Below are 230,686 nucleotides of genomic sequence, written 5' to 3'. Positions count from 1 at the left end.
AGCTTGATTTTTCTCACAATCGCAAAATAATAGGCTATCGCAGTAGCACTGATCCAAACACTTACCCATTCCTGTAGTGAGAAGGCATAGGCCCAATTTATCTTGTAGGCTGTAGTGGCGGCCAGTATTACCGCGCAGCTGCTGCTTAGCAAAACGGCCAACAGGTAAAGCACTCCAATTATCCGGTGCAGTTTCCAGCTGTAATTCCGCAAATTGGGCCAGAATTGCAAGGCACCCAAAATCAGCGAGCCTCCCCCGGCAGTAATATGGGCGATCAATACCCACCTGAACTTAAAATACTTGCCCAATGCCTCTGGCGTGAACTCCAAAAAATGGTCTGCCCCTTGCATAAACAGCCAGGTGAGAAATACCACAAGTGCCCATAGCAGCAAAGGGATAATATCTTTAACACCGAGCCTGAAACCGGTTTCTTTTTTTATGCTGGTTTTCATTTTTGTCGTTTCCATGTGCTTGTTTTTTTCCTTACAAAATTGGGGCAGGCCAAGCACGCAAACAATAACCGATAAAAGAATCGGTATCCAACAGCCTTAACCTAGTTGCCGAATTGATTAACTTTATGCATCAAAAGCGGCAAACATGTACAGTAAAAAAATAGAGGAAGATTTAGATTGTGGCCTGCGCGTGGGCTTTAAAGTATTTGGTGGCAAATGGAAAATGTGCATTCTCGATGCCATTAACAGGGGCATTACCCGTCCAGCAGCCATCTATAGGAATACGCCGGGCGCTACCTTAAGAGTAATCGAAACGCAACTGGCAGAACTGCTGCTTTTTGGCGTGGTTGACAAATGTGCAACAGCTGTATACCCAAAGAAAACCGAATACCAGCTTACCGCGCTTGGCAAAAGCATCCTCCCTATTTTAACACAGATTGATAAATGGGGAACTGAACACTCGGCATTGGTTAAAGAAAAACTACAGGAACTGGAAGAGGCTGTATAGCAAAGGCAATTAGTCGACCACTGCGTCTTTCACTTCCCTTAGCCTGATAAAGCCACCATTGAGGTGGTCTATCTTCATTTCGAACATAGCGTTCTCGTTCGAAGCGATCAATCCCCCGATGATGCCAAAAAATACGCTGGCTGTAATTACAGATCCCGCACTGGCGGTTACCTGCGCTTTGCCCGTAAACAAGAAATCGTTGTTTTTCTTTTCTACCGGATAATAGCCGTGTTTGGTCACTACATAGGCCCGTCCTTTGTGCACGATCGAATAAATAGAATCGGTCTCGAGCTTTCGCAATTTGCCATCTTCTCCAAGTTCCTTTACCCTGCCCTTGAAAACGACATTACCTTCAACCTGTACTTTTCCGGTTGGCTTTTGATCCATAAAGGCTCCATAGTTGCTATACAAGCCATCGGTCAGCACTTCGGCATTATAGGCCTTTATTTTGCTCTTTTCTATGCTGTCTATACGAAGAATGTCTTGGTAAGTATAAAGGTCTGGGCCTGCTGGTTTGCTCAACAAATGTTGGCCAAGAAAACCGCTCATAATACTGCTTCCGTTTTTTAGCAGTCCACGGGTTACGTCAATAGACGATTTCATCAGAACCACGGTATCCAGCATGCCTATTTTCTGGTACTGCTCTCCCGCTTTTGCATAGAGCATGGCCCGAAAATAAAAGTATCCTTTTTCGCTCATGGCACCTGTTGTTTCAGCAAAGCTGCACTGTCTTAATTGCAAAAGAAGCTCTCCTTGTTGTGCGGTTTGGTCGGTTAACGAATTCATCAGGCCGGTAAACTGCTTAGACAACGGAACCGTAGGAATCACCTTGGCTTTTCGGTTAAAAGCCCCGGTCTGTATAATCCCTAAATTTGAGGTATCCAATCGGGCATCAAGAAATTTAATGTTGTTGTACAGGCTATTGTCTATTTTATTTGTTGCTGGAGCTATTTCAAATTGCTCGGTGTGCTGGGCATATAATCCCACACTGGCAAACAAGAGCAAAAAACAGGCACTGCTGAATTTATATACCGAAAACATAATCGCTAATTTAGATGCATTAAATATATGGATTAGCCGTAGAGTTTGCAAGGCTATTACGAACTCAAGGCTTTGCACATCAAGTTGTTTGCTTTAACCGCGACAAGCCTTCGTTATTCGGTTACAGGCGCAATGCTGTTCCATAGCTCATGGTATTTGCCTTTTTTGCCAATGAGCTCTAAGTGGCTACCATTTTCGGCCAATTTTCCGTTATCAAGTACCAATATTTGGTCTGCGTCCATAATAGTAGTGAGCCGATGAGCAATAATGATGATTGTTTTGCCAGCCTTTTGCATATACTGAATGGTTTGTTGCACATAGCTTTCCGCTTTATTGTCAAGGGAAGAAGTAGCTTCATCCAGTATCAGTACTTCTGGATCGCGGTAAAGCGCTCTGGCAATGGCGATTCTTTGTTTTTGCCCACCACTCAGTACGGCTCCGTTTTCACCCAGCGAAGTATGGAAACCAGCTGGCAGGCTTTCGATAAAAGGAAGAATTCCCAACTGACGGCAACAGTCTATGATCTTTTTGAGATCTGGTTCGGGATCGCCAACGGCAATATTATCAATCAAATTACCGGCAAAGAGGTCTATTTTCTGTGGAACTACCCCCACAAGCTGGCGCAGTGAATAATGTTCGAGGTAGCGGATATCATAGTCGCCGATATAGATGGTTCCCTCTTGGATGGGGTAAAGGCATTGCAATAGCCCTGCCAATGTCGATTTTCCAGAACCGCTTTCCCCTACTATTGCCGTTACCTTTCCTTTTGCAATATGTAAATGAAGCCCCTCAAACAACAAGGACTGTGCCCCATACCTGAAGCTTACATTTTCGAAGCGGATATCGCCTGTCATCTGGCGCTCGAGCAACATTTTCTGGCCGTCTTGTTCAGGCTCAAGGTCCATGATTTCGAAAAGTCTGTCTGAGGCGATCCGTGCTTCCTGCCAGGCTTTGTTACTGCCAATCAGCGAAGCAACTGGCCCCATAAAATAGGCTGCCAAGGCATAGAACGACAACAGTTCGCCTGGACTGAGCTGATTGCCCATTACATAAGCTGTACCCGCCCATAGCAGAAAAATGGAAAATAACCTGGAGATGAAATCTACGGAAGTGGACGAGAAAATACCGTTCAAGCTAGATTTATATACGGTTCCCAACAGATCGACAAAATGTTGCTCTGTTTTAATATTGGCATGATATTCCAATCCAAACCGCTTGATGGTGCCCGCCGCATTCAGCGATTCTACCAAGTGCGATTCTAACGTTGCCGATTCTTCCATCAGTTTTCGTTGTTGTCTTGCATTGATTTTGTTGGTAACCAAATAAATCAGTCCGTATAAGGGTATTACAGTGAGCATGATCAAGGCGAGCTTCCAATAGTAGGAGAACATGAGTGCAAAGGAAAATACAACGATCATGGTATTGACAAGCAGGCTGACGACTACATCATTGATAAAATCACGGATTTTAACTGCGTCATTTATCCTGGAGATCACCTCGCCGGTCCGCATGCTGTCAAAAAACTGTTGGGGAAGGCGCAACAGGTGCTTGTAGTACCCGAGTATGAGCTTCATGTCTATCTGCTGGCCAGTGCGCAGGGTAAATATATTTCTTAAAACCCCCAATACGATCTGAAGCAATAGGATAACGATCATTCCGATGCTGAGGAGATTCATCAGGTTCATGTTGCCATCTGCCAGCACATTATCTGTAATCTTTTGCATATAGATGGCGCTCGAGAGCCCCATGAGCGTATAAATTACTGCTCCTATAAAAACCTGTAAAATGATCCACCTATTGGGTCGCAGCAGCTCCCAGAATCTGGCGCTACGGGAGGTGATCCTGTTTCCTTTTTCAAAGCTTGCCGAGGGCAACAATAGCACCAATACGCCAGACCAGCTTTTTTCAAACTCGGCATGGCTGTATTTATGCATTTTGCCATCTCCGGGATCCATTACCTTCACAAATCGAGTTGTTACTTTATAAATGACAACAAAATGTTGCAAAGCCTCTTTTAAGGTTACATGGGCTACTGCCGGAAATGGTGCGTTGGAAAGGTGTTCCATGGTGCCTTTTACCGCTCTTGCGTCAAATCCCAATAGGGTAGCTGCCTCTAGCATACCGGTTATATTGGTACCTTTTGAGTTGGTACTTGCCTGTTGCCTGATACGGGCCAGGGGTAGGTGCAGTTTATAGTGCGCCGCAACGGAGGCTAGACAGGCTACTCCACAATCTGTAATATCGTGTTGTTTTATTTTGATTGGCATGTTCCTATAAATTTCCTCCAGGGTTCAGCCAATTGTCTGTACGGTCGTATAGAAGCTGGTAAAGGCTTCTTTTGGTAATGATCATGCTGGCCATCAAGGTCATGCCATTGCCCAATTTGCCGCGGTATCCGTTTTTGAGGCGGAGTTCTTTTTGCCCTAGTGCACATTTAACCTTGAAATGATTGTTTTTTCCAGACTCTGTGAGCGTTATATCGGGTGCTATACTGATGACTTTACCAGTAAGCGTACCCCAATCATTGTAATTAAAGGCATCGACTTTCATTTTTACAGACTGTCCAATTTTTACCAGACCTATATCTTTTGGAGCTACATTGATACAAGCAACAAGGGCTGTTTCCGGCACCAAATCCGCCAGTTTCTGGTTACCGAATACCAAACTTCCAGGCTGCAAAGGCACTACGTTTACCAATGCGCCTTTTACAGGGGCTGTGAGCGTATAGTTTTTATTTTCTTCTTGCGTTTGCTTGTGTTTGTTAGTCAGCTCCTGCAGTTCGTTACGAAAAGCCGCGGCTTCAGCCTGCCATTTGGCAGCCTGCTCTTTTCGAATAAGATCTAGCTTAGAAAGGGCCGTGTTATAGGCTAATTCAAATTGCTCGTACTCGCTGGCCGCAATTACTTTTCCCTTAAAAAGGGTAGTATAACGGTTTTTGTCTGAGGTGGCTTTCTGCAATTGGCTACTGGCTTCTGCTAGGCGTACCTTGTAATGGCTATTTGCCGCAGCATATTGGGCACTTCTTGCTTCTTTGCCGGCTAACAGCTCATTCAAGTCGTTAATCCAGATCCGGAGGTCTGCCTGCCTATTGACCTCAAAAGTTTCTCTTGCTCTGATTCCATCATTTTCAATAGTGACGATTATTTCTCCATTAGCAACAGTTTTATTTTCCACCAGATTGTAGGAAACGATCCGTCCGCTAATGGGACTTTGTACGGGAAGCCTATCAATGTTTCCCTGTAAAATGCCATAACTTTTAACACTGACGTCTATTTCAATAAAGGGCGTAGCTACTATAGCTGCAACAACCATGGCAATAATGAGGACATATATCGCCTGGCTTCGAAAGGAAATGGTCAGATGATGAGCTCGGGCCAGGCATTCCATGCTACCGACAGGATATATTTTATGCATAACATTCATTTAAGCCTAGTTCTATAGGACTCAACTACTTTGGGTGAACGCGCCGATTTGCTCTAAGAGCAGCAACAGGCGCTATGGGGATAAAAAACCGGTACCTACGCGCAGGTACCGGAACTATTGTTTCCTGATTAACCTAGTAGGCAAAAGGATTCACATAAACAGACATGCTCGTTAAGTGGCCTGCACTGTTGTAGGTTTTGATAACCAAATAGTTTCGGCCATCGCTGCCTACTATACTCGATCTAACTTCTCTTCCACCCATGATTTGCTGGCTTTCTGCGTTTGTAAGCTCATGAAAGCCTTCGACTTGTAACTTTTTCATAATTGTTTTTTTATTGTTCATAAAATCTGTTAGTAAAAGCCTGCGCATTGATAAGCCCAAGACCATTTACATATCCGGATCGATCATCGAATACCATACAAAATTAGGAGAACATAGACCTGTCGATATCACTGAAACCAAGTATTTTGTTGAAAGGTTGGAGCTGGGCGGCTACTGCAATTTCCTCCTATTTAACCTTAAAAACTGACCGCCAAAAGCATAGGCTTTCGCAACAAGGATCAGTTGGACTGCTCAACAAACAAGTTTGGCCTTTTCAACAAAACTATCCTTATATCCATTATCGAAATTTGCTTTATCAAAATTTCAATCATGGAAACAAAAGAAACAGTATTGGTAACAGGTGGTTCCGGGTTTATTGCCTCCTATTGCATTATTGCCTTACTCAACAATGGATATAAAGTAAAAGCCACTCTTCGTTCGCTCAATAAGGCAGATTTGGTAAAGCAGCTGCTCAAAGCAGGTGGCATTTGGTCATTCGACGACTTGTCTTTTGTCCTTGCCGATCTGCAAAACGAAGCCAGTTGGCAAGAAGCGGTTCAGGGATGCTCGTATGTGATCCACGTAGCCTCGCCTACGCCCCATACCGATGCCGTTACCGAAGACGATTTTGTAGTTCCCGCTAAAAACGGCGTGCTCTTTGTAATGCGTGCGGCCAAAAAAGCAGGCGTAAAAAGAGTGGTGCTCACCTCGGCATTTGGCGCAGTGGGCTTTGGCACCGTAAAAACAACTCCTTATACCGAAGAAGATTGGACGGTATTAAATGACACTGTTTTTCCTTATCAGCGATCAAAAACCATTTCTGAAAAAGCAGCCTGGGATTTTATAGCAACCGAAGGTGACGGCATGGAACTGGCTGTGGTAAATCCTACCGGAGTTTTGGGGCCGGTACTGGGCGATGATTTTTCGCATTCTATTCAAAACATCAGGCAAATGCTGAATGGAGAGATGAAAGCCTGCCCTAAAATTGTTTCGGGCTATGTAGATGTTCGCGATGTTGCCGACCTGCATTTGAAGGCCATGACCATGCCGGAGGCAAACGGACAGCGTTTTATTGCCGTTGCTGGAGAAGGCTTTTCACTTTTAGATACGGCAAACGTGCTCAAAAAGAATATGGGAGAAAAGGCCGCAAAAGTTCCAAGTAGAGAATTGCCTAGCTGGTTTATTAAATTGTTGGCTATATTTAATCCTAAACTAAAAGGGGCAACGCCTTATTTGGGCATGATCAAAAGGGCCAGCAGCGAAAAGGCCATCAAAATGTTGGGCTGGAAACCGAGATCTACCGAAGAAGCCATTTTGGCCACTGCCAATAGTTTAATAGATTTAAACATCATCAAATGAAGATCATCATAACAGGTGCAACCGGGTTGGTTGGAGAAGGCGTGATGCTGGTTTGTTTAGCAAACCCTGCAGTAACAGAAGTTTTGAGCATTAGCCGAAAACCGCTCGCCCACAAACACGAAAAACTGAAAGAGCTGCTCTTAAAAGACTTTTCGGAAATCAAAAACCATGGCGAATTGCTCAAGGCCTACGATGCCTGCTTTTTTTGTGCCGGTGCAAGTTCTGTTGGCGAAGACGAGGCATCGTTTACCAAAAAAACTTACGACTTTGTTGTTCCCTTTGCCCAAACACTCTCCGAGATCAATCCGCAAATGATTTTCACCTATGTTTCTGGAAATCGTACCGATAGCACCGAACAGGGAAAAACAATGTGGGCAAGGGTAAAAGGCAGAACCGAAAATGCGCTGGCCAAGTTGCCTTTCAAAGCGGTTTATAATTTCAGGCCGGGATTGATGAGGCCGGTAAAAGGACAGCAACAGGTGCGCTTTATTTACCGCGTATTCGACGCACTGTCGCCTTTGTGGTATTTAATCCTTCCCAACTGGATCTGCAAAATGGAAGAAGTGGGCTTGGCAATGATCCACTGTGTGCAACGGGGCTACAGTACAACTATTTTAGAGGTGGCCGACATTAAAAAGCAGGCCAAATGAAAAAGCGATTGTTGAAAATATTTGTCCGTACGCTTATCGTGCTGTTCTGTATAGTGGCGATACTGGCTATAGTGACTTATTTCTATATGAAAAAGCCGCAGTTTGGTGCATTGCCCGAGGGCAAGAGATTAGAGCTGGTGCAGCGATCCAAACATTTCAAAGACGGCAAATTCCACAACCTTATAGAAAAGCCAACCATTAGCGAGGGATACAGTTTTTGGGGCGAAATATGGAATTCGCTCAGCAAAACCTACCCCAATACCGAACCAAAGGGCACTTTGCCTTCTATAAAAATCGATCTCAAATCGCTTCCTGCTGACAGCAATGTACTGGTTTGGTTTGGTCATTCTTCCTTCTTTTTGCAGGTTGATGGCGTAAAGATCTTGGTCGACCCGATTTTCAGCGGCACGGCATCGCCCCTGCCCTGGGGCGTAAAGGCCTATAAAGGCAGCGATATTTATAGCGTGGCCGATCTGCCCGAAATCGATTACATGCTACTCTCGCACGACCATTACGACCACCTGGATTATGAAACGGCAAAAGCCCTGCAGCCCAAAACAAAACAGGTGGTTTGCGGATTGGGTGCCGGTGCACATTATGAAAGATGGGGCTACACGCCTAAGCAAATCATAGAAAAAGACTGGGGCGAAAGCGTAGCCGTTAAGCCGGGCTTTAACATCATTGCCGAAAATACGCACCATGCCGGCGGACGTGGCTTTGCTGCCGATAGGGCATTGTGGCTATCGTTTTACATCCAAACTCCTGCCATGAACATCTACTACAGCGGCGATGGTGGCTATAGCGACCGCTTTAAGGCCATAGCGGCAAAATATCCGCCTATAGATTGGGCCATCATGGAATGCGGACAGTACAACAAGGCATGGCAATCGGTACACGAGCTGCCCGAAGAAGTGGCTTTGGCAACTACCGAACTCAAGGCAAGGCACCTGTTGCCGGTGCACCACTCCAAGTTTACCTTGGCCAGGCACCCATGGTATGAGCCTTTGGAAAAGATTTCGGCCCTGTCGCAATTGAAACCTTACAGGCTGGCTACCCCAATGATTGGGGAGAAAGTGATGCTGGAGAACAGCGCTCAGGTATTTAAACAATGGTGGAAAGATGTAAAATAGTTAAGAATGAAATTCTCTGAAATCAAATCCTGTGTGGTTGGCCCGGCGCTTTCGCCCGAACAATTTATTGCCGAGCATTTCTTTGTGTTTGTGGCCAAGGGGACCATGAATGGCTACGATGGCAACAAGCACCAGGTGCTCAAGCCTGGCGAAAGCTGCATTGTGCGCAAAAACAGGCTGGCCCGCTATAACAAGGTAAGGGAAAATGGAGAATTCGAAAAAGTGATTATCTTTTTTGACGAAGTTTTTCTAAAGAGCTTTCAAAAAAAGCATCCCATCACCTTCCAGAACCATAGCTCAAAAGACGCCTTTATCAGACTTAAAAAAGACAAGCTCATCAGCAGCTTTCTGCTTTCGCTTGAACCTTATTACAAGGCTTCGGGAGAGATAAGCCAAACATTTGCCGATCTGAAAAGAGAAGAGCTCCTGCTCATTCTCTTGGAGCTGCACCCCGAACTGTCGGATATCCTTTTCGATTTTGGCGTGCCCGGCCGACTGGATCTCGAAGCATTTATGCAAAAAAACTACAAGTTCAATGTAAGCATGGAGCGTTTTGCATTTCTTAATGGGCGCAGCCTCTCGGCTTTTAAGCGCGATTTTAAGCAACTGTTCAAGGAAACGCCCAACCGCTGGCTGGTGAAGAGGCGGCTACAGGAAGCACGTTTCCTGATCGAGGAAAAGAAGCAAAAACCATCAGACATTTATTTGGACCTGGGCTTCGAAGACCTATCACATTTTTCTTTCGCCTTTAAAAAGGAATTTGGCGTATCGCCAGGTGCGCTGCTGCATCCCAACGGCTAGCCTATTTTACCTTGACGTAAACTTCTATAATTTCCTGATTGACGTTTAAACTGTCTATTCGTTCAATTCCCTTTTGGATCAACGTATTGTTGTTTAAGCTCAGGGTAAATTTAAACCTGGTATTTTCCCAATCTCTGTGGCTGCAGTAGATCAGGTGCTCGCTGTAGTTATTTCCCGAAAGCACATAGGTGCCGGCACCTGCGCTAAAGGCCGGGGTTTTAACTTTCCCTTTGTGCAGGTCGTGCGTAAAAAACGAAAAATGGGTTCCGTTAAACAGCTTCAGCGTTTCTTGGTTTTCGCCTTTTACGGGATAAGTGACGGTGGTATCATTCTTTACGATCTTTTTGCTGGAAACCAGCTTCCATGTTCCTATAATGGATGTATTTGTTAAGGCAACTGCTTTTTTTTGGGCAAAAGAAAGCTGGCTGTATAGGATGCAGCCTAAAATCAATAGGGTTCTTTTCATCTCCTTAAATTAGTATTTTTTTAAATAGCCCCTAAGAACACCCGAGTTTATTTCATCAAATCCCCATTAACAATGAAAAATTCTTAAACGCAGCTTGCCGAGCTTATGGTTTTTCTTTTACTTCGTACATGGAAAACGGCGAAAGAAAAGACGTGTACAAGGTGTACAATAAAATTGCACATTGGTTTTCAGACAACAGGCCGGCATTGATGGAGCAAAACTATCTAAACGAGCTGATAGCCCTGTTGCCTGCAAACGGCACTGTTTTAGACCTGGGTTGCGGTACCGGAAAGCCGATGTTCGAATACCTCATCGGCAAGGGTGTGCAGGCCATAGGGGTTGATGCAAGCAGCAGCATACTCGATTTGGCCAAGGCAAACTTTCCACAGGAAGAATTTATCCTGCAAGACATGAGGCAGCTCAATCTCAGCAGCACATTCGATGCCATTATTGCCTGGCACAGCTTTTTTCACCTGCCTGCTGCCGATCAGCCTGCCATGTTCGGTCTTTTCGAAAAGCACCTCAACCCCAAGGGCATCCTGCTTTTTACCACAGGCACCGAACGCGGAGAAGCATGGGGCATGAACGGTGGCGAAAATCTTTTCCATGCCTCTCTTGATACTAGCGAATACGAAACGCTATTGGCCAAGCACCATTTTAAGATCCTGAAGCATATAGTTAAAGATCCAAGCTGTGGCTATGCCACCATTTGGATGGCACAATATGCCTAGTTTATTTTTTGCTAGTCAAAATCTGTTCAATACCTTTTCGCTGTGCTCAAATGCCCTGTTGATGAAGCGACCAAAAACTTAACTTGCAAAAGCCACTATATATCAGTAAGTTAGATTAACTAATTTAGCAGATATGGAATTTAACGCTCTCCAAGACCAGGGTTATGGCTTTGCCGTTTTCCCTGAAGCCAGAATCTATGCAAAACCTGGTGGCAAAAACATTCAACACCTCATTTTCGGCGATTACATTACCCCTCCAAGAACTGCACCCGACAGAAAATGGACTGCTACACACGTGCAGCAATACAAAGGCGAAACATGGGTAATGGTACGCTCAAGACAGGATGATGGTTGGATGAGGCTGGCCGACATACAGCTGAACAGGGTACTGGAAGTTAATTTTATAGACATTGGCCAAGGCGATGGCTGCCACCTGGTTAGCCCAAGTGACGAGCACTTTATTATAGATGCCGGCGAAAAGGACAACATGTACCATTTTTTGGGCTGGAGGTTTAACCTAAAAGGAAGCACCAAACCCCTGCCCGCATTTAATGCCATGATTAGCCATAGCGATGAAGACCACTACAAGGGCTTTGCAAAAGTCCTGGCCAATCCTGCCGGTGCTTTTAAAAGGAAAATCCCTTTTAAACAGATTTATCATAACACCATTGTGCAGCGGCCAGGCTCTTCTATTGGCGCCACTACTACTTATCAGGGTATCGATTATGTTAGCGATTTTATAGATACAAAGGAAAAGCTGAAACCGGTTTTGGGTGAGGGCGTAACGCAGAGCAATTATCAAAAACTGCTTTCGGCCGCGATTAAAACATACGATGGAATTAAAGTTGATGGCCTTTACAAGGTGCTAGGGGAAGAAAACATCATTTATGATGATGGACAGCTCAAATTGGAGGTAATTGCCCCAATTGCAGAAAAGGTGAAAATTGGCGGCAAGGAAGGCTATGCGCTGAGGTGGTTCGCAGATGGCGATGTGGGAAAAACGAAAAATGGCCATTCGGTAGTGATTATGGCGCACATCGGAAAGCTAAAAATATTGCTTGGGGGCGACCTCAATACCCATTCGGCCGATTTCATTATGTCGCAATATGGCAATGAAGATCTTAGGCAGCTTAAGATCCAATTGGCAGCAGCAAAAACCGACAAGGAAAGAAACACCATCCAGCAAAAGATTGACAAGCTGATTGAAACTTGCAACAAAACAATGGGATGCGATGTAGCCAAATCATGCCACCATGGCAGCCACGACATTACAAATGAACTATTAAAGGCATTTAATCCCATAGCCACGGTAATTTCTAGTGGCGACGAAGAATCGTTTTGCCATCCAAGGCCCGAAACATTGGGCGCCATCGGCAAGTACAGCAGAGGAGACCGTCCGCTGATCTATAGTACCGAACTCTCGCGCTCTTCGCCAGAATACCTGACCCTGAAAATGATCAAAGTTAAAACACCTGAAGAAAAACAGCGCCTAGTCTCTACCTATGGAATGATTGCACTGAGGTCTGACGGACGGAATACCATTATTGCCCAAAAGCTCGAACAAGAAACAACCCGCTTTGGAAAACTGGTAAAATGGCAATTAGACAAGCTCATCTGGAACGACAAACGTGGAGAGATCATTTCAAAATCCTAACAAAAACAACACTCAAGCTCCACAAGACTTTAATGAAGCAAAAAACGGCCCCGATTGGTAGATCGAGGCCGTTGGCAATAGGGTATTTTAGACTGATTAATTTTCTTCGTAGCCGTAAACCGTGAATTCGGCCAAGTTGGCGTAGGCATTCGGCCCTGCCGTGGCATAAATTCTAAAATAGCGCATGGCGGCTACGCTGGTTAAGTTGAAGCTTTGGGTTGGATCTTGTTGTACCAAGGTAAAAGAGCCATAGTTTGTCCAATTGCTGCCATCCATGCTGCCTTGTAGCGTAAAAGCGGTAAAGGTATTGGTTACGCCCGGTCTACAGGTTAATTCGGCACGGGTAACTTTATAGGTTTTTTTAAGGTCGACAGCTAACCAATGCGGGAAACCCGGAACCGGTGCCGGCGTATGGTGCGTATGCCAAAAGGTTTTCACATCATCGTCAAAAGCAAACTGTGGCGGACCGCCACCATTGGCCAATTGAGACGTGGCTGCAAAAGAATCGGTGGTTACTACCAAGCCTGCTTTAGGAATTTTGGCCGTTACATATTCTTTAATAAACGGCGTAACAAAGTTATCAATGCTTCGGGTGCCCGGAATGTAAACGGTTTGATATTGGTAACTGGTTCCCGGTTTATAATCGGTAATCTCCGACACTGTTTCACCTACCAAAACCCGTTTCACTTTTACAGTATTGTTCAGGTCTGTATACTTTACATCTGTGGCATAGGCGCCTCCAGATACATTGGCATTGCCCCATTTAATGGTCAATTTTCCAGTGGCATCGATCTCGCTTCCCAATACGGCGCGTTCTACCAAATAAGTTTGATATTTTTCGCCAAAGCTTTCGCCAAGCAGCTCTACTGGAATCGAAGAATTGCCTTTGCTGTCATAGGTTTTTACGATAAAGGAGTAGCGTCTTTCTTCCAAGTTATCAATAATTACGCTGATGGTATCGCCTGTGGTGGGAATATTTACGCTCAGCGAATCGGCATAATTGTCCCAAAACACTTTCGCCTTGGTTACGTTTGGATCTGCGCCTCTTAACCAAGCAATCTTGATCCTGTTTTTGCCCGAATACACTAAGGGCGATGTGATTTTGCCAGCGTATACAATCCCGCCCGGCACAATAAAATCTTTATAGGTACTGTCCATTTTTTTGCAGGCAAAGCAAACTGCTGCCACCAAAAACAGCCCCAAAATATAAGTGAGTATCTTTTTCATTTTTCGATCAATTAAGGTTGGATTTCACCAAACATGGTGAGCTCGCTAATTACAACTTGGCCGGTACTGCTATAGGTTTCCAATGTTTTCCAACGCAGGTACCTTACTGGTGGCAGCTGGTTTTCAAACTCAAAATCCTCGCCCAAAAAGTTTGCATAGTTTTTATCCTCATCGGTAATTTGTCCCAACGGCAAGCCCGATGGTTTATAAGATTCGAAAGTGCCCAGCAGCTGCCAGTTTTTCCAGCCACCATCCGGATCAGGATTGTTCGAACCCCAAAGCTCAAAGCGCTTCACCGCCGAAGCCTGGTACAAGTGCGAACTTGGTGCCTGATGTTCTTTAAAACGGCTCAGCAATACTTTACGGCCCATATCAATGCTAAACCATGCCGGCAGCGGCGAACCATTTGGCGTGGCCAAGCCATCTTGCAGGGTAGCTACTTTGCCATCCCATAGCTTTTCTACGCTGTAGCCGCTATTTACCGGTTGCCAGCTATCTGTAGGCAAACGCATAGAAATCCAGCCTGTTTTTGGAATTTGCACCTCAAACTTTGGGGTTAGCGTTTTAAACAGCGTGTCTGACTTGTTGTTCCACCTGTCGCGAACAAAAACCGCAAATTTCTTCTGTTCCGATTTTAGGCCTCTTGATGAAAACTTACCCGTTGCGGCCGCCGTATAATACACATTTAAAGGTGCCCAGGTATTTTTTCCGGTACTATCAACCATTAACTCGATAGAAACGTTTGCTTTTGTGCTGTTGTTAAAAGTTACATTGATGCCCCCAAAGGTAGCCGTCATGTCAACCGTTTCGAAAATTGACTTTACAGGCGGCGTTTTCGGGTTAACATAAACCACCACCGGTTCTGAGGCCTTTTCGTTTTTGCCTACACTGTAGATTTTAATTTCGTGTTTCAAGGTATCGCCAAAACCGATCAAGGCCAAGGTATCCGAATACATAGACGATTTGGCTTCACGGTTTACGCCCGGCTGGATTTCGTAAACGGCTTTTACATAGGCCAGGTTCTGATCGGCAGGCAATTTGTATTTTACAATACCGCCGCCAGCTGTTGGGCTCACTACCACATTGCTTACTTTTGCAGGCGCTGGCGCATTCGGATCGATATGGTCTAACCTGTCTTGTTTGGCACAGCCAAAAGCAAGCAGCGATACCATTATGAGCATTAAATAAAGATTTTTCATTGCTGTATGTTTAAATTCTACCATCCTAAGTTTTGTACTAGATTTCTATTGGCCTCTATGTTCGAATCTTTTATCGGCCAGAAATAATCCTTTAGACCAAATACCTGATTGAATATGGTTACCGGCCTGTAATAGTCTGCCGTTGTAGCCTGCATCATATCCCAGCTGGTAATTGGATTGTTCAGCTCGGCCGAAGCTCTTTTCCAGCGTTTCAGATCCCAGAACCTTTGCGATTCAAAAGCCAGCTCGATGAGCCTTTCGCGTTGGATAATGTCCCTTAATCCATCCTGGTTATTGTATTTGGTAGGGTTTGTAGAGAAATTACTCCAAGAATCTTCTACCGAGTTCAATCCGGCGCGTTTGCGCACCAGGTTGATGTAGTTGAAAACCTCGGCACCTGGTCCGGCAGATTCGTTTTGCGCCTCTGCATACAAAAGATAAAGATCGGCCAGCCTGATGATCGGCCACGGATAATTGGTAATCGAATAGGCACTGCCGGCACCGATCACATTTTGATAGTGCACGTATTTTTTAACGTAGTAGCCGGTTACCGTTCCGAAGTTGATCTTGCCAAAACCATTACGCTCCTTGTATTTGGCCTGTAAAAAAAACAGGTCCTGCGAATCGTCATACTTGCCCTGGCCGTAGTAAATACCGCCATCAAAGCCTAAGTCGGCATAAAACCTGGGTTCCCTATCATAGTTCAACACCGCGGTTTCATAATCCTTTTTCACCAAAAGCTTATCGTCGTCGGTTGATTTTCTGGTGCCGTATCTTCCATTATAGTTAAAGGTTTTGTCCTCGTTAATCGGAACCCCGTTTTTTGAATAGAACATCTCTGCGATTTTTAAGGGTGGAGAAAACTCGCCCCTTACTACTACGCCATCCTGTAATGCCGGGTCCCACCAAGTGGCAGCCCTTTTTTGGACGTCGGTGGTAGCTGCAATGCTTTGGGTATTGGCCCAGATAATTTCACTGTTCCATTTCTCTGCAAAGCTGTTCCTGATGCTCAGTTGTGTTTTAATGGTTTGGGTAAGCTGAAATTGGGAAAAGCTCGGATTGTACTCGTACAGTTTGATGCCCGCCTGCTGGCAAACCTCTATGGCTCTTTTGCAGGCCACCGCAGCCGAATCCCATTTTACTTTAGAAAAGACCTGGTTAAACAACTGTACACCGTTCGGGCTTTTTAAAGCGGCCTGTTCCTTATTGCCATTAAACAAAGGGCTTGCCGCCGTAACCAGTACCTTGGCTTTTAAGGATAGTGCCACCGGCTGGGTAATGCGCCCCGCTTCGCTTGCCGGATCGGTTACAATCAAAGGCAGGTCTGGCGTGGCTTCGTTAAGGAGCTGTTTGATGTAACTGAAACAGCTATCAACCGGATCTCTGTATACCTTAACCGCATTGGCATCTGCATCAATCGGCAAGTTTTTCTTGATTAGCGGAATGGGGCCGTACATCCTTACCAAATAAAAATGATAATAGGCTTTTAGGAATTTCACTTCCGCAATCCAGCGGTTTCTTTCGGCTTGGTCTAAATCGGGCACTTTGCCAACGTTTTCTAAAAAGATGTTGCAATCGCGCAGGCCTTGGTACATTGGGGCCCACCTATCGCCAAACGGCCCTATTTTGTTTTGCAGGCCAAGGGCCAAGTTAAAATAGCCTCCTCTGGCTGTGGGCGCCCACATTTCATCGCCGCCGTATAAAGCCGGATCATCGGCCAAATCGCCATCGGTAGGCATGTAAGAGTAACAGGTAAACAGGTACTTCTGTGCTTGCGAGCGCATGGTGAATGCGTTCTCGATGGTAGCTACGTTATCGGGCACTACATCCAGATACTTTTTGCAAGAACCCAATGCGGCAATCAATAGCAGTGCTACGCTTATGTTTTTAATAAATGTCTTCATTTTCGAGAATTAATTGATCGTTACGTTAATGCCTATATTGAATACTTTCTGTAAAGGATAGGCCAGGCCATTGCCGCCCATTTCTACGTCCCAAAGCTTAAAGCTGCTAAAGTTTAACAGGTTGGTGGCATTGGCATAAACCCTAAAAGTTGAGGTGCCGATGCGTTTTTGGAAGTTTTTGGGAAGAGTATAACCAATCTCGACCGATTTTAGCCTTAAGAAAGAACCGTTGCGCATAAACCAGGTGCTTACCTGGCTGTTGTTGGCATTTACCTGCGGACTTAGCCTTGGCCAAAGCGCATAAATGTCTCTCGAATCTTCAGACCAATGGCTATCGGCATAGGCCTGCAGCAACTGGTTGTTCAATATTTTGCCGGCAAGGGCGCCATTGTCGATTTCTGCCTGGCTTCTGTAGGAAGCAAAAGGAGCAGTCGCAGCGGCATCAATCCAGAAAGATTCATTGGCCAAACCTTGAAAGAAAGCACTAAAGTCGAGGTTTTTCACGCCCATGGTAAAACCAAAGCCATACACGATTTCTGGGGTTTGCGGATTGCCGATCGGCACCATATCTGCCTGGGTAATCTGCCCGTCGCGGTTTACATCGGTATATTTGATGTCTCCCCCGCCAACGGCATAGCTGCCTCCAAAGTTCTGGGTGGGCGAGTTGGCCGCATCGGCATCGTCAATAAACAAACGTTCGGCAATGTAGCCATACCTTTGCGAGAGCGATTGGCCAATCCTGCTCCTGTATGCCTCTTTGTACTGGGGCTCTTCATAAGCCAGATACTTGTTGGTGGCATAGGTAAAGTTTCCTCTGGCCGATAGCCTCACCTCCCTGCCGAGCATCTGCTGGTAATCGACCGAAATATCGGTACCCTTGCTCGATGCCTTGCCGATGTTGGCGCTCACAGTTGATGAAAGACCCATGGTTACCGGAATAGAGGCACGGTTCATAAAAATGCCATCGCGGATTTCGGAGAAATACTCCGCCTGGATGTTTACTTTGTTGAACAAACCAAGCTCTAAGGCCAGGTTTTTCTTTTTGGCGCGTTCCCAGGTAATGGCCGGGTTGGCGTAACGGTTAATGGTTACCCCATTAATGGTTTGCATGGCACCCAAACCGTTGCCAAATGAAGCTGCCTTTGCCGCATCGTTCATGTTTACATCAGAAAGGTACAGGAAACGGTCTGTAGGATCTGCAATGGCCTCGTTTCCGATTTCGCCATAGGTGGCACGCAGCCTTAAATTGCTGATGACAGGTTTAATGTTTTTGAAGAAATCTTCATTCGAAACCGACCAGGCCAAACCAAATGCCGGAAAAAAACCGAAACGTTTGTCTTCGGCAAAACGTTCCGAACCATTATAGCCAAAGTTGAATTCGGCATAGTACTTACTGTCATAAGAATAGGTTGTCCTACCCGATACGCCTAAATTCCGTACCGGCAATGATAACTGCAAGCTACCCGCATTGGCCTGCACGTTGTTGCGCATCATGTAAACCAATAAGCCGCTAAAGCCGTGCTTCTTAAATTCGCGGCTGTAGTTGAGCATCGATTCGAGGTAAAAGGTAGAACTTACCAGTTTATCGCCTTCGCTATAGCCCAAGTATTCGGTACCCGTATCTTCGTTAAGGTTAGAAATGGCGTAGGTATTGCTTAACTGGTCATAGCCAGACAGCGTATAAAGAAATGGATTATAATACCTGCTCACGTCAAAATAAGAGCTGCGGTTGGTATTGAGCATCGTTCTAAACGACAGGCCTTTTACCAGTTTAGACAGGTCTTGCTTTACCTCTAGCTGCGCTAGCATCAGCGACCTCGAATAATCTTTATAGCCTCTGGTTAAATCGGCGTATGGATTTAAATAAGAACCATCGCCGTAATTGCCGTACATGATATGCCTTACAAACTGGTGCTGGCTATCTGTTGGGTAAAATGCCGGAAACAGGGTTGGATTGGCCCGCATAACCTTGCTGTACATGCCCGAACCGCCATCTATCGGGCCCGTATAATCATCGAAGTTGCCGCTTAGGCGCACAATCATCTCTGTGGTTTTTGTCACGTCGATGGTTACGTTAGAACGGAGCGTATAGCTCTTTAAATCGATGTTGTTGTTAAAGTTGTTGCGCTGATCTACTTTCAGCATCCCGTTGTCCCTGTTTAAGGAGCCCGAAACAAAATACTTGGCCACGCCCCCGCCGCCGCTGATGTTCAGGTTGGCACGCTGGTTCATGGTGTAATCCTTAAAGATCATGTCGCGCCAATCGTTGGCCGGATAAACGATATTGTTTTTGCCTTTTAGCGTATTGGCTATCTTCTCTTCCGAGTACAAGGTACCCAATAGCGGATCTCTGGTAAGGTTGGCTTCGTTAGCCAGTTTCATATAGGTAACCGGGTCGGCAAATTCAATGTCTTTTGTTGCCGTTGAAAGCGAATTTTCAAGCCTTACTGCAAGTTTGGCCTTGCCAACAGTACCTTGTTTGGTGGTAACCAAAATTACGCCGTTAGCCCCCCTGGCGCCATATACAGCGGTTGATGTGGCATCTTTTAGAATAGAGAAGCTCGCGATGTCATCGGGCAGCAAGCGCGCCAAATCGGTGGTGGTCAGCTCCATTCCATCAATTAAAATCAATGGCGAAGTTTTATAGCCGAAAGTGGTAACGCCCCTTACAAAGAAATCGGCATTATCTGCACCGGGTTCTCCACTTCGCTGGTAGGCAATTACGCCTGCCACTTTTCCGGCCAGGGCCGTGGTCAGGTTACTCGATGGCACCCTCAGGTCGCTCAGCTTTACAGAAGTAACCGATCCTACCATATCCGATCGTTTTTGCGTACCGCTAAAGGCCGTTACTACAACCTCGTCTAAGCTGTTGCCCGATGCCTTGAGCACAACGTTGATTACGTTGCCGCTGCCCTTAACCGGCACTTCTACTGCGGTGTAGCCCACCATAGAAAAAACCAGGATGGCGTTCTCGTCGGGCACATCCAAAATAAACTTTCCGTTTAAATCGGTAGTGGTACCAATGCTGCTGTTCTTTACTTTTACCGAAGCGCCGGGCAAGATGTCTACCGAATCTTTTACCGTTCCGCGTACTTCGATCTTAAAATTCTTGCGTACCGATTTCGCAGCCAGTACCCGTGCGTTTGCCGGCACTTTATCGGTAAAGCTTTTCGCCTGTAATCCCTGCAGCAAACAAGTGCAAAGCAATACGGCAAGCGCTATTGTTTTTTGTAGTTGTTTCCTCATGTTATTGGCTTAAATAGTGATGCAGACCGGCTGCAAAAAAGCAGCGATCAAGGGTTTGACAATGACTCATTTGTGGTTTGTTTTGCTTTGATTTAACGGGTGCAAAGCAAGCCATAAAGTGTTAGGCCATTATTAACTGTTAGATATGATATGATTAACAGAAGCGCCTAAAAAACCCTAAAAGTTAAGCTGGTGTTAACAGGGCCATTTGCATCAATTAAATGGCTATTTAACTGATAGAGAAGACAAATGAAACGAAAACTATTTGTGTAATTTGTTTGTGGGAAAAGCTTTGTAAAAAAAGAGAACACAAAAAATCCCCCGAAACATTGTTCCGGAGGACTGCTTTTTTGGGGAATAGTTAAGGCCTATAAAAGGTTCGGATAATCTGAAATGATCCCATCAACGCCCAAGGACTTGAGCTTTTCGATAGTGGCCTTTTCATTCACCGTCCATGGAATGATCTTCATGTTTTTGGCATGGCATTGATCTACCATTTCCTGGGTTACATTGCCAAAATACGGACTGTAGATATCGGGCGTAAACGTTAGGAGGCTCAGTGTTTCTTCGAAATTTTTATTGGCTTCTACCAGATAGGAAATCCTGATTTTTCCCTTAAAGTCTCTGTGCATCGCCTCCAGCATCCCAACATCAAAAGCCTGAAACATGGAGCGTTTGTTTATTTTCTTGGCCAGGATCACTTGCATCATCTTTTTCACAAAATCCTTCCTGAATTCGTCGCTAATGGTGTAGGCCGGCCCGGCCTGGATATTGTAACGCGGCGCCGGCAGGTGTTTGGCCTTGGCATAGGCTTCGGCCGAATCGATGTCATCGGCAAATCGAGGAATATGCGCCTCTATTTTTTGCTGCTGCGGATACCTTGGATGGTTCCTGAGGCCAATTTCAATGGCTTTGATTGTTGCATAATCCATCTCCTTGATGAGCAGCTTTTGCTCGTCTTCCTTTAAAACAGGCTTGCCGTTGGCATAAGAAGCATAAAGCGAAACGATATTCGGATCGTGGGTAACCACCAGCTGGCCGTCTTTGCTCATGTACAGGTCCATTTCAATGGTGGCTCCATAGTCAATGGCCAATTTGGCCGATAAAACCGTGTTTTCGGGCATTAAGCCTGCCCCGCCCCTATGCGCCTGCTTATCGAATTTTTGCGCCCATGCCGAATGGCTTAAACAAGCCAAAAGCAATAAGCTGCCTAAAATATTTTTCATCCGCTTATTTTAAGATTTCTTTCGCCAAAATGCCTTTGCCATCGTTAGCTTCTGGCTTTAGTCCTAATATTTTCATCACCATGCCATAAACCTCTACATTCTCGAAAGGCTTGATGCTCAAATGTTCTTTAAAGGCAGGTCCCCAGGCAAAAAACGTAGCATGCATGTCTTTAACCTGGTAAGGATCAAAACCGTGGATACCCATTGTTGGGCCCGCAATAAAGGATTTTGGCCAGGTGGTAATTAAAACCACATCGCCAATGCGGCTATAGGCATCGTTTTTGGCATCGTATTTTAAGATGGCCGGCACTTCTTTTTTAAGGTATACCTCATAGCCCTTGGCTTCTTTCTTAAACCTATTGTACAAAGGCATAATATCGGCCTCGTTTTTGGCGTGCAGGTTAATGTGCTGAAACTGGTTTACCATTACGTATTTGCTGCTGTCGACCGTTGGCACTTTCAAATAGTTCTCTTTGGCAATCGGGGTCATGCCATGGTCTGAAACAAAAACAACGTTAACCGGCAAGTCGATGGTCTTCAGCATGTCGTTCAGCTTGCCCATTACGCCATCTATAAAGCTTACCGCTTCATTTACTTCTGCAGATTCGGGGCCATGTTCATGCCCGGCATGATCGGCTTCGGGTATGTAAAAAGCAATAAAGTGCGGGCGCTCGTCTTCCGGCAGGCTCAGCCATTGCTTAATCAAAGCTACCCTTTCATCGGCCGCCTTCAGTTTGTCTGTATAGCCGCTAAAGTAGGTGGGCTTGTAGCCGTTAATGGCGGCCTTCGAATCGATAAAGCTCAAGCTTGCCGTTACCATGCCCTGTTTGGCTGCCGTAACCCAAAGCGGGTCTTTTTTGAACCAGGTGCCATCGCTGGCCTTAAAAAACTGTTTTCTTGCGGGGTCGTAAAAGCTGTTGCCCACAATGCCCGAATGCGAAGGGTACAAGCCGCTGACCAAGGCATAATGGTTGGCATGGGTCGAAACCGGAAAAGAAGGGATCATCGATTCGGCTTTCACCCCCTTATTGGCCAAGGCCAAGAGGTTTTTGGCCTGGTATTTCTGGGCATAGTCATGCCTAAAGCCATCGGCAGAAATCAGAATCACATAAGGCTTCTGTTTTTGCTCGGCCGTATTTGTTTTGGCAGTTATTGGCGCCTGGGCCTGGGTGGCCTGGGCAAAACCCAACAGCAGCAGGAGGTAGAGGAAGGTATTTTTCATCATTTTTAAGGAGGGGTGTCGACTCAATAGTTATTTAAAAAGGTTTTTAAGGGTTGGAGCAACGTTGACCAATGCGCTGGCCTTTCCTTGGCTGGCATCAATGGTTTTGTTGTTTTGCAAGATGATTTTGCCATCTCTATAAACGGCCGGATAGGTTTTTCCATCTTTAAAGTAATTGCCCGGTACCGGGATATCGCCTTTTTGGCCAAGTTTAACAATGGTTTGGGCGCGGTCGATGATCCATTCGCCGGTTGAGGGACGGAAGACAGCCATTTCGGCCCTGCCATCGCCATCATAATCGGCCGGCACCGGAATATCGCCCGGTACATGCTGCAATTGCAATGGAATATTGCCCAAACTGGTTTGCCAAAACGAATTGTCCGTTCTAAAAACGCCAATGTCTTTAATGCCATCGCCATCATAGTCGGCCGGTACCGGTATGGCGCCCTTTACTCCAAACTTAATGCTGTCCAATCCATTAAAATACCAGGTAAGGTTAGATGGACGGTAAACCGCAAATTCGGCAAAGCCATCGCCATCATAGTCGCCACAAACCGGAATATCGCCAGCCTTGCCCAAGGCTACCTCTTTGCCTCCCTGCAGCAGGAACTTGCCTTCGGCAGGCCTAAATACGGCCAAATCGGCTTGTCCGTCGCCATTGTAATCGGCAGGTACGGCAATATCGCCCTCCTGGCCAAAATCTACAGGTGCCTGGCCTTCAATCTGCCATTTGCCATTTGCAAAAAAAGCAACCTGGCTTACTTGGTCGTTGTTAAAATCCAGGTGCCTAGCTACATTGGTATGGTGCATCCAAGGCATGGTAAACTCGCTGTCGCCGTCTTTTTCCTCTTCGCCGGTATAAGGCGAAAAGGTACGCACGCTGATCAGGTCTTTGCTTTTCGAAAATTTCATCAAGCGCATTAAGCCATGGCCACCTTCTGGCCTGCTTTGGTAGTCGGACAAGTACGATTTAATGATGTTGCCCGCATAGCCATCCTGGCGAAAGCCCTCGCCATTGGCACCCACATGGCCCGATAGGGTCATGAAAACATTTGGATATCTTTTTAGCCTGTCGAAAATGCGCTGCGCCTGTTTGCCAAACCTGGCAAAGGCCTTTTCATTGGTTCCGGCTTTTGTACTGTTCGAAAGGATGTAATGGCTAATGAGAATCGCTTTTCTGTCTTTGTATTTTTCTAGCACCTGGCTGGCCCAGTTGTTGAGGTTTTCAATATCCTCATCATACGAATCGTATTCGAAAAAGAGGGCGATAAACTTGGTGCCCCCAGCGGTAAACAGGTCGAAATGGCTGTCGTTATCGTTCCTGTAGTGGCCGCCGTACCAGCTTTTTCCCTTAAAGTGCTCCACTCCAAAATATTTGTTAAACTGCTCGGTTTTTCCGCTTAGGGGATACTGGCTTTTGGTTTGATCGTGGTTGCCCACTGTCATGCCATAGGGGATGCCTTGCGGATAGCCGGGCAATGGCTTTTCTAAGCGGTACATGGCATCGGCCGCATTTACCCATTCTTGTGGTATTTTTTCGCCATCGTCAGAAATATCGCCCAGGTGCACCACGTAGGCAATTTTTTCTTTGGCCGCATTTTTTACGATCCAATCGGTTTGTGCAAAAAACATCTCTTTTTTGCCTTTGTTCTTTTCGCTGGTGTAGTACTGCGTATCTGGCAATACCACGATAGAAAATTCGGTATCGTCTGCTTCCTCTTCCTTTTGGGGGCCGAGGGGGCTAGCGCTGGTGCTTAGCAATAGCTGCGCACTTAAGAAAAGGCAAAAGCCCTTCTTAAAAATCTCTTGGTTCAGTTTCATTTTTTTAAGCTTGGCCTTAGAAATTTGGCCATTTGGTGTTTGCGTGCAAAAGTGGCCTGCAAATGTTAAGGCAATGTTCACCAAAGATTAACTTCTTCAGAAGCGACTTCTTCTTCCTTAGTAACCACTTAGGACATTATTCACTGTTGCTGTACAAGCTGGTGCCTAAAATGTTATTCTCCTGAGATTTTAAGCCAATAAAAAAGGCTGTAAATATTTGGTTACAGCCTTTTGATTTAATTTGTTTGTGGTCGCCTATAAGAGCGAGATAGCTATTGGAACCTTTGTTTCCAGAACTTATGACATAAAAAACCATCAATCGCATTGATTGATGGTTTTTCGTGGCCCAAAGGTGAGCTTCTTTGAACACTTGCTAGCATCCCTACAAGCGTGAACGCCGGTTTAATAGCTTGCGGTTAATCGGGGAGCCGACACTTCAGCAACGGTTGTTTTTGCTAAAGTCACGTTTAAAAAGCACCTTGTTATTATGCTCAATATAGTCGCCCGATACCATCAAATAGGGATGATTAGGCGAATACCCTGCGCTGTGGCTCCTTACCATTATTTTGTCGTTAACTTTGAGGCTGCTTAGCTGCTGAAAATCCTTGGGGGTAAACTGCATCATGTATGCTTCGCCATTAATCCTCACTATAAGCCATTTTGGTCCTGATGATTTCGCGTTTTCGCGCTGAAAAGTAACAGAGGTAACCACGGCCTCCATATTGCCGAAAGTTTTGATGTACTTCTTTATTTTATCATAACTGGCATGTACTTTTTTGCCTTCGGGAGATAATTCCCATTCTTTGTATTTGATTCCGTCAGGAGAAGCCTCCCATTTTTTTCGGTCCTCTTCCATACGGGCTTTCCTTTCAGCAACAGACAAAGGCTTTGAGGATGGCTTAGTTTCATTTTTAGTTTCACGATTGGCAAATACCAGTCCGCTTACCACAACCAGCAGCAAGACCAGCGCATAGACAACTTTTTTCATATCTTTTATCCTTTCAAAATTGATTTACCGAATTTACCTTGGTATTGCTCAACTTACGCGATTTGGATTGTAAATAAAAATGTAAATTTTGTAAATAGTGCGTTCTCGAGGGACTATGAGCCCGAAGAGCTAATCCCCTACTACGAGACTATATCCCGCGGGATGAATAAGAGGATCAAAAAAATTGGCATAAAAAAACCATCAATCGCATTGATTGATGGTTTTTCGTAGCCCGTAGGGGAATCGAACCCCTGTTTCCAGAATGAAAATCTGGCGTCCTCACCCCTAGACGAACGGGCCATTAAAGGAAGTGTCTTTCAACTTCTTTTTTTGGTAGCGGGGACCAGACTCGAACTGATGACCTTCGGGTTATGAGCCCGACGAGCTACCAACTGCTCCACCCCGCACACTATACAATTCTAAGAATTTTTGCGTTTTTTATTCGCTCTTGTTCCGAATTGGAATGCAAAGATATAATTCGTTTCTTTGTAGTGCAAATTTATTTTAAAAAAAATTCAAATATGTCGCACAAAGCTGGTTTCGTAAGCATTATAGGCAAACCCAATGTAGGTAAATCGACCCTCATGAATGCTCTGGTGGGCGAAAAGCTCTCTATTATTACCCCAAAGGCGCAAACTACCCGCCACCGTATTTTGGGCATCGTAAACGAAGAAGACTACCAAATTGTGTTTTCAGATACGCCAGGAATCATCAAGCCCTTATATGGCCTGCAGGATTCGATGATGAGTGCCGTAAACGGCGCACTGGTTGATGCCGACCTCATCTTTTTTGTAACCGATATTAACGAGAAGCACGACGAGAACGACGTGCTGGAAAAGATAAACAATACCAGCATCCCCTTGGTGGTACTCTTAAACAAGATAGACAAAGCCACCCAAGAGCAGGTGGAAGAAAAGATAGCCTTTTGGCAAAAAGAACTGAACCCTAAACACATCTTCGCCATTTCGGCCTTGGAAGGCTATAACATAGGCGATCTTTTGCCATTGATCTTAGATAACTTGCCGGAGCACCCGCCCTATTATGACAAAGACGAACTGACCGACCGCAGCCAGCGCTTTTTTGTATCGGAGATTATCCGCGAAAAGATCTTTAACAACTACCAGAAAGAAATTCCCTACAGCACCGAGGTGATTGTTACTTCTTTTAAGGAGGAGGAAGCCATTATCCGCATCAATGCCGAAATCATCGTAGAACGCGATTCGCAAAAAAACATTTTGATTGGCAAAGGTGGCAGCATGCTTAAAAAGGTAGGCATGGAAGCCCGCAAAGACATTGAGAAGTTTGTAGAGAAGAAAGTATTTTTGCAAACCTTTGTGAAGGTACTGGCCGATTGGCGCAGCAAAAAGAACTACCTTAAAAACTTTGGTTACGAAAGCTAATTTATTGAAATCATGAAAAAACTGCTCTTCCTTTTGCTTGCACTTTGCAGCACCGCCCTTTTTGCCCAAGAAAGCAACAACGGCAAAAAACTATGGGCCAAATCGGTACTGAACGAAAAGGCCCCCGAACTGGTGGTAGAAAAATGGCTTTCTAAGCAACCCGATACCAAGGGCAAGTTTGTGTTGATCGACTTTTGGGCCACCTGGTGCGGTCCTTGCCGCAAGTACATCCCTATGCTGAATACCTTTAACCAAAAATACGGCGACAAATTGGCCATCATCGGCCTATCAGACGAAACGGAAGACAAGGTGAAGGCTTTTAAAGATCCGAAGATCGAATATGCCGAAGCCATCGACACCAAAAAGAACCTATCGAGCCAGCTGGAAGTAAAAGGCATTCCGCATGTAATCATCATTGATCCGAAAGGCATAGTAAGATGGGAAGGCTTCCCTTTGCTGGGCAATTTTGAGCTGACCGAAAAGGTGCTTACCGACCTGATGGAGAAGTATAAAAACTAATTTAGGCTTCATCTTCAAAAAATTAAGCGTACTTTTGCAGGCTCGACTATCGAAGAAGCATGGATAACCCTGCCTTGAAACAATCAAACGGCAAACCGCGCTTCGCAAAAATCGTCAATCGTAAATCTTACAATCGTAAATCAAATGAGCAATATCATCGCCATAGTAGGAAGACCCAATGTAGGCAAATCGACCCTATTTAACCGCTTAACAGAAAGCCGCAAGGCCATTGTTGACGATTTTAGCGGCGTAACCCGCGATAGGCACTATGGCGTAGCCGAGTGGACCGACAAACAGTTTACCGTAATTGATACGGGCGGCTATGTGGCCAACTCTGAAGATGTGTTCGAAGCGGCCATCCGCGAGCAGGTGGTAATTGCCATTGAAGAAGCCACCGTGTTGTTGTTTATGGTGGATGTAACCACCGGCATTACCGATTTGGACGATGAGATTGCACAATTGCTGCGCCGCAGCAAGAAACCGGTTTTTACCGTGATCAACAAGGTTGACAATACCGCTTTAGAGCATGAAGCTGCTGTTTTTTACAGCTTTGGCCTGGGCGAAATCTATACCATTTCTTCAATGACGGGTTCTGGAACCGGCGAATTGCTGGACGATGTGATCAAGCATTTTGAGGATGTGCCCGAAGAAGAGAACACCTTGCCAAAAATTACCGTGGTTGGCCGTCCGAACGTGGGCAAGTCATCATTGGTCAATGCTTTGATGGGCATCGAAAGAAATATCGTTACCCCTATTGCCGGCACCACCCGCGATTCGATCCATATCCACTACAACCAGTTTGGCCACGAGTTTATGTTTATTGATACCGCCGGACTGCGCAAAAAGACCAAGGTAAAAGAGAACATCGAATTTTACTCGGTAATGCGTACCATTAAGGCGCTGGAAGAGGCCGATGTAGTGATTTTGATGATCGATGCACAGGAAGGCCTGGAGTCGCAGGACGTGAATATTTTTCACCTGGCCGAAAAGAACAAGAAAGGCATCGTAGTATTGGTTAACAAATGGGATTTGATTGAGAAGAACAACAAAACCATGAAGGCCTTCGAAGACCAGATCCGCCAGAAACTGCAGCCTTTTACCGATGTGCCGATTGTTTTTACCTCGGTATTGAACAAGCAGCGTATCTTCAAATCGATCGAAACTGCATTGGAAGTTTACCAAAACCGCAGCAAGAAAATACCTACTTCAAAACTGAACGATGTAATGCTGCCGATCATCGAAAGCTATCCGCCACCGGCATTGAAAGGAAAGTACATCAAGGTTAAATACATTACACAGATCAATGCCACATCGCCGATGTTCGCTTTCTTCTGCAACCTGCCCCAATACATCAAAGAGCCTTACAAACGCTTTATCGAAAACAAGCTCCGCGAAAACTTCGATTTCTCTGGCGTACCGATCCAGATTTATTTTAGACAGAAGTAGGCTGGTATTGCGAATAGCGTATTGAGTAAAGCGATATGCGTATTGCGTTCTCTGTATGGAGTATAGCGATGTGTGGATTGTGATTCTGCAGGGAATTTAGAGTCTTGAATCGATGAAACTCAAAACTCCTCACCCTCAACTCCGAACTAAATAGCTACCAAGCTCAGCGCCAGCTCTTTAACGAGTTCATCTATATGTTCACGTTGTACGTTCGGCATGCAGATAATGTGCGACCAGCCGTTTTCTGAGGCCAGCTGCCACTTTTGCCGAATGGCCAAATCAGGCTCTGGAAAGTTGACCGTGATGGCATTTGGGTTTCGCCAGGCAGGAATGCCGATTTCTTTTAATCTTTCCAGTGTATAGGCGGCTATATCCAAACTATGTTGCGCACGTTTTTGCAAACCTTCAATTCCGTATTTTTTTAGGGTGTACCATAAAAACAGCGGGCTGTGGCCATTGCGTGATCCGGTAATGGTGGTATCGATGCTCCCGATATAATCTATAGCCCTGGCAATGCGGTTACGGTTGGATTTTTTAACCACCACTACCCCACAAGGCATAGGCGATCCGAAAAACTTATGGCCACTAATGGCAATGCTATCGGCGCCATCGGCAAAATCGAAAGCCGGACGGGGCTCGATAAAGGCACTATAGCTCCCCGATAAGGCGCCATCTGCATGAATGTAATAATGCTTAATGGCCAGTTTCTTTAAAATAGCCTTGATTTTGGCAATATCATCTCGTGCTTCGGTCATGGTGGTACCAATGTTGGCCATGATAATGACCGGCGTTTGGCGATTCATGCCGATGGTACTTTCCAAATCGTTATAATCTATCTCTCCATTCTCTTGCGCACTGATCACTATATTGGGCATATTCAACAAATGCAAATTCTTCTGTACGCTGTAATGGGTAGATTCAGAGTAATAGACCATCGCCTTAGGATGAAGCTCTCGGGCGAGGTACAAACCGTACAAATTGCCTTCGGAGCCGCCATTGGTTACATAGCCCCACCAATCGTCTTCGTTTGCCCTAAACAAGGTTGCAAAAAACTGGATCACTTCCCTTTCCATCTCCCTCGAATCGACCGCATAGGTAGACGCTACAAAAGGATCGCCCAAATTGTTCATCGGATAGCTCAGGAAAGGCATCAGTTCTTCAAAATTGAAATCCTTTGATACCGGATAACCCATAAAATTCTGGGTATTCGATTTCACCTTCGCCAATAAATCGCTTAGGGTTTGGCTGTCGGATGGAGATAGGGATTTGTTGTTCATATTCGGTGCAGATTTGAACAGCAAAACTAGTCTTAATGAAATTAAATTTCAATTAAAATATTAAAATCAGAATATTATTTCAATAAATACAACAATACAAATCAATATTCCAAAAATAACAAACAAATTGAAGCCAGACTATAGAATGATTTGGCTTGAAACAGGTGAACCGCAAAGGACATAGAATTTTCGCAAAAAGAGGAAGAAGTATTTTTTATGGAAGAGGGAAGATGGAAAATGGAATTGATTTGTGATCCAGAACGCAGTGAAAGACCTATACTTAGGCTAGATCTCGTTGCGCTCGGAATGACCAAACTAAGCTAGAGGCGGATTGCAAATCCCCAGTTAGGAAAGTCGGGAATGCATTTCCCGACCAGCTTTCATTTGTCATCCAGAACGCAGTGAAGGATCTATCTTTAGACAGTTATCAGATCGATTGTCTGGCACGGCAAAGAAAAGAATAGCTTTCGTCATTCGTCTTACCCATTCCAAAACGGAACATGCAAGTTGCTTATCACGCTTCGTAAATAGTGCAATCAGACCCATGCTCTCATGTTTTATGTGTTGAGCTAAAATGCTCTTAGGTTTCTAAGGTGGTGAAAACCCAATAAACTATTGCAAACTAACCAAGGCTTGTTTCACCACATTATCGGTAAGGTTATGTGCCTTATAGTAGCCGATATCGCCCAGGTGGTACTTACAAAGCATTACCTTTAAATCGTTATAGATAATAGGCTTAGCCATCAGCAACTGTTTGGGATCTATGGTTATATTTTTAGATTGGATATACTTGAGCAGGTCTTTATAATCGGCATCGTTAATGGTAAACACATTCAGGTTCTGCGACAAATAACTTGGCGTATAACGATCGGCCAGTACATCGAACACAAAATCGATCAGTACTTTTTTCTGTACCAAGGTGCCATAAAATTTGTTGTAGCCGGTGGTATCTAGCTTTACATAAACATCTGGCTGTATGCCGCCACCACCAAATACCTTTTTGCCACTTGGGGTTACATAGGCATTTACTTTTTGCACACTGTCTTTCAGCTTAGTGCTTTTGGCAGTCAGCTCGCCATCGTTATATCGATCTTCAAGCTCATGCTGATAAGCGGCATAACCTTTTTTGTATGATTTTTGGATACTGCGCCCCAATGGCGTATAATATCGGGCAATGGTCAGGTTAAGTGCCGAACCGTCTTCAAAAGCGAATTGCTCTTGTACCAATCCTTTGCCAAACGAACGGCGCCCAATAATTACGCCACGATCAAGGTCTTGCATGGCTCCTGCGAAAATTTCGCTGGCCGAAGCCGAATTTTCATTGATCAATACAGCCAACTTACCCTGCTCAAACTCTCCGCCACCTGTGGCAAAATAATCAGTACGGGGCTCATGCTTGCCTTCTGTATATACGATCAGCTTGTTTTCCTGTAAAAACTGATTGGCCAGTCCTGTTGCTGCATTTAAATAACCTCCGCCATTATCTCTTAAATCGAGTACCAGTTTTTTCATGCCTTTGGCTTTCAGCGCACGGATGGCATTCACAAAATCTTCGTCGGTATTGGCTCCAAACTTACTGATGCGGATATAGGCGGCATCGTTGTTCAGCATGTAGGCGGCATCGATGCTGCTTACTTCTACCTTGCCCCTTTTAATGGTGAGCATGGCCGGAACCGGATTGCCCTGGTGCAGCAAGGTGATTTGAACAGGCGTACCTTTTTTGCCCCTAATCCTGCCCATCATTTCTGAACGTGGCAAAGCATGGCCGCTCACATTGGTACTGTCTACTTTCAGGATTTTATCGCCTTGCCTAATGCCGGCCATAAAAGCAGGTCCGTTATTGAGCACGCTGGTAACCAAAAGCGTATCGTTGAGGATGTAATATTCTACGCCAATGCCCTCGAAATTTCCTTCTAGGGTTTCGGCCAGTTCATAGGCTTTGGTGGGTGGCAAATAGCTGCTGTGCGGATCGAGCTGATGCAGCAAGCTGTCTATCGGCAGGTGCTGCAGGCTATCGGCATTTACCTCATCAACATAGTTTTTGTTGATGATATGGATGATATCTTCTACTTTTTGGGCGTTATTGTCGGCATAACGCTGGTCTTTTTGCACCTGAAACCCTTGGTCTTTTAAAAATTTAAAGCCCAAATACATTCCGCCTATTAAGGTAACTGAATAGGTAAGGGCAATAAGTACATTAAAACGGGTGTTCTTTTTCATCCTATAGCGTAGCACAAAGTTATGAAAATTAGCGCTTTATTGAAATAACAAAGGCTAATTCATTTAGTTTTTTGAATATTTTCGGGCAAATATTTGCAGGGGCGTAATCTTCTCTCTAAAATTGCATGGATTTACGCAAATATTTCCTGTTAATTTGAAAATTAACGACCTTTACATCAAATGACCCCAATGAAGAGAGTAACCGAACAAGAATCTAAATACCACGACATTGACCAAATGTCGGTTTTAGAGATTTTGAAAGGCATTAATAACGAAGATAAGCTAGTTCCCCTTGCCGTTGAGAAAGCCCTGCCCCAAATTGAAAAACTAGCTACAGCCGTAGCCGAAAGAATGCAAAACGGCGGAAGACTATTTTACATAGGCGCCGGCACCAGTGGCCGCTTGGGCGTAGTTGACGCTTCTGAATGCCCGCCAACCTTCGGCGTACCTTTTGATCAGGTGGTGGGCATTATTGCAGGTGGCGATTCGGCCATCCGCAAGGCTGTAGAATTTGCAGAAGACGATGATAAACAGGCCTGGATTGATTTGCAGGAATACAACATCAACGAAAAGGATTCATTGGTAGGCCTCGCTGCTTCGGGTACTACTCCTTACGTAGTGGGCGGTTTAAATACGGCTCGCCAGCAAGGCATCTTAACAGGCTGCATTGTTTGCAACGAAGGTGGCCCCATTGTTGCCGAATCCGACTTCCCGGTTGAGGTAGTGGTAGGTCCGGAGTTTTTAACCGGCTCAACCCGCATGAAATCGGGCACAGCCCAAAAACTGGTATTGAACATGCTCAGCACTACGGTAATGATCCGTTTAGGACGTGTAAAGGGCAATAAAATGGTAGATATGCAGTTAACTAACCATAAACTGGTTGACAGGGGCACGCAAATGGTGATGGACGAACTGCACATTGGCCACGAGCAGGCTGCCGATCTGTTGAGCAAGTACGGAAGCGTACGCAAGGCAGTTGAAGCCAGCAAGCGCTAGTTTTCAGTTGGCAGTTACGCAATACGCATATCCCAATACGCACTACTAAAATCTTTTTATGCACGAGATAGAACCCTTTTATTTATGGCGCGATGATTACATCGCTGCAGAAGATGAGCGTTCGCCGTTTTTTAATACCGAATACTCCGAATTCTATTTCGACAAGCAGCTTTACAATTACCTCATCCACCCCCAGTGGGATACTTTTGGCTCGCCTACCTTGTACCTCAAGGTGCTGTATGCCGATTATGAAAGGGGCTATGCCATTATTGAAATGATGGGCGAATGGAACGATACTATCCACAACGACATCATGATGCTGAAAAGGGAAATCATAGAACTCATGATCCAGGAAGGCATTGACAAGTTTATCCTGGTGGGCGAAAACGTGCTGAACTTCCACGCCTCAGACGATAGCTATTACGAAGAGTGGTTTCAGGATGTAGAAGACGGATGGATTGCGGGCATCAACTTCAGCCAGCACGTGATCCGCGAGTTTCGCGACCACAGCATCGACTACTACATCAACTTTGGGGGCGAACTGGACGAAATGCACTGGAGAAAGCTCAAACCGCTACAGTTTTACAAAAAAGTGGAAGAACTCTTGACAAAAAGATTAAATTAAAACCGTATTTTTAACCTACATTATTTTCAACTAAAAAAATGGAACAAGAAAATTATCAATACCAAGATAAATCGGTCTTTGTACAAGAGCGATCGATCTCTAAAAAATTCTTTGCCAATGTATTCCTTTGGATGTTTGTGGCACTGGCTATTTCTACTTTTGCCGCTTTATTTATTTCTAATTCTGCAGAAGCGCTTTCTTACCTGATCAATTTTGAAACAGGCCAAAGAACTATTTTTGGCTATATTGCTATGTTTGCGCCACTTGGTCTCGTAATTTTAATGGGGGCCGGCTTTAACAAGCTTTCTTATGGCGCGTTATTAACCGTATTTGTATTATTCTCTGTATTGCTAGGTGTTAGCTTGAGCTTTATTTTGCTGATCTACACCAGTGCTTCGGTAATCAGTTGCTTCGCGGCAGCAGCCGGTATTTTCGGTATAATGGCCTTTTTAGGTTATACCACTGACGTAGACCTTAGCAAGTTCGGCCCGATCTTAATGATTGGCGTAGTTGGTTTGTTTATTGCAGGGATATTAAACATGTTCATCAAAAGCGAACAGTTTAGCTTGGTAATGGCTTTTATCGGCATTGCGATATTTACAGCCTTAACAGCTTATGATGTACAAAAGATCAAAAGAATTGGTATGGGCATTGAAGAAAACGGCGATCAGATGGTAGCAACAGACACAAAGAAATTAGCCATTATGGCTGCTTTGTCGCTTTACCTCGATTTCATCAACATTTTCCTTTACCTGTTGCGCATTTTCGGCGGCAGAAGATAAGCGCCACAATCAAAACATTATATCGAAGGCCATGCACATTTGCATGGCCTTTGTAATTTTATTTGGTTTCGACACGATATTTTTGGAATTGATGTTGCATTGTTGCATTTTTGTACTGCTTATTAAGAAAGATGGAGGGATTAGACCCTGCGAAGTCTTAGCAACCTGTGCTGACAAGGTGCTAAATTCTATTCTGTTAATCAGAAAAAGATAAGTTAAAGTCAAAATATAGCCCGACTTTTCGAGATAAGCCAACATTAGATTAGAGTATAGCGTATTGCGTAAAGCGATATTTCTCTAGGTAAGCGCTATACCCATATCTCAATACGCCATACTTAATGAACATTAGAGAAGAGTTAGAGAAAAGGATCTTAATTATAGATGGTGCCATGGGCACGATGATACAACGTTATATCCTAAGCGAAGAAGATTTTAGGGGCGAACGTTTTGCAAATCATCCTTGTGATGTAAAAGGCAATAACGATTTGCTCAATATCACGCGCCCGGATATCATCAAAGCCATTCACCTTGAGTATTTGCAGGCTGGTGCCGATATCATCGAAACCAATACCTTCAGTACCCAACGTATTTCTATGGCCGACTACCAGATGGAAGACCTTTCTTACGAATTGAGTTTTGAAGGTGCCCGGGTAGCCAAAGAAGCCGTGCTGGAATTTATGGCCAAAAACCCAGGCAGACAATGTTTTGTAGCCGGTGCCATTGGTCCAACCAACCGTACGCTTTCCCTTTCTCCAGATGTAAACGATCCGGGTTATAGGGCCATTACCTTCGACCAGTTGTATGATGCCTACTACGAGCAGATCAGAGGATTGGTTGACGGTGGTTCAGACCTATTGCTCATCGAAACCATATTCGACACCTTAAATGCCAAAGTAGCTATTGCAGCTATTAAGCAATATGAAGAAGTAGTGGGCCGCAAGCTCGAAATCATGATTTCGGGAACCATTACCGATGCTTCTGGAAGAACGCTTTCTGGCCAAACGGCAGAGGCTTTTCTAAATTCCATCAGCCATGCCCAGCCTTTAAGTGTTGGCTTTAACTGTGCCTTGGGCGCCAAAGAAATGCGTCCGCACATTGAAGAACTGGCTGCCAAGGCAACTTGTTATGTTTCGGCCTACCCTAATGCCGGTTTGCCAAACGAATTTGGAGCCTATGATGAAATGCCACATGAAACGGCGCACCTGGTTGATGATTTTATCACCTCGGGTTTCGTAAACATTGTGGGTGGCTGTTGTGGCACTACGCCAGAACACATTGGCTGCATTGCCGAAAAGGCAAGAAAATCTCAGCCGAGACAAATTCCTACGGTTGAGCCTTACCTGCGTTTGAGCGGTTTGGAACCCGTAACCATCACCCCCGAAAGCATTTTCGTAAACGTAGGAGAGCGAACCAACATTACGGGTTCTCCCAAATTTTCTAAACTCATTTTGGGTGGCGATTACGAAGCTGCCTTAACCGTGGCACGCCAACAGGTAGATGGAGGCGCACAGGTGATCGACATCAATATGGACGAGGGCATGCTCGATTCGGAAGCAGCCATGACCAAATTCCTCAACCTGATTGCCTCTGAACCCGATATTTCCAAACTGCCCATCATGGTCGATTCATCTAAGTGGTCGGTAATTGAAAATGGCTTGAAATGTTTGCAGGGCAAAGGCATCGTTAACTCTATTTCGCTAAAAGAAGGCGAAGAGAAGTTTAAGGAAAGTGCCCGCAAAATTATGCGCTATGGTGCGGCTATCGTGGTAATGGCTTTTGATGAACAGGGCCAGGCCGACAACTATGAGCGGAGAATTGAAATCTGTAAAAGAAGTTATGATATCCTAGTCAACGAATTAGGTTTTCCACCACAGGATATCATTTTCGACCCTAATATTTTAACGGTTGCCACCGGTTTGGAAGAGCATAACAATTATGCCGTCGATTTTATCAACGCCACCCGCTGGATCAAAGAAAACCTGCCTTATGCCAAGGTAAGCGGCGGGGTTTCTAACATTTCCTTCTCTTTTAGAGGCAACAACGTGGTTCGCGAAGCCATGCACTCTGCCTTTCTGTTCCATGCCATCAAAGCTGGACTTGACATGGGCATTGTAAACGCCGGAATGCTGGAAGTTTACCAAGAAATTGAGCCTGAATTGCTGGAGCGCGTGGAAGATGTATTGCTTAACCGCAGACCAGATGCCACAGAACGTTTGGTAGATTTTGCCGAAACCGTAAAAAACAAAGGCAAGGCCATAGTTAAAGATGAAACCTGGCGCAAAGCTCCGGTTGAAGAAAGATTATCGCATGCCTTGGTAAAAGGCATTATCGAATACCTTGACGAAGATGTGGAGGAGGCAAGGCTGAAATACCCTCGTCCCCTACACGTAATCGAAGGCCCCCTAATGGATGGCATGAACATCGTAGGCGATCTTTTTGGTGCAGGCAAAATGTTCCTGCCTCAGGTGGTTAAATCGGCCAGGGTAATGAAAAAAGCCGTAGCCATTTTATTGCCTTATATCGAGGCCGAGAAATTGGCCAATCCTGATGGCAACCAAAGCTCATCGGCCGGCAGAGTACTGATGGCTACCGTAAAAGGCGATGTACACGATATCGGCAAAAATATTGTAGGCGTAGTATTGGCTTGTAATAACTTTGAGATTGTAGATATGGGTGTAATGGTTCCTGCACAGGAAATCATTAAAAAAGCCAGAGAAATCAATGCGGATATCATTGGCTTAAGTGGCTTGATCACCCCTTCGTTGGATGAGATGGTTCACTTTGCCAAAGAAATGGAGCGCGAAGGTTTTACCATTCCGTTAATTGTGGGTGGCGCTACCACTTCACGTATCCATGCTGCCGTAAAAATTGCACCTAATTATTCTGGTCCCGCCATCCACGTACTCGATGCTTCGCGTAGCGTAACCGTATGCAGTACCCTGATGAACCAGGAAACACGTGGCGACTATATTGCCGGCATCAAGGCCGAATACGACAAAGCGCGTGAGGCACATTTGAACAAACGTTCTGATAAACGCTATAAAAACATTGAAGAGGCACGTACCGATCAATTCAAAATTGATTTGGATACCGTTGCTCCTGCCCCAACTTTTACGGGCACCCGCGTTTTTGAAGATTATCCTTTAGACGACCTGGTGCCTTATATCGATTGGACTCCGTTTTTCCATACCTGGGAATTAAGGGGAAGCTACCCGAAAATATTCAATGATAAAACAATTGGCGTTGAGGCACAAAAATTATTCGATGATGCCCAAGTATTGCTCAAACGCATTTTAGATGAAAAATTGCTCACTGCCAAAGGCGTAATTGGTTTCTGGCCTGCCAATTCGGTAGGAGACGATATCCAGTTGACAGTTGACAGCTCAGAGTTGGCAGCTGACCCACACCTGAAAACTGATAACTCAAAACTGATAACTATTCACACGTTGCGCCAGCAAACAGAGAAAGTTGCAGGCGAGCCGTATTATGCCCTGTCTGATTTTATTGCGCCAAAAGACAGCGGCGTGCAGGATTATTTTGGTGGCTTTGCAGTAACAGCAGGCATCGGCTGTGATGAACTGGTGGCAGAGTTTGAGAAAAACCATGATGACTACAACAGCATTATGGCCAAGGCCTTGGCCGATCGTTTGGCCGAAGCTTTTGCAGAGCGCATGCACGAACTGGTAAGAAAAGATTATTGGGGCTATGCCAAAGAGGAAAATCTCGATAACCAAGAACTGATTAAAGAGGCTTATGCGGGTATCCGTCCGGCACCAGGCTACCCTGCTTGTCCAGACCATACCGAAAAAGAAACCTTATTTAACCTTTTAGATGCCGAAAACAAAATCGGATTAAGGCTAACCGAGAGCTTCGCCATGTATCCAGCTGCAGCGGTAAGTGGTTTTTATTTCTCGCATCCGCAATCGCGCTATTTCGGATTGGGCAAAATTACCAAAGACCAAGTGGAAGAATACGCCCTAAGAAAAAACATGCCGATAGAAGAGGTGGAAAGGTGGCTGGCGCCTAATTTGGCCTATTAGTTACGGGTTGTTAGTTGGATAGTTGTTAGTTGGATAGTTGTTAGTTGGTTAGTTGTTAGTTGTTAGTTGTTCATACATGAGTTATCAGAAGTATACAGAGTTGGACGTTTGGAAAAAGGCAAGAGGATTTGCTTCGCAGGTCTATTTGCTCACTTCTAAATTTCCTAAAGAAGAGTTGTATGGATTAACGAGCCAACTAAGGAGATGTGCAGTTTCAATCCCCTCTAATATTGCAGAAGGATGTGGCAGACAACATAAAAAAGAAACGATACAATTTTTATCGATTGCCAGAGGTTCATTATTTGAAATAGAAACTCAAATTTATATTTCTAAAGATTTATCTCTTATCACTGATGAACAGCTAAATAGCTGTCTTGAAGAAATTGAAGACTTAGGAAAATTAATCAACGGTTTTATTAGATACTACAACACCATCAACTAAAAACTAATGACGAACCAACGAAAACTGATTATCAACAAGAATGAAGATCACCGAACATATTAAAAACGCAAAAGGCAAAGCCCTTTTTTCTTTCGAATTGCTGCCTCCAACCAAAGGACAGAGCATCCAGTGGGTTTATGATGCCATTGATCCCTTATTGGAGTTTAATCCGCCATTTATTGATGTTACTTCATTAAGGGAGGATTACATTTACAAGGAGCTCGACAACGGATTGTTGCAAAAGGTTTCGTACCGCAAGCGCCCAGGCACCATTGCCATTTGTGCGGCCATCATCAACAAATACAAGATTGATGCGGTGCCTCATTTAATTTGTGGCGGTTTTACCAAGGAAGAAACCGAAAATGCATTGATCGACCTTCAGTTTTTGGGAATAGATAACGTATTGGCCCTTCGCGGTGATGCCAGACAGGCCGATTCTACCTTTACGCCTACTCCTGGAGGCCATTGCTATGCAACAGACCTTATCCAGCATATTAAAAACCACAACGAAGGCAAGTTCCTGCACGAAGATGTGGAATCTTTTAAAAGCGACTTCTGCATTGGTGTAGCGGGCTATCCCGAAAAGCATTTTGAAGCACCGAACTTGAACGCCGATTTCAAATACCTGAAGAAAAAGGTAGATATGGGAGCCGAATTTATCGTAACCCAGATGTTTTTCGATAACCAAAAATACTTCGACTTTGTAAACAAGTGCAGAGAGAATGGCATCAACGTACCGATTATCCCAGGACTGAAACCCATCAGCAGTGCCAAACAATTGGTGGCCTTGCCCAAGATCTTCCACATTGATTTGCCTGAAGATTTGAGCGATGCGGTATCACATGCCAAATCAACCGCCGAGGTAAAAGAGATTGGAACAGAATTTATGATCAAGCAATGCAAAGAGCTGATTGAATTTGGCGCTCCCGTGCTCCATTTCTACACCATGGGCAGACCAGAACAGACTCAAAAAATAGCAAGGGCAGTATTTTAAAAGCTTTTGGCAGCACTGCCTTGCGTTGCTACATGCGGCGTGGCTGTTGCCGTTAGCGTTATGGTGGCTACGTTTGACACATTGTTTTCTTTATCCTTAACGGTGTAGCTAATTGCTGTTGGATTGCCGGCATATCCGCTATTGGGTGTAAAAGATATCGTTCCTGTGGTATTGTCTACTTGCCAAGTTCCCTGATTGGCCACTACGAGTGTTTTGCCTGCATTTGTTGTACCCGCAGTAGTAATCACTACTGTTGAAGCAATTGGGCTATCGCCTGTATTGTCGTTTGCTAAAATATTTACGGTTTGAGCTTTGCTTGGCGTATAGCATAACACATCATTTGTGGCCAAGGGCTTAATATCCAGCAGCGCTGAGGAGCTATAATTGCCACAAATGTTGTTCGTTTTTGTTACCAGCACGCGGTATCGATTATTGTTAATGGCCAAGCTTACACCCGTAATGGTTAACTGAGCGCCTGTTGCTCCACTGTATGTTCCGTTATTAGTTAAATTTGTCCAGGTAGTTCCATTATCGCTACTTTGCTGCCATTGATAAACATCAGTTGCGGCCGTATTATTGAGGCTTACCGAAAAACTGGTGTTGCTCCCTACATCAACTAACTGGTTAGCTGGCAGGCTTAAAAAGGAAAACGCTCCCGATGAGCCTACATTGGCATAGTTGCCACTATAGCTAGCTCCCACAACCATTCCATCGCTGTCAACCGTTCTTGGCATAGGGCCATACCTGCCATCGCTGCCTGCTGCTGTTGCACTTCCATAATATTCGTTTGCATCAGCACAGCCATCATTGTCGCTATCCGTATCTAAATAATCAGGAATACCGTCGCCATCTGTATCAGGACTAATTAAGGGCCTAACCGAAACATCATCAATAGCAAAGTCGTTCCCATCGGCAGCCAATGACAGGTTGCTCACTTCCAATCGGTAAGTACCCGCAGTGCTAATGGTTACCAAACCTGTTGCTTGTTGCCAATCCGATCTTGTAATTTCGGCTCCTGTAGATTTCATTGTAGGGTATAGCTTACCCGTTTGAAAGCTAGCGATAACGGTATTGCCACTGTAAAGCCTAATCTCGATATTGCCGGCTTCGCTGGTACTTGCACCAGTAAATGCGCTGATTGCCCACACCGCCAATTTGTAGGTATTAGGCGTTAGGGCTAAGTCTTCTTTATAAAACACCCCCGATGATGTAGAACCGTTTACCGCCAAGTAGGCATCAGTCTCGTCGCCAGTAGTATGCCCAGATAAGTTTTTCCAAATGCCTGTATGAATAGAATTACACCATGCACGGCTCGTTACTACATACACTGCTTCTGGCATTAATGAGTTTACCGCCGAACCACCATAACTATAGGGATTGCCCGGAGGGGTGGGCAAATCGCGGGTCTTTTCTGTGCTGTTTATTGTACCAAAGGAACCACTAGATGCATTGCTGTTTATCTGCGGCCACTCTACTTCATCATAAATGCCATCATTATCGTCATCTAAATCTATATCATCGCTTACCCCATCATTATCCGAATCGACGAAAGCAGAAGCCACCACGTTAATGCTGTAGGTTGCAGCGGCAGAAGTGCCATTATTGTCAACTGCGGCAAACTTGAATGTTGCCTTACCCACAAAGGGCAAATTGGGCGAGTTAAAATTAGGCCTAAATTTTAAGCCGGCGGCTTGGGTGGTAGTCAGCATATCGTTTAAAGCAACTAACGTCATGCCATCATTGTAATACAATTCCCCCTCGGTTGAGGCGGGCAAACTGGTAATCTTAAACCTCAAGGTGCCGTTAACCGAAGTTGCAGTTAAAGGATCTATCCGCTGCATGCCTTCGGTGTTGATCAATGTTTTGGCATTAGTGATATTACCTACTGTTGCAACACGAGAAAAATGCTTCCCAGCCGAACTGTATTGCGTTCCAAACAGCATCAACAAAAAAACAAAAACGACTGTCTTCATCTACAGAATTTATGACTATTTATAACTATGGCCCCGGCAAATATACTTTGAGATGTTTGTGTTGCTAGTTTCTTGTTAAGCATTTTCAAATATTGCAAAATATCGCCAATTGCTGTACATTTTTTTCAGCCCCAGAAGAAATAAATACTATATTAGTTGACAAAAAAACCCCCTTCCCTATTATGAAAACCTATTTACCTCTGAAAACGATCTTAGCTTTCGTTGTTCTATTCTTTGCTATTGGTGTCAAGGCCCAGGTCACTTCTGCAACCGCAAATGCCATATTGGTTTGCGATGGTGGAGACCTCAAATTTGATAACACCAACATTCCCAGCACTCACGACATTAAATTGTATTACAGTGCCACCAAAGTAAATGTCCCAACAGACGATCCGGCAGCTGCACCAGGCATTACCGACATTACCGCATCGATAACCCTTGGCTCTCCAAACACACTGGCCGAAGCCGCAACAAAAACAGGATATTATTACCTCAAAGGTGTACCCAATGCCACCAATCCTACACTGTGCGAAACTCCTTACCAAGAAATTGCGGTTTATAAATTCAAGCCACTATCTGTTGATTTTGTGGCAAAGGATTTCTGTACCGTATCGCCTGTACAACAAGCCGGAACAGCCACTACCACTGATGCCACAACGCTGGCCTACCAATGGTACACTGTAAACGGAGGCACCGAACAGGCCATTAGCGGCGCAACAAGCCAAAACTACACACCAGCTGCCAATTTATCGGCGGGCACCTATACCTATAGATTAAAGACTGCCTACAAAGTAAATATTGCCGGTACAGACAAATACTTCTGTATGGCCTTGGCAGATAAAACAATTACCATCAATCCTAAGCCAACGGCACCAAATGTTACCGTAACCGGAGCTACCCCAGTAGGTTTATAAGCTGCCACTATAGCATTACATGAACTTGAGATTTTATGTCTTAATGTTTTTTGCTTTAGTGTTTTTGTCTCCGGAAGCGTACGGTCAAAATGTAACCCCACGGCAAAAATACCTCCTTAAAAAAGGGGGCATGGCCGTATTGCGTGCCAACGCGACCGATGCCACATCTTATGTTTGGTATAAAGACAATGTGCTGATCAAAGGAGAAACCATCGCTACACTAAGCGTAGGCGAAGGCGGCATCTATAAGGTTTTAGCCCAGAACGCAACAAATTGCCAATCGGATGCAACAGAAATCGAAATCATTATAGAAGAACCTCCAAGCGCAGATGTGGCCATTACCAAAAGATCAGAGGCGAGGGATGTATTAAGCAACCAAAGCTTCAGCTATTACCTTACTGCCCGCAATAACGGTCCAAAAGATGCGACCAACGTAAATGTTGCCGATGTCCTGCCTGAAAACCTGATCTTCGAAAGTTTGTGGACAATAACTGGCGATGCCAACTACAAGTCCGATACGCGAACGGTAAACTGGTTAATTCCAGCGCTGGCAGTTAATAATACTGTGCAGCTGGAGCTAAAGGTAAAAGCTACAGCGCCCGGCAAGGTAAGCAATACAGCCCAAGTTAGCGCTACAGAACAAGATCCTAAATTAAGCAACAATACTGCCACAGACCACAAGCAAATTGGCGCCCTACACGTACACAATGTCTTTACTCCAAACGGCGACGGGAAAAACGACACTTTTACAATTGACAATCTCAACTCTTTTGAAGAAAATCAGCTTACCATCATCAACCGTTGGCAAAGCACTGTTTATCAAACCAAAAATTACAAAAACGACTGGAACGGCAGCGAGCTCAGCGACGGCACCTACTTTTATATCATTAAAGTACGTAATGGCCAGCAGCCGTGGATTGAGCAAAAAGGTTATGTTACCCTATTGAGATAAGCCCAAAATGCAGAGGATATGAGATGGAACCTATTACTTTACGTATTGCTATTGTTTAGCCAAATAAGCGTCTTTGCACAACAGGATGCCCAATTTGGACAATATATTTTCAATCAGATGCATGTCAATCCGGCCTACACTGGCTATAAGGAAGAATTGTATTTGCAAGCTTTTAGCCGGATGCAGTGGACCGGTATCAAGGGTGCGCCACAAACTTATTCGATTTCGGCAGATGAAGCCGTTTATTTTCAGCAAATAGGCCTTGGCCTCATCATCAATAAAGACAATATCGGCGCCCAAAATTCATTAAGTGCTGTCGGTAATTTTTCTTATCGCATTACGCTCGACCATAGGGAGACTAAGGTGCTGGCCTTTGGTTTGGGTGCTGGTATGAGCCAGATGGGAATAAATGGAAACCTGCTAGATCCTGCAGAGCAAGGCGACACGCACATACCCGTAGGCAACGAAAGCAAGTTCGTTCCAGAGTTTAGGGCAGGCATATTCTATTCCAGTCCCAGCTTTTTTATAGGGGCTTCTGCCACCAATCTGTTGGGCGGAAGGCTTTCATTATCTCTTAATAACCAAATTGTAAGCCTGAAACCGCAGCCACATTTCTATTTAACTTCAGGCATGGCTGTGCCGATCAATGAAAATGTGATATTTAGACCAACTTTTTTGCTAAAAAACGATTTTAAGGCGCCCGCTTCCTTAGATCTGAATGCTTTTTTCTTGTTCAACGAACGTCTTTGGCTAGGTGGCGTTTACCGTACTTCGATACAAACGAACAATAAAGACCCGAGGCAATCAGATTTGCCCAATCCGGCAGCGGTTGGCCTAATTGCAGAATTCTTTGTAAGTAAAAACTTCAGGCTGGGTTATGGCTATGATTTCAGCTTAACCAAGCTGCAAAGGTATGATTACGGCTCGCATGAAATATCTGTTGGATATTATTTTATCACCAGCAAGTCTTCTAGGCCTAAATGTTATTTCTAGCAACATTTAAAACTTCCTCTTTTTTATTTAGAAATCAAACACAAAACCACCTGTTTTAGCGTTTATGTCTTTACGTGTTTAAGCTATTCATTTCATGAAAACATCCCTCTTTTCTCTATTTGCGCTTTTTCTTTTCAATTTTGCACAGGCTCAAATTTCGGTTAGCTCAATTTCGGTTGAGAGCCTAAAGGACGCCCCTTTTAAATTTAAAGGCAGCAGGGCGATGATGGCTGACCGTGTTGACGATCCGAGCAGCAAAAACATCTTTCTTTTTTCTAAGGTAAAGTCGGGCAGCAATCCCGATACGCTTTTCTTTCAGAAATTCAGCAAAGCAAACGAGCAATGGAAACTGGTGCACGAAAAGACCATCGCCGCCCCCGGAGCCATTAGCATTTGGCAAAACAGAAAAGCCTTTTTTGATGCCGACCAGGATAAACAGGTAGACGCACTGTTTATTTATAGCCTCCATGATGCTGCGATGCAAAAACAGCTAGCGGTAAACCTGTTGCTGTTTTACAAGAACGAAAGCTATACCATTTCAGAAACCAAGGATAAAATAACCATCTATAGCACCAATTTTCAGCAGCTTCCAGAAAGCATGAAGAATTACCTGACCGAATATTGGGATGGGTTGGATAAGTGGAAATGATAGCGTTGGGATTCAGTTAGCGAGTTGGTCGGGATGTGTCATCTCGACCCCAATAACGCTGGATTTGTAATCCAGTAACATGAATTACGTCAAATAAACCACATCAATCAGTCCCAACTCTCCAGCATAACTGCTTGCCGAACTATATAAGTAATGTTCAGGCAGCGACACCAATCCACTTGCTACCGGATTTTGATGGATATAAGCTAGTTTTTGATCTACAAAATCGGGACTAAAGAGTTCGATCGGATGAAATCCATCTTGCCAAAATTTAAACTCTTCGTTTTTAGGATGAGTCTTGGCTGCAAACTGGAACTTATTCAACATCCAATCTCTGCTTTCGTTAATTTCTTTAATAGTACTTACTATTCGTTTTGAAGTAAATTTCTTAAAGTCCCTTACTACATCTGATAGATTTTTGCCCTCTTCGACACTTCCAATAAAATGAAGATGGCTAGGCATAAGGCACCAGGCATAAATAATAAGACCTTTATGTTTTTGGCAATAGATGAGACTATCGATAACGACTTCGGCCAATTCCTTTCTGGTAAACGCATCAATCCAACCTACAACAGTTGTAGTCATGAAGTAAATTCCATTCTGATCTGCTACCTGGTACTTAAAGGCCATTACTAAATATAATCAATTATTTGAAAGCGGATTGCAAATCCGCAGTTAGTAAGATCGGGAAAGCATTTCCCCACCAGCATCTTGCGTTGGTCGGGATGTGTCATCTCGACCCCAATAGCTCTGGATTTGTAATCCAGCTACTTTAATTATAAATCCTTAGCTAGTATAGTCAGGTTTTAAGAAGAACCCTTACTCATCAAATACCCTTTAAACCCTTCAAAATCCTTGCCTAGCGCTTCGTATTGCTTCTCTTTATCTTTAATTGAGCGGATCTGTTCTGGTAAGACTAATTTCTGTTGCATCTCGGCAGAAAAAACTTCAGGGAACTTACATACATGTGCGGTAGAAAGAAAGACTTTAGCAGCGTCATCATCTGGGTTTTCTTGTGCATAAGCCTGCACAGCCAGCCAGGCAATAGCAGTATGCGGACAGGCGATATAAGCGTATTTTTCAAAAATAGCTTGCATTCCTTCCAGTGTTTCTTCATCTGTAAAACGATAGCCTTTAAGCAAAGCCTTGAGTTTTGCTACATCGCCATCAAACAAATCCATAATGCGAACCCAATTACTCGGCGCACCAACATCCATGGCATTGGCATAGGTTTGTACCGAAGGCTTGGTTTCGTAAATCCCCAATTCTAAAAAACGGGGTACGGTATCGTTAGCGTTGGTGGCCGCAATAAACTGTTTTACCGGCAAGCCCATTTTGTAGGCCAGCATCCCGGCACCAATATTTCCAAAATTTCCGCTCGGCACGGCAAATACGACCTCATTAAAGCCTTGTCTTTTTAATTGGGCGTAGGCATTGAAATAATAGAAAGCCTGTGGAACCAATCGAGCGATGTTGATAGAATTTGCTGAGGTTAGCCTAAACTTGCTGTTCAGTTCTTCATCTGCAAAGGCTTGTTTAACCAAAGCCTGACAATCGTCAAAAGTACCATCCACGCTAATTGCCCTGATGTTTTGTCCATTGGTAGTCAGTTGCAATTCCTGCACGTCGCTTACCTTCCCTTTTGGATAAAGAATGGTTACGCGGGTATTGGGTACGCCCAAGAAACCCAAAGCAACAGCTCCACCAGTATCGCCAGAGGTAGCTACCAGCACATCGAGTAGCTGTTCGCCGTCTTTTAGAAAATAAGCCATGATCCGGCTCATGAACCTTGCTCCAAAATCCTTAAAAGCCAACGAAGGCCCATGGAACAATTCGAGCACAAAGGTCTGCTCATCGAGCTTCACCACTGGCGCATCAAAATTGATGGCTTCATTGATCAAGGTGCGCAAATCGGCATAGGGAATTTCATCGCCCAACAAGGCCGAAGCTACCCTGTAGGCAATTTCCTGAAAAGTATAATCCTCAATATGATCGATAAATTCTTGCTCTAGTTTGGGAATCTCTACTGGCATGTATAGTCCTTTATCTTGGGGCATGCTGTTAAACACCGCTTCCTGAAAAGAAACACGTAAATCTCTATTGTTGGTTGAATATAGTCTCATTTTGAAAAAGGTTGAAGGTATGAAGGTTGAAGGTTGAAGGGTAAAGAACATACCTACTTCTATCTTTAACCATCTGCCTTGTTTAAAAAGGTTGAAGGCAGGAAGGTTGAGGGTTTAAGAGTACATCACCTTCTGCCTCTAAACCTTTAACCATCCACTTAGTATTATAATACGCGCGGTCCTTCGGCATTTACCGCCGATACAAATGCCTTGCTGTTAATGTTCAGTTTATTGAGGTGCTGTTGCTGGGCCTTGGTAATCGCTTTTGCTGATTGCTCGTCTTTGGTTAAGGCAAAAACCGAAGGGCCTGAACCAGAAATCCCGAAGCCTAAAGCGCCATTTTCCATGGCCAGCTCACGCAGGTGCTCAAAACCCGGGATCAGGATTGACCGAACCGGCTCTACCAATACGTCTTTCATGCTCCGACCTACCAATTCGGTATCGTTTAGGCAAAGACCGGCCACTAAACCGGCTACATTACCCCATTGGGTTACGGCATCTTTAAGCAACACTTTGCTGCGGATCATTTGACGTGCATCTTTGGTGGGCACATCTACTTCAGGGTAAACAATGGCAGCGAATAAATTGCTGGGTGTTGGCAAAGCCACCAAATCCAACGGATCATAGCTCCGCACAAGTACAAAACCACCCATTAAAGCAGGCGCCACGTTATCGGCATGGCCATAGCCACATGCCAATTCTTCGCCCTTCATGGCAAAGGGAACCAATTCTTTTGCTGTTAACAAATTACCCATCAACTGGTTAATGGCAAACAAACCCGCTACCGTACTGGCCGAGCTCGAGCCCAAGCCGCTGCCAATCGGCATTTTTTTATGCAATTCGATTTCTACACCTATGTCCAACCGGTTGAGGTGTTTGAGGTAATGTTGCACGCTGGCGCTCACCGTATTCTTGTTCGAATCGAGGGGCAAGCGACCTTCATCGCCAGTAATTTTAAGCAGACGAACGCCAGGCTCATCAACCAAACGCATGATGACCTCGTCGCCAGGCTCATTAACGGCAAAGCCGAGCACATCAAAACCACAAACCACATTGGCAACGGTAGCAGGGGCAAATACTTTTATTTCTTTCATGTTTTAAGGTTGAGAACTGTTAGCGGAAAAGTTGCTTTAAATGGTAATCGAGGTGCACTAAGTAATCCTCTATGAAATAAGCCAGCGTATGCAGTTCTACCTTTCCTTTTCCGGTATCGCATACATTTTGCAGCTTGTTTGTCGGTATGTTTTCGATAACCCTGCAATATTGATGGTTGAGCAGCTTCCAAAGTGCTTTAACTTCATCAAGGCTAGCCGATTGGTAATCCTGATAAGCTACCCACTCATCTTGATGGTAAACAATTTTGGTTTCCTGCTCATATTGGCCCACTACCAAACGACGCAGGTTATTCATGGCGCTATCTGCCAAATGGCCCAACAGTTCTTTTTTCGACCATTTCTCAGGGTTCGGCTTTGCATTCCATGCCTCGTCGCTTATGTCATCAAAATTGTCAAAGGCACGGTCAACGGCAGTCCGTATTTTTTGTGCGGTTTCTAAATGTGTCATTTTAATTTGAGGTTCCTACGTTAATGATATCAGCAAATACGCCCGCAGCAGTTACTTCAGCCCCGGCACCTGGTCCTTTTACTACCAATGGCCTTTCCTTGTAACGGTCTGTAGTAAAGGAGATGATGTTGTCGCTCCCCGAAAGCATGTAGAACGGATGGTTTTCATCAACCATTTGAAGGGTGATTTCGGCCTTGCCGTTTTCGAGCTTGCCAATGTAGCGCAACACTTTTTTCTGTTGCTCGGCTTCGGTTTTCAATTGGTTAAAGTAAGTGGCATTGGCTGCTAGCTGTTCATAAAAATCGGCCACGGTTGGCGCTTGCAGACAGGCATCAGGCAACATACTTTCAATGCTTACATCTTGCTCTTCGAAGGCATAGCCGGCATCGCGGGCCAAGATCAGCATTTTGCGCATAAAATCACGGCCATTCAAATCGTCGCGCGGATCGGGTTCGGTATAGCCTTTATCTTGCGCTTCCTTTACCACTTCATGGAAAGCCACATCGCCTTTAAAGTGGTTGAAGATATAAGAAATAGTGCCCGATAAAATTGCCTCGATTCGTGCTACTTTATCTCCACTGGTCATTAGGTCTCTAAGTGTTCTGATGATGGGTAAGCCGGCACCGACATTGGTTTCATAATAAAAATCGACTCCATATTTACGGGCCGTATTTTTAAAGGTTTCGTATTGGGCCAAGCTTGCCGAGTTGCCAATTTTATTACAGGTAACTACCGAAATACTTGATTCGAAGATTCCTTGGTAATGTGGAACCGGCAAAGGACTGGCGGTGTTATCTACAAATACGCAATTGGGCAGGTTTAGGGCTTTCATTTGGGCTACAAAATCTTCCAAATTGGCCTGTTCGCCCTGTTCGTTTAAGCTTTGCTCCCAATTTTCGAGTGCAATGCCCTGAATGCTCAGCAACATTTTTCGGGTATTGCTGATGCCCATTACCTTCACCTGCAGGTCGTTGTTTTCGGCCAGAAAAGGCATCTGTACCTGCAATTGCTTAAACAAGGTTTTTCCAATGTTCCCGGTTCCCAAACAGAAAATATGCAGGGTTTTATTGAGCGAAGTATAAAAGGCATCGTGCACGGCATTGACCGCTTTTGATAGATCGGCTTTGGCAATAATTACCGAAATATTGTATTCTGACGAGCCTTGGGCAATGGCATGTACGTTCACCCCATTACGGCCCAGGGCATGAAACAGCTTGCCAGAGATGCCTGGGGTACGTTTCATGTTTTCGCCTACGATGGCTAATACCGCCAAGCCGTTTTCTACTTCTGGCGCATCCAGTTTTTTGGCCTGAAGTTCTAAGTCGAACTCTTTATTGATCAATTGTACGGCTTTTACCGCATCGGCAGGCTTAACCGCGAAGGTAATGCTATGCTCTGAAGATGATTGTGTAATCAATACCACATTGATCTGCTCTCGCGACAGCAAAGAAAACAGACGCCCACTAAAACCCGCTTTGCCTACCATGCCACTACCCGCCAAATTGATGATACTAATTTCGTCTATCGATGAAATGCCCTTGATGGGCAATGCCGATGGCTTTGCGCCATGACGGATGTAAGTACCTGCAAACTCGGGCTCAAAAGTATTGCGGATGGCAATCGGGATTTTTTTGAGGAAGGCCGGTGTCATGGTTGGTGGATAGATGACTTTGGCACCGAAATAAGAAAGCTCCATGGCTTCGATATAGCTGAGCTCGTTTAAAGAGAAAGCCTTTTTCACCATGCGCGGATCGGCAGTCATCATTCCGTTTACGTCGGTCCAGATCTGGATTTCGCTGGCATCTAGTGCGGACGCCAAAATAGCGGCTGTATAATCGCTGCCTCCCCTGCCCAAAGTGGTTACCCGATTGGCTTCGTTGCTGGCAATAAATCCGGTTACGAAAAGCAGTTTATCGGCATTGGTTTGGCAAAAATCCCTTACCAAAAAGTCGGTCAGCTGGTTGTTTACCCTTGCCTGTCCAAAATTGCTGTCTGTTTTAATAAATTGCGATGCATCTGCAAAAAGCGCTTCAGGAAATTTTTGTTTGGCAATGTGGCTCACCATCAGCGTACTGCAACGTTCGCCATAGCTCAGCACCAGGTCTTTGGCCTGCAGGCTCAGCTCTTGCAGGTTGTAAACGGCTTGCAACAGCTCTTCCAGTTCGTTGAAATAGATTTTAAGCTTGGTCAGCACCGGATTTTGCGCCGCAGCAGGCAACAATGCCCTTACCACATCAAAGTGGCGCTGTTCTATGGCTTTGAGCTCTTCGCCATAATCTTGAGATAACGCTGCCTTTTCGGCCATTGCCGTTAGCAGGTTGGTTACGCCACTCATTGCCGATAGCACCACAATGGGCTTTTCAGGGCTTTGACACTCTTGCTCAACAATGCCTAGCAAAGCTTTAATGCTTGCTACCGAACCTACGGAAGTACCTCCAAATTTTAAAATCTTCATCATAAACGGGTTAAAAAAAAAGCGCCCCGGGTTTTCCGGGGCGCTTCTAGTATATTTTGCTTCAGTTATACCACTAGCATCTCCCCATCCGGTGTTTGCCGGTTGTTGAGGTAATAATGGTAATAATCGAAGAGTTAAAAATCATTGTAATTAGTTGGTGTATTTTGTACACCGTAAAGTAGAAGATTATTTTTTGCAATGTCAAGGCTTTTGTGAAATTTATTTTCAAAAAATTGATTTGTAAGCTTTTACCCTTTTTTATCCGTGGCCTGGCGAATAGGATACCGAGCCAAGATTACTATTGAAATGGAAATGGTCTGTGCGTCACAGACCATGGAGAATAAATTTATTTTTTCCGTGGCCTCTGCGCCACAGGACACCTACAAAAGAACCATTGTTTAAAACGGTCTTAGCCACAGACCCTAGAGTTTGGAGTTTAAACTTAGCCTAAAACCTTTCCAAATAATGAGTAATAAACCCAAAATGATCTGTCTCAGTTTCATAAAAACCAGCCGACGACCATTGGTAGTTTTCAGGTGTATCGACCAAGCTCCATTTTTCCTGTAAAGGATTTAGATGGATGTATTCTATTTTTTGCTCAACTTTTACTCTACTATCCATCAAAATAGCAAGTGCATCTCTCTGCCATATCCGATATTGTCTTTCTCCTTCTTCTACCTTAAAAAGTGGCAATAATTGCTGATGGTTTAATTTTAGGTCTTTGATTAATTCATGACCTGTTTTTTTGTTAAAAGATGCGTGGGGCATTTCTTTACCGTTTTTCTTGATCATTTCCCAAACTAGATGGATATGGTTTGGCATAATTACAAACGCATAAACTACAATTAGCTTTTTTTCAACAAGTTCTCGAAGGCAGGCTATGATCAGTTCTTTATATTCGTCTCTTTTCAACAAATGCTTCCAATCTTTAATGGTTGATGTCCAAAAATAAACCTCGGTCAGGTCCATTCTCGAATTTCTTATCGGGTTTGTGTATGGCGTTAACATTCTTAGGTTAGATGGTTTACCTTTAAGATACGACAATTACACTAATTATTTCGTGGCCTTTATAGTTGAAAACGGCCTGTGAGCCACATATCGTGGAGTTGAAGTTGGAATTTGGAATTGGGATTCACCACCTCTCCATGGCCTGTGGCGCACAGAACACTACTTCATACATCATGACAAAACGGTCTGTGAGCCACAGACCATGGAGTTGGATTAGATTAAACCGTCGTTTTCAAAGCCAAGTGCAAAATTGGATAAGGCTTGCCCAAGCCATCGGTATCGCTTCTCTTGATCACTTCAAAGCCAAAATGCAGGTAAAACTGTAGGGCCTTTTCATTGGCTTCGTTTACATCGACATGGGTGATGTTAAATTGATGCAAAGCTTCATTCATCAAGAATCTACCCAAGCCTTTTCCGTGCGCATCGGGGTGCACAAAGAGCATTTCGAGGTGATGCTCCACTATACCCATAAAGCCCAACAGCTGGCCTTGATTGTTTTTAGCAACATATAAATCAACCGCATCAAAGTACTGGTCAAAAATCAGCTGCTTAAACAATTGCAGGTCTTCTTCCCTTAAAAAATGATGGGTTGCCCTTACAGCTGCTTCCCAAATAGAGATCAATTCGGGATAATCGTGCTTAATAGCGGGCTGGATAACATATGTTGGTTTCATTGGTTTCGATATAATCAATTCTGCAAAAATAGGGCTTTTAGTTATTGGCCTGCAAAATTTCTAGCATCCGTGTCCTGTGGCGCACAGGACACTACTTCATACATCATGACAAAACGGTCTGTGAGCCACAGACCATGAGTTGAACAATTTTCTTACCTTTACGCTTCAATATGCAGGGATTAGTTATTAAATCAACCGGAAGCTGGTACCAGGTTTATGCCGAAGATGACCGAACGTACGATTGCCGCATCAAAGGCAAGTTCAGGATCAAGGGCATCCAAACCACCAATCCTATTGCCGTGGGCGACAAGGTTGAATTTGAGCTGGAACCCAATGCCGATACCGGCGTGATAGACAAGCTGCAGGACCGCAAAAACTATATCATTCGCAAATCCATTAACCTTTCTAAGCAGGCACAGATCATTGCAGCCAATTTAGATCAGGCTTTTTTGATCGTGACCTTAGCATCGCCACGCACCTCGCTAGGCTTTATCGATCGTTTTTTGGTAACCTCCGAGGCTTATGATATTCCAACTTCGCTCATCTTTAACAAACTAGATCTGTTTAGTCCGAGAGGATTGGAAATTTTAGACGAGTACAAAGCCATTTACGAAAACATCGGCTATCCTTGCTATGCAGTTTCGGCCCTTAAAGGCACAAATATTGAACAGATCAAAGATTTGTTAAAAGATAAAACCACTTTATTTTCGGGCCATTCGGGCGTAGGCAAATCTAGCCTGATCAATGCGCTGTTGCCGGGTTTTGAAATTAAAACCGGCGAGGTTTCTGAGTGGAGCGACAAAGGACAGCATACCACTACCTTTGCCGAAATGCATGCCCTGCCTTTTGGTGGCTACCTGATCGATACGCCAGGCATACGCGAATTAGGCGTTTTCGACATCGAACCTGCAGAACTGAGCCATTATTTTGTAGAGATGCGCGATCGTTTAAATCAATGTCGCTTTAACAACTGCAGGCACATTAACGAACCGGGCTGTGCCGTAATCAAGGCTGTAGAAGAAGGCGAAATAGAAGTAAGCCGCTACGAAAGCTATCTAAGTATTTACCATGGCAATGATACGAGGGCTTGAGGTTAGTCTGTAGTCGGAGTAAAAGCATTTGTTGAGTAAGAGACCAATAAGGACAGCACAAAAATTCGAGAACAGAACCACTACCTTCGTTCCATAAACCTTATTGGAGCGAGCACGGAATGCAATGGAGTAAAGCGGAAAGAAGGACTACAATTGCCGATGTGCAGCAACATTATTTTCAAAAAAGATTCGCAAACCACCCTATCTTTCAGGATCCTCCTAAGAAAAAATGAAGAGCTCTCCAGTTATTTTCGAACTGTCGAACTACTCAAAAACTCTCTTAAATAACTACAGTCGCTCACCGCAATTTTATAGAAAGGCGTTTTGGCATAACTGGCTTTAAGCTCCTTAAAGTATGGATTGTTAAAGTTTTTGGCCATAAAGCTTTTTTGCTTAGCCTTATAATCGCCACTATACCAATTCATATCATCGTAGTTGCTTGCAATGATGATCCGCTTCTGTTCGCACTTTGCCAGCATAAAGGTGCACCTGGCCTTAAAATTGGCATCAGTACTTAAGCTCCTTGCCTTGGCATACCAGGTTTTAGCGGTTTTGGCCAATTTAAAATCGGCATCATAATTATATACCGGTTTGCTGTAATTGGAGTAAGTGCTCCAATCATAGCTGATCAGAAACCATGCATTACCATAGTAGCCCGTTTGGTAAACGGCGTTGGCCATTTTATAGTAGTACGCCGCTGCGTTCTTCTTATCGCTTATCAGCAGTTGCTGCAGACGGGCCATTTCTTTGGCGAAATCTTTTTTGTTGATCTGCTTTCCTAACGAAACGTATTGTTTTGGATAATCGTTAATGGTCACAGCAAAAGGATTCGAATACATTTTCTCATCGGCATACCAGTTAGAAGCTTCGAAAAAAGCCGAAGCATTTTTAACCTTGTTAAACCAGGTTAAGGCTTTGGCATATTGGTGCGCACGAAGGTAAACGGTGCCACAGAGCTCGTAAAATCCGTCGTTGTTTAGCTTTGCAAAGCCATTGGCCAGCAAGCCATTCAGGTTATCGGTTTGGGGCGCTGTTTTCGTTTTAGCCAAAGCCTGCACGGCTTTTGGACCCAAATAATTTTGCCAAAAAGAAAGCGTCTGATAGCTCATGTCTGGAAATCCCAGGCTTTCTTCAGTCTTTCTATATTTTAAATCGCCTTTGAGCATGGCCAAGGCAGCTTTAGCAGTATCGCCCATTTTAAGATAGGCGGGTGCCAATATTTGCTGGTAAAAATTTCTGGTGGTTGTAGTAAAGCGATCATTTTGTTCCGACCAATTGTAACGATCGTCTTTTGCTTGTTCCGGGTTTTCTGCGTAGCGCTTGCCATCTAACCATTTAAGTGCGGGCAACAACTCGTTCTCGTTAAAAGCCACACCTTTTTTAATTTTGGTAGCTTCGCACAAAAGCTGTATAATGCGTATCTGGTCCTTCAGTTTTTCGGACAGCTTGGCCGTCGATTTAATTTCCTGTAGGTACAACAGTGCCTGAAACGGCTTGTCTTCCATCCACGAAAGATAAGCGGCGGTAACGGTACCCAGCTCGGGTTGCGGATACTTTTTGTCGCGGGCCAATTGCAAGGCAAAATCTCTTACTTTCGCCAGTCGTTGCTTATTGGAAGCTACCGTGCTATCGGCATCTGCCCTATTGTAGCGGGCAAAATAAGTTTCATTAAAACTGTATGCACTAGCATTATCCTTAATCAGGTCTTGTTCCAACTTGTTCACTTCCCGTACCAGTAAAGCGCCGTTAAGCAGACTCGATGGCACATATTGATAAACCTGTTGCAGGGTTTCTAGCTGGGGCTCTGGATTGCCAAAGCCTTTAATGGCCAATACGCTTGCCTTTTCTTGATTGGTTTTGGCATATTTTAAAACCTCGTTAACTGGAGCGCTGGTATAAAAGAAATTCTTATAGGCCTGCACGCGCCTTTCGGGGTTGCTTGCAAAAACTTTCGAATAGAGGAACGCGCCTTCGGCAGGATTGCCCGTATAGCGTACTGAGCCCGCATAAATCGCCATTGCCCAACCCTTGGCCGCGCTATTGGTTTTAATGGGTGCAATAAACTGCTCATAGGTATTTTTGCTTTCTTGGCAATTGCCGGCAAAGTGGAACAAGCGCTCGGCCTGGTAGGCATACCTCAGTTTCAGGAAATCGTCTTTGCCTGCCTTGCGCAACAACGCTAAGCCTTCTTGTGCCTTTTTAACCATCATCGAGCTATCGCGAACTACGGGGTTCCAAGGGTCAAAGTTAACCGTAGCAAAGGGCTCGCAACTTTTGGCGTAGGCATAGTAGCCCATGGCCTTTGTATTTTTGGTCAGCGCTGCCAAAAAGGAATTGTTTTGCAGGCTGTCTGGCAATTCATCTATGGTATTACCGACAAAGGAGGCCAGTTTCACGCTCGTTGCACTATCTGTTTGGTACATGGCCTTGAGCACATCTTCCTTTTTAACCTTTAAATAACCGGCCCACTCGTCACTGTTGATTTCGGCTTCGCTCACCACCTCCTCTTCGCTGTATAGCGCCACCATACTGTTGAACGAAAACGGCACATAGTCATCGCCCTGCACGTTGTTGTGAAAATAAGACACATAATAATCGTAAGGGTCTTGTTCAGGTCCGCAGGCAATATTTATGGCAATTTCGCCAAAAAAAATGGCAAGAAAACTAACGCAGCAAATCGCTGATCTTTTCCAGTTCATGAGGGGAGTAGTTTTTGAGGAGTTCGGTGTCTAAATGATAGAACACTAAATTAACAGGTTTATCTGATAAATAACGCGACAAATATTGCGCCACTTCCTGTACTTTTTCAAGCTTGCTTTCTTCAAACCTTACCTCGTCGCGTTTCTTTAAGCCAAATTGTGGCAAATCGGTTTTTGCTTCGTACAAACCTTCAGTATTTTGGACAAACATTGTCTGGTTTTTAAGGTCGGCTAAATTCAGTCTTTTGGTAATGCCGATGTAGCGGTTGTTTCTAAAGGCAACTGCCCAGCTGAACAAAGGCAGAGCCACATCCATTTCTAGAGGGTAAAGGCCCAGGTTTTTGCCGGCATATTTTTTAAGTTCTTCTATTTCGAGGATAGAATTCTGCTTGCCCGGCTTCCTCAGATTACCCATATTGTAGCACATGAGCAATACCTTGTTAACTGGCGGAATACCGGTACTGGTTTGGTTCTTTAATTGATGCAACCTCAAGGTAGCCGATAGCTGTCTGCCATTATTGAGTTTGGCCACTTCGGTTAGAAACAGAAAATACTGCTTTTTAGTGCTTGCCGTCCAATCGCAATCCATTTGCAGTTCGAGCCAGCCCTTTTTGCCTGCCTGCGCTACCTTGCCCTTTACAAAGCGCATTACATTGGCGGCCAATTGCCTTACCTGGGCATCGGTTTTAGCTGTAAATACTTCATTCACGATAAACACAACAGGTACTATGCCTAGACTATCTGGCAAGGGGTCGGCAAAGCTGATGGGCGCAATTGGCGCAGGTTCATTCCATTGCTCCGTATCTACATCCATAATGCGTACGAACAATCTTTTGCTGTGCAGTTGCTGCAGGTAGGTATTCTCGTTGGCATTTTGCTTATATACCGTTTTCCAATAATAAAATGTACTGTGCACCTCCCTTTTTTGTTGGCAGGCAGCAAGCAGCAGTATAAAAAACAGGATATACTTGTACCTCATCTGTCTATTTTTATTTATTTTCAGCGGTTGGATGGAACTTAGGCTCCGTCAGCTAAAATTAGCATTTTAATCTAATATGAGAGCAGTTATTCAGCGCGTAACGCAAGCAAGTTGCACAGTAGCTAATGAAGTTACCGGCGCAATAGGCAATGGTTTTCTGGTATTGTTGGGCGTTGAGGAAACCGATACTCAGGAAGACCTAGATTGGCTGGCACAAAAAATAGCCAATATGCGGGTTTTTGGTGACGAAAACGGATTGATGAACAAAGCACTGGCCGATATTGATGGCAATATTTTGCTCATTAGCCAATTTACCTTATTCGCAGCAACCAAAAAAGGCAACAGGCCGGGCTTTACACGCGCTGCACGTCCAGAAAAAGCCATTCTGCTTTACGAAGAAATGATCAGCCAGTTAGGCAAGCTGATCGGCAAAACGATACAATGCGGCATTTTTGGAGCCGATATGAAGATTAGTTTGTTAAACGATGGGCCCGTTACCATTTTAATGGATACCAAAAACAAAGAGTAAGAACTGGTCAAATTATATTTTTTGACTATCTTATCGAACATTTCAAGATATGGCTACCGATTTTAGAAAAATACTCCCCCCTTTGAAAAGGAATCAGTTCATGTACCTGATTTTATTGTTCCTTGCTTTGCAAAGCTGCAAAAGAATAGTGCAAGAAGACAAAAACAGCATCCCGTACATCGAAAAAGAAGCGGTTTCTAATGCCGAATTTCAAAAGGTGATGCATGCAAAATTGCCTCTAAAAACCATTTCGATTAAACAATACCAACTGAACATCCCAGAAAATACCACATATGATACCATGCAGGTATCTACCAAGGACTTAACTGCGGGCGATGACAAACTTGGCAAAATAGACCTTACCAAGCTTGGCGACGGCTACCTGTATATTGTGCTGAACAATATATTTACCAAGGGAAGCCAACTGTACACCCAGGGAATATCCATCATTCCAGAAAACGATGCGTCTTTGCTAACGATAAAAGACATTAAGGCTAATATGGCAGAAGGCTTTGAATATTATAGCGACGAAAACAGCCTTATATTTGAACACGACGATAGTTTTGCGGGCGTTCATTTCGATTACGATACAGCGCACAAAAGCTATATAGTTTACCAGGCAGAAATGAGCTGGAGCCAAAAATTTGAGAAAAAAGATAAGATAGACCTGTTTTTGCACTTGATTAAGAATGCCAAAAGCATGATGAAGCAAAAACCTGCACCTGCAACTTTTAACAGCTGGGAAGAATACGTGCAAAACAGCCCGGTGATTGAAAGCAATATCCTTCAAAACGTCTTTAAGAAAGCGTCAAAAGAGCTGAAATTCTTTATGGAGGAAAACGAAGAAACAGCCATTGGCACTGATAATTCAAATGGGCTTATTAAGCTCTACAGGCCATCTGGCCCAACGCAGTTAGACTTCTATAGATTTGTTGATGCCGTTAAGGCAAACCAGCTGGGCAGCTTGCAATTGACTAGCAACACCCAGATTTTCGACTTCAGCAGCAGCAACCACTATAAAATAAGGCAAGACAACAGCGCTTATATCATAGAAGCCTCGGCAGAAGATTATGGTGGACAGATACGTACCGCATATACTGTAGTTTGTCCGATCAACTACAAAGGCAAGGATTTTTTCATCACTACCGAGTCTTCTTGGTCGGCAGACGATGTCAATTTATTTGTTAAAATGTTTAACTACTTCAGCAAGAAGTACACTTTAGCGATCAACTAATATGCACAGTTCAAAACCGAAACCAATGTTCAAAAATAATGCAATCGCTATGCTGCTCCTGCTAGGCTTTGCTTCTTGCAATCCAGTGGGAGAAGATATTGGAGAGATAGGATTAAAGGCCAACCAAATTACCTCGGCCGAAGACGTTGACCTTAAAAAAGGCGATGTGGTTACCATTTGGTCTAAGGTATCAACCAATAACGATATGATGAGCCCTAGCGTTAGCCTGAGGTACAACATCGAAAATAGAGGCGAATCGCTAAGAAACGACAGTATTAGGGTGATCGATGGCAAGCACATCATCAACTCTCATAAAAGCGAAGAGTCTTATCAAACCAACAGCAGCACCGAAAAAGATTCGACGGTTTATTACACCAAATGGGAGTACGAAGCAGAAAACGCCAGCTTTACCGCACCACGTGATGGCAAATACAACTTCGACTTTAAACTTAAATATGCTGGCGAAGGATTTTTAAGGGATGAGGTTTCAGTTATCCTGAGAAAGAAGGGTTAGCTTTTACAACGTTTAGCTAAGATGTGGTTTATTTAGTTTCTTCTCGAATCGTCATGTTGTATGCTGATCGGGCATCCCACTCGTAACAGAGCTTTCAATTCCATCTTCCATTTTACCTCTCATCTCTTCCATCAAAACACTAATCCTGCTGAAACTTTTCGATGTAAGCTTCAAATTCTTCTTCGTTTCTGCGCTCAAAGTAAGAAGTGTAAAAAGATTTGTGAAGCACATAATACAGCACGTAGTACAACAAGAACACCGCTACGCTGCCCAGCCATAAGAAGGTGACGATTTTCTCTTTCAAAAAGAACAGCAGGCCCTTTGCAAAATCGAAAAACTCCTTAAGGTCGCTGAAATTTAAGATCAACAACATCAGAAAAGGAACAATCTTGGTTGCTATTTTAAACCTGCTCACCAAAATAATGGCCACTACATAAACAATCAGTTTGTAAAAAACCGATACATCCCTGATCTCTGCATCTCTTTTGAAATACACATACAACGTAAAAAACAGCAAAAGAACACAGTAAATCAGCAAATGGATATTTCTTTTCTTTTTTAATCCGCCAATATAGGTACCAATTGCATTGCCGCTTTTAGCCGATAGCAACAGGACTAAGAAAGGAATTAAATTGAATATCGGCAGTAAGGAAAGCGAGTTGATGACGCCAAAATATTTTTTGAGGCTATAATTGCGGTATTGGATCAGGCTGCCAAAAAACCGCCCGCCCAGCAATAGCACAATCAGGCTAAATAACAGGTAAACCACTGTTGCTATTTCTAATTTCGAAAAGGAGAAAGAAATAGAGAATACCGAGGCCCCCAAATCAATAACGGTAAACATTAAGATGGGATAGCAAACAATAAAGCCCCATTTAAAGAAGCTGCTGGGTATAGCCTGTTCATCAATAGGATTGATTACTTTTTTGAACGAATAGATCCTGTTCGAGAAGTACAAAAAGCCAACCAATGCACAAACCGTTTTGTAGGAAATGAGCAGAAAAATAAATGAAACAATGGCATCTTTGGTATAAAGCGAATCGCTGCTTACGTATTTATACAGCGAATCGGGATCCGAATCTATGGCATACATCAGCACCAGTACCAGAAAAAACTGCGCCAAAAACCTCTTCACCTTAGACTTGATTTCCAAGGCCTGCTCGTTTTTAAAATAAGAAACCGTAAAAAACAGCAAAGGCAACAAAAAGGAGATCAGTCGTATGCTTTGATAAATCAGCTCGCTGTTATCAAAATCAAGATGATAGTCAAGATAAGCCGCCCAATCTGTTTTAAAAATATAGTAAGGGACAAACAGCAGCTGCAGTACAATGCCTTTGCCAACCTGCTTGTTCCTATAAAAGTACCAGGCAAAAATCAAGCTGTGCAGAAACCAGTTGATTGCTTCCCACAAATAGTTGTAGAAGGTATTGTCTGGGCCGTAGTTATCAACAAAATAATTGCTACAATAAAGGAATGCAATAATGATTCCTACTATCCAGATTGAATTGATGGCTTTCTGCTGCGTTTCGCTAAAAAACAATTTCATCAGCTAATTTCTTTTAGTTAAGGGTAGATATTAAATCGACTAAGCCAAATTTTAACAAGCAACAGAAGATTTCTTTCTAAGATATGATTAACAAACCTAATGACAAACCTTTTTTGCATTACGACAGCATAAATTCGATTTTTTGAGTTAAAACCGTATTATTGATTAAACATATGCCAGTTCAATTGAATTGGCTGACTGTAACCTTGAGGTATTAAAATTGTCAAAGCATATCACCAAACCAATTGTTATGACCGAACAACAATCAAAGCGAACCGCAGGTTTGCTGCTGGGCTTTTTCATTGTGCTAAAATTGGTTTTGTCGTTCGTTTTGGTCAATGGCGCTTACGAACTTCATCGCGATGAATTTCTGCATCTGGACCAAGGCAAGCACCTTGCGGCAGGCTTCACTTCCATTCCACCCTTAACTTCGCTTTTTTCTTGGCTGATCCAAGCTTTGGGCAATGGATTTTTTATCGTTCGCTTGGTTCCAGCACTGCTTGGAGTATTCACCATTATTTATTGCTGGAAAATTGTAGAACTTTTAAAGGGCAGCTTGTTTGCCAAATGTTTGGTGGCCATTGCCTGTATCTGTTCGATATTTTTAAGGCTCAACACACTTTACCAACCCAACTCTTTCGACGTGCTCAGCTGGACGGCTGTTTTTTATTACCTGCTCTGCTATTTCGGCCAGGGCAAACCAAAATACCTCTACTTTTTTGCCATTGCAGTTGCCCTTGGTTTTTTAAACAAATACAATATTCTGTTCCTGATCATTGGTTTATTGCCAGCTATCCTCCTCACGCCAACGAGGAAAATCCTTACCGATAAACATTTTTACTTCGCCATTCTTCTGGGGCTGTTGCTCATCTCCCCCAACCTCATTTGGCAGATCAGCCATCATTTTCCTGTGCTCAAACACATGAAGGAACTGCAGGAAACCCAATTGGTAAATGTAAATCGCCTCGATTTTCTAATCAGTCAGCCCCTATTTTTTGCCAGTTCTATTTTTATCCTGCTTGCCGGAATAGGAAGTCTTTTGTTTTATCGGCCTTTTAGGCCATACGTTTGGGTGCTGCTCACTTATATTTTTACAATGGCTGTTTTCACCTATTTCAAGGCCAAAGATTATTATGCCTTGGGCCTTTATCCAATATTGCTCGCCTTTGGCGCGGTTTACCTAGCCAAGCTATTGGAAAAGCGTTATGCGCTTAGCGGAGCCTTGCTGGTTTTTACTGTGGGCTCTTTTATTTATATTCTGCCCTTAGTTATGCCATTCTATTCGCCACAGCAGATCATTGCCCATCAGCGTCGTTTTGAAAAAGTGGGTGCTTTGCGTTGGGAAGACGGCAAAAACCATAAACTGCCGCAAGATTATGCCGACATGCAGGGCTGGAAAGAATTGGCCCAACTGGCCGATATCGCCTATGAAAAAGTAAAAGACAAGGATGCACTTTTGGTACGTGCCGATAATTACGGTCAGGCAGGTGCCATTAACTACTACTCGAAATATAAAAACATCAACGCCGTTGCCTACAATGCCGATTACCTGTATTGGTTTAAGCTCGATAAACCAATTAAGCACATGATCATGATTACCGAGTATAACGACGAAGATCCGCTAAGAACGAGAGAAAAACCTTATTTTGCAAAGATCATCAAAATTGGCGAAATCACTAATCCTTATGCCCGCGAACGCGGCGCAGGCGTTTTTCTGTTAGAAGGCGCAACCAAGGAAGTTACTCCGATCATCAAAAAAGAAATAGAAGAAGAAAAGCAATGACAATTAACGAAGCACAGGAAACGGTAGACCAATGGATCAAAACTATGGGCATCCGCTATTTTAACGAACTCACCAATACGGCTATTTTAATGGAAGAAGTGGGCGAAGTGGCCCGCATCATGGCCCGGAAATATGGAGAACAATCGTTTAAAAAGAGCGATGAAGAAGTAAACCTGGCCGATGAAATGGCCGACGTGCTGTTTGTGCTCATCTGTTTAGCCAACCAAACCGGCATAGACCTTAATCAAGCGCTGGTTAAAAACCTCGAAAAGAAAACCATCCGCGATGCCGACAGGCACAAAAACAATGAAAAGCTGAAGTAGGTCACACTTGTCTTTCGTAATAACGAGCAATTCCTATGGTTATCTTTCATTGGAAAAACCAGTGGCAATGCACATCGGCAATTGCAGTCCTTCTTTCCGCTTTACGCCATTGCATTTCGTGTCCGCTCCAATAAGGTTTAGCAGTCAAAAGCAGTGGTTCTTTGTCCAATCCCTTGTTAGTGCCTTCACCAATAAGCTTACATGTCATTTCCCCTCTTCCATCTTACCTCTCACATCTTCCATCTTCCCTTTTACCTCTCACTTTACTTTTTCCATCCAAGAACTGTCAGCCGAAAGCTGCGAACCGAAAACTAATCGCCAGTTGGCAACCTTTGTCTTGCCTTCTCCGTAATCGATAGTAAATAACACAACTTAAAACACTTAAAACGATTACAATCATGTTAATTTATCTGAGAAAAAATTCAATGGCGTTGCTGTGCTTGGCCTTGGTCTTTACCCTAGCCTGCAAAAAGAAAGACGGTCCAATAGAACCTCCAAAAGTAAAAAAAGGCATTCAATTGGCAACCGATGTCAAGTTTGGCGCCGTATTAACCGATAGTGTGGGCAGAACCCTCTATTTTTTTGCCAGTGATGCAGCCGGGACACCAACTTGTACGGGTGCATGCGAAACCGTTTGGCCTGTTTATTATTCGGCCAATGCCAGTACAGACCTCAATGTAAAAGCCAGCGATGTAGGCGTAACCACCCGTGCCGATGGCCGCAAACAAAGTACCTATAAAGGTTATCCTTTGTATTATTACGCACAAGATTTAGCCAATGGCGAAATCAAAGGCGATGGCGTAGGCGGCATCTGGTTTGTAGCCAAGCCCGATTACTCTCTAATGCTGGCGAATGCCCAATTGGCTGATGCAAACGGCAAACAATATACTAAAGCCTATATAGAAGGTGCAGGGAAAACCATTTACCTCACCGATGCACAAGGCCGTACGCTTTATGCCTTTGCACCAGACAAAAACAACAAAAATACCTTTACTACCGATTTGGCTAAAAACGGAATTTGGCCTGTATACGAATCTGAGGTATTGAATGTGCCTTCGGCAGTAGTGAAAGCCGATGTGGGTGTAATTACGGTGGCCACCATTAATAAAAAACAGTTAACCTATAAAGGCTGGCCACTGTACTATTGGGCACAAGACACTAAACGTGGGGATAATAAGGGCTTTGCCATAGGCGGCATCGGTACTTTATGGCCGGTATTGCAACTTGATAGAACGGTAGCCCCCCAATAATCCATTTGTGCAAGCCTTAATTACAGCCTTCTTGGCATAAGTAAATAAGGCTGTAAAAATTATCATTTGTGAAGCCTGATATGAAAAAGCCCCCAATAAGCACTTAGCTTTGGGGGCTTTTCGTTTGGATATGATTTCTTTAGAGCACCGCTTTGATTTTAGCGGCCGCCTCTGCCAGGTCTTCCTGAGAGGGCTTCAGTTTTTCTTTGCTAAAGTTCATGTCGCTCACATTGTTCATAGGGATGAGGTGAATGTGCGCATGAGGTACTTCCAAGCCAATTACAGCTACGCCCACTTTCTTACATGGAAATGCTTTCTTTACGCCTACTGCTACTTTTTTGGCAAATAGGGTAAACTTGGCATAAGTTTCGTCTTCTATATCGAAAATATAATCGATCTCTGCTTTGGGGATCACCAATACATGGCCCATTACCAAGGGACTTACATCCAAAAAGGCTAAAAAATCAGCATCTTCCGCTACAATATGTGCAGGGATGTCGCCACTTACAATTTTAGAAAATACACTCATCGTATCAAGTATTTAGTATAAGATTGTGATCGTCTTGTCGATACATTTTCTGTTTTACATTGATTTTACCTCGATATCTCTAGGATTTCGAATTCAATTTTACCCGCAGGAACCTGTATTTCGGTGGTATCGCCCACAGATTTGCCCAATAGGCCTTGAGCAATTGGCGATTTAACAGAAATCTTTCCTGTTTTCAGATCAGCTTCGCTTTCGGCAACCAATTGGTAAGTCATGGTTGCACCATTCTTAACGTTTTTAATTTTCACAATAGACAGCGCCAATACCTTCGAGGTATCTAATTTCGACTCGTCTAGCAGCCTCGAGTTGGCTAAAGTATTCTCCAATTTGGCTATTTTGGCCTCATGTAGGCCTTGCGCCTCTTTGGCCGCATCGTATTCGGCGTTTTCAGACAAATCGCCCTTATCGCGGGCTTCGGCAATCGCTTTTGCGATAGACGATCTTCCTTCAGTTTTTAATTGGTGAAGTTCTTCTTTTAACTTTTCTAATCCTTCTTTGGTATAATAAGTAATCTCTGCCATAACACTATTTCTTTTTCTTTAGTCTCTATAAAAAACAAACAAGACTATATTGGCCTCGGCCTCCATAGTCTTGCTGTGATTAAAACGAAGATATAAGGCAATTTTTATAAAAGCAAATATTTTAGCTGAAAAAACAATCGGTCAACAATTGATGCTCCTATTTTTCGCTACCTTAGTGTAAAATATAAAACTATAGGCCTTTTATGTGCTTTAATAAGCTTTTTTAGCCCCAGAGGCACGATCTAAAATTCAAAACCAAAAACAGCAAATGAGAAAATTTATTCTAAGCGCTTTATTATTGACCAGTTCATCGGCCGTCTTTGCCCAAGAATTATACATGCCACGCAACATTAAGCTGGCTTACGAAAAAGGCACCCGCGCCATGGACGGCAAACCCGGAAAAAACTACTGGCAAAACCATGGCAAGTACAACATGGAAATCAGTGTTAACCCCGATACCAAGGTAGTAAGTGGCACCGAAAGCATCGAATATGCCAACAACAGCAGAGATACCTTAAAAACCATTACCATCCGCTTTGTCAACAACCTGCACAAGCCTACTTCATCTAGGGGAGGTAATGTATCCCCAGATTTTTTGAGCGCGGGATTAAGCATTACCGCTTTTAAAATTAATGGAGAGGTGTATGATGTAAATGCCAAAAACTGGGGCACCACCGGCGATGTAAGGTTAAAAGCGCCATTGCTCCCTGGCCAAAAGGCAACACTGAACATTGATTGGAACTATCCGCTCTCTAAAGAAAGTGGCCGCGAGGGACAGATTGACCCGACTACGATGTTTGTGGCTTATAGCTACCCCCGTGTTTCGGTATACGATGACTACAACGGCTGGGACAGGGTACCACATACCGATCGTCAAGAGTTTTACAACGATTTTAACGATTATACTTTTTCTATCAAGGCACCTAAAAACTATATTGTTTATGCCACAGGCGATTTGTTGAACCCCGACGAAGTATTGCAACCTGAATTTGCGGCCCGCTTAAAAAAATCGTACACTTCTGATGAGGTGATCCACATTGCCAACGAACAGGAAGTAAAAGATGGCAAGGTTACCTTGCAAAATGAGCTGAATACCTGGAAGTTTGTAGCCAACAATATAGTTGATGTTTGTTTTGGATTGAGCAGCAGCTACCTATGGGATGCCGGCAGCGTTGTGGTTGACAATAAAACCAACCGCAGGGTAAGCACTCAGGCGGCTTACAGCACAAAAGGTACCGATTTTGTAAACTCGGTTAAGTTTAACAATTATGCCTTGGCCTGGTTCTCTAACAACTGGCCTGGTGTTCCCTATCCATTTTCCAAAATGACCGCTTTCCAGGGTTTTGCAGATATGGAATATCCAATGATGGTTAATGATTCGCAAACGGGCGATATCAAATTTGCCCAGTTGGTGCAAGACCATGAAATTGCCCATACCTATTTTCCGTTCTATATGGGCATTAACGAAACACGCTATGCCTTTATGGACGAAGGCTGGGCGACAACTTTGGAATATCTGATTGGCATTGCCGAACATGGAAAGGAATCCGCAGATAATTTTTACAAGAGCTTTAGGGTAAACGGCTATATCAAAGACAGATCTACTGAAGAAGATCAGCCGATCATTACCATGTCTACCCAAGTATCTGGTGCAGGCTATGGCAACAACTCTTATGGCAAGGCTTCTTTGTCTTATTTGGCATTGAAAGACCTATTGGGCGATGACCTGTTTAAAAAAGCGCTACACCACTATATGGACAACTGGAACGGCAAGCACCCTATTCCGTGGGATTATTTCAATTCGATGAACAGTGGTTCGGGCCAAAACCTCAATTGGTTTTTCCAAAACTGGTTCTTTACCAACAATTACCTCGATTTAAGAGTGGTCGAAATTAAAAAAGGCCCAGGCCCATTGCAGGTACGCATAGAAAATGTGGGTGGTTTTGCCATTCCATTTGATGCCGTACTTACTTTTGAGGATGGTTCTACCCAAAAAGAGCATTTTACTCCGGCAATCTGGAAAAACGGCAAAATGCCTACGCTTAAGATCAAAAATCCTACAGGAAAAGCCGTAAAATCGATTAAATTGGATAACGGCATTTTTGTAGATGCTACACCAGCCGATAACGTATGGGCATCGAAATAATATAAATTGCGTTTGTCATTCTTAAAAATTTGTCATTCTGAACGAAGTGATGAATCTATTAACCAGCAGATTCCTCGCCATGCTCAGAATGACATTTTTTTTTAAACTTCATTTGTTTGGAAAAGCAAAGGCAGCATTCCAGTTGATCGTTTATCCTGCTTTCACTTCAAGTCCTCGCCTCGTGCCTCAGCTCCGGGCTTTCTGTTCAATCAGGTTTAGGCCACAACGGTTTTTGCAACTATGCTACTTGTATTGCCTAAAGTAATAGCCCAAATTGAAGCGACATCCTTTTTTGCCTCTAAAGGCAAAAAAGATATAGCGGAAAGCTGGACTGCCCTTAAACCGTGGCAGGCACATTGCGCTTCAAAACAAAAACTTAAGCGAAGATGAAATTGGATTGAAAATCCAGAGCTATGAGGGTTGAGATGGCATATCCCGACCAACCTGAAAATTACTCGCTAATAGCCGAACAGCTGGCCTGATGCTTTACCGGAAAATTCAAGGAATTGGCAATAAAGCACATCTTGTTGGCTTCCTCATGCAAGGAATTGGCCAGGTCTTTTTGGGCGCCATCAGAAATGATCACCTCGGGTTGTAACAATACTTCTTTAAACTGTCCGCTGCCATCGGCATTCTCGATCATCAAACCCGTAGCATTGTCTTTATACTCCAGCACCACGATTTCGTTTTTAGAACACAAATGCAAATACCATAACATGTGGCAGGAAGAAATAGATGACAACAGCAGGTCTTCTGGATTGTATTTTGTTTTATCTCCCAAAAACGCAGAATCAGAAGAACCTGAAATCGGTGTTTTGCCTGCAATCGACACTACAAAATCGCGGTCGTAAGAACGGTAATCCATTGTTCCAGAACCTTTGTTTCCTGTCCAAACCAAATTGGTTTTATATTGATGTTCCTTTGCCATATTTTGAGATTTGAGTATTGAGACCTAGTTTGCAAATTAAAAATTGTGAACCGAAAACTGCGAACTGATAACTATCTACGGCAATTTAAGGAATTATAATTTGATTTCCTTGAGTTTTTCGACGAGAACTTCAGAAATTTTTCGGTACGAATCGAAAGTCCATCCAGCCACATGAGGCGTTAAAATCACCTGGTCAGAACCGCTTAACTCGGCGTACCAAGACTGTGCAGCAAGCGCAGGAAACTTCTCTGTTTCAAGCACATCTAAGCCTGCACCGATAATTTTGCCAGACTTGATATTATTCAAAACCGACTGCGTATTTACAATTTCGCCACGGGCGGTATTGATAAAAAATATAGACTTTTTAAAATGGAAAAAATATTCATCATTAACCATTTGTCGGGTTTCTTGGGTTAAAGGCACATGCAGGCTGAGCACATCACTGTGTTTTACAATTTCCTCCATGCTCACTTCGCGTACATAGTTATCGCCAAAACCTGTTTTGTATTTATCGTAGGCAATTACATTTACCTCAAAGCCTGCCAATTTCCGGGCCATTTTCTGGCCCATAAAGCCATAGCCGATCAGGCCAACGGTTTTGCCTTTCAGTTCATAGCCCCGGTTGCCTTCCCTGTCCCAAACTTGCTTGCGCACTTCTTGATCGGCCTTGCGAAAATTGTTCATCAACGCCAACAGCAAACCAATGGCATGTTCGCCAACGGCATCGCTATTGCCTTCTGGTGCATTCATCAGCTGGATATTTCTTTCTTTAGCTACCGCTTCGTCAATATTGTCCAATCCGGCACCTGCACGAGCCACAAACCTGAGTTGGGGCGCCGCATCAAGCAATTCCTGATCAATCCTAAACTTGGTACGAACGGCAATCCCCACATAGTCTTTAATGATGGCCATGGTTTCTGCCCTGCTAATTAAAGGCTGGTCGTCAACTTCGAAGCCCAAGGCACGGGCCTGTTCGGCAAATATGGGGTGGAGATCGTCTACAATTAAAATTTTCTGGCTCATGGTTATGATGCGAGCATTAATTTGCTCAAATGCTGGGTAAGTTCAATAAAATCGGCTACGCTCAATTGTTCGGCGCGCTTATCGAAAAACGGATGCTGGTCCATTTGGTCTTTAGGGATGGTACCCGATAAGGCATTGCGCAAAGTTTTTCGTCTCTGGTTAAATCCGGCCTTAACCGTACGCCAAAATAATTTCTCGTCGCAAGGCAAGGCTTCTACCTTATTTCTGCTTAAGCGGATTACCCCTGAATTTACCTTTGGTGGCGGATTAAAGGTGCCTGGCTTAACGGTAAACAAGTAATCGATATCGTAATAGGCTTGGATCAATACACTTAAAATACCATATTCTTTGGTGCCCGATTTGGAGGCGCAACGTTCAGCTACCTCCTTTTGGAACATGCCCACCATTTCTACCACATTATCGCGATGCTCCAATATCTTGAATAAGATCTGCGAGGAAATATTGTAAGGGAAATTACCGATGACCGCAAATTTGCCAGGAAAAACAGAACCGAGGTCGAGTTTTAAAAAATCGCCATTAATAAGCCTGTCTCCCAACTGCGGGTATTTTTGTTGCAAAAAGTGATAGGATTCTACATCAATATCAATCAAAAAAGTTTCTAGGTTTTCTCTTTCCAACAAGATATCGGAAAGAATCCCCATGCCTGGCCCTACCTCCAACACCTGACGGTACTGATCGGTATGGATCAATCCATTTACAATCTTTTCGGCTATCTTTTTATCGGTTAAAAAATGCTGACCTAAATGTTTTTTCGCTTTTACTAAACTCATACCCCAACCCCTAAAGGCTTTTAATTATATTAATGTACAAAGGTAAGGTTATTTAGCTTTTGCTTTCCATTGTACAGGCAATTAAACTTGCTACAATTGATGTGTTTCTAGCTAAATACCTATACATTTTACCGCAAAACGGGGAAAGTTAAACGCAAGTATACTATTCTTCCCCCTTCAACACCTACTTGATGCGCTCTGTGGCAAACCCATTACAGCGTACCGTCACAAAACTTGGCAATCTTTGTGGTTAATTATTATTATCGCTAATTTGCGCTAAATTCTTTTGATAGCGCATGAGTGATAAAGTTAAAATAGGCATCAGTATAGGAGACGTAAACGGCATAGGTTTAGAAGTAATCTTAAAAACCCTGTCTGAAAGCAAGATATTAGATTATTGTACACCCATTGTTTATGGACATACCAAAGTAGCTTCTTTTCATCGGAAGTCTTTGCACATGAACGATTTTGCCTTTAATGTGATCAACAGTGCCGATACGGCCAATCCCCGCAAAGCCAATATGATCAACTGTTGGGAAGAAGACGTAAAGATAGACCTTGGCCAGGCCAATGAAACTGGTGGCAAATATGCATTGCTATCCCTACAAAAGGCTACCGACGATTTAGTAAGTGGCGCCATTGACGCATTGGTAACCGCCCCTATCAATAAAAACAACATCCAATCAGAAAACTTCAGCTTTCCGGGCCATACCGAATACTTACAAGAACGCAGCGGCAGCAGTGATGTGCTGATGTTCTTGGTAAGCGATAGCCTGCGCGTAGGCGTAGTGACGGCTCATATTCCTGTAAAGGATGTTCCGGGGGCGATTAGCCAAGAAAAAATAGTTAAAAAGCTTCAGCTCATTAACGAGAGTTTGAAAAAAGATTTCTGGATCGAAAAACCGAAAATAGCGGTATTGGGATTAAATCCACACGCCAGCGACAACGGTTTATTGGGCAAGGAAGAACAAGAAATTATTAGTCCGGCCATTCAACAGGCTTTTGACAAAGGCATTATCTGTTTTGGTCCCTATCCTGCCGATGGCTTTTTTGGCAATGGCACCTACAAACAGTTTGATGCGGTGTTGGCCATGTACCACGACCAGGGCTTAATTCCTTTTAAAACCATTGCTTTTAGCACAGGCGTAAATTATACTGCCGGACTAAAATTTGTGCGTACCTCGCCAGACCATGGCACCGGATACGATATTGCAGGTAAAAACCTGGCCGATCCGACCTCGTTTATGGAAGCCCTTTTTGCAGCCATTCATATTGTAAAACACCGCAGAGAGCAGGAAGCCATGCTGAGCAACCAATTAAAAACGGGTGGCAAGATTATTGAAACGGCTGCAGACGTGAAAGATGATGCGAATTAATAAAAAGGCTTAAAAAAGAAGACATGTCGAACGAAATTTCTCCAATTATACAGCCTGCCGAACTAGTTGCATTGGCTAATGACCCAAACTTGGTATTGATTGATGCCAGTGCGGGCTCTAAATCAAGGTATGACGAAAACCATCTCGATGGTGCATTATATATTGACTTGAATACCGACTTAGCCGATATCAAAGCCGATTTTGCCGATGGCGGCCGACATCCTTTACCCACTACCGATCAGTTTGCAGCGGTTTTGGGCAGGTTTGGTATTTCGCCATTGAGCCATGTGGTGATTTATGACGACAAAAACGGTTCAAATGCCGCTGCTCGTTTCTGGTGGATGCTGAAGGCCATTGGCCATCCGAAAGTACAAGTGCTAAACGGAGGATTTAATGCGGCCATTGAAGCAGGTTTTGCAACCAACAATCAAGTAGAAACGCCGAAAGAGGCCACAAAATATCCAATTGGCAATTGGAACCTAACACAGGCCGACCTGCAAGAAGTTGAAGAGGCCAGTAAAAACGGCAAACAACTGATTATTGATGTAAGAGATGCCAACCGCTTTGCAGGCTTGACAGAACCAATTGATTTAATAGCAGGCCACATTCCAGGCGCGACTAATATTCCATTTACAGAAAACCTAGATAGTTCTGGCTTATTTTTAGATCCGGCAGCCTTAAAAGCAAAATACGAAAAAGCAATAGCCGATTTTGGCCCCACACAAACTATAGTACATTGTGGCTCTGGCGTAACGGCCTGCCATACGTTATTGGCCATAGCCTATGCCGGACTGCCTATTCCCAAATTGTATGTAGGTTCATGGAGCGAATGGTCGAGGAATGATAAGGATATGATACTTGCAAACCAGTCTTGAGTCTGAAGTCTATAGTTGGATTATGTATATAGGCGTTGTGCAATGGAAGATGGATATTGAAAGTTATGGCCAAGGTGAAGAATCATCTTTAGAATGAAGCAACCGGCCAATGACTAACAAAAGAACCACTACTTTTGCCTATTAAACCTTATTGGAGCGAGCACGGAATGCAATGGAGTAAAGCGGAAAGAAGGATAAGCATTGCCGATGCGCACTGCCCATGTTTTCCAAACAGGGATAACTAATTTTCGATGGGTCTTGACAACATCGAATCGGCAAATGCCTAATCCTCAAATTAGCTAACCAGCCAATGCCCTAGTGCCAAATGAACTATTGAACAAATGAACTCCGTTCTATTTTGCAAAAATATTTCTCTTTAAATAAAATTCTTCCTACCTTTGCAGGCTAAAATTTAGTTACAATTGAAAGCGTTAAAACAATTTTCAATCCCGTTTACAGGCTTGAAACTGGGTAAGCACCAGTTCGAGTTTGAGATTGACAAAAGCTTTTTTGATGCATTTGAGTATTCTCTGGTTAAAGATGGAGCACTTAAAGCTACGGTTGAGCTAGATAAACAAGAAACGATGCTGCTATTGGATTTCCATGTTTGGGGAACGATACAGCTGAATTGCGACAAGTGTTTATCTGAGTTTGGCCAGCCAATTGAACTAAAGGAAAGGCAAATTGTAAAATTTACCGAAGAAGAGGGAGAAAGTGATGATTTAGACATCATTATCCTTCACAAAAAGGAAAGCGCGATCGATATTTCGGAATCATTGTACGAATTTATCACCGTAGCGGTTCCATACATTAACAGTTGTGCGCAGGCCGGCCAAGAATGTGATCAGCAGATGCTGGCCACCTTAGAAAAATTGTCGGGCGAAAACACAGCAACAGAAGAAGAACAGAGCGACGACCCACGTTGGGCCGCCTTAAAAAAATTGAAATAAATAATTAAACAAATCAGCAATGGCACATCCAAAACGCAAGATTTCTAAACAAAGAAGAGACAAAAGAAGAACTCACTACAAAGCTGTAGCTCCTTCTTTGACAACATGCCAAACCACTGGTGCTGTACACCTTCCTCACCATGCATACAATGTTGATGGCAACTTGTACTACAACGGCAAATTAGTTATAGAAAACACTTCGATAGGTTAATTTTCTGAAAAATTTTTGTGTTTTCCATTGGTTTAAGTTTTAACTTAGACTAATAGAATTTAAAGCATTAGCTTAACCGCACAAAAGATTTTTTACTATGAAAATAGGTCTCGATATTATGGGCGGAGACTATGCTCCTAAAGCAATCGTTTTAGGAGCAATAGCTGCCCATCAATCCCTTACTCCCGATCAGCAATTGGTGCTTATCGGAGATACCCAGCAGATTAAACCTCTACTCGCCGATCAAGGATTCAATCCTGATCTCTTCGAATACGTACATACCGACGAAGTGATTGGAATGGGCGAGCATCCGACGAAGGCTATCCTTCAAAAACCAAATTCAAGCATTGCTGTAGGCTTTCAACTCTTAAAAGAAGGCAAAATCGACTCATTTGCAAGCGCAGGCAACTCTGGCGCCATGTTGGTTGGTGCCGTTTTTAGCGTTAAAACCATACCAGGCATTATCCGACCTTGTTTATGTACCATTGTACCTAAGCTAAAAGGCGGTACTGGCCTCTTATTGGATGTTGGTGCCAATGCCGATTGCAAACCCGATACGCTTTTGCAGTTTGGGATTCTTGGCAGCTTATATGCCGAAAATGTAATGCACATTAGCAATCCAAAAGTGGCGCTGATGAATATTGGCGAGGAAGACGAAAAAGGCAATATGCTTTCGTTGGCTACCTTTCCTTTGATGAAAGAAACCGAACTTTTCAATTTTGTTGGCAATGTTGAAGGCAGGGATTTGTTCAACGACAAGGCTGATGTAATTGTTTGCGATGGTTTTACAGGCAACGTGATGCTGAAATTGGCAGAATCATTTTATGTGCTCACCATCAAAAAGGGATTAAAGGACGAATTTTTTGACCGTTTCAATTATGAAAACTATGGCGGAAGCCCAGTTTTAGGCGTAAACGCGCCTGTATTGATTGGTCATGGAATTTCAAGTCCAGAGGCGGTAAAAAACATGATTTTTCAATCTAGAGATATGATTACTACCGGGCTGGTAGGCAAAATACAAGCTGCATTCCAATAATTTAAACTAACAAACCACCACGATTTTACACAGAGCATATAAAATCATGGTAGCTTCATTACTGAAGAGATACTTAAACAGATGAAAATGAATAAAATTCACGCTGCTATTACTGCGGTTCACGGTTATGTTCCAGATTACATCCTTACCAATCAGGAGCTGGAAACCATGGTTGACACAAACGACGAATGGATTACCACGCGAACGGGTATTAAGGAGCGAAGAATATTAAAAGGCGAAGGTTTGGGCACTTCCGATATGGCTGTTGAAGCTGTAAACGGCTTGCTTAAAAAGAGAGGGATCACTGCCGAAGAAATAGACCTGATCATTTTCTGTACCACCACTCCAGATTTTACATTTCCGGCAACAGCCAATGTGCTGGCCGATAAAATAGGCGCCAAAAATGCTTGGGGCTACGACCTACAGGCCGCCTGCTCTGGCTTTATTTTTGGCCTAACCACTGGTTCTCAATTTATCGAGGCCGGCAAACACAAAAAAGTACTGGTTATTGGTGGCGATAAAATGTCGTCGATCATCAATTACGAAGACCGCGCAACCTGCATCATTTTTGGAGATGGCTGTGGCTGTGTGCTTTTAGAACCAAATGAAGAAGGCTTAGGCATCCAAGATTCGATTTTAAGATCGGATGGTGCCGGTGGCAAATACCTGGGCATGAAGGCTGGCGGTTCTGTAAAACCTGCTTCTCATGAAACAGTAGATGCCAAAGAACACTTTGCACACCAAGAAGGACAAACGGTATTTAAATTTGCCGTTACCAATATGGCCGATGTAGCTGCAGAGATCATGGAGCGCAATACCCTAACTTCTGATGATGTAGCCTGGTTGGTGCCACACCAAGCCAACAAACGCATTATCGATGCAACTGCTTCGAGAATGGGCGTTGGTTCGGAAAAGGTAATGATCAACATTGAGCGCTACGGGAATACCACCAACGGAACCATCCCGCTTTGTTTATGGGAATGGGAAAGCAAGCTTAAAAAAGGCGATAACATTATCTTGGCCGCTTTTGGCGGAGGCTTTACCTGGGGCTCGGTTTTCTTGAAGTGGGCCTACGGCGAATAATTTGAATAGTTACAGAGAATAGGAAATAAGCAGATCAGGCAAAATCCACTTATCTATTGCCTATTTTCCATTATCTATACTCTTATTAAAAATAAAACAAAAAAACTATAACTTAGTTAATTCATAAGACACCAATTTTTTTAACATAACAACGAAAGAATGGATATTAAACAAATTCAGGAACTCATCAAATTTGTTTCTCGGTCGGGGGTAAATGAAGTTGCGATTGAGCAAGAAAACTTCAAGATTACCATAAAAACTAACCAGACACCTGTTTATGTAAATGCAGCGGTACCTGCACCAGTAGCAGCCGCACCGGCGCCTGTAGCAGCACCTGCACAACCAGCAGCAGAAACAAAAGCACCTGGCGCACCAGCAGCTGAGGACACCTCGAAATACATTACGGTAAAATCACCGATGATCGGTACCTTCTACCGCTCGTCTAGTCCTGACAAACCTGTTTTTGTAAATGTTGGCGATGAAATTAGTGCTGGCAAGGTGGTTTGTATCATCGAAGCCATGAAATTGTTCAACGAAATCGAAAGCGAAGTTTCAGGCCGTATCGTTAAAGTATTGGTTGATAATGCTTCGCCAGTTGAGTACGACCAACCTTTATTCTTAGTAGAACCTATCTAATTAGCTGATTAACTAATTAGCCAATTAGCTAATTTAAAACTTATGTTTAAAAAAATATTGATTGCCAACAGGGGCGAAATCGCTTTGCGTATTATTCGTACCTGTAAAGAAATGGGCATAAAAACCGTTGCGGTTTACTCTACAGCTGATAGGGAAAGCCTACACGTACGTTTTGCCGATGAGGCTGTTTGTATAGGTCCACCCCCTAGTAAAGACTCTTACCTAAGTATTCCCAATATTATTTCTGCTGCCGAACTGACCAATGCAGATGCCATCCATCCTGGTTATGGCTTCTTGTCTGAGAATGCAAAATTTTCGTCGGTTTGCCGTGATTACGGAATTAAGTTTATTGGGGCTACACCAGAGCAGATCAATGGCATGGGCGATAAATCATCGGCCAAAGAAACCATGAAGATTGCCGGTGTTCCTACTATTCCAGGCTCTGAAGGCTTATTGGAAAACATTAAAGACGGAATCAAAATTGCCAATGAAATGGGCTATCCGGTCATTCTAAAAGCTACTGCCGGTGGTGGTGGCCGAGGAATGCGCATTGTTTGGAAAGATGAAGAGTTTGAAGGTGCGTGGGATAGTGCCCGTCAGGAATCGGGTGCAGCCTTTGGCAACGATGGCCTTTATTTAGAGAAATATATCGAAGATCCACGTCACATTGAGATCCAAGTTATCGGTGATCAATACGGCAAAGCCTGCCACTTGTCTGAAAGAGATTGTTCTATTCAGCGCCGTCACCAAAAATTAGTAGAAGAAGCGCCTTCTCCATTCATGACACCAGAACTGCGCCAGAAAATGGGTGAAGCGGCTATCAAAGGCGCGCTAGCGGTTAACTACGAAGGTGCGGGCACGGTAGAGTTTTTGGTCGACAAGCACCGCAACTTCTATTTTATGGAGATGAATACCCGTATCCAGGTAGAGCATCCGGTAACGGAAGAAGTAATCAACTTCGACCTGATCAAAGAACAGATTAAAGTAGCTGCTGGTATTCCAATTTCTGGCAAAAACTATACCCCAGATATGCATGCCATCGAGTGTCGTATCAACGCCGAAGATCCTTTCAATAACTTTAGGCCATCACCAGGCAGGATTACCAATTTCCACTCGCCAGGTGGCCATGGTGTCCGCGTAGATACCCACGTATATGCAGGCTATCAAATTCCTTCTAATTACGATTCGATGATTGCCAAACTGATTTGCGTGGCGCAAACACGCGAAGAAGCGATCTGCACCATGGAACGTGCCTTGAGCGAATTCGTAATCGAAGGTGTTAAAACAACTATTCCTTTCCACCTGAAACTGATGAAAGACCCTAACTTTAGAGCGGGCAACTTTACCACCAAGTTCATGGAGACATTTGAATTTTCAGAATAATTCAATCTTTTGATAGATTTAAATCGTAAATACCATTCTATATCAAACAGAATGGTATTTTTGTTTACAACATTTTTCAATGAGCGACAATAAAGCAAAGGACCTGATCGATTCGATCAAAAACAAAGGAAAAACCCTAGAGGCAGAAATGTCTTTTTTCGATCACCTCGACGTACTTAGAAAGCATCTGCTAAGGGCATTATTGGCGGTAACTATATTTACCATTTTTGCATTCTACTTTACTGATTTTATTTGGCATAGCATCATTATGGCGCCAAAAGACCCTAGCTTTTGGACCTATCGTATGATGTGCAAGTTATATGAGATGTTCCCTTCTGTTATAGGCAAGGAATTTTGTATCCAAAAGATCGATGCAAAAATCATAAACACCGAAATGTCGGGCCAGTTTACTTTGCAAATGAATTCCTGCATTACCGCAGGCATTATCATGGGCATTCCATACCTACTGTTCGAAATCTGGCTGTTCATCAAACCAGCCTTATTAGAAGCCGAAAGGAAATCGGCCAGTGGCTTTGTTTTTTTTGCTTCTGTTTTGTTCTTTTTGGGTGTGTTTTTTGGATATTACATCATCTGCCCACTCTCAATCAACTTCTTGATCAATTTTACGGTTGACCCAAGCATACAAAATACCTTTACGATTGATTCATACCTCTCAACGGTACTTACTTTAACCTTAGGTACAGGGATTATCTTCCAGTTACCTGTGATCATCTATATTCTTTCAAAACTAGGTGTGATGACTCCTAAGTTTATGAGAAAGAGCAGAAGATATGCTGCCGTGTTGATTTTGGTAGTTGCCGCTGTGGTAACCCCTACTGCCGATCCGTATACGATGATGATTGTAGCCCTGCCATTATTCCTGCTTTATGAATTGAGCATTATGATTTCGGCCAACATCGAAAAGAAAAAACTAAAAGCACAGAAAGAATTTTATAAAAACTAATCCGCTACGCAAATACGTTGGCTACAGATTAACAGCTATCATGCTTATTTCGTTAACGATTGAACAAAATTGCCTGTGCAATCTGTAGCAGGCTTCATCGTAATTTTTAAACAAGGCAATAATCTGTTAAATTAGTACCTGCTTCCTCATTAAAAGAAGCATTTATGTCGCAACAAAAAATTTACGCATGAGCTGCGTAATTCTATATAAATTTGAGAATGGCTACAGACCAAAAAATAAAGATTGCAATTGGCGCAGATCACGCCGGGTTCGAGTATAAAGAAATGCTAAAGAACTACCTGTCAGACTATGAAGTGAAAGACTTTGGCACTTATGCTACCGATTCGGTTGACTATCCGGATTTTGCGCATCCAGTGGCTGCTGCAGTAGAAAGCAAAGATTTTGATTTCGGAATTCTGGTTTGCGGCAGTGCAAATGGAGTAGCCATTACGGCCAACAAACACCAACAGATCAGGGCCGCCATTTGTTGGGAAAAAGAAATCGCTGCCTTGGCCCGTCAGCACAACAATGCCAATATCATCTGCATTCCGGCAAGGTTTGTATCTATTGATTTGGCTAAAGAAATGACGACTACTTTTTTGGAGACCCCTTTTGAAGGTGGCAGACATGAAAAAAGGGTAGGTAAAATAGCTTGCTAACAATTAATTTATAAAAAACTGTGGGTCGACTGACTATCGGCCGATTAGACTTAACCAAAATTTGATGAAAAAACAATTTCTATACACCGGCTTTGCAGTAATGCTTAGTTTGAGTGCGGTAGCGCAGCAAAACCCAGACGCTATCAAGTTCGGGCAAACCATTTCGCCTGAACGTGGAAGAAGCCACTTGTCTATCTTGGCTTCAGATGAGTATGAAGGAAGAGAAACTGGTAAAAAAGGCGCTTGGATGGCTGCCGAGTACATTAAAAAACAATTCCAAAGCTTTGGTCTAAAAGGGCCTGTTAAAGATGGCAGCGATCCTTATTTCCAAAAACTAGGCTATGCCTCTATCAGCTTGTCTAAATCTGTGCTAACAGTAAACGGACAAACCAAAGAAAGCCTTAAAGATTACTACATCACACCAAACTCAGTAAGCGCTACAGGTTACGATATCAAAGGAACCTCTGTAATTTTTGCTGGTTATGGTATCAGCAAAGAAAGCTTTAACGAATACGAAGGTCAAGATGTGGCTGGCAAAATCGTAATGATCTTTGCAACTGGCGATCCAACATCAACAGGCACTCCTGCTCCACAAGGCAGAAGAGCACCTGCAGGTGCCGGAAGCTTGCAGGTAAAACTTAAATATTTATTAGAGCATAAAGCGGCGGGCGTAATGGTCATCAACCAAAACGTAGATAATCTTTCGCCTCAAATGAGAAATGTATTGCAAAACGGCAATCCATATTTAAAAACTGAAGATAGGATTAAAGGTATGGCTACTGCCGCTGCCTTGCCAACTGTAACCATCGGCACCGCCGTTGCCAACCAGATTTTGGCTGCAGCAAGCACTAACCTTGACGATATCAGAAAAAAAATCACAGAAACAGTTAAACCAGCAACTACTGTAATCAATATTCCAGTTCAATTTGCTGCGCAAAGCAAAGAAACCGATGTAAGAGCTGAAAACGTATTGGGTTATTTAGAAGGTTCTGATCCTAAATTGAAACATGAAGTTTTGGTGATCACTGGCCACTACGATCACATTGGCTTAGTAGCAGATCCAAATGCAAAAGACAAAGTAAACAATGGTGCCGACGACGATGGTTCGGGTACTACAGGTGTATTGTTAATGGCTGAGGCTTTCACTAAAGCTAAAAAGGCAGGTAAAGGTCCGAAAAGAAGTATTTTGTTCATGACTGTTGTAGGTGAAGAAAAAGGCCTTTTGGGTTCTGAGTGGTATTCTGAGCATCCGGTTTTCCCTGTAGAAAATACCATTGCCGATTTAAATACAGATATGATTGGCCGCGTAGGCGAACCTTATTTGGGCAAACCAGACAGCGCAAACTATGTATATTCTGTTGGTTCGTTTAAATTGAGTACCGAATTGGGCAAAATCGCCGAACAAATGAACGATACCTATACCAAAATGAAGATAGATTATAAATTTGATGACCCTAAAGACCCTCAACAAATCTACTATCGTTCAGATCACTACAACTTCGCCAAATTAGGCATTCCTGTAATTTTCTATTATGATGGTATGCTAGAGCAAGATTACCACAAACCAGGTGATGAAGTAAGCAAAATCAACTTCGACTTATTGGCCAAACGTGCGCACCTTACTTTTTACACCGCTTGGGAGTTAGCTAACAGAGCCAACAGACCAGTAGTAGATAAAAATGCAGACGGTACGCCTAAAACCAAATAAGGCATTATAAAATTTAAAAATCCCGGTAGTGAAAGCTATCGGGATTTTTTTTGCTTTGTAAGATCAAGGCAATACTGTCTTTGTTTTGCCATTAAACAGCTTTCGTACTTCTGCTCTTTACAATATCTTGAAAACTTCGTATCGCGATCGGGATATTTTCCGTTATCCCTTTTACATTAGTATATTTGAGCATGAGTAAAACGGCAGAAGATTTTTTGGTAAAAGCTGATGAAAAGGCATTTGATGTAGCGCACCGTAAAACGATTAATTTTAACATTGGGAGATATAATACAGCCGTAGAACGTGGCCTCTCCAAGTTCGAAAATTTAGAAAATTCGAAGAAAAAAGCACATGTCATCAAGTGGCGCGTGATGGAAAACCTGGACAAGCTTTTGCCAGAGTTCGAATCCAATTTCCAAAAGCGTGGCGGCAAGGTAATTTGGGCCAATGATGCTGCCGAAGCACAAAATGAAATCCTCAACATCATTCAGAAAGCAGGTGGAAAAACAGTCATCAAATCAAAATCGATGACGACAGAAGAAATCCATCTCAACGAATTTCTCGAAGAACACCAGATCGAATCCTTAGAAAGCGACTTAGGTGAATATATTGTACAGCTGTTGGGCCAAGCGCCTTATCACATTGTAACACCGGCCATGCACCTGAGCAAGGAGCAGATTGCCGAGCTGTTTCATGAAAAATTTGGCACACCAATAGACGCCACGCCGCAGCAACTCACTCAAAAAGCAAGGGAACTGTTACGTGAAAAATACCTGACTGCCGATATCGGAATTTCTGGGGGCAATTTCTTGATTGCCGATACAGGAAGCATCGCACTAACCGAAAATGAAGGAAATGCACGCTTATCCACCACTTTTCCAAAAATCCATATTGCCATTGTAGGCATCGAGAAATTAATTCCTTCTATTGCCGATTTAGACTTATTTTGGCCTCTATTGGCCAGCCATGGCACTGGGCAGAACCTAACGGTTTATAACACTATTTTAAGTGGTCCGCGCCAGCCTAACGAAACCGATGGTCCAGAAGAAATGTATGTAGTGTTGCTAGATAATGGCCGTACCAATTTATTGGCCCAAAAAGAACAGCGACAGGCGCTTTATTGCATTCGTTGCGGGGCTTGTTTAAATGCCTGTCCGGTTTATAAAAATATTGGTGGCCACACTTACGATACCACTTACAGCGGTCCGATTGGTTCTATCATCACCCCGCACTTTAAAGGCATGGGCGAATTTAAACACCTTAGTTATGCTTCCAGTCTTTGTGGCAAATGTTCTGAGGTTTGTCCGGTTAAGATAGATATCCATAAAATGCTTTTGTTAAACAGACGAGATGCAGCCAGCACTCACGAGAATAGCAAAACAGAAGAAATTGGCTGGAAGATTTGGAAGAAGGGCATGCAGAAGCGCTCGCTGATGGATATGGTGAGCGGAAAAACCAAAAACTTCTTTTTGAAAAGGTTCTTCAAAAAAAGCTGGGGAAAATATCGTTCGATGCCAGAAATCGCAAGTAAATCTTTTGCTAAGCAGTGGGAAGAAAAACAGAAAAATCCAGAGTCTTAAGTACCTGAACCATAGATTTGTTTTCACAAATCTTGATACTTGATACGCTATACTTGATACTTAATACTAGATATGCAGTTCGACAGAAAAGATAAAGACAATGAACAGTTATTGGCTTTTTACAAGGCCATACTTTATCCCCGAATGGTTGAAGAAAAAATGCTGATCCTGCTCAGACAGGGCCGGATAGGCAAGTGGTTTTCGGGTATTGGCCAAGAAGCCATTGCGGTAGGCAGTACTTTGGCTATGCAAAGCGACGAATACATTTTGCCGATGCATCGTAATTTGGGCGTTTTTACCAGTCGGAATATTCCATTAAAAAAACTGATGGCGCAATGGCAAGGCAAGATTTCGGGCTTTACCAAAGGCCGGGATCGCTCTTTTCACTTCGGCACACAAGATTATAAGATCATTGGCATGATTTCGCACCTGGGGCCTCAAATGGCCTTAGCCGATGGAATAGCATTGGCTGATGTAATTGCCAAGCAACAAAAGGCAACCTTGGTATTTACCGGTGAGGGTGCAACCAGCGAAGGCGATTTCCATGAAGCCATTAACGTTGCTTCGGTATGGAATTTACCAGTTATCTTTTTGATCGAGAATAATGGCTACGGCCTCTCCACCCCTATCAACGAACAATTTAACTGTAAGCATTTGGTTGATCGGGCGATTGGCTATGGCATAGAAGGCATCCAGCTAGACGGCAACAACCTGCTAGAAGTTTATGATACAATAGATCGCGTAGCGAAAGACATCAGGTCGAATCCGAGGCCGGTGCTGATCGAATGTCTTACGTTTAGGATGCGTGGGCATGAAGAGGCATCGGGCACTAAATACGTACCTCAACAATTGTTTGACGAGTGGGCTGTAAAAGATCCTGTTAAAAATTTCGAAAACTACCTTGTTGCGCAAGAGGTTTTGAACGAAGAACTTATAGCCTCTATCAAAAGCGGATTTAAGGCAAGCATTGAGGCCGAGGTTGAAGCTGCATTTAATGAAGAAGAACCTACAGCCAATGAAGTGGCTGAAACTGTTGATATGTATGTGCCTTATACAGCAGAAACGACAGTACCAAATAGCGCACAAAGCGAAAAGCGCTATTTGGATGCCATTAGCGATGGCTTAAGGGAAGGCATGCAAAAGCACCCTAACCTAGTCATAATGGGACAGGATATTGCCGAATATGGCGGTGCCTTTAAGATTACCGATGGTTTTGTGGCAGCTTTTGGCAAAGAAAGGGTACGAAATACTCCAATTTGCGAATCGGCCATTGTAGGGGCTGGTTTGGGTCTTTCTATTAATGGCTATAAGGCAGTGGTAGAAATGCAGTTCGCCGATTTTGTGAGCTGTGGCTTTAACCAGATTGTAAACAACTTGGCCAAAACCCATTACCGTTGGGGCGAAAAAGCCGATGTAGTAGTGCGCATGCCTACGGGTGCGGGTACAGGCGCCGGACCATTCCACTCGCAGAGCAATGAGGCCTGGTTTACCAAAACTCCAGGTTTGAAAGTGGTGTATCCGGCTTTTCCGGCAGCTGCAAAAGGCTTATTGATCAGCGCTATTGCCGATCCTAATCCAGTAATTTATTTCGAACATAAATATTTGTACCGCAGCTTAAGCGGATTGGTTCCCGAAGGGTATTACACCACGGAAATCGGCAAGGCAAATACCTTAAAACATGGCAACCAGGTCAGCATTATTACTTATGGTTTGGGCGTACATTGGGCACTGGACTATTTAGAAAAACATCCCGAAATTTCAGCCACCTTAGTTGATTTAGTGAGCTTGCAACCTTGGGACCAAGAAGCCGTGGCCAATGCTGTAAAAGCTACCGGCAGGGTTATTATTCTTCATGAAGACACCTTAACCAATGGCTTCGGTGCCGAACTGGCTGCTTGGATCGGAGAACATTGCTTTGAGCACTTGGATGCGCCGGTTATGCGCTGTGCAAGTTTGGATACGGCTATTCCGATGAGCAAGGTATTGGAAGAAGATTTCTTGGCTAAGAAACGGCTTGGAGAAATAGTTGAGAAGCTTTTAAGTTATTAAACGTTCTTGTCGTCAAATAAAAATCAGGCGTTTGATGTGTTGAACACCTGATTTGTAAGATATGTATATTCCAATCGAGATTGGAAAAATGCTAAGTCATTTTGTTGGATAGCCATTCGGCTCTAGTTACAGCCCACCACGCCGGTATTTACCGAGCATGACCAACCGGCCCAGCAAAACTGGATACAGGTGCCGATTCTGTCGTAACAAACCGAAGAACCCGAAATCGGATCTGTACAAGTTGCACTCCAGGCGGGGTTACCACCTTTAATTTTTTTTAGTTCAGCTTTGCTTCGTAAATTCGATTTTTTCATGTTTTGGAATTGATTAAACGATTAAAACCTTATAGCCTTTCCACGTAGGGCTACTTACCATGGCATTTATTTGATAACTACATGCTGGTTAATTAATTATAAGTTAATAAATTTAATTGAGGTAGACAAAAATCTCCTGTTGGCGTCCTCGCTAACGGTTAAAATGAGTATTGAAGTTTTTTGTGGCGAGGGTGCAAACAAAAGAATGATTTAGCCTTGGCTATTAAACATCTTAGTCATGTTTCTTAGGAAACGCTGTAAAAGGGAGCTTTCTCGGGTAATGATCTCGGCATCTGCCATCATTCCCTGTTTAAGTACGATGGGATGCTCGGGGTCTTTCTGCTCGAATTTTTGAAAATCTATTTTGGCAATAAATACGCTGTCTTTTAAGGCTACGTCTGTAATGTAACTCACTTTGCCGTTGATCGCGCCGTATTCCTCAAAGGGATAACTCTTCAGTTTAACCAATGCCCGCTGTCCAACGCTTACCTTGCCCATGTTATACTGCGGGATTTGTACCTCGCCAAAAAAATTGGTATTACCCGGGTTAATGATAAACAGCTCCTGACTGGCGGCTACGTTTTGGTTTTCCTGTAAAATGCCTACGTAACCAATCCTGCCCGACATGGTAGCAGAAACCACATATTTTAACAGCCAACTATCCGTTTCATTGATCATGCTGTTGAGCGCCTGCACAAACTTGGCCTGTTGCTCTTTAATGGTATTTTCTAGAGTAGCCAACTCTTTTTGCTTGGCCAAATAGCTGCTGTTGTTGTTGATCAGCGCCGTTGCCGTTTGTTCTAGGGGATATTTGCTAGACAGGTATTTGTTTTCCTGCTGCTTAAATTCACTATTAGAAATTACGTTTTTGCTTTTCAGTTTCTTGTAGTTTTCGTATTCTTCTTCGGCATTGGCATATTCTTTCTCCTGAATTTGCTTTTGCTTTAGGATCTGTTGCTGCAGCTTGCGTATTTCTTCTAAATCCTTTTGTAGATAAACCCGTTGCGTTAAATAAAAACCTCCATTTTGGGTACTGATAAATTGTAGGTATTCTTGGTAAAAAGATTGGTAATTGCCCTGAAGTTCACCCAAATTAAGGCCCTTGGTGGTTAAATCATCTGGAATAATCACCTTGCCTTCATTCAGTTTTTTACTGAGCGCTTTTAGTTTATCGGCAAGTGTAATTACATCATAATGGCTGGCTGTACTTTCTATAAAGGCTAAAGGATCCTTATCGTTCACCAATTCGTTATCTTTTACCAAAATCTTAACCAATTTGCCTGGCTGATGCGCGATTACCTCTTTAGGCGCATTCAACGAATTTACCTTTAGGGAAGTTTTGACGATATCTGGATAACGAATAAATGCCGAGAGCAGAATAATACCCAATAAAATCAATAGCACCAGTGTAATTCCTCGTCTCAATATCCATGAGGGAACTGCAGTAATGATTTCATTAACTTCTTCGCTATGCTGATAAATGCTTTCTTCCTGTAATGGCATACCCTTTTAATTTCCTAGTTCTAGTTGGTTTTTAACCAAGTTATAATATTCGCCTTTTTTCTTGGTCAGTTCGGCATGCGTACCCTGTTCAATGATTACACCTTTATCGAGCACTACAATGTTGTCTGCATTTTTAACGGTGCTTAAACGATGAGCAACCACCACCACTGTTCGACCTTTAAAAAAGTCTTCCAGGTTTTGCATAATTACGCTCTCGTTATTGGCATCGAGCGCATTGGTCGCCTCATCAAAAAAGATATAGGCCGGATCTTTATACACTGCCCTTGCAATTAAGATTCTTTGCTTCTGGCCTTGGCTAATGCCATTGCCTTCTGCACCTATCTTCGTATTCAAGCCTAATGGCAGGCTTTCGATCAGGTCGCCAATGTTGGCAATTTTGATGGCATGCTTTAGTTTGTCCATATCTGGATATTCATCGGCGACGGCAATATTTTTGGCAATGCTATCAGAAAAGATGAATCCATCCTGCATTACTGTACCGCACTGTCTCCTCCAATAGCCATATCCGATCTGGTCTAAATGGGTTGCCCCTACTTTGATATCTCCTTTTTGAGGCACATAAAAGCGCAGCAACAATTTAAGGATAGTTGTCTTTCCGCTCCCGCTCATCCCCACTATTGCAGTCGTTTTGCCATGGGGGATGGCCAAATCTATTCCTTTGAGGACTGGATCGTTTCCGGCTCCTGGGTAAGTAAAAGTCAAGTTGTTAATGCCGATGCTCTGATCTAACGGCAACTCTTTGAGGAAACTTTTGTCTACAGGTTCTTCATCCTCCATTTGGTGGATTTCATTTAGACGCTCCAAACTGATTTTGGCATCCTGCAATTGCTGGATAAAGCCAAGCAATTGTTCTATCGGACTGTTCACCTGTCCAACAATATATTGAATAGCCATCATCCCCCCCAAGGTAAGCTGTCCGTCTATTACAGATTTAGCCACCAAAAAAGTAATCAGGATGTTTTTGCCTTCATTGATAAAAAATGCGCCTGCCTGCTGGATTTGACCCAACGAAAGGCTTTTGATGCTGAACTTGAACAGGCCTGCCTGCAAACGCTCCCACTCCCAACGCTTCTGCTGTTCGCAATTGTTGAGCTTGATTTCCTGCATGCCTCCAATAAGCTGGACGATGCTGCTCTGGTTTTTGGAAGAAATATCGAAACGCTTAAAATCAAGCTCTCTTCTCCGCTTTAAAAAAGCAATTACCCATGCCGAGTAGAGAATACTGCTGACTAAGAAAATAATGAAGATATTAATGTTGTAATAGGCCAGAACCCCGGTAAACACGACCAGGTTAAACATAGAAAAGATCGTATTTAGCGTAGAACCTGTCAGGAAGCTCTCAATCCTTTTCTGGTCGTTCATCCTTTGCATGATATCTCCCGTCATTTTGGTATCGAAAAAGCTCATCGGCAGCTTCATCAATTTGATGAGGAAATCAGTCAGGATGGAGATATTGATCCTTGTACTGATGTGCAGCAAGATCCACGAACGAATAAAATCTACACTCATCCGCCCCAAAAATAACATGGTTTGCGCGATAAGGATAATGTAGATGAAGTTAAGGTTTCGTGTATTGATCCCAATATCCACTACCGATTGGGTAAGGAACGGCACGATGAGTTGCAGCAAACTTCCTACACCGAGGCCTACAAAAAGCTGGGCGACCAATTGCTTGTAGCGATAAAGGTAGCGCAACAGGAAAGAGAAGTTCAGTCCTTCGTTTTTATCGCCCTCCTGTTCGTAAAAAGTCGGGCTTGGCGATAGCATCAAGGCGATACCCTGGCTATGGCCATTATTCTGTGTGCTTAGCCAGCGTTGTAAAAATTCGACTTGGGTATATTCGATGAGGCCTTTGCCCGGATCTGCGATGTAATATTTGCCCCTTTTGATTTTATAAAGTACAACAAAGTGGTTTTGGTTCCAATGGAGAATTACAGGAAGTTCTGCTTCTGCCAACTGTTCTACGGCAAGCCTGCTTCCCATAGTTCTGAACCCAATTTTTTCGGCGGCTTCGCTAATTCCCAATAATGAAACGCCTTCTCTGTTGATTCCACTGATATCCCTTAACCGTTGCAGACTAAAATTTTTGCCATAATGTTTGGCCACCATGCGCAGGCAGGTAGGGCCACAGTCCATTTGGTCAGGTTGCTTGTAGAAAGGGAATTTTTTCAAGTGATAAATGCTTATTAAGCCACAATTTAATATTTTCTAATCTATAAATGTCAAATAAAAATAAATAAGACAGAATGCCAAATCCATGTATCCATCAGTTAAACTGGCGGATTATGTCGTTGCAACCGACTGACCTTTTTGTACAAAGCTTTATATCCTTTTTAAGGTTCTTGGGAAATATCCTTCAAACAGGATGATATTCTCTTAGGTCAATAAATACTTTATATCTTCTAAACGATAAGGTTCCGGCAACTTGTAACCGTTGATCAAAATAGTTGGCGTAAAAGCAATTTCGGCCATATCGCACCAGGCTTTTTGCTTTTCGGTAACTTTATCCATTTCGCCGTTAAAGCTGATTGGAAATTTCTCGGCCCAGGTTTCATATTTTTTAGGGTTTTGCGCGTACCAATCGTTCAAAGCTCTTTCTACCAATTTAGGATCATTTAATGTAGTTAAAGCGCTTACGTGTCTTGAAACTTTGGTTCTTGCATCATCATCGTGATTTGCCGTAGTAAAAATAATCTTAAGCTGCAGGTCATCGCGATAGCTCAACCATTCATCAATAGTTTGATGGGCTTTGGCACATGGACCGCAAAATGGGTTGCTTACCATGGTGATTACGATTTCGGCTTCTGGATTTCCCAGTATCACCGGCATCAATTCGTTAGGAACGGCATAGCGAGGCTGGTTCTTCAATACCTGCTCAAACAACTCGCTATTATATTTGAATTTTTTTAATTGTTGTTTTAGTGGATTGAATTGGGCCGACTGAGCCAGAAATGGCTTTACGAATGCCCAAGCTAGTACCGGCAACAAAAAGCAAACCGCTACCACCAAAATGGTTTGAGGCGTAAGGTATAGGGTGTATGGGGAAGAGTTAAGGAAAAAAATAGTTAAAAACTCGAGCCACAACAATGCCTGTATGCTGCAGCACAATACGCACCAGTTTTTGTTTTTGTATTGATAGGCAATAGAATAAATGGTATAAGGCAACGAAAGTACGTTGAGCCATGCTATGATAGAAAAGCTTGCCGGACTAGCCAATAAAGCAAGAAAAGAACCTGCAAAATAGAAGAACCCTACTTCGCTCCAGCTCAGCCAAGGAGTGAGCTTAGCTGCATCGGATCTTAATATGGCGTTACAATTATTTTTATCACCTAAACTGCATAGGTTTTGGATCAATGGGTTATTGGCATCAATGCTATGCATCAAGAGCAATACACCAACAGCAAGGCCTGCCAATTTAAAAAACAGGAGCAAGCCAAAACCTAAGGTTATCGATTGAAAATTAAGGGTAAGCAAAACTGCGCCAAGTGCCACAAGTAACAATGCAGGAATTTTAATGTCGTTAAAATTTTCCTTCAAGCTGTTTTCCTTATAATTAGGTTCTCTGCTCTTCTCGCTAGCTTCTGCATGCAACACAACACCACTCCATTGCTTAAGAAAATCAGCCTCTGGCATAACCGCGTTTTTATGCTTTTCACTACTGTAATTTACCTCACCATTTTTGATGGAATGGATCAACATAAAATATCCATTGTTCGCTGCCGAATGTGCAATAAACGGAAATTCCAGTTCCTCTACCGCATAATCTTCTTTGGCAATCTTATAGGCTTGGTTAGGTACCTGCCATTCGGTTAAACAATCGCTGATGGCCAAAAGGCTTGGATATTCAGGATGATCTTCCAAGATCTGCTGCAGACCTATATTGCTGAATTTTACATTTAATTTTTTAAGTAGCAGGGCCGTAACGGCCACCGCATTGACTTTGCGGCCAGAAGAAAATAGCATAGGTTATAGTTTTTTATTTGGTTAGTCCTTTATCTAAATATCTTAATTTAAAAATGAAAATCAGATATGATTTTCTCACTTAAGCCATTTATTAATATTTGAAAGCCTCAGAAGACTGAGACTTTCAAGATTAAGATGAAACAACTCAATGCGCTATAAGGCATATATACTGCCATAAAGACCAGCCTTAAGGAGCAAATTCATTTTTTTCATCTTCAGCTCATCAGTTAAGATTCATTATAAGGCAATTGGCAACCATATGCCGAACCTGATGGGCAAAAATGTCCTGCGTCTTCCATAGACGAACAACATGCGTAAAAATAAGAGCTTCCTGAACCCGAGCCTCCTTCAGAAATGCAAATTACATAACCTTTTCCTCTGGCGGCACAATAACTCGGATCACCTCCCGGAGTTTCAGGAGGCAAGCCGCCACCCATTACTTTTTTCAGTTCAGCTTTGCTGAGTAAATTTGTTTTTTTCATGTTTAGTTTTTAGTTGAATGAATTTAATTTAGGATTAGTTAATATTCGGTAATTCAAGTCTAGTCTTCAATAATAGGGATGATACAGGCATAAGTACCTTGATAGCCACGGCTTCTGCAGATATGCTCAGCATCTGCCAACGTAGTGCAGCATACATCATCAACTACAACTAAATCTGTGTGATCCGTAATTCCGCATCTAGCCTGAAAAGCAGCGCAGTCAGTACCACCGCCACCTTTAATTTTTTTTAGTTCAGCCTTGCTGAGCAGGTTTGTTTTTTTCATGATTTATTTTTTGGTTGTTTATAGTTATGTATCCCTGTTTCGCTCGGGCTACTTTAGCGGTGCCGGTTAAGCCAACACTCTTTGCCTATAAATGCTTTTATTAACTTGATTAAATCAATTTCTGGCCACACTTAAAAATACCTGTTATAACTTACATTTTATGTTCATCTTTTTTACATTCAGCCATTTAGCTTATTATTTTAATTCTCAAAAGTTCTGCATTGTTTTATTGTACATAAGTGTTTCGGCATTGGCACGATAATAGCCATACTAAAAACCAAACTCGTTAGCGATGGAAGCCTTATGAAAACTGTACCTTATTTTGTCCTACTTTGCGTTTTTAGTACAATGCTAAGCTGTACTAAGTTTAAATCTGACCATCCGCAGGCAGAGATGGCTGATGAGCACGCGACTAACCTGAACGCGCAATCCATTTTGCACTATGCCGATTCCATTGATAAAACTGTTTCTGGTTTAACTAAAAGCACCAGTTTGGTTTACATGCTTGGCGATTTATCTTTTTTTGTAGAGCGATACAGTGCCAATGCCCAAAACATACTTTTGGTTGAACATGGCTACAACGGATTGAGCAACAACACCAAGAAATACTACTTTAGGAACGATAGCCTGATCTTGGAAACCGTCAGGAATCAGCTAACGAATGAGACGGGAGTTATATTTAAAGACAGCCGTACTTATTTGCGAAGCAATACCATTTTTAAAGTAGAGGAGCGTACGGCATCGGCCGAAGCATCTATTGCCGATTTGCCTTATATTGATCTTCCCTTAAGCAAGGCTGAAGTTTCTGACCACAGCTATCTAGAAAAAGTAAATACGCTCAATCATATTTTAAACGGCACAGATAAATTCGAAATGGTGTTCGAAAATATTACCACTTTTCCCGATTCGAGGTATATCATGCTCAAAAGCAAACTGCAGAACAGCTATAGCGCCAGTATCCTGGTAAAGGAAAAAGATGCATTGATTGATAGTTTACTAAACAATCCCATCGATTTTAAAGATCAAAAGCTCAACCTTAAATGGAACGTGAAAGATCAGGAAGCGGTTTATGTACCTGTAGCTAGCCAAACTTCTGCCAACGGATTAAAAAGATAGGTATTGCCATTATCTAAACAAACACACCTGTAGCGCTTACGGATGCGCTCTCCCTTTTTAAATTTACGGCCATCCTTAAGCACAAAGACCGTATGTATAGGCAATTCTTCGACCCTGGTGGTAGAAAGATGGGTATCGTATTTTTTTAATGCCCTAGCCAGGCTGAGATCGGTACAGCTCGAGGCTGCCGGATTATCGAGGTAATTGATAATGGTATGATGGATATCTGAAGGAAATACCTGCAGCTCGAAGAAGGGCTTCATCATCCTTTTAAAATTGTACTTCCACTCGGCACCATGTGGCTTTACCTTACCCTTATGATCGTTCCACGTTAAAAGATGTGCAAATTCATGCACCGTGGTTACCAAAAAAGCATAAGGATTAAGGCTATTGTTAACCGAAATTTTATGTCCTTTTCCCTTGAAAGGATGTCTATAATCGCCAAGTTTCGTACTTCTGTCTTTCGAAATCTTAAACTCGCACTGAAAATAATCAATCCACTTTGATATAATTGGTGCTGCCGAAATAGGCATATATTGTGCTAGAACCTCTGTTTTGTCCATTCTCTACCGTTCTTCTCTTCAAGGAGATTTTTAATGCAATTTATTAAATTCCATCAAAAATATTGTCATGCTTAATTAAGCTTAGCCAATAAACGCAAAGCTATTGTTTGAGCAGCTGAAAGGCAATGAGACTGGCCACATAAGCCATAGCCGTCATATAAACCAGCTGGATAACCGGCCATTTCCACGATTTGGTTTCGCGATATACAATGGCAACCGTACTCATACATTGCATAGCGAAGGCATAAAACAACATGAGCGACAACCCTGTGGCAAAAGTAAAAATGGGTTCTCCCGTATCTGGATTAACGGCGCCACGCATCTTATTACGGATGGTTGTGGTTTCCTCCTCGGCACTATCAACACTATAAATGGTAGACATAGTGCCCACAAAGGCTTCACGCGCAGCAAAAGAAGTAATGAGGGCAATGCCTATTTTCCAATCGAAACCCAGAGGTTTGATTACGGGTTCTATAGCTTGTCCTAAAATGCCGGCATAAGAATTTTCCAGCTTTTCGGCTGCTTTATCTCTCTCGAATGCCGCCAGTTTTACGCTATCTGTTGCGGGTACTTCTATCGCGGCGTATTTCTTTTCGATGGCCTCAAAACGCTTTGATGGTCCATAGGTGGCCATTACCCATAATACAATAGAAATGGCAATAATCACCTTACCAGCTTCAAATACAAAGGTTTTGGATTTTTCGTACATGGTATACAGCACGTTTTTCCAACGTGGCATTCGATATACCGGCAACTCCATGATGAAATAAGACTTTTCTTTGGCCTTGATAATGAATTTCATGACCAAAGCCACCAAAACAGCCGCTACGATACTGATCACATACATTAACATGAGGGCAAGCCCCTGTTTGTTGAAGACGCCCAATATCTTTTCATTTGGAACTACCAACGAGATCAACAGGGTATAAACCGGTAACCTGGCCGAACAGCTTACCAATGGCGTAACCATGATGGTAATGATCCTGTCTTTCCAGTTTTCAATGTTACGGGCACTCATGATAGACGGAACCGCACAGGCGATACCTCCAATCATAGGCACGACCGATTTGCCACTGAGCCCAAACTTACGCATGATTTTATCCATCATAAAGGTTACCCTAGCCATATAGCCGGTATCTTCTAAAATGGAAATTAGCGCAAACAAAATGGCGATCTGCGGAATGAAAATTACAATCCCTCCCAAGCCGGCTACAATACCATCTAAAAACAGATTGGTTAAAACCCCATCAGGCAAATGTTCATGTCCAAAGGCGGTTAGCCAGGCAAAGCTGCCTTCGATAAGATCCATTGGATAGGTAGACCAAGAAAAAATGGCATTGAAAATAAAGAACAGAATCAGCAAAAAGATAATAAAGCCCCAAAACTTGTGCGTTAATATCGAATCGAGCTTATCGGTTACCTTGAACTTTTTGGCTGCGCCAGTATCCGAAACTACGTCGGTTAATATCGTACTCAGGTAGCGATACCTGGCCACTGTTTCTGCACCTTGTATTTTTGAAGATTCGAAGCCATGCGATTGCTCAATCTTTTCTATCTCTTCTTGCTCTAGCTCATTAAAAAACTCCAAATGCTCGTGCTGATGGAGCACCTGCAAAGCATAGTAATCGTTAGCTGTATTGATTTTGGCTTTGATGGCATTGATGGCTTCTGGCGCAAACTGATGCGAATCGATACTGGCCAATTGCGTACTAATGGCAGTGGTATTGGCAATGGCTGTTTTAAGTTTATCTAGGCCTTCGTTCTTTCTAGCCGACATGGCGATAACCTGAATGCCTAAACGTTCGGCCAGTTTATCTACATCGATATGGATGCCTTCTTTTTTGGCCATATCTGTCATATTCAGCACCAATAGCATAGGCAGTCCCAAATCTGCTACCTGAGAACAAAGCAACAGGTTTCTGCGCAGGTTGGTTGCATCTGCCACCAGTACCACCATATCTGGATGACTGGGATTATTCTTATCGGCCAACACCTGAAAAACGATGCTTTCGTCTTTGCTTTTTGGGTACAGGCTGTAAGTACCCGGCAAATCGATAATGGCTGCAGTTTTTTCCGAATTAAGTTTGCTCAGTCCAGTCTTCTTGTCTACGGTGATACCTGGAAAATTTCCAATTTTCTGATTTAATCCCGTAAGGAGATTAAAAAGGGTAGACTTTCCCGTATTGGGATTCCCAACTAGTGCAACTTTTAGATCGGCCAAGATATTATTGTATTAGGATAACTGATGCTTCGCTTTTGCGCAAACAAAGTTGATATCCCGCAACACGAATGGCCATCGGGTCGCCAAGCGGCGCAAAGCGCTCTACTTCTACTACCTCTCCTGGCAAACACCCCATCTCCATTAACTTCACAGACATTTCTAGGTCTGTAAATGCAACGATGGTTCCTCGTTCTCCTGGGTTTAACTGCGAAAGCTTCATATTTGAAATTATAGGCGCAATTTAGCCTTTATTTGTAATAATTCCAAATAAGCTCCCGTCAAAATCTGATGACACTTGGTGGAGGCGGACCTCCTGCTGAGCCAAACTTCCTCAAACGATAGGTTAAGCCCAATAAAAAGTACCTTCTCATCCCCAGGTTTACACTTTCTGTGATGTAAATGTCGCTGGCATACCTCGAAGTATTGCGACTGTTATTGAACACATCAGACACGGTTGCCTTTAAGCTTAATGATTTTTTCAGGAACATTTTTTCGAAACTCACATTGGCCATATGTATGGTATTATTATCTGTTCCCAAAGCTACGTTGGCATTATAGGTAAGGTTGCTCTGCAGGATAAAGCGAAAATCGTAAGGCAGGGCCGCATTCAGGCTCAAACTATTATAAATATTGGTAAATGTATTGCTTTTTAGGTTATTGTAATCATAGCTAACCACCCTGGTACTTCCGCCAATTCTATTAAACAATTGCAGGTCTGAGCCAATTGCATAATTGATACCTGTACCAAAAGAATAATTTACCGAATGGGAGCCTACAATTTTATTATCTAAGAAAGACAGGTTCTTGTTATAGCCTAAACTTACATTGGGGTTAAAGGTAAGGTTCAGGCTTTTTACCTTGAAACTTCCGCCCAAACGGCCGCTAAAGCTATAGTTTCCGCTAATGTTATCGTAAACAGTAGTTTGCACACCAGTATTTGCATCAAACACCGTGTTGTTCATAACTTGATCTTGATTATGGTTAAAGCTGGCGTTAAAGTTAATGCTGCTGCCGGCAGTTGGGTTAAACCTGTTATAAGAAAGGCTTATGCTATTTTGTTTAGAGGGCTTTAGGTTAGGGTTACCTGTGATTTTCTGTAATGGATTTGAGTTGTCTGTAATGGGTTGCAACTGAGAAATGCTCGGCGTACTTACGTACCGATTGGCATAAACCGAAAGGCTAGACGTTTTATTGAGCTTATACGAAAGGTATAGATTTGGCTGCAGCCAGGTGTAATCGTTGGCAATGCTCGTATTGCTCATGAGGTTGCTGCCTTTCAAGGCCGTAAATTTCTGATCTACATTTAAGCCCATCGTCAGCTTCTCGCCAGAATTATAATTTAGCCTGAGTCCGATACTATGTGTTTCGTTAAAGTTTTCCAGATTGCGAGAAAGGTCATCGTTCCTCAGGTCGTAACGGGTACTAGCCGTATTGTAATCATATACCATGCGCTCAATTACATCTTCTCTTTTGCTATAGCTGTAGCCGGCACTCAAACTTAGCTTTTTGCTTAGGGGTTCGGAATAATCGGCACCCAAGCCATAACCATTTACATCTCCAGCCTGGTCTATCAACTGATTGAGTACTGTAGTGGTTGGTGTACCATTATTGTTAATGGTAATGTTGGAAAGGTTGAGCCCATCTAATGAAGAATTGCTTTTGTTGCCATTGGCCGATAAGGTGAAGGTCCTTCCTTTTTTGCTCAGCTTTTTATTAAAGGAAAGCCTCCCTCCAAAACCCGGAGTTTTGTTGTTATTGGTGTTTAAAGAATTACCCTTATTGATATTTGCCTGTGTAGCTTGGGTGTAGGAACTAAAAATAGAGCTGTTTTCGGAATCCGAGCCACTAAAGCCAAAGTTTGGGGTAAACTGAATTTTAGCGGTCGAATCCAGAGCCAAGTCTAAACGCATCGTAAAACGATGGCGGTTACTCGTTGTGGTAGCATCATTGCTTTTATCGTTGAAATAGCTATCCTCACCCAATAGGTTTAACCTGCTCGACAAGCTCTGGCGGATGCCATAATTTTTGTTGAACATATAGCTAAAGGAGATCTTGTTGGGGAACTTTTGGTCTTTGCCCCATTCATCGTTATAATTGATGCCAACGCCTTTGTTGTCGTTAATGCCGCCGCCGCCGCCGCCAAATCCATCATCGCCATTTAAGCCCACCGAAATATTTCCACTTCCATCAACCATAACTGAGCTTACCATGCCCGAACCAAACACATCGCCTCCTAAAAAGTCGCTCAGGTCTGAATAAGAGAAACCCGTTTTATTGATGTTGTTGGCCAAACCGATAATGGAGAGCTGCTGCTTGCCATTAAAGCGATTGATACTCGTGGAGGCATCATATAAGCTGCTGTTTCCCTTGCCGGCAGCAATATTCCCGAAATAGCCTTTCTTTTTGTCTTCTTTCAGGGTAATATTTAGCACATTTTCGCGCTTGCCATCGTCGATGCCTTTAAATATGGCATCATCGGTTTTCTTTTCGATGACCTGAATTTTATTAACGATTTCTTTGGGCAGGTTCTGCGTGGCGGTTTTGGGATCTTTACCAAAGAATTCCTTTCCATCAACCAATACCCGGTCGATCTTCTTGCCATTAAAAGTAATATTACCATCCTTGTCTACTTCCATACCTGGCATTACTTTCAGCACATCTTCTACGTTAGCATCAGCCTGGGTTTTAAAAGCATCGGCAGTAAACTCTATAGTATCTTTTTTAATGATCATAGGCAATAGCTCGCCCTTAATGAGTACATCGTTCAAGGTAATAGCGCTTTCTTCCATTTCCAGGGCACCAAAGTCAACAAGAGGCTTTGTTGGAGTGAGCTCGAAAGCCTTGATAATCGGCTTGTAGCCAATTAAAGCAGCATAAAACTTATACTGGCCAAAAGGGAGGCTTTTCGAGGTGAAACTTCCATCGGAAGCAGTGGCTCCCATACTGGCCACTGTGGAGTCCTTTACGTTTTTAACCGCAAAAGAAACAAAGTCGATAGGTTTTTTGGTCTTGGCATCGAGCGTTTTGCCCTTTACGGTACCTGAGTTTTTTTGTTGTGCAAATGATCGCGTTGCACTCAAGAAAAGGAGCAGAAAAAGAGCAGGATAAAGCAGTTTCATCGGAGTTTTTAGTTTGGTTTTTCTAAACTAACTAAAAACATAGTACAAAACAACTATTTTTATAGTTAAATTTTGTTAAAAAAAACGCCATCAGAAATTAATCTGATGGCGATCTTATAATTTGCTGGTGTAAGGCTTACATACCGCCCATGCCACCCATTCTCATTCTTTGGCCACCGCCCGGACCACCTGGTCCTTGCATGTTCATTGTTCTGCCACCTACTCTGTTTAACGAATAAGTGAACGAGAACATATAGTAGCGTTTCAATACGTTGAAATTCGAATCTACGATGCTATTGTTGGTAGCTGTACGAGAGATACCTGTGTTCTGGTTCAACAAATCGTTTACAGCCAATTTAAATGTACCCCTGTTGTTAAAGAACTGGCGACTGATATAACCATTGATGATGGTATAGTCGGTATTGTAGGCATCGCCCCTACCAGTGGTTTTGTTATAGGTTACATCGGTTTGCAAACGAATATTGCCTGGGAACAAATAACTCACATCGATGTTTGGTGCCAAGGTATAGAAGTTGGTTGGATTGCCAATAGTGAAATTACTATGGCTCCAGTTTCCAGAAATACCAGCAATCAAATCGAGTTTATCTAAGTTAGATACCAATTTATAGCCATTGGTAAGTGAGCTGCTTTTGGTTACGTTGGTTAACGAGTTGGTAATGTTAGTCGATTTACCGTAGTTACCACTTAGGCTGATCTGCAAGGTTAATTTATTGCCTGTGATGAGCGGCTGACCCAAGTTTCCAAAAACACTGGCGTTAAAATTACCATCAACGTTTATATAGCTGTTCGCAATTTTACCGTAGTCTTCACTTGTTTTATCGGTAATCAAGGTTTGATTGTTGGCAAAATCGTTAAAAGTTTGGGTAATGAATGCGCCAATAAACAAAGTACGATAGCTGGCGAAATCGAAGTTATTGAAAAAGATGTTCAACGAGTTCGAGAACGAAGGCTTTAAGTTAGGATTACCCAAAACAATGGTCTGTGTATTGGTATTATCCGGAATCGGCTGGATCTGATCGATGCTTGGCTGATTGGTACGGCCGTTATACCTGATGTTTAAACGTTTGGTATTGCTAAAGTTATACCTGAACTGAGCCGAAGGCGTAATATTGGTAAAGTTCTGCGTAAATACGTTTCCAGTAGTCTGGTTGTCGTTTTCACGGTTAGTACGTTGCACCGCTACACCTACGTTCCAGTTGTATTTTTTCTCGTTTCCATTGAAACTGAAACCCAAGGCATTGGTTAAGGTTGTATTCTCGAACTGGTTGCTATACTTATTGTTTTTAATATCATAAGCTTGTGTTGCCAAGTTAAAATCATACACCAATCTTTCTTTGTTATCGTGGTTATAACCATTTTGATAGTTGAATTCCAAGCTTAAGGTTTTAGACAAAGGCTCAGTATATACCAACCTTGCCGTATTGCTTAACGAGCTTGAATTTTGGTCGTTGAGCTGGTCAAGCAGGTTTTTCGATACTGAAGCGCCATCCCTTTTATCTTCATTAATGTAATTGAAGTTGTCGGCATCATTATCGTTGATGTTGGTATTTACATTCAATGACAAGGTACGACCTCTGCGCTGGAATTTTCTACGGATCAACAAGTTATTACTGATTACAGGCGATTCTGATCCGGTATTAAGTCTTTGCATACCTATCGTATTTACATCATCTACATTCCTATCGTAGTTGCTGGTACTTAGCGCACTGTTTTTGGTATAAGAGATTTGTGGCTGTACCCTGATCGAAGTCATCGAGTCTAATTTCGTGTCGATCGTAAAGTTAAACCTATGGTTGATACGTTCTGTGGTACTGTTTAAATCGCTTAGGTTGGTTGTTGTGTTATTACCCAATAAGTTTTGCGTAAAGGTATTGTTGGTATTGAACAATGAAGTCTTGTTAAAGAAATAGCTACCGTTGATCTGGGTTTGGTCATCGTAAGTATCAGAAAAGTTGATACCTGCTGCATTGGTTGTTGTAATACCCGCTTGTGTTGCGCCACCGCCCCCGCCAAACTGGATACCACGGCCACCCCCGCCACCGCCAGTAATACCGCCACCAAAGTTTTGTTTGTTTACGTTGTTAAACTGGCCGATTAAAGAGAACTGTTGGTTGTTATTGAATTTATTTACGTTTACGTTTACGTCATACCGATCGTCAGAACCATAACCTAAAGTCGTGTTTCCAAAATAACCGTGTTTTTTATCTTGTTTGGTTGTAATGTTGATGATTTTTTCACGGTTGCCATCGTCAACACCAGAAAATTTAGATTGATCAGACAAATCGTCGATGATTTGGATTTTGTCAACCATGTCAGCTGGCAAGTTTCTGGTCGCCAACAATGGGTCGTTGCCCATAAAGTCTTTACCATCAACCCTTACTTTAGTAATTTTCTCGCCCTGTGCAGTTACGCTACCATCTTTGGCTACGTCAACACCAGGTACCTTTTTCAATAGGTCTTCCACCACTGCATTTTCTTTCACCTTAATGGTTGATGCACTGATTTCCAAAGTATCTTTTTTAACTACTACCGGAGGAATTTCGCCTTTAATTTCTACACCTTTTAAGGTTACGCCGGTATCTTCCATGCTCAGCGTACCAAAACTCATTGTTGGTTTGGCTGCGGTAAGTTCGAAGTCTTGGGTAATGGTTTTAAAACCTAGATAGGCTACATATAATTTATATTTACCTGGGGCTAGGCCACCAATGGTAAAAGTACCAGTTGCCGAAGTATTGGTTCCGCCAACCGTAGATGAATCACTTACTTTTTTGATGGCCACAGAAGCATAGTCAACCGGCGATTTATCCTTGCCGTTTACTACCTTTCCAGTAACCGATCCGCCCGATTGTGCCTGGGCAAAATAGCTTACAAATAAGAAGGCAATTAGTATTGTACTTTTAATCAAATTCTTCATTTCAATTTTTATATAATTTTGTAAAGTTACCCTATCAGACTAGTGCAAGCCTCAAAAGTTTGTTAAGATGTGTTAAAATATGGGTAACAATTTAAATACAACTAACTTTACCGTTACAGAGCTCTTGGCTACAATAGCGCAAAGCGATAAGGGAATTGAGGTCTAAAGACCTATTAATGTGCCTGGTAATGTGAACGAGGCAACTTGGGGCAATAGCACGATGGCTTAAACAAACCGCAGCCACAAAGCAGAAAGCTTAACAATAAAATAATAATCAGATTAAACCTTTGTCTCATTGTAATTTGACAGGTGCAATAAAATATAACTAAATACGCCCATAAAAGTACCGATCATGTCGCAGGCGAAATCCCACCATTCGGCAGATCGATAAGTAAAAACTTTCCATTGCAACAGTTCTATCCCTCCGCCTATAACGGCCGAGATCAGCACAATTTTAAATATGGTTAGCGAGCGAAAACTGTAATTATGCTGGTACCTGATTTTTCCGTAGAACAGCAATACGCTGAGTATATAGAAAAAGCCAAGGTGTGCCATTTTATCAAATCCTTCAAAGAAAAAGCCAGTCCCACTATCTGAGTCTGGCATCTTGATGTTACAGAGCACTAAGATCACAATGGTCCAAATAACGGCCCACACCTGCGACCTTAGCACTCCAAATTTTTTCATGCTTATGCGCCTACCAGTTCTTTGTACTCATCGGCACTCAACAAACCTTCTGCATCAGCAGCATTGGCCAAAGCTACTTTTACCATCCAGCCTTTTCCGTATGGATCTGAGTTTACCAATTCTGGATTGTCGTTCAAGTCGTTGTTCACCTCTAGTACAGTAGCAGTTAATGGCATAAACAAATCAGATACAGTTTTAACAGCTTCTACTGTACCAAAAACATCTTCTTTGCTTACTTCAGTACCTACAGTGTTGATGTCGATATAAACGATATCGCCCAATTCGCGTTGTGCAAAATCGGTAATACCAATAACGGCTTCGTTGCCCGACACTCTTACCCATTCATGGTCTTTAGTGTATTTCAATTCTGATGGAAAGTTCATTGTTTTGTATGAGTTATTTTAAATTTTCGTTTATCGATTAGTTCTTCAAAGGTAATTATTAAACCGCTTTCTAACAACGATTAATTCAGTGTAATCCGCAAGCTAAATCCAAAATTGCTGAAAGAGGTATTAAACGACTGCGAAGTATAGGGCTTGGTGATATTCGAATCGTAGAAAACCTTCAAATTGAAACGCTGGTTCAATATATAGTCAACGCTCGGCCTCAAGGTAATATTCTTGGCTCCCGATGAAACTTCAGCTTCTGTAATATCTGCCCTGTAAATTACCGTTTTATTATCCCTTATGGCCACATCCAGTTTAAAATCCATGTTGTTATCCATTTTCAATTGGCTAAACCAGCCGAATGGGAACCTGAACTTATTGGTGCGATAGCCCAAACCAAAGGCCAAATTGTTTTCTGATAATTGCGCCAATTGGCTATTTGACAAACTTAGAGCAAGGATACGGGTCTTATTAATCTCAAAGGTTGCGGTCAAGTTATTTTTGAGCTTCGTATCGATACCGATTAATGGTGCAAACTGTTCAGAAATACTTACCTGCGCAAATTGGTACAAAGGCAAGAAGTTCTGGTTAACATCCCTGCTGCTTACATAGCCATCGGTTTCCTGGTATTTTAACAAGCTGTTAAAACCGTTGATGCTATAAAGCGACCGGTAGCCGTGTCTGAGGCCAAATTCGGCAAAACGATCGCCAATAAACGGAATTTTGGTTAATCCTAAATACGTAATTCTCCAGTTGGGAAGTGGAATTTTAGGCAAGTTGTTAAGGCTTACTGAACTTGCATTTTTGCCGGTATAGGCCGCAATGAATGCAGATACCACCACGTCTTGAGCGTTCTTGTCATAACCATCGGCAAAGCCACTCGCATTTTGCCCAGAAGAGTTTGGATTTTGTGCCCCCAACCTGTTAGATATCACCACTCTGTTGGCCATAAATTGGTTAAAGAGCTTAGAAATCGTGCTTCCGTTTTTATCTGTGAATGCCGTACCCAAGCTAATTACCGAAATGCTGTAATCGCCAGTGGTAGTTGGACTAAAATTCCTAAAGTTTTTAATGCTGTTGTCATACCTGAAATTGGTCGAATAATTCAGCGTTCTGTTCTTGGTCGCACTTAAGGTGATTTTAAAATCGCGTAATGGTTCTATGGTACTGGTCAACTGAAAATCTTCTCTCAGCGTATTGATGTATAGCTGCGTTTGGTTCTCATCAGTAGTTAACCAGCCATCGTTCAAAGCCATCAGCCTAATGTCTCGCTGGCTACCAAATACAAAGCCTAAGCCTGGTGCACCCGATGACGGATCTATACCAAAGAACTTGGTTTTAGGCAAATAACCCGGCAAGAATGTACCCTTGGTTTGCGTAAAGGCCACATTAATACTCTTGATACTGGTCACCAAACCGATCAATATATCCGAGAAGCTGGTTACCGTATCAGTTTTGTTTAAATTACGTTTGATGAAACCAAACTTGCGATACAAGCCAGTCATGGTCAACGTTGGATTGAGCTGTATGGTCCTAGAGTTCTGAATGGTATTACCTAAATTGATGTTCGGATCTCTTAAGGTAGACAAAGGTTCGGTTTGCCAGTTAAAGCTGGTGCCATATACGGTAGCCACATTCACCCAATCCAACCCCGGAATTTTACTGATCGGCAAATTATACCTTATGTTCAGGTTATGGCTGTAATCTGTAGTACGACCCAGGTTCTTCAGGTTTTGCCAAAGCGTATCGCGTTTTAAGCCTGTAATCCTGCCTTCGGGCTCATCAACAATCGAATAATTGGTTGCATCGAAATCAAGACTTAAGGACTTGGTCAAATCCCAGGCAATGCCATATACCCTCGAAATCAAGAAGTTCTTGTTGAAAGTAGTATTGATCGGAATGTAATTGTTCGGATCGTTGTTGCGGAGCGTATTTTCAGAATAGAACCTGTCTACATCAATCCTGAAATTGATCGAACTCGGCAATAAGGTGAAGTTGAAATCCTTCAGCAACTTAAGCGTGTTCGATTTAATGAGTTTATCAAATGGCTGATAGCTTTTTGAAGTTCCGGTATAATTATAGCCCAAAGAAGCCCTATACGTATGTTGTATGCTGCTCTCGTTCACAAAATCGCGATGGGCAAACTTGGTTTGTGCATAAGAAACGTTAAAATTTTCGATATCCCATAAACGCACCGGTTTTTCAGTATTGGTTCGCTCTTTGCGTACGTTGGTAAAGTTGATGCTGCTCCTGGTGGTATAGTCTTGCGCGAAATTCAAGATCGAATCTTTCTGTGCTTTCGAAGCCCCTTTCAACGAATTTTTCAACTCGATATCCGGTGTACGCGGATCGAACTGTGGCGTCATTACCTGTTTAGAGTAACTCACATACATCGGTATTTTGATGCCTGTTTTTTGTGGCAACAATTTGCCCAATTCAATACTCGAAGAAATATCAAAGAAAGTATTATCCGAGCGGTTACGCTCGCTCACTTTTTTCTCTAAAGAACCAAAACCGATGGTCGATTTGCTTCCAGAAACATTCAGATCTGCAAAATCGGCGAGCTTGGCATTCATTCGTGCTGTAGCTGCCCAGCCTCCACGTTCATCAAATTCGGTTAGGCGCAATTCGTTAAACCATACTTGAGCATATTTATCTGCACCATCATCGCCAGCTGGCGAAGCCGCATTGCGCAATGGATTTTTAATACCCAACATGTAAACCCTAACCTTACTCATATCGGGCTGTCCCTTTACGATAATGGTATTGGCTCCATCGATGTACACAAACGGCACATTGATAGGCCATGCTGCACCTCCTGCAATCCTCGCATTATTCCTTGCAATTTTTGCCTTTTGGAAAAGCTCCAATTGGATGTCCATTTTATTGGCATCTGGCCAAATGGCGTAAGGATCGCTCGTTCCTGGCTGCGTAATTTTTAAGGGCTGGTTATATTCGTAGTAGTTATCTTGGTTATCGGTACCAATCCGCAAGAATGCGCTGATATCGTTATCATTCAAAGGATTATTAGTGCCAATGGCCTCGGCATGGATATACATTTCCAATCGCTTGTACGACCTAAAATCGTTGATGGCTGTTTTAAAAGCCGCTCGGCCATAACCGTCTCTGAGTTTGTTGATAATTACCGAAAGTGATTGCTCATTTTGGCGGGTATCTCCACGGTAATTGCTGAAGTCGCGTTCGCGGATAATGCCTGGAGGAACCACATAAGGAATAGGCGTACGCTTACCATTTTCTTCAATATTTACCGTAGCAACTTCGATTGTCGATTGATCTGGATTTGCAGGCTGGAGTGCAGGATCTGCAATTACCTGAAGGGCCTCATTTTTGGCATTGTATTGTCGCCATTCGCCCCTTACCAATTGTATTTTTCCAAACCTTAACACCGTAGTATCGGCAAAATTGGTCATGAACATCCGGATGAAACGAATCGATTTAAAATCTTGAATGCCCCCTACTTTTTCGTCGAACTGTGCTAGAGGAATGCGAATTTGATACCAAGTGGCACTTTGGGTCTGCCCGTTGGCCAACTTCACTTGAGATACCACTTTATCGGTTACATATTTCTTTCCTACTTCCAAATCGCCCGGACGCATCGAAATCTTATATTGGAAATATTCGTCGCTCTGGGTCATGTTGTTGTCCCTGTTAATATCTTCCCCATCTGGAAGCGAAGTAGAAGCAGAGTTTTCAATTCCTAACTCGTCTAAAGATTGCTGCGAAGTTTTAGAGTTGCCCTCAGGACCATTATAGTTTTGATAGCGTTTTAAGATACCGGCATTCTGCAAATCAAGGTCATTGCCCCTGAAATAAGAATAATCATCTGATGACGGGTCATTCTCAAATGCCAAAGCCACATCTGGATTCAACTGTGCCCTGATTTGGTTAATCTGGTTGGCAAACTTTGTTTTTTCGTTGGCGTTAGACAATCCATCTAAACCTACATCTTGTGCCTTTCTGGCTGCAGGATCGTTATCGAATGCCTGAATTACCGGCTGCAGCTTGGCTACCCTGCCCCAATTGGTTTCCTCATACTTAGAAGGATCACCATTTGCAGGCAAACTATTCTCCAGCGATTTTCTGCCGTCTTTTAAGATATCTTCAGAGATGTTTCCGATGTTAAAATACAAATCACCTCCTAGCGAAGTAGTTTTGTACATGTAAGGATCCATTACCCAAAGCTCAATGTATTCGATGTTATTGGCTTCAAAATCGTTGATATCGATCCTTCTCATGATCCCGCCCCAACGCGACCGTGGGTTGTTCAGCTGTCCATTTGGACTAAAGCCCGTAGTTGCATAGTTATAAGGGCCACGCAACATCGGATAATAAGCCAAATCTAAGGTGGGCAGGTTTAAAGGCTGACCAGTACTGATTTCTTTGAAAGGAAATACCTCCTGCTCTAGCACTTCCCTTACATAATGGTTAGAAAGTTCGTTTCTGTTATTTCTTAAACTGGCTGGGATGATGTTCGAATTGTTGTTATAAAATGCCGGGTCGATGTTATAGAAGGCCAATTTGGCACGGTTATATCCATAGGCCAAATTATCAACCAATTGCGATTCCGAGAACATTTGTGGGGTACCCGAAATCTGCCATGGCACTGAACTCTTAAGGTCGATGATAGAACGCGAAGCTTCAAAATCATCCAGGTAACTTGAACCGCCCTTATCGCCACCCGAATTAATGGCACTCGGATGCCCTGGAATAAGCTGGGCGTATTCGCCTCCAAAGGTGATGCTAGATGGCGCCTTGGTAGAAATGAGTGGCAGCTTATCAACCATTTTGGTCAGCCATCTCGATGGCGAACTATAGTTAAAATCCAAACCGAAAATACTGTTAGAAATCGGCTCTTCCATGTAATTTACCTTTTGTGTCAAGGGCTTTTCGGTAAGATTCATGAAAGTACCGCCAATGTTCAGCTTGTTGTTAACGTGGTAGTCTAAGCGGGCACCAAAAAGCGACCGCTGCTGCAGGCCAAAAAGCTCGTTGTTTTCTGTGGTAATCCTTATAGGCTGACCAGAAGTGAGCAAGGCTGTATTCACGATTTTCACCCTGCCCATGTCATAATCAACCGTAAAATCGGTTCCCTCCTGCAAAGGAATGGTTCCGGCAAAAACCCTTACCGAGCCTTTGGTAACGTTGATGGCATTGAGTGAAAACTCTGAGGCAATTTCAGATTGATAGGCCCCTTTTATGATGTAAAGATTCTTATTGCTGAACAATTGTTGCGCTACTACCTTGGTCGAATCATATAACTGCGGATAGGTATATTTATCAGCCAATGGTTGCTCTCCAGGCAGGCTGAACTTGGCAGCCAAATCGTTGCCAAAAGGTTCGATTACCGGAAAAATAACCCTTCCGTTTAAAGGATCGATGGTTACATAACCGTTATTGGTATTATTAATCAAATTGGTTAATCCGGTACCGGTTGGCGAATAGCTGCTCGAGTAGTTGTTCTGGTTTTGGGCAGCACTAGAAAAAGGCTTGTCCTCTGCTTCAAAATCGAATACACCATCAGGCTTACGCTCCTTCTGCTGGTTCAACTGATCTAAATTGGTTAAAGAAATGTACTGCTTTAGTGCAGTTCTCGAACCTTCTCTAATCAAAGGCATTTCGATACCCGTTTTATCGTCGATCCTGAAGATGTCTAATTTAAAGTTCTGCGGACTGATCTGGTAGCCACCGATGGAATAGATGTTTTTCATCATCAAGTCCCAAGTTGGCAAATTGGTTTTGATGGTTTCGTTCTTTAACAATTTAGAGTAAAGCACCTTCGGTGTACCCTGATCAAACGAAACATCGGTTGAGAACTCACCCACTTGGTATTCAACTCCATTGTAGGTATAGCGATAAGAAACGGCCAATACCTCATCGGCATTTAAGGCATTGTTTAAAGAGATATAACCCAACTGTGGCTGGTAACTATATTCGCGCTCGGTTAGTTTTCTGGCGTAGGTTAACTTAGCGAAGTTATCTGTAGAGCCGTTTGCCTGAAAATAATTGATAACCGAATTAGAATTGGTCAGCCTTGCATCTGGAGGCAAATTGGCCAACAAAGTATTAGATGCATTTGGGAAAGTTGGATTGGTAAATCCCGATGGCAACACCGAGCCACCCCCAGTGATTTGTGCCGTATTGCGTGGCTGGTTTTCACCTAGATCCAAGAAAGCCAATACATCCCTCGAATCTTGTGTATTGCCTGTTTTATTGGTAATCCAAACCTCTATTTTGGTGATTAAAACACCCGAAAGTATGGTTGGCGGATTAGCAAGCGCCCTGTTGTAATTGTCCCTAAAGTATTTGGCCAAAAAATAGTGTTTATTGGCTTCGTACTCGCTGCCACTGATCCTAAATTCGTTCTGTTGTGCCCCGTTATTGATCTGCAATTCTTTCGATTGCGATTTTTGTTGGGTAAAAACCGCGGCAACATCCAACTTGCCAAACTGCAATTGGGTTTTTACCCCAAACAAGGCTTGGGTACCGTTAATCAAGGTACTGTTAAGCGGCAGGCTTACGTTACCTGCTTCAATTTTTTTGATGATATCGTCTTTGCCACCGGTATAGTCTAACTTGATCTGATTTTCAAAATCGAACTGCGCTTCTGTATTGTAGTTCATTTTGATCTTCATCTTGGTTCCGATATCGCCCACTACGTCCATTTGGATGCGTTGGTTGAAATCAAAATTGCTTTGTACGCGCTGGCGTTCGTTGAATAAAGGATTTTCGTTTTTATTGATACGACCCAAAAAGGTAAGCTCGGCCTCTCCCCTTGGCTGGATATCGATGGTAGTACCACCGAAAATTTTCTCGAAAACACGGCTGTTCACCTTTACCTGAGGAATTATTCCGGTTTTTCTTACATCGGCAATTTCTGCATTGGATAGGATTCTCCAGTTTTCGCGTTTGATTTCGCTATTAACCAATCGCAAATATTGCTCAATAGTTAAATATTGTGGTGGCGAATACAATTTATCCCCTATCTTCTCCGTTATAACATAACGTTTGTTTACTGCATCGAATTCAACTTCGCGCTTAACGTTTTCTGGTAATGGCAAAAAAGGATTATTGTAGGTCCGCAAACCTAATATTTGTTTTTCGCGCAAATTGAAGGAATTTTTGAGCGAATCAGTTCCTGATCTTGTCGGCGTAACTTGAGAATGGGCGTTAATTCCGGCAAAAAGAAAGAAAAGAAGAATTAAGAGTGTAAATTTATTTGTCAATCGGCGTTTGGTTATAAATTCTTCAAAGCTATTTTTATCATTTGCTCTACCGTTAAATCCTGCGTTGCATTCTTAACAGCATTGTCTAGTGCCTTCTCTGCTACCTGCTTGCCAAATCCAAGCATGATTAAAGCAAATAACGCTTCATCTTTAATTGTATTATGCTGAGGCATAGAAATTAATGAATCCGGGCCTTCTTTTTTCAGTTTATCTTGTAGTTCTAGCACTATTCGTTGGGCAGATTTTGCTCCAATTCCCTTAATGCGTTGTATCAAAGTCAGATCGGCCTGGATAATGGCATTTTGTATTTCAACCGGCGTGATAGACGACAGCATCATTCTGCAGGTGGTAGGGCCAATGCCCGAAACCGAAATCAAGTGCAGAAAAAGACGCCTTTCGCCTTCATCGGCAAAACCGTACAAGGTATGGGCATCTTCTTTAACATGTAGCCAGGTATAAATCTTGCAACGCTCCGTTTGTGGCAGGGCCGAATAGGTATTGAGCGAAATATTGATATGATAGCCTACGCCTCCGGCTTCAACTACTACATAAGTTGGACATTTAAAGGCCAGTTTGCCATCAATATAATCGTACATGAGCGTTTACTTTTTAACTATTCTATTTAATATTCCCCTTCTCTTTACCGGATTAGCATCCTCTTCTTTTGCCTGTACGTCTAATACTGCAATGGTAATCATATTTACAATTTCTCTTACCGAACTGCCCAGCTGCACAATGTGTACAGGTTTTTTAAGGCCTAATAAAATCGGGCCGACAGCCTCGGCGCCGCCCAATTCCTGCAAAAGTTTGTAGGCAATGTTACCCGACTCCAAGTTAGGAAAAACTAATGTATTTGCAGGTGCATCTGCCAATCTACTAAAAGGAAAATTATCTTTTAGCATTCCATTATTAATGGCAAAGTTACCTTGCATATCGCCATCTACAATAATCTGGGGATGTTTTTCGTGTAATATTTTTACTGCTTTCCTTACCTTCTCTGGAACAGGACCTTCATTTGACCCAAAATTGGAGTACGAAAGTAGGGCTATGCGTGGCTGAATATTGAATTTGCTTACTGATTTTTCGAGCAGTAAAGTCAGGTCAACCAGCTCTTCAACCGTTGGATCGACGTTAACCGTGGTATCGCCAAAAAACACTGGGCCCTTTTCGGTCATCATCATGTACATACCCGCCACTCGGTTTACACCTGCTTCGGTACCGATCACCTGTAAAGCTGGCTTAATAGTGGATACGTAGTTTTTGGTCAGGCCTGAAATCATGGCATCGGCTTCTCCAAACTCGACCATAGATGCGCCAAAATAGTTTCTATCGCGCAACAGCTTATTGGCCTCGAATAAAGTAACGCCCCTACGCTGTCTTTTTGCATACAACGAATCGGCATATTTTTTCATTCTTTCAGGCTCCAAAGCTGGCTCTATGATTTCAACACCCTCCAAATCCAGGGCATTTTCTTCTATAATTTGTTGGATGATTTCTTTATTGCCTAACAAAATCGGAATGGCAATATTATCGTCCCTCACAATTTGAGCCGCTTTTAAAATCTTATAGTTATCGGCTTCTGCAAATACCACACGTTTTGGCGCTTGCTTGGCCTTATTGGTAATGGCACGCATAATCGAATCGTCCATGCCCAAGCGGCGTTTCAGTTCTTCTGCATAAGCATCCCAATCGGTAATGGTTTTACGGGCTACGCCACTTTCTATCGCAGCTTTTGCCACGGCCATTGATACGTTGGTCATCAAGCGGAAATCCATAGGCTTAGGAATGATATAATCCTTGCCGAACTTGATATTTTTCGCATTGTAAGCCATGTTTACTGCTTCTGGAACAGATTTTTTGGCCAGATCGGCAATGGCGCGAACGGCAGCAATTTTCATTTCTTCGTTAATGCTGGTCGATCTTACATCTAATGCGCCCCTAAAAATGTAAGGGAAGCCCAGCACGTTGTTCACCTGGTTAGGATAATCTGAACGACCGGTTGCCATGATCAGGTCTTTACGCGAGCTGATGGCCAAATCGTAGGCAATCTCCGGATTAGGGTTAGCCATGGCAAAAACAATTGGGTTTTTGGCCATCGATTTGAGCATATCTATGGTTACGCAATCTGCAGAAGAAAGACCGATAAACACATCAGAATCTTTCATCGATTCGGCTAGCGTATTCAGGTTTCTGCTGGTGGCAAATTCTTTTTTAATGGGGTCAAGGTTAGCGCGATCGCTACGGATTACGCCACTTCTATCGCACATCACGATATTTTCTTTTTTGGCACCTAGCGCTACATATAGGCGTGAACAAGAAATGGCAGCGGCACCCGCACCGTTAACCACGATCTTGATCTTGTCCATTTTTTTCTTTTGGAGTTCGCAGGCATTGAGCAAGGCTGCTGCAGAAATGATGGCGGTACCATGCTGATCATCGTGCATCACCGGGATATTCATTTCTTCTTTGAGGCGACGCTCGATTTCAAAACATTCTGGTGCTTTGATGTCTTCGAGGTTTACTCCACCAAATGTAGGCTCCAACGATTTTACGATCTTTACAAAATCGTCTACGTTTTTAGTATCCAATTCTAAGTCGAACACATCGATATCGGCAAAGATCTTAAACAAAAGCCCTTTACCTTCCATTACCGGCTTGCCTGCTTCCGGACCAATGTCGCCAAGGCCCAAAACAGCGGTACCATTACTAATTACGGCAACCAGGTTACCCTTGGCCGTATATTTATAAACGTCGTCTTTATTTTCGGCGATTTTCAAACAAGGCTCTGCCACCCCTGGCGAGTAGGCCAAGGTTAAATCTCTTTGGGAAGAATAGGGTTTGGTTGGCACTACCTGGATCTTACCCGGTCGGCCCTGGGAATGGTAGTCTAAAGCGTCTTGTTTTCTATTCGTTTTGCTCATACAGTACAGTTTGGTAACGGGCAAAGTTACAATTATTTTATCCTAATGTAACTGTTTTTTAATTGTTATCAAGCGTACTTACAGCGAATTATGTCTGTTCAAAAAGTATGAATACAAGTAATTTTGCGGGAATATTTAGGTAGAAGTACTCATTGTCTGAGTTCGAGAATCTGCTTTAGCCATCCTTTATTCTTTGTCCGTGGTCTGTGTCTCACAGACCATTTCGATGTAATGCAAATTGGTGTCCTGTGCGCCACAGGACATGGAGAGGAAAGAAATAAATTTTATCCTTTTATCTTCAGTACCATTCCGGGTTGCAAAGCGGCTTTTTTCAGGCCATTTGTTTTTTAATGCTAGTATCGCTTGGCTTTCCAAAACGATTTTATAATTGGACTTTGCAAGCCATGAAATTATACGGCTTACAAAGTCCAATTGTTAAGCTCCAAGGAGCGCCGTTGCTACAGCAAAAGCCTCACCCGAGCAGTTCAGACTGGACATTAAGCATCAAACTAGTAACCGAAATAAAACGGCTACTAACACTCCAATAATGCCAGATGTTCCCAATTTTTATCGGTTAACACAAATTGTACCTGTATCTGTGGCATTCATCTCACATTTTAAACCAGGACAGCATTGGTCTTCAGGGTTTCCAGCTCCCGAAAGCGAACAAGCATAATCAAATTCTTCTAAACAGCCGGTTCCGGTGACAGATCTATTTCCACCTAGTACATTTTTTAATTGTGCTCTTGTTAGCACTTCACTATTTGTAAAGGCTACGAGACTTAATTTTAGTTTTTTCATCTTTTAAAATTTAGTGCTTTGTATTTTTGGATAGCGCTTTATATTTAACCGTCAATTGCGATTGTTCAATCAGAGCGAATAAAATAAATAGACTTTGTAAGCTGATTACAAAGTCTATTGTGAGGCTAATTTAGCTTAATCCCAAGCTGGGCAATGGTCACAGCACCAATTTGTAGCCCACCCATTAGCTACGTATTCTTGAGCCCTTCCAGCTCCTTCTCCTTCAGACAGGTTTAATCTTCTCCACTGTCCATCTATTTTCACACCACAATTGGTTTGCTCGGCGACTCTGCCGCCCGTAATAGCTTTCAACTCTTGTTTAGTTAAAACTTTTTTTGATAAAATCTTTTTCATGGTTTTAATTAGTTTAGGTTAACTGAATAAATTAGATGACTTGTTTACTTTAAATTTAAAGAATTCAGCACCACAATTTTGACCTCATTTTTTACATTGTGCCATTTATTCTGACATTGTTTAAAGGCCATCTTTTTTTTGTAAATTTAGGTCTGCCTCAATAAAACGTATCTCCAAATGGATATTGGTTCAATATTAAAACAGCTCCGCTTATTGAAGGGTTGCTCGCAGCTAGAAATCGCCGCAAACTTGAACATTAGCCGAACAGCCTATTCTGCCTGGGAGAACGAGAAGGTTGACCTTACCCTATCTCAAGTCAGGAAAATTGCCTCCGTCTACAATATTAATCCTGTTGCCTTGGTGAAAATGTTTTTTGAAGGTATTGACAGCAGCATCAACGTATTAGACAATCAACTCCACAAAAAAAGTGATGAAACCCCAGTTGCTGGGATACAAAGACTAAATCGCACTTGAACCAATTGCAGTGCTAAAGAAATATACAGCAGTTTATCCTTTTATTTTAAGTACCATTCCGGGTTGTAAAGCGGCTTTCTTCAGGCCGTTTGTTTTTTTGATACTGGCTACCGTTGCTCCATCAAATTTTTCGGCAATACCAGATAAGGTATCTCCGGGCTTTACTTTGTAACTGATGAAACTTGCTTTGGTTGCAGGCTTTGCTTGTTCTAGAGCCGCGCCAAAAATCTTTAGCCTTTGTCCGGGGATAATACTGTTACTTGGCAGTTTATTCCATACTTTGAGGTCTTGCACCTCCACTTTATACAAGTTGGCAATCATGCCAAGATTTTCTCCTGGTTTAACTTTATGGAAATTGCTTTTAGCTGCAATCTTTTTAGCTGGCGCTCTCTTACGAAGCTCTCTTACATCGTCTGTTGAGGCCAAAAACACTTCGCGTTCTACTTCGGCATCGGTATTCAATACTTCATAGATCTTGGCAAAATTCTCTTGCTCTACTTTGGGCAGGATAATGCGTTTGGGCAACAACTCGGTTCCGTTTACGATCTTTTTCTTATAAGAAGGATTCAGTCCGAACAAGGTTTCTTCCTCGTAATTCATCGCCTTTGCCAAATCGGCCAAGGTTACAAAATGGCTTACCTGAACCGTATCGGTTTTGAGTGTCATTGGTGGGGCCTGCATGGCGATGTTATGCGTATTCGCATAGTTCATTACATATACCGCAGCGATAAAAGCAGGCACATAGTCTCTGGTTTCTTTGGGCAGGAAACGCCTGATTTCCCAAAAATCCCTTGAACCCGCCTTGTCCATGGCACGGGTTACATTGCCTTTGCCACAATTGTAGGCCGCAATGGCCAACAGCCAATCGCCCAGCTCTTCGTAGGCATCCCTAAAATAAGCTGCTGCCGCATAACTGGCCTGAATAGGGTCTTTACGTTCATCAACAAAATTGTCCATGTTAAGGCCATAAGCTTTGGCCGTACCGAACATAAATTGCCAAAGCCCTGTTGCGCCAACCCTAGAAATGGCGTGAGGGTTCATAGACGATTCGATAATTGGCAGGTATTTGATTTCGGCCGGAATATTATAGGCTTTTAGCGCTTTTTCAAAAATTGGAAAATAGTAGTTAGACAGGCCTAACATTTTGCCCATCATATCCTTGCGCTTGCTGTAGATATCAATAAAGTTCTGTACGTATTCATTATAGCTCAACGGCACAGTTTTTTGGATGGAATCCAAACGCATTTTGTAAACCAGGCTCTGATTATAAAATAAGGGCTTGTCAATAAACGGTACAGCAACGGTATCGCGAGGCAGTGTAGCGGTAATATTTTTGAATAGGGTATCGGTTTGGATGTTCCTGATCGGGGTTTGGGCTGTTACATTTAAAAATGCCAACAAACTCAATACGGATAGTACTATTTTCTTCATACAGTTTGGTTTAAATGCTAATGAAGCGCCGTAGGCAAGTTCATCATCAACTATATTCGGTTCTTCTTTGAGCGCTAGACAGCATGCCTGTTCTAGTACCAACCCAAGATTGGTATTATATTTTATTTAAAAAACTATGTGACAGGGAAAGTAGCTCCTGCTCGTTAAAATGTTTGGTCATTAACTGAACACTTAACGGCAAACCAGCTTTGTTATTGCCCAAAGGCAACGCAACTGCCGGAATACCAGCCAATGAGGCCAATACGGTATAGATATCGGCCATGTACATGACCAAAGGATCTTGCATGTGTTCGCCCATTTTAAAGGCTGGTGTTGGCGTAACAGGACTTAACAGAAAATCATGTTCCTTTAGCAGTTCTTCCACCTTTTCTCTAATTAGGCGACGAACCTGCTGCGCTTTTTGGTAATAGGCATCATAATAGCCGGCACTTAATACAAAGGTGCCTAACATGATCCTTCTTTTTACTTCTTCGCCAAAACCTTCTGCCCTCGATAATTTGTAGAGACTGTTTAAGCTTTCCGCATCCGTATTGCGATGTCCGTAATGAACCCCGTCAAAGCGAGAAAGGTTTGAAGAAGCTTCGGCCGTGGTTAAAATATAATACGTAGGCACAAGGTAATCGAGCAGGTTAAAGGAAACATACTCAATTTGATGACCCAGGCTTTTTAGTTTTTCGAGGCTTTCGAGTATCGCTTGCTTAATTTCTGGATCTAGTGCTTCATTGTCTATCGTTTCCTTAAGAACAGCAATCTTTTTGGGTCCAGTTGCCGTTAAATGTTGCGTATAGTTCGGCACGGGTACTTGAGCTACGGTACTATCTTCTTCATCGGCACCTGCCAAAACTTCGAGCAATAGCGCAGCATCGCTAACAGAGCTGGTTAAGGTACCTACCTGATCGAAAGAAGAAGCATAAGCAATCACCCCGTAGCGTGAAATCCGTCCGTAGGTTGGTTTAAAGCCAATGTTGCTACAAAACGCTGCAGGTTGTCTAACAGAACCACCGGTATCGGTACCTAAAGCGGCTAGGCACATGTCTGCCTGTACGGCAACTGCCGACCCGCCCGAGGAGCCACCCGCTACTCTTTCTTCGTCGGCCGCATTTTTAACGGGACCAAAATAAGAGGTTTCGTTTGAACCACCCATGGCAAATTCGTCGCAGTTCAATCGGCCAATTATAATGGCGTCTTCCTGCAACAAACGTTTAACTACTGTTGAAGAATAAGGAGAAATAAAGCCTTCGAGCATTTTAGAAGAGGCCGTAACCTCATGGTCGATATAGCAGATATTGTCTTTTATGCCAATAACCATACCTGCCAGCTTGCCTGCCGTTCCGGCATCGAGCTTTTGCTGCACAATTTCGGCTTGCTTTGCCGAAGAATCAAAAAACACCTCATTAAATGCATTGAGGTGCTTGTTCTTTGTTATCTGTTCAAAATAGTACGCCAATAATCCTTGTAAATCAAGCTCTTTTTGGTCGAGCTTAGTACGTATCTCGGCTAGTGAAGTAAATTTCTTCAAGACTTAGATTTAAAAGAATGTTGGAACAGATGAATTAAAGTGGTTTTTTCTCGTCGTTGTTAGTTGGATTGCCTCCTGAATCTAACCCGTCTTTACCGTCTTTAAATTCTTTTACTCCCCTGCCCAAACCGCGCATCAATTCAGGGATTTTTCTACCTCCGAAAAGCAACAAAAGAGCGGCTATGATTAAAAGGATCTCTGGTGTGCCTAAACCGGCTAGAATTGTTGGTTGTACCATGATTTTTATATTAAAATTTCTTTATTCTGATCTAATTAGCCTAAGAGTAGGTTTCTTTATCCTTGTGGATTTCACCTTCTGCCGTTGGCTTGTTTTCTGGAGTGGCTTCAGATTCGATGGGCGTTTCTTCTGTTGGATGGTGACGCGCCGCATTCTTCTCTATTTCTGCCTCTTCATTTAATTCCTTGTCTATATCTACGGCATTTATGTTGCGATGGATTTCACGCTTGACACCTTCTGATGCATCTTTAAATTCCCTGATCCCTTTTCCCAGCCCTCTTGCCAATTCGGGCAATTTTTTACCTCCAAATAACAAAAGTATGGCTACCATGATGAGGGCTATCTCGCCGCCACCCATGTTTAAGAACTCTAATAACGCCCCTGAATACATCTTCAATCAATTTTTATACAAATATAGACAAATATAAGTTTATAAAGGTTTAACGTGCGATCCAACCTTCTGGATTTTGTGCTGTAGCGCCTTTATTAATTTGAAAACCTAGCTCTCCTACACCCCCTGTTTCTCCCACTACACCAATTGTTTGCTTGGTACTTACACTTTCTCCCTGAGATACGCTTACGCTTTTTAAGTTAGAGTAAACCGTAAAATACTCACCATGCTTAATCAGTATAAAGTAACGGCCCTGAAAAGGTCTAATTGAAGTAACCTTGCCATTAAATACAGCACGAACGGCTGTGCCTTCAGCTGTGTTATAAGTTACTCCTTCATTATTTGCAGTGGCTTGATCCACCTTATAAGAGCCAAAATGTTGCACAATATAACCTGTAGCCACGGGTGCAGGCAAACTGCCCCTGTTGTTTTCAAAAGCTGCAGATAATTTAGCGGATTCTGGCGTTGCCCTTAGCATTTCACTGGTTGTTGATGTTTTAGGTTTAGTTGCTGCTGGTGCCGGTCTGTTTTCTGCTTTGGCTTTTGCTGCAGCTATTCTTTCACGTTCACGCTCTTCTTCTTCGGCTTTCTTCTTGGCGGCAGCGATCTCTCGTGCTATCGTAGCCCTGATCTCTCTCGCTATTGCATCTTGCTGCTGCCTTTTCTTTTTAATATCTTGTTTGTATTGGGTTTCCTGCTTGCTCAACTGGTTCAATACCACCGTTTGCTCGCTTTTCTTTTTGTCGAGCTTCGATTTTTCGCTTACCTGTTCCTTGAGCAGGTTGTTTTTGTTTTTGAGATCCTTATCTAATACTACAATCTGGTTGTTCAGGTCTTTTTCTGTCCCCTGGATATAGGCGGCCTGTTTTTTACGGTACTGCCCAAACTGTTGCAAGTACTTGATGCGTTTATAGGCTTGGTTAAAGTCTTTTGCGGCGAAGATAAACATCATCTTATCATACGAATTCCGATTGCGTTGCGCAAAGCGGATCATGCCGGCATACTCTTTTTTCAGGTCGCTCAATCGGCTCTGCAAGTTGTGCACTTTGCCTGTATTCTCGGTGATCTGATTGTCGAGGTTCTTCATTTCCGAGTTAATGGTCGAAATTTTATCCTGCATCAAACGCACCTGTGCCTTGATCGTGTTGATCTGGGTAAGGGTTAATTTCTTGCCACTAGTGGTTTTGTTCAGGTTCTTTTCGGCCAATTCTATCTGCCGTTGCAGGGCTTCTTTTTTTTTGATCAGCTCTTTGCTCGATTGTGCAAAAGCGGTTGAGCAAAGGCCCATCAACAGCAGGGAAAGGAGTAACTTGTTTAGCTTCATTGCACCAAAAATATAAAAATTTAGTTGATTACCTGAAAACTTTTAGGCACAGTAAAGGGGAACTCTACAGGCACATTGCTCTCTATCTTAGTGAATTCTATTTCTAAATTGATCTTTTTGTCGCCAGACATGGTATTGATCTTAACGCTAGATGGGAACAATGCATTGTTGATCGGCGTATATTTTCCGTAGCTTACTTTTAAGGCCTGCGCAGCTTTTGCATCGTTGAGCGTGTTTTCTGCAGGCTTCAACAAGGTATTAAAAAGTACGCGGTAAGCCAAGTCGCCATTGTTGCCGTTCAACGCCCAAGCTCCGTTTTCTTGCACAAGGGCCGAATTCATTGTCATAAATTCAGGGATGGTATTTCCCGAAAGGATAGCCTGTAACAAGCCAAAGCTAATCTGTTTGTTGGTAAAATTATAGATATAGCTGAACGGCTTCTTAGTATAGGTTTTCTGTAATTTATTTAATAGCAACAAGCTATCAGGCGTAATTACTGCCCTTGCCACTTCTACTATGCCACCGGCTGCCGTAATGATCGCCCATATTTTTTTGTCCTTTTGGATCCTGATGTTCATGGTTACGTTGTTTTCGTCGCCGTTCACATCCAGTTTGGTTTTTCCTTTTAGCGCCAAGGTGTTAAAAGAAAGGTCTTTTGCTTTGAGCAGGTTGAGGTTATCCTGCTTTTTATCGGGTTGGGCTTCTACTTTCTCCTGACTAGCCGGAGGGGTAGCAACAATCACTTTTTTAGGCTTGCATCCTACGCCTAAAACCACTAGTGCCAATAAAAGGCTACTTAATATATTTCTTTTCATTGATTTTCTTGTTTAGTTTTTCGGAATCATTTCCAGCTTGCTTGGCTTTTTGCCATTGCGTTACCGCCTGCTCTCCATTTCCCTTAAGAAACAAGATATCGCCGTAATGCTCAAGGTAAACAGGGTTTGATGCCTCATTGTTTTGCAACGCTTTTTCGATCCAGTTCAGGGCTTGTTCGTATTTGCCCTGTTTAAACAATACCATCGCATAAGTATCTGCAATGGATGCATTTTGGGGAAGAGCGTTTGCTGCCTTGGCCGCCAATTGCTCGGCTTTGGCCAAATTCTGATTTCTTAACGCTAAATAATACGCATAATTGCTCAGCGTCAAATAATTATCGGGCGCCAACGAAATGGCCTTGTCAAATGCGGCATCAGCTTCTTTTAGTTTAGACTGATCGATAAATACTTCGGCCTGTAGCGCAAAGATCATCGCTTTTAGGTTATTGTCGTCTGCATCTAGCTGCAATGCGGATTTGATTTCCAGTCCCGCTTCGGCATTTTGGCCATTTCTGTGCAGGGCAAAAGCCTTGTAGTAGTACAAGATGGCCTGATTTGGATAAATAGTCAACGCCTCATCGCCAGTTTTAATGGCAGCTGCATATTGGCCCAGCAAGGTTTGGATAGCCAATACCTTTTCCCAAGCCGCATAATATTGATCGGAAACTTTTAAAACCGCCAAATACTGTTCTTTGGCACCATTCAGGTTTCCTTGCTGATAAAGTACATCGCCATATAAAATCATCAGGGTTGGCTCATTGGGATGCGCCTTTAAAGCCGCCTGAGCCAATTCTGTAGCATCTTTAACCACTACGGGATTATTGAACCTCGACAACATGCCACTAATGATCTTGGCCTTGTTTCCTGCTGGCATTGCCGAATGCGAAAATGCATTTTTTAACGGCCCCAAGGCCATTTCATTGTTCTTTTGCGATTTATAGACATCGGCCATGGCCAAATCTACTTCGTAATTGTCGGGCTCCAATGTTTTGGCTTTTTGTAACAATACCAAAGCCTCGGCCTGTTTGTTCTTTTCTAAAAGTACGCCACTTAAATAGAGGTAGTTTTTTACGTCTGCAGGCCCATCGGCAATCAGCTTATTAATCGCCTCTTCATTTGGTGCGCTTTTGCCCTGAACGGCAATGCGCTGCTTGGCCAGCTTCAGTTCCTTTGAAAGCCCAAATTTCTTTTCTACTACATCATAGGCCTTTTGTGCCTCTTCTGCCTTTCCGGCAATGGCCAATGCACTGGCTTTGTCAAAATAGTATTCTTCGGTTTCTGGCGAAAGCTGTATAAGTTGCTCAAATACTGGCACCAAAGCTTCCATGTTGCCGTTACGCTTGTAAATTTCTGATTGGAGCTTGAGGTACCAAACATTCCCTGGATTAAGTGAGATGGCCTTTTTGATGGCAGTTTCTGCCTCTAAAAGCTTATTCTGACGAAGATTGAGCGAAGCCAATTCAAAATAGGCAGCGTGGTTCTTGGCATCCAATGCCAACACTTTGCTAAAGCTTACATTGGCATTGGCATAGTTCTCGGCCATTTTTTCTTTAAGGCCGGCAAAGAACAGCTCTTTAATGGTATTGTTTTCTCTCGAAGGAACCGATACCGTTTCCTGCGCCTGTGCAACAAACACCAGCCCATATATTAATACGAAAACAATTTTCAGTTTCTTCATCTTATTTAGTTTTGAATGTGTGAATTTTGAGGGATTGAATGAACTAACAAAGAATAGGTTTACTGTCCGGCATTCTTTGATTCTAATTTCTCATTCAAAATTCTCGCATGCAAAATTCACTCATTAATTATTTTCCGGTATGGCCATAGCCACCGGCACCACGTGCCGTATCGCCCAGCTCAGTGGCCTGCTCCCAATTTACGGTTTCATGCCTGGCTACTACCATTTGCGCAATCCGTTCGCCGTCGTTTACCACAAAATCGGTATCCGAAAGGTTCACCAGCAACACTTTGATCTCTCCGCGGTAATCGGCATCGATAGTTCCCGGCGAATTTACAATTCCAATGCCATGCTTATAGGCCAGTCCGCTTCTGGGCCTGATCTGTGCCTCATAGCCAACCGGCAATTCAATATGCAAACCTGTTGGAATCAAAATCCGCTGCAAAGGTTTAATGGTGATCGCTTCACTTATAAATGCTCTTAAATCCATTCCTGCTGCATGTGCTGTTTCATAAGCCGGCAAAGGATGGTGAGAATGATTGATAATCTTGATGTTCAACATGTGTTAGCCTCTTTTTAAAATCTTCATCAAACCGTCTTTCTCTACATAGAAAATACCTGCAATAAAAGCAATGAACATTGCATTGCCGATATAGATATTTCTGTTAAATATAAAAAACGAGGAGAATACAATTGCGGTTGAAATGACCAGATAAACAATGATCTTTTTCAAATTATAGGGTATCGGGTAATATTTTTGGCCCAAAATATAAGACAGAACCATCATGACGAAATAAGCCAACATACTGGTCCATGCCGAACCCATATAGCTAAACCTCGGGATAAGTATAATGTTGAGCACGATGGTTATCACGGCACCGGCCAGCGAAATATACAAACCAAAGCGGGTCTGGTCTGACAGCCTGTACCAAACCGAAAGGTTCATGTAAATACCTAGGCAAACATACCCCAATAGCAGGTAAGGCACTGCCGGCAAGCCAACCCAATATTCGGCCGTGTGTTCTGCAGACCTGCTGATGAAATGCTTTAATATCTCGATATTGGCAATAAGGCCTACAAAAATAATGGCCAAAGCAATTACAAAATAATGCAAGATAGTGGCGTAGGTATTTTTGGCATCTTTGTGCTTGGCATGGCTGAAAAAGAAAGGTTCTGCCCCCAGCCTAAAAGCGGTGATAAAAATGCTCAGGAAAATAGCGATTTTACACACTGCCCCATAAATACCTACCTCGCCGTCGGCTATGTTTGCAGGCAATAATTTGCTGAGTACAATTTTATCCAGGTTTTCATTAACGATAAAAGAAAGATTGGCCACCAAAATCGGCCAACTGTACGAAAACATGGTCGCAAAAAGAGGCTTGTCAAATTTGAGTTGCAGCTGCAAAAACTGAGGCAGCAAATAAATAAAGGTAACTATGCTGGCAATAAGGTTTGAAATAAATACATAACCTACCCATTGATGCCTATACCATGATGCCAGCCAATCTGCACCAAGCCAATGATGCTTAATGATACCAGGAATTACAAAAATGAAAAACAGGTTAAAGCCCACAAAACAACCAATATTCAAGAATTTGGCCACACTGTAGCGCATGGCTTTTTCATCAGCCCGTAATTTGGCAAAGGGAATAACGCTGATGGCATCTATAAACAAGATCCATAAAAAGAAATTCACATATTGCTTGTAATCCTGTATCTCGCCGGGTTTATTGGTCAGGTAACCAGCAATCTGTTCGTTAAAAACGATGCCTGTAAAGAGGAACAAGGTTGAAATAAAGGCGATGCAGAGAAAGGAATTGTTATACACCTCCTGCTTTTTGTCTTCAAATTTATTGAGGTAACGGAAATAGGTACTTTCCATTCCGAAGGCCAAAATAGCATTGATGATAGAGGCATTGGCATACATATTTGTAAAAATGCCATAAACACTCTTCGGGTATACCTTGGTATAAATTGGGGTAAGGATAAAGTTGAACAGCCTCGAAAGCACTGTGCTTACCCCATAAACAGCGGTTTGACCAATAAATTTTTTATATACAGACAATGTATTTCAGATTTTAGGTTTACGATTTTAAATTTTTAGATTGGTGCTGCGAGATTAATCATCCTTCACAATCGTCAACCGTCAATCTAAACTCGTAAATTCAATTTACCACAATAGGTTCTTTTTGACTACTTCAAAGTTGCGATAATTTTTAGTTTCTCCATCGGCTACTTCTACATTTTCTACTTTTGCCTTTTCTGGCCCTTCCTTGCACCAATCTAAAAAGAGGTCTAAAATGATGGCACTAGCTTCGGCTTCTATGTAAACCGAACCATCCTTTTCATTCTTAACCAGACCTTTTACGCCCATCTGATCGGCCACTGCCTTTGTGCTCGCCCTAAAAAATACGCCCTGCACCTTACCCGTTACTTTTATATTGATGTGTTTCATTTTATTTGATTGTTCGTTGGCTGGTTCATAGTTGATAGTCGATAGCTGAACTGCTAATTGTAAACTGCCAGCTGCAAACCTTTCGAAAGAGATTGCTTCCCTCGATGAAAATCGAGCTCGCAATGATGATACCTTTTACATCTTACCTCTTCCATTTTCCATTAAAATTCTTTCTCTAGCAGTATCTTCTTCTCCTGCAAAAACTCTTCCCAAATTTCTTTAAGTATGCTTGCGGCTGGTTTAATTTCGCTGAGCATGGCCGAAACCTGTCCGATTTCAAGTTCTCCTTGCTCCATATCTCCCTCAAACATGCCCAATTTCGCCCTTGCGCGCCCTAAAAGTGCTAGTAATTGCTCGGTATTCGCACCTTCAGCTTCTGCTTGTCCAACCGCTGTTGCAAATTCGTTCTGTAACAAACGAACAGGCACCAGTTTTTTCAGCCTCAGCTTGGTATCGCCTTCGGCCGAACTCACGATCTTTTCTTTAAAGTTCGGATGGCACGATGATTCTTCGGCTACGGCAAAGGCCGATCCTATTTGTACCGCAGTAGCACCCAATGCCATTGCAGCCAGCATTGCCCTGCCACTCCCAATGCCTCCAGCTGCGATTACTGGAATTTTAACCGCATCGGCAATCATCGGAATGAGGCACATGGTGGTCGTTTCTTCGCGTCCGTTATGCCCGCCAGCTTCAAAACCTTCGGCAACCAGGGCATCGGCCCCTGCCGCTTCGGCTTTCAGTGCAAACTTGGTGTTGGCAATTACATGCACTACTGTTATTTGATGGGATTTTAAAAACGAAGTCCAGGTAGCGGGATTGCCAGCAGAGGTAAATACGATTTTTACACCCTCAGCCACCAGAATATCCATGATTTCCTGAATATTTGGATAGAGCAACGGTACATTTACCGCAAAAGGGCGATCCGTAGCCGCCTTGCATTTTTGGATATGGGTCCGCAGTACATCCGGATACATGGAGCCTGCACCAATAATCCCCAATCCGCCAGCATTTGATACCGCCGAAGCCAGTTTCCAGCCACTGCACCAGATCATCCCTGCCTGAATAATCGGGTATTTGATATTGAATAATTTGCAGATCGGATTCATAATCGGTATGGTTACAGTACTTCTGAATTTACAATATGTGTGGGTTTGCCCTTGCTATAATTAACTATGTTTTCGAAAGCCTTGCTAAAATACAACTCGTAGCCATTTTTTTCTACATAGCCCAAGTGTGGCGTGCAAATTACATTGGACATGGTTAACAGCTCAAAATTAGGATTTTTAATGGGTTCGTCTTCATAAACATCCAAACCTGCAAAACCTGGCCTGCCTGCTTTTAGGCATTTGAGGAGCGCTCCCTTTTCAATCAGTTCGGCCCTTGCGGTATTGATCAATATTGCCGTGGTTTTCATCAGGCCAAGGTCGGCTTCTTTAATGAGGCCAAATGTACTTTCGTTTAAACGCAGGTGTAGGGTTATTACATCTGAATCCTTAAAAAAGTCGGCTTTGCTTAGCGCCGCCTCAAATCCATCGTTTACTGCATTTGTCCTGGAGTTTTCGCTTCCCCACACCAGAACCTGAGCACCAAAAGCTTTTGCATAATTGGCGATCAGCTTTCCTATTTTGCCGTAGCCCCAAATACCTATGGTTTTGCCATAAACGCTCGTGCCTATATTCGTTTGCCAGTTTCCTGCCTTCATATCGACAATGGCATTGGGCAATTGTCTCAGCGCATTCATAATAAGTAGCCAGGCGAGTTCGGCTGGTGCTATTGGCGAACCTACGCCCTCGGCAACCGCTATTTTATATTGATTGCAAGCGTCGATATCTAAGTGGTTTGATATTTTGCCCGTTTGGCTGATCAGTTTCAATTTGGGCAACTGTTTTAAAAGCGCCTCAGTAATTGATGTTCTTTCTCTGATCAAAACCAACGCCTCTGCATCCTTAATCTGGTCAGCTAGCAAGGCAGGGTCTTTCTCTGTTTCGTTCAAAACCACTACTTCATGGTCATTAAGCAACTCGAAACAGGCTAATGTTTTTACTACATCTTGATAATCGTCTAGTATGGCTACCTTCATGGCCTATCAATTAAAATAAACGTTGAACCTGATCGCTTTCTATTTTAAAATCGGGCGAGAGCTGCACCAGGTTTAGGCCCGGTCTCTTGCCAACCTTCAGGCTTCCGAACTTTGAATCGATATTCAGAAACTTCGCGCCATTCAAAGTTGCCCATTGCAGCAAATCGTTAAAAGAAACCTGTAAACGATCTTGCAAAGTTTTCATTTCTGCCAGGATATTAAGCTGATGATTGCTGGCCAAACTATCTGTACCCAATGTTAGGGTCACTTCCTGGGCCTTAAACATCGTGGCATCAGGCAAACTGTTTTCAATGTAAAGGTTAGCATTCGGACAGAGGCACCAATACAAATTGGGATGTTCTTGCTGGGCAAACGCTACATCAGCAGCTTCGCTCATGGTGTTGTGCACCAAAAGGGTGTTGAGTGTTTTATTCAGTTGTGGTAAATGATAATGGATCGCATTTTCTCCAGATGCCTGGGCCTCGTGTGGAGGAATGCCTACACTGGCAAAGAAATCTGCAAATTTGCCCGTTCCCTTGGTAAAGAGTTCATTCTCTCCTGCGGTTTCCTGGTTATGGATACTCAATATGTCCGTTTCGATATTGGCTTTTTCAATTTCCCTAAGCAAGGTTGACGAAACCGAATAAGGTGCATGCGGAACAATAGAGGCTTTTAGAGGTAAGAAATCAGCTCTTAGCTGAAGTCCTGCTTCAATTATTGGTTCCGAGGGCCTACTAAAGCCAAAGACCTCTACAAAGGTATGGTAGTAGATTTTACTATGTAACTTAACTGTTTTTGAGCTTAACTGATTGGAGATATCGCCAACTGCAACAATGCCATTGGCATACATTTCTTCGTCTGCACGTTGCATGGCCGCTAGGATTTGTTCTTCGGGCTGTTGCCTCATGGCCAAAATCTGTCTGATAAATTCAGCGAGGCCAGTATGCTCATCGATCTTTCCCAACAAATGTGAAAGCTCCAGGTGGCAATGCGTATTGACCAAACCAGGAATGATGGCCCCCTTGTAATGCTTAATTGAGCCCAGTTGCCGCTCTTGGGCTTGTTGCGATGTTAGCACTGCAGTAATGGTTCCATCGGCTTTCATGCCAATTACACCATTTTTGAGGGGAGCTTCTTCAACTGGAAAAATCCAATCGGCCGAAATGTATTGTTGCATGCCACAAATTAAATGCATTAAGTTCGAAACCTAAGAAGATTATCAGCTTTTTTGACGACAAATTCAACAAGCTGTGGAGTTTCTCTACAATCGGTATTTTGCCTAAAAAATCTATATAACTGATTATCAATAATTTATAAATTAATTTTCTTTTGGCACCATTATGTAACCTAGCTCAGTAATTATTTATTTCAAAACCCTAATTAAAAAAATACAAGTTATGAAAAAATTATTTTTAGCCGCTACGTTAGCATTCGCAGGATTCTCAGCAGCACAAGCAAGTGAAGTGAAATCAAATAAAATTGAAGTTGTTACCACAGTACAAGATAGCGTAACCAAAACACCGGTAAAATTAGAAGATTTGCCACAAGGTGTGAAAACCACATTGGCTTCTGAGCCTTATAAAGTTTGGACAGCTACTGCAGCTTTCTTGGTAAAAGATGCAAAAGCAAACAAAGAGTGGTACCAAATCGATGTTAAGAAAGAACAAGAAACCGGTTCTATCAAACTTGACAAAGACGGTAAACCTGTTGAATAATTAAAATCAACAGCATAATTGAATAGCAGAAAACACAATTATACTTTAACAAAGGCCAGATTTATCTGGCTTTTGTTATTTTTGTAATATGTCAAAATTCCTAATTGTTGAAGACGACTCTACCTTTGCCCAAATTATTGAAGGCTTTTTAACTAAAAGTGGTTTCGAGGTCTTATTGACATCAAACACCAAACAAGCATACAAATTTATAGACCAGCAAGATTTCGATCTGTTTCTGGTCGACTATCGCCTGCCCGACGGTACGGGACTCGATGTGCTTAAATATGCTCGAGAAAAGGGCATTGCTACGCCTACCATCGTCATGACCAGCTTTAATGATGTGCGTACTGCCGTGAAGTCAATTCAGTTGGGCGCTTTCGATTACATCACAAAGCCAGTAAACCCCGATGAGCTCTTGATGATCATCAAAAACTCTTTGACCAAAGAAGAGACGGCACCTGCAGCCATAGACGATAATTTTATCAAAGGCAAAAGCACCGTAGCCGAAAAATTGCATGAACACATTGCCTTGGTGGCCCCAACCGACATGTCGGTGATTATACAAGGCGAAAGTGGTACAGGTAAGGAACACATTGCCAAAACCCTACATCTGCAGAGCAAACGCAGCAACAAGCCTTTTATAGCCATCGATTGTGGTACTTTATCAAAAGACTTGGCCGGAAGCGAGCTTTTTGGGCATGTTAAGGGTGCTTTTACTGGTGCCTTAAACGATAAAAAAGGTCAATTTGAAGCCGCCAATGGAGGCACTTTGTTTTTAGATGAAGTAGGGAACCTTACTTACGAAGTACAGGTAAAACTATTAAGGGCTTTGCAGGAACGCATTATTCAACCTATTGGCAGCACCAAAACCATAGCTGTTGATGTGCGGATCATCGCCGCCACCAACGACGACTTGGCCAACAGCATTCAGCAAGGCGAATTTAGGGAAGACCTTTACCACAGACTCAATGAATTCAAAATCCAATTGCCGGCTTTAAGAGACCGTGGCAAGGACCTGGAGCTTTTCATCAACCATTTTATTTCCTTAAGCAATAAAGAGCTGGGCAGAAATGTACAGCATATTGCACCAGATGCCAAAGAATTGTTAATGGATTACGATTGGCCGGGCAATTTGCGCGAGCTTAAAAATGTGATCAAGAGAATGGTTTTGCTCAGTCCGGGTGATACAGCAAGTTTAGCGAGTTTGCCAGATGAGATGAGAATGGCAGTAAGCCAATTGCCTAAAAATGGCAGCACCGACCTCAAAGCAACGAACGAGCTGAACGAAAAGCAACTGATTACCGAAACCTTGATTAAGGTAAGGCACAATAAATCTAAAGCGGCCAAACTGCTCAATATCGACAGGAAAACGCTCTACAGCAAAATGGAGCGTTACGGCATCGAATAATCCAGTTCGTCGACCATTAACAACAACTGGTCAAGCTCTTCGATTAAGTGACCGATCTCGTTTTTTAGCATTTGATCAATCGCTTCGCGTTTTTCTATTTCAAGTTCCAATGTTCTAAATTGTGCAGCTAGGGCTGAAGCGCCAACTTGCGCAATCCGACCGGCTAGGCGATGCACAATCAACCGGCAATTTGCTTTGTCTTCCTGCTCCATGCTTTCTTTTAGCGTTTCGCTGTCATGGATACAATCATTCTTAAATTGATTTAAGATTCTTTGCAGCAGTTGTTGATCGCCTAAAGTCATTTTTTCAATGGCGCTGATGTCAAAATCAATTTTTGCTTTAACTGGAATGGCCCTTTCAAATATAGAAAGCAGATCTTCTGTACGGAATGGCTTAGTAATTAACCCGTTAAAACCTTCTTTTAAAATGGCTTCCTGTTCATCTGGCAGTACCTGAGCGGTAATGGCATAGAATTTTACATGGGCTGGCATTTTATGCTTCAATATCCGATGCAGTTCCAATCCCGACATTTCAGGCAAACGCATGTCAATCAATACATAATTTACTCCAGCCAAATCTGCATTGAGAATGGCTTGTGCCGTATTGAAAGTTTGATAAGGAATATCATGCTTCTCGAAAATCAGCGCACACAATTCTAAAATCAGCTGGTCATCGTCTATCATCCACACTTTGCCCGTATTTACAATGGCACTTTGGCCAATGGTTTCGATTTCGTTTTCAGGTTTTTCGGCATAAGGATATTTCAAATGGAAAGTAAACGTGGTTCCGTGTTCCTTTTTGCTTTTTACATTGATCCGGCCTTCCTGGCTTTCAACCAACGATTTTACAATTGCCAATCCCAATCCCGTTCCGGTTTGATTATGGATGTATTTTTCGCTGCTTTCAATTTGTTCAAACTCGTTAAAGATCCGTTGGATATGTTCTTCGTCAAAGCCAATGCCGGTATCTTTGATCACAAAATTAAAATGGACAAAATCACCATGCCTTTTTAGCGAAAGATTCAAGTCGATCTGCCCTTCTATGGTAAATTTGATGGCATTGCCCAACAGGTTAAACAGGATCTGTTTTAGCCTAAAGGCATCGCCAACAGCATATTGTACGCCATCGGGCTCAAATGTAGTCACCAGATCGATCTGCTTTTGTGTGGCCAAAGGCCCCATTACCTCTACCACTTCATCGAGTACCTTGCTTACGTTAAACACTTGTTGGTTAAAGGTAAATTCGCCAGAAATGATACGGTTATAATCGAGCACTTCATTTACGATCTGCAACAAATGTACCGCCGACTGATAAATGGCATCAACGTTTTTCTTGCTTGGCTGGTCTTGTCGCGCAATCAGCTCTGCATAACCCAAAATAGATTGCAAAGGAGTCCTGATTTCGTGGCTCATGTTAGATAGGAAGCGCTGTTTGGCCTTGCTATGGTATTCGGCCTCGTCTTTGGTTATTTCGAGATCCTTTCGGTAGCGGTTAATGCTGGTGATATCGGTTAGAATGAGATAAACCAAAATAATGGTCAGAAAGAAGAAACCGATCAACAGTGCCGTAATCTGCCCTGCACCCTTATTCACTACCTCTTTGGCCTGGTTGTTTTTTAAATCTACCTGGGCCACGGCATCAGACTCTACCTCTTTCAGGATATTGAGCATTTGTGTGGTAATGAGCGTACTTGCGGTAGCCAAATCTGCCTCCCGCTTTAAAAATCGCGCACTCTTTTCTTTTTGCTCGGTTTCTATCGTCCTTAAAATGGTATCGATGTTATTCGCGATGCTGTCTTCCACCTGTGTATTCAAGGTATCGCGTTTGATTTTAAATTCTTCGTTTATAATTTTGTAGACCTCTGATTTTTTCTTGCCAAAGAGCTTGCTCAAAAATCCCCTCGATTTTTTTTCTTCATCAGGTGCCACGATTGTTGTAGAGGTAGAAGTTTCGGTAGTGAGCAAGGCACTGTCCATTTGCTTACCCCTTTGCGCAATCAAATCGTTCAGTTTGCTTACCTCGGCAGAAAAAGAAGTGGTATTGACCAAGGTTTCGCGTACCTGCATGTACATGATAAACTGCTTGTCTTTATCGTCGAGCAGCCTTTTGATAGATCGGATACGGCGCAGCTGGGCTTTGTCTTTGGCATAAAGCTTGGCCAAGGTATCCAAGTTGCTCCTAGAGTTTCTCGACTCTTTTATAAATTCCCTGCTTTTTCCCTTATTGTTGATGGCCTGGTCACGTTGCAGCTGATCCAGTTTGGAGATGCTGTGCGATAACTGGTTCACCATTTTTAGGCGCTCGTTTGGCGCAGAAATTTCCTCAACCGTATGCAGCATCTTTTTAAATGCAAACCGGCTGATGCCCCAAGCTGTTAACAGGGCGAAACAGGCCAGCAGAAAGCCGATAACGACCTTACTCTTTGCAACAGTAAAAAAGCGCTTCTTGATATTGGGCTGCATTAAAATTGTTTAACTTGTAATAACCTTTTATATAACGTAATAGTTTTCAAAATATCTTAATGGTTAAATTGGGTTTCTTTTCTAGCCCATTAATCTGTAGTTTTATGACAGCTATTTTCAGGCCAAAATGAACAGAATAGATAGACTTTTCGGAATATTAATCCTTTTACAATCGAGAAAATACGTAACTGCAGAAAAAATTGCCGACCAATTTGACATTAGTGTCCGTACGGTTTACCGCGATATGAGGGCGCTTTCTGAACAGGGCGTTCCGATAAGCTTTGAACAGCATAAAGGCTATTTTATTGTACAGGGCTATTTCCTGCCCCCTATTTCGTTCAACTCTGACGAAGCTAATGCCTTATTGCTGATGGAACGATTCTTAAGTGGATTTGGCGATAAATCTATTGCCCACCACTATACCACCGCCTTGAACAAGGTGAAGGGCGTATTGCGCAGCAGCCAAAAAGAAAAGCTTGAAACCCTGAACGAAAACATCAGGTTGCAGCTGCCCGAAAGGCTAAAAAATGATACCGAGTATCTTTCTGTCTTGCAAAATGCTATTAGTGCCAAATGCATAGTAGAAATAGATTATAAAAACAATAAAGGTGAAAGCAGCAAACGTGAGGTCGAGCCTATCGGGTTGATTTTTTATGCATTCAGCTGGCACCTCATTGCTTGGTGCCATTTACGCAACGAGTACCGCGATTTTAAGGTTGTCAACATCGTTTCGGTCAAATGCACCGAAATTCCTTTCCGCAAAAGCGAACACATGCTGCTGAATGATTACATGAAAATCCTACCAGTTAGTTACTAGAAATGTATGTCATGCTGAGCCTGTCGAAGCACTTTCAAACAATCTTCGATAAGCCAACTGACAGTAATTACTAGAAAAATCGTCAAGCCGGATATCAGTCCTGCATTTCATTAAGATCTTTTCCTACTGATCGATTGTTTGAAGCGCAGTTTCAATAGCTTAGATTAAAGCAAGTCCAACTTTCCGCTATATCTTTTTTGCATGTCTTGCAAAAAAGGATGCCACTTCAATTTGGGCTATTTTACTCGGTGTATCCCGAATCATTCAAAAAAATTTTTATCTCCATTTTCACACTGACATAGGGTTGTCAGTGGGCCGTTGTTACTTTGTTTAAACAAACAGAAAAACGATGAACATTATTGAACTCTTATTGACCGAATTGGCGCGCGAAGCGCAAGTAACCCGTAAAATGCTGGCTTTGGTGCCTGCCGATAAGCTAGATTGGACGCCTCACGAAAAAAGCATGAAAATGGGAGGCCTGGCAATCCATATCGCCGAACTGCCTACCTGGGTAACCTTGGCACTGAAAACAGATGGGTTGGATTTTGCAACAGCACCCTATAACCCACCAACGGTAAACAATGCAACAGAATTAGTTGAGCTTTTTGAAAAAAGCTATGAAGACGGCCGAGCCAGCCTAAACGATGCCAAGGAAGAAGATTTAACCGGAAGCTGGGTATTGCGCAATGGCGATGAGATTTATAGCACCATGACCAAATACGAAACCATTAGACATGCCTACAGCCAAACTACGCATCACAGGGCACAGCTAGGTGTTTATTTGCGCTTGTTGAACATTCCAATTCCTGGCAGCTATGGCCCCAGTGCTGATGACCCGAGCTTTTAAGTACTTTGCCTTGACAACCTTTTTGGCTACTGTGTACATTAGGGTTGTCAGGCTTTGGCTCAACATTATTTTAAACGTTGCCCGAAACCTGATCTGTTCTTTGTTGGCGTCCTCGGCATGATGATTGAAACATTCTAGGCCTGACTTAATTATAACGCAACGCCAGTTTTCTATTGGGCGGGGACGCTAACAAAAGAATGACCCAGATAAGCATTAAAGGCAAAACTCAGTATTGTTGCGATTTATCGGATTAGAATTGGTTACTTTGTAAGATATTTCATAATCTTTATCCAATGTCCAATTCTATAACACGATTAAACAAATACATTAGCGAAAGTGGTTTATGCTCAAGAAGAGCAGCCGACAGGTATATTGAGCTTGGTCAGGTATTCATTAACGGACGCAAAGCTAAGGTAGGCGACAAAGTGTTATTTGGCGATGTGGTAAGCGTAAACGGTCAGACTATTGAGCCGCAACAGGCAGAAAACACCATCCTTTTGGCTTACAACAAACCAGTAGGCATTACCAGTACTACCGAATCGAAGGTAAAAGATAACATTGTAGATCACGTCAACCACAGCGAACGTGTGTTTCCTATTGGCCGATTAGATAAAGATTCGCAAGGACTTATCTTTTTGACCAACAATGGCGATTTGGTAAACAAAATTCTTCGTGCCGGCAACAACCACGAGAAAGAATACGTAGTTACCGTAAATAAACCTGTTACCGATCAGTTTATCGAGAATATGGGCAAAGGTGTACCTGTTTTGGGCGTTATGACCAAAAAATGTAAGGTAACCAAAGAGGCCAATAATGTTTTCAGGATTACTTTGATCCAAGGCTTAAATAGACAAATCCGCAGGATGTGTGAGCATTTTGGCTATGAAGTAACCAAATTAGAGCGTGTGCGGATCATGAACATCACGCTAAAGGGCATACCTGTTGGCGATTGGCGCGAGCTTACTCCAGAGGAACTGACCCAAATTACCAAGCAGCTATCTAAATCGAGTTCTGAAAAAACAGTTGCCCCAAAAAAGGAAAACAAAAAAACCGTTGCTCCAAAAGCTGAAAAACCAGCACAGCGATTTAGCAAAGAAAAAAATACTTCTACCAAAGGCAAAGCACCAAAAACTGGTGGTAGTGCCCCAAGCAAACAAAGCACAGCTGGCAGCGATTGGTTTAAGTCTGGCCCGAGCAGAAGGCCTACCCGTCCAAGTAAAGGCAAAGCTGGTGCACCGGCTGCTAAAACCCGCAGTCCAAAGAGATAATTAATGCGGATGTCAAAATTTAGGGTCATGAAGTCTCATTACCAATGAACTGATGACCAATTAACTAATTTGAGTATCTTTGCAATAAAATGCTAAGCACTAAGAAAATAGATATCCGTTCGTTGGATTTGCCCCAATTGCAACAGCACTTCACCGAAATGAAGGAGCCTGCCTACAGGGCAAAACAAGTTTATCAATGGCTTTGGGAAAAATCTGCCCGCAGCTTTGATGAAATGAGCAATCTATCTAAAGAGCTGCGCAAGAAACTGACCGACAACTATGCCATCAACGTTGTTGAAATCAACAATGCACAGTTTAGCAACGACCATACCATTAAAAACGCCTTCCGTTTATACGATGGCAACATTGTTGAAGGCGTATTGATTCCTACAGACGAAAGGATGACTGCCTGTGTAAGCTCGCAAGTAGGTTGCAGCTTAACCTGCAAATTTTGTGCAACGGGTTATATGGACCGGAAACGAAATCTTAATGCCGACGAGATTTACGATCAGGTGGTATTGATCGATCAGCAGGCCAAAAAGAACTACAACATCCCCCTAACCAATATCGTTTACATGGGCATGGGCGAACCTTTGCTCAACTATGCCAACGTATTGAAGTCGATCGAACGGATTACCGCCCCCGACGGCTTGAACATGTCGTACAAACGAATTACAGTTTCTACAGCCGGCATAGCCAAAATGATCAAAAAACTTGGTGATGATGGCGTGAAGTTTAACTTGGCCCTCTCCTTACATGCCGCTAACGATATCAAGCGCCATGAAATCATGCCGATTACCGAACACAATTCGTTAAAAGCATTGGCCGAAGCATTAAAATATTATTTCTCTAAGACCAAAAACCCGGTTACCTACGAATACATCGTCTTTAATAACTTTAATGATGAGATTCAGGATGCCATGGAACTGGCCAAATTCTGCAAGCATGTACCTTGCAAGGTAAATTTGATCGAATATAACCCTATCCAATTTGCCGATTTCATCAATGCCGAAGGCGATAAAATTGATGCTTTTGCCCATTATTTACGTGGACAGGGCATTAATACCAACATCAGAAGGAGTCGCGGAAAAGACATCGATGCGGCTTGTGGCCAATTGGCGGTTAAGGAAACTGCAGAAGGATAGTCCACAGTCGTTAGTCACGTCATTGCGAGCCTGCGAAGCAATCTCATTCCATAGTTTTCAGTTAACAGTCTCCCAGTTTTCAGCTATGGGTAAAGCCCTATCAATCATCCAACCACTTAAAAAACTTCGCAAGTTTGACAACAATTCCTTAAATTGTAGTTATGATAGCCGTAAAGCGCATAGCCGAAGATATGATCAATTTGCTTTTCCCATTGCTTTGCAATGCTTGCGGCAGGCATTTGCATTATGGCGAAAAAGAAATCTGCAGCCATTGCCTGTATGATCTTCCCTTTACCGACTTTCACTTACATGCCGATAATCCAGTGGCCCAACAATTTTGGGGTCGAGTACCTTGTCATGCAGCCATGGCCATGCTTTATTTTAAGAAAGGCAACAAGGTTCAAAACCTGATGCACGGTTTAAAGTACAAAGGTAAAACAGAAGTTGGCCACCTATTGGGGCATTTAATGGGCCGAAAATTGCGACTGAGCAGTGCTTACAACGATGTTGATGCTATTATTCCTGTACCCTTGCATGCCAACAAAGAAAAGCAAAGGGGCTATAACCAAAGCTTATTTATTGCCAACGGCATAGCCGAAGTTTTTGATGTTCAGGTAAAAAACACTAACTTATTGCGCCAAAAGGCTACAAGCAGCCAAACCAAGAAATCAAGATATACCCGATACGAAAATATGGAGTCCGTTTTTGAGGTTTGGCAACCAGAAGAACTAAAAGACAAGCATATTTTATTAGTTGACGACGTAATTACCACCGGTGCAACACTAGAAGCCTGCAGTAATGCGTTATTAAACGTTGGTATTAAAAAGATAAGTATAGCCACCCTAGCTTTTGCAGAATAGATGAGATTTAAACTGTTACTCTTAAGTATTTTATCCAGTCTGATTTTTGTTGCCTGCAACAAGGACGAGGATCTTACTTTAGATTTAGATGCAAAGCTCAATTTCTCGTCAGACAGCGTACTTTTCGATACCGTTTTTACTGCTGTGGGTTCGAGCAGCCGGCGATTAAAGATCTACAATCCTAATTCGAGGGCCATTAGCCTTAATCAAGTTCAGCTAAGCGGAGGCAACAATTCAGCTTTTAGCTTGAATATCAATGGACAGGCGGTTTCAGAAACCCGCGACTTAAAAATAAATGGCAACGATTCGATCAATGTATTTGTAAAGGTGAATATCAATCCTACCCAGGAAGACTTGCCTTTTATTGTACAAGATTCCATCCTGTTTTATTTCAATGGCAAAAAACAGCGCGTTGCATTAGTGGCTTATGGTCAAAATGCTGTTTTTATGAACAGTCTTACCATTAAAAACAATACCGTTTGGAACAGTAAATTGCCATACATTATCTATAAATCGCTCACTGTAGCCGAAAATGCCAATCTAACCTTAGAACCGGGAACCAAAGTGCTTTTCCATGGCAATTCTACCATGAGCATCAAAGGAACCTTAACTGCTTTGGGTACCAAAAGCGACAGCGTTGTATTTGCCAGCGATAGGTTGGAAAAGCTCTATAGCAATGAAACAGGGCAATGGAATGGCCTTCATTTTTATCCAGAGAGCAAGGATTCGAAAATCAACTATGCCGTTATCAAAAATGGTATTACAGGCATTACCCTCGATTCGCTATCAAAAACCGATGAGCCCAAACTCTTATTGACCAATAGTGTGATCAAAAATATGGAAGTAGTAGGCTTTTTAGGCTATCAAACCGAATTAACCGCTTTTAACAACCTGTTCTATAATTGCGGGCAATATTTGCTCTACGGTGTTGGTGGCGGGAAGTATAACCTGAAACAGAACACTTTTGCAGGCTTTAATCCCTTTTTTGCACGTAAAACCGCAGCGGTTTATTTTTCAGACTACATCAGCAACACACAATTGGCTAACCTTACTGTCGATTTTTACAACAACATTGTTTGGGGCAATTTGGACAATGAATTTCTGATCGATAAAAAATCTCCTGCTACAACCGTAAATGCGACTATAAAAAACAACCTGCTCAAAGTAAACACGAATACGCTAAGCATCAACAACAATATCTTAAACAGCGATCCGCTCTTTATAAATGTTGATGTAGGAAATTTTAGGTTGTCCAAGAACAGTCCTGCCAATAATAAGGGTTTCAATTTAAGTAGCGATCCTTACTTTAGTCCCTATTTAAACAAAGACCTTAACTATAAAGCAAGAATATTTCCCTCAGAATTAGGATGTTACGAAAATAATTAAAAAAATTATCCTCTTTTTTAAAACATTTGATACCCACTCGCGTTTATATTATCGAGAGCGTTAATTTAGATGGTAAGGGTCGATATTTTTTAGGAAATATCGGCCCTTTACTTTTTAAGGTAAGTTGAAAGTACCTGTTTGATTTCTTCAGGATTGAATGGTTTTAATACATGGCCATTCATGCCACAGTCTCTAAACTTCATATTCTCGTTATGCAAAGTAGATGCTGTTAAGGCTATAATAGGAAGTTCTTGATAATAATCGCCTTCGATCTCTCGAATGATCCGGGTGGTGTCGAAGCCATCTATCCCTGGCATCCGAATATCCATAAATACCAGGTCATAAACATTGTCCATTACCTTGCGGATGGCTTCTTCTCCATTAGAAGCAAAATCAATATCCAGCCCCCATTTGGTTAGAAATCTTTTGGCAATAAGAATGTTTACTTCATTGTCGTCTACTACCAAAATCCGCTTATCGGTAAATAGGTTAGGCAGTACATCAGGTTTTTGGGCCTTTGTTTGCTGCCCCAATTCCTTAAAATTGATTTCGAAACAAAAAGAGGTACCCTTCCCTTCGGTGCTTTGCACATCGATCTCCGAATCATAAAGTTTGAGCAATCTTTTGGTAATGGCCAAACCCAAGCCGGTGCCTCCATACCTTCGGGATATATCTGTTCTGGCCTGTGTAAAAGTTTCGAAAATATAAGATTGTTTGTCTTTTGGAATACCGATGCCGTTATCCGTAATTTCAAAATAGATCAGTGCGCCAGCTGCTGTTTGGGCCTTAAGCTTAAGCGTAAGCTCTACTTTTCCTTGATCGGTAAATTTAATGGCGTTGCCTAAAAGATTGATGATCACCTGATAAAGCCTGGTTTTATCGCCTAAAAGCTGCTCAGGGATTTTATCGTCATAGGTCAGCACAAGCTGATTGCCTTTCTTACCGGCACTCATCTGTAATGAGCTCACAATATCTACGCAAAGCGTATGCAAATCAAATGGCAGGCTTTCCAATTGCAGGTTACCTGTTTCTATTTTGGTAAAATCGAGGATATCGTTAATGATATTCAACAAATTCTCTCCAGAAAATTTCAGAATATTCAAATCGTCGATCTGCGATGCCTTAGGCTCGTTTTCTAGCAACAGATGCGTCATTCCGATTACCGCATTAAGTGGCGTACGGATTTCATGGCTCATCACAGAAAGGAACATTTCCTTGGCTTCGCTCAGCTGCAAGGCCTGCTCCCTGGCTTCCACCATTTCTTTTTCTACCTGCTTCCGCTGGGTAATATCGTTAATCAGCTCTACCTGACGCTCCAACTGCCCTTCTGCATTAATAATTGGCGTATTGGCTACTGATAGCCAAATTGGTGTTCCATCTTTTTTGTGGGCCAAAACCTCAATGGTATAGGCCTGTTTATTATTCGCTTTTTTGCGCGATTTGAGAATCAGTTCTTTGTCTGTTTCTGGAGTAGAAAGCACATCGCCCAACATTTTGCCCTGAAGCTCTGCTAAGGAATAGCCTATTAAACCTTCAAGCGCTTCATTTATCCAGGTAATTTCGCCCTTTTCATTCGATATGGTTACGCCCGTATTGGTTTTGCTTGCTACGAGCGACAGTACCTGAAGTTCTTCTTCAGCTTTCTTTTTATCGGTAATATCAATGATAATCTCTACCTCTGTTTCTACCTTTCCAGTATCATCTAACACTACGGTATTGTGGATAGAAAGCCAAATGGGCCGTTTATCTTTCCGATAAGCTAGAATATCAACTGTGAACGACTGTTTTTGCAGCGTAAGCTGACGTGCTTTTTCAATGAGCCCCCAATCGGTTTGTGGCCCACGGATCAAATCGCCCAATGGTTTGCCTTTTATTTCTTCAAGCGTAAAGCCCGTAATTTTTTCGAAGGCATCATTTACCCAGATGGCATTGTTGTTGCCATCGTTAATCACAACACCATTGTTTACCTTGCTGGCTACAAAGGAAAGTTTGGTCAGTTCATCTTCTACTTTTTTGCTTTCGGTAATATCCCTGCCGTAGCAATACCAACGGTTATCCTTGGCTACCATATTCCAGCCCATCCATTTCACTAGGTTATGCTTGCTAACCAATCTAAAATCGATACTGAACTGCTTTTCTCCAGTTCTTAAACCATCTTCAATGGCATATACCGTTTTGTCTACATCTTCACGCAGGCAATAATCCCACATGCTTTTTCCAATAGTTTCTTCTACGGTATACTGCAATAGCGAAGTAACGGCATCATTGATGAAAAGAATGGCGCCACTTCGATCTAAAATACAGTGGATTTCTGGCGAAACGGTGAAGATGTCTATAAATTCGTCAAAACGCTTGGTTTGCGCCTCGAGCTGGGCATGTTGCCTTTTAAGGGCCAATTGGGCTACCACCTGTACAGCCAAGGTACCCAGGGCCTCGATTTGGTGTTCGCTTAAATTGCGCGGTTCAACATCCATGAGGCATAGGCAGCCCAGAGGAAAACCATCTGCATCTTTTAACGGTGCACTGGCATAAAATCGAATATGGTCATCGCTATTGAGCAATGGGTGGCTCAACAATTCGGGAACCTGGCTTACATCTGGCATCAAGAAGATGTGATCGGCCATCATGGTGTACTGACAGATGGTTACCGTTCTGGGCAACCTTCTACGTTCAGCATCAACCCCTACTGCCGATTTTAGGATCACATGGTCTCTATCTACAAACGAGACGTAGGCGATAGGCACATTGGCAATCTGCGCAGCCAGTTTAACCAAATTGTCGAGCTCATACTCCAACCCTTCTCCCAAAATATCATAAGAATATAAGGCCGCGAGGCGCTGTTCTTCTTTTTCGGGAGAATAAGTAGGCTGGTTGAACATTGCTTAATGCTTATTTATAAAGCGGGAAGTTGCTTACCAAAGCCTGTACTTCTTGTTTTACCTGGTTAAGGTTGTTTTCGTCTTCAGGATTGCTCAATACACGGTCGATCAAATCAACGATCTGTGCCATTTCTGTTTCTTTAAAGCCTCTTGTAGTAATTGCGGCAGTACCTACACGCATACCAGAAGTTACAAATGGCGACTTGTCATCAAAAGGAACCATGTTTTTGTTAACGGTGATATCTGCTTTCTCCAATGCATTTTCGGCCAATTTACCGGTAATGCCTTTATTGCGAAGATCGATCAGCATCAAATGGTTATCTGTTCCGCCAGAGATGATGCCATATCCCTTGGCTACAAATGCTTTGGCCATTGCCTGTGCGTTTGCACCAACTTGCTTAATGTAAGTTAAATAATCGTCGCTCAATGCTTCGCCAAAAGCAATCGCTTTAGCGGCAATGATATGCTCCAATGGTCCGCCTTGCGTACCTGGAAAAACCGCCATGTCTAAAATGGCCGACATCATCTTGATTTCTCCTTTTGGTGTTTTATGTCCCCAAGGATTTTCAAAATCCTGTCCCATCATGATCATGCCGCCACGTGGGCCGCGCAAGGTTTTATGGGTTGTAGTAGTTACGATATGGCAATGTGGCAATGGATTGCTCAGCAAGCCTTTGGCAATAAAGCCGGCCGGATGTGAAATATCTGCAAGCACCAAAGCACCAACCTGATCGGCTACTTTACGGATGAAGGCATAATCCCACTCTCTTGAATAAGCTGAAGCACCGCAGATGATCAGTTTTGGTTTCTCGGCCAATGCAACTTCTTCTAGTTTCACATAATCGATTAAACCATCTTCTCTTTTCACGCCGTAAAAGTGTGGCTGATATAATTTGCCAGAAAAATTAACTGGCGAACCATGTGTCAAGTGGCCTCCATGCGAAAGGTCGAAACCTAAAATCTTATCGCCAGGCTGGATAACGGCTAACATTACTGCCGCGTTGGCCTGTGCGCCCGAGTGAGGCTGTACGTTTACCCATGCTGCACCAAAAAGCTTTTTAGCTCTTTCGATAGCTAAATTTTCGATCTCATCAACCACTTGGCAGCCACCATAATAGCGTTTGCCCGGCAAGCCTTCGGCATATTTATTGGTTAATACCGAACCTGCAGCTTCCATTACCTGTTTGCTCACAAAGTTCTCAGATGCGATTAGTTCAAGACCATGCTCCTGTCTATCTAATTCTTGGTTAATTAGATCAAAAATTATAGTATCTCGTTTCATTATGGGAAAAGTATTTTTGGTAAAAATACTAAATTATTGCTGAATTTAAGGCAAGCCTTCTAGGCTTTATCAAGCTATGGCGAATTGCTTTTTTTGTTAAATGTTCATATTTTTTACTAAATTTAATTCTCTATTTAACTATTTAATAATGAAAAGATTAGCGCTCCTCACCATTGTATTTTTGTCTGTAGTATTCGTAACCAGTTGCAACAAAAAAGATTCTACGGCACAAGCGAACCTCAGTTACAGCTTTGGTGTTAGCAACCTATCTGCCTCTTTGGGCACAACCGCAGCAACAAGTGGCATTCCGGTTGCAACAGGCACAAATGGAAGTATTAATTGGACTGGACTATCGCTCAACATTACCAAAATTGTGTTCAATGGCAGTCATGCAGGCTCAAATGTTGCCTTCGAATCAAAGAACCTGAACTCCATTAATCCGCTACAGGCTGGCATCCTTTCGGGAACTATTGCCATTCCTGCCGGAGTATATGAAAACATCAGGTTCAGTGTAAGCCTCAATGAAAATGCAACTGTCCCTACATTTACGCTAAACGGCACCTACATTGAAGCCAGCGGCACACAAATTCCGGTATCGGTACAATTTACACAATCGCAGCTGCTTAATTTTGAAGCGAAGAGAATTGAGGTCATCCAAGGCGATTATGTGGCCAATGTATCGATTAAGATCAATCAATTGGTCACAGGGCTTACCAGAAGCGATTTCGGACAAACCACCCGAATGGGTAACAACAATGCGATTGTGGTCACCAGTTCGATCAACAAGCCTTTATACGACAAGCTAATGGCCAACCTCGCATCGACCATTAGTTTCGATATCTCTAAAAAATGAGAAATCAAGGACTTGTGCTAATGAAACTATCATGGAGCATGCCCATGATAGCTTTGTCACCGTTAAAAAACAATATGATATGCCGATGAAATTTGAAACGATTCTTGATAAAAGTATGAAGCAAAATGCCGTAATTTGTACTTTTTATATACGGCATGGAAATTAAGACTGGAGCTTTACTATCTACTATCAATTATCCCGCTGATTTAAAGCGATATAGCGAACAAGATTTAGAGCAAATTTGCCAAGAGTTGCGCCAATACATTATCGATGTGGTAAGTATAAACGGCGGGCATTTTGGAGCAAGTTTAGGTGTGGTAGAGCTCACGGTTGCCTTACATTATGCCTTAAATACCCCTTACGATAAATTGGTATGGGATGTGGGCCATCAGGCCTATGGGCACAAGATTTTAACCGGACGAAGAGAACAGTTTCATACCAACCGTATTTTAAACGGCATTAGTGGCTTTCCGAAAATAAGCGAAAGCGAATATGACACTTTTGGGGTAGGCCACTCTTCTACTTCAATTTCGGCGGCTTTGGGCATGGCCGTTGCCTCACATTACAAAGGCGAAAAAGACAGGCAGCACGTAGCCGTAATTGGCGATGGTGCCATGACAGCGGGTTTGGCTTTTGAAGGCTTGAACCACGCGGGCATCGAAAATTCGAACCTTTTGGTGATCCTGAATGATAATTGCATGTCTATCGATCCAAATGTAGGTGCCTTAAAAGAATATTTAACCAGCATTACCACTTCCAAATCATACAACCGTTTCAGAGACGATGTTTCGCACGTGCTGACCAAGCTTTCAGAACTTGGCCCGAATGCGCATAAATATGTTAAGAAGATAGAAAAAAGCATCAAAGGAACTTTGCTGAGACAAAGCAATCTTTTTGAATCGCTTAATTTCAGGTATTTTGGCCCTGTTGATGGTCATGATGTCAAAAGATTGGCTCAGGTGATCAAGGATCTTTCAGCCATTCCTGGTCCTAAATTGCTGCACTGTGTAACCGTAAAAGGCAAAGGCTTTGCATTGGCGGAGAAAGACCAAACGAAGTGGCATGCGCCAGGTTTGTTTGATAAAATTACCGGAGAAATTAAAAAACCCGTAGTAGACAAGCCTCAGCCACCTAAATACCAAGATGTTTTTGGACACTCGATTGTAGAACTAGCCGAAAGCAATTCAAAAATTGTAGGGATCACGCCTGCCATGCCTTCGGGTTCATCAATGAATATCATGATGAAAGCCATGCCAGATCGTGCTTTCGATGTGGGTATTGCCGAACAACATGCCGTAACTTTTTCAGCCGGTTTGGCTACGCAGGGATTGGTTCCTTTTTGCAACATCTATTCGAGTTTTATGCAAAGAGCCTATGACCAGGTGATTCACGATGTGGCTATCCAGAACTTGAACGTTGTATTTTGTTTAGACAGGGCTGGTGTAGCCGGTGCCGATGGCGCTACGCACCATGGCGCTTATGACATCGCTTTTATGCGCTGTGTTCCGAATATGATTGTAGCCTCCCCTATGAACGAGGAAGAGCTGCGTAACCTGATGTATACCGCGCAACAGGAAAATATAGGTCCATTTACCATCAGGTATCCTCGTGGCAATGGCGTTATGCCAGACTGGAAGCGCCCATTTAAAGCTTTGGAAATTGGCAAGGGCCGTAAAATTTGCGATGGCGAGGACGTAGCGATACTTTCTATCGGCCACGTAGGAAATTTTGCTGTAGAAGCCTGCAAAGAACTCAATAGCGAAGGAATCCATCCGGCTCATTATGACTTGCGTTTTGTAAAACCCCTCGATGCCAACTTGCTCCATGAGGTATTTACACGTTACAAAAATGTGATTACCATAGAGGATGGTTGCTTACAAGGTGGTATGGGCAGTGCGATTTTAGAGTTTATGGCTGATCATAATTATAAAGCAAACGTAACCAGGCTAGGCATTCCAGATGAATTTGTGGAGCATGGCGAACAGCCAGAATTATGGGCACTTTGTGGTTATGATACCCAGGCTATTATCGAAACGGTGAAAAAGATCGCAGTAAGCCGTACCACTAAAACCATTGCTTCTTAACTAAGTCTTGTAAGTCTAAGCTTAGTTTATTGAGCTTGTCGAAATATCGAAGACCTATCTACATTGATCAAATAAATTGGAAAAACACTCAAAAATATACATAGCCGGACACAGGGGGATGGTAGGTTCTGCCATTTACCGCAAGTTGCAAAAAGAAGGCTATACTCATCTTATCACCAGGACTTCAGAAGAGCTAGACTTGAGGAATCAGCAGGCTGTGGCCGATTTCTTTGCCCAAGAAAAACCTGAATATGTGTTTTTAGCAGCCGCTAAAGTAGGTGGCATTGTGGCCAATAATACCTATCGCGCTGATTTCCTGTATGAAAATCTGGCTATCCAAAACAATGTCATCCACGAATCTTATGTGAATGGGGTTACCAAATTGATGTTTTTAGGCTCTAGTTGCATTTATCCAAAATTGGCGCCACAGCCATTAAAAGAAGATTACTTGCTTACTGGTTTGCTTGAAGAAACCAACGAGCCTTATGCCATTGCCAAAATTGCTGGCATTAAAATGTGTGATGCTTATCGGGCACAATACGGTTGCGATTTTATTTCGGTAATGCCAACCAATTTGTATGGCTATAATGACAACTATCATCCACAAAACTCGCATGTGTTGCCCGCTTTGATCAGAAAGTTTGATGAAGCCAAGAAAAATGGTTCGAAAGAGGTGATAGTCTGGGGTTCAGGCACACCCATGCGCGAATTTCTATTTGCAGACGATTTGGCGGACGCTTGTTACTTTTTAATGCAAACCTACAGCGAGCCCAATTTAATCAATATAGGCACTGGAGAGGACCTTACTATTAAAGATTTAGCCCTGTTAATAAAGAAGGTGGTTGGCTTTGAGGGTAGATTAACATTTGACACTACTAAACCAGATGGTACACCTCGCAAATTAATGGATGTTTCGAAATTGCATGCTCTAGGCTGGAAACATCAAATTGAACTAGAAGAGGGATTGAAATTGGCTTATGAGGATTATTTAGCCAAGCAATAGGTATTAAGTAGAATATCTTAATTACTGGTAGTTATTTCCCAGACTATTTGCAATTGAAGCAGATATATTTTTCACTTCTTGTTCTAAATTTTTGGGATAAATCATAAGCACTTCTTCGTCATCAACAACAATATAATTAGAAAGCCCTTTAATTACTGCTATTTTTTCTTTAGGTATCTGGATAAGGCAATTCTCCGTGTCTTGTAAAAAGGCAGATTTACCATCAAAAGAATTATTCATTTCGTCTTTGTCCATTACCTCGTGAAGCGATGCCCATGTTCCTAAATCTGACCAGCCGAAATCGCCTGGCAAAGTATATACATTCGTTGCTTTCTCCATCAATGCAAAATCGATAGAAATATTCTCACATTTTGGATAATTCTCTTTTATAAAAAAGCTTTCATCATCAGTGTTATAAACAGGATTACCTTTTTCAAAAATTAAATATATTTCTGGCACCAAGCCTTTAAAGGCCCGCAAAAATGCATTCACGTTCCAAATAAATATTCCTGCATTCCACACGTATTCGTTAGTCGCTAAAAAAGATTTGGCCTTTTCTAACGTTGGTTTTTCTAAGAATTGCTCAACTTTAAAAATTTCGGTTGTTGATGATTTAGAATATTTAATGTAACCATAGCCTGTATCCGGCCTAGTTGGTTCAATGCCCAAAGTTAATAATGCATTATTTTTTTCGGTAAATGTTAATGCTTGCCTTATTTTGGCAATAAAAACATCTTCTTTTAAGATCAGATGGTCAGAAGGTGCTACCATTAAATTAGCTTCAGGATTCAAGCTATTTATTTTAAAAGCTGCATATGCGATACAAGGTGCAGTATTACGTCTACAAGGCTCTGAGATTATATTTTTAGTAGACACATTAGCTATTTGCTCCTTGATCAGCTCTGTATAAATCTCATTTGTAAGAAAATAAATATGCTCAGCAGGACAAACCTTTAAAAATCTTTCATAAGTTAACTGCAATAAAGACTTGCCAACACCCAATATGTCAATAAATTGTTTTGGAAAATTATTTCTGCTTTTTGGCCAAAACCGACTACCAACACCACCTGCCATAATCAGCACAAACGTGTTATTCTTTTGATTACTACCCATTAAAAATCTTGATAAATATTTCTGAATGTACTTCTTAGACCGAAAGTAACCATCGTAGTTTTATCATTGATCAGGCTATTCTTTTCTTGCCTATAGATACCGCCTACTTCTAAACGCAAATTATATTTTGGATTAAGCACATAAGATACGCGTCCGTCTAAATAGGCGAAGTTTGTTTTAAGACCTCCAGCTGTTTTATAGCCATATTGGTTAGTTCTAGTCTCATAAGATTCGTTGATATCCTTACCTACGTTTTGGCCATTACTTAATCCGTATTGTGCATAATTCATCTGAGCCGAGAAAGCCCATTTATTATACTGATAGTTCCAAATGGTTAAGAATTCTCTAAAATTAGCGCCCATTGGATGTGCTAAAGCCTCTGCATAGTTGCCATAGTTCAGCAATGAATTTCTTTGTGTATAAGTAAAAGGTCGAGCAGTGTTAAACTCGGCCAAGTAATTAAGTCCAGCCACTTTAAAGGCATCAAAACCTTTCACACCTAATTGATAGGCAAATTTATTGGCCCAATAGCCATCGCCTTTAAAAACCTCTTTTGCTGTAAATTCATCAGCAGCTGCCTGGCCATAAACGGTCAAGTTATCTAGCAACTTATATTTTGCAGTAAAACCGATCAATGCATTATCAGGAGAACCATTCATGCCTTCAACAGTTCGTAAAAAGATAACTGGATTTAGATAAGAAACGTCAAATCCCCTTTTTCCTGTCGCATCAGCATCTTGCCAGATAATCGAATCGAAAAAGCCTAAAGACAAGCGGTTGTTTACATTCCAGTCTAAGTAATGGAAAGCACCCCATTTTTTCCTAAAACCATTGTCATAAGAGAACTTAGGTGATAAAGGATCTTGAAACTGTGCCCACATCATCATGTATTTTACGCTACCCAATGTGCTTACAATCTTAAAAAACGGATACGAAGCGGAAACATCAGACAATAACATCGAGCGATAACCATCGCCTACAAAATTCTTATCATGGCCCAAAGTGAATGAGAAATACTTATTTGGCGTAAAATTCACAACGGCTGTTGCGTAAGCCCAGTCTTTTGTATTCTTTGCAACACCAAACTTATCGTTCATCATGCCAGGAATAACACCTTTGCTATTGATATAATTGGTGAGGTAATTATTGAAACGCGACTGGTTTTCGAAACCGCTACTATAAAAGCTAAATTTCTTACCAATATTACCCCCTATTTGGTAGCCTCTGGTATTTAACCAAGTGGTAATTTTATGCTCAGTATCTCTTCCGATCTGAAAATCAGGCAAGAAATCGAGGTAAACACTAAAATCTTCTTTATTTACCTCTACCAAGTGTTCGTTAAACAGTTTTCTGGTTACCCATGAGTTTCTTATCCTGTCAGTACCTATAAGCAATAAAGAATCCAATTGACGCACAATTGTGGTGTCATCGCCAATGGTTGGCCTTAAAGAAGTATGAAAGCGGGTTTCTTTGCTATACAAAGACTTGTTCAGTTTTTGATATTGAGAGTAGCTATACGGGATGATCTGCTGAGCAGGCGCAGCAAAACCTGCTGAAACGAGCAACAAGCTAAGTAAGAATTTCTTCATAAATCTATTTTGGGATTAATTTATAGCCGATGTACCATCAAGCTCTTCAAAGATAGAGTTTTTGCTCTTATATTCTTTAACCAAGGCTTTCATGGCCATTACTACCTGACGATCGTCATTTTGTTTAGCGTGGTGTAGAAGACTATAGATATGAGATTCGATCTCTGAAAACACATATTCCCTTACCCTTCCGATCATGATCTTTTCATGGTGGGTAGGCATGGTATTTTCATTATCGTTCAACAATTCTTCGAATAATTTCTCTCCTGGCCTTAAACCGGAGTATTGGATTTTAATATCTTGATTAGGCACCAATCCAGCTAAGCGGATCATTTTTTTAGCCAGTTCAACGATCTTAACCGATTTGCCCATATCAAAGATAAAGATCTCGCCGCCTTTACCCATACACCCAGCTTCCAATACCAATCGGCAAGCCTCAGGAATGGTCATAAAGTAGCGCGTAATCTCTGGGTGGGTAACGGTAACTGGTCCGCCTTTTTCAATCTGCTGCTTAAAGCGAGGGATTACCGAACCATTAGAGCCTAAAACGTTGCCAAAACGGGTCGTAATGAACTTGGTGATGGGCTTGATCTCTAAATCGTTGATATAACTCAAACCATTGCTAAAAACAAAATTATGATTGTGCAATGAGTTATTTAACGACTGCACATAGATTTCGGCAATACGCTTGGAAGCGCCCATCACGTTGGTTGGGTTTACTGCCTTATCGGTAGAGATCATTACAAACTTATGTACACCATGTTTCACTGCCATATCGGCTATGGTTTTTGTGCCCAATACGTTGGTTTTAATGGCTTCTGCCGGATTATCTTCCATTAAAGGCACGTGTTTATAGGCGGCGGCGTGATAAACATAGTGGGGCTTATAAGTCTCGAAAAGATGATCCATTCTTTTTTCATCCTTCACATCACCTACAAAAGCATGAAAATTAGTATTGGTATGCGTTTCCTCAAGCTCTAGGTAAATATGATGTAAAGCGGTTTCTGATTGATCACATAGAATAATCAGACCAGTATCGAATTTCATTAATTGTCGAACCACTTCACTACCAATAGAGCCAGCAGCACCTGTAATTAATATTCTTTTATCTTTTAATTGGTTTTGTATACCTTCAATATCGATTTGGATAGGTTTTCTATTGAGCAGGTCCTCAATATTAATGTTTTGGATCTGCGTGGTATGGAACTTACCTCCAGTCCAAGCATCAGCAGGTGGGATATTTAATACCGTTACTTCATTTTCTAGACAAACATCAACAATTTGGTTTTTACGTTCTGTAGGGATGGTATAAGAAGCAAAGATAATTTCATCAACCTCATGTTCCTTGATCAGTTCTTCTAGCTTAACAGCCGATAATATTTTAATCCCGTCTATTGTTTTACCAACCTTGCGTTCATCATCATCTACAAAAGCCATAATGGTTTTGTTTACTTTTCCATCATGATCGAAAGTACGTTTGGTAGCCAAGCCCGCCTCTCCCGCACCATAAATAATCACTTTCCTTTTGTCTAGGTTAAGATTTTTAATGTACAAGAAAAAATACTTGATCATTACCCTGTAGGTAATCAGCAACAAAAAGCTACAGAGACCGGTTACAATGATGATTGTGTTTGAAATATAAGGTGGCCTATTGAAGGCTATTACCGCCAAATTCAGAAAGAAAAAGATACCACTGCTAATTAATACGGCGAATAATATTCTAAATGTATCTTGGGCACTTGTATATCGAATAATTCCGGAATAAGTCTTTACATTAAGAAAAACAATGATATTGATAACAGTAAAAACGAGCACATTTCGGCTGAATTCTACCAGATCTAATCCAGAAAGGTCTAAGTTATATTTTACGAAATAGGCAATGGTTAAAGACAATAGGCATACGCCCAAATCCAGCAGGAAGATAATCCACCTAGGTACTATATTTATTTTACCAAACAAAATAGAATAGCCTTAATTTAAAAGTAAAGGTAACATAAAATTTATATGGTCACAAAATTTTATTCTGTTAAAGTTTTTTGAAACATTTATCAGAAAAACCAAAGTTAAGCTCCTACAGACTATTTTTAGCAATTAATCTGCTCTTCCCTTCAACCAAGAACCGTACCATAAGAAACAAAACACATGAAATTAATGTTAAAATCAACATTAATGGAAAGGATTCCTTTACATAGAAAATTATTAAGCCATTAACCAATAACTGGATAATGAAATATAACATAGAAACAAATAAATGGCTCCATTTTAATTGATTGGCCAAGTATTGATAGAAATGGCTACGATGTGCTTCAAAAATATTTTCTTTCCTCATTACCCTAAAAAAGATCGTAAATACAGCATCCAAACCATAAACCAAAAGTAATAAGACATAACTAATATTGCCCGTTTTCATAATTAATTGGCCTATTAAGAATACAATAATGAAGGCAATACTTACACTACCTACATCTCCTGCAAAGCATTTGGCTTTTATTCTAAAATTGAAAAAATTAAAAACCAATAAGGCCAACCCTGTAATAATTAACAACTCAGAAGAAGTAAATACTATCACTTTTTCATTAATGTAGTATAATGTGAAAATGGAAAGGAGGCTATACGATCCCGTAATGCCGTTTATTCCATCCATAAAATTGTATGCATTGATTGTTCCTATAACAAAAACACCTGCAATAATCAGCCAATACCAAGGATAATTGAACAAATCCCATTGATAGAACATCAACAATACAGAAAATAAGTGTACAGCTAATCTGACTTTGTTATTTAAGGTATGAATATCGTCCAAAAAGCTAATTAAAGAAATCAAGAACAACCCAATTATAAAATATGGAAACTGAAATCCATAAAAACAGAAAAAAATCAGACTAGCTAATCCAAAAATTACTCCACCTCCTCTTATCGTAACCTTAGTATGGGAACTTCTAGCATTTGGTTTGTCGATAATATTGTACTTATCAGCTATTTTAAAATATAAAAGTTCTAAGCACAGAAATAATATTAATAGACAGATCAACAATAGAAAAGACATATATTTATTTTTGAGTTATGAGTTTTGCCTACTATTTTGATTAAACAAGGCTTCGAGTTGGAGGAATAGTTTTTCTTTAGAAAAGTTTTCTTCATAAAACCTCTTACTATTTGCTTCAAGATTCAATTTTTTATCTTTTGGTTTCTGTTTCAATTCCATGGCTGCATTTGCTAATGAGTTATAATCACCGGCATCAACAGCAATTCCTGCACCACTTTCATTAATAAGAACCTTTCCTTCTCCGTTTAGCATTCCGAGTATAATCTTGCCCGATGCCAAATAAGCCTGAACTTTGGCGGGAACGGTCAGTGAAAAAATTGGAATATCTTTTAAAGATACCAACATAGCATCTGCCTGTTCAAAAAACCCTGGCATTTTCTCTATTGGATATGAGCCCATCAAAAATATATTGTCTATTTCTTTATTTGCTATTTCTTCTTTTATCCACGCAAGTTTTCTTCCGGCCCCAACAATAACCCAATTAATTCCATCCTGCTTTGTTAATATGGCAGCTTGCAGCACTGATTCAAAATCCTGGGAATCTCCCACATTTCCAGCAAAAAGTATGTTAAATCCAACTGGTAGTTGAGGAACATCCTCCTTCGGAAAAGAGCCTCGGATAAAAACGTCTTCGGCCCAATTAGGGAAATAAACTATTTTTTTTGATTTGTCATCACATTTATCAAGAATTGCTTCTCTAAAAAATTTTGAACTTATCAAAATCACATCAGCGCTTCTATAGATTTTTTTAACTATTTTATCTATAAAGTTAATTATTGGACCACTTTTGATTTTGCTACTGGCAATCAAACTTTCTGGCCAAAGATCAAGAACCCATAAAAACATAGGTATTTTTTGTCGCTTTTTGATCCATAAGCCAGGCAGCGCCATTGTTACAGGCGACAATTGCTGCACAAATATTAAGTCATACCTCTCTCTTAGCCTGAATAAGCAGGTAAAGTAAGAAAAAAACACAAAAGAAATATAATTAAGTATAAGAGTAATCCCCCTTCCTTTACCTCTCGGAAATATAGGGGTGCGTATCACATTTACGTCATTGATAATCTCCTTACTTTTGTTGAAGAAATTATAACCTTTAAAAAACTTTCCGTTTGGGTAATTAGGCTTACCTGTTAATACGGTAACGTCATAGCCCCTCTTAACAAAGTCAAATGCTATATCATTCCCCCTAAATACTTCGGGATAAAAATATTGAGAAACAAAAAGAATTTTAGTTTTCACTCCAAATTACTCTTTTAATGTAATCAACGTAACTTATAATAATACGAACTACCTTTTCAGATACATTTGGCATTGAATAATCTGTTACCCTTCTAAGAGTTCTTTCTTCCCCTCTCTTTTGAGACTGAAGTTGAGATAATCCTTGTATGATTCTTTCACTGTTCATACCAACCATCATTACGGTTGCTTCTTCCATGGCCTCTGGACGTTCGTGCGCATCTCTAATATTTAACGCCGGGAAATTTAAAATTGACGACTCCTCAGAAATTGTTCCACTATCAGATAGGACGGCAAAAGAATGCATCTGTAGCGCATTATAATCGCTAAAGCCCATCGGTTTTAGAAATTGGACTTCTGGACGCATTTCGATCTTTTTTGTCTCAATCATATTTCTGGTACGTGGATGCGTACTAACAATGATTGGGTAATTATATTTTTTGGCGATTAAATTCAGGCTGTTCATCAAACCTAAGAAGTTCTTTTCATTATTTATATTTTCTTCGCGATGTGAGGAAACTACAAAAAATTTATTTTTTTCTAAGTTTAATCGCGTTAGAACATCAGAAGCATTTATAGCTGGAAGATAATGATTTAGCACTTCGAACATTGGAGATCCTGTTTTGATAATACGATCTGCGGGCAGGCCTTCTCGCAACAGGTATTCTCTAGCTATATCACTGTAGGTTAAATTAACATCCGAAATATGGTCTACTATCTTTCTATTTGTCTCTTCTGGCACTCGCTGATCAAAGCAACGGTTTCCCGCTTCCATGTGAAATATAGGAATATGGCGTTTTTTTGCCGGAATTGCACACAAACAACTATTTGTATCGCCCAATACGAGAAAAGCATCAGGTTTCTCTGATTCTAACAAAGGATCTATCTTAATTAAAATCTGTCCTACCGTTTCGGTTGCTGTTTTACCGGCCGCGTTTAAAAAGAAATCAGGCTTGCGAATGGCTAAATCATCAAAAAAAATCTGATTCAATTCGTAATCATAATTTTGCCCTGTGTGAACTATAATATGTTCTATCGCTTGAGATTCATCCAATGCTGCCATTACCATTGCCAATCGTATAATTTCTGGCCGAGTACCAACTACAGTCATGACTTTTAGCTTCTCTTTCATATATATTTCTTAAACTGCTTCAAAATAAGTGTCTGGATCATTTGGGTCATAAAACTCATTTATCCAGAAATTGGTATATAAATCTTCTTCGCCAATATTTTTTATATTGTGGGTATACCAGATAGGCATATCTACGTATGAAGGCTCATTCCCATCTAAATGGAAGTCAAGTATTTCATCGGTTCCTATTTTTCTTAGCTGGATCAATGCCTTACCTTTAATTACAGCAAATCGTTCAATCTTGCGGGTATGATAATGATTACCCCTTGTTATTCCTGGAACCGTGGTTGAAAACGACACCTGTCCTCCAACATTTAGTCTTATTATTTCTACGAAAGCTCCTCTCGGATCTGTATGTTGTACAAATTTTACTGGATTGTGTTGCTTAATATCGATATAACATCTAAACGTGTTAAATAAGTTTAATTCAAACACATTATTTATTTCCGGTATAACTCCACTTACAAAATAAGTCGCCTTGTATTTTTCTAGCAAATTTAAAATCTCTGATACCTTATTTTCGCTCGTATGCTCAATGATAAGCATTTCTTTACCTCGTCCACTTCGAATTTCAGTTATTATGGCTTTAACCAAATCATCAACGTAGATAAGCTTAACCACCCCGTCAACATCTACCTTTGGCTGTTCACCATGTGTGAGCTGATGGGAGAACGTGGCTATAAACGAATTATAATAGGGATTACCAAAGGGACCAAATACATTTGGTATGACTAATCCAGTAAATACGGCCCCTGTTTTCGATGCCCAGTGAGCTAATAATTCTCTACCTTCCCTTTTGCTTTTTCCATATAAATTATCTCTTTCCTCTTGCGAAGAAGACGAAAACAGGACGTGAGCTTTACTATTTGTTTTTTCCAACGCATCAATGAGCTGGTTGACTAGGCCAATATTTGTTTGATAAATAACTTCCGGATCATTATGTCTGTTCATTGCAGCCAGATGTACAATTATATCACATTTCTCTACAAACAATAGTAGCTCATCCTCATTTTGAAAGTAGTCTTTATTATAAGGAATCCTTTCAAATTCATCGGGAAATAAACCCAATGTATTATATAGATGTTGGCCCACAAAACCCTCTTGACCAGTAATGCCTATCTTAATTCTCATTTTCTTGATTTGGGGCTATAAAATAATCTGAAGGGTACAAATGATCATCTTTACCTGCATGGTCTATACCATAATCTGCGAAAACAAGAAGCTCTGAATCCCCTTCTAGTGCCTGCAGGCTACTCGCATAACCAGCGGGCACATGTAATACCGAATAATCAGTTGCCTTTAAAACAAATTCTTCTTGCAAAGAGTCTTTATCTGGCATATCCCAATTAATAATTTTAACTAATTTTATTAAAAAAGCACCTTGAGCAACACTAAACCAGCGTTGTTCTATTTGATGGCCTCTCCAAGCTCTTATAATCGAAATATTTGGATGTTTGATCTGATAGAAGCGTTTGACAGGCGTCATATCAAAATCATTGATAAAACTTATAGTTCCACGTTCGTCTGTATGGCTTCCTCCAACTATTATTTTGATAGAATTAACCATTAGCTAGCGTATTGAACAGCATCTAAATCGCCAAATACTTCTCTTTTAACAAGGGGTAAATTAATCAGCAGCTTCTTCATGCCCTCTACCCCTAGTTGTTCGGTATTATGTGAGTGGTAGTCTTCAATTTTTGAAAGGTCAACTTCTCCTTCTGAAAAATATTGAGCATAATTTAAGTCACGATTATCGGCAGGAATCCGATAAAACTCACCCATATCTTCTGCTTTTACCATTTCCTCTCTTGTACAAAGTGTTTCATACAGCTTTTCGCCATGCCTTGTACCAATTATTTTGATCTCATTGCTTGCATTACATAACTGCTTTAATGCTTCGGCAAGATCCCCAATAGTTCCTGCGGGAGCTTTGTTAACAAACAGGTCTCCCGGATTGCCATGTTCAAAGGCAAATAAGACCAAGTCTACAGCATCCTCTAACGACATTAGAAAGCGAGTCATATTTGGATCTGTAATCGTTAAGGCTTGCTTTGATTTGATTTGTTTAAGGAAAAGAGGTATAACGGACCCTCTAGATGCCATTACATTTCCATAACGAGTTAAACAAACCGTAGTATCAGTTGAGTTTCTTGACGCTGCAATTGCAACTTTTTCCATTAGTGCTTTAGAAATCCCCATTGCATTTATTGGATAAGCAGCTTTATCTGTACTCAAACAAATTACTTTATTTACTTTATTTGTTATCGCGGCGTCTATTACATTTTGTGTTCCAAATACATTTGTTTTAGTCGCTTCTATTGGAAAAAACTCGCACGAAGGAACTTGTTTTAAAGCTGCGGCATGAAAAACATAATCTACGCCTCTCATACTTCTTTCTATACTATTGTAATCTCTAACATCGCCTATATAGAATTTTAGCTTATCGTTTTTCAACGAATTCCGCATATCATCCTGTTTTTTCTCATCCCGAGAAAATATACGTATTTCGCTAAAATGATCTGTGTGTAGAAATCGATTTAAAACCGCTGATCCAAATGATCCTGTACCTCCAGTAATTAATAAAGTCTTGTCGTTTAGCATTTGGACGTATTTTTAATGTTATTGAAACTTAAAGTTATTTTTTATCAGTTGATCCTTTTCCTCGGTATTGGGATAATTGATGAGTACGGCTTTGTAAACGCCCTTAAACACAAACAAGCTTCCAGCTGAGGCCCCAACAATGCCAAATTTATTAATGAGTTGCCCGATATCTTCTAGCGATCCAGCCCCTCCTAAAATAGTTAGGGGAAGAGTTGTACTTTCTCTCATCCTTTCGGCAAGTGGCATATCATATCCCTTCATCATACCATCATTATCGATGAAGTTGAGCACAATTTCTCCAGCACCATGGCTTTCTACTTGCTTTGCTAGTTCAAAAGGATTTTTACCTGTTCCTTTCTTGCCATTGTTTATATAGACCTCATAACCACCCAATAGCTTCTTTTTAACATCTATTACAACAACTACGCTTTGATTGCCCACACGTTCGGCAATTTTACCTACCAAGCCAACATCTTCTACAGCGGCAGAGCTAATTGCGATTTTTTCGACCCCTAATCCAAAAATACGTTGAGCTTGATCGGCAGTTTTTACGCCACCTCCATAACAAAGAGGCATGCGACATTCTGCGGCGAGATTTTCAATCATTTTATAGTCTGGTTCTCTCTTTTGTACAGATGCATCAATATCAAGTACCGTTAATTCGTCGACACGCTTTTCATTAAAAATTCTAACCGCATTAATTGGATCTCCAACATATTTTGGATCTTTGAATTTAACTGTTTTAACCAACCCTTTGTCGTGAACAAGGAGGCAGGGTATTATTCTAGGTCTTAGCATTATAACTCTGAAAAATTTTTTAGTAGTTGGATCCCAAACTCATGGCTCTTTTCTGGATGAAACTGTACACCATAGATATTCTCTTTGTTAACTGCACAGCTAAATTCGATTCCGTATTCAGATGCAGCTATTGCATCATGGCCAACATTGCAATGGAAATAATAAGAATGCAAGAAGTAAAATTTAGCATCTTTTTCTAAGCCTGCCAACAATCTATTCTCTTTAACAAGTGTAATATCATTCCAGCCCATATGAGGCAGGTGCGTTTTAAACTTTATTTTGCTCTCATCAAACTTTTTTACGCTTGCATCTATCCAACCTAAGCCTGGCAATTTACCTTCATCGCTTGAGTTTGCAAGCATTTGCATACCAACACATATGCCTATAACCGGCAATCCCTTTTCAAGCACTAAATGATCTAGGCTTTGGCGCATTCCTGATGCCTCTAACTGGCTCATTGCATGGTCAAATGCTCCCACACCCGGGAGAATTAATTTTTCTACATTTTCTAAATCCTCAGCTCGTTTTGCAATCTTAAGCGGAACATCTAATTTCTTATATATGTTCGCAAATGCCCTAATATTTCCTACGCCGTAATCTATTATAGCTATCATCTAAAAAGTCTCTTTTCTAAGCCCAATATCCTCATTACCCTAGTTCCAAGAGCAATGATACTTTTCTTATTCTTATAATTTCTATAAGTTTTGTTTTCTCCATCAAAAATAGCTTGTAACTCATCAACTGTAAGATCCAACTTATTTGCAACATACTCAAATTCCTGTTTCAGAAATTGCTCATCTAGTTCCGGCCTAGAAACCCGATCCAATGCTTCTTCTCTTGTCATTTGATTAGTAAGAATTAGGCTAGAGAAATGGGCTCTGCGCTTTTCAAACCCGAATTTCCTTGGCAACCAATAATCTTCATAAAATCTTGTAAAACGAGATTCGTGATGTTTATGCTGAAATTTCTGCCAACCAAATTTATCTTCAAGTAATTTCTCAACATCCTTTTTGATGTAAGGAACTAGATCCAAAGGCTTAAAAACCTGCATTCCCAAAAAGTACTTATAAAATATTTTATACTTTAAAATATCAACTATTGGAAAACTCTTTAGTGGTCTTTTACCAAATTTGCTATGGATATCTTCAACCAATGTTTGATCTATACCTGCATAACCGCCCCATTCTTCGGGTTCGCGACAACATTCGGTAGAAATATTTGATCCAGTCAGCACATATTTGATTTTATTTTTTCTGGCAAACTTATAAAGGGCAGAAAAAAATGCATAATCCTGTACCAAATCTTGGTCAGGTATCTGAGATTTCAAAAATGCAACCTGCAAATCTTTTACTTCTTCCCAATTGATTACTTCTGTATATAAATCTAATCCTAATCCATCTATTAATTTTTCGATATTTCCCACTGCCTGCTGAGTGTTCCAACCAGCATCAACATGAAATATCAGTGGCCTAAGACCCATCTTTTCCTTTGCAATATATGTCAAATAAGAGCTATCCAAACCGCCGCTCATTCCAATTATGCAGTCGAAATCCTTCCCCACGCCCTGTTTCTTTATCTTTTCGGCAATTTTCATTAATTCAGCTTCTCCGCGCTCATCAGTATGCCAATTTGGGAGCATTACATTATGAAAATTATAATAGTAATCACTTATGCCTTCCCCATCAAAAATAATATTCGGGTCTGAGGTGTCCATTATGGTCTTTGTACAAATTTGATATTCCCTATTGCTCATATATTATTTTTTTTTGCAAAAACAATCAACTATCTAATTGTTTGCTAAACTGCTTTTTTTAATTCTTCGTTTAAGCTCAAAATAACTTTTGGCAAAAACCAGTCTCGAAACTATCTTTTTAATCAATGATCTATCTACAATGCTTGCATTATTTCCATGTATTCTTCTTAACAAAGTTATTTCATCAAGATGTATGTTTGACTTTAGAAGATTTCCGGCCATCGCGATCCAAAGATCGTGAGATTCAACGTAACTTGGTATGGGCAGGATAACTTCATTCAATTTCTTATGAAAAACCATTGCACAACCATAATAATTTGTTTTTCCCGTAAAAATAGCCAAAATATTTTTATTATACCTGGAGGAGTCTCCTGAAGAGACACCATCAAGATAAAACTCTATTTTCTCTCCTTTATCATTCATAAAATCAGAATTGGTTGTAAGCAACAGTTTGCTTTGTTCCAATAATTGATTTTTCATCAAACTCAATCTATTCTCTACCCATAAGTCATCTTGATCAGCCATGAATATTACTTCATGGTTAGCCAATGAAACCGCTCTTCCAAAAGAATAAACATGGCTTTTATTGGTTTCATTTTTGAAGATTTTAATTCGATCATCTTTAAATCCCTCTAAAATCTCTACTGTCCGGTCTTTAGAACAGTCGTCAACCACAATAACTTCATCATTTGGAGAAAGTTGCTGCAAAATTGATTCAATTTGTTCTACTAGGTATTTCTCTCCATTATAGGCCGCAATGCAAACACTTACCTTTATCCTATCGTTATTCATTTTATTAAATACCATTTGCTTCGATTTTATTGCCATTAATATCTAACATCTTCGCCCAATACCATAACACAATCAATAAACCAAAAGAATTGAACATAATAGGATTAGTTAACGAAAAGATAAGGTACATTACAAAGACTGCGAAATAGCAACCTTTTTCTTGAATATAAGTTTTAATGTTTTTAGAAGGAAATAATATGAAAACATATAATACTATGCCTAGAAAAAAGCCAAAATATCTAAACATGTCAAGCGGCGTTATCTCAGTATGAGACCTAAATGCATTGCTACCTTTTGAATAATAGTAAGATGCCAAACCATCTCCGGTAATAAAATTTCCAAAATTCATATGATCAATGAATGATTCTACGTGCAGAATTTTTGTTCTATTTGAGACTTCTTCACCACTAAATAAGATGGTATTGGACAGTATATAACCTATTACCAAAGTAAGTATGGGTATGCTAATTGCCAAAAAGACGAACTTATTAACTAATTTTAATCTCAGGTACAAGATTGAAAACAAACCAAGAAGCGTTGTTACGATAAGCCCTCTTGAGGCGCTAAAAATTATTGATGCAGAAAGAATAATTAGTGCAAGTAGATCCAAAAATCTCTTTTTCTTCAGAAAAGACAATAAAAACAAGCAAAATGGAAGATACAAAAATGGTGTCGATCCAATTAAGTATACCTTAGTTATATCATCAGAGAAATTCCTATCGCTTGCTGATCCCGAGCTATACAGTTCAAAATAAGAAACAAATGGGTTTCCAGGAAAGTTAATAAGGATATAGAATGAAATACTGCTATATATAGTTAATATTATGCCGGAAAACTTCACAATCCAATCCATATTTAACTTATATTTTATAATTGGATAAATAAGAAAGAGTACAAGCACTGCCAGCATAAACTGATTAGTTAATTCTCGCTCTACATTATTAAAGAAAGCAAGAAGGAAACCATATGCAAAAATTCCAACTATTACAATTGGAGCGATTGTATATATTTTACTTTTCTTATTAGTATTAACAATCATACAAGCAATGATGATTGCGAAAAACAACTTATTTAGAATGGAAACGGGTATTAGCAAGGTTGTTAAAAAAAACAACACAAATATTACCTGTATAAATTTTCTAAACATATCTGTTGCTTAGCTGTTAATTGATCTTTTTGTTATAAGATTTTAAAAAAATCTTTAAAAACACACTATCCTTGAATTTCACAGCCAATTTAGCGGAATAGGCTAAACACCAAAAACCAATAAGTAAGGCCTCTTTTGTATTCTGTGATGAAGCTTTAGCTCCATCACAGAAAAAAACATGCCTTCTGGCAACTTTATTTTTATCTGCCTCAAATGAGGAAAGATCATGATCACAATAACAATCCAGCAGATAGAAGTTTGTATATTCTTTTTTATACTTATCAAAAAAATAAGGGTCCATATAATCCAGCTTGATTTCAGGTTTGAACATCCCAATTTTCTCAAAAGAATCAGCAGTGATAAACATCCCGCTATATAATAGTGTTTTTTTTGTGTAATTATTCCATCCAGGCTGTACGCTACTAGATACTGATGCTCGCATCAATATATATTTAGAAGGAGAAACTATTTGACCATTAGACAACAAAACTGGAACAATTAAGTTTAAGTCTTGATGCTCTTGAAGAGCTGCAAACAATTTTTGAAAATAATCAACGGGGTAAGAGGTATCAGGATTTGAAAATAATATCCATTTTTTCCCATTTGCCTTTGCGATGAAAAAAGCTTCATTTGATGCTTTACTTAATCCTGGATTACTTGGATCATGTCTATAAGTTACATTCCAACCTGATAAGTTAAGATTTTCATCATACAATGGCGATGGGCTATTATCATAGACTATTAAATCTATTGGTACTGTTATTCCTGCAGATTTGGCTGAAGCTGATAATGATAGAAAAGCCTTTGAATCTTCTATGGTTGAATTATAGATGACAATTGCACAGCACATTTTAGGCACTATTTCTTTATTTATTACTTCGGCTATCATTATTTGATCTTATATGCCCAATATTGATTTATAATTATATTAATCTATTTAAATAGACCTTTTTCCTTTAGTTCTGCGATTGACTGATTATACCTATCTGTGGCTACCTTTTGATCATTAACCCAGTTAGTAAACAATTTAATTCCTTCATCGAAGTAAACTATTGGCTTAAAACCTAGCTTTTTGGTAATTTTTGTCAAGTCGGCATAATTGTGTCTAATATCACCAAGCCTATAATTTCCCGATATTTTAACAGGAACTTTAGCCCCATAAGCTTGAATTAAGGTATTAGCAACCGTTATAACATTGGTAGCAACTCCAGTGCCAACATTAAAAATCTCATTATTTGCCTGATCGTTTTCAATCCCTAAAATCGTGGCATTTACCACATCGTCTATAAACACAAAATCCCTACTTTCTAAGCCATCTTCAAAAATATTAATGGCGTTACCATTTTTAATCTGTGTTGAGAATATAGATAGAATGCCGGTATATGGATTCGAAAGTGATTGTCCTGGGCCATATACATTTTGATATCTAAACGCCACAGGTGCAATACCTAAACTTGGACAAACCGTCATTACCATCTGTTCCTGATTTTGTTTGGTTATACCATATACAGAAGATGGATGTATTTTTGAATCCTCATCAGTAGCTACCAGTGCCAATTTTGTATCACTTCCAAGATATTTTACCTCAAAATCAGCCCTATCCATATCTTCAGCGACGCGATGTTTTGGATATACAAACCCTAATTCATCAGAGTGGTATTTGCCCTCGCCATATATTGATCTTGAAGATGCTACGACTACTTTTTTTACCTTATGCGTAGTATTTGTGAGCAAGTCAAGCATTAATGCAGTCCCGCCAATATTTACATTGGTATAGTTTTCGATTTCATACATGGATTGCCCGGTACCCGTTTCTGCCGCGTAATGCACAATAATGTCCTGGTCAGCAATTGCCCGGATCCAATCTTCTCTCTTAGTAACGCTTCCTTTAATAAAATTAACCTTTTCTTTAATGCTATTGTACAGAGGTGAATCAATATTGGGGTTATCACCATGTATTTGTGGCGACAAATTATCTAAGACTGTAACCTTATAGCTTTTTGATATTAATTTAAGTGCCAAGTTTGAACCAATGAAACCTGCGCCACCTGTAATAAGTATATTTTTCATTTAAATAGTTAAAGTACATTTTTTATATTTCCGCACCACCTTTAATAACCTATATGCTTATTGTTTAGCAATTAGCTCATCTATAATTGATTTGAAATTAGATGCAAAATCACGGGTTCTCTGATTTAAATATAAATCCAGTTCATATGTTGATGCCATTTCTTCTTTAACCTCTCCGTTCCAAATCTTTTCCAAAATATTCATCAGCTGTATTTCGTTATTTGGATCGAAATAATACGCATTTTTAGGATCTTGTTCTTGATGGACAGCAATATTGGACAAGATTATTATTTTACCTATACTCTTGGCTTCCTCTACTGTAGAGCTCCATCCCTCAAAAAAAGAAGGATTAATGACACCTAGTGATTGTTTGATTAATTCCAATACATCATAATAAGGGATTAACCCTAGAAATTTAATTTGCTCAGTTAAGCCATTATCTAAAACGTAGTCTCTGAGCATCTCTACATGATGATTTTTACACCTAAAATCATTCATCAATCCGCTAGTAAGAATTTTAACGTAAAGCCCTTGATCTTTCAAAAGCTTAATTGCCTTAAAAACAGTGATATGATTTTTATGCTCCCAAAATTGGTTTGGCAAATAAAAATAGGGGCCCTCTACGTATTTGCTAATATCTTTCGTTTGGTCTATAGAGTTTTTTAATATGTCGGGTTGCGATACAAAATGTAATACTTTGGTTTTTGCTTCAGCAGTTGAATATACGCTTAATAGATCTTTTAGAGCATCGAAGCTACTCACCACCATTCTATCGCTGTTTTTTATCATTTTCTTATGCAGCGATGTTTCTTCCTCTAATTGTTTTTCAGTCCATAATTGTGGATATCGTAAGTATTGAAAATCAGGGATCCAGTTGATAGATTTTATGTATTTAGTTAGCGGGATGTAATTGGAGTGTGAAATCACAGCGATTTTATATTTTTTAAGCATCTGATGGGTAAATAAATCGAAGCTGAACAACCGATCTGTTACTTTTGATACAAACCACGGAAATGATTTTCGTTGAAGGATTTTTGTTGGGACAATCGTCGCATACTCTTCAAAAAGAGTGATATATTCCTGATCTAAGTCTGTTGGTACAAAGAGAAATATCTTGATTTCATTTGAATAATATTTATGAAGTGCATAAAATAAATTCTTAAGGTAATTAATGCCTCCCTTATATTCAACTGAGAAATTGAGTAAAAACCCTATTCTTATCATTAATTTAATCCTTTAAAATATTTGACATAAGCTTCAATCCCTTCTTCAAAAGATACCATAGGTTTCCAATTCAAAGCTCTCGCTTTTTTTATATCTGCCCAAAAATAAACCGGATCTCCTTCCTTAACTTCACCACTAAACTCAACGCCAACATTTCTACCAAAACGCTTAACAATAAGTTCAATTACTTTATTTATTTCTGTTGTTATACCAGACCCCCCATTGATTACTTCAAAACCATTAATTTTCTCAGAAAAAATTCTTAAAAGGCTAGCTGCATCAGCCACATGAATCCAATCTCTTGTTTCTTTACCAGTACCAAAAAACACTACGTTATCCGCTTGCGATATCTTCCTACATGCATCCCATAATAACTGTTTCTTTAGACCTTCTCCATATATGGAAAAATATCTAATAATACCTATATCAATCTTAAAGCTTTTATGGTATGATAAACACAGATCTTCAGCAATTTTTTTGTGAAACCCATAAGGAGATACAGGAACAGCACTCATATGCTCTTCTATTGGCCTATCTCCTAGATTTCCCTGCACAGCTGGGCTAGACGGATAAATAAGTTTACAATTAGGGTTTTGCAACCTAATAAACTCTAATAGTGATAACGTGCTTTGAACGCTTTTCTGGAAATCTTCATAAGGGTTATCATGAGAAAAACCAACCGAGCCACTTCCTCCACAGTGCACTATAACGTCAAATTTTTTATTGATGTTTAATAATGCTTCAAATGTAATAGTTGTCTCAAACCATTCATCAATCCCGAATTTTGAAAACTCGTCAGCATACCACTTGCCATGGCCAACACCAACTATATAATCCCCGTATGCTTTAAACTCTTTTGCGACATTTCTACCTAAGAAACCATAAGCGCCTGTAATTAGTATATTTCTCATCATATTTAGGCCTGTGGCAAAATAAAATCCTTCATTCCAAGCTCCTTATGTCAGATACAAAGTTAAAAATTTCATCAACAAAATTGAATTTAAATTAATAACACAGAGATATCGACAAAAGGCCAATTCTTTAGCCATTATTAGACAATCACTTTTTTTATAAATACTGCTGGATTACCTCCTACCACTGTCCAAGGTTCCACATCCTTAACAACTACGCTACCTGCTGCCACAATGGCCCCCTCCCCAACCGTAACACCTTTCAGAATTATACTGTTCATTCCAATCCATGCATCAGAACATATTCTGATGGGTTTAGTCTCTACAACGTTCCAATTTTTATGACGAATAAACAATTCTCCACTTCTCAGATCTGTCAGCTGTTGAACAATATCTTTTCTTCGTTCCCTAAAATCAATAGAGTGGGAATTATGATCATAAAAATAACAACCCCAGGCTACAAAAACATTATCTTCAAATACCACTTCTGATCGGCAAATAATCGTACTATTACCTATATATGTTTTATTGCCAACCTTTACTACCCCCTCACCAGACTCAAAAATGATTTTACAATCCAAAATGCTATCGTCGCCAACATATAAATATTTTTTATCCGGTAAAGGAACGTAGGTATCTATACCAAAACCTTCGAAGAAATGCGAATTACCCTTGAATATATATTTTGTTGTTTTGAGCATTCTATATTTAAACAACAGAGATTTGAAAAAACCTATCATAGTATTAAGATTGTTTTATTTACTAGACCAAAGTACAGACTTTTGATCCCAATTATCCATGTTTGTAGTTATTTCACTAAAAAGATCAATGCTTTTTACAACATTGTAAACTCGATTCTTTACAAAATACTTATCTATTTTATCTCTATTAAGAGGCTGTGCTAACTGTATATCATATAAGTATTGAATATTAATAGAACTCGTGGAGTACAATGGAAAAATTTTTGTCTTCAGCAAGATTTTTTTCCAAAGTTCAATAGGATACAAACCAAGCATTTTGTCATCTATAATTTTTGTCTGATAAGTACTTTTCAATTTTTGATAAAGTGCCTCTACAATTTCCTGTGAACCTCTGGGGTGGTTTTTAATAATAATTGTTGTACCCTCTTTCGCCGTTTCCCGTATGATATGCTCATACAAAGCAATTTCATTGCCTATTGTAGTTAAGCCTGAATTTGCCAAGTTGCTTAAAAGATAAAGACTTGGCTCCTTTTCATCTTTAACCATTCTCTCACAATACATAGTCAGATCGGGAAGTAGCTCAACCAGTTGGAGCACATGATCTTTTACAAATGTCCTTGAAGGTATAATCAATCGATCTCGAGTTAAATATTTCCCTTGAAAATCTATAGGAAGAATCAAAATAGCGAGATCAAAAAAATGTCTTCTAGGAAACTGTCTAAAGTATAATTTCTTCAATAAAACTTTAAGAAGGCTGATAGGATGATGTATAAAAAAAGACCAATTCAATTCATTTACAATGCCATTGCCTACTACTCCAAATGCGTCCCCAAATTCTATGCTTTTAGCGGAGTTATATGTTTCTGGAATAAGTTGCGCCCCAAAACTTGCATAGTTATTGGCCATGAAAACGGCATCAAAAGTTTCAGCCTTAAGTTTTTCTTTTAACTTTTTTTTTGCCCTTGAGTAATTCATCAAAGCTAATTCACGCATTTCAGATCCGTTTAGAAAAACAATATCTTTCCAACCTCGAACCTGAGCAAGTTTTTTAATTGTTCCGAAAACGGCATCTTCCATTTCGCTAGGCGATGCTGTATCATATACTAAAAGCGTTGTACTAAATTCTTTACGAACGATTTTCTGTTCATACCAAGCCATCGCAATAAATCCTGCAATAAACCCGCTAGCACCCTGAATGGCCAAAAGCACATTCTGACTTTCCTTTGATTTCATTACCTCTTTAAGATTAGTTTATGTTTTTATATCTTAAAATTCTGGCAGGTACACCACCTACAATAGCATTATCAGGTATACTTTTTGTAACTACAGTATTAGCACCTATAACAACATTTGAGCCTATTGTTATGCCAGTTGATAAATAAACGTCAGCTCCGATCCATACCGCATCTCCAATAATTACATCACCCAGCTTCATTTTTTTATCTGCTATGTTATTAAAATCAGAATCGACTTCGGCCGTTTTAGTCCAAATTTTAAAGAAAGGCCCAATACTGCAATTCTTTCCAATCACTACTTTTTGCCCAAAGGCAACTTGGATAACAGAAAAACGACCTATATAAGAATTTTCACCAATCTTTATATTTCCGTCACCATACATCAATATTCCTTCGCCATTGAACTGAAAAGAAGGATGAAGATCATATTTATTCTTATAGCTATCATAAATATTCTTTTGGTACGAATTTTTTAGGATAGAAAATACTTTGGCTAATACTTTGGTCATTAACTTCATATAACTTCTTCTTTAATTTTGAAAAAGGGAGCCAACCATGGCAATGGAAATACCCGGTGGCAGTAAATTGCAACCATAACAAAAAATATAAAAAAGCTTAAGCATGTTGCGTATGCTCCTCCAATAGGCCCAAAATATTGAATCAAGAAATAGTTTAATCCAAGATTTAACGTGATATTAATGAATGATGCATAAAATAATACTTTGGTTTTTTTCAAATAGAAAATAACATTAGCAAATAATAAATACATACCTTGAAAAAAATAACCTATTGCAATCCAAGCTACATATTTGCTACCTGCTGCAAATTTATAGTCAATAAACCACTTAAAGATAAAAGGCGCAAGTAGCCACATACAAAAAACAATAACAACCAATAACCCAATAAAAAGCCAATAGACCTTAATAACCTTGGTTTTGGATTTGAGGGTATTTTCAGCAAACAGCTCATAGCTGAATGGCACAATAACCTGAGCAAAGCCATTACATAAGATTGAAATGGCAGATCCTAGAACGTATCCAATATTGTATATCCCCAATGCATCCTTACCAAAAAAATGGTCAATGAAAAGTCTATCAGACATATTCATTATCATCATACCTACTGCATGGGGTATTAAGGGAAACCCAAACAAAAAGGCATCTTTCACATTAACCATTTTTATTTTATTACCTATAAGTCTCCTTTTCTTGTAGAGAATATAGGCTGCAATTACCGAAAACAACAAAATAGAAAAATATTGACCCAATACTCTTCCTTGATAGCCCAGATGAAATAAAATAACCAATGCGAGTGACCCTATTACGTTCGTAGTAGAGTTGCTCAAGCTAAACAATACATATTTGACGGGCTCTTTTTTAATCTGGTAATCAATCAAAAGTAGCTGATTGAAAAAGGTAAGGAAACAGAAAAAAGGAATAAACACAATCCAATAAATAGGTATTTTAAGATAATCCACGATAAAGCCATGAAGCACAATTATCAATGATGACAACAATAGCATTGATAAAAAAGGAGCCACTATAGCTGATGAAAAATAACTTGGGTAATCATCTTTATTTTCTCTAAAGTAAGCTACAGATACAGCGCCCTGCGATCCCAAAGCAATTAAAGGTGTTGTAAAACTAAAAATGGAAGTTAACAAGGCGAGAGTGCCAAAGTCTGTTGTTGTCAGGTAATGAGTAAAGATGGGTAACAGAAAAAAGGCTATTCCTGCTTCTGTAAAAGAAGCAATTGTATAAAGAGAGAATGATTTAAACAGCTTCATTGGATTTTGTTAAATGCAGCTAAATAGTATTCTGTCAAGATCCAATCCGCCATAATATCTATATCTACACTGCGTTCCTCCGGCATTATTACTTTTTTCACTTTGGTAAAACCACCTATATTCCCATTTTTTAAAGAATTTATATTAATCAGGTACATCGATCCATTGAAGGTATAAACTGGCGGAGCGTCTTGTCTCCTTTCAAATTTGCCATCTTTGCTTTTATTTAGATACCCGTGTTCATTTTCTTCAAAAATATTAAAGTATGGGCTTTCTTTTGCTTGCTTGACACTCACCACCATATCAAGATCTTTGTGATAAGCTCGGATTATATTTTCAAAATCGGAAGAAGTCCTAAATGGCGATGTTGGCTGCAATAACAAAACAACATCAAAAAATCTGTTTTGTCGTTCATAAAAATTAACAGCGTGCATGATCACATCATAAGAGCTTGCCAGATCTGAAGCTAATTCTGCAGGCCTTACAAAAGGCGCTTTGACACCTTTGCCTAAAGCAATAGCTAATACCTGTTCATCATCCGTAGAAATACAAATCTCATCTCCGGTTTTGGCTTTATGCAAGGCAAAATCTATAGAATATGAAACTAATGGTTTGCCACCAAGCTCTTTCACATTCTTGCCAGGCAGGCCTTTACTGCCAGCACGAGCGGGAATTAGAAATAATATATTCATTAAAATTTAATCTGCTTGATATCTTCTTGTGCCTTTTCAAAATCTTCATGCTTTCCGACATCAAGCCAATAGCCCGATAGGGGGAAAGAAATCACTTTTAGCTTTTCGGCGATAATGGCATCCATTAAGTGGGTAGCATCAAATGGGCTGTTTTCTGGAATATACTTTAGAATAGATTTCTTCATGAGATAAATTCCGCCATTTGAATAAAAAGTATAAGTCGGTTTTTCCTTAAAGCTTTTCACCTCATTATGAATGGTTTCTAAAACGGCATAGGGTACGTTAACTTGATAAGGGATTGTTACAACCGCAAGATCTGCATCATGGTTGATGAAGTCTAAGAAAAACATCTCATAATCTAGGTTAGTCAATAAATCGGAGTTAGATACCAGAATATAATCGTGCGAAAAATTGTTAATCTTTGAAATTGCACCAATTGTGCCTAAAGGTATTTCTTCTCGCACATACTGGATTTTTATATTCTTTTCTTCTCCTGTTCCAAAATAGGATTCGATTTGATCACCCAAATAATTTATTGAAAACCAAAAATCATCAATGCCATAAAGAACCAATCTATCTAAATTATGCTCCATTATTGGCTTGTCTCCCACCTTAAGCAAGGGCTTGGGGGTAGTTATTGTCAAAGGCTTCAATCTTTCTCCCCTTCCTCCTGCCATGAGCACCGCATCAATGGGGAGATACGACTTTTTTTCTCTGAAGTTGATGATATTTACAATTTTATGCTGATCATTTACTACGGGTAGTATCCTAAAATTGCCTTCCCTATAGTTGATGATTTTATTTAGGTCTATTTCTTTTTTTGTAATAAATTTCGGATTAGCCTGAATAATCTCATTAACCTTACTATCTATTGATATATCGTTTAGTAAGCCTCTTCTTACATCGCCATCTGTTAAAGAACCAATTAATATGTCATTTTCATCAACAACAAATAAAATGGCATCTTGAGCTAAAACATTTAGCTTAGCCAATGCCGATTTAATACTACTTCCCGACAGTATCAAATGTTCTCTATAACTTCTAACAGCCCTTTTCATTCTCATTGATTAATATTTAATTCAGGTACTTTGAAAAGCAATTTCCTGTAACTTACTAAAAATTCTCTGACTTGCCTTTCCATCACCATAAATATTATCAACGGAAATTAATGGAGGAAGGGATTCCAAGTTTTTGATCGCATCAAGTATCTCATCTTTATTGATCTCGCAATGAATTACATTTTTACCGTGTTCCCTGCCTAGCTGTCTGTTGCCTAAATTAATAACATATTTAGCAAAAGACGCGGCCTCTATAATTCCACTTGAGGAATTTCCAAGTACAAACATGCAATTTTCAAGTGCACTGTAATACCCATTAGATCCTAGAGATTCGACGAGACAAACTCGTTTATTTTTTTCGGCAATGCAATAAAGCTCTCTACGAATTACTCCACCCATAGTATCAGCATTAGGCATTGTTACCAACACCTTAGTTTCCAACTCCATCAATACCTCACCAAGAATCTTGGCATAGGCTTCGTTCATCTTATGACCAATAGTTTCGGGGTGAAAAGTGAATAAGATAAAAGGCTCAGAAATATCAAAATCAAAAATTGCCTTGAATTCTTCAACTTGATAACGTTTAGTTTCATTAATGTTATCTATTGCTAATGAGCCAGTATGATATACATTAATAGAGGAACCTATTATTTCATTGACTCTTTCAGCATTTTTCTTAGTATTTGTAAAATGATATTTCGACATTAAAGACATCGAATGTCGATAAACATTATCAATTGCACCTAATGTTTCCTCGCCACCACTTATATGAGCAACTGGAATATTAAACGGCAAAGTGGCCGAAACGGCAGCAAACATTTCATACCTATCTCCAATACAAATCACCAGCCCAAAAGTGTTGCTATCCCAAAAATCAGCAAACTTATTATGGGTATCTCCGATTGATTTCGCGATATCAATCGCTCTATCTCCCTCTGGAATTGCCTTTACTTCAAGAACTCGTTCATATCCTGATTTTTTGATATCATTCAGAGTATACCCATGTGTTGGAGAAAGGTGTGTTCCAAACACAACTAAGTTATAAGTGATTTCGTTTTGAGTTTCTAGTAGATTTAGCAATGGCCTATAAAAACCAAAATCTGCTCGTGAACTTGTCAAAATAGCTATTTCCATTCTATGTCTTTAAAGCCCAACATATGATCTTCGAACAAATCTTCCTTTGCTTTACAACCTACAATTTCATTAATAAATAATGGGCTAACACCATTTCCTGGACGTTTTATCGTAAGATCATTTAATGTGATAAGCCCACCTTTTCTAACATCTCTTGCCAAATGGATACTTTTTCGAGCAATTATTATGTTCTTACTTTCTGAAGGAGATGGTATTTTTATACCTGACCCCAATGCTTTTTCTATATTTCGTATTCCTTTTACCATAGCAATCAACTCATCGGGTTCTAAAGAAGCCAAATGATCTGGTCCAGGCAATGATTTGTCAAGTGTAAAATGTTTTTCTATTACTGTTGCTCCCAATGCAACTGCAGCAAAAGAAACTTCATTCCCCAAAGTATGATCAGAATAACCAATTTTTACACCAAACGCCTTTCCAATAGTCAGCATTGCTTTTAAATTAACATCGCCCATTGGCGTTGGGTATTCTGTATTACAATGCAATATCGTAATATTATCTTTCGAAGTTCCAGCACTAGTTAAAATTGTTAAAGCAGTCTCTATATCTCCCAAAGTTGCCATACCGGTTGAAAAAATCACCTCTTCATTAAACGAGCCAATTCTAGTCAAGTAAGGCAAGTTTGTAATCTCACCTGAAGGTACTTTCCATAAACCCATTTCTAAGCCTTTAAGAAACTCAATGCTTTCCATATCAAAAGGAGTCGACAGAAACATGATTTTTTTAGATTGACAATAGTTTTTGAGTTCAACAAAGTCTGCAAAAGCTAGTTCTAATTTTTTTACCATGTCAAGTTGACTCTCTTGAACACCAGTTGTATTTTTTTGATAATCAGCTTTTTCCGCAAACTTTGAGATTACATTTTCCGAAATGAAGGTTTGAAACTTAACGGCATCAACCTTTGCCAATACTGCGGCATCAATCAATTTTTTTGCTAGATCAATACTTCCATTATGATTGACACCAGCTTCGGCGATAATAAATACTTTTCCTTTTTCTAAAATCATTGCTTTATTTAACGAATTGTTTTAGGGTGCAACTATTTGTTTTAGTAAACTAAAGAGATTCAAATTTTGAGGAATCGATAATAACTTTGGATTTTACCCCACTATCTTCTAGTTTAATTACAGACGATTCGTTCCCAAACTCTTTAATAATTAGTTCGGCTAAATTATAATAACTCAAATTTCTCTCTCCAAGATTAAAAGTACCTGAAATGTGAGCATTTTGTATAACTTGATCAATTCTAGAAATGAGATAATCAATCGTTACAAAATTACTAACCCGTTCTCCATTTCCAAAAACAGTTATTTGGTTCGTAAGTTGGAGCTCGTCTTTCATAATTCTAAAAATCCTATCTTCGCGCATGCCTGTGCCATATACTTGGCCCAGCCTAAGGTTAACTACAGATGTTATATTTCTTAAATAAAATTTGAATAATTCTTCACTACAAACTTTTGAAAGCGCATACAAACATTCATGATTAGCAGATGGCTCTATTGCTGATTTTTCATTATATTTTCCACTAACATTGGGATAAACGCCTATAGTAGATAGATTAATAAGTTTCGATGCCTCAGTTATCTTCGCGATATGGATGATACTTTCGGTTATCGCATTATTTTTATGAAATATATCGATGTCTTTATGATCGGCTCCAGAAAGTACAGCTGCACAATGAACTACAACATCTATTTTTTGCTTAAAAACATTCCATGCGAAATTAGCCTTAACATATTCAACAGCTGATAGGTCTGCTAAATATTCATTTGCAATAGGAAAAATCCCATCACTAGTTCTTGCAATGACATAAACTTCATGCCTGCCCCGAAAATAATTTTTCAGATGACTACCGATGAAACCATTTGCTCCGGTAATTAAGATTTTCATTTTATTTTCTCTCTGAAAAGAACTCATCAAAATATCTCACTACGGTTCCTTCTTGCAATTCAAAATCTATTTCTTTATCAAATAAAACCAGGTTAATGATATATTCTATTTCCTTATATCCAAATAAAGAGCGAATGTAAGTGGTTCCAGAATGACGAGAGTTAATTTCAAATATCTTAGGGATACCATCTGAATCTAATCTCAACTGGAAGTTGCAAGCGCCATATGGTTTTAAAGCATTACATACCTGAGTTAAATAAGTAGTAATAATTTCCGGAAAATCTTTTTTATATCTTGAAATAAACGTATTCCCTTCTTTTAAACTTCTATTGAGCACAATTATTTTCTTTAATTCACCATCTAAAAAAATGGTGCCACAAGTATATTCATCAGCATCGTTACCTACACATTCTTGAATAATTGGCTCTTTAATAGTTCCGATTACATTATCGAGTTGCGATTTAGTATTAATTTTATATACACCAACGCTCCTTGCCCCTTTTCTAGGCTTGATAATTACTGGATAATTTAGTGCCACAAAGTCAATCTCAGCTGGAAGATATGACTCTGGGCAATTAAGGTTATTGTCTTTTAAAAATCTGTAAGTCAAATATTTATCATCAGCTATTTCTATTACATTCAACGAGCTTACCATAACTTTAGCAGTTGTTTGCATTTCGATCAGCTCTTTATGCTTTGAAAAAAGAGGAAGTTCAAAATCGACACCAACGAAAAGCAATTTAATATTGTTTTCGTTCAATTTTTCGATAATAACCTTTAGCCAGTGCTCTTCAGTGACTTCTTTTTTTAAGATATCTGGAAGCAAATAGTTTTTTTCGGCCCAAAAAGCACCAACTGTTTCTTCGAAATAATCGAATCCGATAATCCCCAACTGATCTTTTAAATTTGATCGCTGAATAGATTTTATAATCGCTTGACCTATCAAACTCCCAGTTCCCGTAACCGCTATGTTAGTTTTATTTACCACCGTTGTTTCTTTTTGAAAAAATATAATCAATACATATTTTAGGATATTTCCTTGCTTTCATCTCGTTCATCAATAAATCCGCAGAGAAATAGTCGCGAATAAGCTCTATTTCATTTATATCTGAATTCCATAATACATAATTCACTTCATCGATATTTAGACGATTTTGTCCAACACTACCAACATTTACCAATCTAAAATCATTTATGTTTTTGCAAAAGAGTCGGTGAGAATGGCCAATAAAAGTATCTTTATTTATTTCAACTATAGTATCTGGAAAAACATATTGTTCATTTAGTGTATGTATAAAATCGCAACCATTTTGTTTATACTCCAAAGTATATTGTGCAATTTCGGCTTTTCTTAGGAAAGATGGATAGCAAAACTTAAAAAACTCTTGAGCAACCGGATGGCTTCCATGATATTCGCCAGCCAAAAAGACTTCTTCATGATTTCCTTTTAGGGTTACTTTTTTAGGCAAATTCTGCAGTAAATCTACACATTCATTGCTCCATGGCCCATAGTTCACGACATCCCCCAATGAAATAACCAGATCAACATCTTTATTCTTGTTTATCACATACTCTAACGCTGGTAAGTTTCCATGAACATCACTAATAATGAGTACTTTCATGCTTCTATTTAGCTTTTTGAAACCAATTTTCCGTCGAACTATCCTGTTTCTTAGGCAAATCGTTTGTATCTAGTCTAGGTATTTTAAACCGTGAATCTCCTTTGGGGTTGATAGTTGCCAAATCTACAGATGTTGTAAATCCTAGGCTACATTTATACTCCTGCAACAGCGATAGCGTATCATCATTAAAATTTCCATATGGATAACAGATTGTCCACCTAGAAAGGTCTCCTCCTATTTCTTGTATAAAGTCCATTGACTTTACAATTTCCCTGCGTTGAGCTTCCTTTGTGAGCGAGCCTAACCAATAATGGTCATAACCATGGCTCCCTACATGCATTCCATTATTTACCATACATGAAAACTGCTCTTTATTCATGTAGAGTTCCCTACTAAAAAGTTCTTGATCTATGCCTACAGTTTTTGCAAAAATCGCGTCGGTAATCTTAGCTCTCAAGTCTTCTTTGAGCTCTACCTGAAGGAGTCTTTTGAAAAAAATAACTTCTTTAGTATCAAAACGGTTCTCAAACGCCAGTTTATTAACGTAGAAGTCAAATGATTCCAACTCGTATTCTTCACGATAATATGCCAGCTGTGCTTTTACTTCTTTAATGAGAAACGCCATATCATTAGTTGAAGCTAGAATAAAATGGATCTTATTTACATCCAACATACGATGTTCAAGAATTGCCCTTACTGGTGCATAGAAAGCTCCCTGTATTTTTTGATTGTGTAAAAAGGGGAAAACCATTTCGAAGTGGTCTATATAGCCATCGTCAAAAGTTAATAAAACTGCTTTGTTTGGCAACTTTTCTTCTTCTTTGTAGGCGGCTATAATTTGATCTATGGTTACGAAATTATAGTGTTTTTTTAAGTATAGAACCTGCTCTTTAAAAAGTTCATAATCCAGTCCTTTGATTTGAGGATAGCGTGAAAACTTCAATTGCCTCACGTAATGGTACATTACAATAGTTAAGTCAGATTTCATACTTTAATTAGGCCTGTCTTGATCTCCATCCGCTTTAAATAACTTAAGATTATGAAGATCTTTGGTATTGGTAAAAAAACTAATTTTTATATTTTCTCTAACAAAAGGCTGAAAATAATTAGGAACAATAAGTTCTTCTTTTCCTGGATCAACCATCTGAAAGCCTGCTTCCGTAAGTACATTGTGATTTAATCCAAAACAATAAAAGTCAACGTATTCAAATTTTTCTTTTACTAATAACTTATAAAAAAACTCAGAGATGTATTTAATTTCATTTTCGTTCCCTATGAAATCCACTATCCTTAAAACCCGAGCGTTTTTCACTTCTTGTATTCGTGTAACTAGTACCGATGTGATGGTTTTGTCTTTTTCTATTCCGTATACTTCATACTTATATATAGGATGATCGAAGTATCTTTTTTGGAAATAGGCTTTATCTTTATACATAATATTTGAGCTAAATGCATCAAAGTCAAATACAAAATCTCTATTTAGAGGCAACAAATTATATCCTTGATTTTTTACAAAAATCGGCTTAGTTATCTTAAGATTAACTACTGCAATTTGAAATGACGACAATTGATCGTTAATCAAAACATAGTGCTCTAATCTATCCGTATAAAAGCCTAGAAATTTATATATGCCAATTGTTTTTTCATTAATTCCTACACTCATTACCGTCCTATAACTGTTGAGACCTATTAAAAAGTTTAATAGTTCCACGCCTAACATTGGGTTACCTGCTCGTTTGGCAACCTTCCATATAACGGTGCAAATATCGAAAGGGGGTATTGTAGAAGAAGGAAGAAAGCCAATGAGGCCGTTTAAATTTCCTTGCTCATCTTCTGAAATCGCAAAATTTATTTGTTCTGCATTTTGATGTTCATATAAAAAAAAAGATTTATCTCTACCCAGAATATGATCAGCTTTCCATTCATTATTGATAAAGTCCATAATGATGTCTACATCATTTGAATTGGCCAATCTTATCATTAAAAAATACTCCCCCCAGTAACTGGTATATTTATACCGTTTATATAGTTTGATTGATCTGAAAGTAACAATAACAGTGCAGGTATTACATCATCTACGGATGCGTTTCTTTTCAAGGGGTGCGATTTAGCAGCAATTTCGACAAATTTTTCATTGATTTCAGAAAGAAACCTAGTTTCGATCATTGATGGCGAAATCGCATTGATTGTAATTCCTTTTTCCGCATATTCACTCGCTAAGCTTTTCATTAATCCTAGCAAAGCATACTTAACTGTAGTATATTGAACCAGCGCTTTAGGTGGAACATTAAGTGTTACACTAGATAGCATAATAACAACTTTGCCATGTTTTTTACTAGCTAAGCTTGGCAGAAACCTATTCAAAATAAGGATAATTGATTTAAGGCTGATTTCTAACTCCGATTGAAAGCTATCCCATTCAATACTTTTAAATCTTATATTCTGAAACTTAGGGGCTGCCAAATGAATAATTTTATTAGGGATGCCATAATTTTCTTCAATAAAATTCAATAGATCCACAAGGGCTTTTTCATTACCTAAATCTGCTTGAACACAAATCAGTTCATTTTTGATTTCTGATGACAGCTCGATTAATGCTTTATTGGAAGTATTATAATGCGCAATTATCAGGCAATTCTCAGAAATACTCTTTATTAGTTCTAATCCAATATCGGACGAAGCCCCAGTTATAAATATAATATTATCCATCAATCAAACCAATTTTAATAAGCGCCTTAGATACCTTCTTTCTATCTTGATTTTCAATGAAGGCCTTTACTTCTATTTGTTTGTATGCCTGATTTATATAAAACACAGTACCAGTCACTTTTAGATAATCATCAACAAATACAGGCTTAATAAACTGAATATCAATACTATGAAGAATTGAGTATTTACCTGGCAAATAAACTCCAACTAAAGTTGAGTAAAATGCCGAGCTCAACATACCGTAAACTACTCTGCCGTCAAATCCTTTTGTTTTAGCGTATAAGCTATCTGTATGAAGCGGGTTCGTATCTCCTGAAATCTCAAGAAAACTTTTTAGTTTTATTTCAGTAAGTTCTACTTCAAATGAGTGGGAAAGACCTTCTGAGATTTCAGAGAACAAATATGTGTTCATTACTTTATTTTTTCGATTATGAGATCAACCATTGCCCCTACATCCTTAAGTCCAGCAAGTTCATTAAAGTCAAACTTAATCTTAAATTCTTTTTCTATAGCTACAACTAAATTTATATGGTTCAAAGAATCCCAATCATCAATCTTATCCGAATTTGTTGAATCAACAATTATTAAATTTTGATCATCAAAAATATCTCTAAATATTTCCTGAACATTTTCAAACACCTGCGCTCTATTCATCATTTATCTTAATAATATTATTTTTATTTTGGTAATTGTCTATTTCTAATTTCCAAATTGAATTCTCTCCTTCAACTTTCAATAGCTCGAAGCCCATCGTTTGATAAAAATCGGCAACCATATTATTTTTAGGTGTCCTAAAATAATACCCTATAATCTCTGTAATGTTTCTTTCGCTACATGCATTCACCAAATAGTCTAACATAGCGAATTCCATGTTCCTTTTTAAGACTCTACAACTCATTAACCAAAGATCTAAATGGCAAATACTATCATTTACATGTCCAATGATTATTGAAATTAAGCCATTATCACCAAATCTGTCTGCTAATTTACCGTAAATTTTAATATAATTCTTATCTGCGGAAATCGCTTCAATTTCTCCAACGGTATAACGATTAGTAGTCAAATTGAATTGATTAGTTTTGTTGATAAGTTGAGTGATCCGATCTAAATAAAGTGGCGAAAAGGGTTGTATTTCAGCCGTCATCATTAATGATTGCAAAAAGTCTTCATAGCTTTCAAATAAAGACTGTTCCTGATTCCTTGCAATATTATCCTGATAAAACACATTACGTTTAATATCATCTCCAGAAAGTGTTGTGATTTCAAAATAGCCATTATTTTCAATGTGGTCTATAAAGTATAATACATCACTCCCTACTTCAGGGACACTTACCATTGATAACTGAGAAGATACTATTTCACGTTCTACAGAATTATCATCAATAAACACCAAACTATCTAAACCAATATTAATTTGTTCAGCAATTTTTTTTATATTTTCAGATTTTGGTTCCCAATTCGCCTTAAAAGAAGTGAAATCATCAAAGGCTAATACACTATCTGGATGTGAAAAACCCTCTTTTGCAAGGTTATGTTCATTTTTCGAGGAGACAGCTAAAATTACTCCACGATCTTTAAGTTCCTTTACATATTTCTGAAAATACATGAAAGACTCTCCTTGCGCAGTCTCATTTCCTAAGCTAATCCCATCCAGCCCATCATCTCCAATAATTCCACCCCAGCAAGTATTATCTAGATCAAGAACAAGGCATTTCTTAGATGCACCAAAAATTGCATTAATAAGGCTAGATACCTGCTTAGCATATAATGGAATTGCATCAAAACTAAGTGCGTATTTCGCAGAATGCCAAAGATTCCTATCAAACCATTTTTTAAGGCCAATACTAGCTGACAAATAATTTATATCATTTAAATATAAGTTATTTGTTATGGCTGCGTGCGTAGCAAATTCCATGTTTAATCTGTTAACAAAAAGTGTTTTACCGTGAGCATCGTAGCAATCCAAATTACCCAAAGGACGATTGAGTGGCAAATCAAAGTTGTTTTGGATAATAGCACAATTATACTTCTCCAAAGAAGACCATATAGTCTTGAATTTATGGAGTTCACTCTCTAACAATCCCTCTATTTCTATTTGCTGATCAGATACATGAGGAAATCGGGTAATATTTATAACAGAGGTATGAATTAATATTATATCTGGTTTAAATTCCTGCAGCGCCAAATTTTCAAATACTGCATCTTCATAAAATTTATTATACTCAGATTGATAGAAGTTTGGAAGTATTCCATCGGCCATTAAAAAAATCTCTAGAATATTTTTAACCTCATCAATGGTACTCCCGCCCAGAATAGCAATATTAATTACTTTAGAAGGGCTTGTTAATAATAGTTCTCGCTTAATTGCTTTTTTTTTGCGAAGAATAGTGTCTATATCAAAAGGATATGTTAAACTTTTAAGCATTTTAGTATGAATGATACCTATCTATAATTTATATTACTTTTCCAATATTAAGGCATTGTATTTAAAATTTCGCTGTGTTTTAGAGCTTTTAATCGAAATGCACTAAGCTCTATAACCGCTTGGTATATTAACTAATCTATCGGCAATCCAAACACTATTTTCTAAGCCATCTGTTTGTGAAGAAGTGAACATTGGCAATCGGTTCATCAATTCCCAAACAGGCCTACTCATTACACCGTTTTCATTAGTAAATTTTAAGAACACATCACGCTCTTCTCTATCTTTTAGAAGGATTGCATTAAGCCAATAATTTGATCTCGAATCTTGAGGTTCAGCTACAAAAGCTATTGACAATTTTGCAAATAAATGTTGGTAAAGCGACGCAAGCTCTCTTTTATTCTCAACAAAATGAGCCAATTGCTCAAGCTGGGCACAGGCAAGAGCAGCATTTAAATTAGGCATACGATAATTGTAGCCAATTTCATCATGTACAAAATCCCATTTATGTGGCACTTTTGCTTGAGTAGATAGATGCTTAGCCTTTTTTGCAAGTACTTCGTCATTCGTAATCAATGCCCCTCCGCCTCCACAGGTTACGGTTTTATTTCCATTGAAACTAAAGACACCCACTTTACCATAAAGACCAGTGTGCTTACCCTTATAATAACTTCCCATTGATTCGGCAGAATCTTCAACCAAACAGATATTCCATTCTTCACAAATCGTTACAATCTCATCAATCTTACAAGGAAATCCAAATGTGTGCATTGGTACTATCGCGGCGATACGCTTCCCTGTATTTTTGTTGTATGAGCCATCCTGCTTTTTCATGGCATTCTTTTCCAGAAAATTTCGAAGTGCTCCTGGTGACATACCTAACGTTTCCCTATCAACATCAACGAACACCGAGCTGGCACCAATATAACTGATTGCATTTGCTGTGGCGATGAAAGTAAGAGCCTGAGAAATTACCTCATCTCCGTATTTTACCCCGGCCAACAACAATGCCAGGTGAAGCGCATTTGTACCATTAACAATTGCAATAGCGTATTTTGCTCCAGTTATCCTAGCCATCATCTCTTCAAAAAGGTTAACGTATTGCCCCACCGACGATACAAATGTCGAATCGATTGCGTCAATTAAATATTTTCGCTCGTTTCCTTCAAATACAGGTTCATGCAAGCCAACAAAGCCCTTTCCGGGATATTGTGCCTTTACAAAATCGACCACCTCTTGAAATTTCGTTAACTGGGTCATGATTACATCTTTGCGTCTAGGTATTTGCCCGTTTCTTTGTGTCCAAAGTCTGGGATCATTTTATAGAATAGTTCAACAATATTTTCTTTTGTCCAATTTCTTTCGGATTTGTATATTGATATTGTATCTGTGAACTGCGTTAGTTTATTGCTATCGAATGAAAGCTTGTTTTTGATAATTCCCAAATTTTCAAATCTATTCATGTCTAAGATTTCGGTAGCTGTAAAAAACTCTTCAAAATCTTTTTCGCCGGTGGTATCGCTTTTGGCAAATAAACATGGCCACTCTTGCTGACTAGGCAAAGTATTCATTAACGTTCTGGCTTCATCCTCATCCTTGCACAGATAAGGTTTATAACCTAATTCATCAAGATATTTTGTGGCAATATTGGCAAAAGTTATCAGATGCAACTCTTCACTTAATTTCGGGAAAAATATATCTCTATTTTCGCCAAAAACACAAGACATCAAACATAATTCTCCAGATTCTTTAGGCGTAACAAAATATCTTTTGATATCATTTGGGGCAACGATAGGCTGTTTTTTCAGCATACGCTGATTAAAGCCATAAAGCAAAGAACCATCTGAAAAGGCTACATTTGCAAATCTAGCTGTTGAAATGGCAATTTCTTGGCTTTTACGCATAAGGAACATTTCCATGATCCGCTTTGAAGCGCCCATCATGTTTACTGGATTGGCGGCTTTGTCCGTTGAAACACAGAAATATTTCTTTACTCCTTTTGCAATTGATTGATTAATGGTTTTTTCTGTATTGAAAATATTAACATCAATCATTCGCATTAAGGTAAATGGATCTTTTTCGCTTCTCACATGTTTCAATGCGGAAAGATTGAGCACATAGTCATATTCCCCATCTGATTGAATAAAAGCATCATATTCTATAGAGCCAATATCCAAAGCAAAGGTTTGAAAATCACCATCGATATAGCCGAATGAACTCCTTATGTCGCGCACAAGTTCAACCATGTTGTTTTCACTGATGTCCACAACATGCAATTTTCTTGGATTTCTTTTAAAGATTTCCTTAGTCACAGCTTGTCCTATCGAACCAGCTCCTCCAAGCACCAAGAACTTTGACTCCTTAACTTTGGCAGTTAGTTCATTTTCATGTTTTGCAATATCATTATAAAACAGCTCTTTTTTTCGCCCTATTAATCTTAAAATATCCATTTTTTATGCCATAATCATTTTTAACGCTCGGCGAATTATCAATACAAAGCAGATTAAAAATCCCGCTAAAAACCCTCCAATCAAAATTCCATTCAACCGACCAAATTTCTCTTTAGTTAATGGAAAAACAGGTTCATCAACAACTTGTATCAATGGGGTTTCTTTGAGAAGTGACATCCTAGTCATTTCTAAATTTTTAACTAATTCGCTTAAAATAGCCTTGTTGGCATCGGCCGTATATTGGGAACGAGTTGCTGGAACTATACGTTGAACCTGCCTAGTTGGATTAAGGTTAGGCGTAGCATCTGCAGCAGCTACTGCAGTATATATAGCGCCATTCATTACTGCACGAACTGAATCGCTTTTGCTTTTTAGAATATTAACATTTTCGATTGACTTTTTGATCTTTGTATTCTTGTAAAACTCATTTACGGTTTTTACAATAGCATTGTTAAATTGCTTAGCAAAAAGCTCATCGATAGATTTCACATCAACTTTAATAATGCTGAGTTTCTTATCTGGCTTGGCTACAAAAAGCATGTTTTTGTTAATGTTATTAACGATCGCGGTCATTATACTATCTCTAGCTCTAATATATTGCGCATTACCACTGCGGATTGTATAGTCACTAAAGCGTATGTTTTTTAACAATGGTTCCTTAGCCCACTGGTTACGTAATTTATTAAAACTAATGTACCTATCAATCAACAACTGTTTGTGCCCGTCATTATCAACAGATGATAACAACGCATTCTGTATCATTGTGTGTGACTTATACAGCTGAATAATATTATCTCCTTGAAAAATTCCACCACCACTGCCTACATCAAGTCCCACCATTGAAGCAAGCCCCCCTAAATTTGCAAGTGGACTGCCCCCCCCATTGCTTTCTTCAAGAACAAAGGTTGTAGTAGCTGTATAAATTGGCTTTTTAAGCCAACCGTAAGCTAATCCAATACATGCACCGATAAAAGAAACGAAGAGGATAATGAGCCATTTACTCAATAAATACCGCCACCAATCTTTTGCGAAAAGAATAAGATCCTTTAATGACATATCATTTTGCTCTTGGTGTTTTTGATCTTGAGAATTTTCAACAATCATTTTGATCTTTTTTCCGTTTAACTGCAAACTATAAAGTAAATTAATATTGGATTACCTCAGTAAGCTTACCACAATTGCCGCTAAAGAAGCTATACCTGTCCCAATTCCGATCCATGCTTGCGCACTGATTCTTTCGCGCTCAGCTCTTTTCGGCACCATAATCTCTGCACCGGGCTTAACTTTGGGGTAATTGTTAAAAAACAAGAATTTACCTACTGCAGCTGCAGATCCGTTTGCATACTTAATATACACTCCACCTTTTCTGGCAGTAGCTGTAAAGCCACCTGCGCCATTAATGTATTGCTTTAAACTCTTTCCGGGCAGATAAACAATGCTATTTGGATTTAAAACCTCTCCTGTAACTCTTACGGTCTGCAACGTTCGAGGGACACGAATAACATCCCCATCTTCAACAATTAGGTCATATTTTGATAAAGGATTATTTAATATTTTCTCTAAATCTATACCCACAAGATCACTTTGGATTAGTTTCTGTTCTATTTCTGCCTTTACTGTATCTTTTACACCGGCTTCTTGTGCTCTTTTAAGACTCAAAAACTTTTTATCTTCTTCTTCCTTGTTATTGATTGCATTTTTGTCTGCTGGATTCACTTTTTCGGCTCCAGGCCTTTTTAAAGAAGCACCATCTGCATAGGCCGACGAAGTTAGACCGCCTGCTCTTTTTATTATATCAGAAATTCGTTCATTTTTATTAGTGATCGTGTAGGGTCCAGGATAAACTACCTCTCCCTCCAGTCTAACTTGTTTTTGGATAGTGTACCCCTCCGAATTCCTTACCGAGATAATGTCAAAAGGCTTTACAATAAATGGTTCACCCTGTATCTTCAAGTTCTGATCTATATTTACAGTAAACAACTCCGCTGTTCTTGCAGTTGCCGAAGTTGCATCGCTATTTCTTACTCGTCGAGAAACCTCTATTCTGTTTGGTGTTGCTCCTTCTTTAAAACCTCCTGCTAGTTGGATAGCCGTCTCTAATGTCATATTATCTGCGTAGTCAAAAGCCCCGGGTGCACGAACTTCACCTTGAATACTAACTTTATATTCGTCTCTTAGTTCAAACAATGAAGAAATAGTGATCTTATCTTCGCGTCGCAATATAATATCCTGTGTTTCTCCAGACATAATTTTGGCCACATCAAAAGGCACTAGCAATAAGGTGTTATCTGGATTTAAGCGGTTGATATAACCTCTGTTTAAAAATGCATCTTCTGTTAAACCATCAGCTTTATTAATTAAGCCTTTTAGCGTAAGACCTTTATCAAGTTCGTACATTCCAGGGCGGAATACAGCCCCTAAAATCTCTACTTTATTTGCAAAACGATCCAAAATTGCTTCAACTATATAATTATCTCCGTTTTTTGGCACATATTCAGCATAATTTACCGCTGGAACATCTACAATGCGTCTTTCTTTATCAGTATTTTGAAAAGACTTAATTTTTGCTGTATAGGCTTGTGTAGTAAAACCACCTGCAAAATTGATAACGTCTTGAAGCGTCTCTCCTTTAACTACTTCAAATAAGGCCGCTTGTTTAACTTCTCCCGATATTTCAACCCTTTTCTCATAAACGGGCACATGAATAATGTCCTGATCCTCTAAACGTATATTCCCTTGCTGGATCCCATTTAAAATAAAGCTGTAAACATCTATTGTCTTTATTACCCTATTGTTTCTAATAACTTGAACATTGCGATAGGATCCGTTCTGCGATGGACCTCCACAAGCATATAAAGCAGTATAAACTGTAGATAGCGATGATAGCGTATAAGTACCAGGTTTGGTTACGTTACCTGTCATAATTACTTTAATGCTTCTTATATTTCCTAAATTTACCGCTAATGATGTACGTCCTGTTATTAAAGCTTTGTAAGTTCTAGAAAGTGCCGACCTTATTTTAGAGGCGGCCTGTTCAATGGTTAAACCAGCGACGGCAATGCGCCCCACATATTGAACATTAATGACACCATCTGGACTTACCTGTAGGTTATAAGTGGTTTCATTATCACCTGTCAAATCGATAATAAGCTTATCATCTGGGCCGATAACATATCCCTTAGGCGTAGCGATCCGAAGATTAGGCTCAAATGTGATATTACCATTGCGAAATAACTCAGATCCAAAAACCTTTGGCGCAACATTATCGTCTTGTTCATTCTTTTCGTTTGCAATATCTCCACCAGCAGTTGTTTCGCTATATTCTCGTCCGGTATTAACAGATTTATTTTCAACCTGCGCGGTGGTTCCTTGGCTACGCAACTTATTTACACGTAATCTCAATTTCTGCAACTCTTCGGCCTTCATTCCTCTTGCTGCAGCCATCTGCTCTAATTGCGCCTCAGTATAGCCTATTGATTCTGCCTGCTTGATCATTTGCAAAATTTGAGCATCAGAGAGTTGATCAACCTTTACATCTATATAGCTGGTTTGAGCAATAGAAGAAAAATGAAGTATGAAGGAAAATAAAATAAAGGTAGTTAGTAAACTTACTTTTTGCCTCATTGGTATTTTTGTGTATAAGTGTCCGTAAATGTACTATACGCTATTCATCAAATAAAGTAGAGAGCTTAACTTCTAAACTTATTCAAAGTAGTTAAGAGTATTAAACCCGCCTTCTTTTAAGAACTCGTCTTTTTTCATTAAATTCAAATCAGATGTAATCATATCACTTACTAAAGCTGGCAAATCATATTTTGGCCTCCACCCAAGTTTAGATTTAGATTTAGTTGGATCACCCAATAATAGATCGACCTCTGTTGGCCTAAAATATTTTGGATCCACTCGTACAACCGTCGTGCCAAGTTTCAGATTATTTGAATTTATGCCTAAACTTTGAACTTTTTCTTGGTCTATATCTATAATTACGCCTTTTTCCCGCTCGTCTTTTCCAGAGAATTCAATCTCAATTCCCAATTCCGAAAAACTCATTTTTACAAAATCGCGGACAGTTGTAGTAATACCTGTAGCAATTACAAAATCCTCAGGTTGCTCTTGTTGAAGAATAAGCCACATGGCTTCTATATAATCTTTAGCATGCCCCCAATCGCGCTGGGCAGAAAGATTACCTAAATATAAGCAGGTTTGCAATCCAAGTGCTATTTTACATGCCGCACGGGTAATTTTACGTGTCACAAAAGTTTCACCCCTCAATGGGCTTTCGTGGTTAAATAAAATGCCATTACAAGCAAACATACCATAAGCTTCACGATAATTTACGGTAATCCAATAACCATAGATTTTCGCTACTGCGTAAGGGGAGCGTGGGTAAAAAGGCGTGGTTTCGCTTTGCGGAACAGCTTGAACCAAACCGTATAGCTCTGAAGTTGAGGCTTGATATATTTTTGTCTTCTTGGTTAGTCCCAATATCCTTACAGCCTCTAACAGTCTTAATGTACCAATACCATCTGCATTTGCAGTATATTCTGGCATTTCGAAACTTACTTGAACATGGCTCATGGCAGCCAAGTTATATATCTCATCAGGTTGTACTTCTTGTATGATTCGAATAAGATTGGTAGAATCTGTTAAATCTCCATAATGTAGTTTGAACTTTACATCATTTTCGTGTTGATCTTGATATAAATGATCTATCCTGTCTGTATTAAATAACGACGACCTTCTCTTTATGCCATGAACAAAATAACCTTTTTTAAGCAAGAACTCTGCTAAATAAGCTCCATCCTGTCCAGTAACTCCCGTAATTAAGGCAATTTTCATAATGATATAACTAACGTTTTAAGCTTGCAAACATAACAAATATTTTCTGCCTTTTACTACAGGCAATTTACATTAGGCGAATAGAAAAGCTCTAAAATTTATATAAAGACATTAGTTATATGGTTTAAAGTCGAGCATTTACGAAACTACGATCAATGAAAGATTTTGTATCAAATATTATTGCTCCTGTTCTTTGTAGTTGGGCGTAGTCTATTTCAAGAAATTTCCGATGAGCGACGGCAAGAATAATCGCATCATAATTGAGGCTAATTTCGGAAATAAGTTTAATGTTATACTCCCTTTCAACTTGTTCAGCACTAGCCCAAGGATCAAATACATCAGTAGCAATGCCAAATGATGTCAGTTCTTTATAAATATCGATTACGCGCGTATTTCTGATGTCGGGACAATTTTCCTTAAAAGCAAAACCCAAAATCAATGCTTTTGAACGCTTTATATTCTTATTTTTAGTCAACATCATTTTAACTACTTTATTGGCCACAAACATGCCCATCTCATCATTAACCCTTCGCCCAGAGAGAATAACCTCTGGTTTGTAGCCTAAAGTTTCAGATTTATGTGCCAAGTAATAAGGATCAACGCCTATACAGTGCCCCCCGACTAATCCAGGCTTATATTTGAGAAAATTCCACTTGGTGCCTGCAGCCTCCAATACATCATTGGTATCAATTCCCATTCTATCAAAGATCAAAGCCAATTCATTTACAAATGAGATATTTACATCACGTTGTGCATTTTCGATTGCCTTTGAGGCTTCTGCAACTTTTATACTGGGTGCTTTATGTGTACCTGCCGTTATGATGCTTAAGTAAAGCTCATCAACTGTCTTTGCAGTTTTGGTGTCAGAACCTGAGGTTACCTTTTTAATCTTGGTAAGCGTATTTATTTTATCTCCTGGATTAATCCGCTCTGGAGAATAGCCACAAAAGAAGTCAGTATTATATTTTAAGCCAGATGCTTTTTCTAAAACAGGCACGCAATCTTCTTCGGTGCATCCAGGGTAAACAGTGGACTCGTAAATTACGATATCATTTTTTTTCAGAAAGCCTCCTACCATTGCCGAAGCTTCAAGCAAAGGCTTTAGATCGGGTTTTTTAGCATCATCTATTGGAGTTGGTACGGTTACAATGTAAACATTGCAAGATTGTATAGTAGCCGGCGCTGAAGAAAGCTGCAGATTTTTGGATTGTATAGCTTCTTTTAATTGATTTAAATCAGCTTCTTGCGTATTATCCTGTAAGGATTTTAACTCTTCAATACGTTTAGAATTAATGTCAAATCCAAGGACTTCATATTTCTTGGCAAATTCTATCGCCAAAGGTAAACCAACATAGCCTAATCCTATAATAGCGATTTTATGATGCTGGCTCATTACCTTATTTTACTATTTTAAGCAAATAGTCTCCATAGCCACTTTTAATCAAGGGTGCTGCGATTTGCTTCAGCTGTTCTGCATTAATAAATCCCATCCTATAGGCAATTTCTTCTATACAACCTATTTTTAGGCCTTGGCGCTCTTCTATTATTTGGACAAACTGTCCAGCCTGCATTAATGAGGCAAAAGTGCCTGTATCCAACCAAGCTGTACCTCTACTTAAAACCCCAACTTTGAGTTTGCCTCTCTCCAAATAAACCTTGTTTACATCAGTAATCTCATATTCACCTCTTGGAGAAGGTTTAATATTCTTTGCTATTTCAACAACCTCATTGTCATAAAAATAAAGTCCTGGGACAGCATAATCCGATTTAGGATTTTGTGGTTTTTCTTCAATAGAAATAGCCTTTTTATTGGAATCAAACTCTACTACACCATAACGTTCAGGATCAGACACCTGATAAGCAAACACCACGCCTCCATCTGGATCAGAACTTGCCTGTAATAATTTAGCCATTCCATCACCATGAAAGATATTATCTCCCAATACCAAAGCAACCTTATCTTTACCAATGAACTCCTCACCAATTACAAAAGCCTGTGCTAAGCCATTCGGTTCGTGTTGCACAGCGTAACTAAATTTGCAACCTAAATTCTCACCATTTCCTAATAATTTTTCAAAATTTGGCAAGTCGTGAGGTGTAGAAATAATCAATATTTCTTTAATTCCAGCCAACATCAATGTTGATAAAGGATAATAGATCATTGGCTTATCATAAACCGGCATCATTTGTTTACTACACGCCAATGTTAAAGGATGTAGACGGGTTCCACTACCGCCTGCTAAGATTATACCTTTCATTTTATAGTTTTATTAATGTTTTGGGGTCTTATTGTTAATTTAACTTTGCTATACATTGAACTAAGCTATCTCTCCAATAAGGAATGGTAAGCTTGAACGTATTCTTTATTTTGCTTTTATCCATTACAGAAAATCCTGGACGCTTCGCTTTTGTTGGATAGGCAGAGGTTGGAATAGGATTGGTTTTTACGTTCGTTCCACTAATTTCGAACACCGCTTTAGCGAAATCAAACCACGAAGTTACTCCTTCATTGCTATAATGATAAACTCCATAATTCCTATTCTCAGAAATAATAATGTCGAAGATTGCATTAGCAAGATCGATAGCATAGGTTGGGGTCCCAACTTGATCAGCTATAATACTTAACTCGTCTCTTTCAGCTCCAAGTTTTAACATCGTCTTCACAAAGTTATTAGCATATTCAGAATACAACCAACTCGTCCGAATAATTACATGGCTTTCCAAAACAGAAGCAACTGCTTTTTCTCCATCAAGCTTTGTTTGCCCATAAATATTTATCGGTTTGGCTTCATCTTCTTCTAATAAGAGCTTTATGAGATTTCCTTCAAAAACAAAGTCCGTAGAAATATGGATCAACGTGGATCCATGCGCTTTGCAAGCAATAGCCAAATTGGCTGCGCCTGTTTCATTGATGGCTTTGGCTAAATCTACCTCGTCTTCTGCTTTATCTACTGCTGTATATGCTGCGCAGTTGATTACAAAAAGTGGTTTAATTTCCTCAAACAATGTCTGCAAAAGCTCAGGCTTTAAGATATTGGCATCTTGTTCTGCCGGAAAAAAAATGTCGTTGATTTTTCGGCGTTCGGCTACGGTTTTTAAACATTGCCCCAATTGACCTCCAGCACCAATCACTAATATTTTATTCATAAAGAAGAGAAAGGACTAAGGGTTAAATCTTTATCAGAAACAGATTGTTTGTCACCTGGCACCAACCAATCTATATTTAATTGGGCATCATTATAGATTACACCTTGTTCTGAAGCCTTATTGTAAAAGTTATCACATTTATAGAAGAATTCCGCTGTTTCACTTAATACAGAAAATCCATGTAAAAAGCCACGCGGGACATACAACTGTAATTTGTTCTCGGCACTTAGCTTAACAGAAATATGTTGGCCGTAAGTTGGCGAGCCAGGCCTAATATCAACAGCTACATCTAAAACCTCGCCTTTTAAAACCCTAACCAATTTGGCCTGTGCAAATTCGCCACCTTGCGCATGTAGTCCCCTAATCACACCATAAGAGGAGAACGATTGATTATCTTGAACAAAAGCTCCAGAAAGCCCAGTTTTTTTTTCAAAAACTTGCTGATTAAAGCTTTCGAAAAAATGGCCCCTGCTATCTTCAAAAACCCTTGGTTTGATAATAATACAGTCTTTTAGACCCGTTTGTTCTATTTCCATTAGGCGTTACTGTATTGTTGTTGATAATAAGATTGATAGTTTCCAGAAGTTACATTATTTAACCAATCTTCATTCTGCAAATACCAATCCACCGTTTTTTCCAATCCTTCTTCAAATTGAAGACTTGGCACCCAATCTAGTTCTTTTTGTAGCTTTGTTGAATCAATGGCATACCTTAAGTCATGACCTGCCCTATCAGTAACATAAGTAATTAGTTTTGCAGAATTACCTTCCTTACGCCCTAGTTTTTGATCCATAATCTTACATAGCAAATTAATTAGATCAATATTCTTCCATTCGTTGTGACCACCAATGTTATAAGTATCGCCTGTTTTTGCCTTATGGAAGATAACGTCTATCGCACGAGCGTGATCCTCTACCCAAAGCCAGTCACGTACGTTTTCGCCCTTGCCATAAACAGGCACTGGCTTATTGTTTTTGATATTATTAATGGCCAAGGGGATCAATTTCTCAGGAAAATGATGCGAGCCATAATTATTTGAGCAGTTTGATATTACACAATCCAACCCATAGGTATCGTGGTAAGCCCTTACAAAATGGTCTGAGCTTGCTTTGGAAGCAGAGTATGGGCTGTGTGGATCGTAAGCGGTAGTTTCGGTAAACATGCCCGTTTCTCCTAATGCACCATACACCTCATCAGTACTTACATGGTAAAAACGCCTGGTTGCATAATCACCCTTCCAATGTTCTTTGGCTGCATTTAATAGGTTAACCGTACCAATTACATTCGTCATTACAAATGCTGTAGGATCAGTAATAGAACGATCTACATGGCTTTCGGCGGCCAAGTGGATAACCGCATCAAAGTTCTCCACCCTAAATAGCTCGCCAATAGCACTGGCATTTGTAATATCTTCTTTTACAAATCTATAATTGGGTTTATTTTCGATGTCTGTTAAGTTAGCCAGATTGCCTGCATAAGTCAGTGCATCGAGGTTAACGATTTCATATTGAGGATAGTTATTCACAAATCTGCGCACAACATGCGAGCCAATGAATCCGGCACCACCGGTAATTAAAATCTTCTTCAAAATAGATATTTAGGTTAATGATTTCTCAATTGTTAAAACAGGTTTGATAGGCACAATATAAAGTTTATCCTTATGTTAACTCTTTGAAGATACGCTATTTTCCAATTCTGCATACCATTCGGCACCATATTTTCTGATTAGGGGATCTTTTAGAAACTGATAAACCGGCACTTTGAGCTCTCTTCCAAAAGTACAGGCATCGCTACAAATGTGCCACCTATCGTAATGAAGCACATCAAATTCTGGATATTTGGTAATCCTAATTGGATAAAGGTGACAAGAGATCGGCTTTTTCCAATCCACTAAGCCTTGCTCGTAAGCTTTTTCTATAGCGCATTTGGTAATGCCGTTTTCAAAGGTTACATAGGCACATTCCTTATTTCCATCTACACAGGTAGTGGTCAAATCGCCATCCATATCTACGACATAGGTACCTTGTGCTTCAATCGCCTCAATCCCTTTTGCGGCCAACAAGTGCTTGATTTTTGGATAGATCTCATTCAATATAGCTGTTTCGGCTACTTCCAACGGCGCACCCGAATCGCCTTCTACACAACAAATACCTTTGCATTTATTCAAATTACACACAAAGCTTTCGCTTATCACATCTTCATGCACCAAGGCATTTTGTACTTCAATCATTTGCTTTATTTAACTTCCAACCGGATATTTCAATCCGGTGGCTGATTTAATTTCTAAGGTAACCGAACCCACCAAAATCTCTACCTGAGCCTTTACGGGCACCCTGTTGCCATCATCGGTTATCCAAAGGTACAATTTACTATCTTTTCTAAAAACACGGCCAGGCTTAATAGAAGGGCTAAACTTCAAACACCTGACATTACCCAGCTTGCTTTTTACATTTTCCTTGCCCACATACTCTATTTCCAACGCACTGATTTCATCACCCAAAAAATAGTTGAGCTTAAATTTCTCTCCAATTTTGAGCTTGGAGATATCTAAGCTACGGGCAAAGTAATAAGCCGAAACCAAGTCGAACGTTTGTGTGGTCGGTGTAGCAAAAGTGCCTTTATTGGCTACCACTTTTTTAGTATCCTGATAAAATCTTGCCTTATCTTGCCTGCGGTAACTGGCTTCTCTAATATTCTCTTGATAGAAATAAGGGGTAAGGTCTGTTTTATCTATATAAGAATCGTAGTGGTCCCTGATTTTATAGAAAATATCGAAGGTACCCGATGTTTGCGCATCAACAGAAAGCCTGTAAGTGGGTCTGTTGTCAAATTTTAAATCTGTTCCAAGCACTTTAATGGTGGCTTCGGCAGCAGTTAAGAATCCATACTTCAGCTTGTAGGTAAGCACCTCGCCTTCCTGAAAGATCGGTTCTTTCTTCAGCGGAAGCTCTTGGGCAAAAGCTTGTATGCCAAATAAGGTTACGGCTATCAATATTACTAGTCTTCTCATATTTGGTGAACAAACAAAAAGCAATCCAAAATTATTAGTCCTTACGCTTGTAGATGGGTACCGTTGAACAAGGCTCGCCATACATGATGCTTTTCGCCACTGGTGTTAGCAATGCCGTAATCTCTACATAGGCCGCAACAGGCACTTCCAAATCAGCACAGCCTTTGATCACCACGCGCTCGCCTGCAAAAGCATTGATATCTATTTTAGCCAATGCTTTGGTATAAAGCACCGCTTCTAGCGTTTCAAGGCTACCAAACACCACTTCATTGGCATACGGCTTCATTTTATTGGCCAGCAACATATAAGCCCAAGTAGGCACTATGGCATCTGCACTGCAGGTAATGGCGATGTTCTTGTTTGTATATTGTTCCCAGTTATGTTCTTTGATAAATGCCCTGAAATCTTGTTCCTTGAGCATTAGCCCATGAAATAGATTGTCTTTAATATCATACACCAAGCGTTCTCCTTTGTGGAAATATTCTTCGAGGTTTAAGGTTATCAACCCGCTCGAAGCCACTTTATTAACGATGTTTTCCTGAATATCCATAAGCTATAAAATAAAAAACCGCTCCGACGGAGTCGAAACGGTTGTAAATTTACGCAAATCAGATTAATAGAATTTCACCCGATTGTCTTTTATATCGCTTTTTTCTTGTAATGCCTGGAAAGCCGCTCCCAAAGAACGCTGGCCTACACCAAGCAACATGGTTTCTTTTTGTTTAAATGTATTGCCCATTGGCGCTGGAGCTGTAAATCCTTCTACAGTAAATACATAAACACCTTTATCGCCTTCAATTGGTTTCGACAATTTATTTACAGCCGAGCCAAAGATGGTACCTACCACTTTATTCTCCTGGGCCAAGCCTGGGATAATAGGGTTAGCAAACACCATATTTTGTACAGGAACCGAAGTTTTGCCTAATTTTTGAGCTACCTGATCAATGTTTGAAGCACCAGCTAAGGCTTTGTTTGCTTTATCGGCAAGCAATTTGGCTTTAACAGCATTCATTACCATTGGCTCGATTTGTTTTTTCACATCTTCTAAGCTCAATTGGCCTTTAGGCTTCACATCGGTTAGATGAGCTACTACAAAGCCATTGTCCATGGTGTAGATCTGAGAAAGCACATCGCCTTTTTCTGCTTCGTAAGCATCTCTGATCAACTGACGCGGATTGTCTAAACCAGGTGCAAAACCTTGCGAAGCGGTAATTTTATCGGCTATGCCCACAGTATATCCTTGTTTCTGAGCTAATGCGTTAAAGTTATCGCCTTTTACTTCGTTTAAGAAGTTAGACGCTTTTTTATATGCTATATCTCTGGTTTTGGCACTTGGCGCCAAAGTTTTCTCGATGTAAGCCAATTTAGCTGTTTTCGAAGAACCTATCTGTTTTTCGATTTTGATCAAGTGAACACCAAACTGGGTTTTCACTACTTTCAAGTCGCCTGTTCTTCCGTTAAAAGCAGCTTCCTCAAATGGTCCAACCATGGCATTTCTACCAAAAGTTCCCAAATCGCCACCTTTATCCTTAGAACCATCAACGCTGTATTTTTTAGCCAATTCGCCAAAGTTTCCACCTTTTTGAACTACGGCTTTTAACGAGTCTGCCATTTTCACTGCACTTGCTTCGCCACCTACTTTGCTCGGATCGATCAAAATATGACTAGCTTTTACTGAATCTGGAGAGAAACGGGTATCAATTACTTTAATTAGTTTATAGGAGTTTCCTGAGAAGGTTGGCCCGTAGAAACTTCCTGCCGGATAGTTGAAGACTACCGAATCAACTGCTGGATCTAGTTTTCCTTTAGAAATATAAGCATAAGGAATTTTTACGTCAGAGTTGTTTACTGCAAATAGCGAATCGTTAGGCGTAGCTTTAAAATCTGCTGCCAATTTCTCTACCTGAGCTTTAGTTGCTGCCGAATCTGCTGCTGTTGGCTTAATGCTGAAAGAAACATATTCGAAAGTGCGGGTCTCTGTAGGATTATCGAAACGTTTTTTGTTCGCGTCGTAGTAAGCCTGGTAATCAGCATCAGTAATTTTAACGTCTTTATCTAAAACAGAGCTGTAATCTAAATTAACATATTTAAAGTTAACCAGTTTATTACGGTTGATGTACTCGTCGTTAGCTTCCAATGAAGTTACATAAACTGAGTTGCGAACCAAGTTTGCATATTTTTGCTGCAAGGCTTGTTTTTCGATCTCCAGTTGCAACATATCCCATTGCTGTTTAAGCTTCGGATCTTTTTGTTGTGCTTTTAAAGAAGTAATTACCGCATTGCGATCTAACTCGCCAGTTTGCGGGTTCGAAAAATACTGTTTAATCAATGGGCTTGGGTTTTTGCCTTGCAAAAGGTCAAAAAGCTCGTCGCCAGATACGATTAGGCCTAAACGCGTATACTCTTTGTTCAAAAGTACATTCGCAATCTCGGCCTGCCATGCCTGATCAACAGCCATTGCCTGCATTTGCGGATTGATGTTGCCGCCATATTGTTGTTTAAACTGCGAAACGCTTTGTTCTACTTTAGGATTAAATTCTTCATATTTAATCTCTTCACCATCTATAGAGCCAACCGAAGTTCTCGAAGCTCCCCAGATAGACGAAGTGTGCTGCAACAAAGGCTCTAATACAAATAACGCTAATACCACTGCGATACCTCCAACTAGAAAATATCCCATTCTGGTACGCATGAAAGTCATTAATCCCATATTATTCTTATTTTATCAATTTTTTTTTAAGAGGGCGCAAGATACAAATTTGCGACTAATTAGAAAATATAATTTTTATCTGTTTATTTATTGATTCTCAGTGGTGATAAAGCAATCATGATTTTTGTGATCATTTCCTTGTGGGCTTTGGTAAATCATGATGGTTTTATTTGATTTTCGCTTTGATAATTGGCAGATAACCTGTCAGCAAATCTTTATATTAAGGGGCTATTTTACCTTTTAAGAATCCTTCTCCCGATGCCTGAACAATGTTATAAGTACTGAAATCCTGTGGTGCCGAAAACTCGGTTCCTGTTATTACACTGCCGTCTTTTGAAGTCACCGTTCCATAAGGCGAAAAGTACATGCGTTTGTTTTCATCCCAAGTCAGTTCTTCTGTAGTAAAGGTGATCTGATCGTTGATCACTACTACGTGCTTCCTGAAGATGGTAATCTTTTCGCCTTCCTTGTTAATGGCATAGTCCGAAGTAATAGACCCTTTGTCTTTAAGAAACTCGTCGAAAAAATTGATTTTTATCCCTTTGGGCATTTCATTGTACTTTGCGCCTTGCGATGGGGTAACCTGATCGAGAATTGGTGCAAAGCCTTTGGCCTTTACCTTTGCCGAATCGCTATAGATGATCTCTACGCCATAAGAACGGTCTTTGCTCAAAATAATCTTCTTGGCCGAAATTGCAGTGGCATTTTTCAGGTCGTCATCATTACAAGAGGCCATGATGCCCGAGAACACCACGAAAAGTAACAATAGGCCAGATGGAATACCCGACTGCTTCATCAAATGAGTTTTAGCAATAACGAAAATCTTCGCTACAAAGTTTGATTAGTCAAATTTAAATCTTCTGAACCACTTGTCGTTCAAGGTAAAGCCCAAGTGGAAGTTGATGTATTTCTCTTGCAGCAAACCATTGCTGATGGTTCCTCTTTTGCCCAGCTCAGCACTGAAGTTCATTTTGTAGAAAGAACTTCCCCCAAATGACGATAATGGCAAGCCTAAGCCAAAAGTAACGGCCATTTGCTTGATATCCTGATTGGCCATCTGGATATAGGTTTTATCATATTGGAAACCGAACCTATAATCAACCCTTTTAAAATAGCTGTTAATCGAAGTGATGTCTGGTGTAATTTGTCCGCCTACAGAGAAGCCATAAGTATCTTGCAAGCCTTGGTTTACCTTATCGATGGTTAGGTCAGACCATTTGCCCAAGCGGTAATCTGCACCGAACATCCACTTGTTGTTCTTTTGGAAAGTAATCCCAAAATTGTGGATCAAAGGCATTTTAAGGTTAGTTGGTGCATTTTCTACAAATGCCAAGGTATCTATAGCCGTGTTTTCGTTGCCTTGTGCGTCATTATAATATTGGGTAACTACCTGGCTCTTTTTAGAATCGATCCTCGATGGCGACGATCCCGAATAGCCTAATATAATGGAGGTTTTGCTATCTAAGCTGATATCATATTGGGCGCCATAAGAAAAACCGATACCGCCTACGCTGTTTTTGGCCTGCAAACGTGAATTAATTGCTCCAGGCTCATTTACATATTCTGTAGAACGGTTTTCTACCAAGTTGCCAAACAAATATTCGGCATTGGCTCCAATCCTAAAGTGATCTCCAAACTGGATACCATAACCTAAATAGGCTTTGGTTAAGCCACCCTCACCGGTATACCTGTAGTCTACGGTTTTGGTATTTTCAGGTGTAGTACCTACTGTTGTGGTATTGATAAAGTTATAACCCAATTCAGAATAAGGCAAAATACCAAAGCTCAAGGCCGACTTGGTCGTCATTGGAAAAGCAAGTGCCACATGGCTTAAGGTTGCATTAAAGCTATTTTCCTTTTGGCTGCTGTTTTTTAGCTCTGTAAATCCGGCTCCCATCCCGATATCCAGGGTGGTTAAATTGATAGAAGCATAAGATGCAGGATTCTGCATATTAATGTTATTGAAGAAATTAACCTTGTTAACAGCAGTAGAAATGCCACCCATTGCCCTTAGCTGCGGCAACAGCGAACCCTTGATATTACCTACGCCAAACTTAGAATAGGGAGACTGTAAGGTAATTTGCGCATTTGCGGCAGCACTTGTCAATAAAAGGCAAACTGCAAACGTATATCTTAATTTTTGGTGCATATTAATGTGTAAAAACTTCATTCAATCCTTTTAGAACCAAATAGGGTTCATTTATTATTTGGGGTGCAAAGATGCTATTTTTTAATTGCTTACTCAAAAAATCGGCATCGCCTCCTGTTATTATTACTTTCAGGTCTTTGTTTTTCTCGTTTGCTGAAGCTATAAATCCTTCAGCTTCGTTAACAACGCCCAACAACACCCCGCTTTTTATGGCATTGGTGGTGTCTGTTCCTTTCGGAATATCTTCTTCCTTGTTCCAATTTACCAGTGGCAACCTACCTGTATAATGGTTCAAAGCCTTAAAGCGCATGTTAATCCCCAGGCTTATGCTTCCTCCAAAATATTCGCTGTTGGCCGTCAATACATCGTAGGTAATACAAGTGCCCATATCAATCATAAGGCAATTGGCACCTTTATGTAAGCCATGCGCGGCGATCACTTTTGCCCATCTGTCTAATCCTAGCGTAGGCTGTGTTTCATAATAGTTTTTAATGCCGGTATTGATTGCGGTGGTAAAGGGAATATAGTTAACCAACTGACTTAAGAAGGCGCCAAGTGAGGCTACATCTTTGCTTACACTAGAAATGGTGGCGTTTTTTACCTGGTATTTCTCGATTAAGCCTTTAAGGTCGGTTTCTTCTAGTGCTGCAAGCCTTTGGTAATGAACCAACGTTTGATGCTCAAAAACCGCAAGTTTACTATTTGTATTTCCAATATCTATAACCAGATTATGCATAAGCTCAACCTTGGGCAGATTTAACCGCAATTTGAACCAGAAAAACTACTACTCCAAATTTCATGGCACAAAGCTATCAATCTTTGGCAAGTTTCAAGGTCTCAAATTGTTAAAAAAGGTTAAACGAATAAAAAATACTGGATGCTGCATACCAAAACGGCAAACAGGCTTTCATAAAACCAGCGCTTTTTGGCATTTGAAAAATAGTAGGCCAGCAATACGGCGCCCGGCGGCACGCACAGCAAGAAATGGTAAACCCTAAAATCGGGCTTGGTATAAAAGCTGATGATGGCAATGACGAACATAAAAAACAGCATTTGAAATGCCTTTCTTGTGCTGATAAAGCTCCTGAAGAAATTTTCGCGCAGCTGCAAGGTGGCTAAAATAATGATAACGCCTATCGGGATCAGCACCAGGTAATCGTTATAGTTGATTTGCAATGCCGAAGGAAATTTATTGATCAAAGGCCTCCAGATCTGATAGAACTGGTTAATTTTATCATTCCAATAATAGAAAACGGCAATAAAGAAAAAGATGGTCAGAAAGCCGATGATCCCCGCTACCCACTCTCGCCAATTAAACGAACGATACAGCAAAAGGCTTAGCCAAAGCATCAAGAGCAATACGATAAACGGAAAATAGATCAAGGTACCCAAGGCAATGATCATCCCTACATCGAACATCGTCATCATGGCATTAGTGGTTTTGCCAATCTTTAGGAACTTGTCCATGATCCAGATCAGCAGAAAATTACAGATCAGTGGGGGACTCAAAATCAGGAACTGCAAGAACAAGCTTGAACCTGTAACATACAGCAGAGCGGGGAGATAGCTTGGCTTGGCCAAAAGACCGTGGTTATTGATGATCCGATTAAAAAGCAGGGCCTGGATAAAAGTAATGACCATGGCCAAGAAAATATTTACTACAGGCGAAAACGAATCCTCAATTGGAATCTGGATAAAGAACTTGGCATAAGGCTCTAAAAACTCGAAGTTGAGCGGATTAGGCAGATGGATGAAAATAGCCAAGCGCATAAAAATAGTATATGCGGCCAGCAAAAGAAGGTTGAAAGGGCTTAAATTCCGAAACTGATTGATCATGCCTGTTAATAAAGGCAAAGTAAAGAAAAATTTTCTAGGTTACAGTCAATGGCTAATAGTACATGGTTGATAGTTATGGCTTACTATAGACTATTTGACTATCGACTATGGGCTATCGACTACAGCCTAATAGCCTTAGGGCTAAAACCTAGCCCCTGGCATATTTCTTTACCATATTGCCGATAATAGCTGCCGTTTCATCAGGAAAGTTAAACTGATGTTCTTGTGGCTGTTCTACAAACTGCTTTAGCATAGGCAGCCAATTTCTATTGCTGCCCCAAATTACCGGCAGACCCAATTCTTTCAGGGCATACGCATTGCACTGTTGCTCGTATTGAAATTTCATCGGTGCTACCAACAATTTTTTGCCCAGAAACAAAGCTTCGGCGGGGCCTTCAAAACCACCACCTGTAAACACACCCTCGCAACTGGCCATACTTTTGTTAAACCTTTCGTTATTTACAGGCTCAACAAATACATTGCCTTCGGAATAGCTGAATTTGGTATGCTTTGAAAACACCTCCCATCTTACGCTAGGGATTTGCTGCAAAACCTTTACCAAGCGCTTATCATCAATTGCCGGCAGATAAACGGTATAGTGGCCCAAATTGCTAGGTGCAAGGTTCCTGATTTCGCTTCTGATGACCGGCGTATAGATAAAATCGTCGTATCGTTCAAAATGGAAGCCAATATGATGGGTTGTTGGGGCGTAGTGACTTAAGATCAGCTTTCCCCAGTCGATTGTTTTAGGGCGCGGCACTTTTTTCGACTTGAAAGAAGCCTGATGGCTGAGCGATACGCTCTCCAGCTTTTGCATTTTGCAGGCCCAAGCCGTCACCGGCTCAAAATCGTTAATGATGAGATCGTAATCTTTTAAGGGCACGTTGCGCATGTCTTTTCTAAAACGAGGCAGGTTCATGTTGCGCCAGGTTTTATAATGATCAACCCCTCCCTTTTTTCCAAAAATAAAGCTGAAACCGTGTAATTGGTATTTTACCTCTTGACTGAGCTTCACATCGGCCTGAGTGCCAGAAACCAGTATATCGAGATCGCCGTGTTGCTGCAACAAGGGCACGATTTCCCTTGCCCGGCTAATATGTCCATTGCCGGTGCCCTGAATTGCATAAAGTATCTTCATTCGCTCCTAATATCAATATTTTTCAGCAGTATTTAGAAATTGTTTAAATTTCTGTAGTTCATTTTGGTACAGGCGGCGAGACACCGTCCAATAAACCCATTCTGAAGGCGGGTGCCTCCATCCGCCTCATCAAGCTGCAATATTTTATTCATGATGATTTATGCTTTAGGCAATTTCGAGTTTAATCTTTTGCAATAAAGTATTCACATCTAGTTTACTGTGCAGGTCTTCGCCATCCGACAGAATACCTTGTTCTACATCGTCTTTCTCAAAATCCTTGTATTCAAACTTAAAGATTTTCCATTCTTTGTTATTGTACTCCAGCGCGGTAAGGCTTTCAACCCAATCGCCGCTGTTCAGGTATTTTACCTTGCCATCTTCTGTACTGATCTCTCTAATTTCGGGCTGATGAATATGCCCGCAAACCACATATTCGTAACCTTTTTCTATGGCCAGCTCCGCAGCGGTTTGCTCAAAACTGTTGATGAACTTCACCGCATCCTTAAACTTGGCCTTTATTTTCTGAGAGAAGCTCATTTTTTGTCGGCCTAATAAGCTCAGGCCCCAGTTTACAAAGCTGTTGATCAAAATTAGGCTATCATAACCGATGGCACCCATCTTGGCGAGCCATTTGGAGTGCTGCATGGTAACGTCGAAAATATCGCCATGAAAAAACCAGGCTTTCTTGCCATCGAGCTCTACCACCAGTTTGTTTTGAAGGTGGAAAGTGCCCATATGCATATCGGCAAATTTGCGCAGCATTTCATCGTGGTTACCGGTGAGGTAGTAAACCTGTACGCCTTCTACAATAAACTTCATCAATTTACGCAACACCTTCATATGCGATTCTGGCCAATAGCGTTTGCTAAACTGCCAAATGTCTATGATATCGCCATTAAGTACGATCATTTTGGGCTTGATGCTTTTCAAATACTTGAGCAGTTCTTTGGCATGACAACCATAGGTACCCAAATGCACGTCAGAAATTACCGCAATTTCTACTTCTCTCTTTTCCATAAGCTGATTTTTAGGGGCCAAAATGCCTGATGCCAGTTTAAACAGGCGCCACAAAATGTTGGGGGAAGGTCTGCCTTAATCTTCTTCTTCATCAATAGTCAAGTCGTAGGGACTAAAGAAAAAAGCAACGATGACAAGAAGGCAAACAATTAGAAACAGTTCAGGCATCTTGGTACAGTTTTATAAATGCAAAATTGCAAGAAGCAGATTAACAAGATGTTAAGAATATATTATTTCAAGCCGAATGTTAACAAGTGGAAAAATGAAGTCACGTTGCGAAGTTTTAAAACTTCGCAAGTGTTTAAGGGAAAAGGTAAAATGGAAGATGGAGGGCGCTAAGGCTTGCCTAAACATAAAAAGCCCCTTGCTAGGCAAGAGGCTTATATTTTAGTGGACGCTGCTAATTAAGCCGCTTTCTTCTTTTTGTTGTCGGTATAAAAACCAAATCCTAAGAAAGCCAATAACAGAATAGATCCTGCCAAAGATATTTTCTCTCCGGTATAGTAAGATTTTGGTTCAAACTTGAATTCTATCTTATGGTTACCAGCAGGCAATTGAGCGGCACGCAATACGTAATCTGCCCTAAAATATGGCTTCTCAACCCCATCAACGTACATATTCCAGCCTTTGTCATAATAGATTTCGGAGAACACGGCAATGATATCCCTAGGTGCGCTAGAGCTGTATTCGATATGGTCTGGATTATAATGCTCCATTTTGATGAAGGCCGTTGGATCAGCGCCTAAACGGGTCGTATCCATCAGTTTTTTGTACTGCTCGTCAACAATTGCCTCTTGCTTAGGATCGAAGCTGCTGATGGCTTTCATCTCTTCATCGGCATTTTTAACCAATTGCACACCTTTTACAATCCATACGTTACCCAATGCGGTTGAGTTACGTTGCATTTTGTAAGAGCCATTCTGCGGGTCTTGCGTAATGAAGTATTTGGCATTCAGCATATCCAAAACATCTTGGTTTACGCTTTTGCTCAACTGATGCTCGATCAGTTCGTCATAACGTTTCAGCTTGGCGGCATGGTAACCACCAATGGTTTTATGAAACGAGGAAGTACTTGCATCTTGAAAAGTATTCACGCTTTGGTCATACACCCTAAAATTCGGGTCTTTATCAGCCGAGATAAAATTATCTACATCACGTGGCTGGAAATAATTGGTCAATGTAGATTTGCTTTCAAAGTTTTTATTGTTCAAATAACGACGGTCTACCTGCCACATGTCAATCAAAACGGCAAGCGCCAACAAACCAAAGGCAACTTGTGTATTTAGCTTTTTGGTGATGAATGCCCAGACAATACCGAAACCAATAGCGATAAACAAGAACGAGCGAATAGCATCGGCACGCGCAATGGCAATACGATCTTCTATTAACCCATTAATTATTCGATGCGCTAATTGTGCATTGTTCTGCAAGGTTTGCGTTAAAGCTTCAACAATTTGTTGGTGGTTCGAAGTTTTAAAACTAAAGAACAAGGTTGGTACAACAGCTACGATCAAAGCGAAACCTCCTGTAATAGCTGCAGACCAGGTCAGTTTTTTAATCAGTATTTTTTGGTCAAGTTTTGATTCTTGTGCTTCCTTAATAGCTAGGAAGGCCAAGATTGGCACCATCAATCCTACTACAGCCAAAATCGATTCAACAGCCCTAAACTTATTGTAAAGAGGGAAATAATTAAAGAATAAGTCTGAAATCAACGGAAAATTCTTTCCAAAAGACAAGAGCATGAACAATACCGTTACGGCTAAAGTCCACCATTTTAAGCGACTCTTTACAACAAACAAGCCAAATACAAACAAAAAGCATACAATTGCACCAAAATAATAACCCCCAGAGGTTGAAGGCTTTTCGCCCCAATATTGTTGCATATTTAATTGTCCCGCCAATTGCTGGATAGCTTGTGTAGTTTGTGTCGGATCGCCACCGGTTACCTCGGCAATTGCCTTGTACATGTGACTTTCAGGTTTAATCAGCTCATCGATGCTTGTAGCTCCACCGTATAAATCCGGAATCAAGAAAGTAAAACTTTCGCCTACACCTTGACTCCACCCATACGCATATTCTTTAGACATGCCCGCATCTTTGCTGGTATTTGCACTGGTCAAGTTAGACTTGCCACGATTGGTTTCTTTGGCATATTCTGAGGTAGTCCACAACAAGCTTGCATTTACCATTACCGCTAAAATTACGGCAACGCTTAAAAAGCCAATCGCCTTGCCCAAAGCAGGCAGGGTTTTGTTTTTATAGGCTTGGTAAATTTCGATACCCATAAAAATAAGGACGGCCAGCAAAAGATAATAGGTCATCTGCACGTGATTCGCCCTGATTTCTAAAGCCAAGAACAAAGCAGTTAAGCTGCCACCCAGCCAATATTTGCCACGCATGGTGAGCAAGATACTTGCTATGATAGGCGCAAAAAAGCCAATAGCCAAGGCCTTGTTGCTATGGCCTGTTGCAATGAGCACAAAATTATAGGTGGTAAAAGCAAAGGCGATGGCTCCCGCCGCCGCCAGCCATGGATTTATTTTTAAGGTAATAAACAAGAAATAAGCACCTACCAATAACAACAATACCGTTCCAACTGGAGTTGGCAGTGCCTTGGTAACTAGCGCAATACCATAAGTAGCGCCATTGTAGGCATAAGGAACCCAAATCTGATAGGCAGGCATCCCGCCAAACATTTGGTTGGTCCAAAGAGGCGCCTTGCCATCTTTTTCCTTATACTCCATAATCTCTTTCTGCATTCCTTTTGCTTGGACTACATCGCTCTGGATAGGAACTTTCCCCTGCATAACAGGACTGAAGTACACGAAACAAATAACTACAAAAACTGCAATGATGGCCAAATGCGTGCCATTCTGTTTAAACCAATTGTTCATTAAGGCTTTAATTTATAATTTAACTCAGCCCAAAAATAGAAAATTGATGCAGATTAAAAAGTAAAAAGTTTAGGGATTGTTTGAAGGGATGGCATTGAACCTTGTGACCCACATAGAAACACAAGGGAATATATGGAATATGGTTTCTATTTATTGTTTGGCTTATTTAGCCAAAACCTGATGACTAAAACCCGATTATTGATAACTGGACAATGATCTAATTTTCAATAATATTTGAAAGTTCAGAAAATTATTCTATATTTGATCAGCGAATTAATTGAAGGTCGAAACAAAATCCATTCTAAAGCCATAAAAGGCTTGTTTTTTGATTACAATCTTTCAATTTTTTCTGAAACTTAAAAATAAAACGATGAAAACCTTAGCCAACCACCTCATCCTATACGACGCCGAATGTCCAATGTGCAATATTTACACCAAAGCATTTATCAGTACTAAAATGCTCGATCAAAACGGCAGGGAAGCTTATCAAAACATGCCTGCTGCAATCTGCCCTCTGGTTGATCAAAAAAGAGCTGTTAACGAAATCGCATTGATCAATACCCAAACTGGAGAGGTAAGCTATGGCGTGTACAGTATTTTTAAGATTTTGGGCAATGCGATGCCGCTATTCAAGCCCTTGTTTAACAATAGGCCCTTTGGCTGGCTGATGAGCAAGGTTTATGCTTTTGTTTCTTACAATCGCAAGGTTATTATTCCTGCAAAAGCCAAGGCTAATGAATTGTTGCCAGATTTTAAGCTGCATTATAGAATTGCCTATTTGATTTTTACCTGGCTATTGACTGCCTATGTACTTACTGCCTATGCCAAAATTTTGAGTCCGATGGTGCCATTGGGTGCACCCTACCGAGAATATTTAATCTGTGGTGGACAACTAGTTTTTCAAGGCCTGATCTGTTTGTGTTATAAGCCTGAGAAATTTTGGGATTACCTAGGTAATATGATGACCATTTCTTTTGCCGGTAGCCTGTTGCTATTGCCAATGTTGCTAACGAGCAGCTTTATAAATGTGCCTACGCTAGCCTGCATCTTTTATTTCTTAGGAGTAGCAGGGCTGATGTTTTTAGAACATTTGAGGAGAAGCAGTATTTTAGGATTAGGGTATACGCTGAGTGTAAGTTGGGCTGTTTACAGATTGGCTGTTTTAGTTTGGATTTTAATTTAGTGTGATTAGATAATATGTCAGTTTTTAATCTTTTGCCTGTATCTGAATCTCTCTTGCCCTCATGCCGGGCATTGGCACTCCATTTTGAGCGACCAAAATGGAGGAAAAGTCGCCGACTGCGCCCTTTGCTTTTAAGTTTGTACTGGGGCAAGTTTTGCTCCACCGCAAAGGTCAAGGTCGGTTTTGAGTAGTTCAACGGCTTCTGCCAAGGCCTGATATGACGCATAGGCCTATATACTAGCCAAACTTGCATTTTAACAAATATGTATCATGAAAAAGTTCAATAAAATAATTCTCGCTGGTGGCAATGGCTATTTGGGTCAGGTGCTAGCTAAACATTACAGCAGCTTAGCCGAAGAGATCATTGTGCTGGCCAGGAAACCAAAAGCTAAACACGGCAATAGCAGAACAGTAGTTTGGGATGGCAAAAGCGAAGGCAGCTGGATAGCAAACCTCGAAAATGCCGATTTATTGGTCAACCTTTGTGGCAAGAACGTCAATTGTAGGTACACTGCCAAAAACCAGCAAGAAATCATCAATTCAAGGGTTATTCCTACCCGTTTGTTGAATCGGGTGGTTGAACGCTTAGAAAATCCGCCAAAAGTTTGGATCAATATCACCTCTGCCACGATTTATCGTCATGCCGAAGATCATGCTCAAGATGAGGTCAATGGAGAAATAGGCTATGGCTTTTCTATTGAAGTTTGCAAACAATGGGAAGCCAGCTTCTTTGAAACTCCTACCCCGCGCACCCGAAAAGTGGCCTTGAGAATGGGCATCGTTTTTGGCAACGGCGATGGCGCTTTTCCAAGGTTGCTGAACCTCGCTAAGTTTGGTTTAGGTGGCAAACAAGGCAATGGCCGACAATACGTAAGCTGGATCCATGAACAAGATGCGGCCTTAAGCACCCAATGGATTTTAACTCACGACGATATTCAAGGCGTGGTGAATTGTACTGCTCCAAATCCGGTTCAAAATCATGAGCTAATGATGCAGCTCCGCAAAAGCTATGGCATTGGTTTTGGCCTGCCATGCCCTACATGGATGTTAACCATGGGCGCTTGGCTCATAGGCACTGAAACAGAACTGATCTTGAAAAGCAGATGGGTTACACCAAAGCTATTATTAGAAAGTGGCTTTAAGTTTCAATATCCAACAGTTGATATAGCGGTAAGGGATTTGGTTGCGCTTCGGGTTTGATTATTTACTCGTCATCTTTAGCACTGTCGAGATAGATGCTTCGCCTTGCTCTGCATGACAAATCGATTTTGGATTTCAATTAGAAATAACTTCTATTCTTTACGAAACTTTCTGCGCTCTGTGGGTAAACTGAAACTGCAAACCGAAACTGTTAACTGAGCACTGCTAGCCGAACTCTACTTCACTTCTTCAAAATCAACAAAATCGCCAAGCTTATCGGCATTGCCCTTCTTGTCTTTTTTGTTAGGCATGTAATCAATACTGATAGAGCCTTCTGGCTTTCTTGATCTTGGTTGCTGTTGTTGGCCATAATCGCCTTGGCCTGGCATAGTTCCGAATGCTTTTCTCACCATCACAGGGAATATCATTCGTACCAAAACACGAATAACCCAAAGGATGAGGATTGCTATAAAGAGGAATTTTAAAAAACCCATTTTGTAAATGCTAAATTCAAAAATAAAAAGTCAATAATGTATTAACCTTTCAACACAAATATAGACGAGCAAAGTAATTTTTTGTTACTTTTTAAAAAGATCGTTACACTTTAATTACAATTTAGGCCAATAATTGTTTGTGAATTATAGGCATAATGTATCGTCTAAACCACCTATTCTTCAACAATCTCGACTACCCTGCCTATCTGTCCGTCTTCTAGTCTCACTTTTATCCCTCTCGAGTGAAATGTGGCAGAAGTCAATAAATTTTTGACAACTCCATAAGTAACCGTCCCACTGCGCTGGTCCTTTTTTAGGATGATCCCTACCTCCAAACCTGGATAAATGTCTTTTCTGTTTTGTCCTTGCATGCCGAAAAATTAGTTCATTGGTCCATTCGTTTACTCGTAGAATGGACCTTTCAAAATTAGGCTTAGTAGCTTAAACTCGCAAATTCTTTATCAAGGCAACTTATTGAGGTCAATGTCAGGCTTTTTGTTGGTTTTCTTTCTGATGAGCATGGTTTTATAGGGCGTAAAATTATTGAAGAAACCATCTATCTTCAAGTAAAAATTACCGTTCTGGTGAATGCCTCCCTGGTAATCCTTTCTATAGTTTTTGCGTCCTGTAGCGTCGATACTGAACATGGCTTTGTCTATTTCTATCCAATTGCCTTTGGTATCGCGTACCCATTGGTTGCCATAAGTACCGGTTCTGGCCACATCGCCCATGTTAGGCGAGAAGTTTTCGAGAAACGAATACAGGTGTTTGGCATAGGTTTGCGTTTGCGGACGCTGAAAGCTGGCAATTAGTTGCCATTTGTTGAGTTCAGGCGCGAAAAAATAGGCGGTATACTCGGTATAATTATCAGCTACCGGCTTTACATGCAATAAGAACTTATAGGTATTGCCGGCTTTCCACAGGTAGTTCAAATAGCTTTGTCCGCCACTGCCCTCGCCTCCAAATTCGCCTCCATGCACATTTTCTCCCTTTTTAATAAGTTTGATTTTGTGGCTATCGGGAATTTCCTTTGGATTATCCGTGGTAAAAGGGCTCCACACCGAAAACAGCACGTGGCGCTCTGTTGGCGAATTTACCTGCATGCCGAAATAGCCTTCGCCAAAGCCATTGGCCATAAAATAGCTGCCCAATTTATCTTCGCCTTCCGGGATGGTGACTTCGTTATAAAACCACTCTACATCTACATCTTTAGGCTGTTCGTAGTTCAAATGGGTTGATGGACCTCGACGTCCAAAATGGAACAAGCCATCTTCATTGCCTTTTACATAAACTACATTGCCCACGGTTGAAGTACCGCTTAAAACCAGGTTTTTGATAGCAGGAAACTCATTCCCTGTTTTGCTCAATCCTTTGATTTGGATGGCTACATAACCGGTATCTTTTATCTTCCATTCGCCTACCGCTTTGCTGGATGCATCGGCCCCATCCAATTCGATTTTCTTGCTGGTTTTATTGATAGTAAACTCTAGCGTAGATTTTCCTTCAAGCTTAACCTCACCTAAAGCAACTGTTAAACTGCCAGGCTGGCCAACCCTAAAATACACGGTAAAAATATCGGCAGGATTTGTCCAGCGCTGGATGCCATCATTGCTAATGGCGCCTCTTCTTTCTGTTTTGTTGGAGCTGTACACATTGCCTCCCAAAGGCACGCTAACTTCTTGGGCGGCTAAACTTAAACAGGCATGCACCAGCAAGCCCAATAGGATCGATTTTCTGAATGTCTTCATAATAGCAGATTGATGACTGCAATTTTAACAGAAAACTTTAACTATCAACCACTTCTATTAAAAAGTTACTCAAACGATTGTGTTGAGCATTATTATCCTGCACGTGATTCAGGTTTGCTATCGGATCGATGTCCGGCATAATGATTTGATTATTTCGAAAACCGTTCCGTGAAAACTTTTTCCAGGGCAAACATTTCGTCGCGCAAGCGGGCGGCCAACAAGAAATCCATATCTTTTGCGGCTTTCTGCATGTCTTTCCGGGTCTTGTCAATGGCTTTCTGCATTTCGGGCTTGGTCATGTACTGTACAATCGGATCGGCAGCCACACTCACTTCATCAACTTCTACATAGGCTTTTGCACGTTCGTTTCCTTCTGCCGACATGCTGAGCAACGAACCTTGCTCCATGATTTCCTTCTTGGTTTTACCCACTGTTTTTGGCGTAATTCCGTGGGCTAAGTTATAGGTTACCTGTTTTTCACGTCTGCGGTTGGTTTCATCTATGGTTCGCTCCATTGATTCGGTCATGTTATCTGCATACATGATTACACGGCCGCGATCATTACGTGCCGCACGACCAATGGTTTGGATCAACGCCCTGTCCGAACGCAAGAAACCTTCTTTATCGGCATCTAAAATGGCCACCAGGCTTACCTCCGGCAAATCCAGTCCTTCTCGCAATAGGTTAATCCCTACCAATACATCAAATTCGCCTAAACGCAAGCCTCTTAAAATCTCTACACGCTCCAAAGTCTTCACTTCTGAGTGGATATAACGGCATTTGATATTCAGCCTATCCATGTATTTGGTCAGCTCTTCGGCCATGCGCTTGGTTAACGTAGTTACCAAAACACGATCGCCCAGCTTAATAGTTTTATCAATCTCGTCAAGCAAGTCGTCTACCTGATTAATGGCCGGCCTAACCTCAATCACCGGATCTAACAATCCCGTTGGCCTGATTACCTGTTCGATCACCACCCCATCTGATTTTTGGAGTTCATAATCGGCAGGTGTGGCGCTTACGTAAATGGTTTGTGGTGCCAGACGTTCAAATTCATCAAAATTCAACGGCCTGTTATCCAGTGCAGATGGCAAACGGAAACCGTATTCTACCAACGACATTTTGCGCGAACGGTCACCACCGTACATGGCCCTGATCTGTGGCACGGTTACGTGACTTTCGTCAATTACCATCAGGTAGTCGTCTGGAAAATAATCCAACAAACAGAAAGGCCTCATCCCGGGCGAACGACCGTCAAAGAACCTCGAATAATTCTCAATTCCTGAACAATAGCCCAACTCTTTCATCATTTCGATGTCGAAGTTTACCCTTTCTTCCAATCTTTTGGCTTCCAGCAACTGCCTATCGCCCAGCAATTGGTTTTTACGTATTTCCAGTTCTTCCTGGATGCCCCAAATAGAGGAATTGAACCTATCTTTTGGGGTAACGAAAAGGTTGGCCGGATAAATGGCCATGTCTTCAAGTTTTTCCAGCGTTTTCCCCGTAACAGGGTCGATAATGGAAAGTTCTTCGATATCATCGCCAAAAAACGAAATGCGATAGGCATTGTCCAAATAAGCTGGAAATATATCAACGGTATCACCCTTTACCCTAAACGTACCCCGCTTAAAATCGTTGATGGTACGGGCATATAAAATCTCAACCAGACTATGCAAAAAAGAGTTTCTGCTAATCCGAGTTCCTACGCCAAAACGGAATACCGAGCGCGAAAAATCTTCGGGGTTTCCCATACCATAGATACAGGAAATAGATGAAACCACAATTACATCGCGCCTGCCCGACATCAATGCAGAGGTGGTACGCAAACGCAGTTTTTCAATCTCCTCGTTAATGCTCAGATCTTTCTCTATGTAAGTATTCGTGGTAGGCATGTAAGCCTCTGGCTGGTAATAATCGTAGTAAGAAACGAAGTAGTTGACTGCATTTTCAGGAAAGAACTGCTTGAACTCGCCATACAGCTGGGCCGCCAATGTTTTATTGTGGCTCAAAATTAATGTTGGCTTTTGGGTCTGCTCAATTACATTGGCCACGGTAAAGGTTTTTCCCGAACCGGTAACCCCCAACAAGGTTTGGTAATGCTCCGCAGCGTTTACGCCTTCTACCAATTGTTTAATGGCCTCTGGCTGGTCTCCAGTAGGCTTATAATCTGAGATGAGTTTGAACTTCATTGTAAGTAAAGATAACAGATAAAGGTTAAAGCAAAAAGACTAAAGACCAAAGATTGAAGAGTGATGACGTTTCAGTTAGCAGTACTCCGTTTTCAGTTCATAGTTTTCAGTTGACGGTTTTAAAGCCACAAACCACACCTCTCCCTTCCTCCATGGCCTGTGGCACACAGACCATTTCATCTTTTCAATATAAGGAAATATCCTGTGTAGCACAGGACTTGGATAAGGCTGATTAGCGGATTAGCTTATTTTGGAGCGCTTGCCTTTACTCCTATCAAAGTCAGTCCCGCTATCCGCTAAAGCCCTCATACCTCGGGGCTGCCGCTGCTATCGGGGCTATTTTACTTGTATAGGTATAAAGAAATCCGTTTGCAGTTGCCAGTTCTCGGTTAGCAGTTTTATCCTCTTCCTCCATGGCCTGTGGCACACAGACCATTTCATCAAGCCAATATATGGGAATGTCCTGTGTGGCACAGGACACGGATAGGAGTCCACAACGCTTTAAATTCTTAATCATTTAATGGTTCAAACAAAAAAGCTGTACAAATCTCTTCGTACAGCTTCTTTTATTCAGGCGTCATCCTGAACTTGTTTCAGGATCTCTCTCGAGTTGGTTATTTACTTTTCTTTTCTAACTGCATTGGGTTGGCGCCAACAGATTGGCCCCTGGCCGGAGCTGTTCCGGCACGCATTTTAAACAATTGGAATTTAGATGGCTGAGCACCCGATCCCCAAACGTTGTTGCTTTCGTCGATATCTGCGGTTTCGCGCATCGGATCTAACTTAATTGAAGCTACTTCTTTGTCATATACATAGAATTTAGAAGCTTTTTGCTCATTAAGGCGCCAGATTTGTGCCGGAATCCTGTCTAAGAATTTAGAACCGTCTTTAAAGGTAAATTCAACGATAATCGGCATGACCAAACCGCCTTTATTGGCAAAATTCAACTCATAAAAGAATTTGTTGGCATACTTGGCTTTCTCATCGGATGTAAACTCTTCCATTGGCAAACGGGCTGGCGCTGCATTTTTAGGCACTAAAGTAGTATCTACTTCTACCAAGCCTCTATCATATTTCCAGTAGAAATCTCTTGCAGCCAAATCTTTATCGGTATAGAACTTGATTTTGCTGTCTTCGCGGTTTCTGATTTTAGAAATATCCTCAAATGCATTTACGGCAGGTTTGTCTACCCTTGATCCGCCCCTATTGCCACCATTAAAGCGACCCCCGGTAGCTGGACCTCCCGAAGGATAATCTGCTTTGGCGTATCTTACGCTATCCAATGAAATATCACAGGCGTCGGTGCCATAAAACCAACCTCTCCAAAACCAATCCAAATCTTCGCCACTGGCATCTTCCATCGTTCTGAACAAATCTGCAGGCGTAGGGTGTTTAAATGCCCATCTTCTAGAGTATTCTTTAAAGGCATAATCAAAAAGCTCACGCCCCATAATGGTTTCGCGGAGAACATTTAATGCCGTAGCTGGTTTAGAATAGGCATTCGGGCCAAAGTTTACAATGTTTTCTGAGTTGGACATGATTGGTTCCAATTGGTCTTTTGGCAACTTCATGTAAGGCACAATGGTATAAGCTGGACCTTTTTTGCTTGGAAACTTATTGTCCCAAAGCTCTTCGGTCAAGTATTCTACAAAAGAGTTCAACCCTTCATCCATCCAGGTCCATTGGCGTTCGTCACTGTTCACAATCATTGGAAAGAAGTTATGGCCAACTTCATGGATCACTACACCCAGCATTCCATTTTTGGTGCTCTCGCTGTAGGTTCCGTCGGCATCGGTACGGCCGTAGTTGAAACAGATCATTGGGTATTCCATTCCATTGGCAGCTTCGATACTTTGGGCTACCGGATAAGGATAAGGGATCGTGAAATCTGAATAGGTTTTAATGGTATGGGCAACTGCTCTGGTTGAGAACTTGCTATACAAACCATAGGCCTCTTTGCCATAAAAGCTCATGCACATTACATTTTTGCCTGCAATTGGCTGTGCCATGGCGTCCCACACAAACTTGCGCGAGGCGGTCCATGCAAAATCCCGTACGTTGTTGGCTTGGAAAACCCAAGTTTTTTTAGCCTCTGATTTTTTGGCTTCTGCCGCTTTAGCCTCAGCCAAGGTAACCACCTCTACTGGCGCAGTTGTGCTTGTTTTGGCTTTGTTGTACCTGGCCAATTGGGTTGGCGTAAGTACGGCGCTGTAATTGATACACTCACCTGTACTGCCTAAAATATGATCGGCCGGAACAGTCATCTGTACCTTGAAGTCACCAAAAGTCAAGGCAAACTCGCCCCTGCCAGTAAACTGGTGGTTTTGCCAACCCTGGAAATCGCTGTATACGCACAAACGTGGGTACCACTGCGTCATGGTAAACAAATAGTTGCCGTCTTCTGGGAAGAATTCATAGCCTCCACGGCCACCACCTGCAATACGATCGGTGATTTTGTAGTTCCAATCGATATTGAAAATGTACTGCTGACCAGATTTTAAGGCCGGAATTTCAATACGCATCATGGTTTTATTGATGGTATAGTTTAGCTTCTTGCCGGTTGCATCGGTAATCTTGGCAATAGAAATGCCATAGCCATTATCAACGGGCGTAGTTGCCGTCGTCATTTTTTCCAGTTGCGTATTCGAGGTACCTGCAGGCATTCTGCTGCTGCTTTGGTAATTGGCATTGCGCAGGTTGTTGTGCTCGTTCTCATCCAGCTGGATCCAGATATAGGTCAATACATCTGGCGAATTGTTGTGGTAAGTGATGGTTTCGCTTCCCGTTAGGGTAAGTTTCTTCTCATCCAGCTCACATTTGATGTTGTAATCGGCACGTTGCTGCCAATATTTTACGCCTGGCGCCCCGCTCGCGGTTCGTTGCTCATTGGGCGTATTTAAAATGGTGCCCAATTGCTCGAACTTATTGCCGTGGTTGCTGCCAGGGTTGTTCAAAATGTTTTGGGCCGACGCTACTTGACCAATAAGCGCCATTGAAAAGAAGATTTTGTAAAATTTGTTCATTCTTCTATGAGTTTTTAAGGAATTCTTTCTATAGCCATTTGTAAAGCCAGGCTAAATACGGCTGCTGATAAAAATATGATCCACTCCCGGCGTTTCACCTTCAAAAAAGAAAGGGCAAACCAGGTAAGTGCCAAAATAATAACCACAAAAAACACCTGTCCAGCTTCCAAGCCAAGGTTAAAGCCAAAAAGGCCCCAGCCTATGTTCTGGTCTTTGGCAAGCATCATGCGCACAGAGTTGGCAAAACCCATTCCGTGGATGAGGCCGAACAACAATGCAAGATAATAATTTGTATTGACTGCCTTTGCAGAAAAATCCTTTTTAAACAGGTTGCTGAAGGCTGTAATGAAAATGGTACAGGGAATAAGGAACTCGACCCATTTGCTCGAAAACCTCACCACATCCAATACGCTCAACAAGAGGGTAAGCGAGTGGCCAATGGTAAATGCGGTAACCAAAATAAGCACCTGCTTAAGGTTTTTCGAGGTATAAACCGCTACCAATGCCAAGATAAAAAGCTGATGATCCAATGCATCGAGGCTTACAATATGCGACCAGCCCAGCTTAAAATAGAACAGGAAATCGGTTAATGGCATTAGTAGATTAGTTTATTCAAAACAGCTTGTTAACTTTGTTTCAGAATCTAATTTAGATTCTTTTTTATATTTAAACGAAACATTGTTGCAAATGAGCTTATTCTATTCAAAATTGTTACTTGTTTTGTTCTTTTTTCTTCCCGTTGGGTCGAAAAACAGCAACAAACATCCTTTGCATGTGAGCACTACAGAGATCAGCTTCAATGCAAAAGACAAAAGCTTAGAAGTAACCTGTCGCATTTTTACCGACGATTTTGAGAACGCATTGGCTCAGCAATTCAAAGCCAAAACAGACCTGTCTAAACCAGCCCTACACAAAGCCATGGATGCGCTGATCAAAAAATACATGGACCGCAACCTGCAATACATCCTCAATGGGAAAGCAATTAAAGCCACCTATGTGGGCTTTGAGAAAGACAACGAGGCGACAAATGTGTATTTGGAGATCGATAACGTAAGCACCTTAAATACCTTAACCATCAACAACAGCATTTTATACGACCTATTCGACGACCAGATGAGCATTCTCCATGTGGAGAAAGGGGGCATCAGGAAAAGTACGCGCACTAATTATCCCAACAGGGAGCTGAGTGTAAGTTTTTAGCCAATAGACCATGGGCCATTGACTATCGACTATCATCCAATCTTAGTTGTTAATCAAATCATCATTATTTACTCCTTTTTTCTTAGTCAGGTTTTCTTTCAGCTTGCCGAAATTATAGGTAAAGCCCACGTAAACTACCCGATAAGGTATTGTTGTAGTTGATCTTGTCCTAAAATTGGCATCTTCGGTATAAGAACTATTGGTGAACGTTTTATTGAAAAACCGATTGAAGTTGATGGAGGTGGTCAGTTTTTTATTGAATAGCTCTGCTCCAATATTCACTTGATAATAAGGAAAGGTATTCGCAGTATTGATTAAACTATAAGCCAACCTGCTAATGCCACCATTGCCACTGATGAAAAACGACTTATAGATCATGTAGGAGAAAAATGCATCGGCTTGTCCGCTAAAACCTTCTTCATGCTGTGTTGGCATTACAGTATTTTCGATCTTGTTGTAGCGAAGTGTTCCGCCGAGGCCACCCCTAAACTTTTTGAAACTGGTAAAATAAGTAAACCCAGCGCTTGCTTCCCTATTTTTTCCCAAATTTCCGTACTGCGTTGTACTCACGCCATTTGCCTCATTGAATGTGGTGTATTGCACAATCATATTTCCCGTATAAGATGCACCGAAGTTAAGAGTGATAAAAGTAGACCCAAACGACAAGCGGTTCTGAAAAGACAGGGTATGGATAGTCTGTGCGCCCAATTCAGGATTACCAAAAGAGAGATTTAACGGATCGTTGTTGTTTACAAAGGGATTGAGTGTATTAATGTAGGGGCGTTGCAGGCGTTTGGTATAGCCCAACACAATCGTATAGTCCTTGCCCAGTTTGGTATTCATCGAAAAATCTGGAATTAGGGAAGTATAGCTTTGCTTTACCTTGGTGTTGGAACTGAAAAAGTTGCCATCTACGGTTGTATGCTCTACACGAACACCTGTCCTGAAGTTCAGCTTGTTTAGGCTAAACAATAGGGAGCCATAGCCACTATACACCTGTTGCTTGTAGGCAAAGCTGTTCGAATTGGAATAATCGGGTTCAAAAGGTTCGTTTTCATTGGTTCGGCTCAAGCTTTGGTAATCGGCATCGGCATCTCTAAAAATAAATTTTGCACCTGTCTCTAATTTCGTCAATTTGGTAAAGGGCTCTGTGTAGTCTGTTTGTATGGTATATTCCCTGTTTTTAGAATAACTGTCGTTTTGTCTAAACAAATTGCCATTTGCAGTAGCCATCAAGCTGGTATTAAGACCATCGTTTTTGCTAAACTGGCCGTTAAGCCTAAAGCTAAGCTCCCGATCGGTATTGCCTTTAAATTTCTTGATGAAATCACTGCCTACCCCAAATGTTGGAGTATTGTTTTTTACATTTTGCGTAAAAAGATCGTATTGCGAAGCAGCATTGGCAAAATCGGTAGTAATATTTTGGTCAAACCTGCTTTTGTTGTTGCCTCCGCCAACGTTGGCATAAGCCACTATGGTTTGTAGGGTATCAATGTTATAGCTCATCTCGAGGTTTCCATTATTGGAAAAACGATTGGTCAAGCGTTCCCCATCCAAATACCTTCTTTGATAGAAAGCCGATTGAAGGGGCAGTGTCTCGCTGGTGACCCCTGCTTTGTTATTGTAGCTGCCACTTAAAAAGTAAGTGCCTGTAATGGCAAACTTGCCTGAACGTAAGCTTAGGTTTGTACCGCTTTGGTAATTGATGTTCGAGTAATAGGCGCTTAAAAACCCGTTATAGCCCACAATGCCTTTCTTGGTAATGATGTTGATCAAACCGCCAATCCCTTCGGCGTCGTATTTGGCAGAAGGAGCCGTAATCACTTCAATCTTCGAAACGACTACTCCGGGGAAACCGCGTAGCGCATCCTTGGTGTTCTGGGCAAACATGGCGGTTTCTCGTCCGTTGAGCAATACCTTGTAGTTGGCTTGTCCGTTCAGTTGTACATTGCCCTCTCCATCAACGCTCAACATGGGCACTTTCCTCAAAATTTCCGTCAGGTTTTGGCCTTGTGCCGAAGGGTCTTGCTCTACATTGTAAACCAATTTATCCCTGTCTTGCGAAATCAACGATTTTTGGCCCGTTATCACCACCTGTTTCAGCTGATTAGACATTGGCTTCAGCGTAAACGCCCCAACGTCTGCCGGCATTCCCTGCACAACTTTCAGCTTTTGTGCGTACTTGGCATATCCAAATAAATTGAAGGAAAGCACATAAGTGCCCGTATCTGCATGAAGGATAAACCGGCCAGTAGAATCAGACAGCACACTGGCAATTACAGCTTTTGTAGAATCGTTTTTCAAAAGACTAATGGCTACAAAAGGCAATGGTTCTTGGTTCGTGCTGTCTTTAACCAATCCCTGAAGCTTTACTTTTTCTTGTGCCTTAGCCATTGAAACAGAAAAAGAGAAAACAGCCATAAATACGAATAATTTCGTAGTTAAGCGATGCAGCGGTCTAATTTTTGATTTTTTCATCCGTCTATAGTTTGTTTTTCAATTGTGATGAAGCGCCCATGATTTTTAGGTTACCCCTCTGTGGTTTTGAAAAACCATGATGGCTTCATCAGATTTTGTTTGGTTTTATTTCTTCCTTCAATAGACGCCTTTTGTCGAAAAATGCGGCAGTGTTAAAATCTACAAAGGATAAAGCGAAAGTAATACTAATTTATTAATAACAAAACTAATCGATTAGTATTTACCAAATAAGAAATCACAAAATATGCCTTCTTCATAGAAAAAACGAACAACAAGTTGGCCTTCTGTGTTGATTCTAAAGGCTTTTTCAGAAATTTGCTTCTCAGCAAAAGCTGATTTTTCCAAGAAGAAAAAAAATGAAAAATCATGGTTTTCAGGGAGGAGCTTTTTATCGGATACGACTGGCTAGTTTAAGCATTTTGCGAAATTTATTTGTTTAATCACAGGCTCATTGTTTCTTTAAGTTCTTATCTTACCATTTATAATCCCCCACTATGCAACTTCTGATTTACTGTCCAAAGGTTACACCTCGCATTAAGTACATATTTAATTTCATTTTTAGAGAAGTTTTAGCCTGCGACTATGAATTTACAGGTATTGCGGATTATTTTACGGGAAGCGCTCAGCCCAAAATGAGCTATGCAGAAAGTCCTTTAACAGATGAGCTTTTCTTTTGTGCCTCGCCGCTGCTGGTTCAGCATAACATTATTCCTGTAAACATCGAATTTGCCGAATTTGGTGACCAACAGGTACCTTTTGCCGTAGAGAATAGCGTTTTGCCTTTTGATCCTTTTGCGGCATCTTTTTATTTTTTGAGCCGCTATGAAGAGTATTTACCATTTGAAGCCGATGAACATAATCGTTTCCGAGCCGAACTGAGTCTGCAATATAAGCTTGGCCTCTTGGCTGTTCCCGTAATTGATGCCTGGGCGCTGATCTTAAAAAATATCTTGCTTAAAGCCTTTCCGGCACTCGTTTTTGCCAAGAGAAAGTTCAAATTTGTGCCCACTATCGATATTGATCGCGCCTATCATTTCCGTTCCAGTGGCCTGCTCAAAAATACAATCCGTTTTTTCAAGGCAGCCAGACAACTGAAAACCGAAAAGATGCTAGCAATCATTAAAACCGGCATCGGCAACAATGATCCCTTCGATACGTATGACTACCTGAAGCAAATCCATTCGGCACATGGGCTAATTCCGATTTTCTTCTTTTTGCTGGCCAAGCAGGGCAATGAAGCCTTCGACAACAACATCGATCCTAACGATGAAATTTTCAAAAGCCTCATCTTCGAAACGTCGCAATATGCCAACATTGGCCTCCATCCTTCTTATGCTTCCAACATAGAAACGGCAAAAATTGCTCAGGAATTGCAAAATTTGGAAGAAATCAGCGAACAAAGAATTGATTCTTCGCGCCAACATTTTTTAAAACTGCACCTGCCCCAAACGTACCTGCAGCTGATCAAAGCTGGCATTAACCACGATTATTCGATGGGCTACCCTTCGCAGGTGGGCTTTAGGGCTGGTACTTGTACCCCGTTCTTTTGGTACGATCTGCAACTGGAAAAACAAACGCACCTTAAAATCCATCCTTTTGTAGCCATGGATGTGACCCTGCAACAGTATTTAAAACTAGATCCGCAACAGGCCATGGCTAAAATAGACGAACTCATTGCCAATGTAAGATTGGTCGACGGCACTTTTTCGAGCTTGTGGCATAACGAATCACTTTCTGAAGCCAGGCCATGGAAAGGCTGGAAGGCTGTTTATGAGCATTTGTTGGAAAATGCGGGCAGCGATTAAGTTGGAAAAAGCAAAATGGAAAACGGAGCTTAACCACGAAGAACACAAAGTTTAGAGTCAATAATTCATAGTGAAGCCCAGAAAACTCAGTCAACATCACTACTGTTCTTCCTTCCTCAGCGGTTAAACCTTGCTAACACTTGCCTGAATGGCCATAATTTGATATATTTACTGTATGATCTTCGACCTTAGCAAAACCAATTCTATTGCCAATACCTTTATTGCAGAACTCAGAGATGAGCAAATTCAAAAGGATTCGATGCGTTTTCGGAAAAATTTGGAGCGTTTAGGTGCATTTTTTGCCTATGAGATCAGCAAAACCCTAAGCTATCAGGAAATACAGACCCAAACCCCGTTGGGCATAGCGAAAAGCATGGTTTTAGATCAACAACCCGTTTTGGCTACCATTTTAAGGGCCGGACTTCCGATGCAACAAGGCTTGTTGAGTGTTTTCGACCGTGCAGATTGTGCATTTATTACCGCTTACCGCAAAACCAAGAAAAGTGGCGATTTTGTGATCCAAATGGAACATATTTCTGCTCCAGATCTGGACGGAAAAACAGTGGTTTTAGCCGATCCGATGTTGGCTACCGGGCTGAGCATGGTGCTTTGTGCCAAGGAGTTGATTAATCGATATCAAATCAAAAAGCTACACATTATTGCCGCTATTGCAAGCACCGAAGGCATTAAGCATGTTCGCGCCAATTTGCCAAAGGCCGATTTATGGATTGGTGCCATAGACGAAGAAATGACCAGCAAATCTTATATTGTCCCTGGTTTGGGCGATGCCGGAGATTTGGCCTATGGTATTAAAAGTTAGCCTGGATTCATCAGTCCGGAGTCAAGAGTCTAGCCGTGACAAACAAATTTCTGCCTTTGCTATAAACCATTAGCGCAATTCGCCTACCTTTGGCTTTAGGGTTTCGGCCCTCAATTAGCAAACATGATCAAGCATATTTTCTTCGACCTCGACCATACCATTTGGGATTTTGACCGCAATGCTCAAGAAACCCTGTTGGAACTTTACGAGGCCTATCAGCTTCAGGCATTAGGGCTTCATTCGGCACAGGCTTTTATAGATCGCTATACAGAAAACAACCACCGGCTTTGGGCGCAGTATCACCTTGGGCAGATTACCAAGGAAACCTTACGCGAAGAACGTTTTAGGTCTACCTTCTTAGAATTAGGCGTTAAGCCCGACGAGGTACCTCATCAATTTGAAGACGACTATGTAAAAATAAGTCCAACCAAGACCAATCTCTTTGATGGTGCCAACAAGGTTCTGGCCTACCTGCAGCAGAAATACCAATTGCATATCATCTCTAATGGCTTTAAGGAAACTACCTTAACCAAAATGGAGCTTTCTGGCTTAAATCCTTACTTTACACGGGTAATTATTTCCGAAGATGTGGGTGTAAACAAACCCGATAAGGCTATTTTTGAGCATGCTTTGCAACAGGCTGGCGCAAGTAAAGCAGAAAGCATCATGATTGGCGATAGTTTAGAGGCCGACATCCGCGGTGCGCAGGCGTTTGGCCTGAAGGCTATATTCTTTAATCCGCTAAAAATAAACAGGCCTGCAGACGTTGAATGGGAGATTTTTCACCTGGAAGAGCTGCTCGATCACTTTTAACATTTCTTAACAGTTTTCGGTTGAATATTTGAACTGGCTAAGTACACACAAATCAAACCATTAAACCAAATGAAAGAGTTCATCCTATTAGGCTTGGCACTGCTCGGTGCACACCTTACTTTTGCCCAAAGCAACCGCAACAAAGCCGAAGTTTTTATCCAAATTGAAGACAGAGGCGCTTTCACCACTTATCTCGACAACGAGTTTGTAGGTTCTAGCAATGGCCGATTTAGATTTTATGATGTATACAATACTTCGCCCAACCTGGTCATTTTACAGGGCAACAAAAGGATTTACAGCGAACGGATCAATGTAAGTCCAGATCAGCGCACGGTTTTTACCTATTCTATCCGTCGTGGTTTAAGGTTGAGCAAAGAATTGGACCTGTACCAAAACAGGCAATATGCCTTGGATGATTTTGACGAGTATATCGAACCATCCAATATCGGCCCCGTACCTCCCGTTAGGCCTGGCAGACCCAGCATAGGCGATTTCGAAAACCTTAAAACCATGGTCAAAAAAGAAGCGTTTGACGATTCGAAAATCAACATCATCCTTATCTATGCGGCCAACAACAGGCTATATACTGATCAGGTGGCTACTTTGCTTCAAGGTTTTTCTATGGACGACAAAAAGCTGAGCCTGGCCAAGAGCTTATGGCCATCAATTGGCGATCCGCAACAATACCTCTCTTTGGCCAGTTCGTTTACTTTTATGAGCACCAAAGACGAATTCTTAAATTTCATTAAAAATAATCCTTCTTCGCGCCCAATAAGAGGCATGAATGCCGTGGCCTTTGAGCAGTTAAGAAATCAGTTTAAAAAAGAAAGCTTCGACGATGATAAAACCAAGCTGTTACAGGTCACCTTTCAAAGCTCGGCCCTGAATACTGTACAACTATCGGAACTGCTCAAGCTTTACGCTTTTGAAGACAAAGCCCTTGCCTGTGCCAAGCTGGCTTATCCTTATATTACAGATCCGCAACGCTATTTTACCTTAAAAGACGTTTTTAACTTTAGAAGTAACCAGGATGCCCTTTTGAGTTTTCTTGGACAACAGAAATAAAGTTAACTTAGCATATGAACATAGCCAAGGTGTACAGTTCCATCACCCAAATTGTAAATGCCTACCGGCAAAAGCTAAATACATTTAAGGAAGATGAATTTCAGCTCATGCCACCTATAGGCGGATGGAGTTACAGCGAGGTGTATTCGCATATATTTGATGCCAGCCTGCTTTCTTCAATGGCCTTGAACAACTGTATCAGAAACGAAGGCGAAGACAAACCTACTATTCTTGGCGTAAAATTGGTTTTGTTTTTCGGACAATTGCCTCCTGGCAAAAAATATAAGGTGCCTAAGCGCATGGCCGATCGGGTAAAGAAAATTACGCTGGCCAATGCGCAACAGTTCATTACCGATTTTGAGCTGCAGCTGGCGAAGCTCTATCCACAAGTGGGCAATGCCAATCCCAAAAGCAAGATTAAACACCCTCGCATGGGCTATTTAAATGCCGAACAATGGCTGAGGTTTATCGAAATACACCTCAACCACCATTTAAAGCAATTAAGGCGCATTGAGCACAGCTTTTTGCAATAGGGATAATGAAGATAGCCCAAATATTTTTACATCTTTGTGCTCATGAAACTACCAGCCATTAAAGGTTTTGACGAGGAGGCACTAAAAAAGTATTTCAAAAATACAGGCTTGCTTATTTTTGGCCGGGTTGGCAGTTTGGCAATCAAGATGGCCATCAATATTGCTGTGGCCAACTACCTTTTGCTAGACAAAAAAGGTATCCTGGAAAGTTCGTTATCCTATATTTTTCTTTTTGCTTCGCTTGCTGGCCTGGGTTTGGATAGTTTTATCGTAAAGGAACTTCACCAATATCCGCAAAAGCGCGATACCATTTTAGGCACTTCGTTTGGATTAAAAGCTGGCGCTGGCTTATTGTGCATTCCGCTGATTTACCTGGCTTGGCAGTACTTTCCGCTTTCGAATATCCCCTACCTGCTTATACTTATACTTTCCTTCACAGGCCTTTTCCAGTCCCTAACGGTTATCGATAGCTATTTCCAATCGGAAGTACAATCCAAGTATATCATGCAGGTGCAGATTGGTGGCAACATTATTTCGGCCATTGTAAAACTGGCTCTGGTTTTGGGCAAGGCCCAACTGATCTGGTTCTTTTATTCGGCTGTTTTTGATATTCTCTTGTTAAGCATTGGCTACATATTCATGTATCAACGCGGGGGCAGAAACATTTTTAACTGGAAGTACGATCCTGCACTGGCCAAAAAACTTTTCAATTTATCTTGGCCCTTGATCATTAGCGGCATTATGGTTTCGGTGTATATGAAAATAGATACCATTATGCTCAAAGAGATTTTGGGAGGCAAAAAAGGAACCGAAGCCTCTGGGGCATACAGTACTGTGGTGATGTTCAGCGAAGCCTTGAATTTTGTGCCTGTTGCTATTGTGACCTCCCTGTTCCCGGCCATTTTAAATGCCAAGCGTGATGATGCCGTTAGGTACCAGAAACGGCTACAAAACCTTTTCGATTTAATGGTTTGGTTGAGTTTGGCTTTTGCCATTTTCATTACATTGGCATCGCCGTTGATCTACAAATTATTCAAACCTGAATTTGCATCGGCAGCGCCCGTTCTTGCTGTACACGTTTGGGGCAGCATTTTTGTATTTCTGGGTGTAGCAAGTGGCCAGTTTCTCATTGCCGAAGGCTACAACAAACTTACGTTCATCCGTACCGGCATTGGGGCCATTATCAATATCATCCTCAATTTTATACTGATTCCCAAAATGGGAATGATGGGTACTGCCATAGCAACGGTGATTGCCTACTTTTCGGCCGCATTTTTAATCCTTTTTATCCCTAAAACCCGCAAGCAGGGAATTATGATGTTAAAATCATTATTTTTGGTGTCTGCATTTCAAAAAATATTCAAACGTTGAGCAAACTTAAAGCACTCGCAACCCTAATTGGAAAGCCCCACAGGCTTAATGCACTTTTATCTTATGGCCACAAGGGCTATTTGGCAACCATTGGCTGGTTTAAGGCCTTTGACACCAAGCAGGCCGTTGATGCCCAGGGACAGCCATTGCCATGGGTTACTTATTCATTTATCGATTTTATTAAAACCAGGCTCAACAAAGAACTGAGCATTTTCGAATATGGTTCGGGCAATTCTACGCTATTTTATGCCAGCAAGGTTAAGCGTGTAGTTTCTGTTGAACACGACGAAGCCTGGTACCAAAGGATCGTACAGGAAAAGGCAGCTAATTCTGAAATGATCTTTACCCATTTGGAAAAAGGCGGCGAATACAGTCAAAAGGCAAAGCTCTTGGGCGAAAAATTTGATGTGATTATTGTGGATGGCAGAGACCGCGTAAACTGTTGCAAATACAGCATCGATGCCTTAAGCGCAAACGGTGTTTTGGTACTTGATGACTCCGAACGAGAAATTTATCAGGAAGCCAGAACATTTTTAACCGAAAAAGGGTTTAAAGAATTGCCCTTTACAGGTATTTCGCCAGGTTTGTTTTATCATAAAGCTACTTCTGTTTTTTACAAGGCTGATAACTGTTTGGGCATCTAAAACCATAAGCCATTTACCATGCAAAATCTTGCGCCTATAGCCCTTTTTGTGTATAACCGTCCGAAACACACCGAACGGACCCTCAAGTTTTTGCAACAAAATGAACTGGCTTCAGAGAGCAGGCTTTTTATCTTTTCAGATGGTCCTAAAACCGCAGCCGATGAAGACAAGGTAAAAGAAGTAAGGGATTTCATTAAAAAGATCGATGGTTTTAAAGCTGTAGAGATTATAGAAAGTAAAGCCAATTTGGGTTTGGCCAATTCTGTTATTGCCGGCGTTAATCGCTTAACCCAAGCCTACGGACAGGTTATTGTTTTTGAAGACGACCTGATTTCATCGCCCTATACGCTCACTTATTTTAACGAAGCCTTAAACCGTTACCGCAACGAAGAAAAAGTAATGCACATCGGCGCCTACATGTATGCGCTTAAAAACGAAAGCTTGCCCGAAAGCTTTTTTTACAGGGCTGCTACCAGTTGGGGCTGGGCGACTTGGGCAAGGGCATGGCAACATTTCGAACCCAATATAGATACCCTGCTTGATCAATTCGATTCTAAAAAGAAACATGCTTTTTCGATAGAAAATACCATGAATTTTTGGAAACAGATGCAGGATTTCAAAAGTGGCAAAAACAATTCGTGGGCCATTCGCTGGTATGCCTCCATCTTTTTAAAGGGCGGCTTAACCTTAAATCCATCACAGTCGCTGGTGAACAACATTGGGCACGATGGCAGCGGGATCCATTCGGGCCTGAGCGATATCTATAACGTGATCATCAACCCTAGGCCAATTACGCAGTTTCCAGCAGTAATTGCCGAAGACCAACAGGCCTATCAGGCCATCAGGCATTTCTTGGCCAACCGCAAAGGCAGCCTTTGGGCAAGAATTAAGCGCTTTATTAAAGAGAAATTGAATTAACTATTCATATAAGAGTTATTCAGAAGCGCAACGCCAATACAACATGTTAAAGGCAGTCCAACTTTCAGCTACATCTTTTTTGCCTAAAACAGCAAAAAAGGATGTCGCTTCAATTTGGGCTATTTTACTTGAGACAGTGCATTATAGCCTACAAACATTTATGCAAACGAATGTCTTTGATACTTCGCCGTATGGCCTCCAAAACTTTGGAAGCAAGGGCAAATTGAAGCGTAGCACTTTCTTACATTTTTCAGATAACAAGTAAGAGCGCAGAAGTGTTGTAGCAACTTTAATTTTAGCATCTCCATTAGCACGGCTTGATCTTGCGCTATCAACGCTGAGGTTTAGCAATTGCAACAAAGGTTTGAAGCCTTGAATTTTTGGTCGCTTTTGTTTCAAGACAAAAGGACTAGCCATCGCGGCAATGAGCGGAATAATAAACTCAAGTCGTCTCTTCTATTATTATTTTCCAATATCCCTATATTAAAAGCCAATATAATTTAATTGTCCTACAAAAATTAGGTTTAGATTTGAATACATACCAAATCTATCCTCATGAATAAACTACTGATCTGCTTCCTTTTGCTATGCAGCTTTGCCTATGCGCAAAAGCCGATTAAACCTTATGGCGCTACCCCATCTAAAAGACAGCTAGCCTGGCATGATGTGGAGGTTTATGGCCTGATCCATTTTACGCCAACTACTTTCGAAGACAAGGAATGGGGCTATGGAGATGCTGATCCAAAAGTTTTCAACCCGAGTAATTTTGATGCCGAGCAAATTGTAAAAGCAGCCAAAGCTGGAGGCTTAAAAGGAATTGTATTGGTAGCCAAACACCACGATGGTTTCGCCTTATGGCCAACCAAAACCACTGATTATAACATTTCAAAAAGCCCTTTCAGAAATGGCAAAGGCGATTTGGTGAAAGAAGTACAGTTGGCTGCGCAAAAATACGGTCTAAAATTTGGCGTTTACTGTTCTCCTTGGGACAGGAATAATCCACAATATGGCACACCCAACTATTTGGCCATCTACCAAGCGCAACTAAAGGAATTATACAGCAATTACGGAACCTTGTTTATGAGCTGGCATGATGGTGCAAATGGTGGCGACGGTTATTATGGAGGCGCCAGGGAAAAGAGAAGCATAGACAATACGGTTTATTACGATTGGAAAAACACCTGGGCCATTACCCGTAAAATGCAACCTATGGCCAATATATTTAGCGATGTTGGCTTGGATGTGAGATGGGTTGGCAACGAAGAAGGCCATGCTGCCGAAACCAGTTGGGCAACTTTTACGCCCATGGCTCCACAAGGCAAAAATGTAGCTGTTCCTGGGCAGGCAAACTATCCACAGAGCCCAGAAGGCATAAGAAACGGAAAATATTGGATGCCGGCAGAATGCGATGTGCCCTTGCGAAAAGGCTGGTTTTTCCATACCAAAGAAAAGCCAAAAACACCAGAATACTTATTTGATCTGTATTTAAAAAGCGTTGGCCATGGTGCGGGCTTAGATTTGGGCTTAGCTCCAGATACCCGAGGCCAATTACATGAGGATGATGTAGCAGCATTGCAAGCTTTCGGCGCAATAGTAAAGCAGACCTTTGCCAAAAATCTGGCCAAAGGTGCTGCCATTAAATCGAGCAACACCAGAGATAAGGCTCATAGTGCTACCACATTGTTAGATGGCAACAAGCAAAGTTTTTGGGCAACTGCCGATAATGTTCATCAGGCTACTTTAGAAATGAGCCTGCCTCAGTCTCAAACATTCGATATCATCAGTCTGCAGGAATTTATCCCACTAGGGCAAAGGATTGAGGCCTATAACATCGAAATTTTAAAAGATAATGTTTGGGAAAAAATATATGAGGGCACAAGCATTGGCGCCAAAAGGCTAATTAAGCTCGCACAGCCTGTTACCGCCAGCAAACTGAGGCTAAACATTACCCAATCGCCGGTTTGCCTCACGTTAAGCGAATTTGGACTTTACAAAAAGGCATTATAGGTTGATGCTCTCCTCAACCTATAACTTATTTTTTCTTATCTAAAAAATCTCTGGGATTGGCGCTAAAAGCAATGAGGCTGTTCATTTGTTCGCTCACTTGTTTGCGGTATCGGTAATCGCCAGATTCAATGTCTTTTTTCATGAGCAAAGCTACGGCATAAGACTTTTGGGCAATTTGCTCCTTAAACTCAACTTCCAAGAGCTC

Annotated in this window: 196 protein-coding genes, 2 tRNA genes and 1 riboswitch (2 of these 199 running past the window's edge); of the genes, 66 read left to right on the top strand and 132 right to left on the bottom strand. The window is 41.1% G+C overall.

Annotation, left to right across the window (positions count from 1 at the left end):
* On the bottom strand, positions 1-467 hold the 5' portion of the coding sequence (locus tag AC570H_RS20725) for a DUF2306 domain-containing protein (protein WP_497358494.1). 193 nt of this gene lie to the left of the window's left edge; the window shows 467 of its 660 coding nt (coding positions 1-467); it begins with the start codon at positions 465-467; its stop codon lies beyond the left edge, outside the window.
* A 130-nt stretch (positions 468-597) separates the two neighbouring features.
* Between AC570H_RS20725 and AC570H_RS20720 the strand changes: the two genes are divergently transcribed.
* Positions 598-960: a winged helix-turn-helix transcriptional regulator gene (locus AC570H_RS20720; protein ID WP_497358492.1), complete on the top strand. Its 363-nt coding sequence runs from the start codon at positions 598-600 to the stop codon at positions 958-960.
* Positions 961-969: 9 nt separating this feature from the next.
* Here AC570H_RS20720 and AC570H_RS20715 read toward each other — a convergent pair whose 3' ends face one another.
* The 4 genes from AC570H_RS20715 to AC570H_RS20700 all read right to left on the bottom strand — a co-directional run bounded on the left by AC570H_RS20715 (position 970) and on the right by AC570H_RS20700 (position 5,746).
* Entirely contained in the window at positions 970-2,001 is a 1,032-nt protein-coding gene (locus tag AC570H_RS20715; RefSeq protein ID WP_497358490.1) for a hypothetical protein, read from the bottom strand.
* 113 nt (positions 2,002-2,114) lie between these two features.
* Positions 2,115-4,268 (bottom strand): peptidase domain-containing ABC transporter, encoded by a 2,154-nt coding sequence (locus AC570H_RS20710; protein WP_497358488.1) that lies wholly within the window; start codon positions 4,266-4,268, stop codon positions 2,115-2,117.
* 4 nt (positions 4,269-4,272) lie between these two features.
* Entirely contained in the window at positions 4,273-5,415 is a 1,143-nt protein-coding gene (locus AC570H_RS20705; RefSeq protein WP_497358486.1) for an HlyD family secretion protein, read from the bottom strand.
* Positions 5,416-5,557: 142 nt separating this feature from the next.
* On the bottom strand, positions 5,558-5,746 hold the full coding sequence (locus tag AC570H_RS20700; RefSeq protein WP_497358484.1) for a hypothetical protein: 189 nt from the start codon (positions 5,744-5,746) through the stop codon (positions 5,558-5,560).
* 330 nt (positions 5,747-6,076) lie between these two features.
* Between AC570H_RS20700 and AC570H_RS20695 the strand changes: the two genes are divergently transcribed.
* The 4 genes from AC570H_RS20695 to AC570H_RS20680 are packed head-to-tail and all read left to right on the top strand — an operon-like array spanning position 6,077 to position 9,686.
* Complete coding sequence (locus AC570H_RS20695; protein ID WP_497358482.1) at positions 6,077-7,105, top strand: SDR family oxidoreductase; 1,029 nt, start codon at positions 6,077-6,079, stop codon at positions 7,103-7,105.
* Positions 7,102-7,755 (top strand): NAD-dependent epimerase/dehydratase family protein, encoded by a 654-nt coding sequence (locus tag AC570H_RS20690; protein ID WP_497358480.1) that lies wholly within the window; start codon positions 7,102-7,104, stop codon positions 7,753-7,755. The genes AC570H_RS20695 and AC570H_RS20690 overlap by 4 nt, the downstream gene beginning before the upstream one ends.
* Positions 7,752-8,885, top strand: a complete 1,134-nt coding sequence (locus AC570H_RS20685) for an MBL fold metallo-hydrolase (RefSeq protein WP_497358478.1) — start codon at positions 7,752-7,754, stop codon at positions 8,883-8,885. The genes AC570H_RS20690 and AC570H_RS20685 overlap by 4 nt, the downstream gene beginning before the upstream one ends.
* A gap of 6 nt (positions 8,886-8,891) precedes the next feature.
* The gene (locus AC570H_RS20680) at positions 8,892-9,686 is read left to right on the top strand and encodes a helix-turn-helix domain-containing protein (RefSeq protein ID WP_497358476.1); all 795 of its coding nucleotides are present in this window, start codon (positions 8,892-8,894) and stop codon (positions 9,684-9,686) included.
* Position 9,687: 1 nt separating this feature from the next.
* Here the strand turns inward: AC570H_RS20680 and AC570H_RS20675 are convergent, their stop codons facing one another.
* A complete protein-coding gene (locus AC570H_RS20675) occupies positions 9,688-10,152 on the bottom strand; it encodes a hypothetical protein (RefSeq protein ID WP_497358474.1) in 465 nt (154 codons plus the stop codon).
* 128 nt (positions 10,153-10,280) lie between these two features.
* Between AC570H_RS20675 and AC570H_RS20670 the strand changes: the two genes are divergently transcribed.
* Together AC570H_RS20670 and AC570H_RS20665 are read left to right on the top strand one after the other, a co-directional pair.
* Positions 10,281-10,883 (top strand): class I SAM-dependent methyltransferase, encoded by a 603-nt coding sequence (locus AC570H_RS20670; protein WP_497358472.1) that lies wholly within the window; start codon positions 10,281-10,283, stop codon positions 10,881-10,883.
* Positions 10,884-11,016: 133 nt separating this feature from the next.
* Positions 11,017-12,537, top strand: coding sequence for a ComEC/Rec2 family competence protein (locus AC570H_RS20665; RefSeq protein ID WP_497358470.1), 1,521 nt, complete (start codon positions 11,017-11,019; stop codon positions 12,535-12,537).
* 96 nt (positions 12,538-12,633) lie between these two features.
* On the opposite strand, the gene AC570H_RS20660 is transcribed toward AC570H_RS20665, so the two are convergent.
* The 10 genes from AC570H_RS20660 to AC570H_RS20615 all read right to left on the bottom strand — a co-directional run bounded on the left by AC570H_RS20660 (position 12,634) and on the right by AC570H_RS20615 (position 25,777).
* Complete coding sequence (locus AC570H_RS20660) at positions 12,634-13,764, bottom strand: DUF4998 domain-containing protein (protein ID WP_497358468.1); 1,131 nt, start codon at positions 13,762-13,764, stop codon at positions 12,634-12,636.
* 11 nt (positions 13,765-13,775) lie between these two features.
* Entirely contained in the window at positions 13,776-14,963 is a 1,188-nt protein-coding gene (locus AC570H_RS20655; RefSeq protein WP_497358466.1) for a DUF5000 domain-containing lipoprotein, read from the bottom strand.
* Between the two features lie 17 nt (positions 14,964-14,980).
* Positions 14,981-16,867: a RagB/SusD family nutrient uptake outer membrane protein gene (locus AC570H_RS20650; protein ID WP_497358464.1), complete on the bottom strand. Its 1,887-nt coding sequence runs from the start codon at positions 16,865-16,867 to the stop codon at positions 14,981-14,983.
* 9 nt (positions 16,868-16,876) lie between these two features.
* Positions 16,877-20,113 (bottom strand): SusC/RagA family TonB-linked outer membrane protein, encoded by a 3,237-nt coding sequence (locus AC570H_RS20645; RefSeq protein WP_497358462.1) that lies wholly within the window; start codon positions 20,111-20,113, stop codon positions 16,877-16,879.
* 368 nt (positions 20,114-20,481) lie between these two features.
* Positions 20,482-21,339 carry a glycerophosphodiester phosphodiesterase family protein gene (locus tag AC570H_RS20640; RefSeq protein WP_497358460.1) on the bottom strand — a complete coding sequence of 286 codons (858 nt, stop codon included), beginning with the start codon at positions 21,337-21,339 and terminating at the stop codon, positions 20,482-20,484.
* 4 nt (positions 21,340-21,343) lie between these two features.
* Complete coding sequence (locus AC570H_RS20635; RefSeq protein ID WP_497358458.1) at positions 21,344-22,564, bottom strand: alkaline phosphatase family protein; 1,221 nt, start codon at positions 22,562-22,564, stop codon at positions 21,344-21,346.
* 27 nt (positions 22,565-22,591) lie between these two features.
* The gene (locus AC570H_RS20630; RefSeq protein ID WP_497358456.1) at positions 22,592-24,382 is read right to left on the bottom strand and encodes a metallophosphoesterase; all 1,791 of its coding nucleotides are present in this window, start codon (positions 24,380-24,382) and stop codon (positions 22,592-22,594) included.
* Positions 24,383-24,818: 436 nt separating this feature from the next.
* Positions 24,819-25,370: a hypothetical protein gene (locus AC570H_RS20625; RefSeq protein WP_497358454.1), complete on the bottom strand. Its 552-nt coding sequence runs from the start codon at positions 25,368-25,370 to the stop codon at positions 24,819-24,821.
* 228 nt (positions 25,371-25,598) lie between these two features.
* A tRNA-Glu gene (locus tag AC570H_RS20620) sits at positions 25,599-25,670 on the bottom strand.
* Positions 25,671-25,701: 31 nt separating this feature from the next.
* Positions 25,702-25,777 (bottom strand) — tRNA-Met (locus AC570H_RS20615).
* Between the two features lie 114 nt (positions 25,778-25,891).
* Between AC570H_RS20615 and era the strand changes: the two genes are divergently transcribed.
* The 3 genes from era to der all read left to right on the top strand — a co-directional run bounded on the left by era (position 25,892) and on the right by der (position 28,735).
* Positions 25,892-26,770, top strand: a complete 879-nt coding sequence (era, locus tag AC570H_RS20610) for a GTPase Era (RefSeq protein ID WP_497358452.1) — start codon at positions 25,892-25,894, stop codon at positions 26,768-26,770.
* A gap of 12 nt (positions 26,771-26,782) precedes the next feature.
* A complete protein-coding gene (locus AC570H_RS20605; RefSeq protein ID WP_497358450.1) occupies positions 26,783-27,289 on the top strand; it encodes a TlpA family protein disulfide reductase in 507 nt (168 codons plus the stop codon).
* 144 nt (positions 27,290-27,433) lie between these two features.
* Entirely contained in the window at positions 27,434-28,735 is a 1,302-nt protein-coding gene (der, locus tag AC570H_RS20600) for a ribosome biogenesis GTPase Der (RefSeq protein WP_497358448.1), read from the top strand.
* A gap of 146 nt (positions 28,736-28,881) precedes the next feature.
* On the opposite strand, the gene AC570H_RS20595 is transcribed toward der, so the two are convergent.
* Together AC570H_RS20595 and AC570H_RS20590 are read right to left on the bottom strand one after the other, a co-directional pair.
* Positions 28,882-30,012, bottom strand: a complete 1,131-nt coding sequence (locus AC570H_RS20595) for a histidine decarboxylase (protein ID WP_497358446.1) — start codon at positions 30,010-30,012, stop codon at positions 28,882-28,884.
* A 612-nt stretch (positions 30,013-30,624) separates the two neighbouring features.
* Positions 30,625-32,232, bottom strand: a complete 1,608-nt coding sequence (locus AC570H_RS20590; RefSeq protein WP_497358444.1) for a S41 family peptidase — start codon at positions 32,230-32,232, stop codon at positions 30,625-30,627.
* A gap of 189 nt (positions 32,233-32,421) precedes the next feature.
* On the opposite strand from AC570H_RS20590, the gene murQ reads away from it, so the two are divergent.
* The 6 genes from murQ to metF all read left to right on the top strand — a co-directional run bounded on the left by murQ (position 32,422) and on the right by metF (position 40,111).
* Positions 32,422-33,228, top strand: coding sequence for an N-acetylmuramic acid 6-phosphate etherase (gene murQ / locus AC570H_RS20585; protein WP_497358442.1), 807 nt, complete (start codon positions 32,422-32,424; stop codon positions 33,226-33,228).
* A 58-nt stretch (positions 33,229-33,286) separates the two neighbouring features.
* Complete coding sequence (locus AC570H_RS20580) at positions 33,287-33,853, top strand: hypothetical protein (protein ID WP_497358440.1); 567 nt, start codon at positions 33,287-33,289, stop codon at positions 33,851-33,853.
* A 38-nt stretch (positions 33,854-33,891) separates the two neighbouring features.
* The gene (locus AC570H_RS20575; RefSeq protein ID WP_497358437.1) at positions 33,892-34,635 is read left to right on the top strand and encodes a Bax inhibitor-1/YccA family protein; all 744 of its coding nucleotides are present in this window, start codon (positions 33,892-33,894) and stop codon (positions 34,633-34,635) included.
* Between the two features lie 116 nt (positions 34,636-34,751).
* Positions 34,752-34,852, top strand: a riboswitch (SAM riboswitch).
* Positions 34,853-34,973: 121 nt separating this feature from the next.
* A complete protein-coding gene (gene metH / locus AC570H_RS20570) occupies positions 34,974-38,675 on the top strand; it encodes a methionine synthase (RefSeq protein WP_497358435.1) in 3,702 nt (1,233 codons plus the stop codon).
* A gap of 76 nt (positions 38,676-38,751) precedes the next feature.
* Entirely contained in the window at positions 38,752-39,117 is a 366-nt protein-coding gene (locus AC570H_RS20565; RefSeq protein ID WP_497358433.1) for a four helix bundle protein, read from the top strand.
* Positions 39,118-39,157: 40 nt separating this feature from the next.
* The gene (metF, locus tag AC570H_RS20560) at positions 39,158-40,111 is read left to right on the top strand and encodes a methylenetetrahydrofolate reductase [NAD(P)H] (RefSeq protein ID WP_497358431.1); all 954 of its coding nucleotides are present in this window, start codon (positions 39,158-39,160) and stop codon (positions 40,109-40,111) included.
* On the opposite strand, the gene AC570H_RS20555 is transcribed toward metF, so the two are convergent.
* Positions 40,108-42,084, bottom strand: coding sequence for an Ig-like domain-containing protein (locus AC570H_RS20555; RefSeq protein ID WP_497358428.1), 1,977 nt, complete (start codon positions 42,082-42,084; stop codon positions 40,108-40,110). The two genes, metF and AC570H_RS20555, sit on opposite strands and share 4 nt — an antisense overlap.
* Positions 42,085-42,266: 182 nt before the next feature.
* Here AC570H_RS20555 and AC570H_RS20550 point away from each other — a divergent pair, with 182 nt between their 5' ends.
* The 4 genes from AC570H_RS20550 (at position 42,267) to AC570H_RS20535 (ending at position 45,592) form a co-directional block, all read left to right on the top strand.
* Positions 42,267-42,998, top strand: coding sequence for a hypothetical protein (locus AC570H_RS20550; RefSeq protein WP_497358426.1), 732 nt, complete (start codon positions 42,267-42,269; stop codon positions 42,996-42,998).
* Positions 42,999-43,128: 130 nt separating this feature from the next.
* Positions 43,129-43,950 carry a T9SS type B sorting domain-containing protein gene (locus AC570H_RS20545; RefSeq protein WP_497358424.1) on the top strand — a complete coding sequence of 274 codons (822 nt, stop codon included), beginning with the start codon at positions 43,129-43,131 and terminating at the stop codon, positions 43,948-43,950.
* 18 nt (positions 43,951-43,968) lie between these two features.
* Positions 43,969-44,943 carry a PorP/SprF family type IX secretion system membrane protein gene (locus tag AC570H_RS20540; protein ID WP_497358422.1) on the top strand — a complete coding sequence of 325 codons (975 nt, stop codon included), beginning with the start codon at positions 43,969-43,971 and terminating at the stop codon, positions 44,941-44,943.
* A gap of 94 nt (positions 44,944-45,037) precedes the next feature.
* Positions 45,038-45,592 carry a hypothetical protein gene (locus AC570H_RS20535; protein WP_497358420.1) on the top strand — a complete coding sequence of 185 codons (555 nt, stop codon included), beginning with the start codon at positions 45,038-45,040 and terminating at the stop codon, positions 45,590-45,592.
* 84 nt (positions 45,593-45,676) lie between these two features.
* On the opposite strand, the gene AC570H_RS20530 is transcribed toward AC570H_RS20535, so the two are convergent.
* The 7 genes from AC570H_RS20530 to AC570H_RS20500 all read right to left on the bottom strand — a co-directional run bounded on the left by AC570H_RS20530 (position 45,677) and on the right by AC570H_RS20500 (position 53,415).
* The gene (locus tag AC570H_RS20530; protein ID WP_497358418.1) at positions 45,677-46,222 is read right to left on the bottom strand and encodes an REP-associated tyrosine transposase; all 546 of its coding nucleotides are present in this window, start codon (positions 46,220-46,222) and stop codon (positions 45,677-45,679) included.
* A gap of 176 nt (positions 46,223-46,398) precedes the next feature.
* On the bottom strand, positions 46,399-47,715 hold the full coding sequence (thrC, locus tag AC570H_RS20525) for a threonine synthase (protein ID WP_497358416.1): 1,317 nt from the start codon (positions 47,713-47,715) through the stop codon (positions 46,399-46,401).
* Between the two features lie 164 nt (positions 47,716-47,879).
* Positions 47,880-48,809, bottom strand: a complete 930-nt coding sequence (locus tag AC570H_RS20520; protein WP_497358414.1) for a homoserine kinase — start codon at positions 48,807-48,809, stop codon at positions 47,880-47,882.
* Positions 48,810-48,828: 19 nt separating this feature from the next.
* Positions 48,829-49,278 carry a DinB family protein gene (locus AC570H_RS20515; protein WP_497358412.1) on the bottom strand — a complete coding sequence of 150 codons (450 nt, stop codon included), beginning with the start codon at positions 49,276-49,278 and terminating at the stop codon, positions 48,829-48,831.
* Position 49,279: 1 nt separating this feature from the next.
* Positions 49,280-51,733, bottom strand: a complete 2,454-nt coding sequence (gene thrA, locus AC570H_RS20510; protein ID WP_497359188.1) for a bifunctional aspartate kinase/homoserine dehydrogenase I — start codon at positions 51,731-51,733, stop codon at positions 49,280-49,282.
* A 447-nt stretch (positions 51,734-52,180) separates the two neighbouring features.
* The gene (locus tag AC570H_RS20505; RefSeq protein WP_497358410.1) at positions 52,181-52,645 is read right to left on the bottom strand and encodes a transposase; all 465 of its coding nucleotides are present in this window, start codon (positions 52,643-52,645) and stop codon (positions 52,181-52,183) included.
* Positions 52,646-52,959: 314 nt separating this feature from the next.
* A complete protein-coding gene (locus tag AC570H_RS20500) occupies positions 52,960-53,415 on the bottom strand; it encodes an acetyltransferase (protein ID WP_497358408.1) in 456 nt (151 codons plus the stop codon).
* 170 nt (positions 53,416-53,585) lie between these two features.
* Between AC570H_RS20500 and rsgA the strand changes: the two genes are divergently transcribed.
* On the top strand, positions 53,586-54,506 hold the full coding sequence (gene rsgA, locus AC570H_RS20495; protein WP_497358406.1) for a ribosome small subunit-dependent GTPase A: 921 nt from the start codon (positions 53,586-53,588) through the stop codon (positions 54,504-54,506).
* 245 nt (positions 54,507-54,751) lie between these two features.
* Here rsgA and AC570H_RS20490 read toward each other — a convergent pair whose 3' ends face one another.
* Positions 54,752-57,205, bottom strand: coding sequence for a hypothetical protein (locus AC570H_RS20490; protein WP_497358404.1), 2,454 nt, complete (start codon positions 57,203-57,205; stop codon positions 54,752-54,754).
* A complete protein-coding gene (locus tag AC570H_RS20485) occupies positions 57,171-58,184 on the bottom strand; it encodes a hypothetical protein (protein ID WP_497358402.1) in 1,014 nt (337 codons plus the stop codon). Before AC570H_RS20485 ends, AC570H_RS20490 begins: the two co-directional genes overlap by 35 nt.
* A gap of 76 nt (positions 58,185-58,260) precedes the next feature.
* Here AC570H_RS20485 and dtd point away from each other — a divergent pair, with 76 nt between their 5' ends.
* From dtd to AC570H_RS20470, 3 genes are all read left to right on the top strand, one after another.
* The gene (gene dtd, locus AC570H_RS20480) at positions 58,261-58,713 is read left to right on the top strand and encodes a D-aminoacyl-tRNA deacylase (protein WP_497358400.1); all 453 of its coding nucleotides are present in this window, start codon (positions 58,261-58,263) and stop codon (positions 58,711-58,713) included.
* Positions 58,714-58,795: 82 nt separating this feature from the next.
* Positions 58,796-59,947, top strand: a complete 1,152-nt coding sequence (locus tag AC570H_RS20475) for a hypothetical protein (protein ID WP_497358398.1) — start codon at positions 58,796-58,798, stop codon at positions 59,945-59,947.
* Positions 59,948-59,972: 25 nt separating this feature from the next.
* Positions 59,973-60,461, top strand: a complete 489-nt coding sequence (locus tag AC570H_RS20470; protein ID WP_497358396.1) for a hypothetical protein — start codon at positions 59,973-59,975, stop codon at positions 60,459-60,461.
* A 139-nt stretch (positions 60,462-60,600) separates the two neighbouring features.
* On the opposite strand, the gene AC570H_RS20465 is transcribed toward AC570H_RS20470, so the two are convergent.
* Positions 60,601-62,007, bottom strand: a complete 1,407-nt coding sequence (locus AC570H_RS20465) for a hypothetical protein (RefSeq protein ID WP_497358394.1) — start codon at positions 62,005-62,007, stop codon at positions 60,601-60,603.
* 250 nt (positions 62,008-62,257) lie between these two features.
* On the opposite strand from AC570H_RS20465, the gene AC570H_RS20460 reads away from it, so the two are divergent.
* The 3 genes from AC570H_RS20460 to AC570H_RS20450 all read left to right on the top strand — a co-directional run bounded on the left by AC570H_RS20460 (position 62,258) and on the right by AC570H_RS20450 (position 65,363).
* Positions 62,258-63,790, top strand: a complete 1,533-nt coding sequence (locus tag AC570H_RS20460) for a glycosyltransferase family 39 protein (RefSeq protein ID WP_497358392.1) — start codon at positions 62,258-62,260, stop codon at positions 63,788-63,790.
* Positions 63,787-64,113, top strand: a complete 327-nt coding sequence (locus tag AC570H_RS20455) for a nucleotide pyrophosphohydrolase (protein ID WP_497358390.1) — start codon at positions 63,787-63,789, stop codon at positions 64,111-64,113. The genes AC570H_RS20460 and AC570H_RS20455 overlap by 4 nt, the downstream gene beginning before the upstream one ends.
* Before the next feature lie 398 nt (positions 64,114-64,511).
* Complete coding sequence (locus AC570H_RS20450) at positions 64,512-65,363, top strand: hypothetical protein (RefSeq protein WP_497358388.1); 852 nt, start codon at positions 64,512-64,514, stop codon at positions 65,361-65,363.
* A 139-nt stretch (positions 65,364-65,502) separates the two neighbouring features.
* On the opposite strand, the gene AC570H_RS20445 is transcribed toward AC570H_RS20450, so the two are convergent.
* Positions 65,503-65,892, bottom strand: a complete 390-nt coding sequence (locus AC570H_RS20445) for an HIT family protein (protein WP_497358386.1) — start codon at positions 65,890-65,892, stop codon at positions 65,503-65,505.
* A 65-nt stretch (positions 65,893-65,957) separates the two neighbouring features.
* Positions 65,958-66,431 carry a transcription elongation factor GreA gene (gene greA, locus AC570H_RS20440; protein ID WP_497358384.1) on the bottom strand — a complete coding sequence of 158 codons (474 nt, stop codon included), beginning with the start codon at positions 66,429-66,431 and terminating at the stop codon, positions 65,958-65,960.
* Positions 66,432-66,699: 268 nt separating this feature from the next.
* Here greA and AC570H_RS20435 point away from each other — a divergent pair, with 268 nt between their 5' ends.
* Positions 66,700-68,577, top strand: coding sequence for a M1 family metallopeptidase (locus AC570H_RS20435; protein WP_497358382.1), 1,878 nt, complete (start codon positions 66,700-66,702; stop codon positions 68,575-68,577).
* 451 nt (positions 68,578-69,028) lie between these two features.
* Here the strand turns inward: AC570H_RS20435 and AC570H_RS20430 are convergent, their stop codons facing one another.
* The 3 genes from AC570H_RS20430 to rsmA all read right to left on the bottom strand — a co-directional run bounded on the left by AC570H_RS20430 (position 69,029) and on the right by rsmA (position 71,319).
* Positions 69,029-69,505: an OsmC family protein gene (locus tag AC570H_RS20430; protein WP_497358381.1), complete on the bottom strand. Its 477-nt coding sequence runs from the start codon at positions 69,503-69,505 to the stop codon at positions 69,029-69,031.
* A 93-nt stretch (positions 69,506-69,598) separates the two neighbouring features.
* Entirely contained in the window at positions 69,599-70,528 is a 930-nt protein-coding gene (locus AC570H_RS20425; RefSeq protein ID WP_497358379.1) for a 2-hydroxyacid dehydrogenase, read from the bottom strand.
* A gap of 2 nt (positions 70,529-70,530) precedes the next feature.
* Entirely contained in the window at positions 70,531-71,319 is a 789-nt protein-coding gene (rsmA, locus tag AC570H_RS20420) for a 16S rRNA (adenine(1518)-N(6)/adenine(1519)-N(6))-dimethyltransferase RsmA (protein ID WP_497358375.1), read from the bottom strand.
* Positions 71,320-71,615: 296 nt separating this feature from the next.
* Here rsmA and pdxA point away from each other — a divergent pair, with 296 nt between their 5' ends.
* The 13 genes from pdxA to AC570H_RS20355 all read left to right on the top strand — a co-directional run bounded on the left by pdxA (position 71,616) and on the right by AC570H_RS20355 (position 85,829).
* Complete coding sequence (gene pdxA, locus AC570H_RS20415) at positions 71,616-72,695, top strand: 4-hydroxythreonine-4-phosphate dehydrogenase PdxA (protein WP_497358371.1); 1,080 nt, start codon at positions 71,616-71,618, stop codon at positions 72,693-72,695.
* Between the two features lie 23 nt (positions 72,696-72,718).
* On the top strand, positions 72,719-73,570 hold the full coding sequence (locus tag AC570H_RS20410) for a sulfurtransferase (protein WP_497358368.1): 852 nt from the start codon (positions 72,719-72,721) through the stop codon (positions 73,568-73,570).
* Positions 73,571-73,992: 422 nt separating this feature from the next.
* Complete coding sequence (locus AC570H_RS20405) at positions 73,993-74,520, top strand: YceD family protein (protein ID WP_497358364.1); 528 nt, start codon at positions 73,993-73,995, stop codon at positions 74,518-74,520.
* A 19-nt stretch (positions 74,521-74,539) separates the two neighbouring features.
* Positions 74,540-74,731, top strand: a complete 192-nt coding sequence (gene rpmF / locus AC570H_RS20400) for a 50S ribosomal protein L32 (RefSeq protein ID WP_497358362.1) — start codon at positions 74,540-74,542, stop codon at positions 74,729-74,731.
* A gap of 97 nt (positions 74,732-74,828) precedes the next feature.
* Positions 74,829-75,767 (top strand): phosphate acyltransferase PlsX, encoded by a 939-nt coding sequence (gene plsX / locus AC570H_RS20395; RefSeq protein WP_497358360.1) that lies wholly within the window; start codon positions 74,829-74,831, stop codon positions 75,765-75,767.
* Positions 75,768-75,854: 87 nt separating this feature from the next.
* Positions 75,855-76,850: a beta-ketoacyl-ACP synthase III gene (locus AC570H_RS20390; protein WP_497358358.1), complete on the top strand. Its 996-nt coding sequence runs from the start codon at positions 75,855-75,857 to the stop codon at positions 76,848-76,850.
* A 159-nt stretch (positions 76,851-77,009) separates the two neighbouring features.
* Positions 77,010-77,486: an acetyl-CoA carboxylase biotin carboxyl carrier protein gene (gene accB / locus AC570H_RS20385; protein ID WP_497358356.1), complete on the top strand. Its 477-nt coding sequence runs from the start codon at positions 77,010-77,012 to the stop codon at positions 77,484-77,486.
* Between the two features lie 42 nt (positions 77,487-77,528).
* The gene (gene accC / locus AC570H_RS20380; RefSeq protein ID WP_497358354.1) at positions 77,529-78,869 is read left to right on the top strand and encodes an acetyl-CoA carboxylase biotin carboxylase subunit; all 1,341 of its coding nucleotides are present in this window, start codon (positions 77,529-77,531) and stop codon (positions 78,867-78,869) included.
* 79 nt (positions 78,870-78,948) lie between these two features.
* Positions 78,949-79,833 carry a twin-arginine translocase subunit TatC gene (gene tatC / locus AC570H_RS20375; protein WP_497358352.1) on the top strand — a complete coding sequence of 295 codons (885 nt, stop codon included), beginning with the start codon at positions 78,949-78,951 and terminating at the stop codon, positions 79,831-79,833.
* A gap of 218 nt (positions 79,834-80,051) precedes the next feature.
* Positions 80,052-80,492, top strand: a complete 441-nt coding sequence (gene rpiB / locus AC570H_RS20370; RefSeq protein WP_497358350.1) for a ribose 5-phosphate isomerase B — start codon at positions 80,052-80,054, stop codon at positions 80,490-80,492.
* Between the two features lie 64 nt (positions 80,493-80,556).
* Positions 80,557-82,200, top strand: a complete 1,644-nt coding sequence (locus AC570H_RS20365; protein WP_497358348.1) for a M28 family peptidase — start codon at positions 80,557-80,559, stop codon at positions 82,198-82,200.
* A gap of 191 nt (positions 82,201-82,391) precedes the next feature.
* On the top strand, positions 82,392-83,780 hold the full coding sequence (locus tag AC570H_RS20360) for a LutB/LldF family L-lactate oxidation iron-sulfur protein (protein WP_497358346.1): 1,389 nt from the start codon (positions 82,392-82,394) through the stop codon (positions 83,778-83,780).
* A 72-nt stretch (positions 83,781-83,852) separates the two neighbouring features.
* Entirely contained in the window at positions 83,853-85,829 is a 1,977-nt protein-coding gene (locus AC570H_RS20355; protein ID WP_497358344.1) for an alpha-ketoacid dehydrogenase subunit alpha/beta, read from the top strand.
* Between the two features lie 122 nt (positions 85,830-85,951).
* Here AC570H_RS20355 and AC570H_RS20350 read toward each other — a convergent pair whose 3' ends face one another.
* The 6 genes from AC570H_RS20350 to AC570H_RS20325 form a co-directional block, all read right to left on the bottom strand.
* Complete coding sequence (locus AC570H_RS20350; protein ID WP_497358342.1) at positions 85,952-86,143, bottom strand: hypothetical protein; 192 nt, start codon at positions 86,141-86,143, stop codon at positions 85,952-85,954.
* 210 nt (positions 86,144-86,353) lie between these two features.
* Complete coding sequence (locus tag AC570H_RS20345; protein ID WP_497358340.1) at positions 86,354-87,646, bottom strand: HlyD family secretion protein; 1,293 nt, start codon at positions 87,644-87,646, stop codon at positions 86,354-86,356.
* A 6-nt stretch (positions 87,647-87,652) separates the two neighbouring features.
* Positions 87,653-89,839: a peptidase domain-containing ABC transporter gene (locus AC570H_RS20340; RefSeq protein ID WP_497358338.1), complete on the bottom strand. Its 2,187-nt coding sequence runs from the start codon at positions 89,837-89,839 to the stop codon at positions 87,653-87,655.
* 204 nt (positions 89,840-90,043) lie between these two features.
* The gene (locus tag AC570H_RS20335; protein ID WP_497358336.1) at positions 90,044-91,630 is read right to left on the bottom strand and encodes a cysteine peptidase family C39 domain-containing protein; all 1,587 of its coding nucleotides are present in this window, start codon (positions 91,628-91,630) and stop codon (positions 90,044-90,046) included.
* Positions 91,631-91,857: 227 nt separating this feature from the next.
* Positions 91,858-92,112 carry a hypothetical protein gene (locus tag AC570H_RS20330; RefSeq protein WP_497358334.1) on the bottom strand — a complete coding sequence of 85 codons (255 nt, stop codon included), beginning with the start codon at positions 92,110-92,112 and terminating at the stop codon, positions 91,858-91,860.
* Positions 92,113-92,171: 59 nt separating this feature from the next.
* Positions 92,172-92,396: a hypothetical protein gene (locus AC570H_RS20325; protein WP_497358332.1), complete on the bottom strand. Its 225-nt coding sequence runs from the start codon at positions 92,394-92,396 to the stop codon at positions 92,172-92,174.
* Between the two features lie 348 nt (positions 92,397-92,744).
* On the opposite strand from AC570H_RS20325, the gene AC570H_RS20320 reads away from it, so the two are divergent.
* Positions 92,745-93,512 (top strand): hypothetical protein, encoded by a 768-nt coding sequence (locus tag AC570H_RS20320; protein ID WP_497358330.1) that lies wholly within the window; start codon positions 92,745-92,747, stop codon positions 93,510-93,512.
* Here AC570H_RS20320 and AC570H_RS20315 read toward each other — a convergent pair.
* The 12 genes from AC570H_RS20315 to AC570H_RS20260 form a co-directional block, all read right to left on the bottom strand.
* Positions 93,464-94,075, bottom strand: a complete 612-nt coding sequence (locus AC570H_RS20315) for a SprT-like domain-containing protein (RefSeq protein ID WP_497358327.1) — start codon at positions 94,073-94,075, stop codon at positions 93,464-93,466. The two genes, AC570H_RS20320 and AC570H_RS20315, sit on opposite strands and share 49 nt — an antisense overlap.
* 100 nt (positions 94,076-94,175) lie before the next feature.
* Positions 94,176-96,299 carry a ferrous iron transport protein B gene (gene feoB, locus AC570H_RS20310; RefSeq protein ID WP_497359186.1) on the bottom strand — a complete coding sequence of 708 codons (2,124 nt, stop codon included), beginning with the start codon at positions 96,297-96,299 and terminating at the stop codon, positions 94,176-94,178.
* Between the two features lies 1 nt (position 96,300).
* Complete coding sequence (locus AC570H_RS20305) at positions 96,301-96,516, bottom strand: FeoA family protein (protein WP_199138440.1); 216 nt, start codon at positions 96,514-96,516, stop codon at positions 96,301-96,303.
* Positions 96,517-96,574: 58 nt separating this feature from the next.
* Positions 96,575-99,415, bottom strand: a complete 2,841-nt coding sequence (locus AC570H_RS20300) for an outer membrane beta-barrel protein (protein WP_497358325.1) — start codon at positions 99,413-99,415, stop codon at positions 96,575-96,577.
* Between the two features lie 136 nt (positions 99,416-99,551).
* Entirely contained in the window at positions 99,552-102,350 is a 2,799-nt protein-coding gene (locus AC570H_RS20295; RefSeq protein WP_497358323.1) for an outer membrane beta-barrel protein, read from the bottom strand.
* A 279-nt stretch (positions 102,351-102,629) separates the two neighbouring features.
* Complete coding sequence (locus AC570H_RS20290; RefSeq protein ID WP_497358321.1) at positions 102,630-103,037, bottom strand: VanZ family protein; 408 nt, start codon at positions 103,035-103,037, stop codon at positions 102,630-102,632.
* A 2-nt stretch (positions 103,038-103,039) separates the two neighbouring features.
* Positions 103,040-103,420 (bottom strand): glycine cleavage system protein GcvH, encoded by a 381-nt coding sequence (gene gcvH, locus AC570H_RS20285; RefSeq protein ID WP_497358319.1) that lies wholly within the window; start codon positions 103,418-103,420, stop codon positions 103,040-103,042.
* 80 nt (positions 103,421-103,500) lie between these two features.
* A complete protein-coding gene (gene sov / locus AC570H_RS20280) occupies positions 103,501-110,667 on the bottom strand; it encodes a T9SS outer membrane translocon Sov/SprA (RefSeq protein ID WP_497358317.1) in 7,167 nt (2,388 codons plus the stop codon).
* A gap of 11 nt (positions 110,668-110,678) precedes the next feature.
* A complete protein-coding gene (gene ruvA, locus AC570H_RS20275; RefSeq protein ID WP_497358315.1) occupies positions 110,679-111,263 on the bottom strand; it encodes a Holliday junction branch migration protein RuvA in 585 nt (194 codons plus the stop codon).
* Positions 111,264-111,269: 6 nt separating this feature from the next.
* Complete coding sequence (locus AC570H_RS20270; RefSeq protein ID WP_497358313.1) at positions 111,270-113,588, bottom strand: NADP-dependent malic enzyme; 2,319 nt, start codon at positions 113,586-113,588, stop codon at positions 111,270-111,272.
* Between the two features lie 567 nt (positions 113,589-114,155).
* The gene (locus AC570H_RS20265) at positions 114,156-114,389 is read right to left on the bottom strand and encodes a hypothetical protein (protein ID WP_497358311.1); all 234 of its coding nucleotides are present in this window, start codon (positions 114,387-114,389) and stop codon (positions 114,156-114,158) included.
* Between the two features lie 135 nt (positions 114,390-114,524).
* The gene (locus AC570H_RS20260) at positions 114,525-114,743 is read right to left on the bottom strand and encodes a bacteriocin (RefSeq protein WP_497358309.1); all 219 of its coding nucleotides are present in this window, start codon (positions 114,741-114,743) and stop codon (positions 114,525-114,527) included.
* Between the two features lie 177 nt (positions 114,744-114,920).
* Between AC570H_RS20260 and AC570H_RS20255 the strand changes: the two genes are divergently transcribed.
* The gene (locus AC570H_RS20255; RefSeq protein WP_497358307.1) at positions 114,921-115,217 is read left to right on the top strand and encodes a helix-turn-helix domain-containing protein; all 297 of its coding nucleotides are present in this window, start codon (positions 114,921-114,923) and stop codon (positions 115,215-115,217) included.
* 33 nt (positions 115,218-115,250) lie between these two features.
* On the opposite strand, the gene AC570H_RS20250 is transcribed toward AC570H_RS20255, so the two are convergent.
* The 13 genes from AC570H_RS20250 to AC570H_RS20190 form a co-directional block, all read right to left on the bottom strand.
* Complete coding sequence (locus AC570H_RS20250) at positions 115,251-116,648, bottom strand: lytic transglycosylase domain-containing protein (protein ID WP_497358305.1); 1,398 nt, start codon at positions 116,646-116,648, stop codon at positions 115,251-115,253.
* Positions 116,649-116,763: 115 nt separating this feature from the next.
* Positions 116,764-118,188, bottom strand: coding sequence for an Asp-tRNA(Asn)/Glu-tRNA(Gln) amidotransferase subunit GatA (gatA, locus tag AC570H_RS20245; protein ID WP_497358303.1), 1,425 nt, complete (start codon positions 118,186-118,188; stop codon positions 116,764-116,766).
* 34 nt (positions 118,189-118,222) lie between these two features.
* The gene (locus tag AC570H_RS20240) at positions 118,223-118,426 is read right to left on the bottom strand and encodes a twin-arginine translocase TatA/TatE family subunit (protein WP_497358301.1); all 204 of its coding nucleotides are present in this window, start codon (positions 118,424-118,426) and stop codon (positions 118,223-118,225) included.
* 40 nt (positions 118,427-118,466) lie between these two features.
* A complete protein-coding gene (locus AC570H_RS20235) occupies positions 118,467-118,817 on the bottom strand; it encodes a Sec-independent protein translocase subunit TatA/TatB (protein ID WP_497358300.1) in 351 nt (116 codons plus the stop codon).
* Between the two features lie 49 nt (positions 118,818-118,866).
* Positions 118,867-120,141: a murein hydrolase activator EnvC family protein gene (locus AC570H_RS20230; RefSeq protein ID WP_497358298.1), complete on the bottom strand. Its 1,275-nt coding sequence runs from the start codon at positions 120,139-120,141 to the stop codon at positions 118,867-118,869.
* Positions 120,142-120,161: 20 nt separating this feature from the next.
* Entirely contained in the window at positions 120,162-120,956 is a 795-nt protein-coding gene (gene lolB1, locus AC570H_RS20225; RefSeq protein ID WP_497358296.1) for a lipoprotein insertase outer membrane protein LolB1, read from the bottom strand.
* Positions 120,934-122,634, bottom strand: coding sequence for a tetratricopeptide repeat protein (locus tag AC570H_RS20220; protein ID WP_497358294.1), 1,701 nt, complete (start codon positions 122,632-122,634; stop codon positions 120,934-120,936). The genes lolB1 and AC570H_RS20220 overlap by 23 nt, the downstream gene beginning before the upstream one ends.
* Positions 122,635-122,761: 127 nt before the next feature.
* Positions 122,762-123,193, bottom strand: a complete 432-nt coding sequence (gene dut / locus AC570H_RS20215) for a dUTP diphosphatase (protein ID WP_497359184.1) — start codon at positions 123,191-123,193, stop codon at positions 122,762-122,764.
* 6 nt (positions 123,194-123,199) lie between these two features.
* Complete coding sequence (locus tag AC570H_RS20210; protein WP_497358292.1) at positions 123,200-124,699, bottom strand: lipopolysaccharide biosynthesis protein; 1,500 nt, start codon at positions 124,697-124,699, stop codon at positions 123,200-123,202.
* 105 nt (positions 124,700-124,804) lie between these two features.
* Positions 124,805-125,089 carry an acylphosphatase gene (locus AC570H_RS20205; protein ID WP_497358290.1) on the bottom strand — a complete coding sequence of 95 codons (285 nt, stop codon included), beginning with the start codon at positions 125,087-125,089 and terminating at the stop codon, positions 124,805-124,807.
* 161 nt (positions 125,090-125,250) lie between these two features.
* Positions 125,251-126,195, bottom strand: a complete 945-nt coding sequence (locus tag AC570H_RS20200; RefSeq protein ID WP_497358288.1) for an NAD(P)H-dependent flavin oxidoreductase — start codon at positions 126,193-126,195, stop codon at positions 125,251-125,253.
* An 11-nt stretch (positions 126,196-126,206) separates the two neighbouring features.
* Complete coding sequence (locus tag AC570H_RS20195; protein WP_497358286.1) at positions 126,207-127,169, bottom strand: D-2-hydroxyacid dehydrogenase family protein; 963 nt, start codon at positions 127,167-127,169, stop codon at positions 126,207-126,209.
* Between the two features lie 10 nt (positions 127,170-127,179).
* Positions 127,180-128,346, bottom strand: coding sequence for an amidohydrolase family protein (locus AC570H_RS20190; RefSeq protein WP_497358284.1), 1,167 nt, complete (start codon positions 128,344-128,346; stop codon positions 127,180-127,182).
* A 220-nt stretch (positions 128,347-128,566) separates the two neighbouring features.
* Here AC570H_RS20190 and AC570H_RS20185 point away from each other — a divergent pair, with 220 nt between their 5' ends.
* Together AC570H_RS20185 and AC570H_RS20180 are read left to right on the top strand one after the other, a co-directional pair.
* Positions 128,567-128,884, top strand: a complete 318-nt coding sequence (locus AC570H_RS20185) for a hypothetical protein (RefSeq protein ID WP_497358282.1) — start codon at positions 128,567-128,569, stop codon at positions 128,882-128,884.
* Between the two features lie 88 nt (positions 128,885-128,972).
* Positions 128,973-130,292 (top strand): sigma-54-dependent transcriptional regulator, encoded by a 1,320-nt coding sequence (locus AC570H_RS20180; RefSeq protein WP_497358280.1) that lies wholly within the window; start codon positions 128,973-128,975, stop codon positions 130,290-130,292.
* Here the strand turns inward: AC570H_RS20180 and AC570H_RS20175 are convergent.
* Entirely contained in the window at positions 130,277-132,754 is a 2,478-nt protein-coding gene (locus AC570H_RS20175) for a hybrid sensor histidine kinase/response regulator (RefSeq protein WP_497358278.1), read from the bottom strand. The two genes, AC570H_RS20180 and AC570H_RS20175, sit on opposite strands and share 16 nt — an antisense overlap.
* Positions 132,755-132,881: 127 nt before the next feature.
* Between AC570H_RS20175 and AC570H_RS20170 the strand changes: the two genes are divergently transcribed.
* The 6 genes from AC570H_RS20170 (at position 132,882) to AC570H_RS20145 (ending at position 139,077) form a co-directional block, all read left to right on the top strand.
* Positions 132,882-133,571 (top strand): helix-turn-helix transcriptional regulator, encoded by a 690-nt coding sequence (locus tag AC570H_RS20170; protein ID WP_497358276.1) that lies wholly within the window; start codon positions 132,882-132,884, stop codon positions 133,569-133,571.
* Positions 133,572-133,920: 349 nt separating this feature from the next.
* Positions 133,921-134,418 (top strand): DinB family protein, encoded by a 498-nt coding sequence (locus AC570H_RS20165; RefSeq protein ID WP_497358274.1) that lies wholly within the window; start codon positions 133,921-133,923, stop codon positions 134,416-134,418.
* Positions 134,419-134,711: 293 nt separating this feature from the next.
* Positions 134,712-135,686, top strand: coding sequence for a 23S rRNA pseudouridine(2604) synthase RluF (gene rluF / locus AC570H_RS20160; protein WP_497358272.1), 975 nt, complete (start codon positions 134,712-134,714; stop codon positions 135,684-135,686).
* A gap of 89 nt (positions 135,687-135,775) precedes the next feature.
* On the top strand, positions 135,776-136,831 hold the full coding sequence (rlmN, locus tag AC570H_RS20155) for a dual-specificity RNA methyltransferase RlmN (protein WP_497358270.1): 1,056 nt from the start codon (positions 135,776-135,778) through the stop codon (positions 136,829-136,831).
* A gap of 161 nt (positions 136,832-136,992) precedes the next feature.
* The gene (locus AC570H_RS20150) at positions 136,993-137,691 is read left to right on the top strand and encodes a ComF family protein (RefSeq protein ID WP_497358268.1); all 699 of its coding nucleotides are present in this window, start codon (positions 136,993-136,995) and stop codon (positions 137,689-137,691) included.
* The gene (locus tag AC570H_RS20145; RefSeq protein WP_497358266.1) at positions 137,692-139,077 is read left to right on the top strand and encodes a hypothetical protein; all 1,386 of its coding nucleotides are present in this window, start codon (positions 137,692-137,694) and stop codon (positions 139,075-139,077) included.
* Between the two features lie 107 nt (positions 139,078-139,184).
* On the opposite strand, the gene AC570H_RS20140 is transcribed toward AC570H_RS20145, so the two are convergent.
* Together AC570H_RS20140 and glyA are read right to left on the bottom strand one after the other, a co-directional pair.
* Positions 139,185-141,956, bottom strand: coding sequence for a PAS domain S-box protein (locus AC570H_RS20140; protein ID WP_497358264.1), 2,772 nt, complete (start codon positions 141,954-141,956; stop codon positions 139,185-139,187).
* Between the two features lie 10 nt (positions 141,957-141,966).
* Positions 141,967-143,238, bottom strand: a complete 1,272-nt coding sequence (gene glyA / locus AC570H_RS20135) for a serine hydroxymethyltransferase (protein ID WP_497358262.1) — start codon at positions 143,236-143,238, stop codon at positions 141,967-141,969.
* Positions 143,239-143,386: 148 nt separating this feature from the next.
* On the opposite strand from glyA, the gene AC570H_RS20130 reads away from it, so the two are divergent.
* The 3 genes from AC570H_RS20130 to fcl all read left to right on the top strand — a co-directional run bounded on the left by AC570H_RS20130 (position 143,387) and on the right by fcl (position 147,178).
* Positions 143,387-144,091 carry a hypothetical protein gene (locus AC570H_RS20130; RefSeq protein WP_497358260.1) on the top strand — a complete coding sequence of 235 codons (705 nt, stop codon included), beginning with the start codon at positions 143,387-143,389 and terminating at the stop codon, positions 144,089-144,091.
* Positions 144,092-144,246: 155 nt separating this feature from the next.
* Positions 144,247-146,175 (top strand): 1-deoxy-D-xylulose-5-phosphate synthase, encoded by a 1,929-nt coding sequence (gene dxs, locus AC570H_RS20125; protein ID WP_497358258.1) that lies wholly within the window; start codon positions 144,247-144,249, stop codon positions 146,173-146,175.
* Between the two features lie 76 nt (positions 146,176-146,251).
* The gene (fcl, locus tag AC570H_RS20120) at positions 146,252-147,178 is read left to right on the top strand and encodes a GDP-L-fucose synthase (protein ID WP_497358256.1); all 927 of its coding nucleotides are present in this window, start codon (positions 146,252-146,254) and stop codon (positions 147,176-147,178) included.
* Positions 147,179-147,199: 21 nt separating this feature from the next.
* On the opposite strand, the gene AC570H_RS20115 is transcribed toward fcl, so the two are convergent.
* From AC570H_RS20115 to AC570H_RS19840, 56 genes are all read right to left on the bottom strand, one after another.
* Positions 147,200-148,291, bottom strand: coding sequence for a mannose-1-phosphate guanylyltransferase (locus AC570H_RS20115; RefSeq protein ID WP_497358254.1), 1,092 nt, complete (start codon positions 148,289-148,291; stop codon positions 147,200-147,202).
* Entirely contained in the window at positions 148,291-149,880 is a 1,590-nt protein-coding gene (locus tag AC570H_RS20110; protein WP_497358252.1) for a gliding motility protein RemB, read from the bottom strand. Before AC570H_RS20110 ends, AC570H_RS20115 begins: the two co-directional genes overlap by 1 nt.
* A 15-nt stretch (positions 149,881-149,895) precedes the next feature.
* Complete coding sequence (locus AC570H_RS20105; RefSeq protein ID WP_497358250.1) at positions 149,896-151,839, bottom strand: polysaccharide biosynthesis protein; 1,944 nt, start codon at positions 151,837-151,839, stop codon at positions 149,896-149,898.
* 112 nt (positions 151,840-151,951) lie between these two features.
* Entirely contained in the window at positions 151,952-152,926 is a 975-nt protein-coding gene (locus tag AC570H_RS20100) for an MraY family glycosyltransferase (protein ID WP_497358248.1), read from the bottom strand.
* A 15-nt stretch (positions 152,927-152,941) separates the two neighbouring features.
* Complete coding sequence (locus tag AC570H_RS20095) at positions 152,942-154,168, bottom strand: glycosyltransferase family 4 protein (protein WP_497358246.1); 1,227 nt, start codon at positions 154,166-154,168, stop codon at positions 152,942-152,944.
* Entirely contained in the window at positions 154,158-155,297 is a 1,140-nt protein-coding gene (gene wecB / locus AC570H_RS20090) for a non-hydrolyzing UDP-N-acetylglucosamine 2-epimerase (protein WP_497358244.1), read from the bottom strand. Before wecB ends, AC570H_RS20095 begins: the two co-directional genes overlap by 11 nt.
* 9 nt (positions 155,298-155,306) lie before the next feature.
* Entirely contained in the window at positions 155,307-156,428 is a 1,122-nt protein-coding gene (locus AC570H_RS20085; RefSeq protein WP_497358242.1) for a polysaccharide biosynthesis C-terminal domain-containing protein, read from the bottom strand.
* Positions 156,418-156,864, bottom strand: coding sequence for a cupin domain-containing protein (locus tag AC570H_RS20080; protein ID WP_497358240.1), 447 nt, complete (start codon positions 156,862-156,864; stop codon positions 156,418-156,420). Before AC570H_RS20080 ends, AC570H_RS20085 begins: the two co-directional genes overlap by 11 nt.
* Positions 156,864-157,898: a polysaccharide biosynthesis protein gene (locus AC570H_RS20075; protein WP_497358238.1), complete on the bottom strand. Its 1,035-nt coding sequence runs from the start codon at positions 157,896-157,898 to the stop codon at positions 156,864-156,866. Before AC570H_RS20075 ends, AC570H_RS20080 begins: the two co-directional genes overlap by 1 nt.
* Before the next feature lie 18 nt (positions 157,899-157,916).
* Entirely contained in the window at positions 157,917-158,696 is a 780-nt protein-coding gene (locus AC570H_RS20070) for an AglZ/HisF2 family acetamidino modification protein (protein ID WP_497358236.1), read from the bottom strand.
* The gene (gene hisH / locus AC570H_RS20065) at positions 158,696-159,310 is read right to left on the bottom strand and encodes an imidazole glycerol phosphate synthase subunit HisH (RefSeq protein WP_497358234.1); all 615 of its coding nucleotides are present in this window, start codon (positions 159,308-159,310) and stop codon (positions 158,696-158,698) included. Before hisH ends, AC570H_RS20070 begins: the two co-directional genes overlap by 1 nt.
* The gene (locus AC570H_RS20060) at positions 159,307-160,449 is read right to left on the bottom strand and encodes an N-acetyl sugar amidotransferase (RefSeq protein ID WP_497358232.1); all 1,143 of its coding nucleotides are present in this window, start codon (positions 160,447-160,449) and stop codon (positions 159,307-159,309) included. Before AC570H_RS20060 ends, hisH begins: the two co-directional genes overlap by 4 nt.
* A 33-nt stretch (positions 160,450-160,482) precedes the next feature.
* The gene (locus AC570H_RS20055; RefSeq protein WP_497358230.1) at positions 160,483-161,241 is read right to left on the bottom strand and encodes a glycosyltransferase; all 759 of its coding nucleotides are present in this window, start codon (positions 161,239-161,241) and stop codon (positions 160,483-160,485) included.
* Between the two features lie 4 nt (positions 161,242-161,245).
* A complete protein-coding gene (locus AC570H_RS20050) occupies positions 161,246-162,388 on the bottom strand; it encodes an O-antigen polymerase (protein WP_497358228.1) in 1,143 nt (380 codons plus the stop codon).
* 16 nt (positions 162,389-162,404) lie between these two features.
* A complete protein-coding gene (locus tag AC570H_RS20045; RefSeq protein WP_497358226.1) occupies positions 162,405-163,277 on the bottom strand; it encodes a glycosyltransferase in 873 nt (290 codons plus the stop codon).
* 44 nt (positions 163,278-163,321) lie between these two features.
* Positions 163,322-164,458, bottom strand: a complete 1,137-nt coding sequence (locus tag AC570H_RS20040; protein WP_497358224.1) for an NAD-dependent epimerase/dehydratase family protein — start codon at positions 164,456-164,458, stop codon at positions 163,322-163,324.
* Positions 164,459-164,515: 57 nt separating this feature from the next.
* The gene (locus tag AC570H_RS20035; protein ID WP_497358222.1) at positions 164,516-165,682 is read right to left on the bottom strand and encodes a glycosyltransferase family 4 protein; all 1,167 of its coding nucleotides are present in this window, start codon (positions 165,680-165,682) and stop codon (positions 164,516-164,518) included.
* Positions 165,682-166,596, bottom strand: a complete 915-nt coding sequence (locus AC570H_RS20030; RefSeq protein ID WP_497358220.1) for an NAD-dependent epimerase/dehydratase family protein — start codon at positions 166,594-166,596, stop codon at positions 165,682-165,684. Before AC570H_RS20030 ends, AC570H_RS20035 begins: the two co-directional genes overlap by 1 nt.
* 137 nt (positions 166,597-166,733) lie before the next feature.
* Positions 166,734-167,294 (bottom strand): acyltransferase, encoded by a 561-nt coding sequence (locus AC570H_RS20025; RefSeq protein WP_497358218.1) that lies wholly within the window; start codon positions 167,292-167,294, stop codon positions 166,734-166,736.
* Positions 167,295-167,348: 54 nt separating this feature from the next.
* Positions 167,349-168,527, bottom strand: a complete 1,179-nt coding sequence (locus tag AC570H_RS20020) for a polysialyltransferase family glycosyltransferase (protein WP_497358216.1) — start codon at positions 168,525-168,527, stop codon at positions 167,349-167,351.
* A 13-nt stretch (positions 168,528-168,540) separates the two neighbouring features.
* Positions 168,541-169,038 carry an acyltransferase gene (locus AC570H_RS20015; protein WP_497358214.1) on the bottom strand — a complete coding sequence of 166 codons (498 nt, stop codon included), beginning with the start codon at positions 169,036-169,038 and terminating at the stop codon, positions 168,541-168,543.
* Between the two features lie 5 nt (positions 169,039-169,043).
* Positions 169,044-170,315, bottom strand: coding sequence for an oligosaccharide flippase family protein (locus AC570H_RS20010; protein WP_497358212.1), 1,272 nt, complete (start codon positions 170,313-170,315; stop codon positions 169,044-169,046).
* Positions 170,312-171,007, bottom strand: coding sequence for an acylneuraminate cytidylyltransferase family protein (locus tag AC570H_RS20005; protein ID WP_497358210.1), 696 nt, complete (start codon positions 171,005-171,007; stop codon positions 170,312-170,314). Before AC570H_RS20005 ends, AC570H_RS20010 begins: the two co-directional genes overlap by 4 nt.
* The gene (locus tag AC570H_RS20000) at positions 171,007-172,065 is read right to left on the bottom strand and encodes a nucleotidyltransferase family protein (RefSeq protein ID WP_497358208.1); all 1,059 of its coding nucleotides are present in this window, start codon (positions 172,063-172,065) and stop codon (positions 171,007-171,009) included. The genes AC570H_RS20005 and AC570H_RS20000 overlap by 1 nt, the downstream gene beginning before the upstream one ends.
* Before the next feature lie 21 nt (positions 172,066-172,086).
* Entirely contained in the window at positions 172,087-173,199 is a 1,113-nt protein-coding gene (gene neuC, locus AC570H_RS19995; RefSeq protein WP_497358207.1) for a UDP-N-acetylglucosamine 2-epimerase, read from the bottom strand.
* Positions 173,190-174,224 carry an N-acetylneuraminate synthase gene (neuB, locus tag AC570H_RS19990; RefSeq protein ID WP_497358205.1) on the bottom strand — a complete coding sequence of 345 codons (1,035 nt, stop codon included), beginning with the start codon at positions 174,222-174,224 and terminating at the stop codon, positions 173,190-173,192. Before neuB ends, neuC begins: the two co-directional genes overlap by 10 nt.
* A gap of 49 nt (positions 174,225-174,273) precedes the next feature.
* Entirely contained in the window at positions 174,274-175,107 is an 834-nt protein-coding gene (locus AC570H_RS19985) for an NAD-dependent epimerase/dehydratase family protein (RefSeq protein ID WP_497358203.1), read from the bottom strand.
* Between the two features lies 1 nt (position 175,108).
* Positions 175,109-176,095: an ATP-grasp domain-containing protein gene (locus tag AC570H_RS19980; protein ID WP_497358201.1), complete on the bottom strand. Its 987-nt coding sequence runs from the start codon at positions 176,093-176,095 to the stop codon at positions 175,109-175,111.
* On the bottom strand, positions 176,085-176,729 hold the full coding sequence (locus tag AC570H_RS19975) for a metallophosphoesterase family protein (RefSeq protein ID WP_497358199.1): 645 nt from the start codon (positions 176,727-176,729) through the stop codon (positions 176,085-176,087). Before AC570H_RS19975 ends, AC570H_RS19980 begins: the two co-directional genes overlap by 11 nt.
* Before the next feature lie 4 nt (positions 176,730-176,733).
* Positions 176,734-177,717 carry a polysaccharide deacetylase family protein gene (locus AC570H_RS19970; RefSeq protein WP_497358197.1) on the bottom strand — a complete coding sequence of 328 codons (984 nt, stop codon included), beginning with the start codon at positions 177,715-177,717 and terminating at the stop codon, positions 176,734-176,736.
* 3 nt (positions 177,718-177,720) lie between these two features.
* Entirely contained in the window at positions 177,721-178,701 is a 981-nt protein-coding gene (locus AC570H_RS19965) for a hypothetical protein (RefSeq protein ID WP_497358195.1), read from the bottom strand.
* Between the two features lie 8 nt (positions 178,702-178,709).
* The gene (locus AC570H_RS19960) at positions 178,710-179,438 is read right to left on the bottom strand and encodes an SDR family NAD(P)-dependent oxidoreductase (RefSeq protein WP_497358193.1); all 729 of its coding nucleotides are present in this window, start codon (positions 179,436-179,438) and stop codon (positions 178,710-178,712) included.
* Entirely contained in the window at positions 179,431-179,850 is a 420-nt protein-coding gene (locus tag AC570H_RS19955; protein ID WP_497358191.1) for a MaoC/PaaZ C-terminal domain-containing protein, read from the bottom strand. The genes AC570H_RS19960 and AC570H_RS19955 overlap by 8 nt, the downstream gene beginning before the upstream one ends.
* Positions 179,850-180,095, bottom strand: a complete 246-nt coding sequence (locus tag AC570H_RS19950) for an acyl carrier protein (RefSeq protein ID WP_497358189.1) — start codon at positions 180,093-180,095, stop codon at positions 179,850-179,852. Before AC570H_RS19950 ends, AC570H_RS19955 begins: the two co-directional genes overlap by 1 nt.
* Entirely contained in the window at positions 180,085-181,863 is a 1,779-nt protein-coding gene (locus tag AC570H_RS19945) for an HAD-IIIC family phosphatase (RefSeq protein WP_497358187.1), read from the bottom strand. The genes AC570H_RS19950 and AC570H_RS19945 overlap by 11 nt, the downstream gene beginning before the upstream one ends.
* 102 nt (positions 181,864-181,965) lie before the next feature.
* Positions 181,966-183,120: a LegC family aminotransferase gene (locus AC570H_RS19940; protein WP_497358185.1), complete on the bottom strand. Its 1,155-nt coding sequence runs from the start codon at positions 183,118-183,120 to the stop codon at positions 181,966-181,968.
* Between the two features lie 2 nt (positions 183,121-183,122).
* Positions 183,123-184,310: a UDP-N-acetylglucosamine 4,6-dehydratase gene (locus tag AC570H_RS19935; RefSeq protein ID WP_497358183.1), complete on the bottom strand. Its 1,188-nt coding sequence runs from the start codon at positions 184,308-184,310 to the stop codon at positions 183,123-183,125.
* 3 nt (positions 184,311-184,313) lie between these two features.
* Positions 184,314-185,414, bottom strand: coding sequence for a Wzz/FepE/Etk N-terminal domain-containing protein (locus AC570H_RS19930; protein ID WP_497358181.1), 1,101 nt, complete (start codon positions 185,412-185,414; stop codon positions 184,314-184,316).
* A gap of 51 nt (positions 185,415-185,465) precedes the next feature.
* On the bottom strand, positions 185,466-187,934 hold the full coding sequence (locus tag AC570H_RS19925; RefSeq protein ID WP_497358179.1) for an SLBB domain-containing protein: 2,469 nt from the start codon (positions 187,932-187,934) through the stop codon (positions 185,466-185,468).
* 78 nt (positions 187,935-188,012) lie between these two features.
* Entirely contained in the window at positions 188,013-189,149 is a 1,137-nt protein-coding gene (gmd, locus tag AC570H_RS19920) for a GDP-mannose 4,6-dehydratase (RefSeq protein WP_497358177.1), read from the bottom strand.
* 124 nt (positions 189,150-189,273) lie between these two features.
* Positions 189,274-190,542 (bottom strand): nucleotide sugar dehydrogenase, encoded by a 1,269-nt coding sequence (locus tag AC570H_RS19915; RefSeq protein ID WP_497358175.1) that lies wholly within the window; start codon positions 190,540-190,542, stop codon positions 189,274-189,276.
* 4 nt (positions 190,543-190,546) lie between these two features.
* Positions 190,547-191,407, bottom strand: a complete 861-nt coding sequence (gene rfbA, locus AC570H_RS19910) for a glucose-1-phosphate thymidylyltransferase RfbA (RefSeq protein ID WP_497358173.1) — start codon at positions 191,405-191,407, stop codon at positions 190,547-190,549.
* 34 nt (positions 191,408-191,441) lie between these two features.
* Positions 191,442-192,296, bottom strand: coding sequence for a dTDP-4-dehydrorhamnose reductase (rfbD, locus tag AC570H_RS19905; RefSeq protein WP_497358171.1), 855 nt, complete (start codon positions 192,294-192,296; stop codon positions 191,442-191,444).
* The gene (rfbC, locus tag AC570H_RS19900) at positions 192,293-192,832 is read right to left on the bottom strand and encodes a dTDP-4-dehydrorhamnose 3,5-epimerase (protein WP_497358169.1); all 540 of its coding nucleotides are present in this window, start codon (positions 192,830-192,832) and stop codon (positions 192,293-192,295) included. Before rfbC ends, rfbD begins: the two co-directional genes overlap by 4 nt.
* Positions 192,832-193,884 (bottom strand): dTDP-glucose 4,6-dehydratase, encoded by a 1,053-nt coding sequence (gene rfbB, locus AC570H_RS19895; protein WP_497358167.1) that lies wholly within the window; start codon positions 193,882-193,884, stop codon positions 192,832-192,834. The genes rfbC and rfbB overlap by 1 nt, the downstream gene beginning before the upstream one ends.
* Before the next feature lie 75 nt (positions 193,885-193,959).
* Entirely contained in the window at positions 193,960-194,526 is a 567-nt protein-coding gene (locus AC570H_RS19890; RefSeq protein WP_497358165.1) for a DUF3109 family protein, read from the bottom strand.
* 9 nt (positions 194,527-194,535) lie between these two features.
* Positions 194,536-195,306 carry a DUF3108 domain-containing protein gene (locus tag AC570H_RS19885; protein WP_497358163.1) on the bottom strand — a complete coding sequence of 257 codons (771 nt, stop codon included), beginning with the start codon at positions 195,304-195,306 and terminating at the stop codon, positions 194,536-194,538.
* A gap of 34 nt (positions 195,307-195,340) precedes the next feature.
* Positions 195,341-195,856 carry a DUF2480 family protein gene (locus AC570H_RS19880; RefSeq protein ID WP_497358161.1) on the bottom strand — a complete coding sequence of 172 codons (516 nt, stop codon included), beginning with the start codon at positions 195,854-195,856 and terminating at the stop codon, positions 195,341-195,343.
* A 63-nt stretch (positions 195,857-195,919) separates the two neighbouring features.
* Positions 195,920-198,016 (bottom strand): peptidylprolyl isomerase, encoded by a 2,097-nt coding sequence (locus tag AC570H_RS19875; protein WP_497358159.1) that lies wholly within the window; start codon positions 198,014-198,016, stop codon positions 195,920-195,922.
* Positions 198,017-198,236: 220 nt separating this feature from the next.
* On the bottom strand, positions 198,237-198,812 hold the full coding sequence (locus tag AC570H_RS19870) for a hypothetical protein (protein WP_497358157.1): 576 nt from the start codon (positions 198,810-198,812) through the stop codon (positions 198,237-198,239).
* 45 nt (positions 198,813-198,857) lie between these two features.
* Complete coding sequence (gene bamG, locus AC570H_RS19865; RefSeq protein ID WP_497358155.1) at positions 198,858-200,186, bottom strand: BamG family beta-barrel-assembly machinery protein; 1,329 nt, start codon at positions 200,184-200,186, stop codon at positions 198,858-198,860.
* Entirely contained in the window at positions 200,167-200,901 is a 735-nt protein-coding gene (locus AC570H_RS19860) for a type III pantothenate kinase (RefSeq protein WP_497358153.1), read from the bottom strand. Before AC570H_RS19860 ends, bamG begins: the two co-directional genes overlap by 20 nt.
* A gap of 119 nt (positions 200,902-201,020) precedes the next feature.
* Complete coding sequence (locus tag AC570H_RS19855) at positions 201,021-202,001, bottom strand: DUF6427 family protein (RefSeq protein WP_497358151.1); 981 nt, start codon at positions 201,999-202,001, stop codon at positions 201,021-201,023.
* A gap of 148 nt (positions 202,002-202,149) precedes the next feature.
* Entirely contained in the window at positions 202,150-203,139 is a 990-nt protein-coding gene (locus tag AC570H_RS19850; RefSeq protein ID WP_497358149.1) for a glycosyltransferase family protein, read from the bottom strand.
* A gap of 165 nt (positions 203,140-203,304) precedes the next feature.
* Complete coding sequence (locus tag AC570H_RS19845) at positions 203,305-204,156, bottom strand: UDP-2,3-diacylglucosamine diphosphatase (RefSeq protein ID WP_497358147.1); 852 nt, start codon at positions 204,154-204,156, stop codon at positions 203,305-203,307.
* Positions 204,157-204,560: 404 nt separating this feature from the next.
* Positions 204,561-207,050: a hypothetical protein gene (locus tag AC570H_RS19840; RefSeq protein ID WP_497358145.1), complete on the bottom strand. Its 2,490-nt coding sequence runs from the start codon at positions 207,048-207,050 to the stop codon at positions 204,561-204,563.
* Between the two features lie 370 nt (positions 207,051-207,420).
* Here AC570H_RS19840 and AC570H_RS19835 point away from each other — a divergent pair, with 370 nt between their 5' ends.
* Together AC570H_RS19835 and AC570H_RS19830 are read left to right on the top strand one after the other, a co-directional pair.
* Complete coding sequence (locus tag AC570H_RS19835) at positions 207,421-208,233, top strand: thiol-disulfide oxidoreductase DCC family protein (protein ID WP_497358143.1); 813 nt, start codon at positions 207,421-207,423, stop codon at positions 208,231-208,233.
* 270 nt (positions 208,234-208,503) lie between these two features.
* Positions 208,504-209,433, top strand: coding sequence for a TIGR01777 family oxidoreductase (locus AC570H_RS19830; protein ID WP_497358141.1), 930 nt, complete (start codon positions 208,504-208,506; stop codon positions 209,431-209,433).
* 176 nt (positions 209,434-209,609) lie between these two features.
* Here AC570H_RS19830 and AC570H_RS19825 read toward each other — a convergent pair whose 3' ends face one another.
* The 6 genes from AC570H_RS19825 to AC570H_RS19800 all read right to left on the bottom strand — a co-directional run bounded on the left by AC570H_RS19825 (position 209,610) and on the right by AC570H_RS19800 (position 217,423).
* Positions 209,610-209,867: a DUF4834 family protein gene (locus AC570H_RS19825; protein ID WP_497358140.1), complete on the bottom strand. Its 258-nt coding sequence runs from the start codon at positions 209,865-209,867 to the stop codon at positions 209,610-209,612.
* Between the two features lie 173 nt (positions 209,868-210,040).
* Positions 210,041-210,238, bottom strand: coding sequence for a YwbE family protein (locus AC570H_RS19820; protein ID WP_497358138.1), 198 nt, complete (start codon positions 210,236-210,238; stop codon positions 210,041-210,043).
* A gap of 90 nt (positions 210,239-210,328) precedes the next feature.
* Entirely contained in the window at positions 210,329-211,615 is a 1,287-nt protein-coding gene (locus AC570H_RS19815; RefSeq protein WP_497358136.1) for a DUF3472 domain-containing protein, read from the bottom strand.
* A gap of 149 nt (positions 211,616-211,764) precedes the next feature.
* The gene (gene uvrB / locus AC570H_RS19810) at positions 211,765-213,804 is read right to left on the bottom strand and encodes an excinuclease ABC subunit UvrB (protein ID WP_497358134.1); all 2,040 of its coding nucleotides are present in this window, start codon (positions 213,802-213,804) and stop codon (positions 211,765-211,767) included.
* Between the two features lie 614 nt (positions 213,805-214,418).
* Positions 214,419-216,827 carry a M1 family metallopeptidase gene (locus tag AC570H_RS19805; RefSeq protein ID WP_497358132.1) on the bottom strand — a complete coding sequence of 803 codons (2,409 nt, stop codon included), beginning with the start codon at positions 216,825-216,827 and terminating at the stop codon, positions 214,419-214,421.
* Between the two features lie 14 nt (positions 216,828-216,841).
* On the bottom strand, positions 216,842-217,423 hold the full coding sequence (locus AC570H_RS19800) for a HupE/UreJ family protein (protein ID WP_497358130.1): 582 nt from the start codon (positions 217,421-217,423) through the stop codon (positions 216,842-216,844).
* Positions 217,424-217,514: 91 nt separating this feature from the next.
* Here AC570H_RS19800 and AC570H_RS19795 point away from each other — a divergent pair, with 91 nt between their 5' ends.
* Positions 217,515-218,027, top strand: coding sequence for a DUF6702 family protein (locus AC570H_RS19795; RefSeq protein ID WP_497358126.1), 513 nt, complete (start codon positions 217,515-217,517; stop codon positions 218,025-218,027).
* 42 nt (positions 218,028-218,069) lie between these two features.
* Here the strand turns inward: AC570H_RS19795 and AC570H_RS19790 are convergent, their stop codons facing one another.
* Positions 218,070-220,505 (bottom strand): TonB-dependent receptor, encoded by a 2,436-nt coding sequence (locus AC570H_RS19790; RefSeq protein ID WP_497358120.1) that lies wholly within the window; start codon positions 220,503-220,505, stop codon positions 218,070-218,072.
* A 494-nt stretch (positions 220,506-220,999) separates the two neighbouring features.
* On the opposite strand from AC570H_RS19790, the gene AC570H_RS19785 reads away from it, so the two are divergent.
* From AC570H_RS19785 to AC570H_RS19745, 9 genes are all read left to right on the top strand, one after another.
* The gene (locus AC570H_RS19785) at positions 221,000-222,310 is read left to right on the top strand and encodes a polysaccharide deacetylase family protein (RefSeq protein WP_497358116.1); all 1,311 of its coding nucleotides are present in this window, start codon (positions 221,000-221,002) and stop codon (positions 222,308-222,310) included.
* Positions 222,311-222,485: 175 nt separating this feature from the next.
* Positions 222,486-223,130 (top strand): uracil phosphoribosyltransferase, encoded by a 645-nt coding sequence (gene upp / locus AC570H_RS19780; RefSeq protein ID WP_497358112.1) that lies wholly within the window; start codon positions 222,486-222,488, stop codon positions 223,128-223,130.
* Between the two features lie 123 nt (positions 223,131-223,253).
* Complete coding sequence (locus AC570H_RS19775; RefSeq protein ID WP_497358110.1) at positions 223,254-223,943, top strand: YjjG family noncanonical pyrimidine nucleotidase; 690 nt, start codon at positions 223,254-223,256, stop codon at positions 223,941-223,943.
* A gap of 69 nt (positions 223,944-224,012) precedes the next feature.
* Positions 224,013-225,008 (top strand): proline and serine-rich protein 1 family protein, encoded by a 996-nt coding sequence (locus tag AC570H_RS19770; protein WP_497358108.1) that lies wholly within the window; start codon positions 224,013-224,015, stop codon positions 225,006-225,008.
* Positions 225,009-225,022: 14 nt separating this feature from the next.
* Positions 225,023-225,541, top strand: a complete 519-nt coding sequence (locus AC570H_RS19765) for a DinB family protein (RefSeq protein WP_497358106.1) — start codon at positions 225,023-225,025, stop codon at positions 225,539-225,541.
* A 42-nt stretch (positions 225,542-225,583) separates the two neighbouring features.
* The gene (locus AC570H_RS19760; protein WP_497358104.1) at positions 225,584-226,912 is read left to right on the top strand and encodes a flippase; all 1,329 of its coding nucleotides are present in this window, start codon (positions 225,584-225,586) and stop codon (positions 226,910-226,912) included.
* A complete protein-coding gene (locus AC570H_RS19755; protein WP_497358102.1) occupies positions 226,909-227,556 on the top strand; it encodes a class I SAM-dependent methyltransferase in 648 nt (215 codons plus the stop codon). Before AC570H_RS19760 ends, AC570H_RS19755 begins: the two co-directional genes overlap by 4 nt.
* Before the next feature lie 18 nt (positions 227,557-227,574).
* On the top strand, positions 227,575-228,474 hold the full coding sequence (locus tag AC570H_RS19750) for a glycosyltransferase family protein (protein WP_497358100.1): 900 nt from the start codon (positions 227,575-227,577) through the stop codon (positions 228,472-228,474).
* 555 nt (positions 228,475-229,029) lie between these two features.
* Entirely contained in the window at positions 229,030-230,481 is a 1,452-nt protein-coding gene (locus AC570H_RS19745) for an alpha-L-fucosidase (RefSeq protein ID WP_497358098.1), read from the top strand.
* Between the two features lie 25 nt (positions 230,482-230,506).
* Here AC570H_RS19745 and AC570H_RS19740 read toward each other — a convergent pair whose 3' ends face one another.
* Positions 230,507-230,686, bottom strand: partial view of a rhomboid family intramembrane serine protease gene (locus AC570H_RS19740; protein ID WP_497358096.1) — the 3' end only. Its footprint extends 1,362 nt past the window's final position; only the last 180 of its 1,542 coding nucleotides appear in the window; the start codon falls outside the window, past its right edge — the gene reads right to left on this strand; the stop codon is at positions 230,507-230,509.

The organism is Pedobacter sp. B4419 (assembly GCF_059693725.1).
The sequence above is the reverse complement of the archived record's forward strand: the minus strand, read 5'-3'. Positions and strand labels throughout refer to the sequence as shown.

Excerpts from the sequence above, each read along its gene's own strand:
- AC570H_RS20720 (WP_497358492.1), top strand. The coding sequence starts at position 598 with ATGTACAGTAAAAAAATAGAGGAAGATTTAGATTGTGGCCTGCGCGTG.
- AC570H_RS20715 (WP_497358490.1), bottom strand. The coding sequence starts at position 2,001 with ATGTTTTCGGTATATAAATTCAGCAGTGCCTGTTTTTTGCTCTTGTTT.
- AC570H_RS20710 (WP_497358488.1), bottom strand. The coding sequence starts at position 4,268 with ATGCCAATCAAAATAAAACAACACGATATTACAGATTGTGGAGTAGCC.
- AC570H_RS20705 (WP_497358486.1), bottom strand. The coding sequence starts at position 5,415 with ATGCATAAAATATATCCTGTCGGTAGCATGGAATGCCTGGCCCGAGCT.
- AC570H_RS20700 (WP_497358484.1), bottom strand. The coding sequence starts at position 5,746 with ATGAAAAAGTTACAAGTCGAAGGCTTTCATGAGCTTACAAACGCAGAA.
- AC570H_RS20695 (WP_497358482.1), top strand. The coding sequence starts at position 6,077 with ATGGAAACAAAAGAAACAGTATTGGTAACAGGTGGTTCCGGGTTTATT.
- AC570H_RS20690 (WP_497358480.1), top strand. The coding sequence starts at position 7,102 with ATGAAGATCATCATAACAGGTGCAACCGGGTTGGTTGGAGAAGGCGTG.
- AC570H_RS20685 (WP_497358478.1), top strand. The coding sequence starts at position 7,752 with ATGAAAAAGCGATTGTTGAAAATATTTGTCCGTACGCTTATCGTGCTG.
- AC570H_RS20680 (WP_497358476.1), top strand. The coding sequence starts at position 8,892 with ATGAAATTCTCTGAAATCAAATCCTGTGTGGTTGGCCCGGCGCTTTCG.
- AC570H_RS20675 (WP_497358474.1), bottom strand. The coding sequence starts at position 10,152 with ATGAAAAGAACCCTATTGATTTTAGGCTGCATCCTATACAGCCAGCTT.
- AC570H_RS20670 (WP_497358472.1), top strand. The coding sequence starts at position 10,281 with ATGGAAAACGGCGAAAGAAAAGACGTGTACAAGGTGTACAATAAAATT.
- AC570H_RS20665 (WP_497358470.1), top strand. The coding sequence starts at position 11,017 with ATGGAATTTAACGCTCTCCAAGACCAGGGTTATGGCTTTGCCGTTTTC.
- AC570H_RS20660 (WP_497358468.1), bottom strand. The coding sequence starts at position 13,764 with ATGAAAAAGATACTCACTTATATTTTGGGGCTGTTTTTGGTGGCAGCA.
- AC570H_RS20655 (WP_497358466.1), bottom strand. The coding sequence starts at position 14,963 with ATGAAAAATCTTTATTTAATGCTCATAATGGTATCGCTGCTTGCTTTT.
- AC570H_RS20650 (WP_497358464.1), bottom strand. The coding sequence starts at position 16,867 with ATGAAGACATTTATTAAAAACATAAGCGTAGCACTGCTATTGATTGCC.
- AC570H_RS20645 (WP_497358462.1), bottom strand. The coding sequence starts at position 20,113 with ATGAGGAAACAACTACAAAAAACAATAGCGCTTGCCGTATTGCTTTGC.
- AC570H_RS20640 (WP_497358460.1), bottom strand. The coding sequence starts at position 21,339 with ATGAAAAATATTTTAGGCAGCTTATTGCTTTTGGCTTGTTTAAGCCAT.
- AC570H_RS20635 (WP_497358458.1), bottom strand. The coding sequence starts at position 22,564 with ATGATGAAAAATACCTTCCTCTACCTCCTGCTGCTGTTGGGTTTTGCC.
- AC570H_RS20630 (WP_497358456.1), bottom strand. The coding sequence starts at position 24,382 with ATGAAACTGAACCAAGAGATTTTTAAGAAGGGCTTTTGCCTTTTCTTA.
- AC570H_RS20625 (WP_497358454.1), bottom strand. The coding sequence starts at position 25,370 with ATGAAAAAAGTTGTCTATGCGCTGGTCTTGCTGCTGGTTGTGGTAAGC.
- era (WP_497358452.1), top strand. The coding sequence starts at position 25,892 with ATGTCGCACAAAGCTGGTTTCGTAAGCATTATAGGCAAACCCAATGTA.
- AC570H_RS20605 (WP_497358450.1), top strand. The coding sequence starts at position 26,783 with ATGAAAAAACTGCTCTTCCTTTTGCTTGCACTTTGCAGCACCGCCCTT.
- der (WP_497358448.1), top strand. The coding sequence starts at position 27,434 with ATGAGCAATATCATCGCCATAGTAGGAAGACCCAATGTAGGCAAATCG.
- AC570H_RS20595 (WP_497358446.1), bottom strand. The coding sequence starts at position 30,012 with ATGAACAACAAATCCCTATCTCCATCCGACAGCCAAACCCTAAGCGAT.
- AC570H_RS20590 (WP_497358444.1), bottom strand. The coding sequence starts at position 32,232 with ATGAAAAAGAACACCCGTTTTAATGTACTTATTGCCCTTACCTATTCA.
- murQ (WP_497358442.1), top strand. The coding sequence starts at position 32,422 with ATGAAGAGAGTAACCGAACAAGAATCTAAATACCACGACATTGACCAA.
- AC570H_RS20580 (WP_497358440.1), top strand. The coding sequence starts at position 33,287 with ATGCACGAGATAGAACCCTTTTATTTATGGCGCGATGATTACATCGCT.
- AC570H_RS20575 (WP_497358437.1), top strand. The coding sequence starts at position 33,892 with ATGGAACAAGAAAATTATCAATACCAAGATAAATCGGTCTTTGTACAA.
- metH (WP_497358435.1), top strand. The coding sequence starts at position 34,974 with ATGAACATTAGAGAAGAGTTAGAGAAAAGGATCTTAATTATAGATGGT.
- AC570H_RS20565 (WP_497358433.1), top strand. The coding sequence starts at position 38,752 with ATGAGTTATCAGAAGTATACAGAGTTGGACGTTTGGAAAAAGGCAAGA.
- metF (WP_497358431.1), top strand. The coding sequence starts at position 39,158 with ATGAAGATCACCGAACATATTAAAAACGCAAAAGGCAAAGCCCTTTTT.
- AC570H_RS20555 (WP_497358428.1), bottom strand. The coding sequence starts at position 42,084 with ATGAAGACAGTCGTTTTTGTTTTTTTGTTGATGCTGTTTGGAACGCAA.
- AC570H_RS20550 (WP_497358426.1), top strand. The coding sequence starts at position 42,267 with ATGAAAACCTATTTACCTCTGAAAACGATCTTAGCTTTCGTTGTTCTA.
- AC570H_RS20545 (WP_497358424.1), top strand. The coding sequence starts at position 43,129 with ATGGCCGTATTGCGTGCCAACGCGACCGATGCCACATCTTATGTTTGG.
- AC570H_RS20540 (WP_497358422.1), top strand. The coding sequence starts at position 43,969 with ATGAGATGGAACCTATTACTTTACGTATTGCTATTGTTTAGCCAAATA.
- AC570H_RS20535 (WP_497358420.1), top strand. The coding sequence starts at position 45,038 with ATGAAAACATCCCTCTTTTCTCTATTTGCGCTTTTTCTTTTCAATTTT.
- AC570H_RS20530 (WP_497358418.1), bottom strand. The coding sequence starts at position 46,222 with ATGGCCTTTAAGTACCAGGTAGCAGATCAGAATGGAATTTACTTCATG.
- thrC (WP_497358416.1), bottom strand. The coding sequence starts at position 47,715 with ATGAGACTATATTCAACCAACAATAGAGATTTACGTGTTTCTTTTCAG.
- AC570H_RS20520 (WP_497358414.1), bottom strand. The coding sequence starts at position 48,809 with ATGAAAGAAATAAAAGTATTTGCCCCTGCTACCGTTGCCAATGTGGTT.
- AC570H_RS20515 (WP_497358412.1), bottom strand. The coding sequence starts at position 49,278 with ATGACACATTTAGAAACCGCACAAAAAATACGGACTGCCGTTGACCGT.
- thrA (WP_497359188.1), bottom strand. The coding sequence starts at position 51,733 with ATGAAGATTTTAAAATTTGGAGGTACTTCCGTAGGTTCGGTAGCAAGC.
- AC570H_RS20500 (WP_497358408.1), bottom strand. The coding sequence starts at position 53,415 with ATGAAACCAACATATGTTATCCAGCCCGCTATTAAGCACGATTATCCC.
- rsgA (WP_497358406.1), top strand. The coding sequence starts at position 53,586 with ATGCAGGGATTAGTTATTAAATCAACCGGAAGCTGGTACCAGGTTTAT.
- AC570H_RS20490 (WP_497358404.1), bottom strand. The coding sequence starts at position 57,205 with ATGAACTGGAAAAGATCAGCGATTTGCTGCGTTAGTTTTCTTGCCATT.
- AC570H_RS20485 (WP_497358402.1), bottom strand. The coding sequence starts at position 58,184 with ATGAGGTACAAGTATATCCTGTTTTTTATACTGCTGCTTGCTGCCTGC.
- dtd (WP_497358400.1), top strand. The coding sequence starts at position 58,261 with ATGAGAGCAGTTATTCAGCGCGTAACGCAAGCAAGTTGCACAGTAGCT.
- AC570H_RS20470 (WP_497358396.1), top strand. The coding sequence starts at position 59,973 with ATGTTCAAAAATAATGCAATCGCTATGCTGCTCCTGCTAGGCTTTGCT.
- AC570H_RS20465 (WP_497358394.1), bottom strand. The coding sequence starts at position 62,007 with ATGAAATTGTTTTTTAGCGAAACGCAGCAGAAAGCCATCAATTCAATC.
- AC570H_RS20460 (WP_497358392.1), top strand. The coding sequence starts at position 62,258 with ATGACCGAACAACAATCAAAGCGAACCGCAGGTTTGCTGCTGGGCTTT.
- AC570H_RS20455 (WP_497358390.1), top strand. The coding sequence starts at position 63,787 with ATGACAATTAACGAAGCACAGGAAACGGTAGACCAATGGATCAAAACT.
- AC570H_RS20450 (WP_497358388.1), top strand. The coding sequence starts at position 64,512 with ATGTTAATTTATCTGAGAAAAAATTCAATGGCGTTGCTGTGCTTGGCC.
- AC570H_RS20445 (WP_497358386.1), bottom strand. The coding sequence starts at position 65,892 with ATGAGTGTATTTTCTAAAATTGTAAGTGGCGACATCCCTGCACATATT.
- greA (WP_497358384.1), bottom strand. The coding sequence starts at position 66,431 with ATGGCAGAGATTACTTATTATACCAAAGAAGGATTAGAAAAGTTAAAA.
- AC570H_RS20435 (WP_497358382.1), top strand. The coding sequence starts at position 66,700 with ATGAGAAAATTTATTCTAAGCGCTTTATTATTGACCAGTTCATCGGCC.
- AC570H_RS20430 (WP_497358381.1), bottom strand. The coding sequence starts at position 69,505 with ATGGCAAAGGAACATCAATATAAAACCAATTTGGTTTGGACAGGAAAC.
- AC570H_RS20425 (WP_497358379.1), bottom strand. The coding sequence starts at position 70,528 with ATGAGCCAGAAAATTTTAATTGTAGACGATCTCCACCCCATATTTGCC.
- rsmA (WP_497358375.1), bottom strand. The coding sequence starts at position 71,319 with ATGAGTTTAGTAAAAGCGAAAAAACATTTAGGTCAGCATTTTTTAACC.
- pdxA (WP_497358371.1), top strand. The coding sequence starts at position 71,616 with ATGAGTGATAAAGTTAAAATAGGCATCAGTATAGGAGACGTAAACGGC.
- AC570H_RS20410 (WP_497358368.1), top strand. The coding sequence starts at position 72,719 with ATGTCGAACGAAATTTCTCCAATTATACAGCCTGCCGAACTAGTTGCA.
- rpmF (WP_497358362.1), top strand. The coding sequence starts at position 74,540 with ATGGCACATCCAAAACGCAAGATTTCTAAACAAAGAAGAGACAAAAGA.
- plsX (WP_497358360.1), top strand. The coding sequence starts at position 74,829 with ATGAAAATAGGTCTCGATATTATGGGCGGAGACTATGCTCCTAAAGCA.
- AC570H_RS20390 (WP_497358358.1), top strand. The coding sequence starts at position 75,855 with ATGAATAAAATTCACGCTGCTATTACTGCGGTTCACGGTTATGTTCCA.
- accB (WP_497358356.1), top strand. The coding sequence starts at position 77,010 with ATGGATATTAAACAAATTCAGGAACTCATCAAATTTGTTTCTCGGTCG.
- accC (WP_497358354.1), top strand. The coding sequence starts at position 77,529 with ATGTTTAAAAAAATATTGATTGCCAACAGGGGCGAAATCGCTTTGCGT.
- tatC (WP_497358352.1), top strand. The coding sequence starts at position 78,949 with ATGAGCGACAATAAAGCAAAGGACCTGATCGATTCGATCAAAAACAAA.
- rpiB (WP_497358350.1), top strand. The coding sequence starts at position 80,052 with ATGGCTACAGACCAAAAAATAAAGATTGCAATTGGCGCAGATCACGCC.
- AC570H_RS20365 (WP_497358348.1), top strand. The coding sequence starts at position 80,557 with ATGAAAAAACAATTTCTATACACCGGCTTTGCAGTAATGCTTAGTTTG.
- AC570H_RS20360 (WP_497358346.1), top strand. The coding sequence starts at position 82,392 with ATGAGTAAAACGGCAGAAGATTTTTTGGTAAAAGCTGATGAAAAGGCA.
- AC570H_RS20355 (WP_497358344.1), top strand. The coding sequence starts at position 83,853 with ATGCAGTTCGACAGAAAAGATAAAGACAATGAACAGTTATTGGCTTTT.
- AC570H_RS20350 (WP_497358342.1), bottom strand. The coding sequence starts at position 86,143 with ATGAAAAAATCGAATTTACGAAGCAAAGCTGAACTAAAAAAAATTAAA.
- AC570H_RS20345 (WP_497358340.1), bottom strand. The coding sequence starts at position 87,646 with ATGCCATTACAGGAAGAAAGCATTTATCAGCATAGCGAAGAAGTTAAT.
- AC570H_RS20335 (WP_497358336.1), bottom strand. The coding sequence starts at position 91,630 with ATGCTATTTTCTTCTGGCCGCAAAGTCAATGCGGTGGCCGTTACGGCC.
- AC570H_RS20330 (WP_497358334.1), bottom strand. The coding sequence starts at position 92,112 with ATGAAAAAAACAAATTTACTCAGCAAAGCTGAACTGAAAAAAGTAATG.
- AC570H_RS20325 (WP_497358332.1), bottom strand. The coding sequence starts at position 92,396 with ATGAAAAAAACAAACCTGCTCAGCAAGGCTGAACTAAAAAAAATTAAA.
- AC570H_RS20320 (WP_497358330.1), top strand. The coding sequence starts at position 92,745 with ATGCTAAGCTGTACTAAGTTTAAATCTGACCATCCGCAGGCAGAGATG.
- AC570H_RS20315 (WP_497358327.1), bottom strand. The coding sequence starts at position 94,075 with ATGGACAAAACAGAGGTTCTAGCACAATATATGCCTATTTCGGCAGCA.
- AC570H_RS20305 (WP_199138440.1), bottom strand. The coding sequence starts at position 96,516 with ATGAAGCTTTCGCAGTTAAACCCAGGAGAACGAGGAACCATCGTTGCA.
- AC570H_RS20300 (WP_497358325.1), bottom strand. The coding sequence starts at position 99,415 with ATGAAACTGCTTTATCCTGCTCTTTTTCTGCTCCTTTTCTTGAGTGCA.
- AC570H_RS20295 (WP_497358323.1), bottom strand. The coding sequence starts at position 102,350 with ATGAAGAATTTGATTAAAAGTACAATACTAATTGCCTTCTTATTTGTA.
- AC570H_RS20290 (WP_497358321.1), bottom strand. The coding sequence starts at position 103,037 with ATGAAAAAATTTGGAGTGCTAAGGTCGCAGGTGTGGGCCGTTATTTGG.
- gcvH (WP_497358319.1), bottom strand. The coding sequence starts at position 103,420 with ATGAACTTTCCATCAGAATTGAAATACACTAAAGACCATGAATGGGTA.
- ruvA (WP_497358315.1), bottom strand. The coding sequence starts at position 111,263 with ATGTACGATTATATTGATGGCAAACTGGCCTTTAAATGTCCAACTTAT.
- AC570H_RS20270 (WP_497358313.1), bottom strand. The coding sequence starts at position 113,588 with ATGAGCAAAACGAATAGAAAACAAGACGCTTTAGACTACCATTCCCAG.
- AC570H_RS20265 (WP_497358311.1), bottom strand. The coding sequence starts at position 114,389 with ATGAAAAAACTAAAATTAAGTCTCGTAGCCTTTACAAATAGTGAAGTG.
- AC570H_RS20260 (WP_497358309.1), bottom strand. The coding sequence starts at position 114,743 with ATGAAAAAGATTTTATCAAAAAAAGTTTTAACTAAACAAGAGTTGAAA.
- AC570H_RS20255 (WP_497358307.1), top strand. The coding sequence starts at position 114,921 with ATGGATATTGGTTCAATATTAAAACAGCTCCGCTTATTGAAGGGTTGC.
- AC570H_RS20250 (WP_497358305.1), bottom strand. The coding sequence starts at position 116,648 with ATGAAGAAAATAGTACTATCCGTATTGAGTTTGTTGGCATTTTTAAAT.
- AC570H_RS20240 (WP_497358301.1), bottom strand. The coding sequence starts at position 118,426 with ATGGTACAACCAACAATTCTAGCCGGTTTAGGCACACCAGAGATCCTT.
- AC570H_RS20235 (WP_497358300.1), bottom strand. The coding sequence starts at position 118,817 with ATGTATTCAGGGGCGTTATTAGAGTTCTTAAACATGGGTGGCGGCGAG.
- AC570H_RS20230 (WP_497358298.1), bottom strand. The coding sequence starts at position 120,141 with ATGAAGCTAAACAAGTTACTCCTTTCCCTGCTGTTGATGGGCCTTTGC.
- lolB1 (WP_497358296.1), bottom strand. The coding sequence starts at position 120,956 with ATGAAAAGAAATATATTAAGTAGCCTTTTATTGGCACTAGTGGTTTTA.
- AC570H_RS20220 (WP_497358294.1), bottom strand. The coding sequence starts at position 122,634 with ATGAAGAAACTGAAAATTGTTTTCGTATTAATATATGGGCTGGTGTTT.
- AC570H_RS20205 (WP_497358290.1), bottom strand. The coding sequence starts at position 125,089 with ATGAAACACATCAATATAAAAGTAACGGGTAAGGTGCAGGGCGTATTT.
- AC570H_RS20200 (WP_497358288.1), bottom strand. The coding sequence starts at position 126,195 with ATGAATCCGATCTGCAAATTATTCAATATCAAATACCCGATTATTCAG.
- AC570H_RS20195 (WP_497358286.1), bottom strand. The coding sequence starts at position 127,169 with ATGAAGGTAGCCATACTAGACGATTATCAAGATGTAGTAAAAACATTA.
- AC570H_RS20190 (WP_497358284.1), bottom strand. The coding sequence starts at position 128,346 with ATGCAACAATACATTTCGGCCGATTGGATTTTTCCAGTTGAAGAAGCT.
- AC570H_RS20185 (WP_497358282.1), top strand. The coding sequence starts at position 128,567 with ATGAAAAAATTATTTTTAGCCGCTACGTTAGCATTCGCAGGATTCTCA.
- AC570H_RS20180 (WP_497358280.1), top strand. The coding sequence starts at position 128,973 with ATGTCAAAATTCCTAATTGTTGAAGACGACTCTACCTTTGCCCAAATT.
- AC570H_RS20175 (WP_497358278.1), bottom strand. The coding sequence starts at position 132,754 with ATGCAGCCCAATATCAAGAAGCGCTTTTTTACTGTTGCAAAGAGTAAG.
- AC570H_RS20170 (WP_497358276.1), top strand. The coding sequence starts at position 132,882 with ATGAACAGAATAGATAGACTTTTCGGAATATTAATCCTTTTACAATCG.
- AC570H_RS20165 (WP_497358274.1), top strand. The coding sequence starts at position 133,921 with ATGAACATTATTGAACTCTTATTGACCGAATTGGCGCGCGAAGCGCAA.
- rluF (WP_497358272.1), top strand. The coding sequence starts at position 134,712 with ATGTCCAATTCTATAACACGATTAAACAAATACATTAGCGAAAGTGGT.
- rlmN (WP_497358270.1), top strand. The coding sequence starts at position 135,776 with ATGCTAAGCACTAAGAAAATAGATATCCGTTCGTTGGATTTGCCCCAA.
- AC570H_RS20150 (WP_497358268.1), top strand. The coding sequence starts at position 136,993 with ATGATAGCCGTAAAGCGCATAGCCGAAGATATGATCAATTTGCTTTTC.
- AC570H_RS20145 (WP_497358266.1), top strand. The coding sequence starts at position 137,692 with ATGAGATTTAAACTGTTACTCTTAAGTATTTTATCCAGTCTGATTTTT.
- AC570H_RS20140 (WP_497358264.1), bottom strand. The coding sequence starts at position 141,956 with ATGTTCAACCAGCCTACTTATTCTCCCGAAAAAGAAGAACAGCGCCTC.
- glyA (WP_497358262.1), bottom strand. The coding sequence starts at position 143,238 with ATGAAACGAGATACTATAATTTTTGATCTAATTAACCAAGAATTAGAT.
- AC570H_RS20130 (WP_497358260.1), top strand. The coding sequence starts at position 143,387 with ATGAAAAGATTAGCGCTCCTCACCATTGTATTTTTGTCTGTAGTATTC.
- dxs (WP_497358258.1), top strand. The coding sequence starts at position 144,247 with ATGGAAATTAAGACTGGAGCTTTACTATCTACTATCAATTATCCCGCT.
- AC570H_RS20115 (WP_497358254.1), bottom strand. The coding sequence starts at position 148,291 with ATGGGTAGTAATCAAAAGAATAACACGTTTGTGCTGATTATGGCAGGT.
- AC570H_RS20110 (WP_497358252.1), bottom strand. The coding sequence starts at position 149,880 with ATGAAGAAATTCTTACTTAGCTTGTTGCTCGTTTCAGCAGGTTTTGCT.
- AC570H_RS20100 (WP_497358248.1), bottom strand. The coding sequence starts at position 152,926 with ATGTCTTTTCTATTGTTGATCTGTCTATTAATATTATTTCTGTGCTTA.
- wecB (WP_497358244.1), bottom strand. The coding sequence starts at position 155,297 with ATGAAAGAGAAGCTAAAAGTCATGACTGTAGTTGGTACTCGGCCAGAA.
- AC570H_RS20085 (WP_497358242.1), bottom strand. The coding sequence starts at position 156,428 with ATGAGAATTAAGATAGGCATTACTGGTCAAGAGGGTTTTGTGGGCCAA.
- AC570H_RS20080 (WP_497358240.1), bottom strand. The coding sequence starts at position 156,864 with ATGGTTAATTCTATCAAAATAATAGTTGGAGGAAGCCATACAGACGAA.
- AC570H_RS20075 (WP_497358238.1), bottom strand. The coding sequence starts at position 157,898 with ATGCTAAACGACAAGACTTTATTAATTACTGGAGGTACAGGATCATTT.
- AC570H_RS20070 (WP_497358236.1), bottom strand. The coding sequence starts at position 158,696 with ATGCTAAGACCTAGAATAATACCCTGCCTCCTTGTTCACGACAAAGGG.
- hisH (WP_497358234.1), bottom strand. The coding sequence starts at position 159,310 with ATGATAGCTATAATAGATTACGGCGTAGGAAATATTAGGGCATTTGCG.
- AC570H_RS20060 (WP_497358232.1), bottom strand. The coding sequence starts at position 160,449 with ATGAGCAATAGGGAATATCAAATTTGTACAAAGACCATAATGGACACC.
- AC570H_RS20055 (WP_497358230.1), bottom strand. The coding sequence starts at position 161,241 with ATGAATAACGATAGGATAAAGGTAAGTGTTTGCATTGCGGCCTATAAT.
- AC570H_RS20050 (WP_497358228.1), bottom strand. The coding sequence starts at position 162,388 with ATGTTTAGAAAATTTATACAGGTAATATTTGTGTTGTTTTTTTTAACA.
- AC570H_RS20045 (WP_497358226.1), bottom strand. The coding sequence starts at position 163,277 with ATGATAGCCGAAGTAATAAATAAAGAAATAGTGCCTAAAATGTGCTGT.
- AC570H_RS20040 (WP_497358224.1), bottom strand. The coding sequence starts at position 164,458 with ATGAAAAATATACTTATTACAGGTGGCGCAGGTTTCATTGGTTCAAAC.
- AC570H_RS20035 (WP_497358222.1), bottom strand. The coding sequence starts at position 165,682 with ATGATAAGAATAGGGTTTTTACTCAATTTCTCAGTTGAATATAAGGGA.
- AC570H_RS20030 (WP_497358220.1), bottom strand. The coding sequence starts at position 166,596 with ATGATGAGAAATATACTAATTACAGGCGCTTATGGTTTCTTAGGTAGA.
- AC570H_RS20025 (WP_497358218.1), bottom strand. The coding sequence starts at position 167,294 with ATGCTCAAAACAACAAAATATATATTCAAGGGTAATTCGCATTTCTTC.
- AC570H_RS20020 (WP_497358216.1), bottom strand. The coding sequence starts at position 168,527 with ATGAAATCAAAGGAAAGTCAGAATGTGCTTTTGGCCATTCAGGGTGCT.
- AC570H_RS20015 (WP_497358214.1), bottom strand. The coding sequence starts at position 169,038 with ATGACCAAAGTATTAGCCAAAGTATTTTCTATCCTAAAAAATTCGTAC.
- AC570H_RS20010 (WP_497358212.1), bottom strand. The coding sequence starts at position 170,315 with ATGAAGCTGTTTAAATCATTCTCTCTTTATACAATTGCTTCTTTTACA.
- AC570H_RS20005 (WP_497358210.1), bottom strand. The coding sequence starts at position 171,007 with ATGAATATATTATTTCTAATTCCCGCTCGTGCTGGCAGTAAAGGCCTG.
- AC570H_RS20000 (WP_497358208.1), bottom strand. The coding sequence starts at position 172,065 with ATGAAAAGGGCTGTTAGAAGTTATAGAGAACATTTGATACTGTCGGGA.
- neuC (WP_497358207.1), bottom strand. The coding sequence starts at position 173,199 with ATGGAAATAGCTATTTTGACAAGTTCACGAGCAGATTTTGGTTTTTAT.
- neuB (WP_497358205.1), bottom strand. The coding sequence starts at position 174,224 with ATGATTTTAGAAAAAGGAAAAGTATTTATTATCGCCGAAGCTGGTGTC.
- AC570H_RS19985 (WP_497358203.1), bottom strand. The coding sequence starts at position 175,107 with ATGAAAATCTTAATTACCGGAGCAAATGGTTTCATCGGTAGTCATCTG.
- AC570H_RS19975 (WP_497358199.1), bottom strand. The coding sequence starts at position 176,729 with ATGAAAGTACTCATTATTAGTGATGTTCATGGAAACTTACCAGCGTTA.
- AC570H_RS19970 (WP_497358197.1), bottom strand. The coding sequence starts at position 177,717 with ATGAAATCTGACTTAACTATTGTAATGTACCATTACGTGAGGCAATTG.
- AC570H_RS19960 (WP_497358193.1), bottom strand. The coding sequence starts at position 179,438 with ATGGATAATATTATATTTATAACTGGGGCTTCGTCCGATATTGGATTA.
- AC570H_RS19955 (WP_497358191.1), bottom strand. The coding sequence starts at position 179,850 with ATGAACACATATTTGTTCTCTGAAATCTCAGAAGGTCTTTCCCACTCA.
- AC570H_RS19950 (WP_497358189.1), bottom strand. The coding sequence starts at position 180,095 with ATGATGAATAGAGCGCAGGTGTTTGAAAATGTTCAGGAAATATTTAGA.
- AC570H_RS19945 (WP_497358187.1), bottom strand. The coding sequence starts at position 181,863 with ATGCTTAAAAGTTTAACATATCCTTTTGATATAGACACTATTCTTCGC.
- AC570H_RS19940 (WP_497358185.1), bottom strand. The coding sequence starts at position 183,120 with ATGACCCAGTTAACGAAATTTCAAGAGGTGGTCGATTTTGTAAAGGCA.
- AC570H_RS19935 (WP_497358183.1), bottom strand. The coding sequence starts at position 184,310 with ATGGATATTTTAAGATTAATAGGGCGAAAAAAAGAGCTGTTTTATAAT.
- AC570H_RS19930 (WP_497358181.1), bottom strand. The coding sequence starts at position 185,414 with ATGATTGTTGAAAATTCTCAAGATCAAAAACACCAAGAGCAAAATGAT.
- AC570H_RS19925 (WP_497358179.1), bottom strand. The coding sequence starts at position 187,934 with ATGAGGCAAAAAGTAAGTTTACTAACTACCTTTATTTTATTTTCCTTC.
- gmd (WP_497358177.1), bottom strand. The coding sequence starts at position 189,149 with ATGAAAATTGCCTTAATTACGGGAGTTACTGGACAGGATGGAGCTTAT.
- AC570H_RS19915 (WP_497358175.1), bottom strand. The coding sequence starts at position 190,542 with ATGAGCCAGCATCATAAAATCGCTATTATAGGATTAGGCTATGTTGGT.
- rfbA (WP_497358173.1), bottom strand. The coding sequence starts at position 191,407 with ATGAAAGGTATAATCTTAGCAGGCGGTAGTGGAACCCGTCTACATCCT.
- rfbD (WP_497358171.1), bottom strand. The coding sequence starts at position 192,296 with ATGAATAAAATATTAGTGATTGGTGCTGGAGGTCAATTGGGGCAATGT.
- rfbC (WP_497358169.1), bottom strand. The coding sequence starts at position 192,832 with ATGGAAATAGAACAAACGGGTCTAAAAGACTGTATTATTATCAAACCA.
- AC570H_RS19890 (WP_497358165.1), bottom strand. The coding sequence starts at position 194,526 with ATGATTGAAGTACAAAATGCCTTGGTGCATGAAGATGTGATAAGCGAA.
- AC570H_RS19885 (WP_497358163.1), bottom strand. The coding sequence starts at position 195,306 with ATGAGAAGACTAGTAATATTGATAGCCGTAACCTTATTTGGCATACAA.
- AC570H_RS19880 (WP_497358161.1), bottom strand. The coding sequence starts at position 195,856 with ATGGATATTCAGGAAAACATCGTTAATAAAGTGGCTTCGAGCGGGTTG.
- AC570H_RS19875 (WP_497358159.1), bottom strand. The coding sequence starts at position 198,016 with ATGGGATTAATGACTTTCATGCGTACCAGAATGGGATATTTTCTAGTT.
- AC570H_RS19870 (WP_497358157.1), bottom strand. The coding sequence starts at position 198,812 with ATGAAGCAGTCGGGTATTCCATCTGGCCTATTGTTACTTTTCGTGGTG.
- bamG (WP_497358155.1), bottom strand. The coding sequence starts at position 200,186 with ATGAAGTTTTTACACATTAATATGCACCAAAAATTAAGATATACGTTT.
- AC570H_RS19860 (WP_497358153.1), bottom strand. The coding sequence starts at position 200,901 with ATGCATAATCTGGTTATAGATATTGGAAATACAAATAGTAAACTTGCG.
- AC570H_RS19855 (WP_497358151.1), bottom strand. The coding sequence starts at position 202,001 with ATGATCAATCAGTTTCGGAATTTAAGCCCTTTCAACCTTCTTTTGCTG.
- AC570H_RS19850 (WP_497358149.1), bottom strand. The coding sequence starts at position 203,139 with ATGAAGATACTTTATGCAATTCAGGGCACCGGCAATGGACATATTAGC.
- AC570H_RS19845 (WP_497358147.1), bottom strand. The coding sequence starts at position 204,156 with ATGGAAAAGAGAGAAGTAGAAATTGCGGTAATTTCTGACGTGCATTTG.
- AC570H_RS19840 (WP_497358145.1), bottom strand. The coding sequence starts at position 207,050 with ATGAACAATTGGTTTAAACAGAATGGCACGCATTTGGCCATCATTGCA.
- AC570H_RS19835 (WP_497358143.1), top strand. The coding sequence starts at position 207,421 with ATGAAAACCTTAGCCAACCACCTCATCCTATACGACGCCGAATGTCCA.
- AC570H_RS19830 (WP_497358141.1), top strand. The coding sequence starts at position 208,504 with ATGAAAAAGTTCAATAAAATAATTCTCGCTGGTGGCAATGGCTATTTG.
- AC570H_RS19825 (WP_497358140.1), bottom strand. The coding sequence starts at position 209,867 with ATGGGTTTTTTAAAATTCCTCTTTATAGCAATCCTCATCCTTTGGGTT.
- AC570H_RS19820 (WP_497358138.1), bottom strand. The coding sequence starts at position 210,238 with ATGCAAGGACAAAACAGAAAAGACATTTATCCAGGTTTGGAGGTAGGG.
- AC570H_RS19815 (WP_497358136.1), bottom strand. The coding sequence starts at position 211,615 with ATGAAGACATTCAGAAAATCGATCCTATTGGGCTTGCTGGTGCATGCC.
- uvrB (WP_497358134.1), bottom strand. The coding sequence starts at position 213,804 with ATGAAGTTCAAACTCATCTCAGATTATAAGCCTACTGGAGACCAGCCA.
- AC570H_RS19805 (WP_497358132.1), bottom strand. The coding sequence starts at position 216,827 with ATGAACAAATTTTACAAAATCTTCTTTTCAATGGCGCTTATTGGTCAA.
- AC570H_RS19800 (WP_497358130.1), bottom strand. The coding sequence starts at position 217,423 with ATGCCATTAACCGATTTCCTGTTCTATTTTAAGCTGGGCTGGTCGCAT.
- AC570H_RS19795 (WP_497358126.1), top strand. The coding sequence starts at position 217,515 with ATGAGCTTATTCTATTCAAAATTGTTACTTGTTTTGTTCTTTTTTCTT.
- AC570H_RS19790 (WP_497358120.1), bottom strand. The coding sequence starts at position 220,505 with ATGAAAAAATCAAAAATTAGACCGCTGCATCGCTTAACTACGAAATTA.
- AC570H_RS19785 (WP_497358116.1), top strand. The coding sequence starts at position 221,000 with ATGCAACTTCTGATTTACTGTCCAAAGGTTACACCTCGCATTAAGTAC.
- upp (WP_497358112.1), top strand. The coding sequence starts at position 222,486 with ATGATCTTCGACCTTAGCAAAACCAATTCTATTGCCAATACCTTTATT.
- AC570H_RS19775 (WP_497358110.1), top strand. The coding sequence starts at position 223,254 with ATGATCAAGCATATTTTCTTCGACCTCGACCATACCATTTGGGATTTT.
- AC570H_RS19770 (WP_497358108.1), top strand. The coding sequence starts at position 224,013 with ATGAAAGAGTTCATCCTATTAGGCTTGGCACTGCTCGGTGCACACCTT.
- AC570H_RS19765 (WP_497358106.1), top strand. The coding sequence starts at position 225,023 with ATGAACATAGCCAAGGTGTACAGTTCCATCACCCAAATTGTAAATGCC.
- AC570H_RS19760 (WP_497358104.1), top strand. The coding sequence starts at position 225,584 with ATGAAACTACCAGCCATTAAAGGTTTTGACGAGGAGGCACTAAAAAAG.
- AC570H_RS19750 (WP_497358100.1), top strand. The coding sequence starts at position 227,575 with ATGCAAAATCTTGCGCCTATAGCCCTTTTTGTGTATAACCGTCCGAAA.
- AC570H_RS19745 (WP_497358098.1), top strand. The coding sequence starts at position 229,030 with ATGAATAAACTACTGATCTGCTTCCTTTTGCTATGCAGCTTTGCCTAT.